This window comes from Haloarchaeobius salinus (genome assembly GCF_024464185.1).
GTDB lineage: Archaea > Halobacteriota > Halobacteria > Halobacteriales > Natrialbaceae > Haloarchaeobius > Haloarchaeobius salinus.
This window is the reverse complement of the sequence record NZ_JANHAU010000002.1, coordinates 937,731-1,128,414: the sequence shown is the minus strand read 5'-3', so window position 1 is coordinate 1,128,414 and position 190,684 is coordinate 937,731. Positions and strand designations below refer to the sequence as shown.

General features: G+C 62.5%; 176 protein-coding genes, 1 tRNA gene and 1 other RNA gene (1 of these 178 running past the window's edge). 77 read left to right on the top strand and 101 right to left on the bottom strand.

Annotated elements, in window-relative coordinates:
• Window positions 1–184 precede the first annotated feature (184 nt).
• Window positions 185–520 (bottom strand): BsuPI-related putative proteinase inhibitor, encoded by a 336-nt coding sequence (locus NO345_RS12315; protein ID WP_256299543.1) that lies wholly within the window; start codon window positions 518–520, stop codon window positions 185–187.
• 85 nt (window positions 521–605) lie between these two features.
• Here NO345_RS12315 and NO345_RS12310 point away from each other — a divergent pair, with 85 nt between their 5' ends.
• The gene (locus NO345_RS12310; protein ID WP_256299541.1) at window positions 606–1,265 is read left to right on the top strand and encodes a DUF8102 family protein; all 660 of its coding nucleotides are present in this window, start codon (window positions 606–608) and stop codon (window positions 1,263–1,265) included.
• Here the strand turns inward: NO345_RS12310 and NO345_RS12305 are convergent, their stop codons facing one another.
• The gene (locus NO345_RS12305; RefSeq protein ID WP_256299540.1) at window positions 1,266–3,821 is read right to left on the bottom strand and encodes an efflux RND transporter permease subunit; all 2,556 of its coding nucleotides are present in this window, start codon (window positions 3,819–3,821) and stop codon (window positions 1,266–1,268) included. It abuts the gene before it with no gap.
• Window positions 3,822–3,942: 121 nt separating this feature from the next.
• Between NO345_RS12305 and NO345_RS12300 the strand changes: the two genes are divergently transcribed.
• From NO345_RS12300 to NO345_RS12290, 3 genes are all read left to right on the top strand, one after another.
• Complete coding sequence (locus tag NO345_RS12300; protein WP_256299538.1) at window positions 3,943–4,701, top strand: DUF2797 domain-containing protein; 759 nt, start codon at window positions 3,943–3,945, stop codon at window positions 4,699–4,701.
• Between the two features lie 72 nt (window positions 4,702–4,773).
• Window positions 4,774–5,172 (top strand): hypothetical protein, encoded by a 399-nt coding sequence (locus tag NO345_RS12295; protein WP_256299537.1) that lies wholly within the window; start codon window positions 4,774–4,776, stop codon window positions 5,170–5,172.
• Window positions 5,173–5,278: 106 nt separating this feature from the next.
• On the top strand, window positions 5,279–5,530 hold the full coding sequence (locus NO345_RS12290; protein WP_256299536.1) for a hypothetical protein: 252 nt from the start codon (window positions 5,279–5,281) through the stop codon (window positions 5,528–5,530).
• Here NO345_RS12290 and NO345_RS12285 read toward each other — a convergent pair.
• Window positions 5,512–6,612: a glycosyltransferase gene (locus tag NO345_RS12285; protein ID WP_256299535.1), complete on the bottom strand. Its 1,101-nt coding sequence runs from the start codon at window positions 6,610–6,612 to the stop codon at window positions 5,512–5,514. The two genes, NO345_RS12290 and NO345_RS12285, sit on opposite strands and share 19 nt — an antisense overlap.
• A gap of 40 nt (window positions 6,613–6,652) precedes the next feature.
• The gene (locus NO345_RS12280; RefSeq protein ID WP_256299534.1) at window positions 6,653–7,717 is read right to left on the bottom strand and encodes a glycosyltransferase family 4 protein; all 1,065 of its coding nucleotides are present in this window, start codon (window positions 7,715–7,717) and stop codon (window positions 6,653–6,655) included.
• Between the two features lie 176 nt (window positions 7,718–7,893).
• Here NO345_RS12280 and NO345_RS12275 point away from each other — a divergent pair, with 176 nt between their 5' ends.
• The 3 genes from NO345_RS12275 (at window position 7,894) to NO345_RS12265 (ending at window position 9,442) form a co-directional block, all read left to right on the top strand.
• On the top strand, window positions 7,894–8,169 hold the full coding sequence (locus tag NO345_RS12275; protein WP_256299533.1) for a ribonuclease P protein component 4: 276 nt from the start codon (window positions 7,894–7,896) through the stop codon (window positions 8,167–8,169).
• A gap of 98 nt (window positions 8,170–8,267) precedes the next feature.
• On the top strand, window positions 8,268–8,513 hold the full coding sequence (locus tag NO345_RS12270; RefSeq protein ID WP_256299532.1) for a YhbY family RNA-binding protein: 246 nt from the start codon (window positions 8,268–8,270) through the stop codon (window positions 8,511–8,513).
• Entirely contained in the window at window positions 8,513–9,442 is a 930-nt protein-coding gene (locus tag NO345_RS12265) for a mechanosensitive ion channel family protein (RefSeq protein ID WP_256299531.1), read from the top strand. Before NO345_RS12270 ends, NO345_RS12265 begins: the two co-directional genes overlap by 1 nt.
• Window positions 9,443–9,550: 108 nt before the next feature.
• Here the strand turns inward: NO345_RS12265 and ffs are convergent.
• An RNA gene (gene ffs, locus NO345_RS12260) (signal recognition particle sRNA) lies at window positions 9,551–9,861 on the bottom strand.
• A 73-nt stretch (window positions 9,862–9,934) separates the two neighbouring features.
• On the bottom strand, window positions 9,935–10,360 hold the full coding sequence (locus tag NO345_RS12255) for a DUF7548 family protein (RefSeq protein ID WP_256299530.1): 426 nt from the start codon (window positions 10,358–10,360) through the stop codon (window positions 9,935–9,937).
• A gap of 103 nt (window positions 10,361–10,463) precedes the next feature.
• Between NO345_RS12255 and NO345_RS12250 the strand changes: the two genes are divergently transcribed.
• Window positions 10,464–10,868: a DUF5798 family protein gene (locus tag NO345_RS12250; RefSeq protein ID WP_256299529.1), complete on the top strand. Its 405-nt coding sequence runs from the start codon at window positions 10,464–10,466 to the stop codon at window positions 10,866–10,868.
• Between the two features lie 36 nt (window positions 10,869–10,904).
• Window positions 10,905–11,885, top strand: coding sequence for a PLP-dependent cysteine synthase family protein (locus tag NO345_RS12245; RefSeq protein ID WP_256299528.1), 981 nt, complete (start codon window positions 10,905–10,907; stop codon window positions 11,883–11,885).
• Window positions 11,886–11,910: 25 nt separating this feature from the next.
• Here NO345_RS12245 and NO345_RS12240 read toward each other — a convergent pair whose 3' ends face one another.
• The 6 genes from NO345_RS12240 to NO345_RS12215 form a co-directional block, all read right to left on the bottom strand.
• A complete protein-coding gene (locus NO345_RS12240; protein ID WP_256299526.1) occupies window positions 11,911–12,321 on the bottom strand; it encodes a CoA-binding protein in 411 nt (136 codons plus the stop codon).
• A gap of 39 nt (window positions 12,322–12,360) precedes the next feature.
• Complete coding sequence (locus NO345_RS12235; RefSeq protein ID WP_256299524.1) at window positions 12,361–12,993, bottom strand: RAD55 family ATPase; 633 nt, start codon at window positions 12,991–12,993, stop codon at window positions 12,361–12,363.
• 141 nt (window positions 12,994–13,134) lie between these two features.
• A complete protein-coding gene (locus tag NO345_RS12230) occupies window positions 13,135–13,995 on the bottom strand; it encodes a geranylgeranylglycerol-phosphate geranylgeranyltransferase (RefSeq protein ID WP_256299523.1) in 861 nt (286 codons plus the stop codon).
• A 46-nt stretch (window positions 13,996–14,041) separates the two neighbouring features.
• Window positions 14,042–17,845: a vWA domain-containing protein gene (locus NO345_RS12225; protein WP_438266766.1), complete on the bottom strand. Its 3,804-nt coding sequence runs from the start codon at window positions 17,843–17,845 to the stop codon at window positions 14,042–14,044.
• A 299-nt stretch (window positions 17,846–18,144) separates the two neighbouring features.
• Complete coding sequence (locus tag NO345_RS12220; protein ID WP_256299521.1) at window positions 18,145–19,137, bottom strand: glutathione S-transferase family protein; 993 nt, start codon at window positions 19,135–19,137, stop codon at window positions 18,145–18,147.
• A 71-nt stretch (window positions 19,138–19,208) separates the two neighbouring features.
• Complete coding sequence (locus NO345_RS12215; RefSeq protein ID WP_256299520.1) at window positions 19,209–20,387, bottom strand: hypothetical protein; 1,179 nt, start codon at window positions 20,385–20,387, stop codon at window positions 19,209–19,211.
• A gap of 279 nt (window positions 20,388–20,666) precedes the next feature.
• Between NO345_RS12215 and NO345_RS12210 the strand changes: the two genes are divergently transcribed.
• The gene (locus tag NO345_RS12210) at window positions 20,667–23,930 is read left to right on the top strand and encodes a methyl-accepting chemotaxis protein (RefSeq protein ID WP_256299519.1); all 3,264 of its coding nucleotides are present in this window, start codon (window positions 20,667–20,669) and stop codon (window positions 23,928–23,930) included.
• 146 nt (window positions 23,931–24,076) lie between these two features.
• Here NO345_RS12210 and NO345_RS12205 read toward each other — a convergent pair whose 3' ends face one another.
• From NO345_RS12205 to NO345_RS12160, 9 genes are all read right to left on the bottom strand, one after another.
• Window positions 24,077–24,880: a CheR family methyltransferase gene (locus tag NO345_RS12205; RefSeq protein WP_256299518.1), complete on the bottom strand. Its 804-nt coding sequence runs from the start codon at window positions 24,878–24,880 to the stop codon at window positions 24,077–24,079.
• Window positions 24,877–25,398, bottom strand: a complete 522-nt coding sequence (locus NO345_RS12200) for a chemotaxis protein CheD (protein ID WP_256299517.1) — start codon at window positions 25,396–25,398, stop codon at window positions 24,877–24,879. Before NO345_RS12200 ends, NO345_RS12205 begins: the two co-directional genes overlap by 4 nt.
• Window positions 25,395–26,639, bottom strand: coding sequence for a chemotaxis protein CheC (locus NO345_RS12195; RefSeq protein ID WP_256299516.1), 1,245 nt, complete (start codon window positions 26,637–26,639; stop codon window positions 25,395–25,397). The genes NO345_RS12200 and NO345_RS12195 overlap by 4 nt, the downstream gene beginning before the upstream one ends.
• On the bottom strand, window positions 26,636–27,241 hold the full coding sequence (locus NO345_RS12190) for a chemotaxis protein CheC (RefSeq protein ID WP_256299515.1): 606 nt from the start codon (window positions 27,239–27,241) through the stop codon (window positions 26,636–26,638). Before NO345_RS12190 ends, NO345_RS12195 begins: the two co-directional genes overlap by 4 nt.
• 25 nt (window positions 27,242–27,266) lie before the next feature.
• Window positions 27,267–30,608, bottom strand: coding sequence for a chemotaxis protein CheA (locus tag NO345_RS19645; protein WP_303646799.1), 3,342 nt, complete (start codon window positions 30,606–30,608; stop codon window positions 27,267–27,269).
• Window positions 30,601–31,674, bottom strand: a complete 1,074-nt coding sequence (cheB, locus tag NO345_RS12175; RefSeq protein WP_256299514.1) for a chemotaxis-specific protein-glutamate methyltransferase CheB — start codon at window positions 31,672–31,674, stop codon at window positions 30,601–30,603. Before cheB ends, NO345_RS19645 begins: the two co-directional genes overlap by 8 nt.
• On the bottom strand, window positions 31,671–32,033 hold the full coding sequence (gene cheY, locus NO345_RS12170; RefSeq protein WP_089733104.1) for a chemotaxis protein CheY: 363 nt from the start codon (window positions 32,031–32,033) through the stop codon (window positions 31,671–31,673). Before cheY ends, cheB begins: the two co-directional genes overlap by 4 nt.
• A gap of 125 nt (window positions 32,034–32,158) precedes the next feature.
• Complete coding sequence (locus NO345_RS12165) at window positions 32,159–32,746, bottom strand: chemotaxis protein CheW (RefSeq protein ID WP_256299513.1); 588 nt, start codon at window positions 32,744–32,746, stop codon at window positions 32,159–32,161.
• Between the two features lie 4 nt (window positions 32,747–32,750).
• Window positions 32,751–33,650, bottom strand: a complete 900-nt coding sequence (locus tag NO345_RS12160) for a prenyltransferase (protein ID WP_256299512.1) — start codon at window positions 33,648–33,650, stop codon at window positions 32,751–32,753.
• 148 nt (window positions 33,651–33,798) lie between these two features.
• On the opposite strand from NO345_RS12160, the gene NO345_RS12155 reads away from it, so the two are divergent.
• The 4 genes from NO345_RS12155 to queC all read left to right on the top strand — a co-directional run bounded on the left by NO345_RS12155 (window position 33,799) and on the right by queC (window position 36,271).
• Window positions 33,799–34,158 carry an ArsR/SmtB family transcription factor gene (locus NO345_RS12155; RefSeq protein WP_256299511.1) on the top strand — a complete coding sequence of 120 codons (360 nt, stop codon included), beginning with the start codon at window positions 33,799–33,801 and terminating at the stop codon, window positions 34,156–34,158.
• Window positions 34,159–34,255: 97 nt separating this feature from the next.
• Complete coding sequence (locus NO345_RS12150; RefSeq protein WP_256299510.1) at window positions 34,256–34,717, top strand: 6-pyruvoyl trahydropterin synthase family protein; 462 nt, start codon at window positions 34,256–34,258, stop codon at window positions 34,715–34,717.
• Window position 34,718: 1 nt separating this feature from the next.
• Window positions 34,719–35,483, top strand: coding sequence for a 7-carboxy-7-deazaguanine synthase QueE (locus NO345_RS12145; RefSeq protein WP_256299509.1), 765 nt, complete (start codon window positions 34,719–34,721; stop codon window positions 35,481–35,483).
• 17 nt (window positions 35,484–35,500) lie between these two features.
• Complete coding sequence (gene queC / locus NO345_RS12140) at window positions 35,501–36,271, top strand: 7-cyano-7-deazaguanine synthase QueC (protein ID WP_303646856.1); 771 nt, start codon at window positions 35,501–35,503, stop codon at window positions 36,269–36,271.
• Between the two features lie 215 nt (window positions 36,272–36,486).
• On the opposite strand, the gene NO345_RS12135 is transcribed toward queC, so the two are convergent.
• From NO345_RS12135 to NO345_RS12110, 6 genes are all read right to left on the bottom strand, one after another.
• Window positions 36,487–37,410: a DMT family transporter gene (locus NO345_RS12135; RefSeq protein WP_256299507.1), complete on the bottom strand. Its 924-nt coding sequence runs from the start codon at window positions 37,408–37,410 to the stop codon at window positions 36,487–36,489.
• A gap of 84 nt (window positions 37,411–37,494) precedes the next feature.
• The gene (locus NO345_RS12130; RefSeq protein ID WP_256299506.1) at window positions 37,495–38,055 is read right to left on the bottom strand and encodes an FAD-dependent oxidoreductase; all 561 of its coding nucleotides are present in this window, start codon (window positions 38,053–38,055) and stop codon (window positions 37,495–37,497) included.
• A gap of 53 nt (window positions 38,056–38,108) precedes the next feature.
• A complete protein-coding gene (locus NO345_RS12125) occupies window positions 38,109–38,591 on the bottom strand; it encodes an SRPBCC family protein (RefSeq protein ID WP_256299505.1) in 483 nt (160 codons plus the stop codon).
• Between the two features lie 93 nt (window positions 38,592–38,684).
• The gene (lrpA1, locus tag NO345_RS12120; RefSeq protein ID WP_256299504.1) at window positions 38,685–39,113 is read right to left on the bottom strand and encodes an HTH-type transcriptional regulator LrpA1; all 429 of its coding nucleotides are present in this window, start codon (window positions 39,111–39,113) and stop codon (window positions 38,685–38,687) included.
• A 103-nt stretch (window positions 39,114–39,216) separates the two neighbouring features.
• Window positions 39,217–40,152 carry a thiamine pyrophosphate-dependent enzyme gene (locus tag NO345_RS12115; RefSeq protein WP_256299503.1) on the bottom strand — a complete coding sequence of 312 codons (936 nt, stop codon included), beginning with the start codon at window positions 40,150–40,152 and terminating at the stop codon, window positions 39,217–39,219.
• Between the two features lie 3 nt (window positions 40,153–40,155).
• Window positions 40,156–42,066, bottom strand: coding sequence for a 2-oxoacid:acceptor oxidoreductase subunit alpha (locus NO345_RS12110; protein ID WP_256299502.1), 1,911 nt, complete (start codon window positions 42,064–42,066; stop codon window positions 40,156–40,158).
• A 179-nt stretch (window positions 42,067–42,245) separates the two neighbouring features.
• On the opposite strand from NO345_RS12110, the gene NO345_RS12105 reads away from it, so the two are divergent.
• Complete coding sequence (locus NO345_RS12105; RefSeq protein WP_256299501.1) at window positions 42,246–42,452, top strand: DUF8149 family protein; 207 nt, start codon at window positions 42,246–42,248, stop codon at window positions 42,450–42,452.
• A 27-nt stretch (window positions 42,453–42,479) separates the two neighbouring features.
• On the opposite strand, the gene aroC is transcribed toward NO345_RS12105, so the two are convergent.
• The 3 genes from aroC to aroA all read right to left on the bottom strand — a co-directional run bounded on the left by aroC (window position 42,480) and on the right by aroA (window position 46,394).
• Window positions 42,480–43,625: a chorismate synthase gene (gene aroC, locus NO345_RS12100; protein WP_256299500.1), complete on the bottom strand. Its 1,146-nt coding sequence runs from the start codon at window positions 43,623–43,625 to the stop codon at window positions 42,480–42,482.
• A gap of 195 nt (window positions 43,626–43,820) precedes the next feature.
• Entirely contained in the window at window positions 43,821–45,059 is a 1,239-nt protein-coding gene (locus tag NO345_RS12095) for an alkaline phosphatase family protein (RefSeq protein WP_256299499.1), read from the bottom strand.
• A 48-nt stretch (window positions 45,060–45,107) separates the two neighbouring features.
• Window positions 45,108–46,394 (bottom strand): 3-phosphoshikimate 1-carboxyvinyltransferase, encoded by a 1,287-nt coding sequence (gene aroA / locus NO345_RS12090; protein ID WP_256299498.1) that lies wholly within the window; start codon window positions 46,392–46,394, stop codon window positions 45,108–45,110.
• 95 nt (window positions 46,395–46,489) lie between these two features.
• Between aroA and NO345_RS12085 the strand changes: the two genes are divergently transcribed.
• The 8 genes from NO345_RS12085 to NO345_RS12050 all read left to right on the top strand — a co-directional run bounded on the left by NO345_RS12085 (window position 46,490) and on the right by NO345_RS12050 (window position 53,358).
• Window positions 46,490–46,912, top strand: a complete 423-nt coding sequence (locus NO345_RS12085) for a DUF8009 family protein (protein WP_256299497.1) — start codon at window positions 46,490–46,492, stop codon at window positions 46,910–46,912.
• 76 nt (window positions 46,913–46,988) lie between these two features.
• Window positions 46,989–48,170 carry a M24 family metallopeptidase gene (locus tag NO345_RS12080; RefSeq protein WP_256299496.1) on the top strand — a complete coding sequence of 394 codons (1,182 nt, stop codon included), beginning with the start codon at window positions 46,989–46,991 and terminating at the stop codon, window positions 48,168–48,170.
• A gap of 210 nt (window positions 48,171–48,380) precedes the next feature.
• Window positions 48,381–49,151, top strand: a complete 771-nt coding sequence (locus NO345_RS12075) for a prephenate dehydrogenase/arogenate dehydrogenase family protein (RefSeq protein WP_256299495.1) — start codon at window positions 48,381–48,383, stop codon at window positions 49,149–49,151.
• A gap of 2 nt (window positions 49,152–49,153) precedes the next feature.
• Complete coding sequence (locus NO345_RS12070) at window positions 49,154–50,605, top strand: small ribosomal subunit Rsm22 family protein (protein ID WP_256299494.1); 1,452 nt, start codon at window positions 49,154–49,156, stop codon at window positions 50,603–50,605.
• Window positions 50,606–50,706: 101 nt separating this feature from the next.
• Window positions 50,707–50,970, top strand: coding sequence for an Htur_1727 family rSAM-partnered candidate RiPP (locus NO345_RS12065; protein WP_256299493.1), 264 nt, complete (start codon window positions 50,707–50,709; stop codon window positions 50,968–50,970).
• A gap of 5 nt (window positions 50,971–50,975) precedes the next feature.
• Window positions 50,976–52,190, top strand: coding sequence for a TIGR04347 family pseudo-SAM/SPASM protein (locus NO345_RS12060; RefSeq protein WP_256299492.1), 1,215 nt, complete (start codon window positions 50,976–50,978; stop codon window positions 52,188–52,190).
• A gap of 81 nt (window positions 52,191–52,271) precedes the next feature.
• Window positions 52,272–53,069 carry a 5'/3'-nucleotidase SurE gene (surE, locus tag NO345_RS12055; protein ID WP_256299491.1) on the top strand — a complete coding sequence of 266 codons (798 nt, stop codon included), beginning with the start codon at window positions 52,272–52,274 and terminating at the stop codon, window positions 53,067–53,069.
• Window positions 53,070–53,127: 58 nt separating this feature from the next.
• Entirely contained in the window at window positions 53,128–53,358 is a 231-nt protein-coding gene (locus NO345_RS12050) for an Rdx family protein (protein WP_256299490.1), read from the top strand.
• Here NO345_RS12050 and NO345_RS12045 read toward each other — a convergent pair whose 3' ends face one another.
• The 3 genes from NO345_RS12045 to NO345_RS12035 all read right to left on the bottom strand — a co-directional run bounded on the left by NO345_RS12045 (window position 53,359) and on the right by NO345_RS12035 (window position 58,719).
• Window positions 53,359–54,306, bottom strand: coding sequence for a hypothetical protein (locus NO345_RS12045; protein ID WP_256299489.1), 948 nt, complete (start codon window positions 54,304–54,306; stop codon window positions 53,359–53,361). It abuts the gene before it with no gap.
• Window positions 54,296–57,829: a PKD domain-containing protein gene (locus NO345_RS12040; RefSeq protein WP_256299487.1), complete on the bottom strand. Its 3,534-nt coding sequence runs from the start codon at window positions 57,827–57,829 to the stop codon at window positions 54,296–54,298. The genes NO345_RS12045 and NO345_RS12040 overlap by 11 nt, the downstream gene beginning before the upstream one ends.
• A 128-nt stretch (window positions 57,830–57,957) precedes the next feature.
• Window positions 57,958–58,719, bottom strand: a complete 762-nt coding sequence (locus tag NO345_RS12035) for a CehA/McbA family metallohydrolase (protein WP_256299485.1) — start codon at window positions 58,717–58,719, stop codon at window positions 57,958–57,960.
• A 171-nt stretch (window positions 58,720–58,890) separates the two neighbouring features.
• Here NO345_RS12035 and NO345_RS12030 point away from each other — a divergent pair, with 171 nt between their 5' ends.
• The gene (locus tag NO345_RS12030) at window positions 58,891–59,091 is read left to right on the top strand and encodes a hypothetical protein (protein ID WP_256299483.1); all 201 of its coding nucleotides are present in this window, start codon (window positions 58,891–58,893) and stop codon (window positions 59,089–59,091) included.
• Window positions 59,092–59,225: 134 nt separating this feature from the next.
• Here NO345_RS12030 and NO345_RS12025 read toward each other — a convergent pair.
• Window positions 59,226–59,297: transfer RNA gene (locus NO345_RS12025), tRNA-Ala, on the bottom strand.
• A 262-nt stretch (window positions 59,298–59,559) separates the two neighbouring features.
• On the opposite strand from NO345_RS12025, the gene NO345_RS12020 reads away from it, so the two are divergent.
• The 4 genes from NO345_RS12020 to NO345_RS12005 are packed head-to-tail and all read left to right on the top strand — an operon-like array spanning window position 59,560 to window position 62,096.
• On the top strand, window positions 59,560–60,024 hold the full coding sequence (locus NO345_RS12020; RefSeq protein WP_256299481.1) for a 30S ribosomal protein S15: 465 nt from the start codon (window positions 59,560–59,562) through the stop codon (window positions 60,022–60,024).
• Between the two features lie 4 nt (window positions 60,025–60,028).
• The gene (locus NO345_RS12015; RefSeq protein WP_256299480.1) at window positions 60,029–61,207 is read left to right on the top strand and encodes an exonuclease RecJ; all 1,179 of its coding nucleotides are present in this window, start codon (window positions 60,029–60,031) and stop codon (window positions 61,205–61,207) included.
• The gene (locus NO345_RS12010) at window positions 61,204–61,440 is read left to right on the top strand and encodes a KEOPS complex subunit Pcc1 (protein WP_256299478.1); all 237 of its coding nucleotides are present in this window, start codon (window positions 61,204–61,206) and stop codon (window positions 61,438–61,440) included. Before NO345_RS12015 ends, NO345_RS12010 begins: the two co-directional genes overlap by 4 nt.
• Window positions 61,437–62,096, top strand: coding sequence for a 30S ribosomal protein S3ae (locus NO345_RS12005; RefSeq protein ID WP_256299476.1), 660 nt, complete (start codon window positions 61,437–61,439; stop codon window positions 62,094–62,096). The genes NO345_RS12010 and NO345_RS12005 overlap by 4 nt, the downstream gene beginning before the upstream one ends.
• Before the next feature lie 12 nt (window positions 62,097–62,108).
• Here the strand turns inward: NO345_RS12005 and NO345_RS12000 are convergent, their stop codons facing one another.
• The 3 genes from NO345_RS12000 to NO345_RS11990 all read right to left on the bottom strand — a co-directional run bounded on the left by NO345_RS12000 (window position 62,109) and on the right by NO345_RS11990 (window position 64,059).
• Window positions 62,109–62,540: a plastocyanin/azurin family copper-binding protein gene (locus NO345_RS12000; RefSeq protein ID WP_256299474.1), complete on the bottom strand. Its 432-nt coding sequence runs from the start codon at window positions 62,538–62,540 to the stop codon at window positions 62,109–62,111.
• A 71-nt stretch (window positions 62,541–62,611) separates the two neighbouring features.
• Window positions 62,612–63,646, bottom strand: coding sequence for a methylmalonyl Co-A mutase-associated GTPase MeaB (gene meaB, locus NO345_RS11995; RefSeq protein WP_256299472.1), 1,035 nt, complete (start codon window positions 63,644–63,646; stop codon window positions 62,612–62,614).
• Entirely contained in the window at window positions 63,643–64,059 is a 417-nt protein-coding gene (locus NO345_RS11990; protein WP_256299470.1) for a cobalamin B12-binding domain-containing protein, read from the bottom strand. Before NO345_RS11990 ends, meaB begins: the two co-directional genes overlap by 4 nt.
• A 159-nt stretch (window positions 64,060–64,218) precedes the next feature.
• Here NO345_RS11990 and NO345_RS11985 point away from each other — a divergent pair, with 159 nt between their 5' ends.
• Together NO345_RS11985 and nucS are read left to right on the top strand one after the other, a co-directional pair.
• The gene (locus NO345_RS11985; protein WP_256299468.1) at window positions 64,219–64,821 is read left to right on the top strand and encodes a DUF420 domain-containing protein; all 603 of its coding nucleotides are present in this window, start codon (window positions 64,219–64,221) and stop codon (window positions 64,819–64,821) included.
• A 48-nt stretch (window positions 64,822–64,869) separates the two neighbouring features.
• On the top strand, window positions 64,870–65,712 hold the full coding sequence (gene nucS / locus NO345_RS11980; RefSeq protein WP_256299466.1) for an endonuclease NucS: 843 nt from the start codon (window positions 64,870–64,872) through the stop codon (window positions 65,710–65,712).
• A 3-nt stretch (window positions 65,713–65,715) separates the two neighbouring features.
• Here the strand turns inward: nucS and NO345_RS11975 are convergent, their stop codons facing one another.
• Both NO345_RS11975 and NO345_RS11970 read right to left on the bottom strand, forming a co-directional pair.
• On the bottom strand, window positions 65,716–66,489 hold the full coding sequence (locus NO345_RS11975) for an ABC transporter permease (RefSeq protein WP_256299464.1): 774 nt from the start codon (window positions 66,487–66,489) through the stop codon (window positions 65,716–65,718).
• Between the two features lie 72 nt (window positions 66,490–66,561).
• Complete coding sequence (locus tag NO345_RS11970; RefSeq protein WP_256299461.1) at window positions 66,562–67,488, bottom strand: ABC transporter ATP-binding protein; 927 nt, start codon at window positions 67,486–67,488, stop codon at window positions 66,562–66,564.
• Between the two features lie 106 nt (window positions 67,489–67,594).
• On the opposite strand from NO345_RS11970, the gene NO345_RS11965 reads away from it, so the two are divergent.
• A complete protein-coding gene (locus NO345_RS11965) occupies window positions 67,595–68,677 on the top strand; it encodes an alpha/beta fold hydrolase (protein ID WP_256299459.1) in 1,083 nt (360 codons plus the stop codon).
• A gap of 6 nt (window positions 68,678–68,683) precedes the next feature.
• Here NO345_RS11965 and NO345_RS11960 read toward each other — a convergent pair whose 3' ends face one another.
• Window positions 68,684–69,070: a Zn-ribbon domain-containing OB-fold protein gene (locus NO345_RS11960; protein WP_256299457.1), complete on the bottom strand. Its 387-nt coding sequence runs from the start codon at window positions 69,068–69,070 to the stop codon at window positions 68,684–68,686.
• 46 nt (window positions 69,071–69,116) lie between these two features.
• On the bottom strand, window positions 69,117–70,283 hold the full coding sequence (locus tag NO345_RS11955; RefSeq protein WP_256299454.1) for a thiolase domain-containing protein: 1,167 nt from the start codon (window positions 70,281–70,283) through the stop codon (window positions 69,117–69,119).
• A 141-nt stretch (window positions 70,284–70,424) separates the two neighbouring features.
• On the opposite strand from NO345_RS11955, the gene NO345_RS11950 reads away from it, so the two are divergent.
• The 4 genes from NO345_RS11950 (at window position 70,425) to NO345_RS11935 (ending at window position 73,870) form a co-directional block, all read left to right on the top strand.
• Entirely contained in the window at window positions 70,425–70,841 is a 417-nt protein-coding gene (locus tag NO345_RS11950; protein WP_256299452.1) for a DUF7541 family protein, read from the top strand.
• Between the two features lie 96 nt (window positions 70,842–70,937).
• Window positions 70,938–71,429, top strand: a complete 492-nt coding sequence (locus NO345_RS11945) for a DUF6684 family protein (RefSeq protein ID WP_256299450.1) — start codon at window positions 70,938–70,940, stop codon at window positions 71,427–71,429.
• A 131-nt stretch (window positions 71,430–71,560) separates the two neighbouring features.
• Entirely contained in the window at window positions 71,561–73,393 is a 1,833-nt protein-coding gene (locus NO345_RS11940; RefSeq protein WP_256299449.1) for a cbb3-type cytochrome c oxidase subunit I, read from the top strand.
• A gap of 189 nt (window positions 73,394–73,582) precedes the next feature.
• A complete protein-coding gene (locus NO345_RS11935) occupies window positions 73,583–73,870 on the top strand; it encodes a DUF7520 family protein (protein ID WP_256299448.1) in 288 nt (95 codons plus the stop codon).
• Here the strand turns inward: NO345_RS11935 and acs are convergent.
• Window positions 73,867–75,846, bottom strand: a complete 1,980-nt coding sequence (gene acs / locus NO345_RS11930) for an acetate--CoA ligase (RefSeq protein WP_256299446.1) — start codon at window positions 75,844–75,846, stop codon at window positions 73,867–73,869. The genes NO345_RS11935 and acs overlap by 4 nt on opposite strands.
• A 143-nt stretch (window positions 75,847–75,989) precedes the next feature.
• Between acs and NO345_RS11925 the strand changes: the two genes are divergently transcribed.
• Window positions 75,990–77,381, top strand: a complete 1,392-nt coding sequence (locus tag NO345_RS11925) for a UDP-N-acetyl glucosamine 2-epimerase (RefSeq protein WP_256299444.1) — start codon at window positions 75,990–75,992, stop codon at window positions 77,379–77,381.
• Here NO345_RS11925 and NO345_RS11920 read toward each other — a convergent pair whose 3' ends face one another.
• From NO345_RS11920 to NO345_RS11905, 4 genes are all read right to left on the bottom strand, one after another.
• Window positions 77,382–79,082 carry a methylmalonyl-CoA mutase family protein gene (locus tag NO345_RS11920; RefSeq protein ID WP_256299442.1) on the bottom strand — a complete coding sequence of 567 codons (1,701 nt, stop codon included), beginning with the start codon at window positions 79,080–79,082 and terminating at the stop codon, window positions 77,382–77,384.
• Window positions 79,083–79,226: 144 nt separating this feature from the next.
• The gene (locus NO345_RS11915; protein WP_256299440.1) at window positions 79,227–80,306 is read right to left on the bottom strand and encodes a PAS domain-containing sensor histidine kinase; all 1,080 of its coding nucleotides are present in this window, start codon (window positions 80,304–80,306) and stop codon (window positions 79,227–79,229) included.
• A 44-nt stretch (window positions 80,307–80,350) separates the two neighbouring features.
• On the bottom strand, window positions 80,351–81,163 hold the full coding sequence (locus NO345_RS11910) for an ABC transporter permease (RefSeq protein ID WP_256299438.1): 813 nt from the start codon (window positions 81,161–81,163) through the stop codon (window positions 80,351–80,353).
• Window positions 81,160–82,188: an ABC transporter ATP-binding protein gene (locus NO345_RS11905; protein WP_256299436.1), complete on the bottom strand. Its 1,029-nt coding sequence runs from the start codon at window positions 82,186–82,188 to the stop codon at window positions 81,160–81,162. The genes NO345_RS11910 and NO345_RS11905 overlap by 4 nt, the downstream gene beginning before the upstream one ends.
• Window positions 82,189–82,299: 111 nt before the next feature.
• Here NO345_RS11905 and NO345_RS11900 point away from each other — a divergent pair, with 111 nt between their 5' ends.
• Entirely contained in the window at window positions 82,300–83,307 is a 1,008-nt protein-coding gene (locus tag NO345_RS11900; RefSeq protein ID WP_256299434.1) for a DUF7351 domain-containing protein, read from the top strand.
• 6 nt (window positions 83,308–83,313) lie between these two features.
• On the opposite strand, the gene NO345_RS11895 is transcribed toward NO345_RS11900, so the two are convergent.
• The 16 genes from NO345_RS11895 to NO345_RS11820 form a co-directional block, all read right to left on the bottom strand.
• On the bottom strand, window positions 83,314–84,114 hold the full coding sequence (locus NO345_RS11895; protein WP_256299431.1) for a CBS pair associated ParBc domain-containing protein: 801 nt from the start codon (window positions 84,112–84,114) through the stop codon (window positions 83,314–83,316).
• A 60-nt stretch (window positions 84,115–84,174) separates the two neighbouring features.
• Window positions 84,175–85,644: a DHH family phosphoesterase gene (locus NO345_RS11890; protein ID WP_256299429.1), complete on the bottom strand. Its 1,470-nt coding sequence runs from the start codon at window positions 85,642–85,644 to the stop codon at window positions 84,175–84,177.
• Between the two features lie 61 nt (window positions 85,645–85,705).
• Window positions 85,706–87,382, bottom strand: a complete 1,677-nt coding sequence (locus NO345_RS11885; protein ID WP_256299427.1) for an NADH-quinone oxidoreductase subunit N — start codon at window positions 87,380–87,382, stop codon at window positions 85,706–85,708.
• Window positions 87,382–88,944 (bottom strand): complex I subunit 4 family protein, encoded by a 1,563-nt coding sequence (locus NO345_RS11880; RefSeq protein WP_438266770.1) that lies wholly within the window; start codon window positions 88,942–88,944, stop codon window positions 87,382–87,384. Before NO345_RS11880 ends, NO345_RS11885 begins: the two co-directional genes overlap by 1 nt.
• A complete protein-coding gene (gene nuoL, locus NO345_RS11875; protein ID WP_256299423.1) occupies window positions 88,944–91,010 on the bottom strand; it encodes an NADH-quinone oxidoreductase subunit L in 2,067 nt (688 codons plus the stop codon). Before nuoL ends, NO345_RS11880 begins: the two co-directional genes overlap by 1 nt.
• Before the next feature lie 2 nt (window positions 91,011–91,012).
• Entirely contained in the window at window positions 91,013–91,318 is a 306-nt protein-coding gene (nuoK, locus tag NO345_RS11870; RefSeq protein WP_256299421.1) for an NADH-quinone oxidoreductase subunit NuoK, read from the bottom strand.
• Window positions 91,319–91,936: a hypothetical protein gene (locus tag NO345_RS11865; RefSeq protein ID WP_256299419.1), complete on the bottom strand. Its 618-nt coding sequence runs from the start codon at window positions 91,934–91,936 to the stop codon at window positions 91,319–91,321.
• Window positions 91,933–92,202, bottom strand: coding sequence for an NADH-quinone oxidoreductase subunit J (locus NO345_RS11860; RefSeq protein WP_256299417.1), 270 nt, complete (start codon window positions 92,200–92,202; stop codon window positions 91,933–91,935). The genes NO345_RS11865 and NO345_RS11860 overlap by 4 nt, the downstream gene beginning before the upstream one ends.
• A gap of 54 nt (window positions 92,203–92,256) precedes the next feature.
• Window positions 92,257–92,718: a NuoI/complex I 23 kDa subunit family protein gene (locus tag NO345_RS11855; RefSeq protein WP_256299415.1), complete on the bottom strand. Its 462-nt coding sequence runs from the start codon at window positions 92,716–92,718 to the stop codon at window positions 92,257–92,259.
• Window positions 92,715–93,785: a complex I subunit 1/NuoH family protein gene (locus NO345_RS11850; RefSeq protein ID WP_256299413.1), complete on the bottom strand. Its 1,071-nt coding sequence runs from the start codon at window positions 93,783–93,785 to the stop codon at window positions 92,715–92,717. The genes NO345_RS11855 and NO345_RS11850 overlap by 4 nt, the downstream gene beginning before the upstream one ends.
• The gene (locus NO345_RS11845; RefSeq protein ID WP_256299411.1) at window positions 93,785–95,446 is read right to left on the bottom strand and encodes an NADH-quinone oxidoreductase subunit D; all 1,662 of its coding nucleotides are present in this window, start codon (window positions 95,444–95,446) and stop codon (window positions 93,785–93,787) included. The genes NO345_RS11850 and NO345_RS11845 overlap by 1 nt, the downstream gene beginning before the upstream one ends.
• A complete protein-coding gene (locus NO345_RS11840; protein ID WP_256299409.1) occupies window positions 95,443–96,144 on the bottom strand; it encodes an NADH-quinone oxidoreductase subunit B in 702 nt (233 codons plus the stop codon). The genes NO345_RS11845 and NO345_RS11840 overlap by 4 nt, the downstream gene beginning before the upstream one ends.
• On the bottom strand, window positions 96,141–96,551 hold the full coding sequence (locus tag NO345_RS11835) for an NADH-quinone oxidoreductase subunit A (RefSeq protein ID WP_256299407.1): 411 nt from the start codon (window positions 96,549–96,551) through the stop codon (window positions 96,141–96,143). The genes NO345_RS11840 and NO345_RS11835 overlap by 4 nt, the downstream gene beginning before the upstream one ends.
• Window positions 96,552–96,750: 199 nt before the next feature.
• Window positions 96,751–97,392 carry an AIR carboxylase family protein gene (locus NO345_RS11830; RefSeq protein ID WP_256299405.1) on the bottom strand — a complete coding sequence of 214 codons (642 nt, stop codon included), beginning with the start codon at window positions 97,390–97,392 and terminating at the stop codon, window positions 96,751–96,753.
• Window positions 97,393–97,408: 16 nt separating this feature from the next.
• Window positions 97,409–98,566, bottom strand: coding sequence for a 5-(carboxyamino)imidazole ribonucleotide synthase (locus NO345_RS11825; protein WP_256299403.1), 1,158 nt, complete (start codon window positions 98,564–98,566; stop codon window positions 97,409–97,411).
• 39 nt (window positions 98,567–98,605) lie between these two features.
• Window positions 98,606–100,675 carry a flippase activity-associated protein Agl23 gene (locus NO345_RS11820; protein WP_256299401.1) on the bottom strand — a complete coding sequence of 690 codons (2,070 nt, stop codon included), beginning with the start codon at window positions 100,673–100,675 and terminating at the stop codon, window positions 98,606–98,608.
• A gap of 491 nt (window positions 100,676–101,166) precedes the next feature.
• On the opposite strand from NO345_RS11820, the gene ribH reads away from it, so the two are divergent.
• On the top strand, window positions 101,167–101,568 hold the full coding sequence (gene ribH / locus NO345_RS11815) for a 6,7-dimethyl-8-ribityllumazine synthase (protein ID WP_256299399.1): 402 nt from the start codon (window positions 101,167–101,169) through the stop codon (window positions 101,566–101,568).
• Window positions 101,565–102,716: a pyridoxal phosphate-dependent aminotransferase gene (locus NO345_RS11810; RefSeq protein ID WP_256299397.1), complete on the top strand. Its 1,152-nt coding sequence runs from the start codon at window positions 101,565–101,567 to the stop codon at window positions 102,714–102,716. The genes ribH and NO345_RS11810 overlap by 4 nt, the downstream gene beginning before the upstream one ends.
• A 37-nt stretch (window positions 102,717–102,753) precedes the next feature.
• On the opposite strand, the gene NO345_RS11805 is transcribed toward NO345_RS11810, so the two are convergent.
• Window positions 102,754–103,194, bottom strand: coding sequence for an FAD synthase family protein (locus NO345_RS11805; protein ID WP_256299395.1), 441 nt, complete (start codon window positions 103,192–103,194; stop codon window positions 102,754–102,756).
• A complete protein-coding gene (locus tag NO345_RS11800; protein WP_256299393.1) occupies window positions 103,191–103,694 on the bottom strand; it encodes a Mov34/MPN/PAD-1 family protein in 504 nt (167 codons plus the stop codon). The genes NO345_RS11805 and NO345_RS11800 overlap by 4 nt, the downstream gene beginning before the upstream one ends.
• Window positions 103,695–103,808: 114 nt before the next feature.
• Here NO345_RS11800 and han point away from each other — a divergent pair, with 114 nt between their 5' ends.
• Complete coding sequence (gene han, locus NO345_RS11795; protein WP_256299391.1) at window positions 103,809–105,713, top strand: Hef-associated nuclease; 1,905 nt, start codon at window positions 103,809–103,811, stop codon at window positions 105,711–105,713.
• A gap of 30 nt (window positions 105,714–105,743) precedes the next feature.
• Here the strand turns inward: han and NO345_RS11790 are convergent, their stop codons facing one another.
• The 3 genes from NO345_RS11790 to NO345_RS11780 are packed head-to-tail and all read right to left on the bottom strand — an operon-like array spanning window position 105,744 to window position 109,471.
• Entirely contained in the window at window positions 105,744–107,426 is a 1,683-nt protein-coding gene (locus NO345_RS11790) for a phospholipase D-like domain-containing protein (protein ID WP_256299389.1), read from the bottom strand.
• Between the two features lie 38 nt (window positions 107,427–107,464).
• Window positions 107,465–108,697 carry a HEAT repeat domain-containing protein gene (locus NO345_RS11785; protein WP_256299387.1) on the bottom strand — a complete coding sequence of 411 codons (1,233 nt, stop codon included), beginning with the start codon at window positions 108,695–108,697 and terminating at the stop codon, window positions 107,465–107,467.
• A gap of 54 nt (window positions 108,698–108,751) precedes the next feature.
• A complete protein-coding gene (locus NO345_RS11780) occupies window positions 108,752–109,471 on the bottom strand; it encodes a protein sorting system archaetidylserine synthase (RefSeq protein ID WP_256299385.1) in 720 nt (239 codons plus the stop codon).
• Between the two features lie 111 nt (window positions 109,472–109,582).
• Here NO345_RS11780 and NO345_RS11775 point away from each other — a divergent pair, with 111 nt between their 5' ends.
• The 3 genes from NO345_RS11775 (at window position 109,583) to NO345_RS11765 (ending at window position 112,480) form a co-directional block, all read left to right on the top strand.
• Window positions 109,583–110,923, top strand: coding sequence for an NAD(P)/FAD-dependent oxidoreductase (locus NO345_RS11775; RefSeq protein WP_256299383.1), 1,341 nt, complete (start codon window positions 109,583–109,585; stop codon window positions 110,921–110,923).
• Between the two features lie 144 nt (window positions 110,924–111,067).
• The gene (locus NO345_RS11770; RefSeq protein ID WP_368407869.1) at window positions 111,068–112,081 is read left to right on the top strand and encodes a nicotinate-nucleotide--dimethylbenzimidazole phosphoribosyltransferase; all 1,014 of its coding nucleotides are present in this window, start codon (window positions 111,068–111,070) and stop codon (window positions 112,079–112,081) included.
• Window positions 112,082–112,195: 114 nt separating this feature from the next.
• Window positions 112,196–112,480 carry a translation initiation factor eIF-1A gene (locus NO345_RS11765; RefSeq protein WP_256299381.1) on the top strand — a complete coding sequence of 95 codons (285 nt, stop codon included), beginning with the start codon at window positions 112,196–112,198 and terminating at the stop codon, window positions 112,478–112,480.
• Between the two features lie 141 nt (window positions 112,481–112,621).
• On the opposite strand, the gene NO345_RS11760 is transcribed toward NO345_RS11765, so the two are convergent.
• Window positions 112,622–113,221 carry a hypothetical protein gene (locus NO345_RS11760; protein ID WP_256299379.1) on the bottom strand — a complete coding sequence of 200 codons (600 nt, stop codon included), beginning with the start codon at window positions 113,219–113,221 and terminating at the stop codon, window positions 112,622–112,624.
• Window positions 113,222–113,740: 519 nt separating this feature from the next.
• On the opposite strand from NO345_RS11760, the gene NO345_RS11755 reads away from it, so the two are divergent.
• Window positions 113,741–114,412 (top strand): SdpI family protein, encoded by a 672-nt coding sequence (locus NO345_RS11755; protein ID WP_256299377.1) that lies wholly within the window; start codon window positions 113,741–113,743, stop codon window positions 114,410–114,412.
• 21 nt (window positions 114,413–114,433) lie between these two features.
• On the opposite strand, the gene NO345_RS11750 is transcribed toward NO345_RS11755, so the two are convergent.
• Complete coding sequence (locus NO345_RS11750; RefSeq protein WP_256299375.1) at window positions 114,434–114,829, bottom strand: hypothetical protein; 396 nt, start codon at window positions 114,827–114,829, stop codon at window positions 114,434–114,436.
• Window positions 114,830–115,013: 184 nt separating this feature from the next.
• On the opposite strand from NO345_RS11750, the gene NO345_RS11745 reads away from it, so the two are divergent.
• From NO345_RS11745 to NO345_RS11715, 7 genes are all read left to right on the top strand, one after another.
• Complete coding sequence (locus tag NO345_RS11745) at window positions 115,014–115,931, top strand: ABC transporter ATP-binding protein (protein ID WP_256299373.1); 918 nt, start codon at window positions 115,014–115,016, stop codon at window positions 115,929–115,931.
• A complete protein-coding gene (locus NO345_RS11740) occupies window positions 115,924–116,709 on the top strand; it encodes a DUF2705 family protein (RefSeq protein ID WP_256299371.1) in 786 nt (261 codons plus the stop codon). Before NO345_RS11745 ends, NO345_RS11740 begins: the two co-directional genes overlap by 8 nt.
• A 115-nt stretch (window positions 116,710–116,824) precedes the next feature.
• Window positions 116,825–117,049: a hypothetical protein gene (locus NO345_RS11735; protein WP_256299369.1), complete on the top strand. Its 225-nt coding sequence runs from the start codon at window positions 116,825–116,827 to the stop codon at window positions 117,047–117,049.
• 424 nt (window positions 117,050–117,473) lie between these two features.
• Entirely contained in the window at window positions 117,474–118,487 is a 1,014-nt protein-coding gene (locus NO345_RS11730; protein WP_256299367.1) for a tyrosine-type recombinase/integrase, read from the top strand.
• A 310-nt stretch (window positions 118,488–118,797) separates the two neighbouring features.
• Window positions 118,798–121,587 carry a hypothetical protein gene (locus NO345_RS11725; RefSeq protein ID WP_256299366.1) on the top strand — a complete coding sequence of 930 codons (2,790 nt, stop codon included), beginning with the start codon at window positions 118,798–118,800 and terminating at the stop codon, window positions 121,585–121,587.
• Window positions 121,580–123,202, top strand: a complete 1,623-nt coding sequence (locus tag NO345_RS11720) for a DEAD/DEAH box helicase (protein WP_256288276.1) — start codon at window positions 121,580–121,582, stop codon at window positions 123,200–123,202. Before NO345_RS11725 ends, NO345_RS11720 begins: the two co-directional genes overlap by 8 nt.
• Window positions 123,192–123,875, top strand: a complete 684-nt coding sequence (locus tag NO345_RS11715) for a DNA methyltransferase (protein ID WP_256288277.1) — start codon at window positions 123,192–123,194, stop codon at window positions 123,873–123,875. Before NO345_RS11720 ends, NO345_RS11715 begins: the two co-directional genes overlap by 11 nt.
• A 126-nt stretch (window positions 123,876–124,001) precedes the next feature.
• Here NO345_RS11715 and NO345_RS11710 read toward each other — a convergent pair whose 3' ends face one another.
• Both NO345_RS11710 and NO345_RS11705 read right to left on the bottom strand, forming a co-directional pair.
• On the bottom strand, window positions 124,002–124,334 hold the full coding sequence (locus tag NO345_RS11710; protein WP_256299365.1) for a hypothetical protein: 333 nt from the start codon (window positions 124,332–124,334) through the stop codon (window positions 124,002–124,004).
• Between the two features lie 6 nt (window positions 124,335–124,340).
• Window positions 124,341–125,051 carry a winged helix-turn-helix domain-containing protein gene (locus NO345_RS11705; protein ID WP_256288279.1) on the bottom strand — a complete coding sequence of 237 codons (711 nt, stop codon included), beginning with the start codon at window positions 125,049–125,051 and terminating at the stop codon, window positions 124,341–124,343.
• A 62-nt stretch (window positions 125,052–125,113) separates the two neighbouring features.
• Between NO345_RS11705 and NO345_RS11700 the strand changes: the two genes are divergently transcribed.
• Window positions 125,114–125,791 carry a hypothetical protein gene (locus NO345_RS11700; RefSeq protein ID WP_256288280.1) on the top strand — a complete coding sequence of 226 codons (678 nt, stop codon included), beginning with the start codon at window positions 125,114–125,116 and terminating at the stop codon, window positions 125,789–125,791.
• Window positions 125,792–125,969: 178 nt separating this feature from the next.
• Window positions 125,970–126,785, top strand: a complete 816-nt coding sequence (locus NO345_RS11695) for a Rossmann-fold NAD(P)-binding domain-containing protein (RefSeq protein ID WP_248897103.1) — start codon at window positions 125,970–125,972, stop codon at window positions 126,783–126,785.
• A gap of 30 nt (window positions 126,786–126,815) precedes the next feature.
• On the opposite strand, the gene NO345_RS11690 is transcribed toward NO345_RS11695, so the two are convergent.
• The 3 genes from NO345_RS11690 to NO345_RS11680 form a co-directional block, all read right to left on the bottom strand.
• Complete coding sequence (locus tag NO345_RS11690; RefSeq protein ID WP_248897102.1) at window positions 126,816–127,997, bottom strand: site-specific integrase; 1,182 nt, start codon at window positions 127,995–127,997, stop codon at window positions 126,816–126,818.
• Window positions 127,998–128,038: 41 nt separating this feature from the next.
• The gene (locus NO345_RS11685; RefSeq protein ID WP_248897101.1) at window positions 128,039–129,343 is read right to left on the bottom strand and encodes a site-specific integrase; all 1,305 of its coding nucleotides are present in this window, start codon (window positions 129,341–129,343) and stop codon (window positions 128,039–128,041) included.
• 488 nt (window positions 129,344–129,831) lie between these two features.
• Window positions 129,832–130,392: a hypothetical protein gene (locus NO345_RS11680; protein ID WP_256299363.1), complete on the bottom strand. Its 561-nt coding sequence runs from the start codon at window positions 130,390–130,392 to the stop codon at window positions 129,832–129,834.
• 591 nt (window positions 130,393–130,983) lie between these two features.
• On the opposite strand from NO345_RS11680, the gene NO345_RS11675 reads away from it, so the two are divergent.
• The 5 genes from NO345_RS11675 (at window position 130,984) to NO345_RS11655 (ending at window position 134,754) form a co-directional block, all read left to right on the top strand.
• Window positions 130,984–131,439 carry a hypothetical protein gene (locus NO345_RS11675; RefSeq protein WP_256299361.1) on the top strand — a complete coding sequence of 152 codons (456 nt, stop codon included), beginning with the start codon at window positions 130,984–130,986 and terminating at the stop codon, window positions 131,437–131,439.
• A gap of 61 nt (window positions 131,440–131,500) precedes the next feature.
• A complete protein-coding gene (locus NO345_RS11670; protein WP_256299359.1) occupies window positions 131,501–131,971 on the top strand; it encodes a CRISPR-associated ring nuclease in 471 nt (156 codons plus the stop codon).
• A complete protein-coding gene (locus NO345_RS11665; protein ID WP_256299357.1) occupies window positions 131,971–133,008 on the top strand; it encodes a hypothetical protein in 1,038 nt (345 codons plus the stop codon). The genes NO345_RS11670 and NO345_RS11665 overlap by 1 nt, the downstream gene beginning before the upstream one ends.
• Window positions 133,009–133,390: 382 nt before the next feature.
• Window positions 133,391–133,660, top strand: coding sequence for a hypothetical protein (locus NO345_RS11660; RefSeq protein WP_256299355.1), 270 nt, complete (start codon window positions 133,391–133,393; stop codon window positions 133,658–133,660).
• Between the two features lie 50 nt (window positions 133,661–133,710).
• A complete protein-coding gene (locus NO345_RS11655) occupies window positions 133,711–134,754 on the top strand; it encodes an HNH endonuclease (protein ID WP_256299353.1) in 1,044 nt (347 codons plus the stop codon).
• Window positions 134,755–134,787: 33 nt separating this feature from the next.
• On the opposite strand, the gene NO345_RS11650 is transcribed toward NO345_RS11655, so the two are convergent.
• Window positions 134,788–135,621 carry a type IV toxin-antitoxin system AbiEi family antitoxin domain-containing protein gene (locus tag NO345_RS11650; RefSeq protein WP_256299351.1) on the bottom strand — a complete coding sequence of 278 codons (834 nt, stop codon included), beginning with the start codon at window positions 135,619–135,621 and terminating at the stop codon, window positions 134,788–134,790.
• A gap of 320 nt (window positions 135,622–135,941) precedes the next feature.
• Between NO345_RS11650 and NO345_RS11645 the strand changes: the two genes are divergently transcribed.
• Together NO345_RS11645 and NO345_RS11640 are read left to right on the top strand one after the other, a co-directional pair.
• A complete protein-coding gene (locus NO345_RS11645) occupies window positions 135,942–137,279 on the top strand; it encodes a hypothetical protein (RefSeq protein ID WP_256299349.1) in 1,338 nt (445 codons plus the stop codon).
• Window positions 137,269–138,732 (top strand): hypothetical protein, encoded by a 1,464-nt coding sequence (locus tag NO345_RS11640; RefSeq protein ID WP_256299347.1) that lies wholly within the window; start codon window positions 137,269–137,271, stop codon window positions 138,730–138,732. The genes NO345_RS11645 and NO345_RS11640 overlap by 11 nt, the downstream gene beginning before the upstream one ends.
• Before the next feature lie 367 nt (window positions 138,733–139,099).
• Here NO345_RS11640 and NO345_RS11635 read toward each other — a convergent pair whose 3' ends face one another.
• The 5 genes from NO345_RS11635 to NO345_RS11615 form a co-directional block, all read right to left on the bottom strand.
• Window positions 139,100–139,948 (bottom strand): DUF8172 family protein, encoded by an 849-nt coding sequence (locus NO345_RS11635; protein WP_256299345.1) that lies wholly within the window; start codon window positions 139,946–139,948, stop codon window positions 139,100–139,102.
• 72 nt (window positions 139,949–140,020) lie between these two features.
• Window positions 140,021–140,929 (bottom strand): ADP-ribosylglycohydrolase family protein, encoded by a 909-nt coding sequence (locus NO345_RS11630; RefSeq protein WP_256299343.1) that lies wholly within the window; start codon window positions 140,927–140,929, stop codon window positions 140,021–140,023.
• 166 nt (window positions 140,930–141,095) lie between these two features.
• Window positions 141,096–142,562, bottom strand: coding sequence for an amidohydrolase family protein (locus tag NO345_RS11625; protein WP_256299341.1), 1,467 nt, complete (start codon window positions 142,560–142,562; stop codon window positions 141,096–141,098).
• A gap of 83 nt (window positions 142,563–142,645) precedes the next feature.
• Window positions 142,646–142,915: a DUF8110 family protein gene (locus NO345_RS11620; RefSeq protein ID WP_256299339.1), complete on the bottom strand. Its 270-nt coding sequence runs from the start codon at window positions 142,913–142,915 to the stop codon at window positions 142,646–142,648.
• Between the two features lie 54 nt (window positions 142,916–142,969).
• Window positions 142,970–143,326: a DUF8165 family protein gene (locus tag NO345_RS11615; protein ID WP_256299337.1), complete on the bottom strand. Its 357-nt coding sequence runs from the start codon at window positions 143,324–143,326 to the stop codon at window positions 142,970–142,972.
• A gap of 111 nt (window positions 143,327–143,437) precedes the next feature.
• Between NO345_RS11615 and NO345_RS11610 the strand changes: the two genes are divergently transcribed.
• Complete coding sequence (locus NO345_RS11610) at window positions 143,438–144,301, top strand: CBS domain-containing protein (protein ID WP_256299335.1); 864 nt, start codon at window positions 143,438–143,440, stop codon at window positions 144,299–144,301.
• 48 nt (window positions 144,302–144,349) lie between these two features.
• On the opposite strand, the gene NO345_RS11605 is transcribed toward NO345_RS11610, so the two are convergent.
• Window positions 144,350–144,874 carry a hypothetical protein gene (locus NO345_RS11605; RefSeq protein WP_256299333.1) on the bottom strand — a complete coding sequence of 175 codons (525 nt, stop codon included), beginning with the start codon at window positions 144,872–144,874 and terminating at the stop codon, window positions 144,350–144,352.
• A 134-nt stretch (window positions 144,875–145,008) separates the two neighbouring features.
• On the opposite strand from NO345_RS11605, the gene NO345_RS11600 reads away from it, so the two are divergent.
• A complete protein-coding gene (locus tag NO345_RS11600; protein WP_256299331.1) occupies window positions 145,009–145,215 on the top strand; it encodes a hypothetical protein in 207 nt (68 codons plus the stop codon).
• A gap of 53 nt (window positions 145,216–145,268) precedes the next feature.
• Here NO345_RS11600 and NO345_RS11595 read toward each other — a convergent pair whose 3' ends face one another.
• The 6 genes from NO345_RS11595 to NO345_RS20025 form a co-directional block, all read right to left on the bottom strand.
• Window positions 145,269–146,336, bottom strand: a complete 1,068-nt coding sequence (locus tag NO345_RS11595) for an HNH endonuclease (protein WP_256299329.1) — start codon at window positions 146,334–146,336, stop codon at window positions 145,269–145,271.
• 165 nt (window positions 146,337–146,501) lie between these two features.
• Window positions 146,502–147,167 (bottom strand): 3'-5' exonuclease family protein, encoded by a 666-nt coding sequence (locus tag NO345_RS11590; RefSeq protein WP_256299328.1) that lies wholly within the window; start codon window positions 147,165–147,167, stop codon window positions 146,502–146,504.
• Window positions 147,164–148,120, bottom strand: coding sequence for a hypothetical protein (locus NO345_RS11585; protein WP_256299326.1), 957 nt, complete (start codon window positions 148,118–148,120; stop codon window positions 147,164–147,166). The genes NO345_RS11590 and NO345_RS11585 overlap by 4 nt, the downstream gene beginning before the upstream one ends.
• Window positions 148,117–148,893 (bottom strand): DUF8168 family protein, encoded by a 777-nt coding sequence (locus NO345_RS11580; protein WP_303646849.1) that lies wholly within the window; start codon window positions 148,891–148,893, stop codon window positions 148,117–148,119. The genes NO345_RS11585 and NO345_RS11580 overlap by 4 nt, the downstream gene beginning before the upstream one ends.
• A gap of 152 nt (window positions 148,894–149,045) precedes the next feature.
• Window positions 149,046–150,014, bottom strand: a complete 969-nt coding sequence (locus NO345_RS11575; RefSeq protein ID WP_303646798.1) for a hypothetical protein — start codon at window positions 150,012–150,014, stop codon at window positions 149,046–149,048.
• Complete coding sequence (locus NO345_RS20025) at window positions 150,011–150,544, bottom strand: DUF8112 family protein (RefSeq protein ID WP_497007328.1); 534 nt, start codon at window positions 150,542–150,544, stop codon at window positions 150,011–150,013. Before NO345_RS20025 ends, NO345_RS11575 begins: the two co-directional genes overlap by 4 nt.
• Before the next feature lie 184 nt (window positions 150,545–150,728).
• On the opposite strand from NO345_RS20025, the gene NO345_RS11570 reads away from it, so the two are divergent.
• The 6 genes from NO345_RS11570 (at window position 150,729) to NO345_RS11545 (ending at window position 156,968) form a co-directional block, all read left to right on the top strand.
• Window positions 150,729–150,959: a helix-turn-helix domain-containing protein gene (locus tag NO345_RS11570; protein ID WP_256299322.1), complete on the top strand. Its 231-nt coding sequence runs from the start codon at window positions 150,729–150,731 to the stop codon at window positions 150,957–150,959.
• A gap of 420 nt (window positions 150,960–151,379) precedes the next feature.
• Entirely contained in the window at window positions 151,380–151,784 is a 405-nt protein-coding gene (locus tag NO345_RS11565) for a hypothetical protein (protein WP_256299320.1), read from the top strand.
• An 82-nt stretch (window positions 151,785–151,866) separates the two neighbouring features.
• A complete protein-coding gene (gene dndC, locus NO345_RS11560) occupies window positions 151,867–153,348 on the top strand; it encodes a DNA phosphorothioation system sulfurtransferase DndC (protein ID WP_256299319.1) in 1,482 nt (493 codons plus the stop codon).
• Between the two features lie 12 nt (window positions 153,349–153,360).
• On the top strand, window positions 153,361–155,388 hold the full coding sequence (gene dndD / locus NO345_RS11555) for a DNA sulfur modification protein DndD (RefSeq protein WP_256299318.1): 2,028 nt from the start codon (window positions 153,361–153,363) through the stop codon (window positions 155,386–155,388).
• On the top strand, window positions 155,385–155,786 hold the full coding sequence (gene dndE, locus NO345_RS11550; RefSeq protein WP_256299317.1) for a DNA sulfur modification protein DndE: 402 nt from the start codon (window positions 155,385–155,387) through the stop codon (window positions 155,784–155,786). Before dndD ends, dndE begins: the two co-directional genes overlap by 4 nt.
• A 3-nt stretch (window positions 155,787–155,789) precedes the next feature.
• Window positions 155,790–156,968, top strand: a complete 1,179-nt coding sequence (locus NO345_RS11545; RefSeq protein WP_256299316.1) for a cysteine desulfurase family protein — start codon at window positions 155,790–155,792, stop codon at window positions 156,966–156,968.
• A 187-nt stretch (window positions 156,969–157,155) separates the two neighbouring features.
• On the opposite strand, the gene NO345_RS11540 is transcribed toward NO345_RS11545, so the two are convergent.
• Genes NO345_RS11540 through NO345_RS11520 form a run of 5 tightly spaced genes read right to left on the bottom strand, consistent with a single transcriptional unit; the run spans window position 157,156 to window position 167,307 of the window.
• Window positions 157,156–157,617 (bottom strand): hypothetical protein, encoded by a 462-nt coding sequence (locus NO345_RS11540; RefSeq protein WP_256299315.1) that lies wholly within the window; start codon window positions 157,615–157,617, stop codon window positions 157,156–157,158.
• A 2-nt stretch (window positions 157,618–157,619) separates the two neighbouring features.
• The gene (locus NO345_RS11535; RefSeq protein ID WP_256299314.1) at window positions 157,620–159,590 is read right to left on the bottom strand and encodes an AAA family ATPase; all 1,971 of its coding nucleotides are present in this window, start codon (window positions 159,588–159,590) and stop codon (window positions 157,620–157,622) included.
• A complete protein-coding gene (locus NO345_RS11530; protein ID WP_256299313.1) occupies window positions 159,580–159,768 on the bottom strand; it encodes a hypothetical protein in 189 nt (62 codons plus the stop codon). The genes NO345_RS11535 and NO345_RS11530 overlap by 11 nt, the downstream gene beginning before the upstream one ends.
• A 3-nt stretch (window positions 159,769–159,771) precedes the next feature.
• Entirely contained in the window at window positions 159,772–161,739 is a 1,968-nt protein-coding gene (locus NO345_RS11525; protein ID WP_256299312.1) for a DEAD/DEAH box helicase family protein, read from the bottom strand.
• Between the two features lie 45 nt (window positions 161,740–161,784).
• The gene (locus tag NO345_RS11520) at window positions 161,785–167,307 is read right to left on the bottom strand and encodes a DUF5797 family protein (protein WP_256299311.1); all 5,523 of its coding nucleotides are present in this window, start codon (window positions 167,305–167,307) and stop codon (window positions 161,785–161,787) included.
• A 204-nt stretch (window positions 167,308–167,511) separates the two neighbouring features.
• On the opposite strand from NO345_RS11520, the gene NO345_RS11515 reads away from it, so the two are divergent.
• Both NO345_RS11515 and NO345_RS11510 read left to right on the top strand, forming a co-directional pair.
• Window positions 167,512–168,723, top strand: a complete 1,212-nt coding sequence (locus NO345_RS11515) for a hypothetical protein (protein WP_256299310.1) — start codon at window positions 167,512–167,514, stop codon at window positions 168,721–168,723.
• Between the two features lie 66 nt (window positions 168,724–168,789).
• Complete coding sequence (locus tag NO345_RS11510) at window positions 168,790–170,136, top strand: restriction endonuclease (RefSeq protein ID WP_256299308.1); 1,347 nt, start codon at window positions 168,790–168,792, stop codon at window positions 170,134–170,136.
• Window positions 170,137–170,141: 5 nt separating this feature from the next.
• On the opposite strand, the gene NO345_RS11505 is transcribed toward NO345_RS11510, so the two are convergent.
• From NO345_RS11505 to NO345_RS11490, 4 genes are all read right to left on the bottom strand, one after another.
• Window positions 170,142–171,374 carry a hypothetical protein gene (locus NO345_RS11505; protein ID WP_256299306.1) on the bottom strand — a complete coding sequence of 411 codons (1,233 nt, stop codon included), beginning with the start codon at window positions 171,372–171,374 and terminating at the stop codon, window positions 170,142–170,144.
• Between the two features lie 103 nt (window positions 171,375–171,477).
• On the bottom strand, window positions 171,478–171,789 hold the full coding sequence (locus tag NO345_RS11500; protein ID WP_256299304.1) for a hypothetical protein: 312 nt from the start codon (window positions 171,787–171,789) through the stop codon (window positions 171,478–171,480).
• A complete protein-coding gene (locus tag NO345_RS11495; RefSeq protein WP_256299302.1) occupies window positions 171,786–172,172 on the bottom strand; it encodes a DUF8122 domain-containing protein in 387 nt (128 codons plus the stop codon). The genes NO345_RS11500 and NO345_RS11495 overlap by 4 nt, the downstream gene beginning before the upstream one ends.
• Before the next feature lie 616 nt (window positions 172,173–172,788).
• Entirely contained in the window at window positions 172,789–173,403 is a 615-nt protein-coding gene (locus NO345_RS11490) for a DNA-directed RNA polymerase subunit epsilon (protein ID WP_256299300.1), read from the bottom strand.
• Window positions 173,404–173,559: 156 nt separating this feature from the next.
• On the opposite strand from NO345_RS11490, the gene NO345_RS11485 reads away from it, so the two are divergent.
• Complete coding sequence (locus NO345_RS11485) at window positions 173,560–174,438, top strand: endonuclease NucS domain-containing protein (RefSeq protein WP_256299298.1); 879 nt, start codon at window positions 173,560–173,562, stop codon at window positions 174,436–174,438.
• 13 nt (window positions 174,439–174,451) lie between these two features.
• Here the strand turns inward: NO345_RS11485 and NO345_RS11480 are convergent, their stop codons facing one another.
• From NO345_RS11480 to NO345_RS11470, 3 genes are all read right to left on the bottom strand, one after another.
• On the bottom strand, window positions 174,452–174,739 hold the full coding sequence (locus NO345_RS11480; protein WP_256299296.1) for a hypothetical protein: 288 nt from the start codon (window positions 174,737–174,739) through the stop codon (window positions 174,452–174,454).
• A 173-nt stretch (window positions 174,740–174,912) separates the two neighbouring features.
• The gene (locus NO345_RS11475) at window positions 174,913–176,241 is read right to left on the bottom strand and encodes a prolipoprotein diacylglyceryl transferase (RefSeq protein ID WP_256299295.1); all 1,329 of its coding nucleotides are present in this window, start codon (window positions 176,239–176,241) and stop codon (window positions 174,913–174,915) included.
• A 241-nt stretch (window positions 176,242–176,482) separates the two neighbouring features.
• Window positions 176,483–176,944, bottom strand: a complete 462-nt coding sequence (locus NO345_RS11470) for a hypothetical protein (protein WP_256299293.1) — start codon at window positions 176,942–176,944, stop codon at window positions 176,483–176,485.
• A 151-nt stretch (window positions 176,945–177,095) separates the two neighbouring features.
• Between NO345_RS11470 and NO345_RS11465 the strand changes: the two genes are divergently transcribed.
• From NO345_RS11465 to NO345_RS11455, 3 genes are all read left to right on the top strand, one after another.
• On the top strand, window positions 177,096–177,695 hold the full coding sequence (locus tag NO345_RS11465) for a DUF8102 family protein (RefSeq protein WP_256299291.1): 600 nt from the start codon (window positions 177,096–177,098) through the stop codon (window positions 177,693–177,695).
• A gap of 122 nt (window positions 177,696–177,817) precedes the next feature.
• Window positions 177,818–180,451, top strand: a complete 2,634-nt coding sequence (locus NO345_RS11460; protein ID WP_256299289.1) for an AAA family ATPase — start codon at window positions 177,818–177,820, stop codon at window positions 180,449–180,451.
• Window positions 180,452–180,457: 6 nt separating this feature from the next.
• Entirely contained in the window at window positions 180,458–181,852 is a 1,395-nt protein-coding gene (locus NO345_RS11455; RefSeq protein WP_256299288.1) for a hypothetical protein, read from the top strand.
• 35 nt (window positions 181,853–181,887) lie between these two features.
• Here the strand turns inward: NO345_RS11455 and NO345_RS11450 are convergent, their stop codons facing one another.
• Together NO345_RS11450 and NO345_RS11445 are read right to left on the bottom strand one after the other, a co-directional pair.
• Window positions 181,888–183,192 carry a PD-(D/E)XK nuclease family protein gene (locus NO345_RS11450; protein ID WP_256299287.1) on the bottom strand — a complete coding sequence of 435 codons (1,305 nt, stop codon included), beginning with the start codon at window positions 183,190–183,192 and terminating at the stop codon, window positions 181,888–181,890.
• Between the two features lie 230 nt (window positions 183,193–183,422).
• Window positions 183,423–185,099, bottom strand: coding sequence for a DUF8612 domain-containing protein (locus NO345_RS11445; RefSeq protein WP_256299286.1), 1,677 nt, complete (start codon window positions 185,097–185,099; stop codon window positions 183,423–183,425).
• Between the two features lie 258 nt (window positions 185,100–185,357).
• Here NO345_RS11445 and NO345_RS11440 point away from each other — a divergent pair, with 258 nt between their 5' ends.
• The 3 genes from NO345_RS11440 to NO345_RS11430 form a co-directional block, all read left to right on the top strand.
• Complete coding sequence (locus tag NO345_RS11440) at window positions 185,358–188,036, top strand: Piwi domain-containing protein (protein WP_256299285.1); 2,679 nt, start codon at window positions 185,358–185,360, stop codon at window positions 188,034–188,036.
• A 63-nt stretch (window positions 188,037–188,099) separates the two neighbouring features.
• On the top strand, window positions 188,100–190,220 hold the full coding sequence (locus NO345_RS11435; RefSeq protein ID WP_256299284.1) for an Aq_aa27 family P-loop NTPase: 2,121 nt from the start codon (window positions 188,100–188,102) through the stop codon (window positions 190,218–190,220).
• Between the two features lie 5 nt (window positions 190,221–190,225).
• On the top strand, window positions 190,226–190,684 hold the beginning of the coding sequence (locus NO345_RS11430; RefSeq protein ID WP_256299283.1) for a PD-(D/E)XK nuclease family protein. It continues 1,602 nt past the right edge of the window; 459 of the gene's 2,061 nt are visible here — the first part of the coding sequence; its start codon is at window positions 190,226–190,228; its stop codon lies off the right edge, out of view.

The following is a 190,684-nucleotide window of genomic DNA, read 5'->3' as shown; positions in this document are numbered from 1 at the left end:
ACTCATACTCTTTCATTCATTCCGTTTCGGCGAGCAACAGCCCTCTGCGGGGCTGGCGCTCGCCACGCACGCATTCGTTCACTCGGCGAGCGACAGCCACACCACTTCAGCACACCACAGATCCCCCGAGCGACAGCCACAGCGTTCCACGCGCGTACGCACGAGCCCCCGAGCGACGGCTATCTCAGACGGAGAACTCGGCGCTGGCATCGCAGTCGGCGTTGTTCGCGGCGAGGAACGCTGTGGCGGTGTAGCTGCCGGGTTCGGGGTCGTCCCACGCGCAGTCGTAGGTGACCGAATCCCCCGCGTCGAGCGTGGTGGACTGGAGCATCTGGGCGAACAGACGGCCCTCGGCGAACGACCAGATTTCGGTGTCGCCGTCCTCGACGACGAGCACGTCGTGGGTCTGTGCGTTCGAGAACTGGAGGTCGACGGGGTCGGAGCCGTCGTTGGTGACGGTGAAGGTGAAGCGGACCTCCTCGGCGGACGGGTCGACGTCGAGCTGACCGGTGAGCGACATGGGTGGCGGTTCCGTGGGGGAGCGTATAGGCGTTCCGCCGAGTCGTCACGATTATATCCGGTGTTCGCATAACCGGAAGTTGATTATGGAGTTCGACCCCGACAGGCCGCGGGGGTTGCTGTCGCGCGCGGACCGCGAGTACCTCCTCGGGTTGACCGAGATGGAGCACGAGCAGTCGAAGCGCAACGCGGAGGCACGCATCCGCAGGCGGGTCACCGAGGGTATCGTCGACTTCTACCTGCTGGTCCGCAATCTGGAGCGCAAGGACAGGAAGCAGATCTTCGAGAAGGGGATGGACGACTCGGCGTTCAGGTACGGGCTGGTCGGGATGCAGACGTTCGCGTACATGGGCATGAAGGAGACGGGGATGGAGTTCGAGCACATCCTCGGACCCGCGGTCACGCGTGCCGAGGAGGCGTACGCGGCGGAGGGGTTCGACAGCACGGTCGACGTGGACGTCACCTTCGACGTGGGCGTGACCCTCGGCGCGGGGCTGGACTCGGTCGCCGAGCGCATCCGCGCGGGCGAGGCGGTCGGTCCGGACGAGTTCCTCTCGGTGATGGGTGGCGAGGGCGACGTGCTGGAGGACGTGGAGTCGGTGACGCTGGACCTGCGCGAGGGCGGCATCGGGATGGAGCACGGCGAGTTCGTCGACCGTGTGGCGGCGTTCCTAGACGGCGAAGCGACGTGGGAGGACGAGGACCGCGTCCACATCGCGGTCGGCGACGACGTGGGGTCGACGTAGTCAGGTAGGGACTCTGCGCCCCCAGAGTGCGAGGATGCTCGGGAGGACGAGCACGGCCCCGACGAACGCGAAGACGATGGCGACGCCGATGACGATGCCGAAGCGCTGGAGCGACGGGACGATGGCGAGCGCGAGCGTCGAGAAGCCGGCGGCGGTCGTGACGGCACTGCCGAGCAGCGCGCCGCCGGTCCCGTCGACGGTCGCGGTGAGGGCGTCGTCGACGCTGCCGAGTCGTTCGAGTTCGTCGGTGAAGCGTTCGGACATGTGGATGCTGTAGTCGACGCCGAGCCCGATTCCGAGACTGGTGATGAGCGCGGTCTGTGCGTTGAACGGGATCGCGAGCAGGTACATCACGCCGAGCACCCACGCGAGCGAGAGGACGACCGGCACGATGGTGACCGCACCGAGGCTGGCGTAGCCCGCGAACAGCCGGTAGCCGACGACGAGCACGGCGAGCACGGCGAGCACGGTCACGACGAGCGTGGTGACGACCGTCTCCAGCAGGTCGTCCTGGACGATGGCGGTGATGACGGGCTGGCCGGTCGCGGTTGCGGTGAGCCCGTCTCCCTGTGCGGGCTGGACGGCGAGTTGCATCTCGTCGCGGACCTGCGGGACCGGCGCGCCGCCCTGTATGGACACCTGCACGCGCAGGGCCTCGTACTCGCCACCGCTGCGAGCGACGACCTCCCGGGCCTGTTCGGGTGCGGTCCGGTAGAGCCCGTCGTACACCGAGGTGAGGTTCTCGTCGGGGACACCGTCGTCGTCGGTGTCGGCGGCGGCGACCGTCGCGGCGAAGGACTCGTTCTGTGCGGCGACACGCTGGATCGTCGAGACGGGGTCGACGATGCGCGGCTCCCCGTCGGCGAGTGTGATGACCGTGTCACTCTCCGCGGCGCGTTCGCGGACCGCGACGACTCTGTCCAACGTCCCGGGGTCGGTCACCCGTCCTTCGACGAGCAGTTCGGCGCGCGTGGTGTCGCGCTGCTGGAGGAAGTTGTCGTTGAGGAACTCGGCGTTCTGGCGGATGTTGTACTCACCGGGGGCGAACGGCTCGGGCAGCTCCTCCATCCAGTCCGGCGGCTGTTCGGTGAGGAAGTCGCTGCGGTCGAAGCTGGTGTCTATCTGCGTGCCGCCGTACGCACCGAGACCGCTGAGGAGCACGGCGACGAGGAGGATGGCGACGGGTGCGCGCTTCGCGCCGACGGCTCCGAGCGAGAGCAGGCGGCCGACGACAGCGGTGTCCCCACCGAAGGGAGACTTTCTGCGGTCGAGTCCGACCCGTTCGAGCAGGGCGTCGACCTCGACCTTGAGTGCCGGGACGAGCGCGCCGAAGACGAGAAGCGTGCTGACGATGCCGGCAGCGCTGACGAGCCCGAAGTTCTGCAGGGGTGCGAGCGGGCTGACCAGGTTCGAGAGGAAGCCGATGGAGGTGGTGACGGTCACCCAGACGAGGGCGATGCCGACGCTGCCGAGCGCGAGCACCATCCCGTCGCGCGTGCCGGGGTCCGGGTTGCCCTCGCGGACCTCGCGGTGGCGCATGAACACGTGGATGGCGTAGTCGATCGCGAGCCCGATGAGGAGGATGGGGACGGCGATGAGCGTCGTCCCGAAGGGGATGTCGAGCCAGCCCATGAAGCCCTGCATCCAGACGAGGACGAGGCCGATACCGAGGGTACTCACCACGATGTCGACCACGTCGCGGTAGGCGACGACGAGCGTGAGGATGACGAGCAGCAGGGCGACGGGACCGATGATGGCGAAGCTGTCGCCGATGGAGCGGCCCGTCTCGTCCTCGACGATGGCGACGCCGAAGACGAACGCGTCGTCGCCGAAGCGGTCGGCAGCGATGTCCTGCATGGCGAGCTGTCCAGCGGAGACCGCCTCGGGGATGCCCTCGCTGCCGCCGGTCCCCTGGAAGGCGACGACGACGGTCGCGTTCGTGCTCGTCGTGCCGGGCTCGTAGTGGGTCGGGAGCAGGGTGAGGGGGTCCTGCCCGCCGGTCGGCGCGTCGGTGTCCGGCGCGAGCGCGCGCTCGACGATGGCCTCGACCTCGGAGGCGTTTCGCGATTCGAGTGCCTCGACCTGCCGGCTCAGGTTCGGCGGCGGCCCACCGGGTTGGCCGGCCTGCGTGCGGTCCTGCTGGACGGCGGCGATGGCGACGACGTTGGCGACGCTGACGGTGCCCGGCTCGTCGACCAACGTCGTCGAGACGGTGTCGTTCTCCGCGAGCGACCGCTGGAAGGCGAGCACGTCGAGCAGCGATTCGCGCGTGAGCACGTTGTCGTCGCGGACGACGATCTGCACCGTCGTCCGGTTCGCCGCGTCGGGGTCGCCGAAGTTGGTGTTCACGTACTCAAGCTTGTCGGCTGCGACCGTCTCCGTCTGGAAGTTGTCCGTCGAGGTGGACATCTCGACCTGTCCGGCGGCGCTGCCGACGACGGCAGTCGCCACGAGCAGGACCAGTATCACCAGTTTGCTGTGCGAGACGATGCCGTCCGCGACCCGCCCCGCCAGCGACGGGTCCCCATCCGTCCGTTCCACTGACTCGTCGTTCACGGGCGGTACTGCCCGCGGTAGCGACAAAGCCGTTACGATAATCCGGATACAGTATAATCCACTTTGGATTATGCAGCCGACGAACGACACGGCTTTAGCCGGAACGTCGTTACACGGATGCGTGCAGATCGTCGGCTACCGAACCGAGACCGCGGAGCGCGCGCCCGCGCTGGTGCTGGCGAGCGACGGGACGGTCGAACGCGAGGTGCTGACCCCCGGGACGACGCTGTCGTTCTCGCTGGGCGACCGCTGGTGTGCCGGTGCCGTCGACGGCGACGACCACTACGCCTGCGACCGGCCCGGGGCACCGTACTGCGACCGGCACACGAGCCGGTGGCCGTGTGCCCGGTGCACCGGCGACTGCGACCTGCCACTCGCGAACTGTCGCGAGGAGCACGCGGTGTACCTGGCGGCGTTCGCCCCGGACGTGTTCAAGGTCGGGGTGACGAAATCCCGCCGCCTGGAGACCCGGCTCCGCGAGCAGGGGGCCGACCGGGCGGCACACGTCCACACCGTCTCGGACGGCCGCATCGCCCGGCAGCTGGAGGCGGAGTACGCGGAGGAGATCCCCGACCGCGTGCGCGTGCCGACGAAGATAGCGGGGCTCGGCGGGAGCGTCGACGAAGACGCCTGGACCGACCTCCTGACGGAGTTCGACGTCCTCGAGACGTTCTCGTTCGACTACGGGCTCGACCTCGACGCACGACCGGTACCCGAGACGCTGCTCTCGGGGACGGTGCGCGGGGTGCAGGGTCGGGTCCTCGTCCTCGAGCGGGGTGGGACGACGTACGCGGTCGACCTGCGGGCGCTCGTCGGCCACGGCGTCTCGCGTGAGGCGACCGACCGCCGGCTCCAGTCGAGCCTCGGTTCGTTCTCGTAGCCGGGTGGCGTGGGGGCGACGTGGTTCCCCGCGAGAAAAACCCTTTTCGGGCCGGAGGCTGAAGCCAAGCGTATGGCAGAAGACGAGGAGACAGGCGAGGACGCCCAGAACGGCGACGACGAGCAGAAGTCCTTCCGCGAGCGGGTCGAGGAGATCCGCGAGCGACGCGAGGAGGAGTCCGACGAGGACCGACGCGAGCGCATGGAGGAGATGATGGGCGGCGGTGGCGGCCCCGGTGGCCCCGGCGGCCCCGGCGGTCCCGGCGGCATGGGTGGCGGCGGCAACCCGTTCGCGCAGATGATGGGTGGCATGATGGGCGGCGGCCCGGGCGGCGGCATGGGTCCCGGCGGCCGAGACGAAGGTGGCTCGGACAACGAGGAGCTCGTCCGCGAGGTGCGCCAGCTCCGGGACGAGATGCGCGACCAGACCCGCGCGCTCAAGCGAATCGCCGACGCCCTCGAGGACGACTGAGCCGAGACGCGACGAGCGGACGCGAGCGGTGTTGAGGCGCTCCGAGATTCAGTCGGACCGCAGCCGACACTTTTTACAGGCTGGACCACTGAGTGTGCCGATACAGATGTCACTCTCGGCAGTCGCACTGTACGTGCTGGCGAGGGAACTCCCAGACACGCACACGAAGGCGACACTGTCGTTCGCCCCCGTGCTCTTCCTCGGGACGCTGCTCCAGTTTACGACCGCCGATCCGGCGGTCCACAGGGCGGGGCTGGTCGCCGTGGCACTGTCCGGACTGGGTGCCATGCTGGTGGTGTCCGACGGTCTCAGGAAGCGGTTGACGTTCGCGCCGGAGATTTACGACACGTCCTCGTAGAGCGATTCGAGGCGCTCGATGGCGTGGTCGATGCTGACCTCGTCGCGCCGGTCGAGGCAGTTCTCCGAGAGCCGCTCGCGCTCGTCGAGCGCCCGCCGGATACCCCGTCGGAAGCCGTCGATGTCCCCGCGGTCGAAGTGGAAGCCGGTGACGCCATCGTCGACCGTCTCCGCGAGCGCGCCGGCGTCGACGCCGACGACGGGCGTCCCGCAGGCGTTGGCCTCCAGCGCGACGAGCCCCTGGGTCTCGACGGGTGAGGGGAACGTGAACACGTCGAGCGCCGAGTAGAACGCGGGCATCTCGTCGCGGTCGAGGAAGCCGAGGAAGCGAACGTCGGCGTCGCTCCCGCGGGCCTGTCGTTCGAGGTCGTCGCGGGCGGGGCCGTCACCACCGAGGACGACGGTGACGTCGAGCTCCTCGGCGGCGTCGATGATGTCGGTGAGACGTTTCTCGTAGCCGTGGCGGCCGGTGTAGCCGATCAACGTCCCCTCGAGGTCATACCGTTCGCGGAAGTCGGCGGTGTCGACGGGCCGGAACTGTTCGACGTCGATGCCGTTCGAGACGACGCGGACCGGTGTCTCCACACCGACATCGTCGACGAGCTTCCGCCGGGTCGGCTCCGAGGGTGTGACGACGAGGTCCGCGCGGTTGTAGAACCAGCGTTCGTACTGCTCGCTGAGCCGGCGGAGCCCGCCGGTGATGCGGTCGGAGGAGGCGATGTAGTTCGCGTACTCCGCGGTCGGCGTGTGGTACGAGGCGACCAGCGGCTTGTCCGCAGAGCGGGCGAGACGCAGGCTCGCGAGGCCGAGTCCGAACGCGGTGTGGGCGTGGATGACGTCGGCCTTCGTCGCCGCCTCCGGTATCTGCGGCGCACCGACGCGGAACCCCTCGTAGAACGGGAACGGGACCGAGCGGACCGGGTGCTCGCTGGCCTCCGGGACGTGGTCGTCGGAGTCCGGGTAGACCACGTCCATCCAGCCGCCGTTCCGGTTCCAGTGGTCCCGCCAGGACTTGATGGTGTAGGTCACGCCGTTTACCGTCGGCAGGTAGGTGTCGGTAAAGGCGGCAACCTGTAGGTCCATTATCGGCCGATTGACCCTTGAGAACTTAAATCACCTGACTTCAGTATCGGTCCACCAGCTCCCGGTAGGTGGCGGCCAGCTCCGCACCGATCTCGTCGAGGCCGTGCGACTCGGCGGTCTCCCGGCCGTTCTCTCCCAGGCGCTCCCGGAGCTCCGGGTTCGCCTCGAGGCGCTCCAGAGCCGTCCGGAACTCGTCGAGGTCCTCGCAGATGAGGCAGTCGTGGCCGTCCTCGAAGTACTCGCGGAAGACCGGGATGTCACGGAGCACGCAGGCCTTCCCGCACGCCATCGCCTCCAGCACCACGAGACCCTGGTTCTCGACCTTCGCCGGGAAGCAGAACACGTCGCCCGCGCCGTAGGCCATCCGTTTGTCGTCGACCCAGCCGGTGAACGTGACGTTCTCGGGTGGGTCCTGGGTCCACCGCCGGACGGTCTTCGACGCCGCCGGCCCCTCCTCGTAGGTGCCGAACCAGGTGAAGTCGTAGTCGGTCGCCTGCGCCAGCTCGCAGAACGTCGTCACCCCCTTGCGTTCGAAGACGTTCCCGACCGCGAAGACGACCATGCCGTCGAGGTCGTACCGCTCCCGGGTCCCCTCGCGGAACGATTCGAACCCCTCCAGTGGTTCGAGGTCGATGCCGTTCGAGATCGGCTTGATGGGCGCGTCGACCGGATACGACTCGAGGACGCCCTTCGTGTACTCGGAGGGACAGAGCACGAGGTCCGCCTGCGAGTAGAACTGTTTGAGGTAGACGCCCAGCGCGGGCGCGACGACGTTCGAGAACCGGAACGAGTCGCGGAAGTCCTCCTTCGTCACGTGGGTGTGCAGGACGAGCGGGACATCCTGTGCCTTGGCCCGACGCGCCAGCGCGAGCGACACCGGACCGGCCATGTTCAGATGCGCGATGTCGTAGTCCACGAGCAGGTCGTCGCCGTAGGCCCAGGACGCGAACAGCGCGTCGGGAACCGAGCCGTCGGTCCACGGCGACGTGACCACGTCGATCTCCGGGGCCGCCCGCGAGAGCGCCTCGCGCTGCTGGTCTGCGGCCGTTCCCATGCCGCTCCGGTCCAACTGGGACTCCAGTTCGAGGTGGTTCAGGACGCGCACTGTCTCGTTGGTTACCCGACGACAGAAAATAGGTTTCGACTCCGGCCCGCGAGCGACCGGTTCTTTCGCCGGACATCGAGACACAGATCCCCACACGATGCTGACGGCCCGACCGGTCGCAGCAGCAGTCGACAACGGTAGCCCTTTGCCGACCCGTTCACAATGCCCTACTGACAATGAGCGTCGCGGCGGAGCGGATCGAACGGCTCGACTGCCTCGCGAGGGAGGCGACCCGCGAGGGCGATGAGGACCGGGGCCGGTACTACGTCCGGCTGGCGAGGCGCATCGCCGAGCGGAACCGGCTCTCGCTCCCCCGGCGGTTCAAGCGCTTCACCTGCGACGCCTGCGACGCGTACCTCGTGCCGGGGGCGAACGCACGGGTGCGCCTGCAGGACGGCCACGTCGTGGTCACCTGCGACTGCGGGGCGCACGCACGGTACCCGTACGGGTAGGACCCGCCGGAGACGGCGACGAGCGGCCGCTCTCACCCGGTTCTCGCGACCGTTTGGAACAACATTCAAACCGCTGGCCCGCAAAGCCGGAGCCACGAATGAGTAGAGAGGACCTTCGGAAGCAGGCACACGACCTCGACGTGACGGTCTGGGTCGGCAAGAGTGGGATCGAGTCGGTGACAGCCGAGCTGGAGGACCAGCTCAAATCGAGCGAACTCGTGAAGGCGAAGTTCCTGCGGGCGGCCCGCGGCGGCACGTCGACTGAGGAACTCGCCGAGGAGCTCGCGGAGCTGGTCGACGCGGAACTGATAGAGACCCGGGGGAACACGGCGGTGTACCACTGATGTCCGATGCGTTCGCGGTGCTGACCGGGCTGTTCCTGCAGGGGAACGGCAACGGGTACACGGGTGTCAGGGCCGTCCTCTCCGACCTCGGCGTTCCCGACGGTATCATCGGTGTGACGGCGCAGTTCACGAAGTTCGTCATCGCGTTCGTCGTGGTGTACGTCGTCGGTCGCGTGGTCTTCCTCCCACTGGCGAACCGTGTGATGGACCGCCGTGGGCTGGACCGACACGCGAAGCTGCCCATCCGGAAGCTCGTCCACTTCGTCGTCGTCTTCGCGGCCATCACGGTCGCGTTCGGTTTCGCCGAGTTCGGCAACTTCCTGACCGCGCTGGCGACCATCGGCGCGGCGGCGACGCTCGCCATCGGCTTCGCGATGCAGGACATCATCGCGAACTTCGTCTCCGGCGTGTTCATCTTCACCGACAAGCCGTTCCGCATCGGCGACTGGATCGAGTGGAACGGCAACTCCGGTATCGTGGAGGACATCAGCCTGCGGGTGACCCGCGTCCGCACGTTCGACAACGAGCTGCTGACGGTGCCGAACTCCCAGCTGACGAGCAACGTCGTCAAGAACCCGGTCGCGAAGGACCAGCTGCGTCTGCAGTTCCTCTTCGGCATCGGCTACGACGACGACATCGACCAGGCGACGGACATCATCCTGGAGGAGGCCACCGCGCACGACGGCATCCTCGAGGACCCCGAGCCGTCGGTCCGGCTGACCGAGCTCGGTGACTCCTCGGTCGGCCTGAAGTCGCGCATCTGGATCGAGAACCCCTCGCGCGCGGACTTCGTGAAGACCCGCGGCGAGTACGTCCAGGCGGTCAAGGAGCGGTTCGACGAGGAGGGTATCGACATCCCCTACCCGAACCGCACGCTGGGTGGGTCACTGGAGGTCGACCAGCTCGCGGCCGTCCCGGCCGACGACTGACGGCGGCGCAGTCCGTTTTCACGGTCCGTCGACCCACGAGCCGTCGGCTCGGCGACGCGATGACCGGTCGACGGCACGGCCGCTCTACGTGCGAGAATGCGATATGAGTGGTGGACCCCGCGATTGCCCGGCGTTCACGACCGGGGAATCCCGGTGGCCTCCTCCACCCCGCGACCCATCGAGCGACGGGTGTCCGACGGTGGGCTGCTCACTTCCGTGCCTGACCCAGTGCCGCCGACCAACGACGGGCGAGTGCCCCTGCGGGCACCGCCCGGCGACCGCCGTCCCCGACGGACGAGGCTTCCACGTCGGCTCCCGGGGCCCGGCCGCGTCTGACCGGACGCCCACGGGCTTCGGTCCCCGCTAAAGACCATACCGCGGGTTTCGAGCAGGGCCTAACTGCCCGACCTAGTCCACTCCCCCGTAACCGCTTGGCTCTTAAGGTCTTTTCGACTCGGAAACCGACCGGCGGCGGCGGGGTTCGCCGGGAACTCAGGGCCGCAACACGCCGATAACGTCCGCGTACCAGAGACTCGTGGCGGTGAACACCGCGCCGAGGGCGAGGACGACCCATCGGTGGTAGGCGAGCCACGTCTCCGTGCCGATGCTCGAGACCACGCTCCCCTCGACCGCGGTGGCCCACAGTAGCGTCAGCAACGTCGCCGTGAACCCGATGACGAGCGCGACACCGGCGGCGAGATCAGGTTCGGTCCGGGCCTGCCGGCCCGCGGCGAGCACGATGATGCCGACGAGCGCGAACAGCGTCAGGTACGTCGGCGCGACGAGTCCGTAGCCGTAGTACGTCTCCAGCGCGGCCACACCCGAGGCGGAGAGCGCGACGTACGGGGCGAACACGGCGATGACGAACCCGATTCCGGCGGCGATGCCGACCGTCGGTGGCGTCCGGACGTCTACCATGTCGGTGGCTCCGAGTGCGGGGCGCATAAGCCCGACGAAGGGAGCGATGCGGGTCCGACCCGGAGGCGGAACGCACAACACCCCGGAGCGCGCATGGCCGGGTATGGGACTGGGTTCGAAGGCGAAGGCGCTGCAGACCGTCGCCGACCGCGCCGAGCAGCTCTACGCACAGCTGATGGACGTCCGGGAGCGGCTCGCCCGCATCGAGGACGACATCGACGATTCGAGCGACCGCGTCGTCAGGATCGAGAACGAGCTCGAAGAGCAACGGGTCATCCTCGACGCGCTCGCGGAGGACGCCGGGCTGGACATCGACCGGCGCATCGCGGAGGCGTCCATCACCGACGCCGAAGGGTCCGAGGGCGACGACGATGGCGGGGACGACACTGGCGACGACGACGCGACCGTCACCGAGACGGAGTCCGACGACACGGACACCGCCGGAGAATCCCCCGACAGCGACGCGACGATGGACGAACCAACCGACGCGACGACCGGCGACGAGTAACAACACCTATCGGGCGGCGGCAACAATTGCCGACCGATGACGACGCACGAACGGCCACTGGGGTCGGTGCTCGACACCGTCGGCCGGACACCGCTGGTGGAAGTGCAGGCCGCACCCGACGAGGTGTCGGTGTACGCGAAGCTGGAATCGTTCAACCCCGGCGCGAGCGTGAAGGACCGCATCGGGAAGTACATGCTGGAGGCGATGCTCGACCGCGGCGAGCTCGAGCCCGGCGGCACCGTCATCGAGCCCACGGCCGGCAACACGGGCATCGGCTTCGCGCTCGCGGCGAGCCAGCTCGGCGTCGACGCCGTCTTCGTCGTGCCCGAACGCTTCTCCGTCGAGAAACAGCAGCTCATGCGCGCCCTCGGCGCGGAGGTCATCAACACTCCCACCGAGGACGGCATGGAGCGCGCCATCGACCGGGCCTACGAGCTGGCCGACGAGCTCGACGCCGCCGTCGTCCCCCAGCAGTTCGGCAACCCGCTGAACGTCGAGGCGCACTACGAGACGACCGCCCCCGAGATCTACGACGCGCTCGACGGCGAGGTCGGCGCCATCGTCGCGGGCTGCGGTACCGCGGGCACGCTGATGGGTCTCGCGGAGTACGGTCGCGAGCAGGACCCCGACACCTACGTCGCGGCCGTCGAACCCGAGGGCTCGCTCTACAGCGAGTTCACGGGAGCCCACCCCGAGGAGGGCGAGTACAAGATAGAGGGGATCGGCACCCACGACACCGACACGAACGAGCTGTTCGACCCCTCACTCGTCGACGACGTGGTCCAGGTCGCCGACCGCGCGGCCCACACCGAGGTGAGCCGCCTTGCCAGCGAGGAGGGCCACCTCGTCGCCTCCTCGGCCGCCGCCGCGAGCATCGCGGCGCAGGGTGTCGCCGACCGTATCGCGAGCGGCGAGATCGACGCCCCGCACGATACCGTCGTCACGGTCTTCCCGGACTCCTCCGAGCGCTACCTCTCGAAGGGCATCTACCGCTCCTTCGCGGAGTGGGACGGGTAGCGCGTAGCGACCGACGGAGGGAGGACTACCCGCGCAGGCGGCTGTGTTCGACCTTGATGCACTTGTTCTGGACGACGAGCAGCCCCGCGTCCTCCGCCCGGGCGGCGGCCTCGTCGTCCGCGATGCCGAGCTGTAACCAGAGCGCCTGCACGTCATCGCGTTCGAGCACGTCGTCGACGATACCCGGAATCTCCTCCGACGGCCGGAACACGTCGACGATGTCCACGTCGTGGTCCACCTCGTCGAGGGAGTCGTACGCCCGCTCGCCGAGGATTTCGTCGGCGAACGGGTTGACCGGGACGACGTCGTAGCCCTGTGCCTGCATGTACTTCGGCACGTCGTGCGCAGCCTTCCCCGGCGTCGTCGAACAGCCCACGACGGCGATGGTGTCCAGGTCGAACAGCTGCTCCAGCTCCGTGTCGGTCTTGACCGGCATGCGCTAGGGAAGGATGGCCAGCGCGAAAAGCGTACCTCGTCACCTGGTCGGAATCCCGGCGGTGTGGAGGGTCGGCTCCCCGCCGTCGTCCTCCTCGACCTCGATGACCGCGTCGAACAGCTGCTTCAGCGTGTTCATCGTCTGGTCGTCGTGTGCCGTCGAGTCGATGACGTAGACGCCGAGGGCGTCCGCCGACTGGACCCGCCCGGTGAACACGTGGAGGAAGCGGAACACGGTCTGCAGGTCGGAGTACATCAGCAGCGTCGAGACGGAGTGAAGCATGATGCGGTTCTTCCGATGGCCGCGCACCTCGTAGAACTCCTCGAGGAACTCCGAGAGCTTGATACCGATGCCGGTCATGTCGACGGGCGAGGACGCGTACTTGATGCGGGCGTCGTCCTTGACGTTCCCGACGCCACGCTGTTTCGTCACACAGTCGACGACCCCGACGTCCACGGCGTCGATGTCGTCGACCCGATCGGCGTACTCCTCGATGATCTTCTCCGCGCTGTCCTTCGTCGTCACTACGATAGAACCCTCGCCCTGCGTAGAACCGCTGGCGAGTATGTCGAGTGCAATCCGTCGTTTCCCCGTCAGCGGCGGCCCCGCGATCAGCAGGTTCGTGCCCGGGTCCAGTTCCGCATCCGGTAGAACGTCAGCAAGGTCGTACATGGCGTGCCCTCGTCACCTGAGACCGACACCGCAGTTTGTTGTACGCACTACCCATTCCCTCGTCTGGTAGAACGATGCGGTATCGAGCTTATAGTGTTTATGATTATCTCACCTTCGACAGGAACGGTTATTTCCATGACGCTATCCGAATGCAACGACGGCCCGGCCGACGATGAATGCACCGGCCGCGAGGAACATCCCGTACTTCAGGCGCGCCTGGCTCGCCGTCGGGTCCGAGAAGCCCTCGTACGCCGCGTACGCCATCACGGCGTCCGCCGGGAGGACGGCGACCAGGTAGACGACGCCGAACGTCCCCGCGAAGTACGGGACCGGGCTCGCGAGCACGGCGAGTGCCAGCGCACCGGCTGCGACCAGTAGCGACCGTCGCTCCCCGATGGCGACCGGGAGCGTCGTGAGCCCCTCCTCGCGGTCGCCGTCGATGTCCTCGACGTCCTTGATGATCTCCCGACTGACCGTCGAGAGCGCCGCCAGGGCGAACAGTGTCGCCGACGTCTCGGCGTTCCCGACCGCCGCCCCACCGAAGAGGAACGTACTGCCGCCGAGATACGCCACGAGCAGGTTGCCGAGCCCCGGCGTTCCCTTGAAGAACTGGGTGTAGAGCAGCAGCGAGAGGAGGTTGAACGCAGCGATGGCGATGGCGAACAGCGGCAGGAGTACCGCGGCGACGGCCGCCCCGACGAACAGCACGGCGCTCCAGAGCAGGGCACCGCGTGGTGTGACCGCCCCCCGAGGGATGGCACGGTCGGGGTCGTTGATACGGTCGATATCCCGGTCGAAGTAGTCGTTGATCGCGTTCCCGGCGGCGGCGGCCAGCACCGTCGCCGCGACGGCAGCGGCGGCGTTCGTCACCGCCCCCGGATCGAACACGTTCGCACCGACCGCGACGAACGCACCGATGAACGTCAACAGACCGGCGACCAGCGCGTTGACCGGGCGCGTGAGCTCCAGCAGCCCGGCCAGCCGGTCCTGCGTCGTCGTCATACGCTCCACTCCCGGGAGGGTGGACAAAAAAGACGTGATTGTCGGCTCAGGCCGCCGGACGGGCGCGAACGTCGGCCGCGAGGGCCATGGACGACGGGCTCCCCCCGCCTGCCCTGACGCCTCCATCGCCGGCTGCGACCGCGTGGGTCGCGTCGGCCGGCAGGGCGACGATGCTGGCGGACTCGTTGCCGATCTCGACGGTGCTCTGGTCGATGTCGATGACGTAGCTGTTGTCGTCGGTCGGGTTCGGGTCGTACGTGTCGTCGCCGACGACCTGGCTGCTGCCGTCGTCGCTCCCGTTGACCACCCACGGCTCCTCGTTCCACGCCTCGAAGTGGAGCACGACGTAGTCGGTGTCGCCGTTCGAGCTGTTCGTCCGGACGACGATGACCGCGTCGTTCTCGCCGAGGTCGAAGGTATCGCCGTCGACGAGTTGCGTCCCGGTGTCGGTCTCGTACTCCTCGATGACCTGGCTGAAGCTCTGTTGCTTGAACCAGCCAGTGTCGAAGTCGGAGTCGTCCGGTACGCTATCGCCGTCGACGTAGATCTCGTGGTCGGACGTGCCGTTGTCTATCTGGTCGAACGTCCCCTCGGTACCGTTGCAGGTCACCTCGTCGTACTCCTCCCCGTCGTGGGTCTGCGTGTCACCGGTGTCGGAGACGTTGGCACAGTCGTACGTCGTCGCCTCCGCGGAGAGCATCGTCCCGACATACTCCTCGACCTGCTCCTCGTCCACGCCGAGCGTGTCGGCGATGTTGATCGTCTTCGACGGCCGGGTTGAATCGGTCGGGTCGTTCGCGTTCCCGGACAGGGTCACGGTCTCGTCGTTGATGCTGATCTCGACTGTGGTGTCCTTGTACTCGATGACGTTGTACTGCTGGTCCGTCACCTCTCCTGCAATCTCGCGGAACGTCTCGTTGAGCTGTTCCGAGTTACCGACCTGGGAGTAGTTCCCGCCCGTCTCGTCCGCAATCGTCTGGAGGAGGGCCTCGTCGGTGTTACCGCCGAGACCGACGGTCTGGATCTGGATGTCATCATCCACATCCCGAGCTGCATCAACCACGTCCGAGGGGTACCCGTCCGGGATGCCGTCGGTCAGCAGTACCATGACCTTGTTGTCGTTGTCACCGTCCTGAAGCTCGGCTGCACCGTCATCGATTGCCTCTTCCATCGGCGTGCCGCCAGCGGAGCTGAGCGACAGGCTGGCGTTGGCGTTGTCGAACTCGTCACCGTTCTCGATTTGCCAAACGGTATCCGTCCAGCCCGGCGTGTAGGTCGTGAACTCGATGGCACCGACCCGGTCACCGTTCGACGCGTTCAGCATACCGATGAACGTCCGCATAGCGTCTCCCCGCTCGTCGAATGGGTCGTTCCCGGGTTCGTAAATCCGCACGTAATTCCAGTTGTCGGTATCGACCGTCTCTCCCTGCCTGACCCACTGGGTACTCCCGGTGCCGGCATCTCCTTCATCGGCATTCTGGTTGTTGGTCACGAGCCATATCTGGCCGTCCGGGACGGTCACCTCGCCGCCGCTGTTGTCGACGCGCCTGATTTCCGCGACACCGTCGTTGTCACCCGAGTTGTCCTTCTCCAGGTCCGCCCGTTCACCTTCAGTGAGGTACTCCGTATCCTGGCCCATGGCTCCAGGTTCCAGGTATCTGACCTCCCAGACGGTATCCTCCGGGACCCAGGCCCACCCGTACTCGTGGTCGTCGGGGTCCACGTAGGACGCCTCCCCGGGGGTCTCCCAGGGCGTCCAGCCCCCGTCGAGTTCGATGGTCCCGTCCGTAATCTCGTTCACCGCCGGGTCCCCCATCGACCCGGAGTCGTCGAGGACGAACACCACGTCCAGCGGCTCGCGCTCGCCGACCTCCCGCGTACGCGTCCGGTTGTCGGCGACCATCGACCCGACGACGGTCAGCTTCGCGTGTGACTGGTTGACGACGAGTGCGTTCGCGTCCTCGTCCTCGGTCACTGGCTCACAGCCGTTGACGCCCATCGCGTCGATGTCGGGACAGTCGTCGTACTCCTCGGGGACACCACCAGTGCTCCCCTCCTCGCTGTCGGGCGTGCCGTCGCCATCGCGATCGAACTCGGCGGTCTGGACGCTGGTGTCGAAGTGGAGTTCGGCACGCGTGTTCCCGACACCGTTGTTGCCTGCGGTCGTGTCGATGCTGTCGACCGCAAGCACACCGAACACCTCGGAATCCCGTCCGATTCCGAACTCACCACCCGCGTTCCCAGGCCCGTAGACGACCCCCGTGAACTCGCTGTCGTCGAGGAACTCGCCGCTGCAGCCGGACTTACAGTAGAACCAGAAGCCGTCAGAACGGTTCGTGTACTGGGTGCCGTCGTGGACGCCGACCTTGGAACTGTCGAGACTGAGCTGGTCACCGGACTCGCCACCAGCGAACACCCGGACTTGGCCTTCGCCCTGCACTCGGATTTCAGCATCTGGAGCGACGTCGACGTTCCCTTCGACAGCGAGGACGATATCGCCGTCGTTCGTATCCAGAACGAGCGTCGCGTCCTCGGGGACAGTCAGGGAGTCGAGATAGTAGACACCTGGTGAGTCGAGCGTTTCAGTTGCACCCGTCGAAAGAGTAGTCTGGTTGTTCTCGATGACGTCGGTACGGTTGTTGTGGTTCGCGTCCGCCGTCGTGTTCAGGGCGGCTTCGATCCGTTCGTCGACGCTCGGAAGCGGCGGGATATGGGTTCCGTTGTCGGTGGTTCCACCGATGGTTCCACCGCCGGTCGTCGTGAGTCCAGAGCCCGTCGAATTATTGAAATACACGTCTCCAGTGACCCGATAGCTACCCCTGAGTTCGACGCCGCCACCGGAGTACACGGTCCCGTTGATATCACCCGAAGTAACATCTACACGCCCATTCGTGTAGACGTTCCCTTCGCCCCAGTTCTCCGGCTGAGAGGCGTACGTTCCCTGGCTGCCATCGTAACTGTCGATGAGTCCGCCGTTCTTGAAGTTGATTTCACCTGCAGCCGACCCGGAGTAGAACCCACCAAGAATCGCCGCATTGTCGACGGTGAACTCGTCCGGAGAGAGGTCCTGACCGAGCGGAACGGTGTATCTGAGGGTCTGGTTCGTATGGTCGACCTCCTTGTCGAGCACCTGGTCCCCGAACTCGGTATCGAGGTACCGCTCCCAGGCCTCGTAGTAGGTGTTGTTCGAGACGGTGATGGTCATCGAGCGGACCCGGTCGATGGTCGAGTTCTCCGAAACGGGCAGGCAGAGCTGCTGGTCGAAGCCCGGGCCGCCATCGTCGACCTGCCGTGCGGTCACCTCGTTCGAGGCCGACTGCAGGTTCCCCCGAACGTTGGTGACCGGGAAATCGAGACTACTGACGTTCCGCCCGTCCAGTTGATCCGTCTGGTAGGTCAGGTCCGGCGGTGAGACGATGCTCACACCGTCGCCGCTGTCACGCCACACGCCGCCGGCCTGGTAGGCGACGGACTGGCCCTGGTCGTTGCGGTAGATGATGGAGCCCAGTTCCATCCTGGCTGTACACGCCGCCTCTCCGTTCAGTTGGAAGGTCAGGTTCCCGTTCGATTCGATCCGGACGTCGTCCGAGTCACGCCCGGTCAGTTCGAACGAGGCGACGTCGTCGCTGTCCTGATAGGAGAGCGTTCGAAGCCGCACGCTGGCCTCCTGCAGCGATAGCTCGGCGTTGTTGAGCTCGTTCTGCTGCTGGACCTCCTCCGTCGCCGTCATACTCGCCATCAAGATGAGACCCGCACCGATCAGCACCATGCCGAAAAGAAGCACCAGTCCGACGATCGCGGAGGCTGCACGACGCTCGGACGGGTCGAACCTGGGGGTTGTCGAGGACATAGCTGGCTCCAGTTAATCGGCTGAAAACAGCATCGCGCGCTGTATAAGTGTATTGGGCGAATCATTTATATTATTGCCCGTATCCGGCCATTTATTTTCACACATATGACAGTGAAAGTCGTAGCAGTGAGAGACCTTCGAAAATCGGTGGCCACAAGCTATTAATACAAATTCCGACTTCGTTCAAGTGGGCTGTCTGATGAACTAACCCCTCTGTGGATAATCCAACGTCCGTGCAGTCGAAAAACGACGGGGGCCCTCGGCAGACCCAACAATTGGATTACCTTTCCGGGCCGCCCTTACTCGCGCAGCGCCGCCGGTGGGTCGGCGGGCAGTTCGTCCCTGCCGTGGGGGTCGTCGAACGCCGGCTCCGGACCGACCGCCACGAGCTGCTTCGGGTTGAGGTCGGTGTGGGTCGTGTAGTAGTGCTCCTTGATGTGGTCCATGTTCACCGTCTCGGCGACGCCGGGGAGCTGGTACAGCTCCCGGGTGTGCCCCCAGAGGTTCTCGTAGTCGACGAGGCGGCGGACGTTGCACTTGAAGTGCGTGTGGTACACCTCGTCGAACCTGACGAGCGTCGTGAACAGACAGACGTCGGCGAGGGTGAGCCGATCCCCGACCAGATACCGCTGGTCGGAGAGCACGTCGTCCCAGTGTTCCAGCGCGTCGAACAGCTCCGCGACCGCGTCCTCGTGGGCGGACTGTGCATCGGCGAACCCGGCCCGGTACACGCCGTTGTTGATGGGGTCGTAGATGTCGTCGATGACCTGGTCGATCTCGTCGCGCAGGTCCTCCGGGTAGAGGTCGACGTCGTGCCGTCCGTACTCGTCGAAGGCGTCGGCGAGCATCTTGATGATCTCCTCGGACTCGTTGTTCACGATGGTGCCCGTCTCGCGGTCCCAGAGGACCGGGACGGTGACTCGCCCGGTGAACGACGGGTCGGCCGCGGTGTACACCTCGTGCAGGTAGTCCGCGCCGTTGACTGTATCGGCGGTACAGCCGTCCTTCGTGGGTGTGAACTGCCAGCCGTGTGCCTCGCGGTACGGGTCGACCACGTCCATGCTGACGACGTCCTCCAGTCCGAGCAGGCGGCGCACGACGACAGCCCGGTGCGCCCACGGACAGGCCCGGGACTGGTAGAGGTGGTAGCGGCCTGCCTCGGGACGGAACTCCGCGCCGGGTTCGTCGCGGACCCGGTCACGGAACGCCGTCTCCTGGCGGTCGAACTCGCCGTCCTCGTTGGTGCTCTCGTAGGCCTCCGTCTGCCACTCCCCGTCGACGAGCATGTGCATGGTGGTAGTTTAGAATCGACCGGGGAAAACCGCGTTGCCTCCGTGGCTATCCTACCGCTTTCTCGGACGGGTCAGCGTGGGTCCCAGTCGCCCTGGAACATCACACGGAGACCGGCCTCCCTGGCGAGCGTCTCCACGCGCTCGCGGCACTCCGCGAGCGTCCCGTCGGTCCGGAGGTACGCACCTGCGTCGAGCTGGACGTACTCGTCCATCGGCTCCCCGCTCGGGTGGCGGGGGACCCGGTTCAGCACGGCATGGCCGCCGTCGTCAGGGACGTACGGGAGCGACAGCCCGGCATCGAGATGGTGCTGTTCGAGCAGGTAGTCGGCGGCCTCCTTCATCGTCCCGGCGACCGAGGAACCACCGACGGCCCCGATGGAGGTACGGCCCTTGAACAGTCGGGCGACGTACTCCCCGTCGTCGGCCATCGCGGCGTGGGTCGCGCCGTCGGCGTCGTGTGCGTTCGCGTCGGTTCCGGTGTCGTGGCCCCCCTCGGTCTCCCTCCCGTCGGCGGTGGTGGTCGGCCCGTCCTCGGGCCGGTCGTCCGTCTCGACGGGGCCCCGTGCTGGCGGTCTCACCGACCCGGCAGCCGGCTGGGTCGGCGTCTCCGCCGGTGCGATCGTTCCGACGACCTCGTCGACGAACGACTCGGTGAGGCGTTCGAGCTCCGCGTCTGGCAGGGCAGCCGCGTCGTCGTCTGCGAGCGAGCGCAGTTCGGCGACGATGCTGTCGGCGAGGTCGTCCCGACCGGCTGCGATGGCCTCTGCCGCGGCCAGTCGCTGCTCCCGCGCCGCGACGTACTCGCTGGCTCGCTCGGGCGTGAACCGCTCCAGGTCGTCGGCGTGGGGCGGCAGATCGGTCAGCGAGCAGGTGAAGCCGCCCTCGCCATTCCCTCCTCGCGCGACGAAGGCGAACCGGCGGCCGTTGGTCAGGATGCCCCGCTGGACGCCGGCCGCGTCCATCGCGGACAGCAGTGCGTCGCCCTCCGCGGACCCGAGCGAGGATTCGCAGGCCAGCGTGTCGACGAACACCGCCGGGGCGTCGTCGACGAGCAGCGCGTAGTCGACGACAGCGTCGGCGTCCTCGACGTCGAATGCGGCCTCGACCGCGGGCGAGCGGACGTCCCAGCCGAGGCACTCGAGGAAGGGCTCGACGAGTCGGAGCTGGGTGTTGCGCAGGCCGAGTTCGGCGGACGCCGCGACGGCACTCCCGGCACGCTCCACGTACGTCTCCAGTTCGTCCGGCCCCATCGTCCCCGGGTACGTCTGTCAGCGGGATGTATGTTACCCTCAGCGCCGGGATTCCGGGCGGAAGGTCCGTATTTTTATTCGACCGACGTGACGGCCACTAATTTAAAGACAGGTGACTCACCTCGCCGCAGTACTGTGTTTTCACGTGTGATAATCTCCGGTAGCGTTTTATATTCTAGTACCTACCGTATCGCACATATGCTGGGCCCACTCCGTCGACTCGTACCGAGATTTATCCGAAAGAGCTACGCGTTGAAGTTCGGTATCGCGCTCCTTATAATGGGTCTGGCAGTCGGGGCGGTGGGGTTCGTCGCGACGGGTCAGATTACAGAGGAGGTGGAGACGAGCGTCAACGAGAGGTTGTCCGACCAGGCCGCACAGGAGGCACGGAACCTCCAGTCCTGGGACGAACGGAACCTGGTGATCACGCAGACGACCGCGACCGAGCTGGAGGAACAGGTCGGGAGCAACGACCGGTCGGCCGTCGAGGCCGTGTTGAAAGAACGCACGACCGAACTACAGTTCGAGCGGGGTATCCGAGACATGCACTGGGTGAGCTTGCAGAACGACAACGTGCTCGCCACGTCCAACGACCCCTACAACGGGTCGTCGCTGTCGGAGATCGACGCGACCTGGGCGGCCGGACTGGACGGTGACGGGACCATCCCCGAGGAGGGGACCTACTTCGGCGTCTACGAGGACCACGAGGGGACGACCGTCGTCGCCTACGGTTATCCGGTGAAGGGGACCAGCCAGTCCCAGGCGATAGTCACGACCGTCGACGTCAGCGACTACGGGCGCTCCATCCAGGCCCAGACCGACGGACAGGCGACGATGATCCTGAACAGCGAGAACGAGGTCACGTTCGCCAACACGAGCCGCGTCGACTCGGATGGCTTCATCGGGAGCTCCTTCGGCAGCGACGAGTCGTTCTCCGGACAGGGGACGTTCACCACGAGCACGCCGCCCGAAGCAGTCAGTACGATGGTCGGTAGCGACTTCGATGGCGAGGAGTACGCAGTCAGCTACGCGCAGGTCGCCAACCGGGACATGGTGGTGACCATCAGTTCGCCGACGAACGAGGTCTACGGCTTCGTCAACACGGTGAGCGAGTGGGGGCTGTACGCGACCATCGGTGGGATGGCCATCATCGTCGTGTTCGGGACCATCATCGGTCGGAACACCGCGGCGTCCATCGACCGGCTGACCACGAAGACCGAGCAGATGGAGGAGGGCACGCTGAACGTCGACTTCGAGACGCACCGCATCGACAACATCGGCCGGCTGTACGACGGGTTCGCGTCGATGCGTGACGCCCTCCGAGAGCAGATTCAGGAGGCACGCGACGCACGCGAGGAGGCCGAGCTCGCCCGTGCCGAGGCGGAGCAGATGAACCGGCACCTGGAGCGCAAGGCCGACGAGTACCGTGGCGTCATGCAGGACGTGTCCGCGGGCGACATGACCCAGCGGATGAACGCCGAATCCGAGTCCGAGGCGATGGCGGACATCGCGACGGAGTTCAACGAGATGATCGGCGAGATCGAGGAGACCGTCGGGCAGCTCAAGAACTTCGCGAACGAGGTCGCCACCTCCTCCGAGGAGGTCACGGCCTCCAGCGAGGAGGTGCGCTCCGCGTCCGAGCAGGTGACGGAGTCCATCCAGGAAATTTCCGACGGTGCGGACCGGCAGAACGACAGCCTGCAGCGCGTCAGCCAGGAGATGTCCGGGCTGTCGACCACCATCGAGGAGATCGCGTCCTCGTCCAACGAGGTCGCAGACCTGGCCGAGCGGACCGCCGAGACCGGCCGCGACGGCCGCGACGCCGCACAGGACGCGATCGACCGCATGGCACAGCTCGAACGCGAGAGCGAGCAGGTCACCCAGCAGATCGAGCAGCTCGAGACGGAGATGGAGCAGATCGACGAGCTGATCGACTTCATCTCCGAGATCGCAGAGCAGACGAACATGCTGGCGTTGAACGCGAACATCGAGGCCGCACGCTCCGGCTCCTCCGGCGAGGGGTTCTCCGTCGTCGCACAGGAGGTCAAGGAGCTGGCCGAGGAGACGAAGGACGCGGCCGAGGACATCGAGCAGCGCCTCGAGCACATCCAGTCGACCACCCAGCAGACGGTCCGCGGTGTCGAGGGGGCGTCGGAGCAGATCTCCGCGACCACCGAGGCCGTCGAGGACACGGTGGACGCGCTCGACGAGATTGCCGGCTACGCGGAGGACACCAACACCGGCGTCCAGGAGATCTCGGCAGCGACCGAAGAGCAGGCGGCCTCCACGGAGGAGGTCGTGGCGATGGTCGACGACGCGGCGACCATCTCCGAGGAGACCACCAGCGAGGCCGAGACGGTCGCCGCCGCAGCCGAGGAGCAGACCACCGCACTCACCGAGGTATCGAAGAGCGCGAGCGACCTCGCCAACCAGGCGTCCCGCCTGAGCGAGGCCCTCGACCGCTTCGACACCGACGTGGACGCCGCGATGGAGTTCGACGACGGTGCCGACCTGCTCGCCGACGTGGAGGCCGACCCCGAGACCGACGAGCCCGTCGCCGGGGACGACTCCGAGGCTGCGGAGGCCGTGATGGAGCTCTCGGGCGAGGCCGACCTCGACGCGGTGGAGGAGACCGACGGCGACGCCGACGGCCTGGGAACGCCCGCGACGTTCGACGAGGAGACCCAGCCGACCGCCGACGCCGGAACGGACAGCTTCGACGACACCGGCAGCTTCGGTGTCGACGACGCCCTCGCGGTCGACGACGACGTGGACGCGGACGGACTCGAACTCGACGACGCGATGCCTGACGAGGAGCCGAGCGCCGAGGCGGCACCAGAGACCGGCGACGCAGACGCCATCGCCGACGAGGTCGTCGACGACGCGACTGAGTCTGACGCCGCCGACGATGCCGACGAGATCCAGGACTTCGACCCCGACATCGAGTTCGGCGACGGGGAGCCCAACGACGCGGGCATCGACGATGCGGCCTTCGACACGAGTGCCGCCGTGCCCGAGACCGACGAACCGGAGATCGTCGACGAGACTGCTCGGGAGCCGACGGACGAGGCGGCTGCCGACGCCGCCACAGAGGACGAGCCCGCAGTCCAAGCGGAGCCAGCCGCAGACGAGACCGACGACGAGTCCGCGGCCGAGCGGGTCGACGACGCGGACGCGGACGCAGACGTGGAGACGGCCGTGGAGGGAGGGACCGTCGACACGGAGCCCATCGTCGACGACGGGACCGAGGAGATCGACGAGCAGCTCGACGAGGCGCTCGGCTTCGACGAGGGCTCGTTCGACGACCTCGAGGACGAGGACGACGACGAGCCGGAGACCGAGACCAAGGAGGTCCCGGGTGTCGAGAACATCGACTTCGGCAGCGAGACGACCGAGGGGACGCCCGGCGAAGCCGACTCGACGGACGAATCGGACGCCGAGGACACGGCTGACGAGGAGTCAGTCGACGACGACGATGACGACGAGAGCAACGAGGACGACATGTTCTCGTTCGCACAGACCGAGCCCGAGGACGACGAGTAAGTCGGCGGCCGCGGTCGGCACTTCTTTCGCGCGCTATCCCGCGAGCGACGACGCACGAGCGTCGACTGGCGTCCACTGGTGGATCGCGGCGCAGCAACCGTAGCGAGGCAGCCGCTACGGGGGCGTGTACGTCACGAAGAACGCGTTCACTCGCGCTGGTAGATGCGCAGGCGGCCGTCGAGCACGTCGAACGCGGACTTCAGCTGTGGCGGGATGGTCTCCGCCTTGCCGATGACGAGGTAGCCCTCCGGCCGGATGGACTGGGCGATGGTCTTCAGGATTGGCCGCTTGTACTCGTTGTCGATGTAGATGAACAGGTTGCGACAGACGACGAGGTCGAAACCGGATTTCGGCCCGTCGTTGATGAGGTCGTGCCGGGCGAAGGTGACCAGTCGCTTGACCCGCTGTGTCACCTCGAAGCGGTTGTCGTCCCGGTCGATGTACGCGTGGAAGTTCGAGAGGAAGCCGAGTTGCTCCTCGATGTCGATGGTGCGGGTGCTGTGGTAGACGCCCTCCTGTGCGGTCGCGAGCGCCTCCTCGTTGATGTCGGTCCCGTAGACGCGGAACTTCGACTCGTCGATGCGCGGGTCGTCGAGGACGAGCATCGCCAGCGAGTACGGTTCGCGACCGTCGGCACATGCGGCCGACCAGACGTGGACCCGGTCCTGCTCCGCCGAGAGGGTCCGCAGCACCGACCGGATACCCTCCCAGACGTCGGGATTGCGGAAGAAGCCGGTGACGTTGATGGAGAGCGCGTCGAGCAGCTCCTGAGCCTCGTCGGGGTTGTCGACGAGCAGGTCGTGGTACTCGTCGTAGTCCGACGTGTCCGTGCGGCGCATCCGCGAGGAGAGCCGCCGCTTGAGGTAGCTGTCGTTGTAATGACTCGTCGCGAACCCGATCTCGTCTTCGATGTACCCTGCGACCCGACGGAAGTCGGAGTCGTCGGTCACAGCTCCGTCACTCCACGGTCGCCGTCGGCCGTTCGAATCTGGAGCGTTCCAGTCCCGACGTCGAACTCGACGGTCCGACCGCGCTGCCCGCCGACGTCCTCGCCGATGATGGGGACGCCGAGCTTCTCGAGTTCCTCCTTCGCGGCGGCGACGTTGCGGTTGCCGACGCCGTCGCCGAAGGACTCGAACTCGAACATGTCGCTACCGCCCGCGATCTTCGCCTCGACGGAGGTGTAGGCGGCACCCTTCTCGACCATCCGCCTGAGCATGGCCCGGATGGCCGTGTCGGCGTACTTGCCGGGCTGGGTGTCCGCGCCGTCGGCGGCGTCGCCGTCGGGCAGCATCACGTGTGCCAGCCCGCCGATGCCCGAGTCCGGGTCGTACAGCGCGATGGCGAGACACGAGCCCAGCCCGTACGACTTCAGCGTCTCCGTCGACTCTGTGCCCCTGACCACGAACTCCGAGATACCGACCTGGACCGGCTCGGGTGCACCTGGTTCACTGCCGTACGTCTTCATGCGTTCTCAACTTCGTCGATGGGGAAATCTGCCTTGGTCTGTGCGTCCTCGATCTTCTCGATGTCGAGGTTGTTCAGCGCGCGCTCCAGGTCCGCCTCGTCCGGGATGGCGTAGATGGAGCAGTCGAACTCGCGGTCCTCGGCCTTGATGACCGTGTCGAAGACGAACGCGAAGTCCTGGTTCTCGCCGAGCTGGATGATGACGGGGTCGATGACCGCCGCCCCGTAGTCGTGGATGTACTCCGGCGGCGAGTGGTCGATGGTCGTATCGAGCACGTTCGCCCAGCCGTCGATGAACCCGCTCGCCATGATGTTCCCGAGCTCCTTGATGGCGCTCTTGCCGAGCTCGCCGAACTCGTCGTCCGGCGGGTTCGGGATGGTCGCCTCGACGACCTCCCGGGCCGACGCCTCGTCGAACAGGAACAGCAGGTAGCCCGACGGGGTCCCGTCCAGCTCGTGGGCGACGCCGACGAGCATCTCGTCGTCGATCTCCTGCGGGATGGCGGCCAGCGATGCGAACTTCAGCCGCCGGATCTTCACGCTCGTGTCGATGCCGGTGAGCGTCGTGATGTTCGAGGCGACCTCCCGTGCGCCCTGCTGGGCCATCTCGTCGAAGCCGGCGAGCTTGTCGTACTCGATACCCTTGCTGTCGGGGTCGGTGTGCTTGTCGAGGATAGCGGCCATCGACTCCCGCTCGGGGAACAGGTAGTGCTTGAACCCGATCTCCGTGTCGACGGCCTCGATCTGGCTCTGGAACAGCAGTGCGAGGTCGTCCCCCTGCGGGGCCTCCTCCAGATCCCCGAGGAACGGCTCCGCGGTCTCTCCCTCGATGAACTCCGGGGTGGAGACGTCGATGGCGGTGCCGAGCACGTCCGCCCAGCCGTCGATGAAGCCGGCGTTCATGATCTGGCCGACCTCGGTCGCAGCCGAGCGGCTCATGTCGTCGAACTCGTCGGCGGACGCCTCCTCGACGAGCGCGCTGACGACGCGCAGTGCGGCGTCGCGCTCGAAGAGGATGAGGGAGTGCCCGTCGAGGCCGCCCGAGAGCTCGACGCGGATGCCGACCTTCGGCACGCCGTCCTCGAACTCCGTGCGGATCTCGGAGCCGCGCATGAAGTTGAGCTTCGTGATGCCCACGCGCGTCTCCACGTCGGTCATGCGGGTCAGGCGACCCGCCGCGAGTCCAGCACCCTCTCGCGCCATGTCGTAGAAGGTGCCGAGCGCGGTGATATCCAGCTTCATTGGGGCCTGGCTTCGATCCCGTTGACCATCTCCACGAACTCCTCGAGGTTCGGGAAGGCGTAGATTTCGGCGTCGATGTCGTAGCTCGGGACGGTCAGATTGGAGTCGAAGAAGAGCGCGAGGTCCTCGCCGCCGAGGCCCGCGGTCCGTTCGACGATCTCACCGGCCGGTGCGTACACGAGCTGCGGTGTCGCGATGTCGATGGTGCGTCCGAGCACGTCCGCCCAGCCGTCGATGAAGCCCGACGCCATCATGTTGCCGAGCTCCTCGACGGCGGAACGCGCCATCTCGCCGGAGACCTCGGACATGTCGTCGACCATGTCGGAGAGCATGAGCGCCGTGATCTTGCGGGCGCTCGCCTCCGGGAACAGGATGAGGATGTGCCCGTGCGGGGGCTCCATCAGACGGACCCGGACGCCGACGCGCTTGCCGGCGTCCATCTGGGTCTTGATGTCCTGGATGTCGATGAAGTTCGTCTTCGTCACCTCCATCTTGGCGTCCTCGCCCGTCAGTTTGCTCATGTTGTCGGCGACCCCGTTGGTGCCGACCTTGGCCATCTCGTTGATGAAACTCAGCTTCCGGATGTCGACCATCAGACTCATAGCTTCCTCCAGTGTTTTCGTCCGTTCATAGTGTCTTCACGTCAAGGATGTTGACTACCTCACCTTCGCCCAGCACTGTCGCACCGCTCAGCCCGGGGATGCCTCCGAGGACGCCCTCGAAGGGCTTCACGACGACCTCCTGCTGGCCGCGAACCTGATCGCAGTGGACCGCCACGGGGCGGACCTCGTCGCGGATGCGCAACAGCATGCCGTCACCGTTTCTCGCTCTGCCCGGCGTCTCGAGCGCTTCGTTCAGCCGGACGAGCGGGTACGATTGGTCGCCGGCGCGGACGACCTCCTGGCCGTCCTCGACGGATATCTCGGCCGCGTCGCCGATGTCCTGGATGTCCTTGACCGGGACGCCGAACTCCTCGTCGCCGGAGGTGACGAACATCACGTCGGCGATGGCGACGGTGACCGGAAGCAGCATCCGGATGGTCGTCCCCTCGCCAGGTTCGCTCTCGACGGAGACGGAACCGTCGAGGTCGTTGACGGTGCTCCTGACGACGTCCATCCCGACACCGCGCCCGGAGACGTCGGTCACCTCCGAGGCCGTCGAGAGGCCGGGGTGGAAGATCAGCTCGTGGGCCTCCTCGTCGGACAGGTCGGCTGCCTCGTCCGCGGTGAGCACGTCGGCGTCGACCGCCGCGTCGCGGAGCCGGTCCGCGTCGAGCCCCCGACCGTCGTCCTCGACCTCGATGACGACCTGGTCGCGTGCACGCTCGACCTCGAGCGAGACGTGGCCGGTGCGGGGCTTGTCCGCGGCCTCCCGCTCCTCGGGGTCCTCGATGCCGTGGTCCACCGCGTTCCGCACGATGTGGACGAGCGGGTCGCCGATGCGGTCCAGGATGGACCGGTCGACCTCGACGCCCTCGCCGTGCATCTCGAACTCGACGTCCTTGTCCTGCTCGCGGGAGATGTCGCGCACGATGCGCGGCAGCCGGTTCGCGACCATCTGGACCGGCACCAGGCGGACGTCCATGACAGTGTCCTGGAGCTCGCCCGTCAGGTCCTCCAGCTCGTCGAGCTCGTCGTCGAGTTCGTCGGGGTCGGCCCCCTCCTCGGCAGTCCGCCGGAGACGGACGCGGCTGGTGACCAGGCCCTCGACGAGGTTGAGCAGCTTGTCGACCTGCTCGACGTCGACGCGGATGGACTGGATCTCGTCGTCGGTCTCGGCGTCGCCGTCCTCGTCCGCGAGCGTCTGGATGTCCACGTCGACGTCGAGCGCGGAGACCTCGGCGTCGGCCGCGTCGGCCGCAGCGGCCGCGTCGGCATCGGTCCCGGTGGTCTCCGGCTCCGGTGCCGGGTCGAAGCCGTCCGCGCCGTCGACGTCGACCTCGCCGAAGCCGCCGTAGTCGCTGGCGCTCGGCCGGGACGTCCCGGCGTCGTCGGTGTCCGTGCCGAAGTCGCCGGTCTCGACCTCGGTGGTCGTCTCGGCCTCCGCAGCGGGTTCGTCGAGTTCGAACTGCTGGACCTCGACGCGGTCGAGGTCCTCGTCGTCGTCGGACACGGCGGTCCCGACATCGTCGACCGATGCCGTGTCGGTGGGGTCGTCGAAGCCGTCGTCGGCGTCGGTGGTTGCGGGTTCGGACCCGAAGCCGTCGTCCTCGAAGGTGTCCGTCTCAAACGAGTCAGGGGGTGCGTCGTCGACGGTCGCCGGATCGTCGGGGTCTGCGGCGTCGAGTTCGAACTCGTCACCGCCGAACTCCTCGCCGAAGCCGCCGTCGTCGAACCCGGAGTCCGTATCGTCGAACGCGTCGGTCCCGAAGTCGTCGACGGGGTCCGCCTCGGCTGTATCCGCTGCAGCGTCGGCGTCGACGGTGGCGTCGTCGGTCTCGTCGACCGAGTCGGCCACGTCGGACGCGTCGGCCTCGACGGCATCGGTGGGCTCGACCTCGACCGGGTCGCTCGCTTCTGCCCCGACAGCGTCGTTGGCTTCGACCTCGACCGGGTCGTCAGGTTCGACCGGCGTCTCGGCCTCGCTCTCCTCGAAGCCCGCGACGTCCTCGTCGCTGACGAGGTCGTCGACGGAGACCTCGTCCTGGTCGGTCCCGACGGCGGCCTCGGTGTCGCCGCCGAAGAAGTCGTCCTCGGACTCCTCGAAGTCCTCGCCGAGCAGCTCGTCGAAGCCGACCTCCTCCTCGTCCGCGTACTCGTCGAACTCGAGCTCGTCGAGTTCGTCCTGGAGCTCGTCGAAGCCGACCGGGTCGACCTCCTGTTTGAGCTCCGCGAACGTCGCCGCGGCGTCGTCGACCTCCTCGTCGGGGTCCTCGACGGGCTCGGCCGGCTCCGCGTCCGCCGCCTGCGCCGCGACCGCGTCGTCCTCGAAGGAGATGTCTTCCTCGAGGCCCCCACCGAAGCTGTCGTCGAGGGGGTCCTCGGCCGGCTTGTCGCCGGGTTCGAGGTCGTCCCCGAGGTCGAGGTCGTCGAACGAGCCCGCGTCGCCGAGGTCGTCGAAGCCGGAGACGTCGTCCATCTCCTCGACCATGGCGTCGAGGTCGTCGTACTCGTCGAACTCCGAGAGGAGGTCGTCGACGCTCATGTCCTGTGCGTCGTCGACGTCGATGCTGCTCCCGGGGTCGTCGTCGAACAGGTCGTCGAACTCCTCGTCGCCGGCGTCGACGGGCTCCGGCTCGAGACGGGCGGTCTCGTACGCCTCGGTGATCTCGCTGATCCGGGCCTGTGCGACCGGCTCGACAGGGTCGAGCGCCGCCGAGATGGCGGCCTCGCCGACCGCGCTCCCGAAGACGGCGTCGAAGGTGCCGTCGTAGTCGCCGGCGGCGATGGTCTCCCGGTCGGGTACCGTCCCGAGGAGGTCGAACGCGTCCGCGAGTGCGTCCACGACCGCGCTGCCGTGGGCGACGGGGCCGGACTCGTCGACCGCGAGGCGGACGTGGAACACGTCGTGGTCCTCGTCGACGAGGTCCCCGGCGGCCGCGACGGCGTCCTCGATGGCGTCGTCGTCGGGCTCCCCGATGGTGGGGACGCCCGTCGCCGCCTCCTGCACTTCGCGGATGGTCTCGATGGTGTCGCCTGGGTCGGTCCGGATCTCGCCGTGGGCACGGACCTCGTCGACCATCGTGTCGAGTTCGTCGACGCCCGCGAAGATCTCGTCCATCAGGTCGGGGGTGACCTCGATCTGATCGGACCGGACGACCTCGAGCAGGTCCTCGATGGCGTGTGCGAGGTTCGAGGCGCGCTCGAAGCCCATCGCACCCGCGTTGCCCTTCAGCGTGTGGGCCATCCGGAAGATCCGGTCCATGGCCGCGTCGTCTGCAGGGTCGCGCTCCAACTCGAGCAGCGCGTTGTTCAGCTCGGTGATGTTCTCTTCGCTCTCCTGGACGAAGTCTCTCTGGTACTCATCCATGCGTCTGACCCTCCTGGGTGAACGTCGAGCAGATGCCCGCGGCGATCTCGTCCGCCGGGAGCACCCGGTCGACACAGCCCGTCTCGATCGCCTGCTTCGGGATGCCGAACACGGGGCTCGTCTCCTCGTCCTGGGCGATCGTCGTGCCGCCGGCGGCCTTGATGGCCTCGATGCCGGCTGCGCCGTCCCTGCCCATCCCGGTCAGCGTGACACCACAGAGCGGGTCCTTGGCCCGCTCGGCGGCGGTCTCCATCGTCACGTCGATAGAGGGCCGGACACCGTGACGCCGTTCGCCATCGGTGAGTCGGATGCGCAGTCGGCCAGCGACGTTCGAGGTGACCTCCATGTGGAAGCCCCCCTTCGCGATGATGACGTCGCCGTCGTCGACCGCTTCGCCGTCGCTCGCCTCGCGCACGTCGTAGGGGGTGAACCGGTCGAGCCGGGCCGCGAGGCGCTCCGTGAACGACTCCGGCATGTGCTGGACGACGAGCACCTTCGCGTCGAGCGCGAGCGGGAGGTCCCGCACGATGCGCTCGACGAGCTTGGGCCCGCCCGTCGACGCGCCGATGACGACCGTCGGGTGGTCGACGTACTGCCGTGTCGACTCCGCGTCGGCCGCGACCGAGCCGCCAGCGCCGGCGACCGCGGTCCGCTCGGCCGTCGCGACCGACGAGATGTCGGCCCGCTCGACGGCCTCGCACTTCTCGACGAGGCGGTCCGAGAGGCTGGCGATGTCCGGTGACACCTCGCCGCTCGGCTTCGTGAGGAAGTCGACAGCGCCCTCCGCCAGTGCGTCGAGCGTCGCGTCAGCGCCGCTGTCGGTGTGGGCGCTGACCATCAGAATCGGTGTCGGGTTCGTCGACATGATCTCGCTGACGGCGTCGATTCCGTTCATTCCGGGCATCTGCACGTCCATCGTGACGATGTCCGGCTGGTGCTCCTCGACCGCCTTCACGGCCCGTTTCCCGTCGCTGGCGTGTTCGACCTCGTACCCGTTGTCGGCGAGGATGTTGCCGATGACAGTCCGCATGAACTGCGAATCGTCGACAACGAGCACGCTCGTCATGCAGGTACGACGTCTTTGAGCGCCTTCCGCACGCTCGGTTCCTCGAACGGCTTCGTGACGTATCCGTCCGCACCGGCCTTCACGGCGAGCTTCATCTTCTCGCGCTGGCCGACGGACGTACACATGATGACCCGAGAGCTCGGGTCGAGCTTCTTGATGGCCGCTGTGGCCTTGATACCGTTGCATTTCGGCATCACGATGTCCATCATCACGATGTCCGGATTTTCCTCTTTGTACAGTTTGACCGCCTCTGCCCCGTTGGACGCCTCTCCGACGATGTCATACTCGTCCTCCAATATCTGTCGGAGGAGGTTCCGCATAAAATGAGAGTCGTCCACGATGAGCACCCCTGTCGACATTCAGTTAGTACACCAAGCCACGTTAGACGTAGCGCGAACATAAATGCTGTTGCCCGGTTATCAGAGTCGAGAATACAGGGTAGGAACACCCGAACAGCCAGTAACCGGACGTTTAGTCGTTCGTTCTACGCCGTGGCGTCCTGCCCCGACGCCTTGATGAGACCTTTGATGTCCAGCAGTCCGATACGTTCGGTCACTTCGTCGTCTTCGACCCGGCGGATGACCGCGTTCACGAGCGGGTGGGACGCGTCGGCGGCCTCCGCGTGGTCGTCCGGGACGATCTGTCGGAGCGGGAACACCTCGACGCCGTCGACGCCGTCGACCCGGATGCCGACGCCCTGCTTGTCGGCGGTGCGGTCGAAGACGATGATACGCTGACGTTCGAACGGCGCGGGGTCGGCGTCGACCCGGAAGTGGACTCGCGGCTCGATGACGGCCGTGATATCGCCGCGGAGGTCCATGATACCGTCGATGGCCGGCGATGTCCGGGGAACGCGGGTCCGTTCGGACACCTTGACGATGCTCTTGACGGCGTCGACGCTGACGGCGAAGGGTTTCTCGCCGATGTGGAAGATGACGAACCGCTCCGTCTCCTCGTCCTCCTGCTCACGGGGGGCGTCGTCCGGGCGCTCGGTCGTCGCGTCGGGGTCGAGGTCTTCCGCGTCGGCCTCGACCTCGACGTCCAGGAGTTCGTCGGGCAGGTCCGCAGACATGATCTTATACGCCTAATACCCCCGGTGGGTAAAAACGTTGACCCCCGCGAGCGACGACGAGCAGCGCCCACGCGAGGAGCTGGACGACCGCCAGTCCGACCATCGTCGCCACGCTCGGAAACGGCGACGTGACTCGGGTGAAACGACTGCTCGCGACCAGCCCGACCGGTGCAAGCAGGAGGCAGCTCCAGCCGACGAGTCGCGGGAGGACACCGAGGACCGGGAGCAGCCCGAACAGCGCGAACGTCGCACCGGTGGTCAGCCAGTGGGCGCGCCGGAGCCGCGACGGCGACCAGCGGGTCGGTAACGTCCGCTTCCCGGTCCGTTCGTCGGCCCGCCGGTCCGGCCACTGCGTCGCGAGGAGGTTCGCGAAGACGTAGACCGCGAACGGGAGGACGGCGAGCACGGCGACCGCATCGAGTGGGCCACGAGCGACCGCGACGCCGTACAGCGGGAGTACGAGCCCGCCGAGCAGCGCGTTCGTGACTTCGCCGAGTCCGCGGGCGACGAGTCGTGGCCCGACGGAGTAGGCCCAGCCGGCGACCACGACGACCGCGAGCAGCGCGAGTCCGGGGCCGGTCACCGAGCCGACGGAGGCGGCGTACCAGGTCGTCGCGGTCCCGACCGCGAGCGCCGTCAGCGCGGCCCGCAACGCGGTCTCGGCGGGGAGTCCCGTCTCGACGAGCGCGCCGCTCCCACCCGAGAAACGCATCCGCTCGGTGATGGCGTCAGTCTCCACGTCGGCGTACTCGTTCACGTAGTGGACGCTGGCCGCGAGTGGGACGAGCGCGAGCGCGCCGACGACGGTCCGAGCGGGGTCGAACGTACCGCCGCGGGTGGTCCCCAGCGCTACACCGAGCGCGTAGACGACCAGGATGAGCACGAGCTGTGATGGACGTGACATCTTCCACCACGGGTGCAACCGTCTCCACCCCGATAATCCCACCATAGCTCCGTGTTGGTTCGGACGATCCTAATCCTGCTGGTCACGCGAAACCTAACGACCCACTACCACAAGATTCAATCTTGATAATGGGACTATACTGTGGCAGATGTCTACTGGACGATGGGCTGAACAAGGCACCGGGGTCGACGAGCGGGACCTGCTCGAGGCACTGGGCAACAAGTACAGCGCGAAGATACTCTGTGCGGCGCAGTCGCCGGCGTCGGCACAGGAACTCAGCGACGAGATGGGCATCCCGATAGCGACCTGTTACCGGCGTATCGAGGAGCTCGTGGAGGCGGGGCTGCTCGAGTGCGAGGGGCGACAGCTCTCCGAGGAGGGTCGACGGACCAACGTCTACCGGCGGACGCTCGACGAACTCGCGGTCGACTTCTCCGAGACGGCCCCGTCGTTCTCCTGCAAGGAACGCTCGGAGGCGAAGAACCGCATCCAGGACCAGATGGAGTGACTGCTTCGGACCGTCCGTTCCTCCACCGCCAGTGGCGACCTCGACGCATCAGCGGCCCGTTCGGCAGGTTCAAGTATTCCCTGGGGAATATCCAGGTATGACTGGAACGATCCTCGAACGCGACCGGGAAGACGTCGTGCTCGACGACACCGAGCGGACGCTCCACGTCGGTCGCGACCGGCCCATCCGTCTCAGCGCCGGTCACCGCATCCAACATCACGACGGGAAGTGCTCGCGACCGCACGGTCACAACTACGAGGTGACCGTCCGCCTGACGGGGACGCTCACCGAGGAGGGCTGGGTCGTCGACAAGGGAGACGTGACCGACGTGCTCGAGGGGTTCGATCACCGGTTCCTGCTGGAGGCCGGCGACCCGCTCGTCGAGGCGTTCGAGTCGACCGGCGACGGCGATGGCGTCGTCGTGCTCGACCACCCACCGACGGCGGAGGTGATGAGCGCGTACTTCGAGGCAGAGCTCGAGGCGCACCTCCCCGACAACGTGGCGGACGTGGCGGTCCGCGTCTCCGAGACGTCGGAGCTGTGCGGTGGCGGCTTCTGAGATGCCGGTCACCAGCGACGTGACCCGGCCGGACGACGGCGACGGCGACCTCCCCATCAACGAGCTGTTCTACTCGCTCCAGGGGGAGGGTCGCCTCGCGGGCGTCCCGAGCGTGTTCGTCCGCACGAGCGGCTGCAACCTCCGGTGCTGGTTCTGTGACTCCTACCACACCTCGTGGGAACCCACCCACGCCTGGATGGACGTCGACGAGATCGTCGCGGCGGTCGCCGGGTACGACCGCGCGGACCACGTCGTCGTCACCGGTGGTGAACCCCTGCTCCACGACGCGGTCGTCGACTTGCTCCACGAACTCGACGCCCGGGGCTACCACACGACCGTCGAGACCAACGGCACCATCCACCGGGACGCACCCATCGACCTCGCGTCCATCTCCCCGAAGCTGGCGAACAGCACGCCCACCCCCGAGCGGGACCCCGCCGGCGAGGGCGAGTGGGCCGAACGCCACGAACGCGACCGGATCGACCTCGACAGCCTCTCCCGGCTCGTCGCCGACCACGACCACCAGCTGAAGTTCGTCGTCACCGACGAGACCGACGTCAGGGAGGTCGAGGAGCTGCTCTCCCGGCTCCGGGCCGTCGCTCACGTCCCGATCCGCGACGGCGACGTGCTGCTGATGCCCGAGGGCGCGACGCGCGACCGACTCGCGGAGACCCGCGACCGCGTCGCCGAGCTGGCGATGGCCCATGGCTACCGGTACACCCCACGCCTCCACGTGGACCTCTGGAACGACGCCCCCGAAACGTGACGCCCTTCACCACACACATGACCGACGAGACCCCCGACACGAGCGACCAGCACCACGCCGACGAACCGACCAGTGCCCACCGACCGACCGGACCGCAGCGCGCCGTCGTCCTCGCCTCCGGCGGGATGGACTCGGCGACCGCCGCGTACCTCGCGGCCGACCGGAGCTACGAGGTGTGCCTGCTGCACACCAGCTACGGCCAGCAGACACAGAACCGCGAGTTCGAGTGTGCAGAGGCGCTCTCGGACGACCTCGACGCCGTCGTCGACTTCCTCCACGTCGAGACCGGTCACCTGCAGGCGGTGGGTGGCTCCTCCCTGACCGACGACGGGATGGCCGTCGAAGACGCCGACCTCGACGCCGAGGAAGTGCCGTCGTCGTACGTGCCGTTCCGGAACGCGAACCTGCTCTCGATGGCGGTCTCCTACGCCGAGGCGAACGACTGCGACGCCGTCTTCATCGGTGCTCACAGCGAGGACTTCTCGGGCTACCCCGACTGCCGACCGGCCTTCTTCGACGCCTTCCAGCGCGTCGTCGACGTCGGCACGAAGCCGGGCACCGACATCGACATCGCGGCACCGTTCGCCGAGTGGTCGAAGACCGAGATCGCCGAGTACGGGCTCTCCCTCGACGTCCCCTACGAGCACACCTGGTCGTGCTACCGGGCGGAGGAGCCGGCCTGTGGGACCTGTGACGCCTGCGCGTTCCGGCTTCAGGCCTTCCAGCGGCTCGGCGAGCGTGACCCAATCTCGTACGAGGAGCGCCCGAGCTACGTGGAGGTGGACTGAGGCCGGCGGCTCGCGATTCGGTGGACACGGACGCTCAGGTTTCGCCGGGACGGGTACCTCGACGGTTCGGTCGACCGCGAACACCGGTACAGCGCCGGTTCGTTCGTGAACACGCCGAGGACGCCAGGGATTCCGAGCGTCCCGAGCTTCCGCCCGTTCACTTGCATCACATGCAGTAGTGGGGTGTGTCGGCCGAGAACGGCCGGAGTCGGTCCTCAGTCAGTCGGACCGCCGCCCCCTTCCTCGTCCTGCTCCCGCGTCCAGACCGTGATGCCGATACCGACGAGCGCGACGGCCCCGCCGACGACCGTGAGGACACCTGGTACCTCGCCGAACAGCGCCAGCGCGAGCAGGGCTGCACCGAGGGGTTCACCGAGCAGGGAGACGCTAACGACGGCCGACTCGACCCGTTCGAGCAGCCAGTTGATGACGGTGTGACCGAAGATGCCCGGGCCGACCGCCATCGCCAGAAACAGGACGTACTCCCGCGGCGGGTAGTCCAGGAGGGCGTGGCCCTCGGCGAGGACCGTTCCGAGCAGGACGACTGTACAGGCCCCGTAGACGACGGTGACGTACGGGAACAGCCGGATGCGCTGGCGGAGCGACCGCCCGGCCACCACGTAGCTTGCGGCCATCGCGGCGGCGACGACCGCGAGCACGTTCCCGAGCAGGGGGTCGGTCGCGGTCGCGCTCTCGCCCGCGTCGAGTCCGATGAGCGCCGCGCCGCCGACCGCGACGAGGATGCCGACGACCGTCCGCCGCGTGACGCGGTCGCGCAGCAGGAGCCACGCGCCGAGGGCGACGAACAGCGGCTGGGTCTGGACGAGCGTCGCGCTCGCCGCGATGGTCGTCAGGTCGATGCTCGCGAACCAGAGCGCGAAGTGGGCGGCGAGGGCGACGCCCGCGACGACAGCGAGGCCGAGGTCCCGCGACGTGATACGCCGGAAGTCGCCCGGTGACCGCCGGAGTGCCACCGGCGCGACCAGGCAGGTCATGAACAGCACCCGGTAGAACGCCTTCACCGAGCTCGGGGCCGCCGACAGCTCGACGAGCGGCGCGCTCGTGCTGACGGCGGCGACCGCGACGGCGAGCCCGACGACCGGCCGGGAGCCGACGTACTCGCGGACTGTGACCGACACGTCAGGCAATCCGGGGAGGTGCGTCAAGGAGATTCCGGTCGCGGCGACGCGGACGGTCGCACTCGACAGGCGTCGTCGACTGCGCTACTCCGCGTCGGCGGGCGTGTCGAAGTCGTGGAAGTGCTCGCCCTTCTCCTTCGAGAGGATGTTGAGCGCGGCGGCCGCCCCGTCGCCCGCCGAGATGACGGCCTGCCACTCCTCGGCGCGGACCATCGCGCCCGTCGCGTAGCAGTCGTCGACGCTGCTCTCCATCGTCACGTCCACGTCGACGATGTCCTCGTCGGTGAACGCACAGCCGAGCGCCTCGGCGAGGTCGCGGTTCGCGCCCGTCGCGAGGACGACGTAGTCCGCCTCGACCTCGTCGTCGTCCTCCGTCGTGACGGTGAAGCCGTCGTCGGTCGCCTCGACGCCGGTAACCTCGACGCCCTGGTGACGGTCGACGCCGAACTCGTCGACCTGCTCGCGTGCGTCCTCGATGAACGCGGAGCCGTCCTCGGACTCGATACCGAGGTAGTTGAACAGATGCGCCTTGTGCATCCAGGTGCCATCCGTGTCGTAGACGGTTGTCTCGAGTCCGTTCTTCGCTGTGAACAGTGCGGCGGACAGGCCGGCGGGACCGCCGCCGACGACTACGACGTGTGTCATACAGATACAGAAAGGGTCGCGACGCGGTTAAACCTACAGGCTGGACGGGTCTCTCAGTGCTCGAGCAGTTCCTTCGTTCGGCGGTGTCGGTACCGGAACATCGGCTCGAAGCCGACCCAGGCGAACGGCCCCGCGAGGTCGCCGAGGCCCGCGGGCGGGAGCCGGTACTCGACGCGGTCGTCGACGACGGTCCGGTCGCCTGCGGCGTAGAAGCTGTGGGTGTGCTCCCAGTGTCGGAACGGGCCACCGCGCATCTCGTCGCGGAACAGCGCCGCGCCGGCGTCCTCCGTCCGTTCAGTGATGACGGAGGTCCAGCGCTGGGTCGGCCCCACGCCGAACGGCCGCATCGACATCTCGATCTCCGCGCCCGTCTCGAGCACGTCGGGGTCCAGTTCGCCGTCCGGCCCGCGCACCGACTCGACGCGGAGGTTCGCGAAGCCGGGGGTGAGCGCCTCCAGCCCAGCGACGTCGGAGTGGAAGTCCCAGACGGTCTGGAACGGGGCGTCGACGACGGTTCGACGCGAGTAGACAGGCATACCCACGTGTAGGGAATCCGAGTGCAAAAGGAACCGGGTGGCGGCACCGGCGGCCTGTGACCCGTGGTCTCCTCGACGTCCCTCCGTCGGGGTCTACTTCAGCCGCTCCTGCAGGAACGAGGGATGCGCGGCGGTGACGCCCTCGATGGAGAGCACCTCGTCGTGGATGACGTCGCCGAGCTCGTCGCCGTCGGCGGCACGCACCTCGGCCATCAGCATGTGGTCGCCGCTGGAGGTGTACAGCGACTCGACTGCATCGAGCGACTTGAGTGCCCGCGTCGCTTCGACGTAGCGCTCCGAGGCCACGTCGATACCGACCAGTGCGATCGACTGACTGGAGAGCTTCTTCGGATCCACGTCGGCCGAGTAGCCGACGATGACACCCTCGTCCTCGAGCTGGCTGATGTACTTCCGGACGGTGGGTTTGGACACATCGGCTCGTTCGGCGATCTCGGCGTAGGAGGCCTGGGCGTCCTCCTCCAGCACGGAGAGGATACGGTCGGCCGTCGATTCGGTGCTCATACAGTAGAGTTTGCGTCGGCGGAAAAATAAGTTATGAATCCGAAAACGGGACGGACGGTTCGCAAAATCGCTCCGGAGGCCGGCCGCAAACCGGGTGACTGCGCTACTTGTGGCGGTCGAGCAGGTCGTAGCTGCGCTCCCACTCGTAGTCCTCGTCGAAGTACCGCTCGACGAGCGGCTCGTCGGGCATCTCGCCGATTGCCTGCTTCTCGGCCTGGTAGGACGGGCTCTCGTCGTCCACGTAGTAGCGGCCGGTGAGCACCTCGCCCTCGTAGAGCTTGTTCTCCGTCTCGAACATCATCTGGGACGCCTCGGCCCGGTCGTTGATGTCGTGTTCGTAGTCGTCGGACTCCTGGATGTCGATGTAGGGGACGTACTGCTTGGCGTCCTTGTTCCAGGTCGGGCACTGCGTGAGGAAGTCGATGTGCGCGAAGCCGTCGTACTCGATGGCCTCCTTGATGATCTCCTTGGCCTGGTTGGGGTTGACGGCCGCGGTGCGGGCGATGTAGCCCGCGCCGGCGTTGAGCGACTGCGACAGCGGCCGGATGGGCGTCTTCGCGCTCCCCGACGGCTGGGTCTTCGACTTGTGGCCCTTCGGGGAGGTGGGCGAGGTCTGGCCCTTCGTCAGGCCGAAGACCTCGTTGTTGAACACGATGTAGGTCATGTCGTGGTTCTCCCGGGCGGTGTGGATGAAGTGGTTCCCGCCGATGCCGTAGCCGTCACCGTCGCCGCCGGCGGCGACGACCTCAAGCTCCGGGTTAGCCAGCTTCGCGGCCCGGGCGACGGGCAGCGAGCGGCCGTGGATGGTGTGGAAGCCGTAGCTGTCGAGGTAGCTGTTCAGCTTGCCGGAACAGCCGATTCCGGTGACAGTCAGGACCTCCTCCGGGTTCCGGCCGACCTCGGGCAGGGCCTGCTTCAGCGCCTTCAGGACGCCGAAGTCGCCACAGCCCGGACACCAGGTCGGCTGGGGCTCGTTGCCGGGGGTGAACTCGTCCCGGTCGATCTCTCGCTCCTCTCCGATCGCGTTGAATGCACTCATGATCTAATCACCTGCTGCTGGTTCGAAACGCACCTGTGCTGTCGGTTCGGCCGAGTCGCCACCGAGGCGGATCTCGAAGCCCTCGACGATCTCGCCGGGCTCGAACGGGTTCCCGTTGTACTTGAGCATCGAGGTGAGCTTCGGTCCGAAGCGGCCCAGCTCCTTCTGGAGCAGGCCACGGAACTGCGCCGAGGCGTTCATCTCGACGACGAGCGCCTCGTCGACGCTCTCGAGGAACTCCGTCATCTCCTGCTCTGGGAACGGCATCATGTCGGAGACGCCGATACCCTTCACGGAGTGGCCGTCGTCGTTGAGGCGTTCGACGGCCTCCTCGACGGTGCCCTGCTGGGAGCCCCAGGTGATGATGCCGAGGTCCGCGGAGTCGTCGCCGAAGTACGTCTGCTGGGAGTCGTGCTCCTCGTCGAGCTCCGCGCGGATGGACTCTATCTTGCGCTTGCGGCGGTCCATCTGGAGGACGCGGTTGTCCGGGTCCTCGGCGATGTGGCCCGACGGCCAGTGCTCGTTACCCGACGCGAGGTAGCGGCCGCCCTTCTGTCCCGGCAGGGAGCGCGGGCTGACGCCGTTCTCGGTCTCGTCGGGGTCGGACTGGAAGCGCATGAACTTGCCCGTCGCCTCGTGGGCGGCCTCCTTCAGTTCCTCCTCCGTGAGCGTCGACCCGAGCGACGGGTTCGGCTCGCGGTCGAAGAAGCTCTCGTCGACGTTCTTGTTCTCGCCGGAGAGCTTCTGGTCGTAGATGAGGATCGTCGGGATCTGGTACTCGTAGGCGACGTGGAATGCCATCCGCGTCTGGTCGTACGCCTCCTCGATGTTCCCCGGCGCGAAGACGACGCGCTGGGAGTCGCCCTGGGAGGTGTAGAGGACGTGCTCGAGGTCGGCCTGCTCGGGCTTCGTCGGCATCCCGGTCGACGGCCCGGCACGCATGGACTCGACGAGCACGAGCGGCGTCTCGGTCATTTCGGCGAGGCCGAGCGGCTCGGACATCAGCGCGAAGCCGCCGCCGGACGAGCCGGACATGGCCTTCGCGCCGGCGTGGCTCGCACCGACCGCGAGTGCCGCCGCGGCGATCTCGTCCTCGACCTGCTCGGAGATACCGCCCATCTTCGGCAGGTTCTGGGACATGATGGTGAACACGTCGGTCCACGGCGTCATCGGGTAGCCGGCGATGAACCGGCAGCCCTCGTCGAGTGCGCCGTAGGCGATGGCGTTCGAGCCGGAGACGAGCACCTGCTCCTCGTCGTGCTCGCCGGTGGGGGCGCGCACGTCGTGCTCGAACTCGTACTCCTCCTGAGCCATCTCGTAGGCGTCGCGCAGGATGGAGAGGTTCGCCTCCAGGACGTCACCGGACATCGCGTCCGTCATCAGGTTCTCGATGTGGTCGAGCTCCATCTCCAGCAGCGCGGCGGTGACGCCGACGCCGGCCGTGTTCCGCATGACCTCGCGGCCGTGCTCCTTGGCCATCCCGCGGAGGTCGATGGGGAAGACGTGCCAGTCGTTCTCCTCGGCACGCTCCTCGAGGTTCAGTTCGGCCACGTCGTCCTCCTCCAGCAACCCGGAGTCGTAGACGATGACCCCGCCCTCGCGGAGCTCGTCGAGGTTCTCCGAGAGCGGTTTGATCTCCTCGTCGCCGTAGACGGCCTCCTCCTTCGGGTTCCGGGCGAACGAGTCGCCCAGCGCGAGCAGGAAGTTGTAGCCGTCACCGCGGGACTGTACCTCGTGCCCTGCCGCTCGGATCTCCACGTACGTGTGGCCACCACGGATTCGTGATGGGTAGTGGCGGTGTGTGAAGATGTCGAGCCCCGACCGCATCAGGGCCTTCGCGAAGTTCTGGCTGGTCGAGTCGATCCCGTCACCGGAACCGCCCGCGATCCGCCAGATAAGTTCATCATCAGTCATGCTCAGTAATCACGGCCCCCTGTAAGGCCAGTGTATTAGGGGATTGGATGGAGTTAGACTAAAGCCTTTGCTATACATTAGCATGGAATAATCGTGAAAGACCGACGGCGGGGCCGTCGACGGCACGAACGGCGGGTCGAACCGCACGAATTTTAATCCGGAACCGAGTCGATTCGGACATGACCAGCGACGACGAACTCCCCGAGATACCGGTCGTCTGTGACGACTGTGACACCAGGACCAGCGTCCCCTTCGCGGAGGTGGAAGACGCGGTCGCCCGCCACAACGAACAGCTCCACGACGGCGAGCCGGGCGCACAGGTCGACCCCGACGTGCTCGACCAGCTGAACGACCTCGTCGCGAAGGACATGGGAATCCTCGACTGAAGCGACCCGAAGCCGACCGCCGTTCCGCTACTCGGGTTGACTCGGGTGGTAGTCCGTGTCGTACTCGCCGGGCTGGCCGTCCAGCCGGTCCGGGTTGATGCGCCCGCCGAGCAGCATGAAATCGAGGATGGTGCACGCCACCATCGACTCGACGACCGGCACCGCACGAGGTGGCAGCACGGGGTCGTGGCGGCCGATGACCTGTACCTGCTTCTCCTCGCCGGTTTCCCAGTCGACCGTCGTCTGCTCCTTCGGTATCGAGGTCGGCGCGTGCCACGTGATCTCCCCGTAGATGGGCTCACCGGTCGTGATACCACCCTGCAGGCCGCCGTGGTCGTTGCCGACCGGCACCGGGTCGCCGTCCCCGTCGAACTCCCAGTCCTCGTTCCGGTCGATACCGGCGACCTCCCGTGCATCCTTCCCCAGACCGAACTCGAAGGCGGTCGTCGCCGGGATGGACATGAACGCCTGTCCGAGCCGCGACGGGACGCCGTCGAACCGGGGCGCGCCGAGGCCTCGCGGGACCCCACGCGTCTCGAAGTAGACGCTGCCGCCGATGGAGTCACCCGCCTCCTGGTACTCGTCGACCAGGTCTCGCATCCGTTCCGCCGTCTCGGGGTGGGCACAGCGCACCTCGTTCTCCTCGGTGTGCTCGCCCAGCTCCTCCCACGAGACCCCGGGGGCCTCGATGTCGCCGATCTGGTTGACGTGCGCACGGACCTCGATACCCTCCGTCGCGAGGATCTTCTTCGCGATGGCACCCGCCGCGACCCAGTTCACCGTCTCCCTGGCCGACGAGCGCCCGCCGCCGCCCCAGTTCCGGGTGCCGAACTTCGCGGAGTACGTGAAGTCGCCGTGGCTCGGGCGCGGGGCCGTGATGAACGGCTCGTACTTGCCCGAGCGGGCGTCCTTGTTCTCGATGACCATCCCGATGGGCGTCCCCGTCGTGTAGCCGTCCTGCACCCCGGACTTGATGGAGACCGCGTCCGGTTCGCCACGACTGGTCGTGATGTGTGACTGGCCGGGCTTCCGCCGGTCCAGCTCTGCCTGTACGTCGGCCTCCTCGAGTTCGAGGCCGGCTGGACAGCCCGACACTGTCACGCCCATCGCCTCCCCGTGGCTCTCCCCGAACGTGGTCACCTGGAAGAGGCGACCGAAGCGATTGCCGTTCATGTCCCCGTCTCGGTGACGTGGGGATTTAGGTGTTCTAGACGGCGCCAGAACTGACCGTTGAAGTACCATGCCGGGACCAGACCGGGCGTGACCTGACCGCCACCCCTGTACGTCCCGCGGTTGTGCGACGCAGCGTGCAGGGCGAGTACGAGCGTCGCCTGTCAGCCCCCACGACGAGCAGTCACGACACCGGTATCACGACAGCTCCGAGAGCCGGACTGCCGCGACCTCGGTCAGCATCTCCTCGGGGTGCAAGCCCCCGTGCATCCCGACCAGCGACAGCTCCTCGGCCTCGTGGTCGCCCCACCACGTCCCGAGGTCGCGGTGCGTCAGGGTCACGTCACCCATCCGTCGGAGGAACGTTTCCGACGGCTCCACGTCGCCGAACAGCTCCATCTCCAGCACCTCCTTCTGCGTGAACGCGTGGGCGTCGAGCGACGCGGCCAGCCGGTCGGCCGTCGCCTCCACACGCCCCCGTTGCAAGTGAAGCTGGACGTTGCGTGGGCTGCCCGCGAACCGAATCGGCTCGCCGTCGCCGTCCCGCGCAAGCGCGTCGACCAGCTCGGCGTCCGCGTCCAGATTCACGTTGCGCTCGGGGTCGGTGTCGACGTGTCCGTGGTCGGCCGTCACCAGCAACAGCGTCTCCTCCCGCGTCTCGTCGTCCAGTCCGGCGAGCGATTGCTCTATCACGTCGAACATCTCGGCGACCGTGTCGCGGTACGCGTCGGAGCGCGTGCCGGTCCTGTGTCCCTCGTGGTCGACGTGCGGGACGTAACAGAAGCAGTACGAACGCCCGTCGACGGCGTCGGCCGCCGCCCGAAGCTGCTCGGGCAGCTCGTCCATGGAACCGTAGGTGTGCGCTGTCGCTCCCTCGTACGTCTCGTCGAACGGAACGACGTGGTGGGATTCGACGCCCTGCTCGGCCAGCGCCGGGTAGATCGCGTCGGCGTCGAACACCTCGTCCTCGTCGAGCCCGGTCGGTTCCTCGCCCTCCTTCGTCAGGAACGGGAGCGCCTCGAACGTCTCGCCGAACCCGGGGTCGTGGACGTTCCAGCCGACGACGCCGTGCTCGGCCGGCAGCGCGCCCGTGTGGAACGTCGTGATGGCGGCCGCGGTCTCGCTCGGGTAGACGGAGGTGAGCGGAGTCACCCGTGCCGCATCGGTGAGGCGGTCGAGGAACGCGTGGTGGTCTCGTTCGTGCTGCCACTGCGTCCAGCCGAAGCCGTCGACCAGCACGACGAGCACCGTCTCGATGCCGTCGGTGTCGACATCGTCGAAGGTGTCGGCCGGGAGCGGTCGGCCGGCGTCGGCGTCCAGCAGCGACGCGACCGAACCGGACAGGTTCGAGAAGCAGTAGCCGTCGTAGTCGGGGAAGAGATAGCCGTCGTCCTCGAGCCGGTCGCGTAGCGACGCCGCGACGTCCGTCCGGAGCATACCCCCGACGAACGGCCGCTCCCTAAAAAGAGTCCCCGGTCGTACAGGTCAGCGGCGCACGGTCGCACCGAGGTCAGCGAGTACGTCGAAGAAGTTCGGGAACGAGACGTCGACGTGTTCGCCGCCCACGACGGTCGTCTCCCCGTCGGCGACGAGGCCGACCAGCGACAGCGCCATCACGATGCGGTGGTCCTTCCGTCCGTCGACGCGGGCACCGACGAGCTCGCTCTCGTCGCCGTGGACGACGAGTTCGTCCTCGTGCTCGGTGACGCTCGTGCCGAGTTTCGAAAGCTCCTCGGCCATCGCGCTCACGCGGTCGGTCTCCTTGTAGCGGACGTGCTCGACGTTCTCGATGCGGGTCTCGCCGTCGGCGATTGCACCGAGCGCGGCGATAGTGGGAAGGAGGTCCGGCGTGTCCCCCACGTCGACCGCGGTGCCGGAGAGCGCCGACTGCGAGACGCGGACCCTCCCAGCTTCGCGGTCCCAGTCGACCGCCCCGCCCATCCGCTCGACGATGTCGACGATGGCGGTATCGCCCTGGGCGCTCGGTACCGCACCCTCGAGGGTGAGCCCGTCGGGGGCGGCGATGGCCCCCGCCGCGAGGAGGTACGACAGCGAGGAGAAGTCCCCCGGGACGGCGTACTCGCCGCCGGCGTCGTACCGCTGACCGCCGTCGACCGCGAACCCGGTCCCGGTTCGCTCGGCCGTGACCCCGAACGCATCCAGGACGTCGAGCGTGATGTCGACGTAGGGTGCGGATTTGAGCTCCGTTTCGAGGTCGATCCGGACGCCGTCGTCGGTGTTCGCGCCGGCCATGAGCAGGGCGGTGACGTACTGCGAGGAGACGTCACCAGGTATGGAGACGGTTCCGCCGGAGATGGGGCCGGTGACGACCAGCGGTGCCTGTCCGTTGCCGCGGGTGCTCTCGGCTCGTGCTCCGAGTTCGGAGAGCGCGCCGAGGAGCGGCCCCTGCGGCCGGGACCGGAGCGACTCGTCGCCGGTCAGGACGGTCGTCCCGTCGACCAGCCCGGCCGCCGCCGTGACCAGCCGCATCGTCGTCCCGCTGTTGGCGCAGTCGATGACGTCGTCCGGAGCTCCGGGCTCGCCATCGAACCCGTCGATGTCGAGGCGGCCCCCGTCGTCGGTGGTCTCGACCGACCCGCCGAACGCCTCGACGGCACGGGCCGTCGCCCGCGTGTCGGCGCTGAGCAGCGGGCCCGTCACGACCGCACCGTCAGCGTAGCCCGCGGCGAGGATGGCCCGATGCGTGTAGCTCTTCGAGGGCGGTGTCCGTGCGGTCCCGTGGACCGTCGAGGGCGAGATGGAGACGTCCATATCGGGTCGTCGAGCGGTCGCGGCATGAGCGTACCGACCGCGGTGAGATTACCGTCGGCGACGCGCTCAAGTCCGACGCCCCCCAGTGTGTTGCTGTGAGCGAGGACGACGACCCGACGGTGATCCGGTCGCTGGCGGTACACGCGAGCGACGTACTCGCCGCGCTGGAGGCGAGCGAACAGGGCAACGAGACGGTGCTCCGGGTCACACCGCCGTTCACCGGTCGGATGCGCGCCCGCATCCACCGTGTCGGTCCCGACGGGGTCACCGATGGACGGGACGAAGGGACCGGTGCGTTCCACCTCCACCCGGGCCGGCTGATCGCGGACACCGCGCCGGCGTACCCACGGGCCGTGGATACGGAGCCCGATGGCGAGTACGACGTCGACACGCACCACGAGCGCCACGTGAGGGCGGTCGAGGAGTGGCGCGAGGCGGTCACGGACCACCTCGTCGACTCGGTCGAGCTGGCGGCACCCGAGGGGCCGCACCGGGTCGACGTGGCCATCCTCGGATGAGCCGAGGGTTCGCCGGAACCGGCGGGCCGCTTCCCCAACCGGACGGTTTTTACTCGCCGCGCGGGAGAGTCGCGATATGGACCCTGACCTCGCCGCACTCGACGAGTTCCTCGACGAGCAGGACCTGGACGGCTACGCGTTCTACGACGACGAGTCGAACTCCGACTGCTACTACCTGACCGGTTTCGGCGCGCCCGATCCCTTTTTCGCGGTCTACACACCCGACGAGACGGCGGCGCTCGTCTCCTCGCTGGAGTACGGTCGGGCGAAGAAGGCGGACCGCCTCAACCGGGTCGCACGGCTCACCGACTACGGCCTGCAGGAGAAGCGACGCGAGCACAGCGCCGAGAAGGCGACCGAACTCGTCCAGGCCGAGTTCCTCGCGGACCTCGGCTGCGAGTCGGTCGCCGTCGGCCGGGACTTCCCTGTCGGAACGGCGGACGGACTCCGGAACCAGGGCGTCGCCGTGGTGCCCGACGACGAGGGTGTCGTCGGCGACATCCGTGCGGTGAAGACCGACGAGGAGGTCGACAACGTCCGGACGGCCCAGCGCGCGAACGAGGCCGCGATGGCCCGTGCGGAGGAGCTCATCGCCGAGGCGACCGTCGACGAGGACGGCGTCCTCCACCGGCCCGACGGCGAGGTGCTCACCTGCGAGTTCGTCAAGCAGGAGATCGAGATCAGCCTGCTCCGGCACGACTGCGCGCTCGACGAGACCATCGTCGCCTGCGGCGCGGACGCCGCCGACCCGCACGACCGTGGCAGCGGCCCCATCCGCGCGGACGAGTTCGTCATCGTCGACATCTTCCCGAAGGACAAGGCGACGAACTACCACTCGGACATGACCCGGACGTTCCTCAAAGGCGAGCCCTCGGAGACCCAGCGCGAGTGGTACGAGGTCACCGACGAGGCCCGGAAGGCGGCGCTCGACGCCGTCGAGGCGGGCGCGACCGGTGACGCGGTGAACCAGGCCGTCGTCGACGTCTACCAGGACGCCGGCTACCCGACCATCTTCACCGACCCCGGCACGGAGACCGGCTTCATCCACTCGACCGGCCACGGTGTCGGGCTCGACGTCCACGAGGCTCCCGCCGTCTCCCGCGACGGCGAGGCGCTGCAGGCGGGCCACATCATCACCATCGAACCGGGGCTCTACGACCCCGACGTCGGCGGCGTCCGCATCGAGGACATCGTCGTCGTCACCGAGGACGGCTACGAGAACCTCGTCGACTACCCGGTCGAACTCGTCGTGGACTGACGCGGACGAATCCGGATAAACAGCTTTAAAATGTCGCTCGGGGAACTCCGAACTATGAACCTCTCCGCCATGAGCCCCGAGGGCGCGTTCAACTGGCTGATGATAACCATCGGTCTGCTCGTCGTGCTGACCATCGGCCTGTTCTACTACGCGGGCTTCTTCTGAGGCCGACCGAACCCCTTTTGAACGCCGGTTCGCTACCCCGTAGCGATGCGAACACTCGTCGTCGGGGCCGGTTCCATGGGACGCTGGCTGGCCGACGCACTCGATGGCCCAGTCGCCTTCGCGGATGCGGACCCTGCCGTCGCCCGCGAGGCTGCAGCGGCCGCCGGCGTCGACACTACGACCGCCGACATCGACGGCACCGACACCTACGACGTGGTCTGCCTCGCCGTGCCGATACCCGTCGTCGGTGACGCCGTCGCGGCACAGGCCGACCGCGCCGAACACGCGATGGTCGACGTCACCGGCGAGATGGCGAGCCCACTCGCGGCGATGCGCGAGCACGCACCCGACCTCGAACGGCTGAGCCTCCACCCGCTGTTCGCGCCGGAGAGCGCGCCGGGGCGGATCGCCGCCGTCACCGCCGAGCCCGGACCGCGGGTCGACGCGGTCAGGACCGCACTCACCGACGCCGGCAACGAGGTATTCGAGACGACGCAGGACGAGCACGACGAGGCGATGGAGACGGTGCAGGCGAGCGCCCACGCGGCCGTCCTCGCCTACGGCCTCGCCGCGGAGTCGGTCGACGGGCGGTTCCACACCCCCGTCTCCGCCGACCTGCAGGCGCTCGTCGAGCGGGTGACCGACGGCGACGCCCACGTCTACGCCGACATCCAGTCCCGGTTCGACGGCGCGGACGCAGTCGGCGCGGCCGCCGACCGGATCGCCGACGCGGACCGAGACGAGTTCGAACGACTGTACGAACGACTGCAGGACGGGACGACCGACGACGGTGACGGCGACACGGAAGGTGCCTGACGATGGTCGACAGGGAGAGCGTCGTCTCCAACGCGAAGTACCTCCGGAACGTCCGTCCCATCGACCCCGACGAGATCTGCGAGTACGTCACCGGCCAGCCCCACCCCGCCGTCGTCCGTCAGGTGCTCCGCGAGGAGGCGGTCGCCCTCGGGCTCGTCGAGCAGGACGACGGCACCTTCGCCCCGGTCTCCGAGCGACCGGTCGAGACCACCGTGGACGTGGTCGAGTCGCTCCCGGAGACCTACGTGGAGGCGCTCGACGAGCTGCTCATGGACCGCTACGGCTACGAGTGGGCGTCCGGGGACGCCGGGGACGGACTCCGCCTGACCATCCGCCGGCTCAAGGACGACTACTACCAGCGACGGCAGGTCGAGTACGACACCGACGTCGCGCTCGGCTACGCCATCTACCACCTCCCGGACTTCTACGCCGCGGTGCAGTACGTCCTGAACGACCTCGTCGCGAAGCGGCTGCTCCCCCGGGAGCTCCGCGTCCTTGACGTCGGTGCGGGCGTCGGCGGCCCCGCGCTCGGCATCGCCGACTACCTGCCCGACGACGCCCTCGTGGACTACCATGCCGTCGAGCCCAGTGCCGCCACCGAGGTGCTCGAGGCACTCCTCGCGGAGACCGGCCCGAACGTCCACACCACCGTCCACGAGACGACCGCCGAGGCGTTCGAGCCCGAACGCGAGTACGACCTCGTCCTGTTCGCGAACGTCCTCAACGAGCTCGACGACCCGGAGGTAGTGCTCCGGCGCTACCTCGACCACGTCGCCGCCGACGGCTCGCTCGTCGCGCTCGCCCCCGCGGACCGGAACACGAGCACCGGCCTCCGCGAGCTGGAACGTGCCGTCGCCGACAGCGGAGCCAGCGACGCCCCGACCGTCTACGCGCCGACGGTCCGTCTCTGGCCGAACGAGACCCCGACCGACCGCGGCTGGTCGTTCGACGTCCGGCCCGACCTCGCGGTCCCCGCGTTCCAGCGCCGTCTCGACGAGAGACCCGCCGACGATGCGGACCCCGACGCCGACCGCGAGCCCGCAGACGGGGAGTTCGTGAACGTCGACGTGCAGTTCTCGTACAGCGTCCTCCGCCACGACGACGAACGGCTGCTCGACGTGACGCCGTCCCCGAACACCTACGCGAAGATGGCGGCCATGGACGACCACGTCTCCAATCGCATCGACCTGCTCGCGGTGAAGCTCTCCCACGACCTCTCGCCGGAGGACCGCGACGCCAACCCGCTGTTCAAGATCGGCGACGGCTCCGAGAGCGAGGACAACTACGCCGTCCTCGTGCGCGAGACCGCCGGCAACGCCGACCTCGCGGCCGCCGACTACGGCGACCTCCTCGCCTTCGACGGCGTGCTCGCCCTCTGGAACGACGACGAGGACTCCTACAACCTCGTCGTCGACGAGGAGACGGTCGTCGACCGCATCCCGAAACCGGTCTGAGAGCGCCGGACCGCCCTCCGGACCCGAACATGCCCACCACCGTTCCCACCGGCTGAAAATCCCCGAGGGTGGCTTTTGGGTCCCCTGCCAACCCCCCGGGTATGCCAGTGGAGGACCGAATACGCGTCAGCGATGCACCGCGAGCGACCGATGGCTCGGAGTGGGAGGTGTTCGTCCGGGAGACCAGCACCGACCCGATGCGCCACGTCGGGAGCGTCACGGCGGACGCCTGGGACATCGCCTACGAGCAGGCGGCCACGCTGTTCTCGTTCACCGCGGACGACCTCTGGCTCTGCCCCGCCGACGCTGTGCACCGCTTCACTCCCTCGACGCTGGACGAAGCCGCGACCCCCGCGGACGACTGACACCCATGATATCCGTCTCGAAACTACTGTGCGGGCTCGACGCCGAGGGTGACGGCCTCCGGTACGACGCCGCCGACGAATCGGAGAAGGAACAGATATCCGACGAGAAACAGCGTCGGCCGGTCGTCGTCTGGAACACGACGCGCGGGTGCAACCTCTACTGCGAGCACTGCTACGCGAGCGCCTGCGACAGCGGGGCCGACGGCGAGTTCTCGACCCGGGAGGGGAAACGACTGCTCGACGACCTCGCGGACTACGGCGTGCCGGTCGTCCTGTTCTCCGGCGGGGAACCGCTCGTCAGACCCGACCTCGTCGAACTCGTCGACTACGCGGCCGACATCGGGCTCCGACCCGTCCTCTCGACCAACGGGACGCTCATCAGCGCGGACCGCGCCCGGGAACTCGCCGACGCCGGACTCGCCTACGCCGGCATCTCGGTCGACGGGATGGAAGCGACCAACGACCACTTCCGCGGGCAGGACGGCGCGTTCGACGCCGCGGTCCGGGGCATCGAGCACTGCCTCGACGCCGGACTGAAGACCGGCCTCCGGTACACCATCACCCAGCACAACCGCGACGACCTGCGCGACATCGTCGACCTGCTCGCCGACACCGGGCTCGACCGCTTCTGCTTCTACCACCTCGCCTACGGCGGGCGCGGCGCGGACATCGCGGACACCGACCTCTCGACGGCGGCACGCAGGGAGGCCGTCCGCGAGGTCTGTGACCTCACCCGAGCATACCACGACGAGGGTCACGAGATAGAGACGCTGCTGGTCGGTAACTACGCCGACGCCGGCTACATCACCGAGTACGCTCGCCGCGAGATGGGCGAGTCCCGCGCGCGGACCGTCCGCCGGTACCTCGAGACTAACGGCGGCGACCCCGCCGGCGAGCGCGTCGCCGACATCGACTACCAGGGCAACGTCCACCTCAACCAGTTCTGGCAGTCATACAGCCTCGGTAACGTCCGCGACCGTCCCTTCGGTGCCATCTGGGAGGACGACTCCAACCCACTCGTGAACGCCCTCCGGGCCCGCGAGGACAGGCTCCAGGGACGCTGCACCGACTGCCAGTACGCCGACATCTGCAAGGGTGGCTCGCCGCTCCGGTCGCTCGCGGTCCACGACGACCCGTTCGCCCCCGACCCGCAGTGCTACCTCACACCCGAAGAGCGAGCACCCGATACCGGCGGAGTACAGCCGACGAGCGCCGACTGACCGACACTCGCCGACGCGAAGGCCGCCCCCCGAAGCTCCCCGAACGGTGGCCTTTTGCCCACCCACTCCGAGCCACCGGGCATGGACGACGACCTCGACATCCTCCTCACCAACGACGACGGCATCGAGAGCCCGGGGTTCAGAGCCCTCCACGACTCGCTCTCGGACCTCGGTGACGTCACCGCCGTCGCACCCGCGACGGACCAGAGCGCCGTCGGACGCGCCATCTCCAGCCGTGTCGACGTGGCCGAACACGAACTCGGCTACGCCATCCAGGGCACCCCCGCGGACTGCGTCGTCGCCGGCCTCCAGGCCATCTGCCCGGACCCCGACCTCGTCGTCTCCGGCTGCAACAAGGGCGCGAACCTCGGCCACTACGTCCTCGGCCGCTCCGGCACCGTCAGCGCCGCCGTCGAGGCCGCCTTCTTCGACGTCCCTGCCATCGCAGCCTCCCTGTACGTCCCCCTCGACCCCGACGACGATCGCGAGTGGGCCGACGTGGACGTCCCCCCGTCGAAGTACGTCGAAGCCACCCGCGCCACCACCTACCTCGTGAAACACGCCCTCGGCGCGGGCGTGTTCGACCACGCGGACTACCTCAACCTCAACGCACCCGTCCCCGAACACTGCACCGGCGACATCGAGATCACCCGCCCGTCGCACATGTACGACATGGACGCGACCGTCGACAACGGTATCGCCTCCCTCCACGACCGCGTCTGGGAGCGCATGGCCAGCGGTGAAGTCCCAGACCCCGACGGAACCGACCGACGTGCTGTCGTCGAGGGCCGCATCAGCGTCTCACCGCTCACCGCCCCCCACACCACCGAGCACCACGATGCACTCGACGCGCTGGCGACGACCTACGGCCCCGATTGAGTACCCCCACCGCCTCGACCCACGTTCCTTTTCCACCGGCGGACCGAACCCCCCACCCATGACCGATGTCGAAATCGAGTACTGCGTCCCGTGTGGCTACCTCAACCGCGCCGAAGACGTCCAGCACGTCCTTCTCTCGAACTTCGGCGCACAGCTCGACAGCGTCACCCTCCGGACGGGCGACCACGGCGTCTTCACCGTCAGCGTCGACGACGAACCCGTCTTCGACAAGTCCGAGGACGAGTACGACGTCGACGAGATCGCCCGCCTCGTCCGCGAACAGCTCTGACTAGCGACGCCGCGAGAGCACCGACACCACGAGCAGGATACCGACCAGCATCACGCCCGCGACCACCGCTACGGGCTTCAGTCGCTCGCGCCAGATCTCGGCGTTCTTCCCCTCCACCGTCGCGTTCCGATACTGGTACTCCTCGACGTCCCGGTTCGCGTAGTCAATCTGGATCGGTTCGAACTCGCGATCCCAGACTTCGGTCGCACCGTCGACCCGCCCCTCGAACTCGACCTGGTCCGAGATCCGCGACTCGTTGTGGACCCATCCCGTGTAGAGCCGGACTTCACCGGCGACGACCATCTCGGGGTCTTCGTTGAGTGGGACGATGATTGTGCGTCTGTTCTCCTCAGCTGGGATTCCAACGAGATACGAATCAGAATGGGTCTGGAGCGACGTGACTCGTATTTTCGGGTTGTACTGCACGTTCCCTTCATTCCAGACGGTGACTCTGAGAGCGGTCGTCTCTTCATCATTGATAGTGGCTGAAGTGACTTCTACATTCTCGATTTCAGGGAGTGGAACACCGTTCGGATATGATGAGTTCACAGATAAATCGAAATGATATGTCGTTGAATTACCGATTGTTCCAACCATAACGTGGTGGTTCTCGCGATCCGCAGCAATTGAATCACTAATATTATACGAAAAGTTCCTCACTTCATTAGATGAAAGATTTAGTTCGTCATTCCTTACCAGACTTCTATCAACTTCAACATCTAGCCAAGAGCTCACTGCGTCTTCTCCCGGGTTATAGGCCGAGATATTGAGTGTTCTATCACCAGAATCAAACTCGATTTCATATATTATCCCTTTATAAGATTCAATAGTTCTGTCTGGGTTGGGGACTACATCATCTCCTTGTCCACTCGCGACTGGTACAACCCACATGGACGACTGGAGGCTTAACAATAGAACGAACAAAACTACGGCGAATTTAATCTTCACAAAAATCACCCTTCTGGCAATTCGATTCATGACTGTTAAGTGATTGAACCAGATCGTGCGTAGATACAACCCCCTCCTTCCTAATCTCTTCTCGGAACGTGTCAACTGTAACTATCTCAGTTTCGGCAGTAACTGTGTTAATCTCCCTTTCCTTTACCTCGCCAGTTACGATGGCAATCGTCTCAACGACGTTCGTGGGATCATCGTATTGAGGGACAACCTCTGTTGTCTCACCACGCGTTGCAACCGTCCAAGAGGACTCCTGCTCTACCTCACCCACTCGGATATCATCCTGTCTGGCAATTTTCTGTGCAATGGCCTCATTTTGCACTGTTTGGTACGTTTCCCACTCTTCGACAGTTTCAGACTGGGTCTGGGTCGCGAAGAACGTTTCCCGAGTTACCTGCTCCTGACGTTCAATCGCGAATCTGTACTCCTGTACCTGTCGAGAACCCCTTACTACGACCTGCTTTGTTCGGCCCGTTGAGGAGTCGCTCGGTGAGTGGGGGAACGTGCTCCAATAGGTCGACGTGGTCCACCAGGTTTCCTCGACTATCGTTGGAACCATACGATACTCGTTGACGGTATCAGTGACAGTCTCAGTAACCGTTGCCTCATAACAGCCGACTATCTGGTTACATCGAACGACATCTCGTTCCCTTGTCCGTTGGACGGTATGTTCAAACGGTTTACGAACCATCTTGGTTACCGTCCGAGTGTGTCGCACCTCAGTTTCGTACTGGGTTAGGATTCGTGTCTGAGCTGGAATTGTCCGCGTCCTCGTCTGTCCTGTGTACGTTCCGGGACCAACCCGCTCATCTCGCCATTCGTACTCCGTTTCGGTCTCTAATTGTGTTTCGGCATGCGAACCAGCAGCACGTGCATTGGGATTCTCACGTAGGTACTGTGTCCGATCTTCCTCGGTGCCGAACGAGATCCGAGACGTGTGTTCTTCCTCGCTCTCCACTTGCCGCTCCAACAAGACCCCAGTTGTCCGTCTGTTCTCGTTGACAATCTCATATCCTTCTCTGAGGTACACCTGTAACTCCCTCTGGTTCGTCGCTGTTTGATGTTTCGTCCCGTTCTCACGTCTGACTTCGTATGCAAGACTTTCAACCGTGAGGTTATCTCTGAACTGTTCAGTCGTCGTTTGGTTTCGAACTTCGACTGTCGGGAGTGTGACGTTGGTTCGAATACGGTCTGGGTGCGCGTCATTGTACAGTGCAACCGTGGGCTGAACAGTATCCTCACTTAGCGAAGCGGCTTGTACTTCAACGATAGCTCGCTGTGAGTATTGTCGTTGTTCGTCACCTTGCTCTTCCGTCCTGTACTCTAATGGGATTTCATCGCCTGAGAGAACAGTAACATATCTAGACTCAGACTCATAGGAGAGATCTACATCGTAGTATCCACCAGAATCCTTCGTAAACCCCCAATTATCCGATGAAATTTCGAACTGGACGGTATCTGTGGCATTAAATGGGCCTTCGCTTATTTGCTCAACTGACTCGATTTGGGGCACAAAGAATTGCATGAAACAGCACCGTTGGGCACTGAAACCACCATTACCATCACGGACCTCTAGTTCACCCATTCCCATCCTGTTAAACTTGCCAATCATTGGATTTCTTTCAGTGGCATCTACCCCACCGCTCCAATCGTATCGAAGTCTTGTATGATCTGGATCAAATGACTGAGTTGCATCAACGACAATACCCCAGTTGTTAACCTCTGACTCTGTTCCGTCAGTCAAGGTCGTAAGTACCAGAACCGGGTCACTAGGCTCAACTATCAGTTCCGAATCACCTACTAAAGAACCTTGAATTTGACCTTCATTCTCCAACAGGTATGTGATAGTATAGTTTCGTGGTCTCTCTGAAGCCCAGAATGAGTGGATAACGAGGAAGTCTTCCCCGTTTCTCCGAATCAATTCTCTCGGCGAACTATCATTAGAGATCATCTCTAAACGTTCAGTACCGGAATATTCGGTCTGTAATTCATCGGGGTTGTTCCCATTCAACCGAACTTCGATAACGTGATGCGCCGTGTACCGGTCAGGATCGAGCCGTTCGTGATACGAATCGACGGGTGTGTTCACGAAGCCCGCGCTCACTATCTCTATCTCCCCGGAGGCCACAGCATCACGTCTGAGGGTCGCAGTCTGCCCTCGGCCGTCGGTCGCCCGGACGACGACCTCGTGGGTCGAGTTCGGTTCGACCTCGGCGAGTTCGAATTCGGACTCCACACGGGAGCCAAGCGTCGGGCGGCTCCCAACACGGCTGGCGTGACGCTCGTAGACGGTCCGGCCGTCGACCTCCACGACGACGTCGACGAGGTTGCCGTAGTCGTCGCCGGCGGTGAACGTCCCACGGAGGCTTCCGTTTGCGTCCAGATCGGACAGTGCGATGGATGGCTCTGGGTCGGCAACGACGCGGGTCCGACCGTTCGAGAAGGTCACGACTTCACTCGAACCGTCGGTGTAGTGTACGATGGCGAACAGGCGGTGGTCGCCGGGCGACCAGTCGAGACTGGTCGAGTCGCCGGAGGCGAACCGTCCGGAGCCGCGGAACCAGACGACCTGTTGGAGTGCTCTAGATGGTGGCGCGTTACCGACCCGGTAGGAGGCGGTGAGCGGTCGCGAGCCGGTCACGACCTGTGGGCCGTGGACGGTCGGATCGTACTGGTCCGCGAGGGTCGAGCCGTTTCCGCTGCCGCCGTCACCGGGGTCGCTGCTTCCCGCACCGCCGTCACCGGGACCGCCGCTGTCGGAACTGTTGTTACCGGGGGTACCGGGATTACCCGGATTGCCAGGCCCCGGCAGGACCGGGACGGTGCCGTTCGGGGTCGTCCCGTTCGGCAGGGTCCCGTTTCCGGGTGGTGCAGTTCCGGTGACAGAGATCGGGACCGTGTCCGAATCCGATCGGTTGGAGGCGTCGAACACGCGTGCGGAGACGGTATAGACGCCGGAGCTGGGGAACGTCCCTTCCAGGGTTGCGTTCTCGGCGGCACCGTCGAGCGTTCGGGTGGCGACGACGGCACCGTCGACGCGCCACTCGATCCGGTCGAGTTCGGTACTCCCTGCCCGTGCGTCGGCGACGAACTCCGTCGTTGTTCCAGCCGTCGTGGTTGCTGGGCCGGAGAGCGAGATCCTCGGGGCGCTCCCAGTCGTGACCTCGACGAACAGCGAGTCCGAGGTGGTGGCTCCGTCGTCGTCGGTGACACGCAACCTGACCTGGTACGTGCCGGTCCGGTTCGGTGCGAACGTGGTTCGTGCACAGGTCGGACAGTCAGGTGTCACCCGTGACCCATCCGGTCTGGTGATGGTCCACTCGAAGGTGGTGATGGTGCCGTCGGGGTCGCGGGACCCCCGGCCGTCGAGGAGGACGGTCCGACCGACGGGGACCCGCTGGTCCAGACCCGCGTCCGCGAGCGGTGGTTCATTCGGCATCGAGAGGGTCGGTGTCGGTTCGTCGTCCGCAGCGGCAACCGCGCCGGGGAGGACGGCCTGTGTCAGGAGGAGCACGGCGACAGCATATATTCTCATTTGTCTGTATAAATTTTACCCGCTACCAGTTATAAACCCCAGCAATCGCTGCTCGGGGAAGTGGCCGGTCGGTGAGCCGGTAGAGAAGGGACGAGCGCCGGGGACGCTCAGTTCTCGGCCATAAATTCGGCGACGGCACGGGGGCGGGGACGCACGTACGGGAGCTGGGACGTGATCAGGTAGGTCGCCTTCCGACTCGCCCCGACGCCGTACTGGATGGTGCTCCGGTGGACGGGCGTCCGCATCCCGTGGACGCGGGTCCGCCCCGTACGGAGCGCGTCGACGACCTGGCCGACGGCGACGTCGCTGACACGGTCGACGGGGTCATCGAGGTCGACGATGGTCACGGCACGACCGACGTTCATCAGGTGGTGTGCGTCACTGCCACCGACCTCGGCGTAGTCGCGCGCCCGGGCGAACCGCTTCGCGCGGCGGTTCTGGTAGCCCGTGAACAGCATCGAGTTGTACGTCTCGATGGCGTCACAGTCAGTGACGTTGCGCTTGCGGACGCCGTGGCGGGTACGCTGGAACGGGTGCGGGACGACCGCAGCACCACCGAGTTCCCGGGTATGCTCGACGGTCTCGGCGAAGGGCTTGCCCGCCGGTGGCCGTTCCTCGACACCGATGGCGAGGAGGTGGCCGTGCTCGGTGGACACCTCGACGCCGGGGATGCCGACCAGTCCGAACTCGGGGGCGAGCTCTGCGGCCCCGCGGGACGCCTCGATACGGTCGTGGTCCGTGATGACCACCCCGTCGAGGCCGATGTCGGCCGCGTGTTCGAGGATGAGCTCGATCGGCTCGTGCCCGTCGTAGGACGCGTCGCTGTGGACGTGGAGGTCGAGTGCGATGCGTTCCGTCTGGCCGCCCATACCTCGAAAGAGGTGTGTGGCGGAGTATACTTTTCGCCTAGCCGCCGTCGACACGCGACAGAAAGCACTCTATCGCGGCCGAGAACACCATCGGTGATGCCTGAACGGTCCTGGAGCCGTGCTCTCCTCGGGTCGCGAAGTCTGGCCCGTCTTCGCGCTCCTGCTCGTCGTTTGCTTCCTGCCGAACCCGCTGTTCGACACGGCGCTGCTGTACGGTGCCCCGCCGGCCTCGCCGGCCGCGCCCGTCTGGCGGGCTTCGATGGGGCTGGCGGGGCGTTCGACTGTCGGCCCTCCGCCTGCATCCAGCTCATGGCACTGTTCTTCCTGGGATACACCGACCTGCTGTCCGTCATCGTCGCGACCCTCTCGTGAGTTGGTGTCGATGCGTATCGTGGGGTGCTGTGACGTCGGTTCAGCTCGGATCGAACCGGGGATTCGTGGCGGTTCTCCAGGGGTTCCGGCGGGGAAACGAACGTCTCGTGGAGTGAAACGACGTAAGGAGTGAGTGGACTTGCCGGGATTTGAACCCGGGGCCTCTCCCATGCCAAGGGAGTGATCTACCGCTGATCTACAAGCCCGCGAAGGCAGTACAACGTAGACCGGGAGGTATTGATAAACCCCTCGAAACGCCGCCGGGGGAGCGAGGCTGTACCACGCGCCCGCGAGTAGCAATCCTTTTACTCGCGACGCCGAAACTCGCACTCGGGAACAGCACGGCCGCAAATCTGACTCGCCATCGGCTTCGATGGCTCGGGATTGCGGAGGTGCTCCCGGTCGCCAGTGCCGACAGACAGGCGACCGGATTCGTCTCGCGCGGTCTGTTGTTCCTATCCTCAGACTATGGCACGAATGCATACCCGCCGTCGCGGTACGTCCGGTTCGGACAGACCCGTGGCGGACGAGCCGCCGGAGTGGAGCGACGTCGACGCCGAGGAGATCGAATCCCGCGTCGTCGAACTGGCAGAGCAGGGCTACGAGCCGTCCCAGATCGGCATGAAGCTGCGTGACGAAGGTGTCACGGGCACGCCGATCCCGGACGTGAAGCTGGCCACGGGCAAGAAGGTCACCGAGATCCTCGACGAGCACGACGCCGGCTCGGACCTGCCCGAGGACCTGGCCAACCTGATGGAGCGCGCCGTGCGCCTCCGCGAGCACATGGAGGAGCATCCGCTCGACCACCAGAACAAGCGCGCCCTGCAGAACACCGAGTCGAAGGTCCGTCGCCTGGTGGACTACTACCGTGGCGACGAACTCGACGAGGACTTCACGTACTCCTACGACGTGGCCGTCGAACTCCTCGAGTAACTGAATGTCGCACACGGGTCGCACCACGGACGGGGACGCGCGGTCGGCGAGCGATATCGCCGCCGACCTCGCGAGCGCCCCGTTCGTCCACCTCGTCCCCCGGGCCGACGGCGACAGTCTCGCAGCGGCGGGACTGGTCGCCCGGGCACTGGTGGACGATGGGACCCCGTTCCAGGTGAGCGTCGGACGGACCGTCGCCGAGCGCACCGGGCGCGCGGAGTCGGTCGACGACCGCGACGGGCGGACGCTCGTCGTCGGCGACTCCGACGCGGACGCCGTCCACCTCGACCCGGACGACGAGCCGGCGAGCGTGGCGGCCTGGCGGCTGGCGAACGACCTCGGTGGCGCACCCGACGCGGTGCTGGCGCTGGCCGGCGCGGTCGCGGCGGGCGCGACGCCCGGGGCGGGCGCGACGGAGCGACTGGTCGACGCCGCGGAGACGACGGGCCGCGTGGTCCGCCGTCCGGGCGTCGCCCTGCCGACCGACGACCCGACCGACGTGGCCCACTCGACGTGGCTGCACGGGCCGTTCTCGGCGGGCGTCGACGAGACGTCGGCACTCACCGATGTGGCCGACGATATCGGGTCGGACGCGGACGATTCGGCCCGACGGAGGTTCGCGTCGCTGGCCGCGGTCGAGACCGTCACCGACGACGACGCGACGGACCGTGCCGGTATCGCTGTCGAACGGGGGCTTCGCCCCTACGCGACACCGGACTCGGCGACCGCGTCGGTCGCCGGGCTCGCGGACGTGCTGTCGTGTGCGGCCGCGAGCGAGCCCGGCACCGGCATCGCGCTGGCACTCGGGCACGACGTGGCCGACGCGGCCGTTGCGACGTGGCGCGACACCGCCGCCCGGGCGCACGAGGCGCTCTCGGAGGCGACGACGGGCCGGTACGACGGCCTGTTCGTCGCTCGCGTCGACGACGACGCGCCCGCGCCGGTCGTCGCGCGCCTGCTCCGGGACTTCCGGTCGCCGGAGCCGGTCGCGCTGGCGCTCGCGGACGACGCCGCGGCTGCGGCCGCAGTCGACGACGCGACCGTCGACGGCGGCGTCGCCGGCGCGATGGCCCGGACGGTCACGCACACAGGCGGGGCCTACGACGGCACCGCCACGACGGGCTTTGCGACCTACGAGTGCGAGACGAAGGAGTTCATCCACGCGTTCAGGGAGGCACTATGAGACGAGCGACGGTCCGGACGGAGCACGCGAACCCGCGGCTGATCGCGGGGGCGCTCCGCCCGGACAACACCGACGAGATGCGGACCTCGGTCGAGGGAGACACGGTCGTCACGCGCATCGAGCGCGATACGACCGGCGGACTCCAGTCGACCGTGGACGACTACGTCGTGAACGTCGACGTCGCGGAACGAGTGGTACAGCACGCAGACCGACACAGCAAATCCAAACCATGAGCGAACGATCCGTTTCCCGAAAGAAGCAAGAGAAGCGGTGGTACACCGTGCACGCCCCGGAGCAGTTCGACCGGGCCGAACTCGGTGACACACCCGCAGACGAACCGGAGAAGGTGCTCGACCGCACCATCGAGACCACGCTGGGCGACCTGACCGACAACGCCAGCGAGAACAACACCAAGCTGAAGTTCAAGATCACGGACGTCGGCTCCGACGCCGCGTACACCGAGTTCGTGAAGCACGAGCTCACCCGTGACTACCTGCGCAGCCTGGTCCGCCGCGGCGCGTCCAAGATCGACGCGTACGTGACCGTGCTGACGACGGACGACTACCGCGTCCAGATCCAGCCCGTCGCGTTCACGACGAAGAAGGCCGACCACAGCCAGGAGCGCGCCATCCGCGAGACGATGGTCGACATCGTCGAGGAGGCCGCCGCAGAGCGGACCTTCGAGGAGCTCATCGACTCCGTCGTCGAGGGGCGTCTCTCCTCGGCCATCTACGGCGACGCGAAGACCATCTACCCGCTGCGCCGCGTCGAGATCAAGAAGGCGACCCTCGAGGCCCGTCCCGAAGAGGTCGCCGCGGAGGAGGAGGCCGCCGTCGACGTCGACGAGGAGGACGTCGACGTCGCGGCCGACGAGGACGACGAAGAGTAGGCGTTCGACGGACTACTCCGTCACGACGATTTTTCCGGTCATGCCGCCACGTTCGTGAGGGATGCAGACGTAGGCGTGCTCGCCGGGCACCTCGAACGTGTGTTCGAACGTCTCGCCGACGGGAATCGCGCCACCGCGGCTGTCGAACCAGGCGTCGCGAGCGGCCTGCTCGCCGTCGAACCCGCCGGAGGCGAAGTACGCGGCGTCCTCGGGGATCGCCCCCTCGTAGGCAGTCACAGTGTGGGCCTTGCTGGAGGTGTTCTTCCAGACGACGGTGTCGCCGACCGATACCTCGAGCTCGCCCGGGCGGAAGGCGCTCGCCGACATGCCGATATCGCAGGCCTCGCCGCAGTTCGTCCGACTCGTCGAGGAGAGCGCGAGACAGCCCGAGAGCCCGACTGCGGTGGCGGTGCCGACCGACGCGAGGAGTGTCCGGCGGTCCATACGCGCGGCTAGGAAGGAGCCACGCATAGGCGTCACGGTTCGGCAGCCGGGGTGAGAACGGACGGAGCGGGCTACTGTTCCTCGATGCAGTCGCGGATGGGCTCCATCACGTCGTCGGCGATGGTGTACGGGTCGGTGTCGCCGGACATCACGTTGTCGACGAACGCGCCGACGCCGCCGTGGTCGTCCATTTCGGCTGCGACCAGCCCGGCCGCGTCGTCGCGCAGGAGCGTCCGTATCTCCTCGGCGACGCGCTGGCGACGGCGACGGGTGAGTTCGCCCGAGTCCTCGAGGAACTGCCGGTGCTCGGCGAACGTCTCCACGAGGTCGACGACGCCCTGGCCGTCGATGGCGACGGTCTCGACGATGGGCGGCGTCCACGGGTCGGTGTCCTCGGGCATGTCGAGGTCCATCTCGACCTCGTCGAAGCCGTGGTGGCCCGCGTCGACGGTCGTCGAGCCCTGGCCGAGGTGGACCATCTCGGTGAGCTCCTGTACGGTCCGGTCAGCGCCGTCCATGTCGGCCTTGTTGACGACGAAGATGTCCGCAATCTCGAGGATGCCGGCCTTGAGCATCTGGACGTTGTCGCCCGCGCCCGGCGGCACGAGCACGCAGACGGTGTCGGCCGCGCCGACGATGTCGATCTCGTTCTGGCCCGCACCGACCGTCTCGATGATGACCTTGTCCTTGCCGAAGGCGTCCATCGCCTTCACGGCATCAGCCGTCGCCGTCGAGAGCCCGCCGAGGTTGCCGCGGGCCGACATCGACCGGAAGAACACGTCCATGTCGCCGACGTTCGACGCCATGCGGATGCGGTCGCCCAGCACCGCGCCGCCGGTGTACGGCGACGAGGGGTCGATGGCGACGACGCCGACCGTCTCGCCCTGCTCGCGGTAGTGCTCCGCGAGCTTGTCGACCAACGTCGACTTGCCCGCGCCGGGGCTGCCAGTGATGCCGATGACCTCGGCGTGGCCGGTGTGCTCGTAGAGCCCGGAGACGAGCTCGCGGTAGCCGGGGTCGTGGTTCTCTATCTTCGTGATGACCCGGGCGAGGGCGCGGTGCTTGCCGGCCAGCAGGTCGTCGAGCAGTCCCGCCGACTCGCTCATCGTTCCGGCGCGTTCTCGCGGACGTACTCGACCGTCTCCTCCATCGGCGTTCCGGGGCCGAACACCTCGGAGACGCCGAGTTCCTTCAGCTCGGCCTTGTCGTCGTCCGGGATGACCCCGCCGACGAGGATGAGCGTGTCGTCGAACGCGTCGTACTCCTTCAGGCCCTCGATGATCTTCGGGACGAGCGTACTGTGGGCACCGGAGAGGATGGAGATGCCCAGCACGTTCACGTCCTCCTGGACCGCCGCCTGGACGATCTCGTCCGGAGCCTTGTGCAGTCCGGAGTAGATGACCTCGAAGCCGGCGTCGCGGAACGCCCGCGCGATGACGTGTGCGCCGCGGTCGTGGCCGTCCAGCCCGACCTTGGCCACGAGACACCGAATCGACCGCTGCGACTGGTCGGTACTCATACGTCCACGTTCCCCACGCCCGCGTTTTACTTTAACGGAACCTACGCCGCCTCCAGCACCCGTTTCTCAACTGAAACTGTAGTAAATCAACGACGGTGGCATTCCCGCCGGTCCGTCGGAAGCGCAAGGACGATGAAACCCCACTCCTAACCACCGACAATGGCCACCTCAGACGTACGCGGGACGGTCCGGGACAACGTGCTGGCGACGACGGTCGTCCTCTCCGCCCTCGGCTACGCCCTCGTCCTCGGCACGTTCGCCGGGCTGTTCCCCATCTACCCCGAGATCGGCCGGGAGACGACGGACCTGCTCTCGCACGCCATCGCGGTCGTCAACACGTTCGCGACCGTCTCGCTCGCGCTCGGCTGGTACTGGATCCGCAACGGCGCGGTCGACAGACACCGCGCCGCGATGGGGACCTCGTTCGGCCTCATTCTCGTCTTCCTCGTGCTCTACCTCACGAAGGTCGGCGGCGGCGGCGAGAAGGCCATCGTCGGCGCGCCGGACCTCGTCTACGGCGCGTACCTCGTCATGCTCGCCATCCACATCGTCCTCTCCGTCGTCTCCGTGCCGGTGGTGCTGTACGCGCTGCTGCTCGGGCTCACGCACTCGCCCGCCGAGCTACGGGACACCGCCCACAAGCGCATCGGCCGTATCGCCGCCGGCTCGTGGATCCTCTCGCTCACGCTCGGCGTCGTCACCTACGTGATGCTGAACCACATCTACAGCGCCGAGATGCGGCTCGTGAGCCTGCTCGTCTGAGCGCCGAGACCGACCGACTTTTGCCGACCGTCTCGGTACCCGAGTGCAGTGCCGACAGAACGATACGACTCCCCCGATGCGGAGACCATCGAGCGCGTCGTCAGGGAGGGCCAGCGCGACGGGGCGATGGTCACCTGCCTCGCGGAGTGCGAGGTGGAGTACGACGGACGCAGCGGCGGCTACCTCGGGCCAGGCGACCGGCTGGTCGTCGCCAAGCCCGACGGGACCCTGCTGGTCCACCGGCCGTCCGGCCACCAGCCGGTGAACTGGATGCCCGCCGGTGCGACGATCAAGGTCGAGGAGGACGAGGGCGCGCCGCTGCTGTACGCCCGTCGCTCGAACCCGAACGAGTACCTGCGGGTCTACCTCCACGAGCCGCACCTGCTGACGCGGTTCGACGCCGACGACCCGGCGACGTACCAGGAGCGCGGCACAGAGGCGGAGATGCACGAGTACATCGAGCGCAACCCGGAGACGGCCATCGAGGAGGGCTTCCGCGTCGTCGAGCACGAGCGCGAGAGCGTCTACGGCTACATCGACTTCTTCGGGAAGGACGCCGAGGGCCGGCCCGTCGTCGTCGAGGTCAAGCGCCGGCAGGCGACGCTGAACAACGTCGACCAGCTGAAGCGGTACATGGAGCTGTACCGGGAGTCCCGTGAGCCGAGCGAACGGGACGTCAGCGGGTCCACCGAGGGAGCGAACGGAGAGAGCGACGGAGGTGGGACCCGCTGGAAGTCGAACCCCGATGTCAGAGGGATCCTCGTCGCGCCGTCGGCCAGCGACCGGGTGCGGCGCACGCTCCGGGACGACGGACTGGAGTTCGTCGAGCTGTCGGAGTTCGCCGTCGAGAAGCGCGAGTCGAGCGAGAAGACGCTCTCCGATTTCCTCTGAAGCTCAGTCCGTCACGGGAATCGCCCGTGCCCCCAGCGCGAAGAACACGACCGCGAGCACCGCGAGCAGCGCCAGCGACTCTATAGCGTCGAGTCCGAGGATGACTGTCCCCGGCTCGGCACCGGCCCAGATGGCCTGCCGGAGCCCGTGTGCGAAGTACGTCAGCGGCGAGAGCGCGACGAGGGGATGGAACCAGTCGGGGAGCATCGACGGCGGGACGAACGTCTCCGAGAGGAACAGCAGCGGGAGGCCGATGGCGTTCGCGGCCGTGATCGCGCCGTCCTGCGAGTCCGCGAGCGCGCCGAGCAGCGCGCCGACGCCACAGAAACAGACGACGCCGATGGGCACGTACAGCAGGAGCAGCGGCGAGAGCGTGATGCTCGCGCCCGTGAGCGCGACCGTCAACGCGAGCAACGCGAAGCCGGCGATGGCGATGATGACCGTGTTGACGAGCGTGTGCGCGAGGAGCCACTCGGCCCGCGAGAGCGGCGTCGTCGCGAGCTTCTCGAACCGACTGCCCTCGCGGTGGCGGGCGACCTCGGAGCCCATGCGCGAGAGCGGCGTCTGGAGCACCACGACCGCGAGGTAGCCCGGGACGTAGTACGCCGGGTCCTCGGCGAACAGTCCGCCACCGGCCGGGTTCGTCTGGACCAGCGCGCCGAAGATGCCGACGAGCAGGACCGGGAAGAAGAACGTGAAGAAGACCGCGACCCGTCGGCGCAGGAACGAGTGCCAGGCCGCGACGAACTCGGACCGGACGCGTCTCGTCGTCGTCATGGGCGAGGCTCGGTCCCGGGGGCGCTAAGGCCCACCGGTTTTGGGCCGCAGGCGCGGACGACCGTCGGCCGCTCAGTCGGTCGCCGGCACCTGTCGCCTCGGGTCCGGTCCGTAGCGCTCCCCGACCAGTTCCATGTACACGTCCTCAAGCGACGGCTCCGCCCACGCCAGCTCGGTGTAGTCGATCCCGGCCCGGTCCAGCGCCTCGACGATGCCGCCGATGTCACCCGGTTCCACGCCCTCGGCGACGACGCGGTCGCCGTCGATCCGCGTCTCGCGGCCGAGTGCGTCCGCCGCGGCGGTCGGGACACCGTCGACCGTGACCGCGAGTCGGCGGTCGCCGCCGTGTTCCCGGACGAGCTCGCCCGGCGTCCCGACAGCGACGAGGTCGCCGTCCGCGAGCAGGCCCACCCGGTCGGCCAGCCGTTCGGCCTCGCTCATGTCGTGGGTGGTCAGGAACACCGTCGTCCCGCCCGCGGCGAGCTCCTCGATGCGGTCCCAGAGCGTGCGCCGGCCGGCGGGGTCGATGCCGGTCGTCGGCTCGTCGAGGAAGAGGACGTCCGGGTCGTTGACCAGCGTCGCGCCGAGGCAGGTCCGGCGCTGCTGGCCGCCCGAGCAGTTCTCGTACCAGGTGTCGGCGGCGTCGGTGACGCCCACCTCGGCCATGACCTCGTCCACGTCCCGCGATTCGTCGTACAGCCCCCCGTAGTAGGCGACGACCTCCCGCGCGGTGAGCCGTCCAGGCGGCGAGAACGACTGCGGGAGCACGCCGAGTCGTGATTCGTCGGCGTCGCGCGGGCGCGAGCCGAGTAGTTCCACCGTGCCGTCGTCCGACTCCACCGTGCCGGTCAGCGAGCGGACGAGCGTCGTCTTCCCCGCGCCGTTCGGGCCGATGAGGGCGAACACCTCGCCCGCCTCGACCGACAGCGAGACGCCGTCGAGCGCGGTCGTCTCCCCGTAGGCCTTCCGGACACCCTCGGCGGCGAGTACCGTCGTCATGTCACCGTGTTCGGCTCCCACCGGGTAAGACCCTCCGACTTCGGGCGGCCCGGCGGAAAATTCCAATTGTCGGCAAGATTAAGTTACAGCGCACCGAAGTTCACGTATGAACCTCAAGAGGGCGCTCGCGTCGGCAGGCATCGCCGTCGGTGCCGTGGCAGCGACCAACGAGCTACTGTCGCGACGCGCCGAGCCACTCGAACCCGCACTCGAGGGCGAGCAGCGGACCTACCGCTGGCGCGGGATGGACGTTGCCTACACCGAGGCCGGCGACCCCGAGGCCCCGGACCTGCTGTTCGTCCACGGCGTCAACGCCGCCGGCTCCAGCCAGGAGTGGCACGAGATCTTCGAGCCGCTGTCGAAGGCGTACCACGTCGTCGCGGTCGACCTGCCCGGCTTCGGGCGCTCCGACCGGCCGCCAATCGACTACACCGCCGAGCTGTACGAGGACTTCGTGACGGACTTCGTCGACGACGTGACCGACGAGCCCGAGATCATCGCCGCCTCGCTGTCTGGCGCGTACGCCGCCACCGCGGCCAGCCGGACCGACGTCTCGCGGCTCGTGCTCGTCTGCCCGACGGACACCTCCATGCCCGGCGGGAAGAAGCCGCGGCTCAAGCGGGCCATCCGGTCGCCGCTGCTCGGCGAGGCCATCTTCAACGGCATCGCCTCGAACCCCTCGCTCGAGTACTTCAGCGCCGACCACGGCTACTACGACATGACCGGCTACAGCCGCGCGAAGCAGTCCTACCAGTGGCAGACCACCCACCAGCCGGGTGCCCGCTTCGCGCCGGCGTCGTTCGTCAGCGGCTACCTCGACCCCGAGACGGACCTCGAATCCACGCTCGCCGAACTGGACGTCCCGGTCACGCTCGTCTGGGGCCGCGAGTCCGACATCACGCCGCTCGCCGAGGGCCGGAACCTCGCCGACGCGACGGGTGCGAAGCTCGTCGTCATCGACTACGCGCGACTGCTCCCCCACGACGAGCATCCCGACAGGTTCGTCGAGGCGATCGAGGACGACCTCCCCGAGATCAGCGGCGAGGTGTTCGCGTCAGAGCGCAGACAGAGTCTCGAACGCGAGCGCGCCGAGGGACACGAGCCGGACCCGGACGTCGCCGTCGAGCGCGAACGCGACGCCGACGACGCCGTCGAGATCGACGTCGAAGACACCGGCTCGGAGAACTGAACGCTCCTACTTCGGTCTGAAGACGACCGCACGGTCGCCGGTCGTCTCCGTCTCCATCACGCCCACAGCGACGTCCATCCCGACCGACACGTCGTCCGGGTCGGCCTCGACGATGCCGGTGATGCGAGCCGGCCCGAACCGTGCGATGGCCGTCGCGAACGGTGCATCCTTCTCGAAGGCGGGCGTCGGCACGTGCACGACGGTGAACGTCTCCACCTCGCCCGTCTCCGGCAGTTGCTTCTCGGTCAGCTCGCGCGAGCCCGTCGCGGGGTCGACCCGCCGCGGCGGCAGCCAGCCGTCGCCGTCCGGGCCTTCGAGGTAGTACGCCTCGCCGTCCTCGACGGCGTCGAGCCAGTCGTCGTAGCCCGCGTCGTAGGTCTCGTCGTCGCTCATCGTCTCACCTCCAGAGCAAGCTCTGACGAACTCGCATTCACTCCGTTCATGCGACCACCTCCAGCACGTGGACGACGGCACTCGCGACCGTGCCACCCGCGTTGTGGGTGACGCCGGTCGTCGCTCCCTCGACGTACTCGCTGTTGGGGTGGTCGCCCCGGAGCAGCGAGGCCATCTCCGCGAGCTGGGACGCGCCGGTCGCGCCGACCGGGTGGCCCTTCGCCTTCAGGCCGCCGGAGAGGTTCACCGGCAGCTCGCCCTCGCGGGTCGTCTTCCCGTCCCGGGCCGCCGAGATGCCCTCGCCGACCTCGAACAGGCCGAGCGACTCCATCGCGAGCACCTCCGCGATGGTGAAGCAGTCGTGGACCTCCGCGACCTCCACGTCGTCTGCGGAGATACCGGCGTCCGCGTACGCCTCCGTGGCCGCCTCGTCGGCCGCCGGCGAGCGCGCGAGGAAGTCGCGGTCGTGCAGCGCCATCAGGTCGCCGCCCTGGCCCGTCCCCGTCACGGCCACGGACGCGTCGAGGTCGTGCTCCTCCGCGTACGCCTCCGACGTGAGCACGAGCGCGCTCGCGCCGTCGGAGATGGGACAGGAGTCGTACAGCCCGAGCGGTTCCGCGACCATCGGGGCCTCGACGACGTCCTCGATACTGATCTCGCGCTGGTACTGTGCCTTCTCGTTCGGGACGGCGTTCTCGTGGTTCTTCACCGCGATGGCGGCGAGGTCCTCGCGGTCGCCGCCGTACTCGCTGAAGTAGGCGTTCGCCATCAGCGCGTACGCGCCGGGGAACGTCATCCCGGCCTTGACCTCCCAGAGGTCGTCGGCCGCGATGGCGAGCGCCTCCGTCGCGCCCGCGGTCCCCAGGTTGGTCATCCGCTCCGCGCCGCCGACGAGCACCACGTCCCGCTCGCCGTTGCGGATGTTCTTCACCGCCTCCGCCACCGCCACCCCGGAGGAGGCACACGCCGCCTCGTATCGGGTCGCGGGCGCGTCGACGCCGACGGCCTCGGCCATCAGCGGGCCCTGGTGGCCCTGGTGTTCGGCGAGTTCGCCCATGAAGTTCCCGTAGAACAACGCCTCGACGTCGTCCTGGTCGACACCGGCGTCGTCGAGTGCGTCCAGTCCGGCCTCCGCGAAGAGGTCGCGACCGGTCCGTTCCGGTGACGCACCGAACTTGGTCAGCCCGACACCGGCGATTCGTACGTCGGTCATCAGGGAGAGATTGTCCACACACGGTTTAATATGTCGTGGTTAATGGGTCAACCCGCGCACGACCGCCGAGAGCGGTCGTGGTCGAGCACCCGGCCGGCACGCTTCGTGACGTGTTTATAGCTCGATTCCCTAGCCGCGCACATGGCAGACGAGTCATCGGAGACCGCGACCCCACCCCGTCCGAAGGCGAGCGTCTGGCCGATGCTCATCGCGTTCGGCCTGGCGATCTCCGAGGTGGGCGTACTGTTCGCCGTGCTCCCCCTGTCCGTGTTCGGCATCCTGCTCTTCGCGGGCGGCATCGCCGGCATCGTCACCGAGACCGGCTACGTCGACCAGCCCTGGCCCACCCTCGCCGGGCTCGCGTTCGTCTCCGTCGTCGTCGGAGGAGGGCTGTTCGTGGGCAACGGCGGCGGCATCATGCAGAACGGGGACGTCATCGCGGTCCCGAACGGTGTCGCCTACCGCGGCGTCTCCATCGCCGTCGCGGGCGTCCTCGGCCTCCTGCTCGCACTGTACGGTCGTCTCCGGCTGGAGATCCAGCCGGCACACGCCCGCTGACCACGCGCTACCCGTCGACAGCGACCGCGGCCCCGGCTCCCCCGCGGTCCGGAAACGACAACCTATTTGGTCGCCCGTCCGAAGCCTCCGGCAACGATGGAGCAAGACCGGACGATATTCGACAAGGACACGTTCCTCGACCTGACGGTGAACATGATCCCGCTGTTCATCATGGCGTTCTTCTTCGTGCTGTTCCTGCCGATGGTGTACGGCCCCTTCGGCTGGGACTCGACGTACTCGCTGCTCCAGATCGGACTCATCCTCGTCCCCTTCGGGCTGCTGGCGATCCTGACGTACTTCTCCGCGGTCGCCATCGAGGGTGACGCCAACGAGACGGAGGCCCGCGAGGCCGCCGAAGCGGAGGCAGAGGCCGAGGCAGCGGCGGAAGCCGAGACCGCCGATGCCGAAGCGGAGACCGAGGCAGTGGCGGAAACCGAGACCGCCGAAGCGGAAGCAGAGGCCGAGGCAGTGGCGGAGACCGAGACCGTCGACGAGGACACCACCCCGGACGGTGACGAGGACGCCGACCCCGAGACAGCCGACGCGGCGGACGAGACTGACGAGGCAGACGGGAACGACGAGGCGTAGTCGTCGTCGCCTCCGGGCTGGTTCGTCTCGCTCCTTCGTCGCCGTTCTTGCGTGTGATTCCCACACCCGAAGTTTCACCGTATAAACTTCATCCCGAACGTTTCTTTAGGGAGTAATCCTGAGGGACCCACATGGACATTAGCGGACAGATAGTGCTGACAGCCCTCATGGCTGTGTTCCTGTTCGGGGTCGTGCTGTTCCTGGCACGTGCCGCGGACTGGCGCACCTACACGCCGCTCGCGGGTGGCGGCTCCGGCATCGTCAGCCAGGAGGGCGGGTACGGACACGCTGAGAAACCGGCCGGGATATTCCGGTGGCTCACCACCGTCGACCACAAGGACATCGGCATCCTCTACGGCGTCTACGCCATCCTCGCGTTCGCGTGGGGCGGCATCGCCGTCATCATCATGCGGGCCGAGCTCATCACGCCCGGCATCGACGTGACCCAGGCGCTCGCAGGCGCGATGGGGGTCAGCAGCGGGCAGAACCTCTACAACGGTCTTCTCACGAGTCACGGCATCACGATGCTGTTCCTGTTCGGGACACCCATCCTCGCCGCCTTCTCCAACTACCTCGTCCCGCTGCTCATCGACGCGGACGACATGGCGTTCCCGCGCATCAACGCCATCGCGTTCTGGATGCTCCCGCCGGGCGCGGTGCTCATCTGGGCCGGCTTCTTCATCGCGCCGTTCGTCGAGAGCGTCGCGCCGTCGATGGCCTCCTGGACGATGTACCCGCCGCAGTCCGTCGAGCAGACCGCGACGGGTGGTGCCGCATCGAGCATCGCCCAGCTCAACGCCGGAACGGACCTGATGCTGCTCGGCCTGCACCTGACCGGTGTCTCGGCGACGATGGGTGCGATCAACTTCATCGCGACCATCTTCTCGGAGCGCGGTCCCGAGGTCGGCTGGGACAAGCTCGACATCTTCTCGTGGACCATCCTCACCCAGTCCGCGCTCATCCTGTTCTCGTTCCCGCTGCTGGGGAGCGCGCTGGTGATGCTGCTGCTCGATCGGAACTTCGCGACGACGTTCTTCACCACCGACGGCGGTGGCACCATCCTCTACCAGCACCTGTTCTGGTTCTTCGGCCACCCGGAGGTGTACATCCTCGTCCTGCCCCCGATGGGCATCATCAGCTACGTGCTCCCGCGCTTTGCGGGCCGGAAGCTGTTCGGCTTCAAGTTCGTCGTCTACTCCACGCTCGCCATCGGTGTGCTCTCCTTCGGTGTCTGGGCGCACCACATGTTCTCGACGGGCATCGACCCGCGCATCCGCGCCTCGTTCATGGCGGTCTCGCTGGCCATCGCGATCCCGAGTGCGGTGAAGACGTTCAACTGGATCACGACGATGTGGAACGGGAAGATCCGCCTGACGACGCCGATGCTGTACTGCATCGGCTTCGTCGCCAACTTCATCATCGGCGGCGTGACGGGCGTCTTCCTCGCCTCCATCCCCGTCGACTTCCTGCTCCACGACACGTACTACGTCGTCGGCCACTTCCACTACGTCATCATGGGCGCCATCGCGTTCGCCGTCTTCGCGGGCGTCTACTACTGGTTCCCGCTCGTCACCGGGCGGATGTACCAGGTCACGCTCGCCAAGGCCCACTTCTGGCTCACGATGGTCGGGACCAACCTGACGTTCTTCGCGATGATCCTGATGGGCTACGCCGGGATGCCGCGTCGCTACGCGACGTACAACCTCATCACGGTCGGCCCCATCGACCTCATCCAGACGATGCACGTGCTGGCGACCGTCGGCGCGTTCATCCTGCTGGTCGGCCAGATCATCTGGCTCTGGAACATGGTCCAGTCCTACCTGGAGGGCCCGCGCGTCGGTCCCGACCCGTGGAACCTCGAGGAGGACGGCGTCGACTCCCGCGAGTGGGACTGGTTCGAGAACCGCCTCGAGACCGCGCTCACCGACGGCGGCGAACCCGAGGACGCGGACGCAGACGCGTAACGCGGTTCGGTTCTTCTCCGTCGACTGCCGGAACGGCCAGCGTCAGCTCAGGACGAGCACGAAGCCGGTGACGAACATGAGCACGACGATGCTGCCGAGGACGAGACCGATCAGTTCCTTCTCGCTCATATCCCGCCCTATGGAGCACAGAGGGAAAGGCTAATCGTTGGCCGGTCCCCAGTCTCGAACGTGACAGAGACCGTCAGCGACCGGTTCCGGGGCAGACGCATCGTCGTCGGTATCTACCTCGCCGTCGTCGCACTCGCGGGCGTCTTCGGTGCTGCCGTCGGCGTGCTGCTGCCCGTCGAGTCCGGCCGGGACATCCAGGAGGCGAGCATCGCGGGCCTCGAGTTCGCGGTGACGCCGCTGAACTTCGCCGTCTACGGCGTCGTGATGGTCGGCGTGGGCCTCGGCGTGCTGCTGCTCGCGGTGCGGTTCGTCTCGCGGTTCGACGACGATGCAGTCGACGGGAACTAGTCCCCGCCGACGCGCGAGGCGATGTCCTCGACGACCTCGGGGTTGCGCAGCGTGGAGGTGTCGCCGAGCTCCTCGCCGTTCGCGATGTCCTCGAGCAGTCGGCGCATGATCTTCCCGGAGCGGGTCTTCGGCAGTTCGGGCGTGAAGATGACCGCTTCCGGCCGTGCGATGGGACCGATGGCGTCCTCGACACCCTCGATTATCTTCCCGCGCAGCTCCTCGCCGGGTTCGGAGCCGTCCTCGGTGATGACGTAGGCGTAGACGGCCTCGCCCTTCACGTCGTGGTGGCCACCGACGACGGCGGCCTCGGCGACACCCGGGACGCCGACGATGGCGCTCTCGATCTCCATCGTCCCGAGCCGGTGGCCGGAGACGTTGAGCACGTCGTCGACGCGACCGAGCACGGTGATGTAGCCGTCCTCGTCGAGTTTTGCGCCGTCCTCGGGGAAGTACACCCAGCGGTCGGCGTCCGGGTCGGAGTACTCGTTCCAGTACTCGCTGATGAACCGCTCGTCGTTGTTGTACAGCGTGCGGAGCATCCCCGGCCAGGGTTTGTTCACCGTGAGGTAGCCGGCCTCGCCCGCACCGACTGGCTCGCCAGAGACGTCGACGACCTCCGCGGAGATACCCGGAAGCGGCGGCCCGGCGGAACCGGGCTTCATCTCGCCGATTCCGGGCAGGGTGGTGACCATCATGCCGCCGGTCTCGGTCTGCCACCAGGTGTCGACGACGGGACAGTCCTCGTCGCCGATGTGCTTGTAGTACCACTTCCACGCCCGGGGGTTGATGGGTTCGCCGACGGTGCCGAGCAGCCGCAGGCTCGACAGGTCGTGCCGGTCCGGGTACTCGCCGCCCCACTTCATGAACGCCCGGATTGCCGTCGGCGCGGTGTAGAACTGGTCCACCTGGTAGCGGTCGACCATCTCCCAGATGCGGTCGCGGTCCGGGTAGTCCGGCGTCCCCTCGTACATCAGGGTCGTCGTCCCCAGCGCGAGCGGCCCGTAGACGATGTAGCTGTGGCCGGTGATCCAGCCGATGTCGGCCGAGCACCAGTACGTGTCCTCGGGCTTGATGTCGAGCACGGCGTGGCTGGTCCACGAGACGTAGCTCAGGTAGCCGCCGGTCGTGTGCTTGACACCTTTCGGTTCGCCCGTGGTGCCGGAGGTGTACATCAGGAACAGCATGTCCTCGGCGTCGCGGGAGACGGGGTCGACCCGCTCGCCGGCGTGGGACTCGACCAGTTCGTCGTAGTCGTGGGCGTGCTCGCCGAGGAACACCGTCAGCTCGTCCCCGAGGCGGTCGACGACGACCGTCTCGACGTCGTGCTCGACGCCACGGAGTCCCTCGTCGGCCTTCTCCTTGTGGTTCAGCGCGTCGCCGCGGCGGTAGTAGCCGTCGCAGGTGACGAGGAACTCGGACTCGGCGGCGTTCATCCGCGTCGCGAGCGCGTCGGCGGAGAAGCCAGCGAACACGACCGAGTGCGGCGCGCCGATGCGGGCACACGCCAGCATGGCGATGGGCAGCTCCGGCACCATCGGCATGTACAGCGTCACGACGTCGTCCTCCTCGACGCCCATATCACGGAGTGCGGCCGCGAACTCGTTCACCTCGTTGTAGAGGTCGAGGTACGTGTACGTCTTCGTCTCGCCGAGTTCGCCCTCCCAGCGGATGGCGGCCTGGTTCTTGCGGCCGTTCTCGACGTGCCGGTCGACGCAGTTGTACGACGCGTTGAGCGACCCGCCCGTGAACCACTCGTAGAACGGGGCGTCGCTCTCGTCGAGCACCTGGTCGTACCCCTCGTCCCAGTCGAGCAGGTCGGCAGCACGCTCCCACGCCTCCGGGTCCTCGAACTCCTCGTAGATGCCCTCGTCCGACACGTTCGCCTGCTCGACGAACGCGTCCGAGGGCTCGAAGGTGTCCTGTTCCGCCAGTCGGGCCTCCAGTTCCACCTCTCCGTCCTCGGTATCCTCTGCCATAGTTCGTGTTCAACCGATGTGCATAAACGGGATAAGCGTTCCCCCGACGCCGGTGGTCGGTTATGACGGCGGTCGTCGGAACTCCGGGACGATCCTCCCGGAAATGAACAGCTACTCGGCACTCCACCGACGAGCAACTCGCAATGAGTTCGGAGTACACGGTCCACGCGGACCGCCTCGACGCCCGTCTCGCCGACGCCGAGTTCGCCATCGCCGTCGTGACGGCGACCAAGCCCGACTTCTACAAGCAGGCCCCCGTCGTCACGGCCGCCGACGAGCTGGGCGTACCCTGTTTCATCCTCCACACCGGCCAGCACTACGACGACCTGCTCGGCCACGGGCTGGCGGAGTACGGCGTCGAGGAGCACATCGGCGTCGACCTCGGCGTCCGCGGCGGCCTCTCACAGAAGACCGCCGAGGTGACGAGCCGGGTCGACGAGTTCACCGACTACCTCGACGAGCAGCACCCGGACACCACCGTCGTCCCGCTCGTCCACGGCGACACCCACGCCGCCGCGACGGTGCCCCAGGCGTGGGCGTTCGCCACCGGCAGGCAGGTCGCACACAACGAGGCCGGCCTGCGCGGGATGGCCCCCGACTACGACGCGGTCGACCGCGAGGGACTGGCCGTCGGCGACACCGAGGCCGTCGACGCCTTCGTCGACACCCAGTGGGACGGCGACTGGCACGTCGACCGCTCCGAGCCGTTCCCCGAGCAGTACGACACGTTCGTCGGCTCCGCCGCGTCGCTGTACCACTTCGCCCCCGTCGAGCTCAACCGCGAGCACCTCGTCCGAGAGGGCTACCCCGAGGAGCGAATCCCCGTCGTCGGCAACAGCGTCGTCGACGCCATCGAGGCAAAGCGCGATGCAGCACTGGACGAGAGCGTCTTCGACGTCTACCCCGTACTCGAAGCCCGGGACGACTGGCTCCGCGTCGACGTCCACCGCCGGGCGAACCTGCTCCCCGGCCGGTTCCGCGCCATCGTCGAGGGCGTGATCTCGCTCGTCGAGGACGGCTACAACGTCAACTTCGTCGAGCTGAACGCCACCCGGAACGCGCTGGAGGCGACGGGGCTGCGCGAGAACCTGCTCGAACTCGACGAGGAACGCGAGAACTTCCTGTTCACCGGCCTCTGGAAGAAGCACGCCCACGTCTACGAGTTCCTCGAATCCGGCCAGTGCATGGCCGAATTCACCGACTCCGGCAGCATGCAGGAGGAGCTGAACCACATCGACGAGGCCGCCTGTCTCACCGCGCGGTTCAACACCGACCGCCCGGAGACGGTGTTCGAGGCGAACACGAACCTGCTCGTCCCGCCCATCTCCGGCGAGTTCGTCGCCTCCGCCGTGCGTCGGGTGTGCGAGGACGACGCGCTGCTGGAGACGATGCGTGACGGCCCGGAGCTCTACGGCGAGAACGTCGGCCGGGAGATCGTCTCGTTCATGGACGAGCACCGGGACGAGCCCGTGGAGTGGTCCCACGAGCGCGCCGGCTTCGACCTCGGTGAGACGACCGGGATGGAGTATCTGTAATCAGGCCAGCCCGATCTGCTCGGAGTACGCGCCGTACTCCGACTCGAACACCTTCATCACCTCGCCCATCGTCGCGTACTCCTTCACCGCGGCGACGATGTACGGCATGACGTTCTCGTCGGACTGGATGGCCGCTTCGAGGTCGCCGAGTGCGTCCTCGACGGCCTCGTCGTCGCGCTCCGCTTTGACCTGCGCGAGCCGGTCGAGCTGGCGCTGCTGAGTCTCCTCGTCGACCTTCAGGATCTCCGGCTCGGTGTCCTCCTCGATGGTGTACTTGTTCACGCCGACGACGACCTCCTCGTCGGCCTCCACGCGCTCCTGATACTCGTAGGAGGCCTCCTGGATCTCGCGGAGGAAGAAGCCCTGGTCGATGCCCTCCAGCACGCCGTCGCGTACCGAGCCGTCGCCCATCTCTTTGATCTCCTCGATGTAGTCCATCGCCTGCCCTTCGACCTGGTCGGTCAGCGCCTCGATGGCGTAGCTGCCGCCCATCGGGTCGACGATGTCCGCCGCGCCGGACTCCTCGGCGATGATCTGCTGGGTTCGGAGCGCGACCCGGACCGCACGCTCGGAGGGCAGCGCCAGCGCCTCGTCGAAGCTGTTCGTGTGCAGCGACTGGGTGCCGCCCATGACGCCCGCGAGCGCCTGGATGGTGACGCGGACGACGTTGTTCAGCGGCTGCTGGGCGGTGAGGCTCTGGCCGGCGGTCTGGGTGTGGAACTTCAGGCGCTTGGATTCGGGCTTCTGGGCGTCGTACCACTCGTCCATCACCCGGGCGTAGATACGCCGCGCCGCCCGGAACTTCGCGACCTCCTCGAAGATGGAGTTGTGGGAGTTGAAGAAGAAGGAGAGCCGCGGGGCGAACTCGTCCACGTCGAGCCCGCGGTCCATCGCATCCTCGACGTACGCGAAGCCGTCGGCGAGGGTGAACGCCAGCTCCTGGACCGCCGTCGAGCCGGCCTCGCGGATGTGGTAGCCCGAGATGGAGATGGGGTGGATGCGCGGGGTCTCCTCGGTGGCGAACTCGACGGTGTCGGTGACCACGTCGAGGCTCGGCTCCGGCGGGATGACCCACTCCTTCTGTGCGATGAACTCCTTCAGCATGTCGTTCTGCATGGTCCCGCTGATCTGGTCGCGCGGGACGCCGCGCTGGTCGGCGAGCGCGACGTACATCGCGAAGATGACCGGTGCGGACGGGTTGATGGTGAAGGAGGTCGATATCTCGCTCAGGTCGATGCCGTCGAACAGGATCTCCATGTCCCGCAGCGTGTCCACGGCGACGCCCTCCTTGCCGACCTCGCCGTCCGAGAGCGGGTCGTCCGAGTCCTTGCCCATCAGGCTCGGCATGTCGAACGCTGTCGAGAGCCCGGTCTGTCCCTCGTCGATGAGGTAGTGGAACCGCTCGTTCGTCTCCTCGGCGGTGCCGAAGCCGGCGAACTGCCGCATCGTCCACGTCCGCCCGCGGTACATCGTCGGGTACGGCCCCCGGGTGTACGGTTCCTCGCCGGGGAAGCCGAGGTCGTCCTCGTAGTCGAGGTCCGCCACATCGTCCGGCGTGTACAGCCGGTCCACGTGCATGTTCGACACCGTGGCGAACCGGTCCTTGCGCTCCCCGAAGCGGTCCAGTACCGGGTCGAGCGTCTCGGACTCCCAGTCCTCCCGGGCCTCGCGGATCTCGGCGAGGTCGTCGTCGTCGTACATGGACGTAATTTTTGCCGGACCGGGCAATAATGGTTCGGTACCGGCCAGTGGTCGCAGGTGCGGTCTCGCTCGGATTGGTGTTCGTTGCGGCTGGGGTCACCGGGTGAGGGTCCCGACACGGACGGTCGGGAACCCCTCGGCCGCTCACTGCTCGGGGTGGTCACACGCTGCGGCGTCCTCCTCGGCCAGTGGCAGCGTGACGATGAACACCGTCCCACGGGGGTCGTTGTCTTCGATGGTGACGGAGCCACCGTAGCCGTCGACGAGACTGTCGACGAGGAAGAGACCGATACCGGTTCCCGGGCTGTCGATGCCGTGTTCGCCGCGGCCGAAGACGAGCCGCTTCCGCGAGTCCGGGATGCCGGGGCCGTCGTCGGCGACGGTGACGACGACCGCGTCGCCGTCGACCTCGGTGCGGACCGTCACCGTCGGGTGGTCGCCGTCGTGGTGGATGACGGCGTTGCTGAGGAGGTTGTCGAACACCGAGGCGAGCATCTCGTTCCCGCAGACGGTGACGGCAGCGAGGTCGCCGTCGACCTCGAAGGTGGCCGCCTCGAACTTCTTGCGGTTCTTCGCGAGCTGGTCCGAGAGCACGTGGGCGAGATGGGTCGGCCGGGTCGGGAACTCCTCGCCCTTCGTGATCGCCTCGGCGAGGTCACGGACCTCCTTCGTGAGCTCGACGGTGTGTTCGACCGCATCGACGATGTTCAGGAAGGACTCGCGACCCTCCGGGGCGACGTGTGGCTCCAGCTCCTGACCCCAGCCCAGGACGACGTTCATGTCGTTCCGGATGTCGTGGCGGAGCACCCGGTTGAGCACGTCCAGCTCCTCGGAGAGCTCGGTGAGGCGCTTCTCGCGTTCCTTCTGTTCGGTGAGGTCGCGGACCACCATCACGGTCCGCCCCTCGTGACGGACGAACCGGGCATCGACCGGCACCGGCCCGTCCTCGCTCAGCAGTGTGAGGGCCAGACGCTCGGAGTCGGGCCCCTCGCTCTCGATACGGTCGAACGCGGCCGCGAATCGCTCGTGATCTTCCGGGGCGACGTACCGCTCCAGGAGGTCCTCGAACTGGGCACCGATGAGCGCATCGCGCGGTCGCCCGCTCACCTCGCCGACCCGGGCGTTCGCGTCGATGAGGACACGGTCGTCGTCGAAGATGTACACCGTGTCCTGCAGCGCATCGTACAGGTCGTCGAGGACGCGGTGTTCGGTCCGGTCGGTCATACCACCGTTACGTCGCTCCCGGTGTAAGAATTGTCGGCCCGAACTCAGTAGTGGCCCATCACGCCCTCGCGGCGCGCCCACCGCTGGCAGTAGGTGAACGCGGCGTAGCCGAGCCCGAGGTAGACCGCGGCGGTGATGAGGAGCACCGCGACCTCGGCGGGCGGCAGCTCCCAGAGGGCCACGCCGTCCGCCATCGCCCGCCGGAGGAGGTAGCTCCCCTGTGCCAGCGGGAGCCACTTGAGGACGGGGTACTCGGCGACCGGGGCCGAGATGAGCCCGATGAACAGGAACTGGACGAGCTGGAAGGCGTTCTCGATGCGTTTGAAGCGGATGGCCAGCCCCCCGAAGACGAACCCGACACCGACAGCCGGGAGGAGTGCGAGCAGGCCGAGGGGCAGCACCGTCAGGGGGTCGAGCGTGAGCGACTGCCCCGTGACCAGCAGCATGAACGCGAGCGTGGCCACGCCCCACAGGAACGCCTCGGCGAGGTTCACGACGGTCTTGGCGAGCATCACCCGCCCGAAGCCGAAGGGCGACATGAACAGCTGTTCGAGGGTGCCCCACTGCGCCTCGCGGGTCACGTTCCAGGAGAGCCCCGAGTACGCCGTGAGCGACATACTCCACAGCAGGTAGCCCACGATGAGCCCGCCGAGGGTGTCGCCGATGGCTGCCGGCGCGAGCGCCTGTCCGCCGAAGAACAGCACGAGGAACACGAGGAACACCGTCCCGAGCTGCGAGAGCGTGTTGACCGGGTAGCGCCGCAGCAACACGACCCGCTTCCGTGCGGACTGCCGGAGGAAGCCGAGATACCCGCGGACGCCGGTGTCGACCGTCGTCGCGCCGGTCCCCGTGCTCACGTGCCATCACCCCCGTTCGCTCGCCCGGTGACCTCCAGGAAGACCTCCTCCAGGTCCGGGTCCTGGCCGTCGATGTCGACGAGGCTCAGTCCGGCGGCCCGGAGCACGTCGAGTACGTCGTAGAGGGCGTCGCCGTCGGCGAGCGTCACGTCGAAGCCGGTGCGGTCGCCGGTCTCGGTCCAGCCGTCGGCGTCGAACTCGCGGACGAGCCGGGTCCGGGTCGTCTCGGCGACGGGCCCCTCGACGGTGACCCGGTAGGCCTGCGTCTCGAACACCTGCACGAGGTCGTCGACCGGGTCGTCGGCGATGACCGATCCCTCGGAGAGGATGACGACGCGGTCGCAGATGTCCTCGACGACGTCCATGTCGTGACTGGAGAGGACGATGGTGATGTCCTCCTCCTCGGCGAGCCGACGGAGCTCGCGCCGGAGTTCGAGCGACGCCTCCACGTCGAGCCCGAGCGTCGGCTCGTCGAGGAACACCACGTCGGTCCCGCGGGCCAGCGTGCAGGCCAGCGACACCTTCTGCTTCTGCCCGCGCGAGAGGTCGTTCACCGGCTCGTCGGCCTTCGCTGCGAGGTCGAAGGCGTCGAGCAGGCGGTCGTGGCGTTCCCTGGTCTCCGGGACGGACTGCCCGCCGAGGGCGGCGAAGAACTCGAGGTTCTCCCGCACGCTGAGCTTCCAGTAGACGTTCCGAGCCCCCTCCAGCATCGCGCCGACGTGGCGGTACACCCGACGGGGGCTCTCGTGGGCATCGACACCGGCGATCTCGACGGTGCCCGCGTCGGGGAGGACCAGCCCGAGCAGCGATTTGATGGTGGTCGTCTTGCCCGCACCGTTCGGGCCGAGGACGCCGACCGTCGTACCGCGCTCGATTGACAGGTCGACGCCGTCGACGGCACGGACCGCGTCGTCGCCGTCGCCGTACACCTTCGTCAACCCCTCGACCACGATGGCCGGAGGGAGGTCGGCCGCGTCCGCCGCTGTCGACTCGGGTCGTTGGTCGAGCGACACGTTCGCGCTCATGACTCGTCGTTGTGCGACACGCCCATTAACGATTTTCAGAAGGGCATTTCTGTAAAAAATAGTATGTTTCGGTCGACAGCTCTTCGTAGCTCCCGACACACTGTCGCGAGTATGGGAACCGGAGAGCACGACGGGTCCGGGACCACCGACCACTCCGTCCCCCCCGATGACCCGACGCCGCCCGCCGACGCCTTCGAGGTGCTCGGTCACGAGATCCGCCTCGCGACCATCGAGGCGCTCGCCGAGGAGCGCCGCGAGTCGTGGATCCCGCGCGGGTTGCGCTTCTCGGAGCTGCGCGACGCCGTCGGCGTCCGCGACACCGGCCAGTTCAACTACCACCTCGACCAGCTCAGGGGCTCGTTCGTCTCAAAGTTCGGCGACGAGTACGTCCTCACCAACGCCGGCTTCGAACTCGCCGGCGCGCTCCGTGCCGGGACGTTCGACCAGACCGCCGGGCGCACCGAGCGGCGGGGTGAACTCGACCGGACCTGTCCGGTCTGTGACGAGCCGCTCGAGGCCGTCTACGAGTACGGCTACCTCAGGGTGGTCTGCCCGGACCACGACCGGATACTGACGACGACGCTCCCGCCCGCCGCCGTCCACGACCGCGACATGTCGACCGTCGTCGACCTCGCCAACGCTCGCGTCCGCGACCAGGTCCAGCGGGTCCGCGCCGGCGGCTGCCCGCACTGCTGGGGCGAGACCACGGTGACCGCGCCGGCCGAACCGAGCGAGGCGTACCTCCGTGCTATCGCCGACGAGGCGGGCGACTGCGAGGACGCGGCCGACGACGAACACGACCCCGACGAGGACGCCGTCCTCGCGGAGTGTTCCTGTGAGGAGTGCGGGATGCGGTTCTGGCTACCCGTCTCCGTCTGCGTCGCGCACGACCCCGCCGTCGTCGCGTACTACCACGAGCACGGCGTCGAGATGGACGGCGACTACCTCGACATGGAGCACGCGACCGGGTCGAACGGCACGGTCGTCGCCGAGGACCCGGTCAGGCTCGAGGTCGACGTGGTGGTCGAGGACGCCGCGGAGGCGCTCGTCCTCACGCTCGATGCGAACACCGAGATCGTCGACTACCGGCGCGAGCCCCCCGCCGACCGTCGGACGTAACCCGCGTCACTGGAGTCGCTTCGTCGTCTCGACCAGCGGGTGCCGCGCGTAGTCCACGACCTGCACGTCGTCCAGCGACTCCAGCCCCTCCTTGCGCGCCGTCTCCGCCATCCCGAGTTCGAGTGCGTCCTCGACGACGATGACGTACGCGTCCATCTCGGTCATGTCGAGACGGTCCGCGGCCATGACGCGGTGGTGACCGTCCGCGAGCAGCAGCGTCCCGTCGTTGTCGATGACGACCAGCGGCTCGGCCAGCCCGCGCTCCAGCTCGTAGCGCCGACCCTCCAGCTCGTCCGCGTACACCTTCTTCTGGGTCGGGATGAGCCGGTCGAGCTCGATCCGGCGGCGCTCCTGGGCCAGCGCTACGCCGTGGATGTTCTCCAGCGTGCGACGGAGCTTCCCGACCTTCTCCGGGGTCGCGCGCTCGATCTGGCTGCGGATGACGTCCGCGTTCGAGATGATGCCGACGAGGTTGCCGGCGTCGTCGACCACCGGCAGCTTCTGGATGCCGGACCGGAGGATGACCCGGGCGGCGTCGGTGACCTTCATCTCGGGGTGGGCGACGATGAGGTCCGTCGTCATCACCTTGAATATCGGCTCGTCACCCTCGGCCAGCAGCAGGTCGCGCGCACTCACGAACCCCTCGACGCGCCGGCGGTCACAGACGGGAAAGCCACTGTGCTCGTCGCTCTCGTCGATCCGTTCGGCGACCTCCCTGACCGTCGCGTCCGGCGACACCGTCACCACGTCCTGGGTCATGTAGTCCCTGACCCGGGGTTTCCCGTGGCCGCTCGGCTCATCGTCCATGGCACCCCGTAACCGTCCCGTGGGCAAAAACCTGCGTTCTCGGTGCGACGCACGCTCCGGTCAGGACCCGTCGTCGCGGTCGAACGGGAGTCCCGGTGCCCCCCGTGGGACCGTCATCAGGTCGTGATCTCGCGGTCGTTCGTACCACGCGTCGAAGAACCGGTCGGTGATGACGTCGCGGATGGCCCCGTCGCGCTCGTCGTCGTCCGCGAACTCGCCGAAGGCCTGGGTCACGGGGATCTGCGCGCCGGCCATGTCGGCGTGGCCGCCCGCGCTGCCGATCTGGTCGAACGCGGCCCGGAGCGTCTCCCCGAGGTCCACGTCGGTGCTCCGAGCCCGGGCGGAGACGTACGTCACGTCGTCGATGAAGCCGTACACCAGCGTGCAGGTGATGCCGTCCATCGTCAACAGCTTGTCCGCGGCCTGGGGGAGCGCGTCGCGGTCGGAGATGGAGCCGACACCGGTGACGAGCACCGAGCCGCGCACCTCGCGGTTCTCGATGGCCCGGGCGAGCGTGTCCATCGTCTCGCCGTCGACGCTCGGGGACTCGATGCGGTCGAGCACCGCCTCGTCCACGTGCGGGAGCAGCCGGGCCGCGGCCTCGAAGTCCAGCCGCGAGGCCTCCCGTCTGAACTCGTCCGTGTCGATCTGGATGCCGTACAGGAGCGCGGTCGCGATGGGCTCGTCGAGCGGGACGCCCAGTCGACCGAAGTGGTCCGTCAGCAGCGTGCTCGTCGAGCCCACGTCCGTCCGGAGGTCCTGGTAGCGGCCCTGCACCGGCCCCCGCGGCGGGTGGTGGTCGACGACGATGTCGACGTGGATCTCCTCGGGCAGCTGGTCGTTGACGCTCGGCCGGGCGTGGTCGACCAGCGCGAAGCCCCCGAACTGCCCGAGGTCGTCCTCGGGGCCGAGCGTCCGCAGGTCCAGGTCGAGCAGGTTCACCATCGCACGGTTCTCCTGATGCGAGATCTCCCCGTAGTAGCACGCCTCCGCGTCGGTACCGGCGGCCTCGGCCAGCCGGCACAAGGCGACGGCGCTCGCGATGGCGTCCGGGTCGGGGTTGTCGTGCATCACGACCGCGAGCGGGCCGTCGATCTCCGCGAGCACCCGTCGGAGCCGGAGCGAGTCCTCGGCCGCCTCGCCGGTCACCTGATCGACCGCCCGGGTCGCCACCGCGTCGACCGGGTCCACGACGCGGTCGGCGACCGACCGGAGCACCTCGGTGTCACCGTCACGGCCCGCGTACGCGAGCAGGAAGGCGTCGGGGAAGCGACGCCGTGCTGCGGTGGCGATACGCTGGTTCCGCTCGGTGTCGTCGCTCGCGACCACGACCACGCCCACGTCGGCGAGCCCGGCGAGCGTCTCGGCGTCGCTCGGGTCGCCGACGGTCGCGTCGACGCCCTCTTCGCGGAGCGTCGCGACGCGGCTCTCGGCGTCGCAGACGACGCGTGCCGACCCAGTCCAGCCCTCGGTCGCCTCCAGCAACCGCTGGGTGACGACCCCGCAACCGAGGAAGAGCCGGGTTACCATACTCCGGTGGTTCCACTCCGCGGGCTAAAACGTATCGACACGAAGGAGAAACGCGGTCGGCCTACAGCAGCGCCGCAGCGGCCTCGATGGCCGCGTCGGACACCGGACCGAACACGCCGTACATCGCGGTCGTGACGACCGCGGCGAAGATGACGGCGGCGTACAGCCCGACCGGCCGACTCGAGATATCGAGCGGCTTCTTGTCCGCCGGCCGTTCGTCGAACCAGAGCGCCTTGACGAGCTTCGAGTAGTAGTAGAGGCTCACGGCGCTGTTGACGATGGCGACGGCGGCCAGCCAGACGAACCCGCTGTTGACGGCCGCGCCGAACAGCAGGTACTTGCTGAGGAAGCCCCCGAACGGCGGCAGCCCGGCCAGCGAGAACATGAACACCGTCATCGCGACGGAGGCGACCGGTGCCTGCCGACCGAGCCCGGTGAAGTCCTCGAAGGTGCGGCCGACGTCCCAGTACTCCGCCAGCGCGATGAACAGGAACGCCCCGGTGTTCATGAACCCGTAGACGAACAGGTGCATCATCCCACCGGCGAGGACGAACTGGCCGGCCTCGATCTTCGCGGTCGCGGCGGCCCCACCACCCGAGAGAGCGGCCAGCGACATCAGGACGTAGCCCGCGTGCCCCACGGAGGAGTACGCGAGCATCCGCTTGACCTTGTCCTGGGTCACCGCGGCGAGGTTGCCGAGCGTCATCGTGACGACCGCGAGGATCTGGAAGACGAGCACCCAGTCCGCGCCGAGGACGAGGAACTCGCCACCGCCGACGCGCAGGAACGCCTCGGTGAACACGCGGAAGGCGATGACGAACCCGGCGGCCTTCGACGCCGACGAGAGGAACGCGCTGATGGGTGCGGGTGCGCCCTCGTACGCCTCCGGTGCCCAGAAGTGGAACGGGACGGAGGCGGTCTTGAACGCGATACCGCCGATGACCATCACGACGCCCATACCGAGCAGTCCGGTGAACTCGCCGGTGATGGCGTTCTGCACGGCCGTCAGCTGGAGCGAGCCGGTCGCGGCGTACACCAGACTGATACCGTAGGCGAAGATGGCACTCGACAGCGCGCCGACGAGGAAGTACTTCAGCCCCGCCTCGACGCTGCCCTTGTTCTTCTTCAGGAACGCGACGAGCGCGTACGACGGCAGCGACGCGAGCTCGAGCGCGATGAACACCGTCACGAGCGAGTTGGCCGACGCCATCAGCGTCATGCCGGTCGCCGCGAGCAGCACCAGCGCGTAGTACGAGGCCTGGTAGCTGTGTCCAGCGAGGTAGTTGTAGCTCGCGAGGGTCACCATCGCCGTCACGCTGGCGACGATGACCGCGAACAGCAGGCTCATGCCGTCGACGACGAGCGCATCGCCGAACGGGTTGACCGGCTCACCATCGAAGGTGAACAGGAACGCGGCGGCGATGCCGAACGCGCCGACCGCACCAGCCGTCGAGAGCCCCGCGATGAGGCGGCGGTTGCTGGCGTCGGGGTCGACGAACAGCGCGAGCCCGAACATCGCGAGCAGCGTGAAGCTGACGAACGACCAGCCGGCGGGGCCCAGCCCGAGCGCGTCGGGCAGGGCGATGGCGACGCCGGCCACCGCGAGCGAGCCGAGCAGCGACAGCACCGCGATGGGGCCCTTCGTCGAGCGACCGATGCTGTCGACGTACAGCACGAGCAGGCCCGTCAGGCCCAGCAGGAACGCCGGAGCCAGCGTGAGCCAGGTCGTGTCCGCCATCAGGCACCACCTCCGACGAGGTCCGCGACCGGTCCACTCGCCTCACGGATCATCTCGAAGAAGATGTCCGGCTGCGAGCCGAGCGCGATGATCAGCACGAGCAGCACCGCGAGCGGTGCGATGTCGTGCAGCGGTGCGCGGCCGACCTCGTAGTCGGTCTCGAGGCGGTACTCGCCGAACAGCGTGCGCTGCATCGCAAAGAGCAGGTAGCCGGCGACGATGACGATGCCGAACATCGCCACCGCGGTGAAGGCCGGCATCAGGTCGTAGTTCGGCACGTCGAGCGCACCGGCCTGGAACGCGCCGAGGAACACGTAGAACTCGGCGGCGAAGCCGGACATGAGCGGGAGGCCCATGTAGCCGAACGCCCCCGCGATGAAGATGCCGACCGTGTACGGCATCTTCGACGCCATGCCGGACATATCGGTCACCATGCGCGTGTGAGTCGTGTTGTAGATGACGCCGACCGCCATGAACATCAGCCCCGAGATGAGGCCGTGGGAGATCATCTGGAACGTCGCGCCGCCGACGCCGTACAGCGTGTAGGCGGCGAGCCCGAGGATGACGTATCCCATCGAGGAGACGGAGGAGTACGCGACGATGCGCTTCAGGTCCGTCTGTGCCAGCGCGAGCATCGCGCCGTAGATGATGGAGATGACGGCGAACGCGGCGATGATGGGCATGTTCGCCCGGGCCACGTCCGGAAGCATCGTGAAGTTGAACCGGAGCAGCGCGTAGGTCCCCATCTTCAGCAGGACACCGGCCAGGAGCACCGACACGGGCGTCGGTGCCTCGACGTGGGCGTCCGGCAGCCAGGTGTGGACCGGGACGACCGGGACCTTGACCGCGAAGCCGGCGAACAGCGCAGCGAACGCGGCGACCTTCAGCGTCTCGCCGCCGACGAACGCCAGCTCGTCGGGCTGGACGTTCTCGACGACGAGCGCCTCCGCGGTCTCGGGCAGCGCGAACGTCGAGACGGCGTCACCGAGCCCGAACACGAGCGCGGTGTAGCCGACGAACATCACCAGCGAGGCGACGTTCGTGTAGACGAACATCTTGATGGCCGCGTACTTCCGGCGTGGGCCGCCCCAGACACCGATGAGGAAGTACATCGGGACGAGGACGGCCTCCCAGAAGACGAACCAGACGAAGAAGTCCAGCGCCGTGAAGACGCCGAGCAGTCCGGCCTCGAGGAACAGCACGAGCCCGTAGAACTGCGACTGGCGCTCGTCGATGGGGGTCCACGCGCTCACGAGTGCGAGCGTGACGAGCACGGTCGTCAGCACGACGAGCGGCATGCTGATGCCGTCGATACCGACGAACCACTCGATGTCCGGTAGCGGGCCGAGCCCGAGCCAGGTCTCCCGGCTCGTGAACGCGGTCTCGCCGCCGAGCAGCGCGTTGCCTGTTGCGTCGTACGTGGCCCACATGCCCAGACTCCCGACGAGGGGAATCAGGCTCCAGGCCGTCGCCAGCTTCGCCGCGTAGCGGTCGGAGCCAGCCATGACGACGAGCGATCCGACCAGTGTGACTGCGATGAGCGCCTCTATCGTTCCATTCATCATGCGAACCACCCTCCTGTGACGCCGACGATGAGCAACAGGGCGACGAGGCCCAGCGCGAGCAGCGCGGCGTAGTTGGTGACGACACCGGTCTGGATGCGCTTGACGAGCGAGCCACCGGTGAGGCTCGTCCGACCGACACCGTTGACGATGCCGTCGATGATGCCCTGGTCGAACCGGTCGGCGACCTTCGCGAGGGGCAACGTCAGCCCCGAGGCCAGCCAGACCTGGTACTCGTCCTGGTAGTAGTTGTTGTACCAGAGCGTCTTGAGACCGCCGAGCTTGTCGGTGTGCTCCACGGGCGTGGGGTCACGACCGTACAGCGCGTACGCGAGCCCGACGCCGGCGAGCGCCAGGCCGAGCGAGAGGCCCGCCGAGATCAGCACGGTCACGGACTCGCTCCCGAACGCCGTGGCGTCGGCGGTGTAGCCCGCAGCGTCGTGGAGCACCTCGCCGTAGTGGTGTGCGGTCAGGTTCGCCACCAGCTCGGACTCGGAGTCGAGGAACTGGTGGAGGTAGTCGATGCCCCCGATCCCCAGCACCTTCTCGACGGGGACCATGTTGACGACGCCGGCGACGGTCGCCAGCGCGCCGAGCACGACGAGCGGCACCTTCACGTTCCAGCGGACCGGTTCGGGGTCGCGAGCGGTGTCAGTGCGGGCCTCGCCGTGGAAGGTGAGGAACACCATCCGGAACGTGTAGAAGCCGGTGAACAGCACCGCGACCAGCCCCATCGCGTACGCGGCGAGGAGCATCGTGCCGGTCGTCCCGGCGCTGCCGAGGCCGTGGACGAGCACCTCGTAGAGGACCTCGTCCTTCGACCAGAAGCCCGCGAACGGGATGATGCCCGCCAGCGCGAGCGAACCCGCGAGGAACGTGTAGTAGGTCACGGGCATCTTGTTCTTCAGACCACCCATGTCCCACATGTCCTCGTTGTGGTGCATCGCGATGATGACCGACCCGGCACCGAGGAACAGCAGCGCCTTGAAGAAGGCGTGGGTCATCAGGTGGAAGGTCGCTGCGACGTAGCCGCCGCCGCCCAGCGCGAGCATCATATACCCGTACTGGGAGATGGTGGAGTACGCGAGCACCTGCTTGATCTCGCGTTTGACGACGCCCATCGTCGCCGCGAAGAGCGCGGTGAACCCACCCGTGAGCGCGATGATGGCGAGCACGGTGGGCAGCAGCGCGTAGAAGCCGTACATCCGGGCGACGAGGTAGACACCGGCCGCGACCATCGTCGCCGCGTGGATGAGCGCGGAGACCGGCGTCGGGCCCTCCATCGCGTCGGGCAGCCACGTGTGCAGCGGGAACTGCGCGGACTTGCCGATGACGCCGCCGAGGACGAGCAGGCCCAGGATGCCGAACCACGCCTCGGGACCGAACCCGAAGTACTGCGTTCCGGCGGCGAGGGCCTCCTCGGCCAGCACCGGGAACGCCGTCTGGCTCTCCGTGCTGACGAAGCGGGCCGTCCCGAACGTCGCGACGACGCCGACGACGCCGACGAGGAAGAAGTAGTCACCGAAACGGGTGACGAGGAACGCCTTCTTCGCCGCCGACGGCGGGCCATCCTGGCGGAACCAGAAGCCGATGAGCAGGTACGAGCAGAGCCCGACCAGCTCGAAGAACATGAACGCCATCAGCAGGTTGTCCGCCATGACGAACGCGAGCATCGAGAACGTGAACAGCCCGAGTTCGGAGTAGTAGCGGGGCAGTCCCGTCTCGCCCTCGTCGTTCATGTAGCCGAGGCTGAACACGTGGACGAGCAGGGCGATGAGCGAGACGATGACGAGCATCAACGCCGACAGCGGGTCGATGAAGATGCCGAAGTGAAGCGGCACCTCCTCGGCCCCGGACCAGGTGAACAGGTCCTGCTGGTACGTACTGCCGCCCGCGACCGTCACGAGCGCGAACAGCGAGAGCACGAGCGAACCGGCCGTCGCGGCGATACCCGCCGACGCGCCCTTCTTCGGCATGTAGTTGCCGAGCGCGAGCGCGACGAGGAACGAGGCGAACGGGAGCGCCACGATCGCGGGCGCGAGGTCGAATGCGAGTTCTCCTGCCATCGTTACCACCTCATTGTTGCGGCTTCAGCCACGTCGACGTCTTCGAAGTTGCGATACAGGACGAGGATGATCCCGATGCCGACGGCGACCTCCGCGGCGGCGAGCGCCATCGTGAAGAGGGCGAACACCTGCCCGGTGAGGTTGCCGTAGTACTGGCTGAACGCGACGAGGTTGATGTTCGCCGCGTTGAGCATCAACTCGACCGACATCAGGAACATCAGGGCGTTCCGCCGGGTCAGGATGCCGAACAGCCCGGTACAGAACACCGCCGCCGAGAGGATGAGATAGTAGGTCGTGTCGACTGCCATTCAGTTGTCACCTCCGTCTTCCGTGCCGCCGTCGGCGGCGACCTGCCCGGCAGTGGTGCCGGACGGTTCGTCCACGTCGCGCAGGCCGAGCGCGGTGACGACCTCGCCGCCTTCGTCGCGGCGGGCGAGCGTCACCGCGCCGTCGAGTGCGGCGTCGAGCACGATGGCCATGAGCACGAACGCCACGAGGAACGTCTCTCCGGGTGCCGAGCGCTGGTCGCTGTCGATGGCGAACATCATGTAGCCGATGTTCTCGGTGATGCTCGTCCGGGAGACCGCGTAGACGGTGTCGGCCTGGCCGTCACCGTTCGAGTCCGCCTCGACGAAGTCGACCCCGACGCCGGGGTCGTTCGCGACCGAGACGTTCGCCGCCTCCGAGCCGTCGCTCGCGTTGTACGCGACCGCGTACGTCTGCCCGCCGGCGCTGACGGTGCCGTACTCGCCGGTCGGTGACTCGGACTGCAGCGTCTCGTTCTGGATCGTCGTCGCCTCGTCGAACCCGACGGGGTCACCGAGTGGTGCCCCGACGAACACGACCGCCATGATGACGAACAGGGCGACCGCGACGATGCCCGGGGCGAGATGCCCGCCGAGTTTCAGTTTCGGGCCTGTTGTCATGCCTCTACAACCTCCGTCGTGTCGTCTTCGCGAACCAGCATCACGGCGAACGTGATCAGGATGAGTACCCCGCCGACGTAGACCAGAATCTGCATCGCGGCGAGGAACTCGGCCTGCTGCATCACGTAGTGTACCGCGACGCTGAGTAGCGCGACGCCCAGGAAGAGTGCGGAGTGCCACACGTCCTCCACGAGGACGACGCCGACGCTACTTGCCACCGTGACGATGGCGAAGAGCGCGAAGGCGACGAGTTCTGCGAGTGCCATTGTTTGGGTTCTCCTATCGCTGTATGTTGAAGATTTCGAGACGGCCGCGGCCGTCTACTGGTAATCGACCTCGCCGTCGCCCTCGCCGATCCACGCGCCACGGTCGGGCTCGCGGGACTCGAGGGGGTCGATGTCCTTGTACCAGGGTACGCTCTTGAGCTGTTCTTTGTTGTAGACGAGGTCGTCCTTCGTGTCGCCGGTGAACTCGAAGTTCTGCGTGAGCAGGATCGCGTCCACCGGGCAGACCTCCTCACAGAGCCGGCAGTAGATGCACTGTCCGATGTGGAGGTTGTACTCCTCACCGTTGCGCTGTGCGTCGGTCACGATGTGGATGGTGTCGTTCGGACAGACGTTCTCGCACTGCCGGCACCAGATACACCGCTCCTGGCTGAACTTGTGGATGCCGCGGAACCGCGGCGAGACCTCGGGCGGTGTCTCCGGGTACTCGACGGTGAACGTCTCACCGTCCAGCGCGTGCTTCATCGTGGTCGCCATGGATTTGAGTATGCCGATCATGCAATCACCCCGACGAGGAGTGCGGTCAGCAGCAGGTTCGCGAAGGAGAGCACGAGCATCCCCTTCCAGCCGATCTCGATGAGCTGGTCGATACGAACGCGCGGGACTGCAGAGCGCGCCCACTGGGTGAACAGGAACACGCCCCAGATCTTCGCCGTGAACCAGAGGAAGCCGATGGACTCGGGACCCGGGCCGGCGGGGCCGCCCAGGAACAGCGTCGCCACGATGGCTCCGCCGAGGAAGATGTGCAGGAACTCGCCCAGGTAGATGAGGACGAAGTAGACCGAGGAGTACTCGGTCTGGTAGCCCGCGACGATCTCGGTCGGGGCCTCGGGGATGTCGAACGGGTTCCGCCCGACCTCCGCGAGGTTCGCGACCATGAACAGCGCGAACGCGAACGGGTTCACGAACGCGAACCACGACGGGATCGAGAAGCCGGCGATGGTCACCAGCGTCTCCTGCTGGACCGCGACGATCTCGCCCATCTGGAGCGACTGCGTGAACAGCACGACGGACGCGCCGGTCAGGATGAGCGGGATCTCGTACGCGACGTTCTGTGCGATGGCCCGCAGCGCGCCCAGCATCGAGTACTTGTTCGAGGACGCGTAGCCCGCCATCGTCAGCCCGAGCGTCGCGATGGAGGCCACCGCGAACACGTACGCCAGCCCCGCCTCGGGGTCGGCCAGATGGAAGTTGATCGGGCCGAGGTAGCCCATCGGGATGACCGCGAAGCCGAGCAGTGCCGACCCGGCGACGATGAGCGGCGCGAGGTCGTACGCCGGCCTGTCGACGTCCTCGGGGATGATGAGCTCCTTCGAGAGCAGGCGGAGGGCGTCGGCCGGGATCGTCCCCAGACCGAACGGTCCGATGCGGTTGGCCGCGATGCGGTCGGTGAACGCGGCCGTAATCTTCCGCTTCGCCCACGGGCCCGCGACGCCAGTGTACGCGAGCATCACGTTGCCGATGAGGAACGCGCCGACGAACGCCGCGATGGCCTGGCCCAGCACCGTGTCGGGCAGGCCGACCGCTGTCCGGATGGTCTCCGGGAGCAGTTGCTCCGTCGCCATCAGCGGTCCACCTCCCCGAGCACGATGTCGAGGCTACCGAGCGAGGCGATGAGGTCGGCGATGTACTCGCCCTCGGACATCTCGCCGAGTGTCTGCAGGTTCGAGAAGCACGGGCTCCGGATCTTGAACCGACCGGGCTTGTCCGTGCCGTCGGCCCGGATGTAGATGCCGAGTTCGCCCTTCGCGCCTTCGACGGCGCGGTAGGTCTCGGTGTCGGCCTCCGGTTTGAGGGTGCGGGGGACGTTCGACTGGATGGTCCGCTCGTCCTCGGGCCACTCCTCGAGCAGATCGACGCACTGTTCGATTATCTTCGCGGACTCCTCGACCTCCTGCAGCCGGACGAGGACGCGGCTGTAGTTGTCGCAGCCGTCCTCGGTGACGACGTCCCAGTCGAGCTCGTCGTAGTAGCCGTAGGGGTCGTCACGGCGGAGGTCGTAGTCGATACCGGAGCCACGCGCCACCGGGCCGGTCGCGCCGTAGCTCTTCGCGACCTCGGGTTCGAGGATGCCCGTGTTGACACAGCGGATCTGGAAGATCTCGTTGCCGGTGAGGAGGTCGTGGTACTCCTCGAGCTTCGCCGGCAGCTCCTCGAGGAAGTCCCGGGTGTTCTCGAAGAACTCCTCGCGTGGCTCGGGGAGGTCCCAGGCGACACCGCCCAGCCGGAGGTAGTTGAACATCATCCGCTGGCCGGTGAGGTCCTCGAGGATGTTCTGGATGACCTCGCGGTCGCGGACCCCGTACTGGAACAGCGCGGTGAAGTCGCCGTAGACGTCGAGTGCGAACGTCGCGACCGCGAGCATGTGCGAGGCGATGCGGCAGAGCTCGGCGGACATCGTCCGGATGACCTGTGCGTACTCGGGCACCTCGATGTCCGCGAGATCTTCTGCAGCGCGTGCGTACGCCCACTCGTTGAGGATGCCGGCGGAGATGTAGTCCCACCGGTCGGGGTACGGCATGATCTGGTGGCGGTAGGTGCCGTTCTGGCACATCTGCTCCTCGCAGCGGTGGAGGTAGCCGATGTCCGGGTCGACGTCCGCGACCGTCTCGCCGTCGAGGACGGTCTTGAGGTGCAGGACACCGTGGGTCGCCGGGTGGTGCGGGCCGATGTTGAGGAACATCGTGTCCGCCTCGCTGTCCATGTGGTCGTCACGGAGTGGGTTGTCCCACTCCCCGAGCGTGACTATCTGGGGACTGTCCTGGTCGTAGTCCTGACCGAGCGGGTGGCCCTGCCAGGTGTCGGGCAGCAGGATGCGCCGCGGGTCCGGGTGACCCTCGTAGTCGATACCGACGAGGTCGTACGCCTCGCGCTCGTGCCAGTCGGCGGTCCGGAACACCGGCTCCGCGGTCTGGCTGACCGGCTCGTCCTTCGAGGCCGGGACGACGACGCTGACCTCCTGGGTCGGGTCGTCGTACTTCTTCAGGTGGTAGATCGACTCGTACCGGTCCTCGTACTCCTGGGCAGTGACACAGGAGAGGTGGTCGTAGCCCATGTCGTCCCGGAGCGCGAACAGGGTGTCCTGTACCTGGTCCGGCCGGACGACCACGGAGGCGTCCGCGTTGAGGTGCTCCTCGGTGCCCTGGGCGAGGTCGCCGAGCCTCTCGAGGACCTCGTCCTCGACGGTGACACCCGCCTCGATCTCCGGAGTCTCCTCGACGCTCATGGCGAATCGACCCAGTTGTACCGCATTGCGAGGGTGTCCTCGTCGATCTGGTCGGCGAGCTCGTCGACGATCTCGTCGCGCTCCATGTCACCGAACTGCTCCAGTTCGTACGGTTTGACGACGACTGGCGAGGACTCGCCGTTGGCGATGCGCTCCTGCAGTTTGGCGACGCCGTAGACCAGCGCCTCCGGGCGCGGCGGGCAGCCGGGGACGTGGATGTCCACCGGGATGACCTCCTCGGCACCCTTGATGACGTTGTACCCCTCCTGGAACGGACCGCCGGAGATGGTACACGAGCCCATGCCGATGACGAACTTCGGCTCGGGCATCTGGTCGTAGACGCGCTTCATGCGCGGGGCGAACTTCGAGACGATGGTCCCCGGTACGATGATGACGTCCGCCTGTCGCGGCGACGCCCGGGGGACGCCCGCGTGGAAGCGGTCGAGGTCGTGCTTGACCGCGTACGTGTGCATCATCTCGATGCTGCAACACGCGATCCCGAACTGCAGCATGAACATCGACGACCCGCGCACCCAGTTCATGAACTTGTCGAACTTGGTGAGGATGAACGGGGTGGAGCCGAGCGCCTCCCGGAGCCGCGAGTTGAAGCGGTCGTCCAGCCCCTCGCCCATGCGGGCGTCGCGTGTGTCTGTCAGCATGTCTGTACTCCCGCCGTCGATAGGGTTGTCGCTACTCATCGTTTTGCCTGTACCTGCGATTCCGAGCGCGCGCTCTTGGCCCAGTCCACCGCGCCGTTGTGCCAGGCCCATGCCAGACCGGCGACGAGCACGGTGATGAACACCAGCATCGGGACCAGTACGGGGCCGAGTGCTGCTCCACCTTCGAGTGCAGAGCCGTAGATGACCGTCCACGGGAAGATCAGGACGGTCTCGATGTCGAAGATGGTGAACAGCAGTGCGACCATGTAGTACTGGATGTTGAAGCGGATGCGGGTCCCACCTGTCGGGACCTCACCACTCTCGTAGGTGGCGCGCTTGCTGTCTTCAGGAACGCTCGGTCTGAGCAGTGCCGAGACCGACATCATGCCGACCGGAATCAGCACGCCGACGAGCGCGAGCGCCCCAATGGCTATCCATGGATTCATGCCGTATTCTCCGTAACATCCGGGGCTTTGAAGCGCACCCATATAAGGGTTGATTCTTGCGATTTCCGGGGGTTCTCCCCCGTTCCGGTCCGGGAAACGTCGACGGCCGAGTGGGTGCGGATGTTTTTAAGCGATTCCGCGTGGGGACCGGTCGGAAGTACTGGAAAACGAACAGAATCGGGGGCAGGCGGAGCCGTCGTCAGCCCCGTCGTTCCGTGAACCCGGGCGTGCCGAGCTCGTGGAGGTCCCGCGAGACGCGCGCCACGTCGCCCTTCAGACCCTCGTGGTAGTCGACGAGGCGGTCGCGGAGTTCGTCGTGTTCGCGGGCGAGGATCTGTGCGGCCGACAGCGCGGCGTTGAACGACTTCCCGGCGTCGACGGCGGTCAGCGGCGCGCCCTGGGGCATCCCGATGACCGAGTCGACCGATTTCTCCTGCACCGGCACGCCGACGACGGGCACCGGGTACGCGATGGACGCCGTCATGTTCGGCAGGTCCGCCGACTTCCCGCCCGCACCGGCGATGATGACGTCGATGCCGCGGTCCTCGGCCGTCTCGGCGTAGGCGTACATCAGCTCGGGCGTGCGGTGGGCGGAGACGACGTACGTCTCGAAGGTGAACCGCGCCTCGGGCGGGTCGTCGTAGTCGGTCATCTCGGCGAAGCCGAGTTCGTCGACGAGCGCGTCGTACGCGCCGGGACGGCCCGTCTCCGAGCCCATCATCACGTCGAGGTCGGAGTCCGAGCCCATGACGATGCCCACGTCCGGGGTGTCCGCGTCGGGTCGGTCGCGCTGTGCCTCCGCGTGCAGGTCGTCGATGAGGTCGTCGAGTTCGTCGGTCATGTGTCGTTGATCGTGGTCAGTCGAAGCTCAGTCCCTCGACGAGCGAGCGGGCGCTCGCGAGCAGGTCCTCCCGCGATTCGTCGTCGCCGGTCGCGACCCTGGTGACGTGGCCCATCTTCCGGAGTGGCCGGGCCTCGTGCTTGCCGTACCAGTGCAGGTTCACACCCGGCGTCGCGAGTACGTCCGAGACCCCGTCGACCTCCGCGGGTCGGGAGTCGTCGCCGTCCGCGAGCACGTTCTTCGTCGCGGTCGGGGCCCGCAGGTCGGTCGCGCCGAGCGGCCAGCCCACGACCGCCCGGAGGTGCTGTTCGAACTGCGAGGTGTGTGCGCCCTCGATGGACCAGTGCCCGGAGTTGTGCGGGCGCGGCGCGATCTCGTTGACGAGTATCGCCCCGTCGGTCGTCTCGAACAGCTCGATGGCGTAGACGCCACGGCCGTCGAGCAGGTCGAGCACGTCCCGGCCCACCTGCTCGGCCTCCGCGAGCACGGCGTCGGGGGAGCGCGACGGGACGACCATCTCCCGCAGGATCTCCGCCTCGTGGATGTTCTCCCCGACCGGGAACGTCGCGACCTCGCCGTCGCCCTTGGCGGCGACGACGGAGATCTCGCGCTCGTAGTCCACGAACGCCTCGACCATCGCGGGCCCGCCGACCGCGTCCATCGCGGCCGCGGCGTCGTCGACGGACTCCACGGGGACGTTCCCGCGCCCGTCGTAGCCGCCGGTGCGGGCCTTCAGCATCGCGGGCGTCCCGAGCTCGTGCAGCGCCGACCGCAGCTCCGCGGCGTCGTCCACCCGTCGGAACGACGGCACCGGAACCCCGGCGTCGGCGAGTGCCTCCTTCTGGTGGAGCTTGTCGTGGATGAGCGCGAGCGTCGCCGGATCCGGGTGGCAGGGGACGCCCGTCTCGTCGCTGATCTCGGCGAGGGTCTCCTGGTCGGCGAGTTCGATCTCGAACGTGAGGAAGTCGGACCGTTCGGCGAGGTCGCGGATTGCGTCGGCGTCGTCGAAGTCGGCGACGAGCTGGTCCGTCGCGACCTGGGCCGCCGGTGCGTTCGGCGTCGGGTCGAGGACGACCAGTTCGATGCCCAGCGGGGCTGCTGCCTCGCCGAGCATGCGTCCGAGCTGGCCACCGCCGACCACGCCGACCGTCGGGCCTGGTAGGCTCGCGGGCATGTGGTCGGGGATTCCGAAGGAGCCCGCTTAACGCTTGCTCTATCGGCCGGTGGAGGCGTTGACGAAGATGACCGTGTTCGTCCCGTTCACCGTCAGCTGCAGCTCGTACTGCTCGTAGCCGCCGCCGAGCTCGCGGGCGACGGTGTTCCGGTGGACGGCCCGGGCGACGACCACGGGCGGGGGCGACTCGAGTGCGGCGCGGAGCGCGGTCGCGTTGCGGGCGCTCGCCGTCTCCAGTCCGTGCCGTTCGAAGTACCAGGGCAGCGGCAGCCGGTTGTACCACGCCTCGTTGCGGGCGAGCTGCCGATAGGTGTCGTCCCGCCAGCCGTAGTCGTCGGTCACTGGAAGCGTGTCGGCGGCCGACTCGTCGTCCATCGCGAAGTACGCGCCGTAGTAGAGCACGTCCGGGCCGTCGTCGTGGCCGGCGGTGGCGAGTTCGACGTGGCCGAGCACCGGGTCGAACTCCGTCCCGGGCTGGCCGGGCTGGACGAGTCCGTTGTCGGGCGACGCCGGGGAGTGGAACGAGGTCGTGGCGGCCGCGCCGACGGCCGTCCCAGCTGCGGCGGTCAGGACGAGCACCGCGAGCGCGGCCGAGACGGCCCGGCGGTCGGCGACCGCGTCACCGCCCCACCGGTAGACCAGCGAGAGCGCGACGGCGGCCGGCACCGCGAGCGGGACCGCGACGTGGACCGCGTGCCAGGGCCCCATCCCGTACATGACGATGGGATAGACGAGTACGCTCGCGAGCCCCCAGTAGCCACAGAAGGCGACGAGGTCGCGTGCCCCGCCGTCGCCGTACCGGTCGAACAGGAAGCCGGCGACGCCGAACACGCAGGTCACGGCCGCACCGGCGAGCAGCGTCTTCGCGAAGAAGATGGTGTACGGGAGGAGCGACTGGTCCTGTACCGACCCGAACCAGAGCTCGCTGGCGGCGGTCCAGGTCCCGAACAGCGCCTCCTCGACGAGCCCGGCGAGCAACAGCGGGTCGCCGGCCAGCGCCACGAGGGCTGCCCCACGGGGGAGGTAGAGCGCGGCGACGACGACGGTGAACACGGTCCCCGAGAGCAGGAGCGGTCCGCGCCACAGGTGGAGTGTCCGGCCCGGGGTGGAGCCCCGGAGCAGCACCCCGAGCACGTACGCCGCGGCGACGAGCCACGCGACCGCGTACGTCACCAGTACGGCGTCCCCGACGAAGATGAGCAGGGCGAGCCCGGCGACGCCGACGCCGACGATGACGGGGAACGCCTCGCCGTCGCGGGGAACGACCCAGATCGCACACCGCAGCGCGACCAGCAGCAGTACGATGGCGACGACGCGCCCGACACCGGGGACCAGCGCCACGACCAGCGGGTTGAGCACGGCGAACAGGACCACGGCCTCGTCGACGCGCTCGCGGAGCCACCCCGGCGCGGCGAGCCGCCGCTCACCGTCGCCGACGAGCGACCAGCGCTTCCAGAACAGCCGATGGTCGACCAACAGCGCGCCCGCCCCGAGCCAGCAGGCGAGGTAGACAAGCGCGTTCTCCTTCGATGCGACCGCGAGGGCGAACGACACGCTGGAGGCGTAGAGGTACCCCGGTTCCCGCGTGTCGAGCAGCCGGACGACCAGCCCGACCGTGACGAACGCGAACGTCGCCACGAGCAGGTCCGAGCGGGCGAACCGCGAGTAGTAGAGCAGTGCGGGGTTCACGGCGAGCAGCGCGGCGAGCGCGACGACCTCGCTCCGGCGGAGTCGCTCCCGGAACAGCCACGCCGCCAGCGGGAGCAGGCCACCGAGGAGTGCCGGGAGAAGTCGGGCGACGGCGTCGCTCGGACCGAGGACGCCGAACAACAGTTCGTTCGCGTGCGCGAGCAGCGGCCCGTGGAGGATGGGCCGGTACTCCCAGACGCCGGTCGCGCCGTACCGCAGCACCGCGTAGCCGTGTCGACCCTCGTCCCAGTGGGCGGTCCGTGCGCCGAGATCGAGCAGTCTGAGGGCGAGCGCGACGAGGGAAAGTACGGCGACAGCACCGAGAAGGGGTCGGTCGACCGACTCGGACCCCGTACCGGACTCGTCTCCGGGTTCGGGACCGTCCTCGCCGTCAACCGAGGCTGCCGCCGCGTCTCCCATTGCTGTCGAACTGGCCACCCCTCCGGCATACGCTTTCCGTTCCTGTGTCGGCTAGATTGTGTGTTGGTTCTCTGGCGTGCAACACCTGTGAACACCAGGGACGTGCGTCTACTTCGAGAGCAGCTGGGAACAGCAACGACCAGAAAGCCCCCGGTCGCTCGCCGCCTGCGGCAGGCGATACTCCTCCGTCGTCCCGCTGTCCTCCGCTCGCAGGCTCGCGGAGAACTCGCTGTGCTCCTCGTTCCTGCAGTGGATATCCCTCGCTCTCACTGGCCATCGGAATCGCCCCGCGATTCCGAGACAGCCGCGCGCCACTCGGCTGATCCTGTATCGTCGCCGGGGATGTTTACAATAAAGGTAAACTTCGGCGGTATCTTGGACGCGCCGTGTCTCCCTCGCACCGGCCGGTGCCGACCACTCCAAGCCCCTCGCTACCGCCCCGCATTGTCCATAACGGTAGACCTTTGATGGACGGTTCCGACGACTCTCGCATGACCTCGCTCGGACTGGTGGTCGCGGAGTTCAACGCCTCGGTCACCGAGGAGATGGAGTCGGTTGCGCGAGACGCGGCGGCCGAGGCGGATGCGACGGTCACGGAGACCGTCCACGTCCCGGGGGTGTACGACGCCCCGCTGGCCGCCGACCGGCTGGCGCGGCGGGACGACATCGACGCCGTGGCGGTACTCGGTGCCATCGTCACCGGCGACACGGACCACGACCAGGTCATCGGGCACGCGACCGCTCAGAAGCTGACGGACGTGAGCCTCGACCGCGACCTGCCGGTCACGCTCGGCGTCATCGGTCCCGGTATGAGCGGGGCCGAGGCGCGAGAGCGTGTCGAGAACGCCGCGAAGGCGGTCGAGGGTGCAGTCAAACTGGTAGAACGACTATGAGTATGGATTTCGCAGCGAGAGTAGAGAGAGTCGAACCGTCCGCGACGCTGGCCATCTCCGACGCCGCCTCCGCACTGGAGGCAGAGGGCGTCGACGTGGTGGACCTGAGCGTCGGCGAACCGGACTTCCCCACCCCGGAGAACGTCGTGCAGGCCGCGAAGGACGCGATGGACGCCGGCCACACGGGCTACGCGCCGTCGAACGGCATCCCCGCGCTGAAGGAGGCCATCGCCGAGAAGTTGGCCGACGACGGGCTGGACTACGACCCGGGACAGGTCATCGTCACCCCCGGGGGGAAGCAGGCGCTGTACGAGATCATCAACGCCCTCATCGACGACGGCGACGAGGTCGCGCTGCTCGACCCCGCCTGGGTCTCCTACGAGGCGATGGTGAAGCTCTCGGGCGGCTCGCTCACCCGCGTCGACACCGCCGCGCACGACTTCGCGCTCGAACCCGCGCTTGACGACCTCGCCGACGCAGTTTCTGACGAGACGGAGCTCCTCGTGGTCAACTCGCCGGGCAACCCCCACGGCGCGGTGTACTCCCGCGCGGCCCTGGAGGGCGTGCGCGACCTCGCCGTCGAGCACGACTTCCTCGTCATCTCCGACGAGATCTACAAGGAGATCACCTACGGCGACGCCGAATCCATCTCCCTGGGGACGCTCGACGGGATGGGCGACCGCACCATCACGGTCAACGGCTTCTCGAAGGCGTACTCGATGACGGGCTGGCGGCTCGGCTACTTCGCCGCGCCCGAGGAGCTCGTCTCGCAGGCCGGGAAGATCCACAGCCACTCGGTCTCCTCGGCGGTGAACTTCGTCCAGCACGCCGGCGTCGAGGCCATCACGAACTGCGACGAGGCCGTCGCGGAAATGACCGAGGCGTTCGAGGCCCGCCGCGACATGCTCGTCGACCTCTTTGCAGACCACGGCGTCGACGTCGCGACCCCGGAGGGTGCGTTCTACATGATGCTCCCGGTGGACGACGACGACTCGGCCTGGTGTCAGGGTGCCATCGACGAGGCCCACGTCGCCACGGTGCCGGGCAGCGCGTTCGGCACGCCCGGCTACGCGCGACTCTCGTACGCGGCCAGCGAGAAACGGCTCCGCGAGGGCGTCGAGCGGCTGGCCGAGCACGGCTACCTGTAGACGGTCTCCGTTTCGGTTCTCCGGACGACGGCCGGTGTCAGCCGCGCAGTTCGAGGATCCGGTCGACGATACGGCCCGTCGAGAGGAGCTCGCCGTCGTACTTCGGCTCGCGGGCGCTCGCCCGGCGCACCTCGCAGTCGATGCCCCGCGAGGCGAGGGCGTCGGCGATGGCGGCCTCGTCGTGGTGCTGGTCGTGGCCGAGGACGATGCAGTCCGGGTCGATGCGCTCGATGGGGACGAAGATGTCCTCGGTGTGGCCGAGGTGTGCCTCGTCGACCATCTCCAGCGCGGCGACCATGTCGCGTCGCTGGCGGTCCGGGAGGATCGGTTTCTGCTTGTGCGTGACGTTCTCCCGTCGCGCGATGATGACGTGGAGCTCGTCGCCCAGCGACGCGGCCTCCGAGAAGTAGTGGAGGTGCCCCGGGTGGAGGATGTCGAACGTTCCCTGTGCGATGACGGTCGTCGAAGTGTCAGTCATTTGTCTCGTCGCAGTTCCGCGTCGATGTCTGCCTGTGTGAAGTCGAAGAACTCCTCGTGGTCCTCCAGGTCGACGTCGAGCACCGGGAGGTCGCGGTACTCGCCGTGCTGGTCGAACGCCCGCCAGTCGTTGCGGCCGTACGGCGCGCCCATGATGATGTGGACGGTGCCGGAGGTGAACGTCCCGAGGTCCTCGTCGCTCGGTCGGAGGACCCCGTTCGGGTGCGAGTGGATGCTCCCGAGCGAGCGCATGTCGTTCGGGATCATGTTCGAGTCGACCGTCGCGCTCACCGGGTTCGACCGGGTGCCGGGGATGACGAGGATGTCCGTGATGACGTAGCCCCCCTGATCCAGTCCGAGGTGCTTCGCGGGCGTGCCGCGGAGCATCCCCATGTACTCGTTGGGGTGGGTGTCCTCGGCCGACTCCAGCGCGAACTCGATGGTGTCCCGGGCGATGCCGAGGACACCCTGGCGCTGGAAGAACCGGTCGAACAGTCCCATGTCCTCCCCTCACGCCTCGCCGGTGCTAAACGTTCCGAAAGCAACGTTCACTGGTCGGCGCGTGCGTTCGTCTTGACAAGGGTTATACGCGGTCGTTTCGAACTCTTGCCCAACATGACAACCGACTCCGTCGGCGACGACGCTGGCGACGGGGACGTGCCGGTCGTCTACGACCTCGCACCCGACTGCACGGTCGAAGACATCGAGTCCGACACGCCCTACCTCGCCACCGTCAACGGCATCGTCGAGTACGGTATCTTCGTCGACCTCTCCGACGCTGTCTCGGGTCTCGTCCACGAATCGACCCTCGACGGCACGTTCGCCGTCGACGACGAACTGGTCGTCGAGGTCGACAACGTCCGCGACGACGGCGACATCTCCTTCGCGCCCGTCGATCTCGCGGACTACCGCGTCGAGGCCGTCGACCACGACTACCGTCCGACCGCGACGACCGCGCTCGACACCAACCTCGGCGAGCAGGTCCACGTCGAGGGCATCGTCACACAGATCAAGCAGACCGGCGGCCCGACCATCTTCCAGGTCCGAGACGAACACGGCGTCGTCCCGGCGGCCGCGTTCGAGGCCGCAGGCGTCCGCGCCTATCCCGAGGTCGCCGTCGACGACGTGGTGCGCGTGACCGGCGTCGTCGAGACCCGTGAGGAGTCGGTCCAGCTCGAGGTGGGGTCGCTCACCGCCATCGAGGACGACGAGGCGACCGACGTGCGCGAGCGCATCGACGCCGCGACCGCCGAGTGGGCCGAACCCCACGACGTCGAGCCCCTCGTCGAGTGGGAGGCGTTCGAGAAGCTCCGCGACGACATCCGCGAGGTCGCCCGACTGCTCCGCGAGACGGTCATCGAGGGACGGCCCATCCGCGTCCGACACCACGCCGACGGCGACGGGATGTGCGCCTCGGTTCCGGTCCAGCGCGCGATCGAGGGCTTCATCGCCGAGGTCCATCAGGACCCGAGCGCACCGCGACACCTGTTCAAGCGCCTCCCGAGCAAGGCCCCCTTCTACGAGATGGAGGACGCCACCCGCGACCTCAACTTCGCGCTGGAGGACCGCGCCAAGCACGGCCAGAAGCTCCCGCTCGTCCTCATGCTCGACAACGGCTCGACCGAGGAGGACGTGCCCGCCTACGAGACGCTGGCCCACTACGACATCCCCATCGTCGCGCTCGACCACCACCACCCCGACCCGGAGGCGGTCGACCCGCTGCTCGACGCCCACGTCAACCCCTACCTGTACGACGAGGACTACCGCATCACGACGGGCATGATGTGCGTCGAGCTGGCCCGGATGATCTACCCGGACCTCACCGACGACCTGCGCCACGTGCCCGCCGTCGCCGGCCTCTCGGACCGCTCGAAGGCCGAGGCCATGAGCGACTACCTCGCACTCGCCGCCGACGAGGGCTACGACGAGGACGACCTGCAGGCCATCAGCGAGGCGCTGGACTACGGCGCGCACTGGCTCCGCTACGACTCCGGCCGCCACCTCATCGACGACGTGCTCAACATCGGCGTCGACGACGAGGACCGGCACCGCCGGCTCGTCGACGTGCTCTCCACCCGCGCCGAGGAGGCCGTCGACGACCAGCTCGACGCCGCGCTGTCCCACGTCGAGCACGAGTCCCTCGACAACGACGCGCACCTCTACACCATCGACGTGGAGAACCACGCCCACCGGTTCACCTACCCCGCGCCCGGCAAGACCACCGGCGAGATCCACGACCGGAAGGTCGAGGAGACGGGCGACCCCGTCATCACCATCGGGTACGGCCCGGACTTCGCCGTCCTCCGCTCGGACGGCGTCCGCCTCGACATCCCGCAGATGGTCACCGAGCTCGACGAGGAGATCGTCGGCGGCGGCGTCTCCGGCGGCGGCCACCTCGTCGTCGGCTCCATCAAGTTCGTGAAGGGCCGGCGGGAGGAGGTCATCGACGCGCTCGTCGAGAAGATGGCCGAGGCCGACCTCGACGAGGACCTCAGCAGCGCCTCGCCGCTCACCGAGTAACGCCCACTTCTCGCGGTCTTTTTGCAGGCCTCACCCCTGTAGCTCGCCCTCGTACTCGAACTGGACCCGTCGCCAACAGACCAGCACCGCGAGCGCGGCGGCCGCGATCGCGGCGACCCAGAGCAGCCGCGGTTCCACGTTCTCCCCACCACCAGCGCCGCCGCGCCAGTCCGCGTCGAAGGCATCGGCGTAGTACCGCCCGGCCCCGTCGCCCGTCAGCACGACCGCGACCTCGCGGTTGTCCCGCAACGAGTTCCGGTTCCAGTTCACGCTGCCGACGACGACGTGGCGCTCGTCGACGACGACGCCCTTCGCGTGCAGCTTCCCGAACCGACCGGCGGGGTCGACGAGTCGGGCCTCCATCTCGAGTCCCTCCCGCTCGGCGATGGCGTTCAGTCGCTCCACGACGCGGCCGTTCTCGTCCTCGGCGTACCACGCGCTGCTCAGGAGGATCCTGACCCGTGTGCCGTTCCGCGCGGCCGCGATGGCCGCCTGCACGAGCGGCGTGTCGACCCCGCCGACGCTCATCTGCTCGACGCGGACCGACGACTCCGCGCCGGCGACCAGCGAGACCAGTGACTCCTCGGCGTTGTCCGGCGCGACGAGGACGGTCGTCGACTCGACCGGCACCGTCGCGGGCTCGAAGCGCGTCGGGTACGACCCACCAGCCGGCTCGCGGAGCACCGGGTCGACCGACTCCCGATTGTCGAGCCAGGGTTCGGCGTCGTGTGCCGTCCAGTCCGCGTTGAACGTCCGGTTCAGCGCACCGACCGGCTCGGTGCCGTTCAGCACGACGCCCCAGCCCCGGTTCGCGTGGCCGCCGGTGCCGGAGGGCTTCCAGTTCTCGGTGAGCACGAGCGCCCGGTCGTCGGCGACGAGGTACTTCGCGTGGTGGTAGTCGTAGCGGGCGGCCTCACCACCGAGCACCCGGACCGAGACGCCGCCCTCCTGCAGGCGGTCGAGTGCGGCGACCTCCCGGGCGGAGAGGCCACCGACGGGCGCGTCGTCGACGAGCACACGGACCGTCACGCCGCGGTCGGCCGCTGCGACGAGCGCGTCGGTCACCCGGTCCGAGGTGTACGTGTAGCCCGCGAGCAGGACGCGGTCGTCGGCGGCGGCGATGGCGTCGAGCGGGACCGCGGTGTCGGGCGTGACGAAGGCGCGAACTTCGCCGGGGCCACCCTGGCCGGGTTCGAAGTCGGTCGCACCCCGTGGGACCCACGCGTCGCCGGTCCAGCGTTCCGCCTCCGGTGCGTCGGCGTAGGCGAGCACGGCGACCCGCGAGCCGTTCCGGGCGAGGACGACCCGCTCGCCGCCGTTGGCGAGCCGCGGGAGGCCGTCGACCGGGACGACCCGGTCGACCGACTCGTTCGCGTCGGGCGGGAGCGCGGCCGGTGTGGCGGTGAACGCGACGCGACCCGAGACGGTGACGTTCGGGAGTGCCGCGGTGCCGTCGTCGTCGCCGAGCGTCCAGTTCCCGATAGCGGTGGGGTCGGGGAACGACGCGACGACGTACTCGCCGGCGTCGCCCTCGGCGACGGGGTTCGGGAGCACCGCGACCAGCGCTGGCCCATCGGTGGTCTCGTTGGGCGGGGAGAGTGCATCCCGGTCGCCGGCCGTGGGCGCGTCGGCATCGGCGACGACCACGCCAGCCATCGCTGCCAGGCTCAGGAGGACGATCGCGACGAGGGCATCGGCAGGGACGACGGACACGCGGGGTCTGGCCCCGCCTTCCTACAAAAAGTCCGAGTTCAGACCGCCTTCTTCGCCTCTTCCTGCACGAGGAAGGAGTGGTCGTCGGTGTACTCGGCGACGGCGTCGAGGGCGGCCTCGGTGCCGATGCGGTTCAGTGCCCACGCGGCACTGGAGCGGACGGTGTCGTCCGCGTCGTTCTCGAGGACGTCCGCGAGCGGCTCGACGGCGCGGGTGTCGCCGATGAGGCCGAGCGCGCGGGCGGCCCGGGAACGGGTCATCGCGTCCTCGGCGACTAGCTTGTTCGCGATGGGCTGGGTCGCCTCCTCGCTGCCGATCTCGCCGAGCGCGCGGAAGGTCGCCTTCTGGAGCTCCTTGTCGGAGTCTGCGTCGACGTACTCGACGAGGGTCTCGACCGGCTCGTCGCTGCCGATCTTGCCCAAGATGCTGATGGCCTTCTTGTCGCGGCGCTGGGCGCGCTGCAGCATCGGGTCGAGCGCCTCCTCGGGGCCGAAGTTCTCGAGCGCCTCGAGGCAGTGGCGCTCCATGAAGTCGGACTCGAACAGTTCGAGGCCGACGAGTATCCGCTCGGCGTCCATCTCGCGCTCGAAGATCTTGATGGCGTTCCACTCCGGCGGGTAGTCCTTGCGGTGGTCGAGGACGTCGTAGAAGCCGTGGTAGTCGAGCATCTCCCGCTGGGAGAGGTCGTCCCACTCCTCGGCGTCCTCGAGGCCGGCGAGCAGCTCCTCGCTGGCTTCGAGCAGGCTCGCGATGTCGTCGGCGTCGTCGTCGGCATCGAGTTCCATCGCCTCGACGGTCGCGGCGGCATCCTCGAGCAGTGTCTCGGCGTCCTCGACGCTGTCGGCGCTCGCGCTGACGTCGAGCAGGTCGGTCCCGAGGAAATCGTTCACGGCGTCGATGACGTCCGGTTCGCCGTCCTCGGTCCAGCGGGTGTCGGCGACCGTGGACTGCGCCTCCTCGACGTTCGCGACGACGTCCTCGCCGTAGGGGCCGCGCTGCTCCTCGAGGTCGTCTCGCGCGTCGGTGAGGTCGCTCTCGAGCGCCTCGGCCGGCGGCTCCTCGTCCTCGCCCTCCGGCTCGGGGAGTTCGGCGGCCTCGAGGTCGCCCTCGAGCGCCTCGATGTCTGCCTCGACCTCGTCGAGGTCGGCCTCCGTCTCGGCGGCGTCCAGGGCCTCGCTGATGGCGTCGAGGCGCTCGCGCAGGGACTCGACGTCCGCGACAGCGACCTCCTCGGTGCTCTCGTCGCCGGCGTCGCCCTCGTCCTCGCTCATAGGGTACCACCCGTTACCGTCACGTTCATGCGCGACTGTCGGGCCAGCGTCTCCCTAAGCGTTTCCATACAATTTCGTCGTGACCCACCCGCCGCGCCAGTAGAACAGGGGACCGGCCACCAGATAGGCGAGCCCGAGCGTGAGCAGCGCCCACGGGAACGTACGCCCGAACTGGTACGGGATGAGCACGGCGAGCGCGTGGACGACGCCCATCAGCAGCGCGTCGCGGGCGAGCAGGTCGGGATAGCGGATGGTCGAGACCATCAGGTAGACGAACGCGGCGGTGCCGACGAGCAGTACCGTCGGGTCGTGGACGCCACAGAGCACCGTCGACCCGATGATGGTCGCGGCGAGTGTCGTCGGCACGCCCTCGGTGTACTCGTCGCCCGCGTCGTAGGCGGTGTACATCCCGAGCCTGACGACACCCATCGCGACGAACAGCGCCGGGAGGACCGCCGTCGCGACGGTCTTCGCGGTGAGCGGGTCGAAGGAGACGGGCCACGCGGCGTCGACAGTCGCGTAGACGAGCACGGCGGGGGCGACGCAGAACGTCGCCACGTCGGCCAGAGAGTCGAGGTACGGGCCGACCTGCGAGCCGCCGGCGTAGCGCGCGACGACGCCGTCCAGACCGTCGGCGATGGCCCCGAGCAGCACGAGCCGTGCGGCGAGCTCGACGTCGCTGAAGGCGACGACGACGGCGACGAACCCGAGTGCGGCGTTGGCCGTGGTCACCGCGTCGGCGGGGCCGAGCCGGCCGACGAACCGGGGGAGCATACCCACCGGTTCGCCGTCCCCGTTTTACGCTCTTTCGGTCTCGGCGGGCCGCCGATGGTGGCCGGTTCACCGACCCGGCCGGCTAAGGAGCCCCGGACCCAAGTGGGACCCATGCGAGTCGCCGTACTCGGTGCCGGATACGCCGGAGTCACACTCACCAAGAAACTCGAGAAGCGGCTCCCGGAGGACGTGGAACTCGTCCTCGTCGACGACACGGGCGTCCACCTCGTCCAGCACGAGCTCCACCGGGTCGTCCGCCAGCCCTCCCTCGCCGACGTCATCACCATCCCGCTGACCGACCTCGTGGACCGTGCCGAGGTGCGCGAGCGTCGCGTGACCGGTGTCGACCGAGAGGACCGCGTCGTCAGCTTCGCCGACGGCACGACGATGCACTACGACGTGGCCGCGGTCTGTCTCGGCGCGGAGACCGCGTTCTACGACCTGCCGGGCGTCGAGGAGCACGCGACGCCACTGAAACGGCTCGAGCACGCCCACCGCATCCGCGAGGAGTTCGACGCCGTGCGCGAGACCGAGGGCCACGTCGTCGTCGGCGGCGCGGGCCTCTCCGGCGTGCAGGTCGCCGGGGAGCTCGCCCAGGTCGCCGCGGACGACCGCGAGGCGAACGCCGAGGCAGAGGCCGCCGAACAGGAGGAGGTCCGCATCTCGCTCGACGAGGCCGACGCCGAGCCACCGACCGACGAGGCCGCCGAGCCGACGACGGAGCCGGGCGACGACGAGTTCGATTCGGCGTTCGACGACTTCGGAGAGTTCGACGACTTCGGCGAGTTCGATACGCTCCCCGAGGGGGGCGTGACCGTGACGCTGCTCGAACAGTTCGACAGCGTCGCGCCGAACTTCCCCGAGCGGTTCCAGCGTGCGGTCCACGACCAGCTGGTCGAGCGCGGCGTCGACGTGCGGACCGGCGCGACCGTCGAGCGCGCGACCGCGGACGCGGTCCACCTCGCGGACGGCACGACCATCGAGTACGACCAGTTCATCTGGACCGGCGGCATCCGGGGGCCGGACGCGATGGACGGCGAGCGCCCCGTCGTCCGGAGCACGCTCTCGCTCGACCGGACGACGTTCGCCGTCGGTGACGCCGCCCGTATGGTCGACGACGACGGCGAGGCGGTGCCCGCGAGTTCCCAGTCGGCGATCCGTGCCGCCCGCGTCGCCGCGACGAACGTCGACCGGCTCGTCGAGCACCTGCGCGACGGCGAGCCCGGCGACTTCGACCCCCGGCTCGACCGGTTCGACTTCGAGTCGCCGGGCTGGCTCGTCTCGGTCGGCGACGGCGCGGTCGCGCAGGTCGGACCGACCGTGTTCGACGGCAAGGCCGCCCTGGCGCTGAAGGCGACCGTCGGCGGCGGCTACCTCTCCTCGGTCGGTGCGGTCCGGAACGCCGTCGACCTCGTGAACCAGGAGCTCGGCATCGACCCGGGCGACGACTGAGGCACGGACTGTGCGTACGTCCCGGCCCGTGCCCGCGACCGACTCATTAAAGTGCAGTTGTGCTAGATACGACGTCGTTATGTTTCGAGCAACACGGGCGCTGATCTGCGGAGGCGACGACCCGACACGGCGGGTGATCGGTGCGTGAGGCTCGTCGTCGTCGCAGGCTCGACGCGGACGGCGGCCATCGACGGTATCAGCGCCGCCGGGGCCGACGCGGACGCCCTCCGTCACACACCGAGCGCCGACCTGGAGATCCTGCACTACGGCGAGCCGACCCGGTCGCCGGTCGTCCCCGTCAGCCCGACGGGCTGTCCGACGCCCGCGGTCGTCACCCGTGCCGTCCGCGAGCACGTCGGCTTCGACGTGACCGCCGTGGACGCCGGGCTGGCACGGCCGACGGGCGCACCGACCGTCCCCCTCGGGAGCGAGCCCGGCGACGACATCCGGACCGCCGAGCCCGTCCCGGACGCCGATGCGCTGTTCGACCGGGCTCGTGCCTTCGCCGCGGGACTGCACGACGACGAACTCGCCATCGCGGAGACCATCCCCGGCGGGACGACGACCGCACTGGGCGTGCTGACCGCGCTGGGCGAGCGACCGGCCGTCTCCTCCTCGCTTCCGGAGAACCCGATGGCCCGCAAGCGCCGCGTCGTCGAGGAGGCGCTCTCGGCGAGCGACCTCCAGGCCGGCGACGCCGCCGGTGAACCCGTCCGGGCGGTGCGACACGTCGGCGACCCGGTCCTCGCGGTCGTCGCCGGCCTCGTCACGGGGGCGACAGAGACCGGAACCACGGTCAGACTCGCCGGCGGGACCCAGCTCGCCGCCGCGGCGGCGCTCGCCCGGCACGCCGGCGTCGATGCGCCGCTGTCGCTCGAGACCACGTCGTTCGTCGCCGACGACGACAGCGCGGCCCTCTCCGACCTCGCCGACGACCTCGACCTGACGCTGCGTGCGACCGACCCCGAGTTCGACGAACGGGACCACCCCGCGACGAACGCCTACGTCGCGGGCGAGGCGAAGGAGGGCGTCGGGATGGGCGGCGCACTCGCGATAGCAGCCCGCGAGGGTGTGTCGATGGCGACGGTCCGGGAGACCGTGACCGGACTCGTCGACGAACTGCTCGCGGCCCGAGCCGCCGTGGAGCCATCGCCGTGAAGGGAGTCGTCGTCGCGGGCACCAGCTCGGGGTCGGCGAGACCGTCGCGACGTTCGCCACGGATGCGCCTCCGTCTCTCGGAGGATTTAACCGTCGGTCCGACGTAGTGGAGATGTGAGTGAACACGAAGAGCGGCGAAACCTGCGGATGCCCAACGACGACGAGCTGTTCGCGACAGTGACCGAGCACCTCGGTGGCAACCACGTGCGCGTCCACTGCCAGGACGGCGAGACACGACTCGGCCGCATTCCCGGCCGAATGAAGTACCGGAACTGGATCGAAGTGGACGACGTCGTCCTCGTCGAGCCGTGGTCCTGGCAGGACGAGAAGGCCAACATCGAGTGGCGCTACACCAGCCAGGACGCAGACCAGCTCCGCCGCGAAGGGCACATCCAGTAGACCCCGCCGCAGTCCGACGTAGCGATTTCTGACCGTCTTCCGGCACCAGCGAGTGACGACGCTGTCACAGGCGAGAAGCGAGACAGGAACGTCGCGAGCGATTCAGTGAGCTACCGTACCGACCAGACTCACGGTCACGGCTTACACCACCTCTATCTCCCAGTTCGTCCCCGGTCTCGCCATGACATCGAACAGTACCCTCTCCGTCGAGTCCGCCCCGATATACGCAGTTACTGTTTCAGAGGCTCCGATCCCCTGATTGGCGGTGTAATCCATCCTCAACTCGGCCTGACCGCCACTTCCATCGTTTCTGACGTTCGCTCCATAGGTGGAGGCCTGGGCGATAAAGTAGTAGCCGACGGCATCCTCCGGGAGAGACGCGTTCATCTCGATGGTCCGCCGCTCCCCGGCCTCGAAGAAGAGCTGTCGTTCTCTCTCCCTCGTGAATCCGGAACCGGTGAGCGAGACGTGATCGACGGTCTCCGGTTCGGTCGCACCCTCACTCAGCTGCCAGAAGAGCGCCACCGTGATGTCTCCATCGGTCCCCGCATTCTGGACGGTGAACGTGAACCGCCCCCGACTCGGATTAGCGAGAGAGATCGCACGAGCGTCGGTCTGGAGGGTTTCGACCAGTTCGAACTCCGGGCTCCCGCCCGACCCATCGAGTGCGGAACAGCCAGCAGTCAGACCGATGGAGGAGAGTGCTGTCGATTGCAGGAACTTCCGCCGGGTGAACGCCATGTAGTAGCCCAAATCAGGGTGGTTGTTATTATTCTAATTGGTTCCGGCCCGGGGTCGGTGCCTACTGTCGCGTGCCCCTCGGAACACCCCGTGCGGTTCGTCGGTGGTGAGACCGAGGTGGTCGGTGTTCGCGCAGGGCACCCCGGGTTTGCGCAGCGAATCGATGGACGGCGAAGGGGGGCGTCAGGTAACCGACTGGGCTCCGATTTGAGGGGGTGTTCCGAAAACGCGGATTTTCCAGTATTTCGACGTGAGGAGGCCGCTACCGGGGTTTTGTGATTTGCGGCAGAACGGGTTACTTTCGAATGGGCGCTGCAGGCTCCGGTTCGACTGTCGAACGAATCGTCCTTTGAGGCGTGAGGGCGTCGAATCCGACCGTTTCAAAATCGCCGTTTTGACATCTGACCGAGTTACCTGTACGTTCTAGGCGAGATACAGTACACCAATTTCCACAGAATTCTATCCAGCTTACCGGCGCTTTCCTACTGATTCATCAGGGAACAGACCGTATCGTCGGGTATGAAGACAATTCACCGGTTCGGGGTGGCGGTTGGACTCGTGGTACTCTCGGGTATCGTGAGCCTGTTCGCAGCTCCGTCGCTCCCCGCCGACCTTGTCACGCACTGGAACGCCGCCGGAGAACCGGATGGCACCATGTCGAAGCAATTCGCACTCTGGCTGTTTCCCGCGATGACCGCAGGGCTGTTCGCTGTGTTCGCCGTGATTCCTCGGATCGGTCCACTCCGTGAGAACATCGCGGAGTTCCGGGCCTACTACGACTGGTTCGTCGTCATCTTCACTGGATATCTGGTCCTCATCCACACCGGGATCGTCGCATTCAACCTCGGCTACGAGTTCGACTTCACGGCCCTCATCTTGGTCGGCGCGGCTGGTCTGTTCTACTACGTCGGCATCTTCCTCCCACACGCCGAGCCGAACTGGTTCGCCGGTATCCGGACACCGTGGACGCTCAGCAGCGACGAGGTCTGGGATCGGACCCATGCCCTCGGTAGTTGGCTGTTCAAACTCACCGCCGTCTTCACACTGGTCGGGCTCTTCTTCGGCGACCTAGCGATTTATTTCCTTCTCGTCCCGCTGCTCCTGACGGCCGGAGTTACTGCCGTGTACTCGTACTACTTGTACGAGCAAATCGAACGGGAATCGGATTCGGCCTCGGGGTCGAATCTGTAAGTCACTGGCCCGGAATTCCGGTTACGTCTCCCGACTGCGGTTTTTGACCTCGTTCAACGCGATGAGCAGATACAGCACGCCGAACCCGCGGATTACTGGAACGAGCCGGTCCTTCCATTCGACTGTCTCTGGGTTTTCGTACGCGATGTTCATACTAAACCGGAGTGCCTGCTTCGGAACGAAGAGTGCAATAGCACCGGCCAGTCCAAGAACGTACATCGACACACGATACACCGATCCTCCCAGTACACTCACGACCACGAACATCACGCCTTCCGCTCTAATGGCTGGCGTAAAGGAGGGACGGGGGCTTACTTCATCAGACGTTTTGAGGGCGAGTTCCTCGAAGGCTTCCCGGACTCGTGATGGAACTAAGGCCATAACGAGTCCCACTATGACGAACCCAAATCTGGCCATAACTAACAGTACGTCGGGCGAGACAATAACGGTATGTCCCCGTTGAGTCCACGTTCTTCGTCCCGTGATTGGCCGTAGTCCCAGCCCAGTAGTCAGATCTCACCCGTCTCGTTACGGTTCCTTCTATGTACGTCGAATGTAACCTCCGGTACAACAAAATGGAGTGGATACAAAGGATGGGATTATGGGAGCAATCGAACTTGACGGGCTAACCAAGGATTATGGAGACGTTCTCGCTAACGACGATGTCTCGTTTTCCGTCGAAACTGGCGAGATCTTCGGATATCTTGGCCCGAACGGTGCAGGGAAGACGACGACGATTCGAACATTACTGGGATTACTCGAACCGACATCTGGTACAGCAACTGTTCTCGGTGCAGATGTTCACGATGAGGACGCACTTATTGACGCCAAGCAGCGAATCGGGTATTTGCCGGCGCATCTCGGATTCAACGAGGAAGTGACGGGCGCAGACGTCTTGGACTATCACGCGTCCGTCAAGGGTGGTGACCGGCGAGACGAACTCCTCGAAATATTCACACCCCCGGTGGAACGTCCCATCCGCGAATATTCGTCCGGGAATAAACGCATGCTCGGCATCATCCAGGCCTTCATGCACGACCCTGAACTCGTAATAATGGACGAACCGACATCCGGTCTCGACCCGCTTAAGCAAGAGGAGTTCAACGAGTTCGCCAGGAACGAATGCAAGCGAGGAAAGACGCTCTTCTTCTCGTCTCACGTGCTGAGCGAGGTCCGCCGCATCTGTGATCGGGTCGGGATACTCCGCGACGGGAAACTCGTCGGATTAGAGGATGTCGAGACGTTGATGGAACAAGGTGGGAAGCGTGTCCGGCTTCGAACGACTGACAAGGCCAGAACTGCACTCACAGCACTCGATGGGGTCAGTGATGTACAGACGTTCGCTGACGGAATCCAATTCATTTACACTGGCGAGTACAACACGCTCCTCCGCAAACTTGCGACACATGACGTGCGTGAAATCGACATCAGTGAACCACCGCTCGAAGACGTCTTCATGCACTACTACGGGGCAGACGGAGCAGGAGAATCCAACCAGGAGGTACAATCGGATGCTTGAAACCACGCGATATGAGGCGAGCCGCCGTCTTCGAGGAACTGTGATTCTGACGATCGGGGTGAGCCTCTACGTGGCCTTTATCGTCTGGTATTTTTCCCTCGTTGATGCATCCGCCTACGCGCAAATCGCAGAGTCAGTGCCGCCTGCGATGAGGGAAGCGTTCGGCATTCAAACGATTGGAACGATCGAAGGGTGGCTCGGGGGACAGATTTACACGTTCGTCTGGTTGGTGGGGCTCGGGATCTACTTTGCATACTCAGCAGCGGGGAAGATTGCAAGCGATATCGAGAATGACCGAATGGATCTGTTGCTCTCATTTCCGGTTTCTCGGAGCCAGTTACTTCTCGAAAAATTCGCATCGATGGTGCTTCCACTTGTCCTGCTGAACGTAGTTGTGGGCGGAGTCACGTACGGTCTCGTACTGGCGATTGGCGAAACGATTGATCCGATGCATCTCGTGTTGGCGCATCTCCTCTCGATTCCGTATCTCCTTGTCTGCGCTGCGATTGGAACAGTTCTCTCGGTACTCGTGAATCGGGCGGCGGTTGCAGAGCGAGCTGCCATCGGGCTGATGTTCGTTCTCTGGCTGGTTGAATCCGCAGTTGGCGCGGCGGAGGAGTTCTCGTGGATTCAATACATTAGCCCAACCCATTACTACTCCCCAACACCGGTTCTCATTGATGGTACGTACGAGGTAATGGACTCTGGAGTTCTCCTTGCTGGATTTTTGGGACTGCTCATCGTGAGCCAAGTACTGTTCCAGCGGCGAGATATATAGAGAGATTCGGCTCGGGGACCGTATTAGTTCGACACCATCTGTAGTGTATTCGGGTGCACAGTAGAGTTGCTCGGTCATCACAATCTCTATCTCATTTTATTATGAATATCTCGTCATGACGCTCGTAGACACCGGCACTGTTGGCACCACCGAAGTATTGATAACTCTTGTCGCAGTCGCTCTTGCTCTTCTCATAACGTTCTACATCCACCGAGACGCCGACAGTCGTGGAAGTTCCCACGAACTCGCATGGGGCCTTGCCGCATTTTTCGGTGGCCCCGTCGTTTGGATTCTCTACTACGTTGTACGTGAGGAGATCGGCCCGAGCAAGTCAATGTAGCGGTCGCTACATCGTACCCTAATGGTTATCGGATTTCTCACTCGTGTAGTTCACGCTCTGGACTTACCGAGGCACACCGGGCCTGTAGCCGAGGTTTCAACAGAGCCAGAAACGCCACTACTCGGAAAGAGGGATCCCGTCAATCAGCGATTGATTTTCTCCCTCCCGACCAGTTTGGTTGTACGCGAACTCCCGTGGAGAGCACCACTCAATCGATGATCGAACGAAAGCAAAAATGTACCCACTCGACCGATAATCGCCGCGCTGTCGGGCGATTATCGCCGCTCAAATCTATGGGCGCTGCAGGCCTTGGTCACGCGGCGTGACAACCCTTCCTTTTGGCTATTTCGAGCGTTGTAGCCGTTGGTTCGGAACGTGCAGTAGCCGGGACTCATGGGGTTCGCTTGACCGGAGAAGACCAACCATGAGTCTCGAACCAATCGACGCAGAAACCGCGCTCGAACTGTACCTTGCTGACAGAGGAAACGAATTATCGGAGGCCTCGCTGAAGGGCCACAAGTACCGACTCGGTCACTTCGTCCGCTGGTGTGACGAGGTAGAAGAGATACAGAACCTCAACACCCTTAGCGGCCGCCAGCTGCACAAGTACCGGCTCTGGCGGCGCGAGGATGGCGACCTGAACAAAGTCAGTGAGAAGACCCAGATGGATACCCTTCGCGTGTTCATCCGGTGGCTAGAGTCTATCGACGGCGTAGAACAGGACCTGAGTCAGAAGGTGCTGTCTCCAGCGATCACTCCTGATGAGAACTCTCGGGACGTAATGTTGGACAGTGACAGTGCTTCGAAGGTGCTCGCGCATCTGGAGAAGTACGAATACGCGAGCATCCAGCACGTCTCGATTGCCCTGATGTGGCACACGATGATGCGCGTCGGTGGTGTTCACGCACTAGACGTTGACGACTATGACTCAGACGAGCAGTGCATCAAGGTCCGTCATCGACCAGATACAGGCACCCCGATCAAAAACCAGGGAGAAGGTGAACGGATGGTCGCACTCTCAGACCAAGTCTGTGACCTCCTCGATGACTGGTTAGACGCCAAACGACCGTCGGTAACTGACGAGTACGGTCGAGAGCCATTGCTGGCCTCGCGGGAAGGACGGACGAACAAGACAACGTTGCGCGCCTACGTGTACCGCTGGACACGTCCATGTGTCTATAGCACCGAGTGTCCGCACGACCGCGGCCTCGGTGAGTGTTCGGCAGTAGAGCGGGATACTGCCTACCGTTGCCCGTCGAGCGTGAGCCCCCACGCCATTCGTCGAGGAAGCATAACCCACAGCCTGAACAGCGATATGCCGGACAAGGTCGTCAGCGACCGTGCAAATGTAAGTCAACGCGTGATCGAGCAGCACTACGACCGACGTACTGAACGTGAAAAGATGGAGCAACGAAGGGAATATCTGGATGATCTCTAGACAGGCTTCCTGGTAAACACAGTAGAATAGTGGACGAATTTTCTCATTTGTATAGGCTAGATCAACTGCATTCTAAAAGAACTCACTATTGGATAGCCGCCCCTTGATCTACGAAGGTTCAGATCTCCTCCAGTGACCTGACCCCGATGATCGTTCTGCATCAGCTAATTAGTCCGTATCTGCGTCTTTTCAAGCGATATCCGAAAGGTGAGAATCAAGGAAATGATAGCAGTCATTTAGGAGAGTGTAGTTACGGACCACGTTCAGGTTACAGCGAGGGTTTAAGTCGTAATCATTTGAAACGAAATCCGTGATTGATCGTTCCCGGAATCCGATAACCGCGTCAAGCATTAGTCTCTATATCGGTTTCGAGGAGTGCGCTAATTATCTTGTAAAGAGTATGGGGCCAGTCGAGGGGAAGGAGGAGGAATTGAGCGTCCTCCTATCGGAACACGGCGAGCGGTTCGAACAGGAAATCCTCTCACAACTCAAGTCGAATGCTGTCGCATTCATCGACGCCGAAAAGAAGGGCGAATGGGATCTCCCCGATGACTTCTCTGATTCCTTGAATACAATCCGTGAGAAGATCGATCAGGCTGCCACGACTGCACTTGAAGAAGACGGGATGGTTCTCGTATACCAAGCACCACTCCGCCGCCGTATCGGTGCTTGGCCCGTTACAGGGAACTCCGATCTCATTGCCTTCTGGCCCGAAGGCGACGGGCTACACGCCCATGTAGTGGAGATTAAGAGTTCGAAAGACACCCAGCCACACCACGAGGTTCAGGCCGCAGTCTACTCGTTGATGCTGCGTGACTATCTCTCTATTAGTGGCTTCGATGCGAACGTCGAAGCCGGGATCGTTCACCGCGATTCGGATGCCCTCGACGCAACTAATCCAAGCACATTCCCTAGCATCAACGATCTGGGGGTAGTTGAGGGTGACGTCAATCGCCTGTTGAGGGAGGGTGGGCGAATGGATGAATTAGCTGACGCTGACGATGTCCGCTATCGATTATCGGGCAAATGTAACTATTGCCTGTATAACGAGGATTGTTTCAAGCAAGCGGTTGGAGACCTTGATCTCGCCTTGTTAGGCCTTACAGAGGGCGAACAGCGAGTCCTCGAAGAGCATAGCATTGAAACCGTTGACGAACTCGCGTCGTTGAAACGCGCACCTCAAAACCCGAAACCATGGGAGTACCGAGAGTTGGACTCACTTCGTGAGGCAAAAGTGCAGGATCTGATGAATGAGCCGATTATCGGTGATGGACTTGACGATATGGTTCAAAACGCCCAGGGCGTACTTGGGGAACTCTACGAGGACCACCCACTTACCGAGTCGAAATCCTATCTTCGGACGCTGCAAGGAGCAGGAGATGGTACGCTACCGAAGGACCAACCGACTCAGAGCCAGTACGATAAGGGGGATATCGAGTACGAGCCGGGGGAGATGGTTCGGGTCTACCTGTATGTTAGGCAGGACTACATGCGTGATGCGGTTGGACTTGTAGCGGGCCGTGTCACGCGGACGAACTACGACGGCGACCCTGAGACCTTCTCCGAACTGTCAGAGTCACTTCCGGATGATGATGAGGAGAAACTTCGTGTAGAGCGTAAGTTACTGAAAACCTCGTTCCGCAAGTTGTTCAAGGCAATTCAAACGGTTGCCGATGGGCGAGACGAAGTCCCGATTCACCTCTATTTCTACACGCGAAGTGAGCGTGACTGGCTTGTGGAGGGGATTAAACGGCATATGCAGCGGTGGGATTCAGAAAGTCTCGGCGCGGTTCGTGATCTCCTCGGCCTCAGGCAAGCCATAGACCAGCCTATGGTCGGCATCCTACAGGACGAACTGCGAGAGCGATACGAGTTAAAATTCACGTCCACAGGGCTGCTACCAGTTCTTGAGGGAGCGTACTTCCACAACTGCACGTGTGGATGTGACGGTGGATTCACCAGATGGGAATGGAAGATTGAGCGCGAAGATAAGCCCGATATCGACCTATACAATACGTTCAAACCGAACTTCTTCAATTTCCGCCTGCCATTTAAGGAAACTGACGAGGGGTTCACGTTCCAATCGGTGCAGGATGAAGATGGCTGGTATCCAGTCCGCGCTCGATTCGACTCTCAATTCCCCTTGGAGTATATCTGGGCTGCGCAGGGGAAACTCGACCTCGACTGGGCTGGCGGTGATAAGCAAATCAACGAGATCCAGCAGTATCGCTGGCACGACGCAGACAAGCAAGATCGACGTATTACCCCGGACGACGTTGAACTACTGGGAGAAGAACTGTGTCGGGCGATAGAGCACGTTGAGCGCGCGCTCGGTTACAACAATGAACAGTACCACAACGCGTATCTCGGTAAAAAGCCTATTCCGCTACCCGAGTTGCCGTCGTTCACCCTAGGTGAGAGCGACCTGCGACAGGCATCGCAAGACTACATCGACCTAGAACACTTCTCACAGCGCCAAGAAGAGCTCAGACACTACGCAAAGTCACCGAGAGAAAGAGTCCGGACGGGCCGAACCGCAATAGTCCGTGTGAAACGGACTGAGCAGGTGGGAGAGAAGGAACAGATGCTGTATGGGGAGTTGGTTTACGACAGGCGAGAGTTCGCTAATCCAAGTGAGATTGCGAATTCGTGCCGTCTCAAGGGCTCGGAAGGGACGACATCGGGCAGCCGTCTGATAGCGAACCATGTTGAATGGAATGGTGAAAAGTATATGCACGAGGACAATAAGACGCCGCAGACTATCGAACAGGGTGTCCCTGTCGAGGTTGTGGATATCGATATTCCGGATCGAGAAATACAGATCCACTTGAGCGAATTTGCGCACGGGTTCCATCCCGGCAGTAACCAGTATACGGATTACGACTACGTCCGAGAACACCGAGCGTGGCACGAAGACAAACACAAAGCCGGCGAAAGGCCCTATCTCGTCCACTTCGCGCCCGATGACGTAATAATTCTCGATCCGCAGACCGACGAATGGACTGCTGAAAGCGGTCAAACAGTGTACAACAGCATCGAAGAGAAGGAAGTGCCGATCTACGAGTCGATGGAGCAGTTGATGGAGGGTAGTTATGAGTAGCCCCGCTGAGATTGAATTATTCAACCGAAGGAAAGCGAACGAATTCCTCTCGTGGATTGACGAGGAGACCCAATTAGATTCACCGAACGAGAAACAACGTCAGTTCATTCAGCGGTACGCAGAGCGATTTGCAGTACTTCAAGGCCCACCGGGTACTGGGAAGACGGTCACCCTCTCCTATGGTCTGCTAGCTCGCGCCTTCGCTAGGCTCGACGACAATGAAGACTTCCGCGGACTCGTCGTTGCCCCCTCCAATCGCGCAACGAACGCCCTCTTAGAGAAAACGGACGCGTTACTCCAGCAATGGAGGGCGAGTGGCCCACGGACGGACGACGACCCTCTAGATGATCTACAACTCGTCCGGGCAGTTAGCCGCGACGTTGATGTCCGTGAAGACCGCTACGACGAATCCCGGTTCGTCAACTACCATACGGACGAGGAAGCAATTTCGGAAATCAAGCGGGACCTGACGAGTGGGCAGAGCAGTCTCGATGCGTTCGGTGCTGGTGGAAGTACGAACTCAGGGATTCTGGTGTGCTCAACTCCTTCGGGAGGTTACAAGCTTGTTGAGAAGATCTATGACGACGGGACTGAACCCCACTTCGAACTATTAGCTGCTGACGAAGCGTCGATGATGCCGGTCCCAGATCTGTTAGTCCCGGGGGCCTCAACAACAAAGGGTGCACAGATCCTGATATCGGGCGATCACCGGCAGATGCCCCCGGTTCAACAGCACGACTGGGACCGGGAGGACAGGCGGATTGTTGAGGAGATCGCGCCGTTCCTGTCCACGATGGACTTTTTCCGGCTCTTCAGCGAAGATGACAACTTCAGCGGTGGTGAGAATCTGGAACTCGTGGATGTCCCAACTGGACAATTCGTCCCTATTGACCGTCTCGAAATTACGTACCGGTGTCATACTGTTGTCGCCGAGTTCCTCCGCCGACTCATCTACAGCGACGATGGCATCCGGTACCGCTCTGGGCTCAATCATCAGCTAGATGTCAAAGGGTCGCACCGGCCGGGAGTTCGCCGTGCAATGCACCCACGTTATCCCCTGGTGTTAATCGTCCATGACGAGCAGGAGAGCCAACAGTCAAACCCATTCGAGGCGGGTATCATTAGCAAACTCGTGGACGCCGCTGCAGACAAAGAATCGAAAGGTGTCGTGACGCCTCACAATGCACAGCGCGGCCGTCTCCGAACCAAACTCCGAGGGCGTGTCGATGATGACTCGGTAGACACGGTGGAGCGGTTCCAAGGTGGGGAGCGTGATCTCATCATCGTGTCAGCAACCGTTTCTGATCCGGACTATATCAGGCGTGAAGCAGAGTTCATTTTGAGTCCTGAACGCCTGAATGTGGCGATGAGTCGGATGAAAAAGAAGCTCGTACTGGTTGTCCCTCGTAGTCTGATTAATGTCATTCCCTCAGATAAAGAACAGTACAAGAGCGCGCGGAAGTGGAAGCGGATGTACGAAATCATCACTGAGGAAGCGAACAAAGAACCGTGGTCAGGGACGGTAAGCGAGATGATTGGCGAAGTGCCTGAGCGGTCAAGTGACGCAAGTTTAAATATATACACGGTAGCTAATTTAGCAACAGATGACGGATAGCGAAGAGAACGATGATCTAATCCTCTCTGCTTACAGAGCCGATAGTAGCGAACTCTTCCCCCGTATTCTCGATCTACATATTGAGGACGGCGCGCGCATCGCGGATGTTACACACGGCACAGGTGTCTTCTGGCAAGACATTGACCTCGAAAGCCGTGGTATGGAGCTGGTCACGTCCGATATCACACCGAAGACGGACGACCTTTCCATGATTGGCGATTGCTGCGCACTCCCCATTCAAGACAATAGTCTCGATTGTATGATCCTTGACCCACCATACGCTGAAGGGTACTATCGAAGGAACCGGGAACACATGGCTGGGAATGGGTCTCACAAGTCGTTCCGCGACACATATTCGGGAGGTCGAGCGTATGACGGCAGTGGGAAATACCACCAAGCAGTTCTTCAAACCTACTTTGAGGGGGGGCATGAAGCAAAGCGGGTGCTGAAACCGGATGGAACGCTGATTATCAAAATAATGGACGAGGTCTCGTCGAATAAGCAGGAACTTGCGCACATTCAAGTAACAAACTACTACGAAAGAGAATTGGATTTCTACACTCGTGACCTATTCGTTCAGATTCGGAAAGAGAAACCAACTGTCGTTGGGATGAACAAGCAAGTCCACGCTCGGAAGAATCACTCCTATTTCCTGGTATACGATATGCCGTAACCGTTTAACGCGGAACACAGTCTCTACGATAGAACGGACATGGGTGAAAATACACTAGTTCTTGGCATAGTGGAATCCACGGTATTCTAGGTACAAGTCACACCTTGATAGTGATGCTGACCTATTTTACTCTATATTGGCGACGTGTTCTTCGGGAGCATGATCCTCGATATAATTATCGAGTAAATTCCGCAGGTTCACAATGCTCTCCCAATCCATCATGATCTCCGACTCCAACCGATAGCCAACAGCGTTTGCCATTCCCTCGTCTTCTATCTCGATGTCAGTATCTTTTGAACTCCAAAAAGCCATCTGAACGATGTTTTGATCATCATCGTCCATTCGAAGGAGCGTCCCACGTGCAAATACACGTTGGAAATTTGGCTCATAGGATGTTAGAACTGGTGAATCCTCATCCGCAACGTGAATGTCCGTTCCGCTATGGTTCTCTTCTGACATAGTCACTTAGTAGGCCAGACTCGTCGTGTCTTGTCGATTCCAGTCGTTGTCTTTGTCCCAGCTGTCCTCCGATTGTTCACTCTCGAACGAGCCAGAGCTACTGACATCTACCCAGGCATCTGCGACGAGGATGTCGGCTTTGCTGGCTGCACCAGATGCTGGGGTTGCCTGTGTCGTCCCTTTGGAGGATGTGACATCTAAGTCATTGTCTCGTATTCGTGATTGGGCGGGGGCCGCAATCGACACGCCCTCTGGCGTTAACTGGATCGTCTCCTCGGTGAGCTCGATCCATCCAAACTCCGCCAATTCGTCGATGACCTCATCGTAGTGTTCGAGGACCTCTGAATGCTTCTCTACGTCCAAGGGTTCTGTGGGGCTCCCCTGGATATTTGCATGGGTATAGAGGTAGATGATGAGTTGCATGTCTTTCTGGTCACGGATGTCATGCAAGTTTTCCCCTAGCTGCTGTGGGACTACCCCGTCCTCGTCAATTGTGATTTTGGGACCAATCCGCCCGAGGGTTTCCAGCAATTGGACGTATTTCTGGGTAGTGGCCCACGAAAGGTCGGTTTTTTCCGCGAGCTCGTTGATAGAGATGGGGTCCCTCCGGGGGTAATTCAATGTCCAGGCCAGACGTTCTAGTGCTTCGGAGGGGTTTGTCCGACTCATTCTCATTACAATGAGAGGGGAGCGCAGGTCATAAATCTTGTCCATCATCTCAGAACTCCAAATACATGGGAACACGTGCTTTAAATAAGCAGTAACCATACGACTGAGGTGTGACGTGGGATGAGGAATCGGTTCTACAGGCTGCCGATACAGTGGGGTATGGAGGGGCCCTCTGGATTCTATATCTAGCCGAAGAGTCTGATGTGGGGATTGGAAAAACATCGAACTTTCACAGTGAGAAGGGGAGCGTGCGTTCATATGCGAAGTCAGAAGATTTAGACGATCCAGGCATTTCCGTTGTCAAAGATGGATTCCAGAATCTTTGTCGAAAGCCAGTAACGGACGCCAGTGGCAGAACCGACGTAATCAATAACGACGACAAAAATGCCGATCTACTCCGCTTGAGCAGACTAGGTATGACGCTGATGAAGACGGTGAATAGTGATGACAGGGTCCGAACTGCCCTCAAGGAATCAATAGGAATTGAAACAGGGGGCCTCCCAGATCCTTGGTGGCCTGGAGATGGGCCACGAGAAAATTATTCCGTCTATCTATACACTCATGCTGACCACTCGGTCCGAGAAGAGGAGGAAGTGGATATTAACGCATATGCTCGCTTTGAGTGTGCCTGTTGCGGAGAGGATGTTATAAACGAATTTCAATTAACTCTAGAAAATGGCGAGATCATCAATGAATGGGGCCGAAAGGTAACTACCCAATGTGAAGGGTGTGACACAGAGTTCGAACACTCTGTAGCCAACCCCCATCAAAAGCCGACGCCATTATAATATATTTGCGGAGGTGTGGGGATGTCAAATAGGCCATGGTGACCTCATTCTCACCTAAATGCGGGATATGGGAACAACGTCAAGTCCAGTTATTCAAATCTACCTGATTTCGCCATCTACCTACCCCCACCGCGAGGCCAAACCGTTTTGCTGTTTCTCGAACCACTTGCGGTCATTCATGCCCTCGGAACAGCCACGAACTCCCGAAGTCGAGGTCTCAGAAGATAGCGACTCTGGATTCAAAGTGAATATCTACGATGGTGAGTACCTGATCCAGGTTCGACCGGGCAAGAACGGGTATCAACTCAGTTTGGCATCGAAAACGGGGATGGGGGATGCGGCGTTTCTCCGAACGTATGGACGGGAGGAACGGTTCCGTGAATTGCTCGAAACAAAATTCGAGGCTATCGATTCGGATGCAGTATTCGAAGTTCTGGAAGAACATTTTGATGAAGAGGAGTATCGGATTGTAAATCTCAAGGAGAGCGTCAAGACATTCCACGGGCGTGGGGCAGATCTCTTCGTGGAGACAGGGGAGACGATCCCGACGTTGACCGATGATCGAGACTATCGGGACGACCAGTGGTCAAAGGACAAGACCTATCGAATCAGGATATGGCCAGCCAACGATCTGTGGGTCGAGGTCGTAGACGCCGATAATGGAGAACAGGTCGCTGACTATTGGCCAAACAGTCTTCTCGAAAACATCCGGAACGAAGAGAAGGACGACCACGACCGAGAGCGTGGTCCGACCTCTGTACCAGGTGTCCACGCACCCATAGGGTCACCAAGATTGGATAACGCACCTGTTGTGCACACTCACATCGACTGTACCCACTTAGAACAGCTTGAGAACACGCAATTCAATCCAGCGGGTGAGACACCTCCCAAAGTACCCGCCGGTGAATTCGGTAAGTTACCGCTTCGCTGGTGTTCTACATGCCGATATCGGGAGCCCACGCCTGATGAGATCCGTCAACAGTATAGACCCTGATCCGCGTGATCTCCTCAGCAGAACTAGCGATTAGTCGTGATTGAAACCCGAGTTGGGATCATCGTCGGCGTTCCGGAACTCGTCCTCGAAACGTTCGCGTTCTTCAGTGTCGTCCGGGAGGTCGTAATGGAGCTTCTGAACCCGCGGTGAGACATCGCACCGCTGCTCAATACCCTCCGCTGAGACGCCCCTATTCTTCTGATCGGTGATATACCCGCTCCGGATGTGGTGCGGGGCTCGACTACTGGGACACTTGAAGGCGGAGTTGTTCTTCTGCGCTGCTTCGCAGTCCTCGGGATCGCGGTCGTGTGGACAGTCTAAACCTACCGCGCACGGTCGAGTCCACTTGTAGGCGATCTTCTGTAGCGTCGACGGACTCATTCTCCCGTCACCTTTGGTGAGCAATGGTTCTCTCCCCTCCTCGTCAGTCGCGGGCGGTCTCTGATCATTGAGATAATCCTGAATGATCTCTGGAACATCACCGTAGAGGGTTATCTCCCGTTCGCTACTCTCGTCATTCTTGAGCGGTGTTGTTTCGTCGGTTTCGTACTGGAGAATCCGCTCCTCGTAGGCGAAGTCAGGCACATCACGGCCGATCAATCCACCTTTCCGAGGACCTGACTGACACAGTAACTCCATCGAGACATGCTCTACATCGGCGTACTCGTATTTCCGAAGGTAGTCCAGCGATGCTTTCGCTATCTCCGGGTCAAGCTTCTTCTCGTCGACACCTTCTCCCCCAGCATAGTCTATTTCCGGGATTTTGACGGACTTCTCGAAGCGAACCGGAGCCATCCGATGTTCGATCAGATACTGAATGAACTCGCGGAAGAGGTACATATCGTCGCTAAGCGTCGTGTCCGCTAATGGTTCGTCCCGCGGCAAGGACTCGTACTTCCGCCATTTATCGTATTGCTCAACGTCCTCACTCGTGAGGTCCTCGGTCGATTCGATGAGCGCCTCGTCTTTGAGGTACGTCTGGAGGTAGTCTAGTTTCCGCCTGTACTGTCCTGTTGATTCGACTTCTTCCAATTTCTTTTCACGGAACTCATCCAAGACCGCCTCCATGGGGCGGGACTTCAGTGATAACTCGGGAAATGAGTCCGCCATGTGGTCCACGACTGTGGACGCAATTTGTTCGAGTAATTCCTCTGGAGGATCACCCGAGAGGTGTTGTTTGAGGAACTCTACGTCGTCGAGATGGTCGGGCATTGGTTGGGATTGTTAGTTTGGAGTTTCGTGGTGGGCGCGTCTCACTTGAAATCGTCAAGTGAGCTGTCGAAGTCGGTGCGCGTGCTGTACTGTGTGTGGGCGTCGTCCGGTAGGATTCGACGGATGTGTTGCCTGAATAGGATGCGTCTGTACCGTCTCCGTTTCTCAGGAGTGAGGTAGAAATCCCGGACGGCTTTGGCATCGGTTGCGCCCTGCTCCTCGGCGATTTCACCCGCGGTTTCCAACAAGTCTGACTCTGCATCCGCCAAGATGTTGTAGTAGAAGGCTCGGCCGTGCTTCGGAGTACCCGCTTTACCGTCAACTTTCACGCCAGCTTTCCGGCACAAGTCTTTGAACCGCCGACGCATCTGTTTAGGGCTCAAGAACGACCGGTTCGGTGCGTCACTCGGGAAGAGGTACCCATTCCAGTTTGGTCGCTGTGCCCGTTCGTCGAGCAAGTTAGCGAGTGCATCGAGGCCGAACATGAGGGAAACTTGACCCTGTCCGTTCTTTCGGTCAGGTTCCTCGAATTCGATGTATGAATCGTGTACGTCGAGCGTGATCTGGTCCACATGGACGGCGGGGAGTTCCTTCGTGCGAACACCCCAGACGCAGTACCCAATTATCAGCATTCGCTCTTCGTCCGTCTCGGCGACGACCCACAGTCTCCGAATCTGGTCAGGCGTCAGAGGCGTCGAGTCAGACTGCCAGTCCCACCGGAACTCATCTTCAATGTTCTCCATCGGATCGTAGGCAATGCGGTCGGATCGGTCGAGCCACTCGAAGAATCGATGTGCAGCGCGCACGTGATGGTGGGTCGAATCGTCCGAGGTCAGCTCCTCTCGGAGGCTCTTGACGACCTCCTTGAAGGATTCGTAGACATCGGTCTTACGTCCGGGGTCGTTTGCTATGGCGAGGATTCTGTCATCGTCGTATTCGTTTGCGAACCGACGGAGAACCTCGTTGATCCGCGCACGCTGTGTCCGCGTCGTGGAGGGTCTCCAACCGCGACACTCGATGCGATCATCGAGGTATGCGTTAGCCCGTTCGATGGTAGCGACGTCGTCGATGCTCCATTCGTACTCTTCCGATCCGCCTGCTGAGGTGAGTAGAATGAAGAATTCGGGCGTTCCCATATCGTGTTTCTCACGGAGTACCCACCGGAGGTGCGAGTAGCCGTTATCGGTCAGCCATCGCACTGCCGGGTAATCCCGTGGTGATTGTTGGTGATCTGTTCTCCATTCTTCGAGGAGTTCTTCCCCGATTTCCTGAAGGGTAGCCAGATCGTGGCTCCAGTCACGATACCCTTCGGGTTCGTTTGAGTTGTCTTCTGGCCTGTTCGCCATATCTCCCCATTACGGTGGTGGTAAAATATCTCTTGTCAACATACAAATATGTATCTCGTGGGGATTTGTGGACGATCAAAATATGTATCACCGGCAAATTTTTAATACCAGCCCAAGAGGGCGGCGGTCGCACACCCAGTACTCACAGACCTCATAATTGCCCCTACGATCATCCCGAACGATAATCTCCAAACTCTGACACAATTGCACATGGCTGTGTTGAATTCTATGTCAAACCCGTTCGGTGTTCTGTAGTTCAACTGCGTCCCGTCGTCCAGATTCAGGAAAGCTGAAAACAGCCGTGTGTAATTCTATGCGTGCATCCCACTTCCGTCCTGCATTTTCCAATTATGTCATGTCACGATATATTATGATAAATATTCAGACAGGTCGGTTGTTACTGGGAGACTTGGTATATTGATGAGACGCCGATTCGACACCAATCTCACCGACAGTTGAACCGGGATGAAGGCATCCAGTGTTTAAGTTCAGACGGAATTGGCGTGATTATGGTATGTTCCAACGACATCTGAGGTGTCGTTCGTACTTGCTTCGTTACCGGCAGCCAGGATTTGGTCGTGAGTCACATTTGGGAGGGTTCCACAATCATACTCCCCCGCAGGATAGACGGAGACACAAGTTCCATTCAGCTGAGGATGGTGGGTGGCATACAACGGCTTCAGTACGAGTCGATCAGTGGTGAGTCTCTCATAGAGGGCGTTAGGCAGATCGCTGATGATGGTCACCCGCGCACTGCTTACATCGTCTGATTCCAGCTCATCGTTACTGACACCGGAGAGTGCAGAGGCACCCACCAATTCTAGCGATGGTCTTTCTATCGTATTGTTTGCAAGGACTGCCTTCTCATCCTCTTCGTGGTAGTACCACGCAACCTTAGCGCTTCGAACAGTATCCCATCGCTGGCTCCTGAATCCGACCTCACGCACGAGTCGTGCTGGAAGCTGAAACTGGTTTCTACCAATCACGGGACACCGAACTTCGGACGGGAACACTTCGTCAGACGATTCATCTTTCGTAGTCTTTGTCATCGGTCTAAACCCGTTAAATGGAACTCATGAATAAGAACCCTTGCCCCACACCAATGGATCCTTCTTAAACAAGAAGAGCTACAATCCGGTAAACCACGTGCTCAGAGCGTAAGTCTCCGAATTCAGTATAACTGTACTCGGGATCGATTGTCCGAGCGTTGGTGGGAACGATCTGAATGAAATCTTTGGAACCAGTAGACAGCCTCCGTTTTTGCGAAGATCCTGCTGCGATACCACTGCAGGACATCGTACCGAAGACAACACCATCACAGGTACTGCAGAGACCCACTAAGTCTTCGCTTTGCTCGGTTCCCCCAACCCGTCGTGTATATTGGGAATCGCGCTGGCCATCATCTGCGACAGACTCAGATGTTCGGCGGGATCTTGACTTGGTTACTACACGTCGTCTTCAATGGTCAATAGTGTGTGAGGAAATATACACCAGCTGGTTGTCGGACTCCAAACAGGGATTAACGAAAAACACCTAGGCGACATTCTATAACCGCTGACAAGCACCTTCAACGCGGAAGATACAGCGTTTTGCACTACTGGTGCAACAGTCTTTAAATACTCATCTGATAACGCACAGTCATGGTTAACGACTCCGAGAAACCCCTCGCTGCGGACGCGTCGGATGAGACAATCCACACCGAAATCAAAACCGATGTCCAACACGACGAACAAGGGAAGACACTGGCGGTACAGACGGTGGAACAGGGGAAGCGTCGATTGGATTGGAGGGTTGGGTTCAAGAACGGTTCGTTCGCTGAAGCGCATGATCTGTATTTCGACGAGGAGCTCCTACACAGCCCCACAGAACTTGGCGAAATTTCCGAGTGGCCAAGTGGCAAACTCACTGAAGAAAACGAGTTACTCCCACTGGAGGATATGGTGACCGACAGTGATGGCGACATACATCGAGAGTATGGAGACGCACAGGACGGTGTCGCACTGGCAATTCAAATCATCGAGAGTGAGGATCCACAGACGATTCTGAACGAGTGGTGGGAAGACATGAAAGAGATGCACGATAACGGGGCCCTGTGACAAGGGTATGCTGTCTTGAGGTGGGGAACACTATTGGAACTAGCGTGACTCTCGTCGAGTAATGGCCAACATTTGGGTGACTAACGGGACCCCTACGATGCCGGGGATTCTGAACCCGTTGACGGCTGCCTGTGACCAGGGATACGTGCCAGACGAGGTCTGGGTTCTGTCGAATCCCGGAGTCGCTGATTATGTCGCCGAGGCCACAGACAGGTTTGAGGTGATCATCGATGCATATGACGGGGATGCGGATGTCTCGGTACACGATCTAGAGCACGAGACTGACTTTCACGGTATCATCGGGTTTTACCGGTCTACTATCGAAGCTGCTCGGGATCAGGGAAACACGGTTGCTGTGGACGTGACCCCGGGTCGGAAGTTCATGTCCGCGATAGCCTTTCAAGCCGGGTTCAAATTCGACGCCGACCACGTCTTCTACTTCCACCGGAAAGCAGGGGGGTATTACGGACAGTACTATGCCGAAATCCCGCGGACGGCGACTGATTTGATCGATTTCAAGGAGGTCCTGTGATGCAGATTGAACGTCGCCGATTAGTGGTGCTGTTGAACGCACTGTACGACCAGGGCGTCGAATCGATCTCAGTGAAGCATCCGTGCGCAGACATCGGTGAGTTAGTGCAGATCTCCTTAGCGGATGATGGGCAAGCCACGGTCAGGTTCACGCAAGGCACGATGACGTACCAAGACAACCGTGATACGATCCCTGCGAAGTACGGTGAACCTGCCTTTGATGACCTGCCAGATGCCGAGACGTACACCCGCGCGGCCGTCGCCAGCGGTCACGTAACACTCGCTAATCACGACGAGGTTCAAGACTTCATTCAGCGGTACGGGTATGCAGATCTCGAAGCCGGCAACGACCCTGTCGTCGTCGGACTCGATGCGAATATTATGCCGTGGCGGCTACCAGAAGTACTGGGAATCGACAGTGAGACAGGCGACACTGATGAACGAGATCGACGACCAACGAACGGGTACGCACTCGCCACCGGCGTCAAGGAAGAACTGGATTGGCATTACAAGCAGTACAACACGCACGAACTGACCGAGGCGTTCGGGGAGGAATTCGCTCGTCTCGATAACCAGCCAGCCGGCTCCAATCGGGAAGGGTTCCTCGGGCTCTACGAGTATCGTCGCCTACGGACCGACCGAACAGTCGATGTCATCGAGTGTGACACCGGTGATGAGGCGATCATTTCTGCGTACCAGGAATTCAATCAGACCAGCCGGAAGCAAGCGGTACTATTCAGCAACGATTACGGATTCGTCGAGAGGAGCATCGATGCCAGCGTACCGGCACACCACGTTAAGTACCCTGTCGATATTCCGCGGAAGTCTACGGGATCGTGGACGCAAGCTGCTGAACTACTCCACTATCTCGCAATCATCTTCGGTGTGATTCAACTCCCGAAGGTCACCGTCTACGGCGTTTGGAACGGGAAAGACGGTCGTCACTGGCAACACGAACAACTCGACCTCGACTGTCGAAGCCCGAAAATCGAACCGCAACTGGAACGGGATCTCACCATTCTCGACGCAACGTATTGACGGGACGATGTGACCCTACGGGGTCGAACAGGAACGCTCGAACGCAGAGCAACCCTCCTCGACGCCGCAGGGCGTGACCATCCAGTCTCTGGTCGCACTCCCGATCACATCGATGTCTGACAACCCGAGCAATCCCGCCCAGCATCGGATACACCGACACCAGGTGAAGACGAGGACTACGTTGACGAATGGCGGGACGTACTTGCCGCTGTACTCACTCGTCTCGACGAACGAATCGAAGCATGCTGGACCGAGTAGTTGCCCAGTGCGGAAACGAGGTGTGCGGTTCTATAGAACGCTGCCAAGCCGAATACGACTCGGGCCAGGGAAACTGATTACTGGTATCCAGAGGTATAGAGCATCAATCCGAACACGAGAAACGATGAGAGTCACCGGGAACACGATCTACGAACACGACGAACACGGAGCGGTGCTCGTCATCGACGTTCACCACGTCTTCAACGAGTACGACCTCGAAACCGGAAGCGGAGAGCTTCACTCGCGCGTCGTTCGATACACCCCGGACTGGGACGACTACGGCCCGATGCCAGGAAGCATCCAAGCGACATCAATTGATGACTTCCGAGAACTACTGGGTGACGAGGTCAGAACGTTCGAACCGCTCGAACCGCAGGCTGAAACGGACGAGTAGCGCGTATCACGCAGGCATTTATGGACTGACAGACGTAATGCCGCGGTATCATGCAACACGCGTTTCGGGTCGGGAAACACTATCGTGATACTGGGAGTTACCGCAACTCGGAGGACCAGTTTCTGCGGTGGATCCGCGGCCCACTTGACAGCGGTATCAAAAACACGGGTGGGATCCGTGATCTCGGTGCGGATCGGTCGGATACGCCTGCAGCGCTCGTGCTCGTCTCCAACGACAGCGGCATCTCCCAGCACGACGACCCGTGGGAGGACACGCTCGCCGTCAACGCCGGCTACATCAGCTACTGGGGCGACGCAAAGGCATCGAACCCCTACGACGAGTCCGCGCAGAACCAGAAAATCAAGGCCGCCTTCGACAACGCCGCGGCCAGGCGGCGCGAGGACATCCCGCCCGTCCTCGTTTTCCGCAAACCGGAATCAGGCGTCGTTGAGTTCTGCGGGCTCTGCGTTCCCGACCACTTCGAAGTCCGCGCGTACCGTGCTGAGGACGGGACGCAGGTCCCGAACTACCAGTTCCACTTCTCGATACTCAACACCAACGCCGTCCCCGTCACGTGGCTGCACGAACGCGCCCAGCAGAACGACGACAGCGCGGCACCTGACGTCTGGCAACACTGGGTCCAGACCGGGGAGGTTGCCCAGTGGCCGACCGGCGAACTCCTCGATTCGAGCGGCCGGATCCGCCGCTACGAAACGTCCGAAATCACCGTGAGCGACGCCTTCCGTGCAGATACACTCGACCGCTACGACCACGCGTGCACCCTGACTGGCATTCGAGAAGACGAGTTGCTGGATCTCGCGCACATCCTCCCACGGAGTCAACATCCCGATCTCGCAGAACACCCAGAGAACGTCTTCGTGTTGAACTCACTGCACCACCGCGCGTTCGACGCTGCGCTGTTCACCATCGATAGCGACTACCGGATCCGTACCAGCCCGTCATTCGATCCAGCGCACCCGTTCCTCCGCGAAACCATTCTCAGCCGGGACGGCGAACAACTCGCATTCCCACCCGGCGCACAAGTCCAACCGTCGTTTCTAGAGGAACTCAATACTGGTCTCTCGTGGTTATAGTACTGAGTCTCTCGATGAGAAAACTACAGCTAATTATGAGAAATCATGCGGGAGGAACGATTCAGGGTCGATGTTCAGACGAAGTTGGTACTTACTGTCCCGGGTACCCCTCGATTCTCGCGTCGGGTCAAGCAGTGGGTATCCAGTCGTGAAGTTCTCGACAAGGTCCTCGTACTCTGGCAGGGTAATGTTCAACTGGTCGGCGAGGTAGACGATCCGTTTCGTTGCGGCTCCATTCCCGACTCGGCGCAGACACCCGACGACTCGGTCCCACGAACATTGCGTGTCGACAGCGCTCTGCAGTGCCTTCGCAAGCTCGCTGATACCGCCGCAGAACTCGGGGTGGTCGGCGCAATCGACCAGCGTCTTCTCGATACTCGAAATGTTCGCCTGACTCGACCCGACTGCTGTCGGTTGATAGCCGAAGAACTTCTGCTCAGTAACTGTCACCGGTCGATAGGTAACCCCGTGGATCTCGCGTTCTTGAGCGCGTTCTGTCGTCACGATGTACACCGTTCGGGGCACCTGCTCCGTCAGTCCGTGATGGTTCAGCGCACTCCAGTACCCAACGTACATCGGCTCCACCAGAGCAGACGCGATCACGAACTCGTGCGCTGTATACACGGCGTTCTCGCCTGCAGCAAGTGGCAGGATGAGATACTTCCCATGCGCGATCCGCTCCAACCAGCCCTTCTCCTTGAGCGCATACGCCATGTCCTTGGCCGACTTCCGCCGGATGTCGAGGACGTCCGCGATGTCACTAATGGTGATGACCTGCCGGTTCTCACTTGCAAGCCGTGACAGTGCTTGCGACTCCCGTGTCGACAGGCCCTTTCGTTGAGTCTCCTCGCCGTTTGTTAATCCCATAGCCGCTCAGCGTACATAGACTCTAAACCGTGTCTGTGATAAATGTAGTCTTGAGATATAGTTTGAGAAAAACAGTAGTTCCGAGCATAGGGTTGATTTGCGGCCGAATTCGTGGGGGAAGGACTCCGAACCTCTTCTGACCAGGTTTCTCTCCGTGGCGCTCCAGTCGGCCAAAGCCTCCGAAAAACCTCATTCTCTCAGACGGTACGAACTGAGGCAGGTCGTACCATTTGGACTCGTAGATGTCGGAATGCCCCGTTAGGCCAACGAATATGTCACTTGGCAAAACGCTTATCCTATATTGTTGAGGACTATGGGTGATGACTGACTACGGGGTCACCCCCCAGAGAACTCTGTCCCCAGAAGAAAAGGAGGTTCTCCAGTCTGTATTGGACCAGAATTTCACCAAAGGGGAACTCCTCCACCTGAAGCACATCTTCAAGAGCCAGACTAAGAAGATAGCGTGGTATTACGGTGATAACGAGACAACGGCGGGGAATCGGCGCGAACTGGCGGAGGCACTGGTTCGAGAGTACCCAGATGAGGTTGAAGACCTGCTCTACGACTTGGATAACCTCACCGTGAAGAAGAACAAGTTCGAGGAGAATCTCGTCTCAGAGGGTGTTCCGGGAGACTTGGTCGACGAACTAGAGCCGACGACGCGTCAACTGTTGGTGTTTGCGTATCACGAGTTATATGACGAGGACGACTTCTCCGCGAAGCTGGAGTTCTTGATACTCGACTCACGCCTCTTCAAGGAAACCACGGAGCGAACGTACAAATACGACCGAGACCGCTTCGACCTGGAGAACTTTGAGGCGGCGGTGAGGAGGCACGTGCGACGCCGGAACGACGAACTCTACCGTCCCTTCACGATTCGGTACCATGAGACCGACGACACCATCTTCCTTGACTTCTACAAGGAGACGGCACGGGTGATGCAAAATATCTTCAAGCAGAGGAAGAAGGACGAAGTGGCACCGAGTGATAACCCGACAGTCACGCACGAATCGGGGTACACCATCAAGACTCTCCTCTGCCGGGTAGACACCTCAGCCGACGATGAGGTCAAATTTGTATTTAAGACCGATCCACAGAGCAGCTGGAATGGGGAAATGGAGCGATTCTTCGAGGCCGTCGCAGGCATTGAGGACCCCTTCGACGAAACCAACCAGGAGGTGGACGATGGCGCGTCCGAGGTCCTCGACGCGGCCGTCTCCACCGCCCAGGGCAACGAGAAAGACATCTCAGCCGAGGAGGTCGAAGAGGTTGAAGATGCGGTCACGGAGACGATGGAGGATCTAGCGGGGGACTCTCTCCCCGACGACGCTCCCGCCATTTCCGAGGGGAACGTCCAATGGGTTGGATGGGTCGTGGATAATGACGAGGACACGATGATTGCCTCCGACGACTTCACGGCGGCCACGAACCTCGTCAATTTCGTGAAGAACACGCCCGGTGCCGGTGAGAATCTGTTCCACATTCTCAGCGAGGCAGAGAAAGGGAACATTGGGCTACGGTTTCGAAGCGATTTCGGCGACGGAAACAACGAGACGTTCATCGTTCGGAGCAAATTCTGGACCGAAGAGAAGCAGGTGGGTGAACAGGCACGGAACCTCCTAAGTGCGGTCTTCAAAGGTGGTGAGGATGCCGAGTGAAGATCAACTGAAGGCCCTATCAAAGTTCATCGATGACTGTAACGGGATATTCGCATCTACGATACCAGAGGAACTTGAATCGTTAGACGACTCCCTTTTCAAAACGGTCGAAACTGTTGACAAGTGCCCCAACTGCGGAGCGGATATCTTAGGCCCAGTAGAGATTGATGGAGAGAAGGTCGCGTCGTGCCAGGGAGAGTGTGGGAAAATCCCGCACCAGGAGGCGGCACACCACAAACTAGACCTCAATTCCGTATTCGAACTGTTCAGCAACCGTCTCGGTCACGAGGTGACGGAAGACGACGTAGACACGCGTCCGATGCCTCTGTACGCGCGGGCGCACCTCGGGGACTCACTACGACTGAATCTGGTGTGCAACACAGACAGACTAGAGGAGTCGGTTGAGAAGTTGTTCGCTGATGCTGTGCGGAACTCCCACGTCAACGCCATCGTTGCGCCGAAGTCCACTCTGGAGAACATTTATGAGCTGGCGGCTGAGTACCCAGTAGCCAGCTTCGTACCTGCGTTCTCGATTCGTATGTTGGACGAACCGAGTGCAGTTGTGGAGGTTATCGAGAACGCGGTGGGTCAGCGCGACCAGAGCGACGAAACCATCACCCAAAGTGACCTCCAAGACGAGGAGTTGGCCGCAACTATCGAGAATAATCCTGGGGCGATTCGGACGGAGTTGGCCTACTCACGCGTGCGTCGAGAGGCCTCACTCTCCCCCACCACTCTCGGAGATTACTTCGAGCGCGTGTGCCACGCCGCCTTGATGAGTCTGAACATCTCCACAAAACCTCTCGGAGAGTCTGGAAAGAACGTTGCAGATCTGGCGTTTAAATTTCCGTCGAACAACAAGAGGCACGGCGAGGAGATCCTGGGCATCGTAGACACGAAGTCCAACGGTGAGAAGAATCTCAGCGAGGAGAAAATCGCCGACAAGCACCGAGACTATATCTGGCAGACAACCGCAGACCGGTTCGAGAACTCGCACGTCGCCCACGTGTTTGTCGTGTTCGATATGGATGGGTTGGATGCGAACGAGATAGACTGGTACCACCTCATCCAAGAGGAGTACAGGAATGCGGGAGTGGACGGTACTATGGTAATTCTCTACGCCAGCGCGCTCTCACAGATGGTTCAAATCGCGCAAAGTCCGCTGCAGACAAACGAACTCAACCTCGCAACGGACGGGATGCATGAAGTGTTCCGACCGTTCTTCCACTCGGGAAAGTTCCAGCATTCCGTCGAAGACGAGGTCCGATGGACAACCAGGGTAGACCCCAACACCTCTGACAAAGAAGCCTACATTAATCGGTACAAAGAGTGTGAGAATCTCATCGTAGTCCTACCAGAGATGGTTCGGAAACGATACTCCAATATCACCGACTCTGATTGGATCGGGGACGACGAAGCCACTCTGAACAGGTACCCTAACCCCGACTACTGAACCACTCCCAGGCTGGGGATGGTGTTATGCAAAGATACTGTGTTCGGAACTACTAGAAAAGCGAGTCATAGGCCGGTAGACGTACACAGAATCTAAACCTGATTACAAACTCCATCACTTCGTCGAGTGGGGAAGCGGACTCTGGACGCTCTTTCTCAACACAACCGAGCGACGACTCGTTCTCGCTTGAACGACTGGGAAAAGGTTCTTATGCGGGAACTGCTTTACTTACAGTAGACGCAACTGGAGGCCCAACAATGACGTTCCAAGAACGACTCCGCTCAATAGAAGAGCGGTACGACGTAAGCCAGAGCGAACACGCCCGGGAGCTCGGACGCACTGTCGCGGACCTCCAGGACTAACGCGGTTATTCTGCCTCATCGAGGAACGAGACGAATTCCGATTTGCCAATACCCTCGGTAGTGATGAGCTCGTCGTGTCCAGCACGGGTGACAGATTCAATAAGGAAGTCCGTACAGAGCTCTGTATGCACGTCTCCATAGTACGCGTAGGCCTCTGAACGAGTGAAATCGAGGTCATACTCTGCCAGAACGATCTCGATGCCATTCTTCCGCATAACAGTGTCACACCCCCACTCAGAGAGTAACGAGAACGCCGTCGTATTCCGCCGAACCGTGAGAAGCCGCTTCGACTCGGTAATGTACTCGTTGACCCACGTCTTCCAGTCGTACTCTTCGGTCGCAAAGTCAGGAAAGGAGAATCCGGTTTCAATACTCTCCAGGTACCATTGAGCCATACTGATCGACGTCCGGTGATTCGCGTTGGGCAGCGCGTGTTTCAGAATGAGTGTAGACATAAGCTGCCCTGCAACATCGATGGCGGTCCCGGTCCAATCCACGCGTGCGAGAGCGTCGGGGATCCGCTCTAATTCGATCTGCTTGTAAATTTCGAGCTTCGCTTCCTCCTCCAGTTCCTTTTCCTCGATGATCTCCTCGAAGATCTGAAGCAACCGCACCGTAATCGTTCGGTTCTGTGGCGACATCTCATCGAGTACGTCTTCAAACTCGTCATCAAGGTCCTCGACCGTACCGCTCGCCCCGCGATTTGTATACAGTACGAAGAATTCCTCATCAAGATTGTACTGCTCAATAATTGCATCTTGCCCGGACGTCGTTATCTCATCCCTGTCCTGAGTAACGTACGCGAGAGAATACTGAGGATCCTCGGGATGATGGTAATAGACACGGGCAGTCATCCCATTAGCGTAGGCGACAGACCGAATTAAAACACACTACATCCAGAGCCTGGCCAACACATTTCCCCTGATTTACCCTACGTTGGTAAGCTGGGTTGCCAGTCCTTCGAGTTCGTCGACTTCGTCGATAGCACCCAGCCATCGATCCGGGAGCTGTGACGCGCCGAACCGCGCCCCAGCGACCGCACCCGCAATCGCGCCAATTGTGTCCGTATCACCCCCACGATTCACGGCCGTGACAATCGCGTCCTCGGCACTGTCCGCGACGAGGCCATCGTGGAGTGCCGTCTGCAGCGAATGCACAACGTATCCAGACGTTTCCAGCGTGTCGGGTGACTCGCCACGCGCGAGCGGTCGAAGTGCCGTCAGGAGTTCATCAGGCACGTCTGTACCGACGTAGTCAAGCGCGTCCTGCAACGGCGTGTCCGCATCGTCGAGGAGGCCAGCCACGGTGAGGTTCAGGATCGCGCAGCCCGCCGTACAGCGCGGGTCAGCGTGCGTGATCTGCGAAGACTGGCGACTTACCTCAACGAGTCGGTCCCAGTCAGTCGCGTACGGAATGGCGAGTGGTGGACACCGCATCACGCTCCCGTTCCCCGCGTTCTGGCCTTCGCGGCTCTGCTCCCAGACGTGCTGGCCTGCTTCGTCCCATTCGTCGCCGTGTTTGAGGCGGCTGAGCGACCGCATCGTCATCCGCCCGATATCGAACGGCCCGCTGTCGTACCACGCGACGAACCGCTCAGCGACATCCGCCGGCTCGAACGCTTGGTGTTCGACCAGACTTCGGGCGATGCACAGCGCTTGTTCGGTGTCGTCTGTGATCGTCCCGGCGGGCTGGTTCCACGTCCCGTCCCCAACCATCTCGTCAAGCCGTCCGTGCTCAGTCTCGATTGCTGCCGCCGAAGAGAACTCAACTGGCCGGCCAAGCGCATCCCCACACGCGAGACCGAGAAGTACGCCACGAGCGTAATCCGAATCCATACGTCATCAACGACAACCGGTGAGAAAAATGTAGGGTGGCAGTCACTCGTCGGACTTCGTTCCCTCAGAGGGCCGACGTTCAAGGGGTACCGATCATAACGGATTCAATGGGGAATAGCAGCTCTGCTGAGTCCTGATTATTATAACCAGAATAGCGGAAGTTGGGTTACAACGGAGACTGGTCACGGATCGTTTGGACTGCGAGACGGGATAGGAGGCGTGCGGGCCCGCGCTTGGGCAGGTCGCGGAGCGTGTCGATCCCGCCTGGTGGGGATCCGCCACCGACGTCCAGCTCCCACTCGGTTTCGTCGGCGAACCGTTCCACGGCGCGTTCCACGCGCTCCTGGACCGCCTCGGCATCCATCGTCTCCACGACGCCGTCCCGCAGCACGAACTCCCCATCCACAATCACCGTCTCGACATCTGCTGGGGCGGCGTTGTTCACCACGTGTGCGGGAACGTTAGTTAGCGGCGTGAACTTCGGCTTGTCCACGTCAAGAAGAATGAAGTCCGCGCGCTTTTCGGGTTCGATACTGCCGATCTCGTCCCCGATGCCGAGCGCTCGGGCCCCCTCAATAGTGAGCATTCGCACGAGTTCCATCGACGAATACTGGCCGGTCGTCCGCTTGACGTTGGCAGAAAGACGGGCTTGGCGTGCCTCGCCGAACATGCTGTAGGAGTCGTGCCAGTAGTGGTCGTCAATCCCGAGCCCGACATCGACGCCCGCGTCGCGTAACTCGGGGACTGGCGTCCACTGCATGTCGGCGTCCGGATTCCAGTACGCGAACACCGACGGGCAGTGCGCGACTGACGCCCCCGCAGCCGCCGTCCGCTCGATATCATCCGCGTCGGCGACCCGAAAGTGCGCGGCGAGCAAGCGGTCGTCCAGGAGGCCGACGTCTTCGAGCAGCCCTAGTGAGTCGGCGGCGTCGTTCGCGCGCGCCATCGTATTGCCCTCTTCAAGTTCGAGCAGGTGGGTGTGGACGAGCAGATCGGGATACTCGGCGGCGAGGTCAGCAGTTCGCTCCCAGAGCTCGCGGGTACACGACCAGTCGTCGTGCGGGCAGATCGTCGCCCGAATCCGGCCCTCGTAGGTGTCGTGATACGCCTCGATGAACGCGCGGGCACGCTCGAACTGCTCGTCGATGGGGATATCCCAGAAAAGGTCCGTCACTGTCGGTCCGAAGAACCCGCGCAGGCCCGCTTCCCCGAACGTGTCAGCCCCCGACGCGGGCTGGACATCCATCGAGTTGACCGTCGTCACGCCCCCTAGGAGGAAATTTAGCGCTGCGAGGTCGTACCCGGCGTCGACGAGATAGTCGAACTCACCCTCGCCGATCCGGCCGTAGAGGGCGGTCATACTCCCCATCATCTCCAGGAGGTCGAGGTCGCTGAACGCGCCGATCAGGGGTGTGAGTTCGAGATGCGTGTGGGCGTTGACCAGCCCCGGCATCACCACCTTCCCGTCGCCGTCAATCGTGTGTGTCGCTTCCCCGTCCGTCTCGTCCTCGTCGGTCTGTCGGACGGCAGTGATGCGACCGTCCTCGATGAGGACTGTGCCCCGCTCGAACAGCCGGTTGCGCTCATCGACCGTGAGCACGAGCGCATCAGTAATCGCAATGTCAGCAGCCATCTTGGTTCGTCACTGACGTGGCCATCGCGTCAAGGTTCGGGTCCCGTCTTTCTTGAATACGGGCCTCGTACAGAGGACAGACGTCACTCGTCGGGTTTCGTCCCCGTGCGGAGATTCTCCCGGTACTCCGCCCATGCCTGGTACATCTCCACTCGATCTTTCTCCGTCATCGTGTCGTGCTCGTCCGCGTCGTAGAACGGGAGTTCGTCCTTCTCAGGCATCGCCATCACTCGCCCGAGCGGGTACAGTTGCTCGTAGTAGTGTTCCAGCACCCAGTCTTCGCCGTGTTCGTCGACAGCTTGCTGGATGTACGGGGCGGCTTCGGGATACTCGTCGGCAAGTGTCTCAGTCATCAGTCGTCGTGTACTGCTGGCGTTGTTTGCGTCAGTGCAACCAAGCGTTGGTGGTCAGGCGTCGGTGAACTCGGCGAGTGAATGATTTTCGCTGGTACTGTTCCACTTGCCGATCTGGATGAGCTCGAACGTGTCTACGGGGTCGTCAAGCTCGGTGGCGAGCCGGGTCTGAACTGCAGTGGAGAGACTGTCGACGGGGATTGCGGTCAGCGCGTGCCCGGTGAGGAAGTAACTGGTTGCGAGGCTCGTCGGGGCGACGACTATGACGTCCGATCCATCGACGTCGTCAAGCGCGATCTGGGCATCTCGGTACTGGAGCACCGTCGCATCCAGCTCATCGACGGGGAAGAGGCAGCCAGCAGCACCGTACTCGATACTCGCCCCCGCCGACTCAAAATGCCCTTTGAGCATAATCAAATAGAAATATATGTCCCACAAGTATTAACCTTGTGGTGGATTGGTACTTCACCCTTTCTCTACCACACCCGCATTTTGACTACCCTCGGCGTCCCACCGGGCAATATGCCCCGCGACCTCTACGACTGCACCGCAGCCGAACTCGCCACCCACTCCGTCGAACACCTCCAACACGACACGCCACCAAGCACCGCTGCCGAGTGGCTCGCCGAGAACGGGTACGACGCCGCCCCGGTCTACGCGAACGACGACCCAATCGGATTCATCCACAAAGACGACGTCACAACCGACGACGATGGCAACACTCTCGACGACCACCTCACCCCTCTGACCATCGGCCACATGATCAGCGGTGACACCTCGTTCACCGACGTCCTGTCCGCACTCATCGAGCAACCAGTCTACTTTCTCGGCGGCCACAACAACGTCACCGGCATCCTCACCCGCGCCGATCTCAACACCGCCCCAGCGCGCATCTATCTCTTCGACCGCATCACCTACCTCGAAGAACACCTCCGCGAGCTCATCCTCGACAAGCAACCAGACTGGAAAACTACGCCCGTCACCGCAGACGAACTCGACGACATCGAAGACCGGTACGAAGACGCACAAGCCGCCAACGTCGCGTTAGACGAACTCCACTACGCACAATTCTCCACGCTCGAAACCATCGTCACCAGTGTCGAAGCCTGCTGGCAAGCCTGCGGGTTCTCTACGAAAGGCGGTGCAGACTCCCGACTCCACGAAGTCACTGACCTCCGCAACGACGTCGCCCACGCCAACCTCCTCGTCGAAAACACAGATAGTAACGAGTTCCTCAGCGACGGCCGTACCACAGAAAACCTGTATGACACTCTCGACACCATCCACGATGTCCTTTCGAACCTTCAAGACGCAGGATACGACCCAGGGGCGACGAAACCACGTGACGAAGCCACTCTAACATCTCCAGGTTCATCCCTTGAGTAACTACAGATCACGCGATAGTCTATACACCAGCAGCCCCCAACCGTTGGCCTACGCGATACCGTTCACTTCCCGATATCGCTGATAGTATGCTTTCTCCACCGTTCGGAGATCGAATCCTCCCGGATTCCGGTCACGCAACTCCGAGAGCAGCTTTGGATAATCTGTCACCCGCATCTGCCGATCTTCGCCGAAGAACAAATCTACCATGTACCGATCCCCTACAGCGTACCGCTCAGGGTCATAGAACGTAAGCACGACTGTCGCTGTCGCATACCCAATTCCAGGAATTGAGGACAACGTCTTGAGTTGTACCTCTGGATCGCCGACCAACAAGGCAGCCTCACTTACCCGGCGCACAAACGCATCGGGAACTTGATCCACTCGTTCAATATTCCCGCTTCGACGTCCCGCTTGATTATCCAATTTCCACGTGACCACATCACGAAGCTGTCCTTGCGTAATGTACCCCTGCGCTTGCAGCGCTTCATGGAGCGTCTGTTCAATCTCGTGGAGTTCCTCATCGTAACTCTCCTCATACAACCTCGCCCACTCCCGAACATCGTCCGCATCCATACCACCATCTTCCAATGCCACAGTGATATGTCTCCCTCACAACTGACGGGGAGAAACTGAGCGGGGTCTTAACTATCCCGGTGAGTAGCTCCGAGATGCGCAAAAATAATGCCCATCGCTAGTTCCGTGAACATATGGCAAGCCACATTCTCTACGAAGACGCGCCGGCACGTGTGGAAATCGAGTTCGAATACGATGAGTCAAACGATAAACTGAATCGCGTTACGGAGGAAATCCTCGATATTGAAGAGGCAGATCATCCAGTTCTCTACTGTGAGTGCGGATCAGAGTTTGAAAACTTCGAATCCGCCATGGAACACCTCCGAGAGGTACGAGGATAGCTGTTCTTCGGCCACTTGCTGTAAACCAATTTGACGATTCTCACGTAGGTCTGTTACAGTGCCTGCTCCACCTCCTGTAGCGCGTCGATTGCGTGCTGCAGATGCACGCGCAGTTTATCGTCTGCACCGCGCTCACTCACAGTCTCACCTGTATCTGCCACATTCTCATCGGAGGGCTGTGTTCCGGGTTCAGTTTCAGGCGTTCCCCACGTTTCCGTTCGGCCCAGCGAGTCAGGCTCCTGTTCGGCCACTGCATCGAGCCGCTGCTGTTCATCGCTCTCACCTGCTGCTGTGTCGGTCGTGACGGTGCTGTGCTCCGAACGGTCACCATCTGTCGGCCGTCCACCGCGGTTGAACGCGTCCAACGGGAAGTCGTACGCACAGGCGCGCTTTTTCTTGTTGAACGTCGTGCGCCGCGAGATGCCGAGCACGTCGATGATGTCGCTGCGATCACACCCGCGGTCGAGCGCCTGCCTGACTTGCTCGTCTTCCATCCGCTGGAGTAGCAGTTGCGGGTCATCTGGAATGTGGCCGCGAGCCGAGTTCTCGATCTGCTCTGTGAGGCCCCATTCGCCGGTTTCGACGTCTTTATCGACGATCTGTCGGTCGCGGGCGTCGACGAGGTTGTCGAGGCCCATCAGCACCCACAACCGCTCCCGAACGGATGACACTGAGTGATCGCTCGGCAGCCCTGACGCGATGTCTCCCGTTCGGTCCGGCCCGTTGTCCGCTAAGTACCGTAGGATCTCGATGTCCTGCGGGAGCAGCACGCTCTGATCTTCCTCAGTAATCTCGACAGGCGAGTCGTCCGGCGTGCTCTGTTGGTGGAACCAGCTGTGGCACGACCGGCACAGCAACGTCAAATTCTCCAGGTCGTGCTCGTCCATCCCGTCCGGGTCGCGCTCGATGTGGTGAACATGCAGCGTCGCTAGGCCGCCCTTCCCCGGGCCGCGCCGCCCGCACGCCTGACAGCGGTGCTTGTACTTCTCCAGCACGTCGTCTCGCGTCTCCGGATCCACCGTCTCGTGACACTCCCGAGGACTGGTCACCCCGGACTCGTCGCTCTCTGTGTTTGCGCCGCTCGGTTCATCTTCAGGGGGTCGTGATTCAGCTTCTGCCATATCGATCTCAGTTCGGGCTTCCGTTGATCTGCATCTGGTACAGCGCCGCTCTACCGCAATCTGCTGGGTTATCGCTTCAATCCGCACCAGCGGCACTACCGACGCTGTCTGTCTCCGACACGAGCGAGAGCCCGCAACTTCACGGTTCGGCGGGTCACGTGTGGATCACTCATGACGTGTCGGGGTCAGTGATTTCAGCTTGAAATCGGATTTCGAGCAGTACCGTTCCGCGAGTGTCCCTAATTCCCGCGTCCGCAGAACATCCGCGACGTTGTGCACCACGACATCGGCGAACCGGCCCTCCTCGTACGCCGTCACGGCTTCCTCACTCCCCGCGAACGGATCGAGATCACCATACTGCCCCTCACACAACGTTTCGTACACGCCGGCCAGATCCGACCGCTCATCGCCATCCTCGCCAACGGTGTTGAACCGGTTCGTCACGACCGGCAGCAGGTCAGCATACGGCATCTCCCGGAACGGCCACTCCACATCACTCCGCGAAAGCCGCGTCCGCAGGAACGGCAAGTCGAACCCAGACCGCCACAACTCACCGTTGAACGCAACCAACAGCACGTCGTTCCCGACCAGGCGCTCTGCAGCGAACCCCCCGACCGCTTCCAACAACACTCGCTCCGAGTCGTGTGTCGACACCTGGACGTGCGCCTCGACACGATCACGAACCGCGGCCTCCACATCAGGCGCTGCTCGCCCACCGGTCTGTACGAACACGCGAACGCCCATCGGCACAGCAAACCCGGCCACCGTCACCTCATCACGAACCTCGAACCCCGTCGTCTCGATGTCAAACGCCACCAACTCCAGCGTCATCGCTGCCCACCTCTAGCAGACTCACGGGCGGCCGCGTTGCTCGCACGCTCCGGAACGCGATCCTCACTAACTGGTCGCAGCCGGAACTCACCGAATCCGAATCGGGAGTGCGTCCCGACCCGCAACACACCACTCTTCGCCGTCTCGACTGGATTCGGCCCACCGTACCCGACAACCTGCCCGTGATCAATCGTCTCCAACTCGTAGACATCACTGTCCTCAACGAGTCGTTCCTCGCGTCGACGCAGCCCGCCTGGACGCGGCGTCCACCACCACGGCACCGACTGGTCATCCGCCCCCGGGTACTCACTCCCCGTCACGTACGGCGACACCAACTCCAACTCGAACGACCCCTCAGCATCCTCCAACATGGAGTAATCGAGCGAATCCAGATCGACCGTCTGCGTGTCCTTCAGACTCGTCCCACCGAGCCCGTAATTCCGCGCGCCGCCGAGCCGCAGCCCGTCCAGCACGTCCTCGTCGAGCGGAATGACGTCGCTGCCGCCGGTGTCGCCGTGCACGTAGAAATGCACGTACCACGTCATCGTCCGCTTCGAATTCCGCGACTCGCGCGGCAACCCGAACCGGACAGTCGGCGCGAACGCCACGCGCCCACTATGCACTCGCAGATCGTGCGTGTTGTGCGCGTCTCGCGGCCGCGACGACGACAACCACCGCTGCGCCGCATCCCGGAACAGGAACAGGTCCTCGTACGATTCGACCGGCCGCAACCCGGCTCCGAAGTACGGTGCACCACCAGACTGCGAGTGCTCGTCCGGGTACCCGCCGTGCTCACCAGGGACGAACACGCCGTGACTCACCGCGACCGACCGCCGCGTCGACGCCTCCACTCGCCGCGCAATCGCTCGGTACAGCGCGTTCCCTGACACGTAGTACGGACGCCCCAGGTAATCCTCGTCCAGCTCAAGCAGCACCCGCTGAACCACTGTCACTGTTCACCACCTCCGAGTCGGGAGCTGCGCCGCATCGCTCGCCACCACCCGTAACTCTCCTCGATGAACTGCAACGCCGTCGACCACGACTGGATCCGCCGCAACTGTGCATCCACCACGCGCCACATCCGGCCGTCATCACCATCGAACGGGTGCTCCGGCAGCCGGGTCCACACGTCTGCCCATGACATGGCCGGGGCAGCACCGAGCCGCGCCGCCGGCTTCTCACCCGGCTCGCCAGTAATCCGCAGCGCGAACGATGGCAGCACCAACACCGTTCGATGCGGCACCACACGCGGATCGGCCTCCGCGTCCTCGGACCGATCCACCACGAGGTACAAGTCGTCGAACCCGCACCCCGCACGGTAATTATCCACCAAGGCAGCCGTCAGCAGCGTGTGGAACTTCAGCGAGGTGTACGGGTAGTACACAGACTCGTTGAAGATCGACGCCACCGCTGACTCCAACCACGCCGCGTGCATCTCGACTGGATCTTCGGTCTGCACCAGCTCCGCCAATGCACTCCGAATCCCGCCTTCAACCCGGCCCGCCGATGTCGCCGTCTCACCCGTCACGAGCGACAGCCGAAACGGCGAGATGTGATTCTTCACCGACTGCGCCGGCTCACCACGCGGCCGACTCAACAACGCCGCGTCACTATCAGCGCCCAACGGCACCGGCTCATTCACCGGTACGCCAGCGAACTCTGCTGCCGCATCCTCGTGTGACCGGCCACGCGACTTGTGCACGTCGTGCCGGTACACCGACAGCATCGACACAGCCGCATCAGTCTCCGCCGACGCTGACTCAGCAACGTCGGTCGGCGACGAGGCCTCATCAGCGTCAGCCTCCTGCTCCGTCGTCGGGCGAATCTCCGTCGACGGCGGTTGCGCCTCATCCAACTCATCAGGATCATCAGCACCCGTCACGCAGACTCACCTCCCGACTCACCGTCAAGCAACGGTAAATCACCGTCACGCGACGCCGTCCGCGCCTGCAGCGCCTTCACGAACTCCGGCCGGCACTTCGACGCCCACATCTCATCCTTCTCCGCCATCGCAGCGGTCGTATTCTGCGCGCGATTGAACACCCGCCGTACCTCCCGCTCACTGTACAGCGGATTCATCACCCACGCGTCCGCGATCCCAGCACCGAAATTCCGAGCGCCACCAACCTGGAACTCGAACTCGTTGCTGTGCGCGTCGAGGAACGACACCGCCTCCAACAGCAGGCCGACGAACTCCGGCTTCAGCTCGCGGAGCGTCAGCTTCCACGTCCCCTCAACGTTTCCGAGGACGTCTCGGTCCGCTTGCCGGAGCGGCTGCCCACCGTCTTCCTCGTTCCGCGACCGCACCTGATTCGAGATCTGTCTGTAATGCGCTTCCGCCTCGCCGTCCAGGACATCCACCTGTCGGCGGATCGGTGAGAATGACACCGGGCGACGCAGCAACTTCCCTGGTTGTGAGCCAAACCCGCCGAACAAGTCGTAGACGACACATCCATCGTCGTGTTCGTCGAGGCACGCACCTTTCTCGTGGTACCCCGATTCGAGGTCGCGCTCGTACACGTTCGCGCGCATGTAATCCGCGTTCGGTTCTCCCGGGTGGCAAGCAGTCGCTCCAGCGATCTGGAGTACCTGCTCACAGCCGTGTCGCAACCAGCCGCTCAACGTGAACGGCGAAATCTGCCCTTCAATCTGATTCATCGGATCATCCGCCTCGTACCGATCCGCCGACGCATGATGCCGATCCGTGACGATCCCATCACCAGGAGACAGCAGGTCGATCTCCAAGCCGACGTACACGTCCGGCAGCAACATCTCCTCCACCGACCGCGGCACGTCCAGCTCGACATCGAGATGCGAATCCACGAGCCCCGACTCACCCGACGTCATCGCTCACCACCCCAGAACAACCCGCGAACTACATCACCGTCTGGGCGACTCGCACGACGCTGCGCCTCGCCCAGAGACACCTCTGCTGACGCCTCGTCCGGCTTTGATTCCTCAACAGCAGACGCGACGTTCGCAGACGACCCACCATCCGGGATCTTCCGCACCGACTTCGTCGCCGCCGAACTCACTCCCACCACTTCGGGATCCAACAGCACCGGCCACGACGACTGCGTCGCCCCGTCCGAGCACACCCCGATGCGGCCCTCGACAAGCAATTCCCGCACACCAAGCGTGTACTCCGTGGGAAGCTCATGACCCTCGTCACCGCACACTACGTGACCGACCTGAAACATCACCTCACCAGCCGGCCGAAACACGTACACTGCGACCGACTCACCCTCACGAAGAGAAGAGCCGCACACTTGACACGTCGCGGCCCCTTCCCCGAGCGAAATATAATTTATTTGATGTATGTCTTCAATCAGTGGCCTGTCGCTACCTTCTTGGGTTTTCGAAGTTGAGTTCTTCATGGGTTCTCGGACGGTATTCGGAACCCAGCCTGGGTGCTGCAACACCCGGGCATTTCTGTTGATCAGTGCCCAACGGCTGAGTTCGTATCCATTAGTCACTCGTCTATTGGTATAAACCTTTGGACGCTCGACTAATGGAGGGTTATCCAGCAGTCATATGTGAAATGGCACTCACGTCAGTACTATGGGCGACCGGGACCGGGACGAAGAAAGTGGGAAATTCACTGAGGAGTACCCGCCTCAGGATTTCCTGAAAGCCTTAGACGAACTCGGTCCAAGTGGAACGACGGACATTTCCAATTATATTGGCTGTGACCGTCGAACCGCCTATCTGAAATTAAAATCTCTCGAAGAGGAAGGGGAGGTTAGGAGCAGAAAAGTGGGGAATTCACTCCTCTGGGAACTGAATGATTAGTTTTCTACTTGTCGCGTGAGATATCCCCCGCTCTATTGCTTTACTGAACGCGTCATACCGATGTATTCACGGATGAATACGTCATCCTCGCCAGCAGTTTATACACTCGAACGTTGTTAGTATAGACGGTTGATAACTCTATCTTACCCACGGTCCGCAGGAGTTGAATCGTCGATTCCTCCGATTAGTGCCGAAGGTGTGTCCTATCCCAGCTACCACTATCTGCGAGGACCCCTCGAACTAAGAATCTCTGAAGAATTCAGCTATATTTTCTCCACCTTTCCCTAATGATCGGACGGCAGCCGTCCCGCGGTTCCACTTTCACTCCCCTTGGCGGAGGTATTAGACAGTAGAGTTTAAACTAGAAAGGAGAGCCCCACGCTGGAAAGAGGGAAAATTATGCCCAGCTTCAACGTCGACATGGAGGAGATAACAGCATTTGACTTCGGGAACACATACTTGTTCACGGCATACTTCGACGAGGAACAGCTCTTCAACCAACTAGAAAAGTACTACAATAGGGATAAATACCGTTTCAAAGTCCCAGAAGAAGACCTGGAAGAGGTACAACAAACTCTGGACAGCTACTTCTATGAACTGGTGATAGAGGACTCCCCTGAGGAGTACTGTGTCGTCGCAGACGAAGAAACAGATTCAAACGCGATACTGAGTAACTCAGTAATGAGAAAGCAACGCCGGAACCACGATATCTACCTAATGAAAGATAAATTATCACTTGAGCAAGCCGTTGAGAAGGGCGCTATTAGGGTAGAAAAATCGGAAGTCAACACAGGGAATCTAGAATGGAAAACCAACGGATCATAGCGGGACCAATCGTCAGTCCGCCGGTAGGTACGGGTAGATACAAGTATCTCCCGAACAGCAATCTTACCAAGAGGATATCAACATGAGTACAGATAATTTAGAGGTTGCCAAGACTGGCCAGGAAAAAGGCGAGTCCGTTTTCGACAACCGCTCTCTTGAAGACATCTACGGAGAGATACAGGAAACCTATTTGGCGGATGACCGCCCCTGGGTCATCGGCTACAGTGGCGGCAAGGACTCCACCACTGCCCTCCAGCTAATTTGGTACGCCATCGAAGACCTTCCAGAAGAGAAGAGGCAGAAGCCAATCCATGTCATCTCAAGTGATACTTTAGTAGAAACGCCGAAAATCGTCAACCACATCATCTCCACTCTGGAAAATATCAACGAATACGCAGAAAAGAAAAATCTGCCTTTCACCGCCCACAAGGTCACTCCCAAGGTTGACGACTCCTTCTGGGTCAACCTTATCGGCCGGGGCTACCCGGCACCGAACCAGAACTTCCGCTGGTGTACGGAACGCCTCAAAATCGACCCTGCAGACCGATTCATCGAGAACCAGGTCTCTGAACACGGAGAAGTAGTTGTAATCCTCGGAGCACGGAAAGCAGAATCGGCCACGCGAGAACAGGTAATGGAGATGCACAGTATCGACGGCAGCGTCCTCTCACGCCACAACAAGTTCGCCAACGCCTTCGTCTACACACCTATCGAGGACTGGATCGTCGACGACGTCTGGACCTACCTCATTCAAGCCGTCGACAACCCCTGGGGCAAGAACAACCGGGACCTCGCCGCACTCTACCAGGAAGCAGACGACGAGTGCCCGATGGTGATCGACACGAAGACACCTTCCTGCGGCAACAGCCGGTTCGGTTGCTGGACCTGCACAGTCGTCTCCGAAGACAAGGCGATGGAGAATATGATCGACGAGGGCGACGAATGGATGGAACCCCTCTTGGAGTTCCGTGACTTCCTCAAAGAAACGCAGGATCCCGAGAAGAAGCCGAACTACCGGATGGTCAAGGGCCGGCAACACGGCTATGTCAAAGAGAAGACCAACGGCAGTGACGGCATCATCCCACGTGCCCACAAGTTCGAGTTCTGCAAAGACCTGCTCCGGAAGCTCTTGGAGACTCAGAAAGAGGTCAACGAGAAAATCCCTGAAGACGAGGAGATGGATCTGATCAGGGAAGAAGAGCTCAAAGAGATCCGTCGTCTCTGGCGCGAAGAACGTGCTGACTGGGAAGATTCCGTACCCCAGATCTATAACGAGGTTATGGACGACGACCTGGACTGGGTCCACGACGATCTCGGCTCCTTCGGTGAGATGGAGGCAGAAGTCCTCAGCGAGGTCTGTGAAGAACATGATGTCCCCGCAGAACTCGTCAAACGTCTGCTCGACACCGAATTCCAGCACTACGGCATGAAACGGCGCGCATCCATCTACAGCGAGCTTGACAAAGTCATGCGAGAGGACTGGCGGGACATGTCGGAGATCGTCGCTGAACTCGAAGGTGAAGACCGTATAGAAGCGTGGGAATACGACGGAGTAGACGTCTAACTGATAGGCCTCATGAGAATCAACAAGCTAATCATCACAGACTTCGGCCCTTACCGAGGTCGTAACGAAATCGAGCTCAGCTCAACAGAAGACTCTCCCATCGTACTGTTCGGCGGGAAAAACGGAGCGGGGAAAACCACGCTATTCGAAGCAATCGGATTCTGTCTCCACGGTAAATCCTCGCTCGGCCGTCGCACTGCCCGGAAAGACTACGAACAAGCAATCCGCAGCAAGCTCCATGAATACCCCGACGGCAAAGCAGATACAGCAGCTGTCCGACTTGAGTTTGAGTACTCCCACATGGGCGAAGTGGACCACTACTCTGTGGAGCGTTCCTGGCGCGACCGTGGCAAAAGCATCGTCGAGGACCTGAAAGTCCGGAGGAACGGAGAGATCCCCTCCGAACTCAACGAGGACCAGTGGCAGGACTTCCTGAAAGAACTGGTTCCGCCAGGAGTCTCCCAACTGTTCTTCTTCGACGGGGAGAAAATCCAGGAGCTTGCGTCAGCAGTCGAATCTGACGCCGACTTCGAGGACTCGATGTACTCACTCCTCGGCCTCGACCTGATTGAACGCCTGGACACCGACCTATCCATCTACATCTCCCAGAAGCTCGAAGAAAGCGGTGTAGAAGGGATCAAAGACGAAATCCAGGAGCTTCAGAACCAGCGAGACGAAATCGAACAGGAGTTCGAGGACCTGAAACAGGAAAGAGAAGAGAAGGAGCAGAGACTAGCAGAGCTGGAAGACGAGATTGATAACAAGGAATCGAAGATCGCCCAAGAGGGCGGCTCCTACGCCGACAAGCGAGAGGAACTCAAGGAACGCCGAGCTGAACTGAACGCCAGTATCGAACAACTCGAAGACCAGATCCGAGACCTCGCTGAAGGCGCGTACCCGTTCACCCTGGCACCGGATCTCTGTGAATCCGTAGTTGACCGGTTGAAGACTGAGACCGAACGCCAGAACCGGGCGACCGCCAGGAACGAGCTGACCGACGAACTCGACGACGTACTCGGTGACGAGGACGTCTGGGAAGAGATGAATATGCCGGAAGATCAGGTCGGACAGCTCTCTGACCGCATCCAGGATAAACTCAAAAGCCGGCTGGAAATCGAAGACGAGGACCCGGAACTCGCCCACCAATTCTCGGAGGCACAGCGACAGGAGATCTACTCGCTTACCGACCGAGCCCTGAACGACGTCCCGGACCAGCTTGCCGACCTCACAGAGAGCCTGGAAGACAAAACGCGGGAACTCCAAGAGGTCGAATCCGGTCTCAACAAAGCTCCTGACCAAGAGGTCATCTCACCGCTGATCGATGACCTGAACGAGCTTACTGAGGAGAAGGGAGCCATCAAATCGCGGCTCGAAGAACTGGAGGAAGAAATCAGTACAGCCCAGACCCGCTTAGAGCGGAAAGAGAACGAGGTCGAAAACAAGCTTGAGCAGAAATCCCGTGTCGAAGATGTCTCCGAACGAGCAGACCTCGCCTCTGACGTCCGAAATGCCGTGAAGGACTTCCGCGAAGAACTCGCCAAGAAGAAGCTGCGGAAACTGGAGTCGAAACTCAGCGAACGCTACATCACCCTCTCCAACAAGGGCGACTTCTACGACAAAATCGAGATCAACGAAGAAAACCTCGACATCACGATCAAGACCATCCACGGCAACAGCAAGCCGCACACAGAGCTCTCAGCCGGGGAACGACAGATCTTCGCCACATCCCTTCTCTGGGCACTGGCAGAGATCTCCGACCGGCCACTACCCTTCATCGTCGACACACCGCTCGGCCGCCTCGACAACGATCACCGGGACAACCTGATCACCCACTTCTTCCCTGAAGCAGCACACCAAGTGATCATCTTCTCCACCGACACGGAGATCGACGACCACCAGTACCAGAAACTGGAAGGATACATCTCTCAGGCATACCGGCTGGAGTACGACGAAGAGGAAGGGAAAACCGTTCCCTCGGAAGGCTACTTCTGGACCGAAGACGACGAAGATCAGCGATCACTCGGGGAGATCACATCATGAGCCAGAAATTCAACCGGATCACCATCGACAGCGACGCCACCAACCAGTTGAAAATGCTGAAAGCCAACACCGGGATGACACCCAACTACCTCGGCAGAATTGGCTTCTGCTACTCCCTCAACGAGCCACGTCCGCCAAACCCGCAGCAGTACGACACTGACGGGCAAACCTTCAACCGGTACACCCTGCTCGGAGAACACGACACCCTCTACATGGCCCTCCTGAAAGAACGACTCATCCAGGAAGGGAAAGACCCCGAAGAGGACCTTTACGAAGAGTTCGTCGCACACCTCAACCGAGGCGTCGAACGAGTAGCAGGTAACGTAAGCGACCTAAGCGACTTCTACGACCTCGTTCCCGGAGAGATAAAAGGACTGGAAGCCCAACAGGAAGGATAACGAATGACTTCTGACGTGGACACACCCATCTACCTCGACCACCACGCCACCACACCCGTCGACGAAAAGGTCGTCGAGGAGATGACTCCCTACTTCACAGAAAGCTACGGCAACCCAGCCAGCGAAGACCACATTTTCGGGGCAAAAGCGAAGCAAGCAGTAAACCAGGCCCGAGAACGAGTCTCGGAAGCAATAAACTGCCGTGAAGAAGAGATCATCTTCACCAGCGGAGCCACCGAATCGGACAACCTGGCAATCCGAGGAGCAGCAGACTACGCAGCTGACAACGACAAAGGCAGCCATATCATAACTGCCGTCACCGAACACGAAGCAGTACTCGAAGTCTGCGAAGACTTGGAAACAGACGGCTTCGACGTCACCTACCTACCCGTCGACGAAAACGGGAAGGTAGATCCTGCAGACATTCAGGACGCAATCCGGGACGAAACCATCCTGATCTCCATCATGGCCGCCAACAACGAAATTGGCACCATCGCACCGATAAAGGAGATCGGGGAAATCGCCAAAGAGAACGAGGTCTTCTTCCACACCGACGCAGTCCAAGCACTCGGATACCTCCCCATCGACGTCGAAGAGATGGGTATCGACCTGATGTCCATCTCCGCACACAAGATCTACGGGCCGAAAGGCGTCGGCGCACTCTACGTCAGAAGACGGAACCCGAAAGTCAAACTCAACCCGCTACTCCACGGAGGAGGCCACGAACGAGGCTGGCGCTCCGGGACACTCAACGTCCCCGCAATCGTCGGATTCGGAAAAGCCGTGCAAATGGCGGATCAAAATCTGGAGGAACGGAGTCAGCACGTCGACGAACTAACCTCCTACATGTGGGACCGGTTGAACGACGAACTGGACGACGTCGTTCTCAACGGCCACCCGGAAGACCGGATCCCTAACAACCTCAACATCAGCTTCACCGGAGTAGAGAACAAAGCCCTGGTCAAAAACCTGCAACCGGACATCGCCGTCTCCGCAGGATCAGCCTGTACCACCGGCACAGTCGAAGCCTCCCACGTGCTTCAATCGATTACTGATAACGAAGATGTCTGGCATAATGCGATTCGCTTCGGGTTCGGGAAAGACAATACCCAGAAGGAGGTTGAATACGCTACCGAGGAGGTGATCAAAATCGTCAATCGGCTTCGTAATCTTAACTTCTGAGATTTGATTTATTTGTGATAACAGGAGTGGCAGATTGGGATCAAACCGGGGTGAGTGACTCTATTTGGAAGAGTAAATTAGTTTATGGAACGGTGGGTTCTCACATCCATTAATGAGAACGACTACTTCTCTACCTCTGTACCGTACATGTAGGCCTTAATAGGAGCCGTTTTCGACGGTGAGGCAACTACACTGACTCTAAGGTGTTATGATACTGCCGGAGAAACTGGTCGAACTCTCCAGGAGCAGGAACCTCATTTTCGAGAATCCGATATCCTCGTTCCGCATAGCAATTTAATAAGGTCTTCCCGTAGGACGTTAATCGGGTTGGATCCGTCGAGTCTAAGATCTCCAACATAAGATGGCGAATCTCGGTTTCTTCCCGTTTAGGGATGTTTTGTCGCTCGATTTCTGCCATTATTAGTGCCGCATAAATCTCGTATTTCTGATCATCATAATCTGAGATGACAGATTCGACAAAGGGATCATCTGTTGGTTCTTCATCGGTTCGAATTCGGTCCCGAGCTTTGATTCCGACCATAGCTGCCAGATAGTATTTATCCCACATACTATCGAAATCGCCCGTAGAGCTATTCTGTTCAATCTTATCGAAATAATCCCGAGCCGAGGAGCTAAGTCTGAATGACATAATTACTCTGCCCCCACAGTAGTAGTTGCTTCTTCCTCCTCAGAAGTGAACTCCATGAAGAAGTCATGGTCAGTATGCTTTTGGACTACACCAGGTGTGTCGGTTTTGTGAACGGTATAATATTGTATATCCTCAAATCCATCGTGCTGCATCGGTTCTAAGTTTTGTACAAATCCTTCTTTCTCTGTCGAGATGACAAACGCGACGAGTTGGTCAAACAGGCCAGAAATAATCGTTGCCACCTCACGCCGAACTTTGTGATCGAGACTGACGGCCGGGCTATCGATCACAAATGGCATGTCTACTTGCGAGCCCTCAAACAGCGTAGAGAGGTATGCGTATGCGACTGATAGGGATTGGCCCTCTGACGACCCACTCTTACCCCGTAGTTTGATCGAATCATCAATTGACTCGATTTGGACCTCAGACAATCCGAGAATCTGTTTCAGACGTTCGTTCGTCTCCTGAATCTGACGCTCCTTGAGTTCCGACAAACTGCGGTCAATAAATTCGTCGAATATTTCTTCGAGCTTATCTGCCTGTTTACTGAACTCGACCGTATCACTTGCCTGCTGAACCTTCTTCTCGTACTTGTTGACTTCCCGCTTTGCTTCAGGGATATTAGTCTTCCAATCCAGGTCAAATCGTTCACGTTGACCTTTATCATCCGTGGTCAGTAAATCCACTTTTTCCTGCTTCTCATTGCGCGAGTTCCGCTCGGATTCTATCTTCTCGGTCAATTCTTGCTTTTTTTGTTCCAGTTCAGGATCATCCAAATCCAATTGGTCTTGCTCCATTTCATTTTTCTTGAGTTCCTGGCGAGTGTCTGAGAGCGATGTGAACCTGGATTCAAAGTCTTCGACATCTGCTGTGTTTCTTAGCTGCTCTTTGAGGGTATTGAGTACACCAATGTCTTCGTCGGATAGGTATTCTTCAGCGTTCTTGCGTATCTTCTCTCTATGTTCCTCATTCAGCTCTCGCCCGCAAATACAGGTCTCCCCCTCAGCCAACTCATTAAAGAATTCTTCTGACGTAGACTTCGGTAGTTTCAGAATTGTCATATGCTCCAGTAGTTCTGAGAAGTCTTCATTAAAGTCAGCCGCGAGCGCGCTGGGCCTCCGCATATCATCCAAGAGGTCCCCTGCATCGCTTTGTAGCTTTGTCTGAAGGCGCTGAATCTCCTCTTCTAGTTCTTTATATCGCTCTAATGCCTCTTTGTCCTCAGCGATGATCTCTTCGCGTTCTTCTTTTAGGTCCTCTATTGTGGAATTGTGCTGCTTGATATCCTTGTTAAGTTGATCCCGGCGTTCTTCTAGTGTCTGAAGCTTCTCACGCCGCGAATTAAGCCGTGTACGCACCTGCTTAAGCCCTTGAGATGTTTTAGCACCGGAATCCTCTTGGCGCTTCTCAACTATCCGGTCGATACGTTCCCGCTGCCGTTCAATTCGGTCGAGCCGGCTAACTATTTTGAGGGCGTTTTCTGCCTTATCGTGACCAGTTTCGATGAAATCGTCTGTGAGTTCGCCGTTAAACACGAATAGGTCGACAAAATCCTCGGTAAGAGCGTCTTCAAGTTCAAGTGGTAGAAAATGACCGCTGTCAGTACCGCCACCTTCGCGTTGTGGATACGAGTGGCGATACTGAACTGACCCCATCTCATAGTCGAGTTCCATATGGATTCGAAATCGGATAGAGTCAGTCGCAAAGGTCATAACAAATTCCCCTTGAGAAGGGGCATACTCTGGGGCGTACTCTGGATCCGGAGCAAACTCCCGCACTTGCTCTTCTTCTAGCTTAGTGCCGAGGAGCAGATGCCGAATCAGTTCCATAGTTGTGGTTTTCCCCGTACCGTTTGGCATCTGAACCAACGAGATGTGATGGGTTTCGTTAGATCCTTCCCGGGTGAAATCGAGACGCATATCACCGAACTCTCGAATATTTTCGTATCGGATCTCCTCGACTCTAAGCTTCATTGATTTCACCCTCAGAAAGCTTAACGTTGGAAATCAGCCGCTCCAAGTCTTTGTCCTCCGCCTTACCTTCCATAGCATTTTGACAGAATCCGATAAACCGCTGCTCAAAGCTATCGTCTTGGTTAAACTTTTCCAAGATGTCGCCGGCGGTCTCCTCGTAGGAGAACTTATCAGCCATAGATTATTCTACCTGGGTTACCGTGCTCAGATCTTTTAGCCATTCGTATCTATCTTTATCGGGGGGTGTCATACTCTGATCTCCATCTGTTGTATCCTCAACTTCGTCGCTGTGGATGTCACTTCCAACGACAAAGTCTACGATGTTAGCCTTTTTGCTAGGGTTGGATGGGTCCTTACGTAACGCTCTGCCGATACGCTGAATCGTCGTTCCTCGGGAACGGGGGGCTGTGCATAATACAATATTTTTAACCGATTGGATATCAATCCCCTCAGAAATAGCTCTACTTGTGACAAGAGTCGATAGGCCCCCTTGCGAAAACGATTCTAAATTAGATTCGTCATCCTCACCATAGTATGTGTGGAAATTATCGACGTAATCGAATATTATCTGCTGTACTTCATGGCCAAAATCTTTTGTTTCCACAAAAATGATACAACTCTCTAGGATATCTGGATTCTTATTCAGGTACTCTCGCAGGACAGGGAGTTTTTGATGTGACTCTTTCCGGACCCTAGAAAGCATAATATACAATTGGCTCTGTGGAATTGATGGATTCTGTCTTTTGATACCCGCAAACTTTCGAAATGCTTCCTTCTGCGCCTTCTTATCGTCTTCCGACAGTTCATAGGTGAGCGGGGTATAATCAAATTCACAGAGAATCCCACGGCGAATTGCCGATTCCAACCCAAATTCATAAACTACCGATCCGACCTCATTCTTCAAAAATTCATTCCTGTCTTGATCGTATGGATCAAAAGGTGTCGCGCTTAACCCCAGTCGGTACGGGAAGACATTCAATTCACCACCTAATTGCTCCTGCTTAGTTTCCGCGCCCATGTTATGTACTTCATCACATATCAGAAGCGCACCACTAAGCTTGTTCGTCGTATCCCCGTCAATAGCATCACTAAGATTCGAATAAGAGGTCAGTAGGACATCAACGTGGTCATTATCTGCCGCCAAATAGTTTCCTAATTCCTTCGCCCCACCATATTGACGATATAGAAACATCTCACCTGGTGAAAAGTGTTCTAATAGAGTTTCTCGCCATTGGTTAAGTAGATCGTTGCCGTGTGTTGCGACGACAAGATCCTCAATTTCATCATCTCGAAGAAGGCGGTCAAGGATCTTGAGCGAGGTTCTCGTTTTCCCCGTTCCCGTCGCCATTTCGAGGATGCCAGATTTTGATTCAATAAATGCATCCACTGCCTCCTCTTGGTGTCGCCAACGATATGGACTAGTAAGTTTAGTCTTCTCTCCGGGGTCCTGGTATGGCCGTTCGTCAGAACGGAGTTCCACAATATCTAAATTCACGCTATCCGGGAGATTGAAGCATTGGACTCCAGATTTCTGATTCTCCCAGAGATCATCAAAGCGTTGTTCATGCTGTTGTACTCTAGTTGCGTCCAATTCTGATCGCCACGACGTGAAAATTGAATTTGCCTCATAGTTTGTGAGGCTCTTTCGGCTATCGTTTTGGGAGCCATGGAAGGCTATCTTGTCATCATATTTGTCGGTGACTACTCCCCATTTATCATGGAAATCGCCGGTGAGTTGGCCCTGAGCAACCGCGATCTTGATCTGGAGTAATCCATCGGCGATTAACCAGGCGAGAGTATTTTGCGTGTTTTCCTCCAGATTTGTTTGAAGGTCGTTAACTAACCCTTCCATCTCGGAATAGAGTTCTCCATCACGTTGAGCAGCTTCACCCCGCTTGATTGCTTCCCAATCATCAGTGGCCAGTTTTGGGCTAATGATCCATTTCGCTGTCCCTCCATTATCGGCAAGACCCGCCATCCCAGTAGCAGCTACTTCAAACCAACTGCTGGTAAAGTAGCCAACCGCGCGCTTATACTCAGTCGCCACCTGCAGACATGGGGTATAAAAGTCCTCTATCAGGTCATCTGTAGCAGTTTCCTGCAATAGTGGAAGTTCAATATCCTTTAGCCGAGTAGTGGTTCTGTCCATATTGAGATGTCCGTCTAGGTGGGTACTTAATTCATCGCCGTAGGGTTAAATCCCCTCGTCGAATAACATTTTCTTCTTTAACGCATCATCAATTTCTCCCGAATCATCTTGGGGAGCTGCATCCTCCTCTGATTCATCGAATTCACTGTATCTACTGTCGGAGTTCGATCCTAATCTTATCTCTCTATGGAAATCTTCCTTCGTAGCATCCCCTGGGAGAAGACCCGCCGCCTTGTAGGCGTTAATAAGACTACCAAACTCTTCTTGATATCGTTGGAGGGCATACTCGCTTTGTTCTTTGATTTCGTTTGGACCGGGAAGATGGTCCACCTTCTCTGAGAGCTCAACTAGAGATAGGATCAGGTCGCGTCGTCGTAAATCCGTCTTACCGACTGATTTGCCGTTGGCAGGGGCCCCGCCTTCAGGATCCTCAATTATTGACTCTCCCACCTCAGTTGCCCGAATATATGAATCTTTGTCGCGGTAATAGTATTTCGAGAAATGAAACTCCAGGTACCGATGCACTTCGCTTCCACTTTCCAACCCCCACTGGTCCTTCAATTCGGCGTTTTTCGTCGGTTGTAACCGAACAATATCGCGTAGCCGATTAATCTCTTCCCCATCCAGTTCATGGTTAGGACCAGACTCTTCCGATTTGTTCTGATTTGAGTTTTTATCGAAATTATATCCACCAGTTGAATCGATGTTCGGGTCCGCCAGATCACAAGCATCCTCCCAACTATCAAAGTACTTGGTTACTGTCGTAGCCGATACTCGTCCATGTTTGTTCATCTCGACCGTTGAGGGGCGTCTACCGAGTTGCTCCCAAACTTGCTCGATCTCGTTCAGGAGTTGAGCCTTCCGCTCAATTCCTGCCTCATCGAGAGCTTCGTCCCACGACCCGAATTGCTCAGTATATTGATTGACTGCGTACGCCCCATCCTCCTGCATATCTGTAGCCTTCACTAAGCCATCAGTCTCGTTAGACAGCCGATTGAGTTCACTAATAAGTGCGTCCTTCTCGGGAGTTTCAGACTCCTTCGTGGGATCAGTCTCTTGGTTAGTTCTTGTCTCCTTCCTGTCGAGCTTGTCAACAGCGTTACTCCAGGAGCCAAAGAACTTCGCATACATCGAGGCGCTGTATCGTCCCCGCTCGTTCATAGCTACCGTCGATGGAGTTCGACCGAGTTCGTCCGCGACTCGTTTGAGTTCTGCGAGCAATTGGCCACCTTTATCAACACCAGCTTCTTCGAGAGCGTCGTCCCACGATCCGAATCTGTCGATATATGTCTGACTCTTATATGCGCCTCGTTCGTTCATATCACCCCATCGGGGAACCGTCTCCAACCTTTTGTCGAGGGTTCGAAGTTCGTCAAGCAATTCCTCGTCGGACGGCTGATCTGGGGCATTTCCCTTCTCGCTGCTATTGGCTTGTGATTCGCTAGAGGCGGAGCCGCTTGTACTCGTGTCAGACTCTTTTTTGTCAGCACCGTCGCTGTCGTCGTTATCTTCTTTGCTGACTCCGGCCGCTTCAAGTGTATCTTCCCAAGACCCGAAGTACTGCGTGTATAGCGCTGAAGAGAACTCAGCATTGTCAGCGAAATCAACAGTAGTGGGGGGACGGCCCAGTTCATCTGCGACTCGTTCCAACTCCTTTAGCAGGGCCTTACGCTTGTCATATCCTGCTTCTGCAAGTGCATCGTCCAAGCTTCCGAATTCAGACGTATAGTCGTGTTGAGAGTATTCTGTCTGATCCCGGATATCCTGTGCAAGCGGAATCCGACCAAGATCGTCGTAGAGGTCTTGGAGGGTATCGATCATCTCCTGCCGCTCTTCGTTCTCCTGGGAATTAGTAGCCAGCTCCTCCGAAGCGTCTGCATTGTCACCTGACTTGGCTTCCGTGCCATCCGTCTCTTCGTGAATACTCACGTCATCGGTTCGGGACAGCCCCTCGTCGCTCGCGTCATCCGAATCATTTCTAGTAGTATCAAGTTCCCCAGGAGCAGCTGCCGTTCCTACCCCTTCGCTATGTTCCCACTCATACCCCGCGGCTTCGTAGAGGGCCTGCCAGGAGTCAAAGGTGTCGAGGTACACATCGGCATCGTATTGTCCCTTTGCCAGGAGTACCCCCGGATTCGGGGTATCCCCGATTTTTTCAGCGACACGGTCAAGCTCCCAGAGCAGTGCGTAGGGGGTTGGGGCCTTGTGGTCATCAAGGTCAGATGACTCAAGGCACTCGTCAAGCGTTGTATCCCACGAGCTAAATCGGGTAACGTAGGTTATCGACACATACTCGCCAAGTGCATCTACTTCCTCTTGTGTCGGCTGCCGTCCCAGCCTCATCTTGATATTGCTGAACGATGTCCGGAGAGACTGGTCAAGTATCTGAACACCAACGCTTGCATTGGTAGGAGTTAGCCCGATTGTCGAGATTGCTGAATCAACTGTACCGAAGGCGGACTGATAGGCAGTTATCGGATAGCGACCGTATTCGGCGACCAACTGAGCTGAAAGTTCGTCTCCGAACTGGTGTTGAAGACGGTAGAGGTCGTCCAACAATATTGCCATTTCCCCAAAGCCGGTTTGGAATCGTAGTATAGACTCGAATCGAACTCGGTCAACCTCTATAGTTCGGTAGTACTGAAGACTCGGGACAGTTGATAATAAGTCGTAGCCGACCGCGTTTAGCGTCGGAATCCACCCGTCAAATCGACGAATAGCATTTGCATAGTCAAATTGACCGTGGTCAGCATACTCATCGAGTGTCGGTGGGCGACCAAGCTCTTCACCAACTAGCTGAATGTCGTTGAGAAGCTCTTCGTTCGACGGCAAATCGTCATCGTACTCAAACCCTGCCGCATTATAGATGTCAGCTAATGACTCAAATTTCTCGGAGAATTTCTCCAGAGAAACACTACTATAGTAGAGCAGTTCGATCAGCGTTGGTGCTCGCTCCAGAAATTCACCGAACTGGCTAAGTTCGTCAACGAGGATGCGTCGCGGAGCGTATTCGCTCCCGCGAGTATCGGATTGTTGGATCTCAAATAATTGGTCAAACGCATCATCAAGTGATCCAAACTGCAAATCGTAGTGCTCAGCGTCAAATGAGCCGATTTCTTCGAATCGCTCTCGGGCATCTGATCTACCTTTTCGTTCGACAAGCCAGTGGAGTTCGCGGAGTAGGTCAGTGTGAGATGGTATTTCACCACTTGCATCTGGCGGTTCATCGAGCGGACCCTGAACAGGTCGTCCTGACGGCAGGTCCAGGTCAGACACGGAAAGTGCCTGTTTGAATGAGTCGAAGTGTGATTCGAGCTCCGAAACGGGCAATGATCCGTAACGGTTGAACTCTTGTCGTGATGGTTGATGGCCAAGTTCCTCGCCGACTTGCTGGAGTTCCATCAACAGCCGTTCGGCGAAATCGTCCTGGTCACCTTTGCGGATTCCGGCTTTACTTAAAGCCTCATCCCAGGTCTGAACATCGTCGTAGATTTCGTCAAGCAGATTTGGCGCGCGATCTCGTACGTCGAATGGTAACGGAACCTCCCCTTTCTCCAGGTATAGCTTTCGGAGGCTTTTGATCCAGTTGTACCGATCAGTGTTGACCAATTCGAACCCGGCGGCCTTAATCACGGCTTCAATTGACCCGAAGCAGTCCTCGTAAAGGCGTGGTGGATACGTCGCATATTCCTCAAGATTTTGCCGCATCGGAGTCATGCCCATCTCGTCAGCTACTGATCGTAAATCCTCGCACAAGGCTTCTCGAACATCGAGATTAGCGGCCGCTAAGACATCGTTCCAGGTGCCCAACTGACTACCGTACTGGCTGCCTGAGAATTGGGTTCGATCCATTCCTTCCTGATACGTTGGCGGGCGTCCAAGTGTATTAGCAGCCTCTCGTACGGGGGCGAGGAGTTCTTCTGTAGTGGGGGTATCCAGTTCATCACCTTCGTCACCGTCATCACCTTCTTTGGAGTCGTTTCCGGCTAACCCATTGACCCCTTCGGTTGTGTTAAGCTCAGCTGCTTGGAGTGCACTCTCCCAGTCGCCGAAGTGAGTGAGGAACCGCGCTATCTTGTACCGGCCATGCGTTCGAACATCCTCCTTAGTCGGCTGTCTTTCGACCTTGTCTGCGACGTTCCGGAGATCATTTAGGAGGTCCGATGTCGGATCTAAATCAAGAGAATCGAGCAAATCTTCGTACGATCCGTACCGCTCCTGTAAAGCGGTGGCAGACACGCCGGCCTCAGAAAGTACTTCGTCAGGAGTGGGTGTCCGGCTGTGGCTATTATTGATACGTCGAACTGCGGCCGGAAGTGGTCCAGTCAGCTTACGCTTTGTTTCTAATTGTTCAATGTATTCTTCCGCCTCGTCCTCGGTGAGTAGCCGGTTATCACCAAATTCGGAACAGGGTGCACAAACCGAGACGGGGACCCCTCCGATTTCGATATTAAGGTCAACACCGATGGGCCGACCACAGCCATCGCATTGCCCTTCTGGGGTGCATTCGGCAAATCCGATATTGGCGCTCTGGAGTTCATCGAAATACTCCTTTACAGTCTCGGCAGCAGCTTCGAGATTAGTTTTTGCCTGCTTCGGGTCACTCGTCCTTTCGGATGCCGCTTCGGCACTACGTGCTCTTTCAAGACGATCCCGCAACCTCCGATGAACTTCGGTAGGAGTTGTCGCAAAGTCCCGAACTCGCAACTCTGAGCGTACAGAATTGATATCACTTTCTCCTAGGATAGCATTCAGTTCAACCATTTCGTCAAGATCATCTAGACAGTCATAGGCCTCCTTGTACTTGGCACCCGCTTCGTTGATATCGCCTTTTTTAAATGCGGCGTCCCCGTCTTCGATGGCCCCTTGGACGTCTTTGAGCACCGACTGAATAGTGCGGTTAGCAGAGAGACGGTCAGTCAGCGAGTCAATCTCTGCGTCAAGATCTGCTAGATCAGCGTCGCGCGTAATTAGCTCTCGCCATTCACTGGCTACGCCGAAGAATTCCCGTGCTGTATCTATCTGATCAGCGGCTTGCGTCAGGTTGCCATCGCTTAGTGCCTCCTTTGCGTCGGCGATGTGCTTTCGCGTCTTCGACTCGTAGACATTGGTGATTTGTTCGCGGATAAAATCAAGTAACGAATCCCTGTTGGCGACATTTGCACCGTAGAACCGATACTCCTGATCTACAGTCTCGACGAGGAGTACGGGTTTCGACCGAAGTGGTGACCCAACATCTGTTATATCAACCGCATCAATCTCATCGTACCCAATTTCGCCCGTGATATCGCCATCGCTCGCGCCGACCGCATAGAGAATCCTATCACTCGTCACAGCTGTAATCGCGCGGTAGTCATCAAGAGAGTCTCGTTGGGGGTGCCCATCGATGGTCGGGGCTTTCTTCGCTGAGGCGAATAGGTAGTGAGGTACCTCGTTCGCGGACAAAAGTTCATAAAACGGACTGTCAGAGAGATATCCCGTGGTAAATAGCCCTCCCTCCCCTTGGCCAGAAAGCAGTTGACGGTCTATCTGCCCTTCTGCTTGCGAAATAACGCGTTCGATATCCATACCTGAGTTGTCAATAGATCCCATCAGGTCTGTTCCTCAAGTAGCATAGTAATCATGAAACTGTATTAAACGCTTTCCGAAAGCACTATTCCGGTCAGAGATGACGAGATAGTTCTTGGTGCCCTTCGTATATTAATTGTCTCGTTGTACCGAAATTGGTGCCTCCATTTTATTTAGTTGGAGAGATATTTTCCGGCGTGATACATGGCTACTGAAGGGGTTCCTCGGATAGAGATGGATGACGGCCGCGCTTACGTAACTGATGTTGAGATTACGGATTCGACGGTCGTTGATTATCTCCAGCAGTTTGACGATGATCGGGAGCGGGAGGATGCCTTCGTCAGAGCGCTGCGTGTCGGTGTAACGACGCTGGATCTCGCGGAAACGTCTCAGCAGGAGGAGTACGTCGAGCGGAAGTTCACTGAGATGCAGCGAGATCTCCAAGAGGAAATTGACCGGATCGAGGACGAGGTTGAAGAGAAGTTTGGCGACGATGGTCACGTCCCCCAGATTTTCGAGGATCATCTCGGTCAGGATGGGCATCTCAAGCAGCACATTGAGGACGCGTTCAGCGAAGACGGGCCGTTTACCGAGCGCCTCGATGAAGAGCTCGGTGAGGACGGCGAACGCATTCAGAAGGCGCTGGATCCCGATACGGAGGGAACACCGACGTACCGGCTCAAGCGGACGTTGCAGGATCAGATTCAAGACCTTCGTGATAAAATCGAGGAGCAAGCGACCGCTGAGGAGACGGAGGAAGAGATCCGGCAGCGGACCACGCTGAAGGGCGACGACTTCGAAGACACCGTCGAGAACATACTCTCGAACCTTGTGTACAACACGAGTAACGAAGTCGAGTACACCGGCGACACGATTGGTGAGATCAGTGGCCGGAAAGTCGGGGACTTCGTCATCACGCTCAACGATACTGGTCAGCGAATCGTCGTCGAAGCGAAAAGCGACAGCGGGTACTCACAGCGCGGTATCAAGGAGGAACTCGCTGACGCCGTGGAGAACCGTGACGCCGATTACGGGATCATCGTCTTCGAGTGCGAGTCCTACATCCCGAACAAGGTCGGGTACTTCCACGAGTTCGATTCCGAGCGGCTCTCCGTTGCCCTCAAAGAAACCGAGGACGACGACGTCGAACCGGGCTTCCTTCGAATCGCGTACAACTGGGCGCGGACACGAGCGGTTCAAGGGTACGTCGATTCGGGCACCGCGTTCGATCCGGAAGCCATTCAGAATGCCGTGAGTGAGGTGAGCGATTCGATTGACCGGTTCAGTACGATTCGGAAGAAGACCACCTCAATCAGGAAGACGGCCAACGAGATCGACGAGGAACTAGAGGAGATCGAGGGGGAGGTAAAATCGGAACTGACGGATATTCGCACCGAAATTCAGACTGCAGAGTAACCGGCAGACTCCCTGTCTACCCCTGTGATTTTTCTCCTGGCAACGTAGTGATTCACTCACACAGGAATGACGGGGATTGCCATTATAACAGCTGGACGGGAGGACGCCTATCAGGATTATCTGCAGTCCGTGAAGGAAGGGCATGACCCGGCAGAGTTTGAAGAGTACCTTTCTGACACCGAAGTTGAGGCCGTTACTGATTCAGAGACGGAGAAAGTGCATCTGTGGGGAACGTCAGTTGACTCGAAGTGGCAGTTCGTGGAGGGTGGGGACATTGCGTTAATCTACCGAGATGGGAGGTACATCGCGCAGGCGACGGTTGTGCGGACACGTGAAGATCTTGACCTGGCTGAGCACCTCTGGCGTACTGAGGGGAACCCGTGGGATCCTGAAAGTCCGTGGCGGTATTTGGTGTTCTTGACTGGGGTGGAGGAGATTGATGTGGACGTTGAGTCGTTCAACGAACTCGCGGGGTACCAAGACAATTATATTCCGCAGGGGTTCAGTCGTGTGTCGGATTCGCGTATCCGCGACATAGAGGATGCGTATGAGTCCGTTGAAACCGCGGTTAATGAGTTGACAGGGAGCGGTGTCCGGGTTCATGAGTTCGATGAGGAGCCGTCGCAGGAGGAATCTGAAGAGGTACAAGAACTAGATCTGGGAGAGCGTATTGTTGCGGCGAGTCGGGATGGTGACCAATATGAGGAGTTGGAAGAACTGGTCGCCAAGGCGTTCTCTCGGTTAGGGTTTGAAGCGCGATGGATTGAAGGCGGAGATGATACGGACGTTGAAATCACGGCTCCAATTCACGCAGTCATCGAGGTAAAGGCACGAAGTAGTGGGACGTTGGCCTCGCCGGATGCAACACGGATACAGGGGCATAAAGAGCGGCACTCGGCCGACCAGGCGATTGTTGTTGCGCCTGGCTTCACTCCGGCGGCAATTGAAGATGCGGACCGACAAGGGATTGTCCTCCTTGCGACCGATCACCTCCAGGCGCTCTTAGAACGGCGTGATACCTATGGGATTCCACCGGAAGCACTCTCGGCATATCTCACCGAACCGGGGGCGTTCCAAGATGACCGGCTTGATCAGATCGATGATGAACTCCGGACTCGCCTTGGCGGTACTGAGGACTTGTTGGCCGTGATGGAAGCGCTTCAACGAGCAGATCCAGAAGAAGGAACCGCCAACCGACTCCGCTTGATTTTGAAGGGCATGTACAGTGAGGAACGAGTTCCGGAGCAGCACGTCATTGAACAGTCACTCAACCTATTAGCTCACCCGAGTATCCAACTAGCGGAGTACAAAGAGGGACAGTACCAGCCGACAACAACCAAGGAGAATGCAGAAGTCCTGCTCCGACGGTTCGGGAATCTCATCACCGAGGTGAGTAAGTCAGGCGAAGAGTGAGTCAGTCAGATCCCGACTGCTTGATGTAGCGCCCACTCGTTCGATAGAACCTCGTCCTTGTCGTCGGTCCCACCTTCTGTGAGCAGTCCAATATGCCGGAGGTGGTATTTGAACTGAAAGTGGATTCCCGATTTGTACACCGCCGAATCGGTAAGCACTGATTCATCGATGTCACCATCGGCGGTGAGCACGTCTTCGCGCCTGGATTGGGTGATGAATACTTCTACGGCGAGTGGTTGGTTGATACGGCAGGCTTCTCGGACGACGGCGTCGATAGTAGCGGGTTTGATGCCGCGTTGGTGGAGGCGTTCGAGGGCTTCGATGATGAGTTGCGTGGGCTCGTACTGGATGGCGACTGAGCGGGCGAGTTGCGCCCACCGGGGTGCGAGGTCGGTGAACGGTGTGGATCGGCCTTTCCAAGAGGCGAATTCGTCGAGTGCAGTATCGACGGTTCCGTGTTGAGTGCGGGCGAAGCGGACGACCTCAGCACCGAGGTGCGTGAGTGTCTCTCCACCGGGCTGATTGTCGACGAGACCGAGGAGGATTGCACCGCGGCGGCCGCCTGAGACGCTGTTGATCACGTGCTCGGAGTAGATGTCAGCTGTGTCACCATCTGCGGCGAGGGCGAGTGCATAGCCGAGGTAGTTCTTCGGGTGGTTGACTGGGAAACTGCCTTCGGTGAGTTGGTGCGTTGTGGCTTGGAAGCGGATCGCGTCAATGGTGGTGGAGAAGTCGCCGACGCCGGTGACGCGAGCGGGTTCGATGAGCGTTGCGTCGTGCGGGTTTTCGACGCCGATGACGCCGATGTTGAGGTCGCGGGCCAGTGCGCGTGCCTGGTCGGTGATGCTCTGGATGGGGGCAGCGACGTACCCGATGTTGACTTCGGATAGGTGGCCGTGTGCCTGGTTGATTCCGGTTCGGACGTCGGCGGCACTCGGGTCGTTGTTGTGGCCTTTCGCTTCGATTACCGTGACTGGGGTTGTTGCGGCGTCGGCGTTCAGGACTTCGAGAGCGGGCATTCCGACGCCGAGGAGGTCAGGTTCCCCGTCTGTGAGGCGAATCGTGTTGTACGGCGCGAGGCGTCGGCGCAGATCGTCAGGGATCTCCCACCCGCCCCACGATAGTTTCGTGAACTGCGTTTCCGTGACAGCGTAGTGTTCTTGATTATCGTCGAGATCAGGGTAGAGGGTGTCTTTGGCGGCAGCGAGAACGGCGGGTTCGGTGAGCGTAGCTGCCATTACTACAACCTTTCTCAACCTGTCGTCATTAAACTGGGGCGTGCGGGACGATACTCGACCCGAGCACAGATACTGATCCGAGTGCAGAACGGTGGGAGGGGCGCTACTCGTCGTTCGGGTCGTAGATCTTCCGGATCCACGCGCCTTGGGCGAGCTTCAACTGTATCTCCTCTCCTTCTGGCCAGAGGTTGTCGAAGCCGCCGAAGACGTAGCCACACCCTTCGTTGAGAGTGATGTCGTCGTTGAAGACGACGCAGGGGCGTTGGACGTCGCCACGGTCGCTGTTGCCGAGCATGACTTTCTGGTAAGGGGTGTGGCTGTTGAGGTCGATGGTGTAGTTGACGAACGCTTTCGTTTTGACGAATCCGTTGGTGCCGTCGAACTCGTCGATGTGGAGGAACGGGGGGCTGCTCATCGGTGATTACCTCCGCGGATGACGGTGACTTGTCCGCAGGTTTGGACGGCGGGTTGTGGTTCTCCGCATGTTGGGCAGCGCGTGTCTGTGATCGGGTCTACGAGGTCGTCGCAGGCGTCGCACATCACGAGGCCGGTTGTGTCGAGGCGACCGTCGTTGATGAGGACGGTTCGGAGCCAGCCGTCGCGGACGAGCATGAGTGCGTCGACGGGTTCGTAGAGCCGGGCGTGGCTGCAGCGGGCTGCTGGGGCTTCGACAGGTTTGGCGGCGCGCCAGGCGGCTTCGAGCGGGCGGTCCGTGCGGAAGCGTTCGTGCCAGCGGTCGCGGGCGTGCTGTTTGATCGGCGGAAGATACGTCTGGTCGAGGTTGGTGTAGCTGGACATTGGTCGAAGGAGTCGCGTGTGGTGCGTCGTCGTCTGAGTGCCAGTGGCTACCTATGGGATGTATCTGCGCTGGCCAGTGTTGCCACTGGGCGCGTTGATACGTATTGGTGAGGAGACCCTGCGAGGTGAGGCTTCGAGAGGGATGGAACTCTCTGGGGAAGTGTCGAAGGGTCTCTAAGGGGCGTCGCTGGCTAACGACGAGAAGCGATGCGTGAACCTCGCGCGTACGGTGGAGTGTACACCGAAGCGGTTGGCTGGGTCGAAGCCTCGAAGCTCGCGTGCGTAATGGAGTACCCCTTCGTAGCTGAAACAGAGTCTTCGTGAACTGGCCACTTCTGAAGAGGGGTTACGAAGGTGCCAAGTTGGGTACCCTGCTTGACGAAGGGGGCGAACTTCGCGCGTTAATTGGCAGCCGGGCCGTCGCTCCGCCTTATGGCGGAACCGACGACCGACGACCCTCATCCCGCATATTGTCGCAGGGAATACTTAAAAGAAAATGCCCTTCGATCATTTCAAATTCATATATGATTCCTCTTGTGCATTTATTGGCAGGAAAAGGGGGTGATCTTTGCCCAGTGAGACTTCGTTGGCGACTGCAGCGGGCGGGAAGCGGCAGTCACAGTGGGAAGTGGTCGTGTTTTTTGAGTTCGCGTTTGACCAGTTGTGAGACGCTGTACAGATCGGATTTTGAAACCTCTTGTTCCTCCAGCAGCGTTTGGAACTCGTCTTGTTCCAGCATCCGCGGTGGGAGTCGGTCGGCATCAAGGTCCGGCAAGGCCTCATCAGGAATCCGATTAAATCGGTCCCACTCGACGGCGACTTTGATCGTGGCGAGAGCAACTTTTGACAGGCGTTTCTGCCGACCGAACCGATCAAGATTCATCGTCGTCATTGCGGTAACTGCCGCTTGTTGCTGGTGAGTGGGGAGATCGAGAGCAGAGCAGAACGCCTCCGTCACACGAACCTTATCGCGGACTGCTTCACGGGTGCTGTGATCGCCGTCGGAACGATGCCGGCCTTCATTATGCCGGATGAGTTTCTCTACCTTTCCGCCAGCACTCCCTATGCCGACGCGGGTCTCACCAAACGAATCGTACCCCGAGGAGTACGCATCCGGGGAATGGTCACGCTCTTGCTGACGGGAAGGCCGGAGGTCCGGGGTTTCATCGACTTGAGACCCGTCTGCTTCCTCTGACTCAGTTTGATTTCCAGCGGTGACTTTCTCACTCACGATAATATCCCAACTATAACCAAAGTAGCTACCAGCTACTGTATAACGTTTACCCGGATTGATTTATTGCTAATTTGCTCGCAATCGTACTGGAATAGTACTATTTCGGATGTCTGTACATTCACATTTAAATGAGTTCTACAAGTTCTTCGCGCTATGGCAAATCAAGAGAACAATTGGTGGCGGATGACTGCCGGCCATGGTGGGTCGTTAGCTATTGATTGGCTTGAACAGGACATTGTCACGGTCGGGTGGGCACGCTCGATTGGTGATTTCCAAGATCAAAGCGCAGAGGAGATTGTGGAGAAAAGCAAGGACGCAGGTGCTGGCCGTCAAGTGGCACGTTTTCTGGGGAAAACAAAACGGGGAGATGGAATGCGCGAAGGCGACACGGTGATCGTCTATGCACCGAATCCGAAGGGGCTGGTAGTGGGCGTTGGTGAGGTCAGTGAGCCGGAATACGTAAAACATCCCAACCTGCCGTTCGATGACCATCGATACCATCGAAATGTCAGATGGTATGACTGGGGCACTCCAGTATCCAAGGATGAACTACCCTCTAACTGCCCTCAGGTCTATACGCCAGCTACGTTGGCTAGCTTTGGTGGTTCCCGAGAGGATCTCAAAGCGGCGGTGAATCGAGCACCAGAGATTCCGACTGAGGAAATTGAATCGACGATCTCGCTAGGATCATCGGAGGACGATATGCATGTTTGGGCGATGAGAAATCTTCAGAAAATAGATAGTGATCTCACGGTTACAGAGCATGAATCTCCGATTCCTGTTGGTGATATCGATATCCTCGCGGAAGATTCGGATGGTTGGGTAGTTGTCGAGCTGAAAAAGGGCGAGGCAGGCGATAATGCAGTTGGTCAGATCAAGGGATATATGAATGATTTGAAGCGGGAGACTCAGGAAGAGGTGCGTGGTATCCTGATTGCGGAGGATTTCTCTACACGGGTGAAGCGGGCAGTAGCGGACGATAATGTTGATTTGTACCGATTGAAACTCAATCCTAGTCTGGAAGTGACGTAATCCAGATCCTGTTTCAGAAGTAGAAGATGTAGGGGCGGCGGTCGCTGCCGTGTTCGTCGTCGGGGAGGTGTTCGGCGAGGTCTTCTCGATCTTCTGCACCGAGGAATTGGTTGAGGACGTCGATGGCGGAGGCGCGGAGGAGGGGTTTGTTGTCGTTGCCGCAGTGTTCGTCGAAGGTGCAGGCGGGGCAGCCGTTGGGTTGGCCGTAGTGGCAGTCGCGGAGTTGGTCGCGGGCGCGTTCGGCGAGGGCTTCGAAGTTCTCGTAGATGGCACGGGTAAAATCGCGGCTGATCCGGTCCATGGTGTGTCGTCTCGGCACGTTCTGAGTCTGTCAGGGTTCGATGGGGATTGCTGGCAGAGCGGTGGTCACAGTCACAGAGCGTCGTAACGAGCCGCGACGGCCAGCTGTTCAAACGGCGGTTATCAACCTGTGTGATGCTGGTTGTCGTGGGGTGGCGTTTGGGGAGTGAGGCGTTATTCTCGACGGGTTTCGACGACGTGGTGGAATCGGTCGTTGATATCGTAGAGGTAGCGTCTCGTTTCGGCGACCGTGTCAGCGAGGCCCGTGATGGTGGCCCCAGGTGGTGCGTTGGCGAGGATATCGACGGCGGTTTGCTGTCGGTCGTTGAGATCGTCGTACGTCTTCTCTTTTGCTTTGAGTTGGTTCTGGCGACGGTCGATCCCGCTGTACTCCGAGAGGGTCCCCTGAATCTGACCCTTTGAGACCTGAATTCCGATGTCGGCGAGTTTGGTTTGGAGTTCTCGGTCCGTGGAATGGTCGAGGGCTTGGTGGGCACTAATGATGACGCGTTGCATCTCCGTCCATGCGTCTGCGTCGAGAGTCCCGTCGATGTCGAAGGGGGCGTTCGACAGGTCGTACTCGGTTTGCCGCTCGGACACGGTCCCGCCTTCTGCGACCACAATGTGGGGGTAGATGTACTTCAGGAATGTCAACCAGCCTTTGCTGGTGTCCAGCCGGGTAGCGATGTCTGCCAGCGTTTCAGTGTCGTCTTTGTCGACGATTGCGTTGATGGCGCGCTGTTCGTGGTCTGTTAAGTCGCTCAGGGTCTCTTGTCCCCACCCGTGGAGGACTTTCTCCACGAGTGATTTCGAGATATCCATGCCGTGTTCTTGCGTGAGAAGTTCGTGGATCTCGGCCCGGCTTTCCGCATCGAGCGCTTCGTGTGCGGCGATGATTTTTGTTGGCTTTGAGCTCCAGTAGTCCGGAATTGCCTCGACATCGTACGGAAACGCGGTGTCTATCTCTGGTGTGTCTGTTGCGGAAGTCTCAGCAGGTGCTGCTTGATCTGGTCCATCCGTACTGCGTGACGGCTGGTCGGAGTTTGCTGACTCGGACGTGGTCCCGCCAGTAGAGGGACACCCGTTTTCGTCCAGGTTGGGGGATTGATCGTCGAATGGCGTGGCACTCATGGGGTTGATACCTACGATGGGATAGTCAACCCGATCTGACTCAGCGGACTCGCCGGTCGTCTCACTGGGAGCCTGTGGGGAATCGGAGGCGTTAGACTGAGCGGGGGCTTGTTCGACGTAGTGTTTAATTGTGCTTCGAACGACGGAAAGGGAATACTCAACTCGCTCGGAACGGATTAGGTCATGGATCTCGGTGTAGGATGCCTCAGGGTTGTTGTACGCCGTCTGTAGGATGAGTTGTTTAGCGATGGGGACCTCGTCAGTGATGTGTTCTAATCGTGTCTCTCCAAGTTGTACTTTGTTTGTATTCTCGTAAGAGTGCGTTTGCCCGTTGCTTGCAGGGACGTCAACGCCGATGGTGTAGCCGTTCACGTCATCGTGCGGGCCGTGCGTGGCGTGCGTGATGTGCGAGCGTACTTGACGTTCTGTCGGTGCGCGATACGGACACGACTCGTATGGGCAGGCGAAGTCTACTGCAGGTGTTTTGTCAGGCATGTGTGGCCAGGGTTGTCGGGATAACAGGTGGGTATCCGGGAGCTGTTGCTGTTGACGCGCGGAGGCGCTCTTTGTGGCTGTTTATCCGGTATGCGTCGTGCTCATGATCTCGTGTCTGTTACGGGATGTCGTCTGGATCAACGCCTGCGCAGTCCAGGCAGCGGAAGGATTGCGGGTCTTTGTCGAGGTCGCCGACGAAGGTCGCGCCGAGCGTTCGACCGCATTCGGCGCATTCGTCCGGTATCGGGGGGTGACGGTAGGCGTCTATCAGTTCGTAGATCCAGATGGCTTCCGCGACGTAGTGCTTTCCTTGGAGTTCGTAGGAGCTGAATTTCGCTGCGTTTTCGAAGTCGTGGTGTTCTGCAAGCTGCTCGTCCGATAGCAGATCACGATCCAAGTGTCCGTGAACGAAGGCTTTCGCTTCCTTCTCGTTGAGGTGCGCTGTGTCAGCGAGAGCAGCAGCTAGCTCGTGTGGGCGCGGGTAGAGTGGGTTGTCGAACGGGTCTTCTGGGTCTCGGTCATTCCCGAACCGCTGGGAAGTCGTTTTGAATCGGTCGGGGATGTCTTTCTTGTCTGACATGGTTGGGTGGCGGTTGTGGTTGTGTGCCGGTACCGCGATTGGGAGTTCCCGGGGGGCCGCCATATTCGATTCCAGAATGTTGTCACCGGAAACCGATGACGAATATTTGGGTTAGAATATAAATAGAGAATAAGCGTAATTAGAAATGAGTATGGTTACGCCAGATCGGAAGCGAGGAATACTGACGACGGATGATCGAGATTACCTGAACGGCCGGAAGAATTTGCAGGAGGGAAGCGAGCGCAACGCGCGGAAACGAATCCGCGACCGTACCCGGAACGCAATTTACGATTTCCCGTACCTGGTAAACGGGCTCAGTGAAACCGATGTCTCACAGGTCGCAATCGAGGACGGTGAGGCACACGAGGAGGTTTTCGAGGCCGCTGAAGACGCGATTGCCTTCCTATTCCGACTTTGCGAGCATGCTCCAGATACGGATGGGTATACGACTGATGATCGGTTCCGTCAGCTGCTCAGAAATGGTATTGAGAAGAGTCTGAATGAGAGACAGGAATTGACCGACTTCAACCTTGATTTGCGGTATGGCCTTCCAGCGGACGAGCGAGACCGGATTAAACGCAAACTCGAAACTGGAGCGCTTCTCAATTTACCGGAGATACGAGCGGCAGTTGAACACGATATGATCGACGATTCGTCCTTGTTCCAACCCTACGACGCGGTCGAAACTCCCAGGGGATTCGATCCGAAGGACATGCTGTCTGACAACTGGTATTCTGACTCGTCCGAGTAAGCAAGCCGCGTCTGTTCCAATTAGCAGGGTGTCGCCACCAGGGGGAGGAGAGAGTTGAATTCCGACACGGAATTCCATGTCGGAAGTACGCTTATGCGGGTTGCTTGGGATAGCATCGATACATGAGTGATACTGGTGCCGAAATCGCCTTCGGGAACGTAGATGGTCTTCTTGATCGCTTTGTCGAGGTGTGGGACGCTGGCGGGTACGAGGAAGAAGCCGACTCGTCGGTTGGGTGGGAGACGTGGAAGTGGACGTACCAGCAGCACCTGCACGACGAGTTCGTAACTGATCACGACGTCACTGCGTTGTCGGCGGGGGACATCCCGGTACTGATTGAGGTGCTCGATGAGTCGGTTGCAATCGATGCGAAGATCCCGGTGTATATGCTCGGTGGCGGTCAGAATGGAGGGGTCGCGTGGCAGGAGTTCAAGGATATTTCCGCGGACGATCCGGAGGCGACTGCTGAGTTACTCTCATTTTTCCTCAACCCGGATGAGGATATTGTCGAACGGTTAGATCAGTTCCGTGAATATTACGCCGAGGTTGAGGATGAGACTGCCCCGGGGTCGCTTCTTGCCCTCGGTACGTGCTTGCTGATGTTCGTCCACCCAGACCAGTATATTCACTATAAGTGGAAGGAGATGCGGAATTTCTTCCGAGAGTTCGCGGACTATAAGGTGAATCAAGGGTTTGACGCGCAGCAGTATCGGGAACTGAATGAGGCGTGTCGGGAACTCTTAGTGCAGCTGCAGGGCCGAGTGGAGGATCCGTCGATGCTCCACGTCCAGACGATGATCTGGAGTTGGGGGGACCTGCTCTCCTCGAACGAAATCGATCTAGAGGCGTTAGCGGAGGTGTCGGACGACGTCGCATTCTACTGGGTGAATCAGACGCACGACGAGGAGTTGGAAGGAGAGTATCTCCGCTCGACGGATACGAAGTGGCAGCGTGACCTCACGGTGTTGGAGCCGGGCGATGTCGTGTTCCACTACGCCAACGGGGAGATCCGTGCGTGCTCGGTCGTCGAGACGGAAGCGTATCGAGACGACTTCGACGACGAGCAGCATTTCTTCGTTGATGTGTCGACAGAGCGACTCCCAGAGCCGGTCTCGCTGGACGAGGTGCGGGATGGGTTATTGGATCCGGAGATTCGTCAGGAGAAGACCCGGTACCCGTTGAGTGAGAATGGAGACGTGATCCAGGCGTATCTGTGTCACTTGACTCCGGAAGCGGGTGCATATTTACTCGACGTCGCTGGGGTAGAGCTACCGGAGCGTGAGGGGAATACGCAGTACTTCTGGGTGAATGCTGAGGCGACTGATTGGCATCACGAAGGTGGTGAGTCGTTTTACCAGGTGACGAGTCCAGCAGGGGAAACGCGGCGGAATCAAGACGCGTACCGAGCTGCGAAGCCGGGTGATTTAGCAGTCGTGTATCAGATTTCGCCGGTGAAGCAAGTCGTTGGGCGAGCGCACGTGGTGCGTGGGTTGCACGAAGAGCCTACGGAAGCGGGTGACGCGGATACCGGCCAGGGGATCACGGTCCAGTGGGACGAGTCGCTAGACGGTGCGAGTTGGCGTGATGTGAAGTCGGACGCCGAGTTGGAGGGGAGCCGGCTCGTCGATTCTGATAATAGCTTCGTGATCACGGAGCTCACCGAGCGTGAGTACGAGCGGGTGCTGGAGTTATGCGAGGTGACGCGGTACGAGGAGTTCGCGGAGGAGCTTGAAGTCCGGGACTCGGAGGTCACGGTTACCCAGGGACGACTGCATTTCCCGGACACGGAGTGGGAGCGGATACAGACACGGGTCGAGCAGGCATTGACGAACGGGAACCACGTCTTGTTGTTCGGGCCACCGGGGACGGGGAAGACGAAACTGGCGCGGCAAGTATGTGAGGGGACTGTCGGGAGTGATGAGTACGAGCTCGTGACGGCGTCGGCTGATTGGTCGACGTTCGATACGGTGGGCGGGTATCAGACGACGACGCAGAACACGTTGGAATTTGAGCCCGGTGTCGTGCTGGATCGGTTCCACCGTGACGAGAGCGGAACACCAGCGAATGAGTGGTTGATTATCGACGAGCTCAATCGGGCGGATATCGACAAGGCGTTCGGCTCGTTATTCTCGGCGTTGACCGGGGAGAGCGTCACCCTTCCGTTCGATGACTCCGACGGTGCGCCGATCCAGATTTTCGACGCGTCGCGGCGTCACGAAGAAATCGGGGCGAACCGGTTCTACATTCCGGAGGACTGGCGGATGCTGGCGACGATGAATACGCTCGATAAGACGTCACTGTACGAGATGAGTTACGCGTTCATGCGGCGCTGGGCGTTCGTCCCGGTCGGGATACCCGAACTCCCTGCCCGCGACGATGGTGATGACTCTGAACTGGAGGCACTCGTCGCGGACTATGTCGCAGTGTGGGCAGCGAATGGAGATGTGCCGGAAGCAGAGCATCACTACGAACCGGTGGGGCGAATCTGGCGCGCGGTGAACGAAGAGCGAGCAATTGGACCGGCTATCGTGGAGGATATTTACGAATACGTCGCGGTTGCTCCGTCGATGGACGCTGCGGATTACGTGTCGCCGATCATCATGTACGTGTTCCCGCAACTAGAGGGATTGCGGCGGAACGAGTTAGAGCGCCTACTCGGGAGGCTTGACGCGATTGTCGACGACGAGGCGGGTGAGTTGTGGACCGTCGCACGTGACTTCTTCCAGGTTGACCTGCAGCGGAGCGGGGGCGAGTAAGTCACGATGGTGAAGACGACTGAGGAGGCGTTACTGGACAAGATCGCCGACGACTTCCACACGTACCTGCGTAAGGGAGTGCGCTTCGACCGAGTGATCGGGTCAGCACACGCTGAACTGGATATCGACGACATCGAGACGTTACTGCGGATTCATTTCGTCTTGACTGATGCCGAGGAGGACGCCGCCGAAGTTGGTGTGCTGGATTTCATGCGGCAGTTGGAGGACCGGATTCGACGGATGAAGACGACGACGTCCGCTGAATCGTTCGAACATCGCGGTGAGATTCGCGGGCAGATCGACTGGCAGGAGACGGTGAAGACGCGGGCACGCGCGGGACAGTTAGACGAGCCGGTGTTCGTCTGCAGACAGCCAGAAGAGCACTACAACATCGACGAGAATCTCGTCCTCAAGCGGCTACTGACCGTCATCCACGACATCGTCACCGATGACCTCGCCTACGCGCTGGCCAACCCCGAAGGGTACGACTGGCTGGACGCGTGGGTAACATCGGAGACCAGCGTAGAAGGCCGAGACGCGGAATCGGCTGCGGAGATGCTTGACCGGATCTACGAGCAGAACATCTACTTACAGCGCGTCGACGTCCGTGATGCTGATCTCACGGACCGAACGGTCGAATCGGTCAAGCGCTCGCGCTCACAGTTCTACCAGGACGCGGCAGTGCTTTTGGATCGGTACCGTCAGTTGATGAACTACGAGTTGGACAGTACCGAGGCGCGTGAAATTTTGAATCACACGCTCATCGCGCCGGAGAACGCGGAGACACTGTTTGAGTTGTACTGGGTGTTCCAGGTTCTGGATGCCTACGACGGTGTGGAGTACCGAGTGTTGACTGAGGGTCGGGACAACCCGTCGACGATTGCGACGTGGGAGTACGACGGGTCACGGTTCGTTCTGTCGCACGATTCGACCGGTGAGAGCCTCACGTTCAACGAGTCAATCGATGCAGAAGATGTCGAGTCCGATGGGTACCTCTACAGAATGAACGAGGTACTGTCGCGCTGGCAGACGCTCTCCGAGACGCTTCTTGGCCGAGGCGGCAGTGATTCGTTATGGGGTGGTCGTCCCGATATCGTCCTTGAACGATACCGGGAAACAACGACTGGCGGGAGCGAGCTTGAACAGGTGTTCCTCGGCGAAGTGAAGTACACGCAGAATATCGATTACGTCGCAACTGGGTTACGGGAGCTCTTGGAGTACATGGCATTCGTGAAACGGACTTCGACTGATGACTACGTCGAATCCCCGGACGACGTACTGGGCTCAGTCGCTGTGAAGGGGTTACTCTTCGTCGACGAATTATCCCACGACGTGCCTGCTAACTCTGACGAGGAGATAACGATCATCCAATACCCGCAATCGCCCGGGTCGGTGTTGTGAACAGAAGTCGCAGGGAACCCGGTTCTAAGGGGGAATCACGGTATATGAACGTCGGAACTATAGACATCTGTGACGGCGTCGGTGTAAATGTCGTCGAGAATGCCTATCAGTTCCGGATTCTCGACGATCAGATCGCAGACGCCTCGTTCGAGTGCGGCGACGTACGCGGCGAAGAAATCGTCGTGTTCGTCAGGGACGATGTCGTACTCCGCTGAGAGCAGATTTCGTTTGTTGCCGGTGCGACTGGCCGTCCCTGGGAGCGCAGCGTCGATAGCCTCGGCGCGTTCATCGAATCGCTCGCAGACGGCGTCGATGAACGACTGATCGTTCGCCCCCATGTTTCGGAAGTACAGCGTGAGTGTCCGGTCTCTGATGGCGTTCTCGCGGTCGTTTTCGAGGCGATGGTGGAAGCCGATCCTGGCGTCGTTGTGGTCGTCTGGTCGGTCGTGGAGCACGTCGGTGAGGTCGTCAGTGTGTCGCCACCACCCGTTTTTGAAGAGCATCCCCCAATCAGCGCTCGTCGCCCGGAACCACCAGTCGCCGACAGCGTCGTTCGAACACTCGAACCGGACGTGATACTCGTCCTCTGATTGAATCGATCCGAGCTCAGCGGACGCGAGACGGTTCGCAAGCCGGGCTTGCCAGTTGTGCGAGAATGTCTCCCATTGATCCTCGAACGTGGCAGTCACGTCGGCGATAGCCTCGTAATGGTTGAGATACAGTGCGACCTTCTCGTCAACGTTGTCGGTCGGGTCTGACATACCGGTGATGGAGCGAATGTCGTCGATGAATTCGTAGAGCTGTACCACTGTTCGTTGTGGATACCGGGGGGCGTTCTCGACGATGAAGTCAGTCAGGACAGCATCGAGAAAGCTGGTCCACGTCCAGTTGCTGAACTCTGGATCGTTCGCCTCGGGTCGGTCCGCTTGATGGAGGTACAGGTAGTACGCAGCGGATTCGTAGTCGGTCTTGGGAGTCCCGTCGATGTGGGTGACGTCTCGTCGATAGAACTCGGTCTGCGTGTCCTCAGCAGAGAACTTGAGTTCGACAAGGAGGAACCACTCGTTCGGAACCTGAACGCTCAGATCGACGAACCCCGACGACTCGATGTCTCCGCCAGCCCGCTCTGTGAGTCGCACTTGGTCATCAACGACGACGTCAGAGAGATCATAGGTATCCTCCCCGAATCCACAGGTGTCGGGCAGCCCGTCGAGGAATGCGCGAAGGAATTCCTCATCCATCCCGTGTGGTTGCTCCGGGTCGAGGAAGTACGCGAACAGCCGGTTGATGTAGACTTCGGCCTTCCGTTGCGATCCCAGCGAGTACTCGATCACGTCCATCAGTGATCGGGGAGTTTCGGGGACAGCGGTGAGTTGTTCCCACCGGCGTGTAACCGTCTTTAACTCCCGCCGAGCATCGTCTATCGTAGTCATCCAATCAGTTCCGAACAACTCACTGCCGAGGTATAGACGCTTTGCCGAGGAACTGCACGCGGAAATGAATACCTCTCGTATAAGCGCTGTAAAGCTACGACATAAACCAGATTGTCAACAGAGACGGAGGGGAGCTCTTAGCAGATGAGGAGGAATAGCCAGTATGGGAGATAGCAGATGCTGGCCTCGTCTTTCTCAATGACTAATGAGCCAGTTTCCCGGACATTCTTTGGCAGGCTGTCAGTGATGATGAACCGGTACGGTGCCTGGTAGTCTAATTCTCGGAGGTCTTCACTATCGGATTCGGTGTGTTGGCCGGAGTCGGGGTCGAATTCTTCGGCGATTGTTTCGGCGTTACCGGTGTGTGGGTGGTAGGAGAGGATGAAGGGGAGGACGTCCCCGTTGCGGTGGAGGATGTAGTCGATGAGGCCGGATTCGGTTTCTGTGTATTCGACATCGTATGCTCCGACGGTGTATGCGAGGCGTTTGGCGTGGTCGAAGGCGACGGTGCGGGCGAGTTTGTACTCGAATTCGTGGTTGAGTGTGTCTTGCTGTTCGTAGTCTTCGAAGCCGTGGTGTTCCTGTCGTTGGGAGAGGAGGACGAGGTGACGTGGGTTGCGGAGATACAGGCGGGTGCGGCGGTAGCGTCGCAGGGAGTAGTCTTGTGATTCGGTGACGGCGATGCCTTCGTCGAGTACGTCGAGGTAGTTGTCGACGGTTCGTCTGTCGACGCCGATTTGATCGCTGAGGTCAGTGTACTGGAGTTCTTCACCGGCGTTGGTGGCGGCGATGGAGCTGAGGCGGTGGAGGTTTTCGGGTTGTTGGATGGACCGGTACTTGGCGAGTTCTTTGTAGAGGAAGAGGAGGAAGTGGGATTTGGAGAGTTCGTTCCGGATCGATGGGTTGTCTGTCTGATGGAGAGTGCCGCCTGTGCGCAGGTATGCGCGCGCGGCGTCGTGAAGGTTGTCGCGGTCGTCCGCATCGAAAATGTCGAAGCAGAGTTCTGAGAGTGTCTCTACGGCCGTGTCGAGACTGGTTTCAGAATCTCTTCTGGACAGCCCGTTTCGGATCGTCTTGATTGGCGATGGCCCGTCTAAGTCTGATGATTGGTATTGTTCGAGTCGGGTTCGGAATTCGTCATCGAAATCGACGCCGAGGCCTGCGCCGATTTGAACCGTGTCGATGAATTTCATAGGGAGGATCGGCCACAGTTCGAATTCCTCGACGGTGTCGGCGGATTCGGTAGTGGGGAGATCGACTTGGGATTCGACGATGCCGGTCAGGAATACGTACGTGTTCTCGTCAACGAGATCGAGTAGCTCCGCTTTCTGATCCTCGTCGAGGTCAAGGGCTTGGACATCGTCGAGGAGGATGAATTTTTGTCCTTGCCGGGGTGCGACGTGGGTCTGGAAGTAGTCGATGACCTGGTTGAGGCGTTTGATGTCGTCGCCTGCGCGTTCGAGCTGGTATAGGGAGTCTTCTAGGGGGATGTAGAGGATTTGTCGCGGTTCGATTGCAGAGGTGAGTTCGAGGTCTGTGTTTTGGTGTGGGAAGTCGGTCGTGTTGAGGAGCGCTGCGACGAGTTGGTGGAGAAGGGTGGTTTTGCCGATGCCGGTCTGGCCGTGAATCGCGTAGACGAGGCTCTCGACGCCGTCAGTGTAGTGGGCATTCGTCGTCTTGAGAACGCGGTGGAAATCAGATCGTGGGGTGAGGTCTATGGCTTCCGATAGTTCTGGAGAGGTGCCGTCACTCCACCACTGGTTGTGGTGTTCGGCGTCGTCGATGAACTCTTCTGCGCTCCCTGTCCCGAGCATACAGTCGATTATTATAGGCTAGTACAAATATTCACGCATCTCGATGTGGCTATTCAGATTCTACTGTAGCTCTGCTGGCTATCCGGCTCAGTGTGGCAGACTTTCGGTCCTCGGCGTCGTTCAATACTTCCTCAGAAGGGCCTCATCGGCGCGCCCAAGGCGCTTTCTTTGAGTGCGTTACCGCTAACTTTGAGTTACCGCGTTTGAGATTCATCTAGTGGAAACCTATTTATTCTGGGCGTCCGTTGGTGGGCGTAGATGGCAGTCAAGGCTGATATCGAGAATGGGAAAGAGATCGACATCGCGCTGCGCGTCACAGGGATTGACGAGTGGGAGCACGATGCCATCGCTCGGAAAATCCACCTGGAGGACGTCGACGGCGCGGCGGTAGATCTGACGGTGTTCCACAACAACGATGTCGCGGACTTCGAGTGGGAGATCGGGGAGTGGTATCTCCTGGAGAACGTCGTCGGGAACGAGTTCCAGGGGGAGATGCAACTCAATCCAGGGTACGACCTCACTGTCGCGCTGTTAGACGACCCTCCAGCCGCTGCCGAGAACGACGAGTTAGCCGAAGGTAATCCCGCGGAAGACTCTGCTGAGCAGTCCAAAGGGAGTGGGACTGCCGCGGCAACATCGGATGCGTCCAATACTGAAGCGTTCGTTCGCGGAAGCGAGGTCGATGATAATTCGCGGCCGACGGCTGATGGAGGCGGCGAGCTCCTGCATCAACAGCCGCTCTCTGACGGGAACTACCTGCTGCAGTTCGAACTCGGAAAGCTGCCGGAGCTACCGGTCCACGAGTACGAACTCCGAGCGACCGGGAGTGGCGGGATCGACCCTGACGATTTCACGAACGGGATTGAGGGGTTCTCGGCGAAGGCGGCGAACTACTACCAGTCGCGGATCGGGAGTCCCGTGACGACGGCCGATGCGTCGCGGCGGCGTATCTACGCGACCGAGAAACTCAACGGTACGATCTCGATTCACGGGTATACGGTGAAGCCGGTCCATCAGGGCGAGACGACACTGGAAGCGCGCTCGTACACGGACGATGGGCCGCTCCAGGAGTTCGTCAAGCAGGACGTGAAACGAGCCGTTACCGGTCGGTTCGAGGTGTCGGGGATCGATTCGATCATCGAGCCCACGCCGCAGCGGACCGCCAACAGCGGGTTGTTCGAAGCCTATCGGAAGTACAAGTGCCGGATTCGTGTCGATGCTGACGGGACCGTGATTTGTGGCGTGAACGTCGCGTACCATCTGGAATCGACGTTCTCCGCCGCCGAGTGGGTGCAACGCGGACAGGACATCGCCGATGTGACCGTTGAGCACGACACGGACCTGTACGACAGTGCGCGCACGGCGACAGTCCAGGAGATCGTCGACATGGACTACGATGATGTGCTGGACGGGCCGGGCGTCCCGATGTCGGAGTACCACGAGAAACACGTCGATCAGGACGTCATCGACTCGATGCGAGCCGGCGACCCGATCATCGCTGATCTGCAGTACGGGAGCGGCGAGGACTCGATCTTCCCGCAGCTCCTGGAGTACTGTAAGGTCATCCCGACGTTCGACCAATTGGGTCGCGTCGATGACGCGTTCCTGGACGTCATCCACAACGAGAGCCGGATGAAACCCGAGGAACGGTTCAACGTCGTCACGTCGTTCGTCGACTTGCTCGGCCCGACACCGTACTTCAACTTCGACCCAAGCCCCCAACCCACGAACGCCGGGTATCGAGAACACAAGACGCGGAACATCCCGAACCTGCGGTTCGGTGGCGGACAAACGGGGTACTACGGGGCTGGCGGGCTGGAACGGAAGGGCTACGGCGTGTACAAGGCTCCAGAGTCATTCGACATCATCGCGCTGTATCCCGAAGACGAGGAAGATGACGCGCGGCCGTACGTGCTCTCGCTGCTCAACAAGCTCGCAGAGTACGATGCGAGTCCGACAGCGTTCGACCGCGACACCTACGAACTCGGATCGGAGTTCCACTACTCCCAGCCCGCACAGAAAGCGAGTGACTACGATGCGGCACTGATCGTCGTTCCGGACGAAGACGAGGCGGCAGAAGCGGACTACGACGACCCGTATCCCGAGTTCAAGCGACGGCTCGGCCAACTCGGCGTGCCGAGTCAGATGATCTCCGTCGACAATCTCGGCAACGACAACTACGGCGGAAACATCTGCTCATCCCTCATCGGGAAAGCAGGCGGGGTACCATGGCGGATCGACGACGTTCCTGGGGGCGTTGACGCGTTCGTCGGCCTCGACGTGACCTACGACCACGCGACCAAGCAACACCTCGGCGCAGCCGCGAACGTCATCATGGCCGACGGAACCATCCTCGCGTCCGAGGCCGTCACGAAGCAGGCTGGCGAGACGTTCGACGAGGACGACGTAGCGAACGTCATCAAGCACGTCCTGGAAATCTTCGCCGAAGAGGAAGGCCGACCACCGCGGCACGTGGTCATCCACCGTGACGGGAAGTTCTACCTCGACGTCGAGAGCCTCATCAACCGCCTCGACAAAGCCCGCGATCTCATCCAGCGGTTCGACCTCGTCGAGATTCGGAAATCAGGGAACCCCCGTATCGCCGAATACGACGGATCGAACTCACGGTTCGACATCGCGGACAAGGGCGTCGCCTTCCACGTCCACAACGGCGACCACTCCTACCTGACCACGACCGGTGGGAAGGAGGGCAGCCCTGGCACGCCGCGGCCGCTGCAGATCGTGAAACGCCACGGGTCGACAGACCTCGACACGCTCGCGGAGCAAACCTACTGGCTGTCTGAAGCGCACGTCGGGTCGCTGAGCCGCTCCACCCGGCTCCCTATCACCACGTACTACGCCGACAAGTGCGCCGACTTCGCCATGAAGGGCTACCTCACCAAGGGGAGCGTCATTCGCGGCGTCCCGTACATCTGACCATGCGGCAGTACAGAACCACCCAACCACTCACGCATCCGTCGATACACCGGTAATCCTCGCATGCCCAAGACTGAATTTGAAGCAACGGTCGAGTTCGATGACGGCAGCACCGCCGATCTGGAGATGGCTGCCGACAAATCATGGGACAGTTTCCTGAACTACTTCGGTGACGCTCAGCACGTCTACTGCGTCACGTACAGTCAGTCCCCCGCGTTCATCTACAAGATGTTTCAGAACCAGGACCTCGCAGTGGATTCACTGGAGGTCATCGTCGGGGACAACCAGCACGACGACTACCGGCGGTCGCTGAAGAACACCAACAACGCGAAGAAAATCGCCGCGCAACTGGAATCACTGCGCCAAGACGGTGACCTCCTCATCCACACCGTCGATTCTGCACGCGTCCTCCTCCACACGAAGCTCTACATCGTCGAGAACCAGGACGGGTCTCGCACACTCATCTGTGGGTCGGCAAACCTCTCCAAGCAGGCCTGGCAGGGGAGCAAACAGACCAACGTCAACATGGCCTGGCGTACCGACGGAGATACGCCCGTCGACGAGTGGTTCGAACGGCTCTACGCGTTCCACAAGGACTACGCGACGCCGTTCATGGAAGACCTCACAGAGGAGATCGAGGACGCCGACACGGCAGAAGAAGAGGCGAAGATCTACGACATCTGGCTAGGCGGCGACGAGTTCAGTGACGACCCGGTCGCCGAGCTGAACGCCCGGCTCGATGAAGCAGTTGACGACGACCAAGTCAATACGTACAACGTCGTCACTGACGCCGAAGACGCAGAGAAGGCGGTGTTCGCCGCTGAAGATACGGATACCGACCCAACAGAGATCAGTCCGGACAAGCGTGTGCGGCTCTCCCCGCAAGGTCTCGAAGACGCCATCTCGAACCTGGACGACACGCTATCCGCCAACAACATCCGTATCAACGACGGGAAAATCGTAGCGACACCCGCCGGTATCGCACGGTACAAAGAGACCTTCACGGGATACCCGGACCTCAACGTCGACAAGGAGGCAAACACGGTCGGGCTCCGGGTTGATGACTCGGTTCTCGAATTAACGGCACCGCTCCCGGATGACCCGCAGGAAGTCGCTGACGCGCTCGACCTGATCGAACAGTACGTCGAAACGGTCGGCGAGTTCGGCGAAACGCGAACGACGAAGGAAACGCGCGCGCACTTCTACGAAGGGGTGATCTACTTCTGCTGGGCTCCGTTCGCAAACTACTGCGCCCACCACTACGCCGAATACGAATCCGCGGAACTGGACAAGGACCTGCCGTTCCTGTTCCTTCACGGCGACAACGACAGCGGGAAAGGCATGTTCCTGCGGTTCGGGGCGCGACTCATCTCGAACGGGTACGTACAGGAGGTCACGACCGGCGACGACTTTGTCAAAAACAACATCGAGCGTGCTCGTGCATCGGACACCGTTTTCCCGTACATCGTTGACGACGTGGCGAAGTCGAAGATCGACCGGGACATCATCAAGTCGTACTGGGAGGGGAAGTGGGACGGCTCCATCCAGATGCCGACGTTCATCTTCTCCTCGAACGACTCGACGAAACCCAAATCCGAACTTCGGACCCGGATGAAGACGCTGGATTTCAACGTCAACTTCTCCGAGCTGGAGAAGGATGAACGGGAAGCCGCCGCGCAGATCGCGGGGCAGGCGGACAGCTGTAACCTGTTCCCGTGGTTCGCTCACCTGTTCTTGCAGCGGGATATCTCGCTGCCAGACCAGTCAGACCGGCTCGCGGATGCTCGGGACGTGTTCGCGGAACTGTACGCGTATGCCGAAAAGGAACCACCAGAGTACGTGCCGCTGGAGACACCCGCCGAGCAGGAACACGACCCGGGACGACGGAAGTGGACCAGCGCGCTGTCCGACGAGCTGTGTGAACTCGATTTCAAGGACGACGGGCGTGTCATCGCTGATTTCTCAGCGAATCTGGATCAGCAGCAGTGCTGGGAGTTCCAGAAAGCCACGCCAGCCCATATCCGGGCAGGGATTTACGGGCCGGCGGTTCAGTTTGAAAGCGCAAACAGGTTCAAGAGCTGGATAGATGAGCCCAGTATCATCGAAGATGCACGACGCGACACGGAGACAGCCGCTGACGACACCGGTGTTCTGTCTCGGGTCACACGGCTCGTCCGAGGATAACAGTCATGTCTGACCACTCACCTCATCGGCGATTCGACGGGACATTAGTCACGGCACCGTTCGGGGGCGAAAACGTCGAACGGACAGCGCGGGACGAATACCGAGCGCTCCTCGACGAGCACGATTCTGAGGATGTGCTCGTCGTCACGGGTGCGCCGACGAGTACAGACACGTTCCGGGAGACCTTAGGTGAGGAACTACCGGGTGCGGCGACGCCGTACGTGACCTCACTCGTCGTGCACGCGACCGATGTCCTCAACCAGACCGATGACCGCGTCATTCTCTCCGACGCGCTGCGGCGAGAACTCCTCCACCGATTCCTCGAAGAGTACGAGTGGGACACGGAGTACCTCCAGCAGGCGTCTGAACAGCCGTCATTCATCGAGGACGTGGATGCCGTGATGAGCACGATCTCCTGGCAAACAGTCACGCCTGACGAAACCCCAGAACTCCGTGACATCACG

Excerpts from the sequence above, each read along its gene's own strand:
- NO345_RS12210 (WP_256299519.1), top strand. The coding sequence starts at position 20,667 with ATGGGTCTGGCAGTCGGGGCGGTGGGGTTCGTCGCGACGGGTCAGATT.
- NO345_RS12000 (WP_256299474.1), bottom strand. The coding sequence starts at position 62,540 with ATGGACCGCCGGACACTCCTCGCGTCGGTCGGCACCGCCACCGCAGTC.
- NO345_RS12250 (WP_256299529.1), top strand. The coding sequence starts at position 10,464 with ATGGGACTGGGTTCGAAGGCGAAGGCGCTGCAGACCGTCGCCGACCGC.
- NO345_RS12005 (WP_256299476.1), top strand. The coding sequence starts at position 61,437 with ATGAGCGAACGATCCGTTTCCCGAAAGAAGCAAGAGAAGCGGTGGTAC.
- NO345_RS12165 (WP_256299513.1), bottom strand. The coding sequence starts at position 32,746 with ATGTCTGCGGACCTGCCCGACGAACTCCTGGACGTCGAGGTCGAGGCC.
- lrpA1 (WP_256299504.1), bottom strand. The coding sequence starts at position 39,113 with ATGAGCACCGAATCGACGGCCGACCGTATCCTCTCCGTGCTGGAGGAG.
- NO345_RS11970 (WP_256299461.1), bottom strand. The coding sequence starts at position 67,488 with ATGACGACGGTACTCGCCGCCGAGGGTGTCCGGAAGGCCTACGGGGAG.
- NO345_RS11785 (WP_256299387.1), bottom strand. The coding sequence starts at position 108,697 with ATGAGCGAGGACGAGGGCGACGCCGGCGACGAGAGCACCGAGGAGGTC.
- NO345_RS11460 (WP_256299289.1), top strand. The coding sequence starts at position 177,818 with ATGAGTGATACTGGTGCCGAAATCGCCTTCGGGAACGTAGATGGTCTT.
- NO345_RS12160 (WP_256299512.1), bottom strand. The coding sequence starts at position 33,650 with ATGTCACGTCCATCACAGCTCGTGCTCATCCTGGTCGTCTACGCGCTC.
- aroC (WP_256299500.1), bottom strand. The coding sequence starts at position 43,625 with ATGAACGGCAATCGCTTCGGTCGCCTCTTCCAGGTGACCACGTTCGGG.
- NO345_RS12095 (WP_256299499.1), bottom strand. The coding sequence starts at position 45,059 with ATGCTCCGGACGGACGTCGCGGCGTCGCTACGCGACCGGCTCGAGGAC.
- NO345_RS11845 (WP_256299411.1), bottom strand. The coding sequence starts at position 95,446 with ATGAGCGTCGAGGAGACTCCGGAGATCGAGGCGGGTGTCACCGTCGAG.
- NO345_RS11990 (WP_256299470.1), bottom strand. The coding sequence starts at position 64,059 with ATGAGTACCGACCAGTCGCAGCGGTCGATTCGGTGTCTCGTGGCCAAG.
- NO345_RS12015 (WP_256299480.1), top strand. The coding sequence starts at position 60,029 with ATGTCGCACACGGGTCGCACCACGGACGGGGACGCGCGGTCGGCGAGC.
- NO345_RS11855 (WP_256299415.1), bottom strand. The coding sequence starts at position 92,718 with ATGATCGGCATACTCAAATCCATGGCGACCACGATGAAGCACGCGCTG.
- NO345_RS11470 (WP_256299293.1), bottom strand. The coding sequence starts at position 176,944 with ATGTCAGACAAGAAAGACATCCCCGACCGATTCAAAACGACTTCCCAG.
- NO345_RS19645 (WP_303646799.1), bottom strand. The coding sequence starts at position 30,608 with ATGGATGAGTACCAGAGAGACTTCGTCCAGGAGAGCGAAGAGAACATC.
- NO345_RS11620 (WP_256299339.1), bottom strand. The coding sequence starts at position 142,915 with ATGACTGAGACACTTGCCGACGAGTATCCCGAAGCCGCCCCGTACATC.
- NO345_RS12265 (WP_256299531.1), top strand. The coding sequence starts at position 8,513 with ATGTCCGATGCGTTCGCGGTGCTGACCGGGCTGTTCCTGCAGGGGAAC.
- NO345_RS11650 (WP_256299351.1), bottom strand. The coding sequence starts at position 135,621 with ATGGGATTAACAAACGGCGAGGAGACTCAACGAAAGGGCCTGTCGACA.
- NO345_RS11500 (WP_256299304.1), bottom strand. The coding sequence starts at position 171,789 with ATGAGCAGCCCCCCGTTCCTCCACATCGACGAGTTCGACGGCACCAAC.
- NO345_RS11600 (WP_256299331.1), top strand. The coding sequence starts at position 145,009 with ATGGCAAGCCACATTCTCTACGAAGACGCGCCGGCACGTGTGGAAATC.
- NO345_RS11705 (WP_256288279.1), bottom strand. The coding sequence starts at position 125,051 with ATGATGGACAAGATTTATGACCTGCGCTCCCCTCTCATTGTAATGAGA.
- NO345_RS11465 (WP_256299291.1), top strand. The coding sequence starts at position 177,096 with ATGGTTACGCCAGATCGGAAGCGAGGAATACTGACGACGGATGATCGA.
- NO345_RS11525 (WP_256299312.1), bottom strand. The coding sequence starts at position 161,739 with ATGGACAGAACCACTACTCGGCTAAAGGATATTGAACTTCCACTATTG.
- NO345_RS11510 (WP_256299308.1), top strand. The coding sequence starts at position 168,790 with ATGACGGGGATTGCCATTATAACAGCTGGACGGGAGGACGCCTATCAG.
- meaB (WP_256299472.1), bottom strand. The coding sequence starts at position 63,646 with ATGAGCGAGTCGGCGGGACTGCTCGACGACCTGCTGGCCGGCAAGCAC.
- NO345_RS11920 (WP_256299442.1), bottom strand. The coding sequence starts at position 79,082 with ATGTACGACGACGACGACCTCGCCGAGATCCGCGAGGCCCGGGAGGAC.
- NO345_RS11825 (WP_256299403.1), bottom strand. The coding sequence starts at position 98,566 with ATGCCCGCGAGCCTACCAGGCCCGACGGTCGGCGTGGTCGGCGGTGGC.
- NO345_RS11505 (WP_256299306.1), bottom strand. The coding sequence starts at position 171,374 with ATGGCAGCTACGCTCACCGAACCCGCCGTTCTCGCTGCCGCCAAAGAC.
- NO345_RS11605 (WP_256299333.1), bottom strand. The coding sequence starts at position 144,874 with ATGGATGCGGACGATGTTCGGGAGTGGGCGAGGTTGTATGAGGAGAGT.
- NO345_RS11775 (WP_256299383.1), top strand. The coding sequence starts at position 109,583 with ATGCGAGTCGCCGTACTCGGTGCCGGATACGCCGGAGTCACACTCACC.
- NO345_RS12270 (WP_256299532.1), top strand. The coding sequence starts at position 8,268 with ATGAGTAGAGAGGACCTTCGGAAGCAGGCACACGACCTCGACGTGACG.
- NO345_RS11570 (WP_256299322.1), top strand. The coding sequence starts at position 150,729 with ATGGGCGACCGGGACCGGGACGAAGAAAGTGGGAAATTCACTGAGGAG.
- NO345_RS12200 (WP_256299517.1), bottom strand. The coding sequence starts at position 25,398 with ATGAAGACGTACGGCAGTGAACCAGGTGCACCCGAGCCGGTCCAGGTC.
- NO345_RS11805 (WP_256299395.1), bottom strand. The coding sequence starts at position 103,194 with ATGACTGACACTTCGACGACCGTCATCGCACAGGGAACGTTCGACATC.
- queC (WP_303646856.1), top strand. The coding sequence starts at position 35,501 with ATGACCGACGAGACCCCCGACACGAGCGACCAGCACCACGCCGACGAA.
- NO345_RS12035 (WP_256299485.1), bottom strand. The coding sequence starts at position 58,719 with ATGGGCGGCCAGACGGAACGCATCGCACTCGACCTCCACGTCCACAGC.
- NO345_RS12315 (WP_256299543.1), bottom strand. The coding sequence starts at position 520 with ATGTCGCTCACCGGTCAGCTCGACGTCGACCCGTCCGCCGAGGAGGTC.
- NO345_RS11610 (WP_256299335.1), top strand. The coding sequence starts at position 143,438 with ATGCCCCGCGACCTCTACGACTGCACCGCAGCCGAACTCGCCACCCAC.
- NO345_RS12060 (WP_256299492.1), top strand. The coding sequence starts at position 50,976 with ATGATATCCGTCTCGAAACTACTGTGCGGGCTCGACGCCGAGGGTGAC.
- NO345_RS11450 (WP_256299287.1), bottom strand. The coding sequence starts at position 183,192 with ATGGACGTGATCGAGTACTCGCTGGGATCGCAACGGAAGGCCGAAGTC.
- NO345_RS11720 (WP_256288276.1), top strand. The coding sequence starts at position 121,580 with ATGAGTAGCCCCGCTGAGATTGAATTATTCAACCGAAGGAAAGCGAAC.
- NO345_RS11645 (WP_256299349.1), top strand. The coding sequence starts at position 135,942 with ATGACTGACTACGGGGTCACCCCCCAGAGAACTCTGTCCCCAGAAGAA.
- NO345_RS20025 (WP_497007328.1), bottom strand. The coding sequence starts at position 150,544 with ATGAAGAACTCAACTTCGAAAACCCAAGAAGGTAGCGACAGGCCACTG.
- NO345_RS11740 (WP_256299371.1), top strand. The coding sequence starts at position 115,924 with ATGCTTGAAACCACGCGATATGAGGCGAGCCGCCGTCTTCGAGGAACT.
- NO345_RS11835 (WP_256299407.1), bottom strand. The coding sequence starts at position 96,551 with ATGAATCCATGGATAGCCATTGGGGCGCTCGCGCTCGTCGGCGTGCTG.
- NO345_RS11925 (WP_256299444.1), top strand. The coding sequence starts at position 75,990 with ATGAGTTCGGAGTACACGGTCCACGCGGACCGCCTCGACGCCCGTCTC.
- NO345_RS12150 (WP_256299510.1), top strand. The coding sequence starts at position 34,256 with ATGACTGGAACGATCCTCGAACGCGACCGGGAAGACGTCGTGCTCGAC.
- dndD (WP_256299318.1), top strand. The coding sequence starts at position 153,361 with ATGAGAATCAACAAGCTAATCATCACAGACTTCGGCCCTTACCGAGGT.
- NO345_RS12080 (WP_256299496.1), top strand. The coding sequence starts at position 46,989 with ATGGACCCTGACCTCGCCGCACTCGACGAGTTCCTCGACGAGCAGGAC.
- dndC (WP_256299319.1), top strand. The coding sequence starts at position 151,867 with ATGAGTACAGATAATTTAGAGGTTGCCAAGACTGGCCAGGAAAAAGGC.
- NO345_RS11985 (WP_256299468.1), top strand. The coding sequence starts at position 64,219 with ATGGCCACCTCAGACGTACGCGGGACGGTCCGGGACAACGTGCTGGCG.
- NO345_RS11445 (WP_256299286.1), bottom strand. The coding sequence starts at position 185,099 with ATGCTCGGGACAGGGAGCGCAGAAGAGTTCATCGACGACGCCGAACAC.
- NO345_RS11665 (WP_256299357.1), top strand. The coding sequence starts at position 131,971 with ATGCAGATTGAACGTCGCCGATTAGTGGTGCTGTTGAACGCACTGTAC.
- NO345_RS12220 (WP_256299521.1), bottom strand. The coding sequence starts at position 19,137 with ATGCACATGCTCGTCGACGGGGAGTGGCAGACGGAGGCCTACGAGAGC.
- dndE (WP_256299317.1), top strand. The coding sequence starts at position 155,385 with ATGAGCCAGAAATTCAACCGGATCACCATCGACAGCGACGCCACCAAC.
- NO345_RS11915 (WP_256299440.1), bottom strand. The coding sequence starts at position 80,306 with ATGACCGACCGGACCGAACACCGCGTCCTCGACGACCTGTACGATGCG.
- NO345_RS11635 (WP_256299345.1), bottom strand. The coding sequence starts at position 139,948 with ATGACTGCCCGTGTCTATTACCATCATCCCGAGGATCCTCAGTATTCT.
- NO345_RS12110 (WP_256299502.1), bottom strand. The coding sequence starts at position 42,066 with ATGACTGATGATGAACTTATCTGGCGGATCGCGGGCGGTTCCGGTGAC.
- NO345_RS12065 (WP_256299493.1), top strand. The coding sequence starts at position 50,707 with ATGCCAGTGGAGGACCGAATACGCGTCAGCGATGCACCGCGAGCGACC.
- NO345_RS12295 (WP_256299537.1), top strand. The coding sequence starts at position 4,774 with ATGGCAGAAGACGAGGAGACAGGCGAGGACGCCCAGAACGGCGACGAC.
- NO345_RS12115 (WP_256299503.1), bottom strand. The coding sequence starts at position 40,152 with ATGAGTGCATTCAACGCGATCGGAGAGGAGCGAGAGATCGACCGGGAC.
- NO345_RS11760 (WP_256299379.1), bottom strand. The coding sequence starts at position 113,221 with ATGGCGTTCACCCGGCGGAAGTTCCTGCAATCGACAGCACTCTCCTCC.
- NO345_RS12290 (WP_256299536.1), top strand. The coding sequence starts at position 5,279 with ATGTCACTCTCGGCAGTCGCACTGTACGTGCTGGCGAGGGAACTCCCA.
- NO345_RS11885 (WP_256299427.1), bottom strand. The coding sequence starts at position 87,382 with ATGGCGGACACGACCTGGCTCACGCTGGCTCCGGCGTTCCTGCTGGGC.
- NO345_RS11880 (WP_438266770.1), bottom strand. The coding sequence starts at position 88,944 with ATGAATGGAACGATAGAGGCGCTCATCGCAGTCACACTGGTCGGATCG.
- NO345_RS11955 (WP_256299454.1), bottom strand. The coding sequence starts at position 70,283 with ATGACCGACGTACGAATCGCCGGTGTCGGGCTGACCAAGTTCGGTGCG.
- NO345_RS11730 (WP_256299367.1), top strand. The coding sequence starts at position 117,474 with ATGAGTCTCGAACCAATCGACGCAGAAACCGCGCTCGAACTGTACCTT.
- cheY (WP_089733104.1), bottom strand. The coding sequence starts at position 32,033 with ATGTCGACAGGGGTGCTCATCGTGGACGACTCTCATTTTATGCGGAAC.
- NO345_RS11975 (WP_256299464.1), bottom strand. The coding sequence starts at position 66,489 with ATGACGACGACGAGACGCGTCCGGTCCGAGTTCGTCGCGGCCTGGCAC.
- NO345_RS11535 (WP_256299314.1), bottom strand. The coding sequence starts at position 159,590 with ATGAAGCTTAGAGTCGAGGAGATCCGATACGAAAATATTCGAGAGTTC.
- NO345_RS11960 (WP_256299457.1), bottom strand. The coding sequence starts at position 69,070 with ATGAGCGACGACGAGACCTACGACGCGGGCTACGACGACTGGCTCGAC.
- cheB (WP_256299514.1), bottom strand. The coding sequence starts at position 31,674 with ATGACGAGCGTGCTCGTTGTCGACGATTCGCAGTTCATGCGGACTGTC.
- NO345_RS12245 (WP_256299528.1), top strand. The coding sequence starts at position 10,905 with ATGACGACGCACGAACGGCCACTGGGGTCGGTGCTCGACACCGTCGGC.
- NO345_RS11905 (WP_256299436.1), bottom strand. The coding sequence starts at position 82,188 with ATGAGCGCGAACGTGTCGCTCGACCAACGACCCGAGTCGACAGCGGCG.
- NO345_RS11940 (WP_256299449.1), top strand. The coding sequence starts at position 71,561 with ATGGACATTAGCGGACAGATAGTGCTGACAGCCCTCATGGCTGTGTTC.
- NO345_RS12020 (WP_256299481.1), top strand. The coding sequence starts at position 59,560 with ATGGCACGAATGCATACCCGCCGTCGCGGTACGTCCGGTTCGGACAGA.
- NO345_RS11515 (WP_256299310.1), top strand. The coding sequence starts at position 167,512 with ATGGCTACTGAAGGGGTTCCTCGGATAGAGATGGATGACGGCCGCGCT.
- NO345_RS11675 (WP_256299361.1), top strand. The coding sequence starts at position 130,984 with ATGGTTAACGACTCCGAGAAACCCCTCGCTGCGGACGCGTCGGATGAG.
- NO345_RS11640 (WP_256299347.1), top strand. The coding sequence starts at position 137,269 with ATGCCGAGTGAAGATCAACTGAAGGCCCTATCAAAGTTCATCGATGAC.
- NO345_RS12075 (WP_256299495.1), top strand. The coding sequence starts at position 48,381 with ATGCGAACACTCGTCGTCGGGGCCGGTTCCATGGGACGCTGGCTGGCC.
- NO345_RS11480 (WP_256299296.1), bottom strand. The coding sequence starts at position 174,739 with ATGGACCGGATCAGCCGCGATTTTACCCGTGCCATCTACGAGAACTTC.
- NO345_RS11755 (WP_256299377.1), top strand. The coding sequence starts at position 113,741 with ATGAAGACAATTCACCGGTTCGGGGTGGCGGTTGGACTCGTGGTACTC.
- NO345_RS11950 (WP_256299452.1), top strand. The coding sequence starts at position 70,425 with ATGGCAGACGAGTCATCGGAGACCGCGACCCCACCCCGTCCGAAGGCG.
- NO345_RS11595 (WP_256299329.1), bottom strand. The coding sequence starts at position 146,336 with ATGGCAGAAGCTGAATCACGACCCCCTGAAGATGAACCGAGCGGCGCA.
- NO345_RS11840 (WP_256299409.1), bottom strand. The coding sequence starts at position 96,144 with ATGAGTAGCGACAACCCTATCGACGGCGGGAGTACAGACATGCTGACA.
- NO345_RS12070 (WP_256299494.1), top strand. The coding sequence starts at position 49,154 with ATGGTCGACAGGGAGAGCGTCGTCTCCAACGCGAAGTACCTCCGGAAC.
- NO345_RS11685 (WP_248897101.1), bottom strand. The coding sequence starts at position 129,343 with ATGGCGAACAGGCCAGAAGACAACTCAAACGAACCCGAAGGGTATCGT.
- NO345_RS12190 (WP_256299515.1), bottom strand. The coding sequence starts at position 27,241 with ATGAGTCTGATGGTCGACATCCGGAAGCTGAGTTTCATCAACGAGATG.
- NO345_RS12215 (WP_256299520.1), bottom strand. The coding sequence starts at position 20,387 with ATGGGGCCGGACGAACTGGAGACGTACGTGGAGCGTGCCGGGAGTGCC.
- nuoL (WP_256299423.1), bottom strand. The coding sequence starts at position 91,010 with ATGGCAGGAGAACTCGCATTCGACCTCGCGCCCGCGATCGTGGCGCTC.
- NO345_RS11545 (WP_256299316.1), top strand. The coding sequence starts at position 155,790 with ATGACTTCTGACGTGGACACACCCATCTACCTCGACCACCACGCCACC.
- NO345_RS11440 (WP_256299285.1), top strand. The coding sequence starts at position 185,358 with ATGGCAGTCAAGGCTGATATCGAGAATGGGAAAGAGATCGACATCGCG.
- NO345_RS12050 (WP_256299490.1), top strand. The coding sequence starts at position 53,128 with ATGACCGATGTCGAAATCGAGTACTGCGTCCCGTGTGGCTACCTCAAC.
- NO345_RS12285 (WP_256299535.1), bottom strand. The coding sequence starts at position 6,612 with ATGGACCTACAGGTTGCCGCCTTTACCGACACCTACCTGCCGACGGTA.
- NO345_RS11860 (WP_256299417.1), bottom strand. The coding sequence starts at position 92,202 with ATGGCACTCGCAGAACTCGTCGCCTTCGCGCTCTTCGCCATCGTCACG.
- NO345_RS11615 (WP_256299337.1), bottom strand. The coding sequence starts at position 143,326 with ATGCTCAAAGGGCATTTTGAGTCGGCGGGGGCGAGTATCGAGTACGGT.
- acs (WP_256299446.1), bottom strand. The coding sequence starts at position 75,846 with ATGGCAGAGGATACCGAGGACGGAGAGGTGGAACTGGAGGCCCGACTG.
- NO345_RS12235 (WP_256299524.1), bottom strand. The coding sequence starts at position 12,993 with ATGTACGACCTTGCTGACGTTCTACCGGATGCGGAACTGGACCCGGGC.
- NO345_RS11895 (WP_256299431.1), bottom strand. The coding sequence starts at position 84,114 with ATGGACGATGAGCCGAGCGGCCACGGGAAACCCCGGGTCAGGGACTAC.
- NO345_RS11900 (WP_256299434.1), top strand. The coding sequence starts at position 82,300 with ATGGGAACCGGAGAGCACGACGGGTCCGGGACCACCGACCACTCCGTC.
- NO345_RS11455 (WP_256299288.1), top strand. The coding sequence starts at position 180,458 with ATGGTGAAGACGACTGAGGAGGCGTTACTGGACAAGATCGCCGACGAC.
- NO345_RS11890 (WP_256299429.1), bottom strand. The coding sequence starts at position 85,644 with ATGGTAACCCGGCTCTTCCTCGGTTGCGGGGTCGTCACCCAGCGGTTG.
- NO345_RS11530 (WP_256299313.1), bottom strand. The coding sequence starts at position 159,768 with ATGGCTGATAAGTTCTCCTACGAGGAGACCGCCGGCGACATCTTGGAA.
- NO345_RS12195 (WP_256299516.1), bottom strand. The coding sequence starts at position 26,639 with ATGAAGCTGGATATCACCGCGCTCGGCACCTTCTACGACATGGCGCGA.
- NO345_RS11660 (WP_256299355.1), top strand. The coding sequence starts at position 133,391 with ATGAGAGTCACCGGGAACACGATCTACGAACACGACGAACACGGAGCG.
- nuoK (WP_256299421.1), bottom strand. The coding sequence starts at position 91,318 with ATGGCAGTCGACACGACCTACTATCTCATCCTCTCGGCGGCGGTGTTC.
- NO345_RS11710 (WP_256299365.1), bottom strand. The coding sequence starts at position 124,334 with ATGTCAGAAGAGAACCATAGCGGAACGGACATTCACGTTGCGGATGAG.
- surE (WP_256299491.1), top strand. The coding sequence starts at position 52,272 with ATGGACGACGACCTCGACATCCTCCTCACCAACGACGACGGCATCGAG.
- NO345_RS11865 (WP_256299419.1), bottom strand. The coding sequence starts at position 91,936 with ATGACAACAGGCCCGAAACTGAAACTCGGCGGGCATCTCGCCCCGGGC.
- NO345_RS12240 (WP_256299526.1), bottom strand. The coding sequence starts at position 12,321 with ATGCCGGTCAAGACCGACACGGAGCTGGAGCAGCTGTTCGACCTGGAC.
- NO345_RS11820 (WP_256299401.1), bottom strand. The coding sequence starts at position 100,675 with ATGGGAGACGCGGCGGCAGCCTCGGTTGACGGCGAGGACGGTCCCGAA.
- NO345_RS11680 (WP_256299363.1), bottom strand. The coding sequence starts at position 130,392 with ATGACAAAGACTACGAAAGATGAATCGTCTGACGAAGTGTTCCCGTCC.
- aroA (WP_256299498.1), bottom strand. The coding sequence starts at position 46,394 with ATGGACGTCTCCATCTCGCCCTCGACGGTCCACGGGACCGCACGGACA.
- ribH (WP_256299399.1), top strand. The coding sequence starts at position 101,167 with ATGACCTCGCTCGGACTGGTGGTCGCGGAGTTCAACGCCTCGGTCACC.
- NO345_RS11485 (WP_256299298.1), top strand. The coding sequence starts at position 173,560 with ATGGCAAATCAAGAGAACAATTGGTGGCGGATGACTGCCGGCCATGGT.
- NO345_RS12155 (WP_256299511.1), top strand. The coding sequence starts at position 33,799 with ATGTCTACTGGACGATGGGCTGAACAAGGCACCGGGGTCGACGAGCGG.
- NO345_RS11590 (WP_256299328.1), bottom strand. The coding sequence starts at position 147,167 with ATGACGCTGGAGTTGGTGGCGTTTGACATCGAGACGACGGGGTTCGAG.
- NO345_RS11690 (WP_248897102.1), bottom strand. The coding sequence starts at position 127,997 with ATGCCCGACCATCTCGACGACGTAGAGTTCCTCAAACAACACCTCTCG.
- NO345_RS11850 (WP_256299413.1), bottom strand. The coding sequence starts at position 93,785 with ATGGCGACGGAGCAACTGCTCCCGGAGACCATCCGGACAGCGGTCGGC.
- NO345_RS11830 (WP_256299405.1), bottom strand. The coding sequence starts at position 97,392 with ATGACCGACGAACTCGACGACCTCATCGACGACCTGCACGCGGAGGCA.
- han (WP_256299391.1), top strand. The coding sequence starts at position 103,809 with ATGACAACCGACTCCGTCGGCGACGACGCTGGCGACGGGGACGTGCCG.
- NO345_RS11655 (WP_256299353.1), top strand. The coding sequence starts at position 133,711 with ATGCAACACGCGTTTCGGGTCGGGAAACACTATCGTGATACTGGGAGT.
- NO345_RS12130 (WP_256299506.1), bottom strand. The coding sequence starts at position 38,055 with ATGACACACGTCGTAGTCGTCGGCGGCGGTCCCGCCGGCCTGTCCGCC.
- NO345_RS11670 (WP_256299359.1), top strand. The coding sequence starts at position 131,501 with ATGGCCAACATTTGGGTGACTAACGGGACCCCTACGATGCCGGGGATT.
- NO345_RS11495 (WP_256299302.1), bottom strand. The coding sequence starts at position 172,172 with ATGTCCAGCTACACCAACCTCGACCAGACGTATCTTCCGCCGATCAAA.
- NO345_RS12125 (WP_256299505.1), bottom strand. The coding sequence starts at position 38,591 with ATGCCTGTCTACTCGCGTCGAACCGTCGTCGACGCCCCGTTCCAGACC.
- NO345_RS11540 (WP_256299315.1), bottom strand. The coding sequence starts at position 157,617 with ATGTCATTCAGACTTAGCTCCTCGGCTCGGGATTATTTCGATAAGATT.
- NO345_RS12310 (WP_256299541.1), top strand. The coding sequence starts at position 606 with ATGGAGTTCGACCCCGACAGGCCGCGGGGGTTGCTGTCGCGCGCGGAC.
- NO345_RS12255 (WP_256299530.1), bottom strand. The coding sequence starts at position 10,360 with ATGGTAGACGTCCGGACGCCACCGACGGTCGGCATCGCCGCCGGAATC.
- NO345_RS12230 (WP_256299523.1), bottom strand. The coding sequence starts at position 13,995 with ATGACGACGACGCAGGACCGGCTGGCCGGGCTGCTGGAGCTCACGCGC.
- NO345_RS11965 (WP_256299459.1), top strand. The coding sequence starts at position 67,595 with ATGAACCTCAAGAGGGCGCTCGCGTCGGCAGGCATCGCCGTCGGTGCC.
- NO345_RS12225 (WP_438266766.1), bottom strand. The coding sequence starts at position 17,845 with ATGTCCTCGACAACCCCCAGGTTCGACCCGTCCGAGCGTCGTGCAGCC.
- NO345_RS11630 (WP_256299343.1), bottom strand. The coding sequence starts at position 140,929 with ATGGATTCGGATTACGCTCGTGGCGTACTTCTCGGTCTCGCGTGTGGG.
- NO345_RS12010 (WP_256299478.1), top strand. The coding sequence starts at position 61,204 with ATGAGACGAGCGACGGTCCGGACGGAGCACGCGAACCCGCGGCTGATC.
- NO345_RS12145 (WP_256299509.1), top strand. The coding sequence starts at position 34,719 with ATGCCGGTCACCAGCGACGTGACCCGGCCGGACGACGGCGACGGCGAC.
- NO345_RS11565 (WP_256299320.1), top strand. The coding sequence starts at position 151,380 with ATGGAGGAGATAACAGCATTTGACTTCGGGAACACATACTTGTTCACG.
- NO345_RS11580 (WP_303646849.1), bottom strand. The coding sequence starts at position 148,893 with ATGCTGTCGGTGTACCGGCACGACGTGCACAAGTCGCGTGGCCGGTCA.
- NO345_RS11520 (WP_256299311.1), bottom strand. The coding sequence starts at position 167,307 with ATGGATATCGAACGCGTTATTTCGCAAGCAGAAGGGCAGATAGACCGT.
- NO345_RS11625 (WP_256299341.1), bottom strand. The coding sequence starts at position 142,562 with ATGGCTGCTGACATTGCGATTACTGATGCGCTCGTGCTCACGGTCGAT.
- NO345_RS11735 (WP_256299369.1), top strand. The coding sequence starts at position 116,825 with ATGACGCTCGTAGACACCGGCACTGTTGGCACCACCGAAGTATTGATA.
- NO345_RS11695 (WP_248897103.1), top strand. The coding sequence starts at position 125,970 with ATGCCCTCGGAACAGCCACGAACTCCCGAAGTCGAGGTCTCAGAAGAT.
- NO345_RS11750 (WP_256299375.1), bottom strand. The coding sequence starts at position 114,829 with ATGGCCAGATTTGGGTTCGTCATAGTGGGACTCGTTATGGCCTTAGTT.
- NO345_RS12105 (WP_256299501.1), top strand. The coding sequence starts at position 42,246 with ATGACCAGCGACGACGAACTCCCCGAGATACCGGTCGTCTGTGACGAC.
- NO345_RS12275 (WP_256299533.1), top strand. The coding sequence starts at position 7,894 with ATGAGCGTCGCGGCGGAGCGGATCGAACGGCTCGACTGCCTCGCGAGG.
- NO345_RS11745 (WP_256299373.1), top strand. The coding sequence starts at position 115,014 with ATGGGAGCAATCGAACTTGACGGGCTAACCAAGGATTATGGAGACGTT.
- NO345_RS11945 (WP_256299450.1), top strand. The coding sequence starts at position 70,938 with ATGGAGCAAGACCGGACGATATTCGACAAGGACACGTTCCTCGACCTG.
- NO345_RS11575 (WP_303646798.1), bottom strand. The coding sequence starts at position 150,014 with ATGACGTCGGGTGAGTCGGGGCTCGTGGATTCGCATCTCGATGTCGAG.
- NO345_RS11810 (WP_256299397.1), top strand. The coding sequence starts at position 101,565 with ATGAGTATGGATTTCGCAGCGAGAGTAGAGAGAGTCGAACCGTCCGCG.
- NO345_RS11800 (WP_256299393.1), bottom strand. The coding sequence starts at position 103,694 with ATGGGACTGTTCGACCGGTTCTTCCAGCGCCAGGGTGTCCTCGGCATC.
- NO345_RS11715 (WP_256288277.1), top strand. The coding sequence starts at position 123,192 with ATGACGGATAGCGAAGAGAACGATGATCTAATCCTCTCTGCTTACAGA.
- NO345_RS11780 (WP_256299385.1), bottom strand. The coding sequence starts at position 109,471 with ATGCTCCCCCGGTTCGTCGGCCGGCTCGGCCCCGCCGACGCGGTGACC.
- NO345_RS11435 (WP_256299284.1), top strand. The coding sequence starts at position 188,100 with ATGCCCAAGACTGAATTTGAAGCAACGGTCGAGTTCGATGACGGCAGC.